201 protein-coding genes, 7 tRNA genes, 1 rRNA gene, 1 other RNA gene, 2 pseudogenes and 1 riboswitch (1 of these 213 running past the window's edge) are annotated in these 225,728 nt (G+C 73.2%); of the genes and pseudogenes, 128 read left to right on the forward strand and 84 right to left on the reverse strand.

Annotation, left to right across the window (positions count from 1 at the left end; translation table 11 throughout):
• The 3 genes from rrf to ABTY61_RS11300 form a co-directional block, all read left to right on the forward strand.
• Positions 1-83 (forward strand): 5S ribosomal RNA (gene rrf, locus ABTY61_RS11290); the annotation flags it as partial.
• Positions 84-256: 173 nt separating this feature from the next.
• Positions 257-664, forward strand: coding sequence for a YciI family protein (locus tag ABTY61_RS11295; RefSeq protein ID WP_350504717.1), 408 nt, complete (start codon positions 257-259; stop codon positions 662-664).
• Positions 665-672: 8 nt separating this feature from the next.
• Complete coding sequence (locus tag ABTY61_RS11300) at positions 673-1,830, forward strand: RNA polymerase sigma factor (RefSeq protein ID WP_350504905.1); 1,158 nt, start codon at positions 673-675, stop codon at positions 1,828-1,830.
• 85 nt (positions 1,831-1,915) lie between these two features.
• On the opposite strand, the gene ABTY61_RS11305 is transcribed toward ABTY61_RS11300, so the two are convergent.
• The 5 genes from ABTY61_RS11305 to ABTY61_RS11325 all read right to left on the reverse strand — a co-directional run bounded on the left by ABTY61_RS11305 (position 1,916) and on the right by ABTY61_RS11325 (position 7,377).
• Positions 1,916-3,226, reverse strand: coding sequence for a DUF58 domain-containing protein (locus ABTY61_RS11305; RefSeq protein ID WP_350504718.1), 1,311 nt, complete (start codon positions 3,224-3,226; stop codon positions 1,916-1,918).
• A gap of 62 nt (positions 3,227-3,288) precedes the next feature.
• Positions 3,289-4,269, reverse strand: a complete 981-nt coding sequence (locus ABTY61_RS11310) for an AAA family ATPase (RefSeq protein ID WP_350504906.1) — start codon at positions 4,267-4,269, stop codon at positions 3,289-3,291.
• 26 nt (positions 4,270-4,295) lie between these two features.
• Positions 4,296-5,513, reverse strand: a complete 1,218-nt coding sequence (locus tag ABTY61_RS11315; RefSeq protein ID WP_350504719.1) for a DUF4350 domain-containing protein — start codon at positions 5,511-5,513, stop codon at positions 4,296-4,298.
• A complete protein-coding gene (locus tag ABTY61_RS11320; protein ID WP_350504720.1) occupies positions 5,510-6,211 on the reverse strand; it encodes a DUF4129 domain-containing protein in 702 nt (233 codons plus the stop codon). The genes ABTY61_RS11315 and ABTY61_RS11320 overlap by 4 nt, the downstream gene beginning before the upstream one ends.
• Before the next feature lie 5 nt (positions 6,212-6,216).
• A complete protein-coding gene (locus ABTY61_RS11325; protein ID WP_350504721.1) occupies positions 6,217-7,377 on the reverse strand; it encodes a DUF7847 domain-containing protein in 1,161 nt (386 codons plus the stop codon).
• 286 nt (positions 7,378-7,663) lie between these two features.
• On the opposite strand from ABTY61_RS11325, the gene mtrA reads away from it, so the two are divergent.
• The 3 genes from mtrA (at position 7,664) to ABTY61_RS11340 (ending at position 12,300) form a co-directional block, all read left to right on the forward strand.
• Entirely contained in the window at positions 7,664-8,341 is a 678-nt protein-coding gene (gene mtrA / locus ABTY61_RS11330) for an MtrAB system response regulator MtrA (RefSeq protein ID WP_030283937.1), read from the forward strand.
• 124 nt (positions 8,342-8,465) lie between these two features.
• A complete protein-coding gene (gene mtrB / locus ABTY61_RS11335) occupies positions 8,466-10,448 on the forward strand; it encodes an MtrAB system histidine kinase MtrB (RefSeq protein ID WP_350504907.1) in 1,983 nt (660 codons plus the stop codon).
• A gap of 16 nt (positions 10,449-10,464) precedes the next feature.
• On the forward strand, positions 10,465-12,300 hold the full coding sequence (locus ABTY61_RS11340) for an LpqB family beta-propeller domain-containing protein (RefSeq protein WP_350504722.1): 1,836 nt from the start codon (positions 10,465-10,467) through the stop codon (positions 12,298-12,300).
• A gap of 46 nt (positions 12,301-12,346) precedes the next feature.
• On the opposite strand, the gene ABTY61_RS11345 is transcribed toward ABTY61_RS11340, so the two are convergent.
• Positions 12,347-13,069: a ComF family protein gene (locus tag ABTY61_RS11345; protein ID WP_350504723.1), complete on the reverse strand. Its 723-nt coding sequence runs from the start codon at positions 13,067-13,069 to the stop codon at positions 12,347-12,349.
• Positions 13,070-13,448: 379 nt separating this feature from the next.
• Here ABTY61_RS11345 and hpf point away from each other — a divergent pair, with 379 nt between their 5' ends.
• Positions 13,449-14,144 (forward strand): ribosome hibernation-promoting factor, HPF/YfiA family, encoded by a 696-nt coding sequence (gene hpf / locus ABTY61_RS11350; RefSeq protein ID WP_350504724.1) that lies wholly within the window; start codon positions 13,449-13,451, stop codon positions 14,142-14,144.
• 348 nt (positions 14,145-14,492) lie between these two features.
• Positions 14,493-15,251: a response regulator gene (locus ABTY61_RS11355; RefSeq protein WP_375882957.1), complete on the forward strand. Its 759-nt coding sequence runs from the start codon at positions 14,493-14,495 to the stop codon at positions 15,249-15,251.
• An 18-nt stretch (positions 15,252-15,269) separates the two neighbouring features.
• On the opposite strand, the gene ABTY61_RS11360 is transcribed toward ABTY61_RS11355, so the two are convergent.
• Together ABTY61_RS11360 and ABTY61_RS11365 are read right to left on the reverse strand one after the other, a co-directional pair.
• The gene (locus ABTY61_RS11360) at positions 15,270-16,475 is read right to left on the reverse strand and encodes a winged helix-turn-helix domain-containing protein (protein WP_350504725.1); all 1,206 of its coding nucleotides are present in this window, start codon (positions 16,473-16,475) and stop codon (positions 15,270-15,272) included.
• A 112-nt stretch (positions 16,476-16,587) separates the two neighbouring features.
• Positions 16,588-17,145 carry a GNAT family N-acetyltransferase gene (locus tag ABTY61_RS11365; RefSeq protein ID WP_350504726.1) on the reverse strand — a complete coding sequence of 186 codons (558 nt, stop codon included), beginning with the start codon at positions 17,143-17,145 and terminating at the stop codon, positions 16,588-16,590.
• Between the two features lie 242 nt (positions 17,146-17,387).
• Between ABTY61_RS11365 and secA the strand changes: the two genes are divergently transcribed.
• Positions 17,388-20,150 (forward strand): preprotein translocase subunit SecA, encoded by a 2,763-nt coding sequence (gene secA, locus ABTY61_RS11370; protein WP_350504727.1) that lies wholly within the window; start codon positions 17,388-17,390, stop codon positions 20,148-20,150.
• Between the two features lie 74 nt (positions 20,151-20,224).
• Here secA and ABTY61_RS11375 read toward each other — a convergent pair whose 3' ends face one another.
• Entirely contained in the window at positions 20,225-20,743 is a 519-nt protein-coding gene (locus tag ABTY61_RS11375; protein WP_350504728.1) for an Rv3235 family protein, read from the reverse strand.
• 349 nt (positions 20,744-21,092) lie between these two features.
• Here ABTY61_RS11375 and ABTY61_RS11380 point away from each other — a divergent pair, with 349 nt between their 5' ends.
• From ABTY61_RS11380 to ABTY61_RS11405, 6 genes are all read left to right on the forward strand, one after another.
• The gene (locus ABTY61_RS11380; protein WP_350504729.1) at positions 21,093-22,220 is read left to right on the forward strand and encodes a patatin-like phospholipase family protein; all 1,128 of its coding nucleotides are present in this window, start codon (positions 21,093-21,095) and stop codon (positions 22,218-22,220) included.
• An 88-nt stretch (positions 22,221-22,308) separates the two neighbouring features.
• A complete protein-coding gene (locus ABTY61_RS11385) occupies positions 22,309-22,818 on the forward strand; it encodes a DUF6912 family protein (protein WP_350504730.1) in 510 nt (169 codons plus the stop codon).
• Between the two features lie 84 nt (positions 22,819-22,902).
• Complete coding sequence (locus tag ABTY61_RS11390; protein WP_350504731.1) at positions 22,903-23,559, forward strand: HAD family hydrolase; 657 nt, start codon at positions 22,903-22,905, stop codon at positions 23,557-23,559.
• A 129-nt stretch (positions 23,560-23,688) separates the two neighbouring features.
• A complete protein-coding gene (gene pruA, locus ABTY61_RS11395) occupies positions 23,689-25,314 on the forward strand; it encodes an L-glutamate gamma-semialdehyde dehydrogenase (RefSeq protein ID WP_350504909.1) in 1,626 nt (541 codons plus the stop codon).
• 286 nt (positions 25,315-25,600) lie between these two features.
• Entirely contained in the window at positions 25,601-30,547 is a 4,947-nt protein-coding gene (locus tag ABTY61_RS11400; RefSeq protein WP_350504732.1) for an NAD-glutamate dehydrogenase, read from the forward strand.
• A gap of 136 nt (positions 30,548-30,683) precedes the next feature.
• On the forward strand, positions 30,684-31,514 hold the full coding sequence (locus ABTY61_RS11405; protein WP_350504733.1) for a hypothetical protein: 831 nt from the start codon (positions 30,684-30,686) through the stop codon (positions 31,512-31,514).
• Between the two features lie 507 nt (positions 31,515-32,021).
• Here the strand turns inward: ABTY61_RS11405 and ABTY61_RS11410 are convergent.
• Positions 32,022-34,829 carry an FtsK/SpoIIIE domain-containing protein gene (locus ABTY61_RS11410; RefSeq protein WP_350504734.1) on the reverse strand — a complete coding sequence of 936 codons (2,808 nt, stop codon included), beginning with the start codon at positions 34,827-34,829 and terminating at the stop codon, positions 32,022-32,024.
• Between the two features lie 435 nt (positions 34,830-35,264).
• Here ABTY61_RS11410 and ABTY61_RS11415 point away from each other — a divergent pair, with 435 nt between their 5' ends.
• The 3 genes from ABTY61_RS11415 (at position 35,265) to prfB (ending at position 39,875) form a co-directional block, all read left to right on the forward strand.
• A complete protein-coding gene (locus ABTY61_RS11415) occupies positions 35,265-37,151 on the forward strand; it encodes a serine/threonine-protein kinase (protein WP_350504735.1) in 1,887 nt (628 codons plus the stop codon).
• A 291-nt stretch (positions 37,152-37,442) separates the two neighbouring features.
• Positions 37,443-38,696, forward strand: coding sequence for a serine/threonine-protein kinase (locus ABTY61_RS11420; RefSeq protein WP_350504736.1), 1,254 nt, complete (start codon positions 37,443-37,445; stop codon positions 38,694-38,696).
• Between the two features lie 66 nt (positions 38,697-38,762).
• Positions 38,763-39,875, forward strand: coding sequence for a peptide chain release factor 2 (prfB, locus tag ABTY61_RS11425; RefSeq protein ID WP_350504737.1), 1,113 nt, complete (start codon positions 38,763-38,765; stop codon positions 39,873-39,875).
• Positions 39,876-39,951: 76 nt separating this feature from the next.
• On the opposite strand, the gene ABTY61_RS11430 is transcribed toward prfB, so the two are convergent.
• On the reverse strand, positions 39,952-40,146 hold the full coding sequence (locus ABTY61_RS11430; protein ID WP_097237691.1) for a hypothetical protein: 195 nt from the start codon (positions 40,144-40,146) through the stop codon (positions 39,952-39,954).
• A gap of 368 nt (positions 40,147-40,514) precedes the next feature.
• Between ABTY61_RS11430 and ftsE the strand changes: the two genes are divergently transcribed.
• The 8 genes from ftsE (at position 40,515) to ABTY61_RS11470 (ending at position 49,543) form a co-directional block, all read left to right on the forward strand.
• Complete coding sequence (ftsE, locus tag ABTY61_RS11435) at positions 40,515-41,204, forward strand: cell division ATP-binding protein FtsE (RefSeq protein WP_030059730.1); 690 nt, start codon at positions 40,515-40,517, stop codon at positions 41,202-41,204.
• 77 nt (positions 41,205-41,281) lie between these two features.
• Complete coding sequence (gene ftsX, locus ABTY61_RS11440; protein ID WP_350504738.1) at positions 41,282-42,193, forward strand: permease-like cell division protein FtsX; 912 nt, start codon at positions 41,282-41,284, stop codon at positions 42,191-42,193.
• A 113-nt stretch (positions 42,194-42,306) separates the two neighbouring features.
• The gene (locus ABTY61_RS11445; RefSeq protein WP_350504739.1) at positions 42,307-43,443 is read left to right on the forward strand and encodes a S41 family peptidase; all 1,137 of its coding nucleotides are present in this window, start codon (positions 42,307-42,309) and stop codon (positions 43,441-43,443) included.
• Between the two features lie 63 nt (positions 43,444-43,506).
• Positions 43,507-43,983 carry an SsrA-binding protein SmpB gene (smpB, locus tag ABTY61_RS11450; RefSeq protein ID WP_350504740.1) on the forward strand — a complete coding sequence of 159 codons (477 nt, stop codon included), beginning with the start codon at positions 43,507-43,509 and terminating at the stop codon, positions 43,981-43,983.
• 86 nt (positions 43,984-44,069) lie between these two features.
• Positions 44,070-44,451, forward strand: a transfer-messenger RNA (tmRNA) gene (gene ssrA, locus ABTY61_RS11455).
• Between the two features lie 152 nt (positions 44,452-44,603).
• Positions 44,604-46,907 carry a HelD family protein gene (locus ABTY61_RS11460; protein ID WP_350504741.1) on the forward strand — a complete coding sequence of 768 codons (2,304 nt, stop codon included), beginning with the start codon at positions 44,604-44,606 and terminating at the stop codon, positions 46,905-46,907.
• 348 nt (positions 46,908-47,255) lie between these two features.
• Positions 47,256-48,728, forward strand: a complete 1,473-nt coding sequence (locus ABTY61_RS11465) for an NAD-dependent malic enzyme (protein WP_350504742.1) — start codon at positions 47,256-47,258, stop codon at positions 48,726-48,728.
• 533 nt (positions 48,729-49,261) lie between these two features.
• Positions 49,262-49,543: an HU family DNA-binding protein gene (locus tag ABTY61_RS11470; protein ID WP_030059737.1), complete on the forward strand. Its 282-nt coding sequence runs from the start codon at positions 49,262-49,264 to the stop codon at positions 49,541-49,543.
• Positions 49,544-49,612: 69 nt separating this feature from the next.
• Here the strand turns inward: ABTY61_RS11470 and murA are convergent, their stop codons facing one another.
• On the reverse strand, positions 49,613-50,953 hold the full coding sequence (murA, locus tag ABTY61_RS11475) for a UDP-N-acetylglucosamine 1-carboxyvinyltransferase (RefSeq protein ID WP_350504743.1): 1,341 nt from the start codon (positions 50,951-50,953) through the stop codon (positions 49,613-49,615).
• 300 nt (positions 50,954-51,253) lie between these two features.
• Between murA and ABTY61_RS11480 the strand changes: the two genes are divergently transcribed.
• From ABTY61_RS11480 to ABTY61_RS11505, 6 genes are all read left to right on the forward strand, one after another.
• Positions 51,254-51,847: a YqgE/AlgH family protein gene (locus tag ABTY61_RS11480; RefSeq protein WP_502895272.1), complete on the forward strand. Its 594-nt coding sequence runs from the start codon at positions 51,254-51,256 to the stop codon at positions 51,845-51,847.
• Positions 51,848-51,945: 98 nt separating this feature from the next.
• On the forward strand, positions 51,946-52,227 hold the full coding sequence (locus ABTY61_RS11485) for a DUF3039 domain-containing protein (protein WP_350504745.1): 282 nt from the start codon (positions 51,946-51,948) through the stop codon (positions 52,225-52,227).
• 88 nt (positions 52,228-52,315) lie between these two features.
• Positions 52,316-53,926 carry a beta-N-acetylhexosaminidase gene (locus ABTY61_RS11490; RefSeq protein ID WP_350504746.1) on the forward strand — a complete coding sequence of 537 codons (1,611 nt, stop codon included), beginning with the start codon at positions 52,316-52,318 and terminating at the stop codon, positions 53,924-53,926.
• 328 nt (positions 53,927-54,254) lie between these two features.
• On the forward strand, positions 54,255-55,121 hold the full coding sequence (locus ABTY61_RS11495; RefSeq protein WP_223242080.1) for an FAD binding domain-containing protein: 867 nt from the start codon (positions 54,255-54,257) through the stop codon (positions 55,119-55,121).
• Positions 55,118-56,323 (forward strand): (2Fe-2S)-binding protein, encoded by a 1,206-nt coding sequence (locus tag ABTY61_RS41970; RefSeq protein WP_502895273.1) that lies wholly within the window; start codon positions 55,118-55,120, stop codon positions 56,321-56,323. Before ABTY61_RS11495 ends, ABTY61_RS41970 begins: the two co-directional genes overlap by 4 nt.
• Positions 56,320-58,662, forward strand: coding sequence for a xanthine dehydrogenase family protein molybdopterin-binding subunit (locus ABTY61_RS11505; protein WP_350504747.1), 2,343 nt, complete (start codon positions 56,320-56,322; stop codon positions 58,660-58,662). Before ABTY61_RS41970 ends, ABTY61_RS11505 begins: the two co-directional genes overlap by 4 nt.
• A 112-nt stretch (positions 58,663-58,774) precedes the next feature.
• On the opposite strand, the gene ABTY61_RS11510 is transcribed toward ABTY61_RS11505, so the two are convergent.
• A tRNA-Cys gene (locus ABTY61_RS11510) sits at positions 58,775-58,846 on the reverse strand.
• 83 nt (positions 58,847-58,929) lie between these two features.
• Positions 58,930-58,996, forward strand: a riboswitch (guanidine-III (ykkC-III) riboswitch).
• A 44-nt stretch (positions 58,997-59,040) separates the two neighbouring features.
• Here ABTY61_RS11510 and ABTY61_RS11515 point away from each other — a divergent pair.
• Complete coding sequence (locus tag ABTY61_RS11515) at positions 59,041-59,355, forward strand: DMT family transporter (protein WP_350504748.1); 315 nt, start codon at positions 59,041-59,043, stop codon at positions 59,353-59,355.
• Between the two features lie 107 nt (positions 59,356-59,462).
• Entirely contained in the window at positions 59,463-60,917 is a 1,455-nt protein-coding gene (locus ABTY61_RS11520) for an MFS transporter (RefSeq protein WP_350504749.1), read from the forward strand.
• Between the two features lie 7 nt (positions 60,918-60,924).
• Here the strand turns inward: ABTY61_RS11520 and ABTY61_RS11525 are convergent, their stop codons facing one another.
• Positions 60,925-62,226, reverse strand: a complete 1,302-nt coding sequence (locus ABTY61_RS11525) for a polysaccharide deacetylase family protein (protein WP_350504910.1) — start codon at positions 62,224-62,226, stop codon at positions 60,925-60,927.
• 447 nt (positions 62,227-62,673) lie between these two features.
• Here ABTY61_RS11525 and ABTY61_RS11530 point away from each other — a divergent pair, with 447 nt between their 5' ends.
• The 3 genes from ABTY61_RS11530 to ABTY61_RS11540 are packed head-to-tail and all read left to right on the forward strand — an operon-like array spanning position 62,674 to position 67,204.
• On the forward strand, positions 62,674-63,315 hold the full coding sequence (locus ABTY61_RS11530) for a class F sortase (RefSeq protein ID WP_350504750.1): 642 nt from the start codon (positions 62,674-62,676) through the stop codon (positions 63,313-63,315).
• Positions 63,312-64,637, forward strand: coding sequence for an alpha/beta hydrolase (locus tag ABTY61_RS11535; protein WP_350504751.1), 1,326 nt, complete (start codon positions 63,312-63,314; stop codon positions 64,635-64,637). The genes ABTY61_RS11530 and ABTY61_RS11535 overlap by 4 nt, the downstream gene beginning before the upstream one ends.
• A complete protein-coding gene (locus ABTY61_RS11540) occupies positions 64,604-67,204 on the forward strand; it encodes a rhomboid family intramembrane serine protease (RefSeq protein ID WP_350504752.1) in 2,601 nt (866 codons plus the stop codon). Before ABTY61_RS11535 ends, ABTY61_RS11540 begins: the two co-directional genes overlap by 34 nt.
• Positions 67,205-67,248: 44 nt before the next feature.
• On the opposite strand, the gene ABTY61_RS11545 is transcribed toward ABTY61_RS11540, so the two are convergent.
• Entirely contained in the window at positions 67,249-67,677 is a 429-nt protein-coding gene (locus tag ABTY61_RS11545; protein ID WP_350504753.1) for an SsgA family sporulation/cell division regulator, read from the reverse strand.
• Positions 67,678-67,985: 308 nt separating this feature from the next.
• Here ABTY61_RS11545 and ABTY61_RS11550 point away from each other — a divergent pair, with 308 nt between their 5' ends.
• From ABTY61_RS11550 to ABTY61_RS11560, 3 genes are all read left to right on the forward strand, one after another.
• A complete protein-coding gene (locus tag ABTY61_RS11550; RefSeq protein WP_350504911.1) occupies positions 67,986-69,818 on the forward strand; it encodes a DEAD/DEAH box helicase in 1,833 nt (610 codons plus the stop codon).
• Positions 69,819-70,214: 396 nt separating this feature from the next.
• Positions 70,215-70,865, forward strand: coding sequence for an IclR family transcriptional regulator (locus ABTY61_RS11555; RefSeq protein WP_350504754.1), 651 nt, complete (start codon positions 70,215-70,217; stop codon positions 70,863-70,865).
• Positions 70,866-70,943: 78 nt separating this feature from the next.
• Positions 70,944-71,750, forward strand: coding sequence for a S16 family serine protease (locus ABTY61_RS11560; RefSeq protein WP_350504755.1), 807 nt, complete (start codon positions 70,944-70,946; stop codon positions 71,748-71,750).
• 56 nt (positions 71,751-71,806) lie between these two features.
• Here ABTY61_RS11560 and ABTY61_RS11565 read toward each other — a convergent pair whose 3' ends face one another.
• Complete coding sequence (locus ABTY61_RS11565) at positions 71,807-72,268, reverse strand: Lrp/AsnC family transcriptional regulator (protein ID WP_030284025.1); 462 nt, start codon at positions 72,266-72,268, stop codon at positions 71,807-71,809.
• Between the two features lie 377 nt (positions 72,269-72,645).
• Positions 72,646-73,200 (reverse strand): hypothetical protein, encoded by a 555-nt coding sequence (locus ABTY61_RS11570; RefSeq protein ID WP_350504756.1) that lies wholly within the window; start codon positions 73,198-73,200, stop codon positions 72,646-72,648.
• Between the two features lie 171 nt (positions 73,201-73,371).
• Between ABTY61_RS11570 and ABTY61_RS11575 the strand changes: the two genes are divergently transcribed.
• The 4 genes from ABTY61_RS11575 (at position 73,372) to ABTY61_RS11590 (ending at position 79,019) form a co-directional block, all read left to right on the forward strand.
• On the forward strand, positions 73,372-74,085 hold the full coding sequence (locus ABTY61_RS11575; RefSeq protein ID WP_350504757.1) for a response regulator transcription factor: 714 nt from the start codon (positions 73,372-73,374) through the stop codon (positions 74,083-74,085).
• Positions 74,082-75,521 carry a sensor histidine kinase gene (locus ABTY61_RS11580; protein ID WP_350504758.1) on the forward strand — a complete coding sequence of 480 codons (1,440 nt, stop codon included), beginning with the start codon at positions 74,082-74,084 and terminating at the stop codon, positions 75,519-75,521. Before ABTY61_RS11575 ends, ABTY61_RS11580 begins: the two co-directional genes overlap by 4 nt.
• 272 nt (positions 75,522-75,793) lie before the next feature.
• Positions 75,794-77,362 carry a glycoside hydrolase family 18 protein gene (locus ABTY61_RS11585; RefSeq protein ID WP_350504759.1) on the forward strand — a complete coding sequence of 523 codons (1,569 nt, stop codon included), beginning with the start codon at positions 75,794-75,796 and terminating at the stop codon, positions 77,360-77,362.
• A gap of 256 nt (positions 77,363-77,618) precedes the next feature.
• On the forward strand, positions 77,619-79,019 hold the full coding sequence (locus tag ABTY61_RS11590; protein ID WP_350504760.1) for a glycosyltransferase 87 family protein: 1,401 nt from the start codon (positions 77,619-77,621) through the stop codon (positions 79,017-79,019).
• A gap of 131 nt (positions 79,020-79,150) precedes the next feature.
• Here ABTY61_RS11590 and ABTY61_RS11595 read toward each other — a convergent pair whose 3' ends face one another.
• On the reverse strand, positions 79,151-79,567 hold the full coding sequence (locus tag ABTY61_RS11595; protein ID WP_188307044.1) for an SsgA family sporulation/cell division regulator: 417 nt from the start codon (positions 79,565-79,567) through the stop codon (positions 79,151-79,153).
• Positions 79,568-80,036: 469 nt separating this feature from the next.
• On the opposite strand from ABTY61_RS11595, the gene ABTY61_RS11600 reads away from it, so the two are divergent.
• Together ABTY61_RS11600 and ABTY61_RS11605 are read left to right on the forward strand one after the other, a co-directional pair.
• A complete protein-coding gene (locus ABTY61_RS11600) occupies positions 80,037-81,476 on the forward strand; it encodes an RDD family protein (protein WP_350504761.1) in 1,440 nt (479 codons plus the stop codon).
• A 60-nt stretch (positions 81,477-81,536) separates the two neighbouring features.
• Entirely contained in the window at positions 81,537-82,292 is a 756-nt protein-coding gene (locus ABTY61_RS11605; RefSeq protein ID WP_350504762.1) for an RDD family protein, read from the forward strand.
• Between the two features lie 34 nt (positions 82,293-82,326).
• Here ABTY61_RS11605 and ABTY61_RS11610 read toward each other — a convergent pair whose 3' ends face one another.
• Positions 82,327-82,575, reverse strand: coding sequence for a hypothetical protein (locus tag ABTY61_RS11610; RefSeq protein WP_350504763.1), 249 nt, complete (start codon positions 82,573-82,575; stop codon positions 82,327-82,329).
• 201 nt (positions 82,576-82,776) lie between these two features.
• Between ABTY61_RS11610 and ABTY61_RS11615 the strand changes: the two genes are divergently transcribed.
• The 4 genes from ABTY61_RS11615 (at position 82,777) to ABTY61_RS11630 (ending at position 86,817) form a co-directional block, all read left to right on the forward strand.
• Positions 82,777-83,475: an endonuclease V gene (locus ABTY61_RS11615; RefSeq protein WP_350504764.1), complete on the forward strand. Its 699-nt coding sequence runs from the start codon at positions 82,777-82,779 to the stop codon at positions 83,473-83,475.
• A gap of 96 nt (positions 83,476-83,571) precedes the next feature.
• Positions 83,572-84,012 (forward strand): DUF2563 family protein, encoded by a 441-nt coding sequence (locus ABTY61_RS11620; RefSeq protein ID WP_350504765.1) that lies wholly within the window; start codon positions 83,572-83,574, stop codon positions 84,010-84,012.
• 29 nt (positions 84,013-84,041) lie between these two features.
• On the forward strand, positions 84,042-85,475 hold the full coding sequence (locus tag ABTY61_RS11625; RefSeq protein WP_350504766.1) for a WXG100-like domain-containing protein: 1,434 nt from the start codon (positions 84,042-84,044) through the stop codon (positions 85,473-85,475).
• Between the two features lie 76 nt (positions 85,476-85,551).
• Positions 85,552-86,817, forward strand: coding sequence for a S8 family serine peptidase (locus tag ABTY61_RS11630; protein ID WP_350504912.1), 1,266 nt, complete (start codon positions 85,552-85,554; stop codon positions 86,815-86,817).
• On the opposite strand, the gene ABTY61_RS11635 is transcribed toward ABTY61_RS11630, so the two are convergent.
• Together ABTY61_RS11635 and ABTY61_RS11640 are read right to left on the reverse strand one after the other, a co-directional pair.
• Positions 86,811-87,374, reverse strand: a complete 564-nt coding sequence (locus ABTY61_RS11635; protein ID WP_350504767.1) for a GNAT family N-acetyltransferase — start codon at positions 87,372-87,374, stop codon at positions 86,811-86,813. The genes ABTY61_RS11630 and ABTY61_RS11635 overlap by 7 nt on opposite strands.
• A gap of 56 nt (positions 87,375-87,430) precedes the next feature.
• The gene (locus ABTY61_RS11640; RefSeq protein ID WP_350504768.1) at positions 87,431-88,099 is read right to left on the reverse strand and encodes an NAD(P)-dependent oxidoreductase; all 669 of its coding nucleotides are present in this window, start codon (positions 88,097-88,099) and stop codon (positions 87,431-87,433) included.
• A 172-nt stretch (positions 88,100-88,271) separates the two neighbouring features.
• Between ABTY61_RS11640 and ABTY61_RS11645 the strand changes: the two genes are divergently transcribed.
• Together ABTY61_RS11645 and ABTY61_RS11650 are read left to right on the forward strand one after the other, a co-directional pair.
• Entirely contained in the window at positions 88,272-88,655 is a 384-nt protein-coding gene (locus tag ABTY61_RS11645) for a winged helix-turn-helix transcriptional regulator (protein ID WP_350504769.1), read from the forward strand.
• 102 nt (positions 88,656-88,757) lie between these two features.
• Positions 88,758-89,324 (forward strand): DinB family protein, encoded by a 567-nt coding sequence (locus ABTY61_RS11650; RefSeq protein ID WP_350504770.1) that lies wholly within the window; start codon positions 88,758-88,760, stop codon positions 89,322-89,324.
• A gap of 78 nt (positions 89,325-89,402) precedes the next feature.
• Here the strand turns inward: ABTY61_RS11650 and ABTY61_RS11655 are convergent, their stop codons facing one another.
• Both ABTY61_RS11655 and ABTY61_RS11660 read right to left on the reverse strand, forming a co-directional pair.
• Positions 89,403-89,843: an RNA polymerase sigma factor gene (locus tag ABTY61_RS11655; protein WP_350504771.1), complete on the reverse strand. Its 441-nt coding sequence runs from the start codon at positions 89,841-89,843 to the stop codon at positions 89,403-89,405.
• Between the two features lie 484 nt (positions 89,844-90,327).
• Entirely contained in the window at positions 90,328-90,924 is a 597-nt protein-coding gene (locus ABTY61_RS11660; protein ID WP_350504772.1) for a hypothetical protein, read from the reverse strand.
• Between the two features lie 256 nt (positions 90,925-91,180).
• Here ABTY61_RS11660 and ABTY61_RS11665 point away from each other — a divergent pair, with 256 nt between their 5' ends.
• Positions 91,181-92,194 carry a hypothetical protein gene (locus ABTY61_RS11665; RefSeq protein WP_350504773.1) on the forward strand — a complete coding sequence of 338 codons (1,014 nt, stop codon included), beginning with the start codon at positions 91,181-91,183 and terminating at the stop codon, positions 92,192-92,194.
• Positions 92,195-92,205: 11 nt separating this feature from the next.
• Here ABTY61_RS11665 and ABTY61_RS11670 read toward each other — a convergent pair whose 3' ends face one another.
• Positions 92,206-92,799: an isochorismatase family protein gene (locus ABTY61_RS11670; RefSeq protein WP_350504774.1), complete on the reverse strand. Its 594-nt coding sequence runs from the start codon at positions 92,797-92,799 to the stop codon at positions 92,206-92,208.
• Between the two features lie 266 nt (positions 92,800-93,065).
• Positions 93,066-94,382: a nicotinate phosphoribosyltransferase gene (locus ABTY61_RS11675; protein ID WP_350504775.1), complete on the reverse strand. Its 1,317-nt coding sequence runs from the start codon at positions 94,380-94,382 to the stop codon at positions 93,066-93,068.
• Positions 94,383-94,522: 140 nt separating this feature from the next.
• Here ABTY61_RS11675 and clpS point away from each other — a divergent pair, with 140 nt between their 5' ends.
• The 7 genes from clpS to ABTY61_RS11710 all read left to right on the forward strand — a co-directional run bounded on the left by clpS (position 94,523) and on the right by ABTY61_RS11710 (position 99,478).
• The gene (clpS, locus tag ABTY61_RS11680) at positions 94,523-94,816 is read left to right on the forward strand and encodes an ATP-dependent Clp protease adapter ClpS (RefSeq protein WP_030284071.1); all 294 of its coding nucleotides are present in this window, start codon (positions 94,523-94,525) and stop codon (positions 94,814-94,816) included.
• An 85-nt stretch (positions 94,817-94,901) separates the two neighbouring features.
• Positions 94,902-95,474 (forward strand): DUF2017 domain-containing protein, encoded by a 573-nt coding sequence (locus ABTY61_RS11685; protein WP_350504776.1) that lies wholly within the window; start codon positions 94,902-94,904, stop codon positions 95,472-95,474.
• Positions 95,475-95,715: 241 nt separating this feature from the next.
• Positions 95,716-97,158, forward strand: a complete 1,443-nt coding sequence (locus ABTY61_RS11690) for an amino acid permease (protein WP_350504777.1) — start codon at positions 95,716-95,718, stop codon at positions 97,156-97,158.
• 178 nt (positions 97,159-97,336) lie between these two features.
• Complete coding sequence (locus tag ABTY61_RS11695; protein WP_350504778.1) at positions 97,337-97,768, forward strand: M67 family metallopeptidase; 432 nt, start codon at positions 97,337-97,339, stop codon at positions 97,766-97,768.
• A 149-nt stretch (positions 97,769-97,917) separates the two neighbouring features.
• The gene (locus ABTY61_RS11700; RefSeq protein WP_317621128.1) at positions 97,918-98,037 is read left to right on the forward strand and encodes a putative leader peptide; all 120 of its coding nucleotides are present in this window, start codon (positions 97,918-97,920) and stop codon (positions 98,035-98,037) included.
• A gap of 116 nt (positions 98,038-98,153) precedes the next feature.
• Positions 98,154-98,432: a MoaD/ThiS family protein gene (locus ABTY61_RS11705; RefSeq protein ID WP_097237732.1), complete on the forward strand. Its 279-nt coding sequence runs from the start codon at positions 98,154-98,156 to the stop codon at positions 98,430-98,432.
• 77 nt (positions 98,433-98,509) lie between these two features.
• Entirely contained in the window at positions 98,510-99,478 is a 969-nt protein-coding gene (locus tag ABTY61_RS11710) for a PLP-dependent cysteine synthase family protein (protein WP_350504779.1), read from the forward strand.
• Positions 99,479-99,531: 53 nt separating this feature from the next.
• Here the strand turns inward: ABTY61_RS11710 and ABTY61_RS11715 are convergent, their stop codons facing one another.
• Entirely contained in the window at positions 99,532-99,987 is a 456-nt protein-coding gene (locus ABTY61_RS11715) for a type II toxin-antitoxin system PemK/MazF family toxin (protein WP_350504780.1), read from the reverse strand.
• A gap of 189 nt (positions 99,988-100,176) precedes the next feature.
• On the opposite strand from ABTY61_RS11715, the gene ABTY61_RS11720 reads away from it, so the two are divergent.
• Together ABTY61_RS11720 and ABTY61_RS11725 are read left to right on the forward strand one after the other, a co-directional pair.
• Complete coding sequence (locus tag ABTY61_RS11720; RefSeq protein WP_350504781.1) at positions 100,177-100,365, forward strand: MerR family transcriptional regulator; 189 nt, start codon at positions 100,177-100,179, stop codon at positions 100,363-100,365.
• A 208-nt stretch (positions 100,366-100,573) separates the two neighbouring features.
• Entirely contained in the window at positions 100,574-101,320 is a 747-nt protein-coding gene (locus ABTY61_RS11725) for an MBL fold metallo-hydrolase (protein WP_350504782.1), read from the forward strand.
• Between the two features lie 23 nt (positions 101,321-101,343).
• Here ABTY61_RS11725 and ABTY61_RS11730 read toward each other — a convergent pair whose 3' ends face one another.
• The 4 genes from ABTY61_RS11730 to ABTY61_RS11745 form a co-directional block, all read right to left on the reverse strand.
• Complete coding sequence (locus ABTY61_RS11730; RefSeq protein ID WP_350504783.1) at positions 101,344-102,657, reverse strand: NtaA/DmoA family FMN-dependent monooxygenase; 1,314 nt, start codon at positions 102,655-102,657, stop codon at positions 101,344-101,346.
• Entirely contained in the window at positions 102,654-103,706 is a 1,053-nt protein-coding gene (locus ABTY61_RS11735) for an LLM class flavin-dependent oxidoreductase (protein WP_350504784.1), read from the reverse strand. The genes ABTY61_RS11730 and ABTY61_RS11735 overlap by 4 nt, the downstream gene beginning before the upstream one ends.
• Positions 103,707-104,143: 437 nt before the next feature.
• On the reverse strand, positions 104,144-105,403 hold the full coding sequence (locus tag ABTY61_RS11740) for a PTS transporter subunit EIIC (protein WP_350504785.1): 1,260 nt from the start codon (positions 105,401-105,403) through the stop codon (positions 104,144-104,146).
• Positions 105,404-105,986: 583 nt separating this feature from the next.
• On the reverse strand, positions 105,987-107,288 hold the full coding sequence (locus ABTY61_RS11745) for a PTS transporter subunit EIIC (protein WP_350504786.1): 1,302 nt from the start codon (positions 107,286-107,288) through the stop codon (positions 105,987-105,989).
• Positions 107,289-107,692: 404 nt separating this feature from the next.
• Here ABTY61_RS11745 and ABTY61_RS11750 point away from each other — a divergent pair, with 404 nt between their 5' ends.
• The 4 genes from ABTY61_RS11750 (at position 107,693) to rdgB (ending at position 109,985) form a co-directional block, all read left to right on the forward strand.
• Positions 107,693-107,926, forward strand: coding sequence for a PTS sugar transporter subunit IIB (locus ABTY61_RS11750; protein ID WP_030060521.1), 234 nt, complete (start codon positions 107,693-107,695; stop codon positions 107,924-107,926).
• A gap of 120 nt (positions 107,927-108,046) precedes the next feature.
• Complete coding sequence (gene rph / locus ABTY61_RS11755; protein WP_350504787.1) at positions 108,047-108,772, forward strand: ribonuclease PH; 726 nt, start codon at positions 108,047-108,049, stop codon at positions 108,770-108,772.
• 183 nt (positions 108,773-108,955) lie between these two features.
• On the forward strand, positions 108,956-109,348 hold the full coding sequence (locus ABTY61_RS11760) for a hypothetical protein (RefSeq protein ID WP_350504788.1): 393 nt from the start codon (positions 108,956-108,958) through the stop codon (positions 109,346-109,348).
• A 31-nt stretch (positions 109,349-109,379) separates the two neighbouring features.
• Positions 109,380-109,985, forward strand: a complete 606-nt coding sequence (gene rdgB / locus ABTY61_RS11765; protein WP_350504789.1) for an RdgB/HAM1 family non-canonical purine NTP pyrophosphatase — start codon at positions 109,380-109,382, stop codon at positions 109,983-109,985.
• 65 nt (positions 109,986-110,050) lie between these two features.
• Here the strand turns inward: rdgB and ABTY61_RS11770 are convergent.
• Together ABTY61_RS11770 and ABTY61_RS11775 are read right to left on the reverse strand one after the other, a co-directional pair.
• Positions 110,051-110,125 (reverse strand) — tRNA-Leu (locus ABTY61_RS11770).
• A 46-nt stretch (positions 110,126-110,171) separates the two neighbouring features.
• Positions 110,172-111,038: an HNH endonuclease signature motif containing protein gene (locus ABTY61_RS11775; RefSeq protein WP_350504790.1), complete on the reverse strand. Its 867-nt coding sequence runs from the start codon at positions 111,036-111,038 to the stop codon at positions 110,172-110,174.
• 328 nt (positions 111,039-111,366) lie between these two features.
• Between ABTY61_RS11775 and ABTY61_RS11780 the strand changes: the two genes are divergently transcribed.
• Positions 111,367-113,742, forward strand: coding sequence for a chitinase C-terminal domain-containing protein (locus ABTY61_RS11780; RefSeq protein ID WP_350504913.1), 2,376 nt, complete (start codon positions 111,367-111,369; stop codon positions 113,740-113,742).
• A gap of 83 nt (positions 113,743-113,825) precedes the next feature.
• Here ABTY61_RS11780 and bcp read toward each other — a convergent pair whose 3' ends face one another.
• Positions 113,826-114,299, reverse strand: coding sequence for a thioredoxin-dependent thiol peroxidase (gene bcp, locus ABTY61_RS11785; protein WP_350504791.1), 474 nt, complete (start codon positions 114,297-114,299; stop codon positions 113,826-113,828).
• A gap of 156 nt (positions 114,300-114,455) precedes the next feature.
• Here bcp and ABTY61_RS11790 point away from each other — a divergent pair, with 156 nt between their 5' ends.
• The 3 genes from ABTY61_RS11790 to ABTY61_RS11800 all read left to right on the forward strand — a co-directional run bounded on the left by ABTY61_RS11790 (position 114,456) and on the right by ABTY61_RS11800 (position 116,683).
• Positions 114,456-114,797 (forward strand): DUF3618 domain-containing protein, encoded by a 342-nt coding sequence (locus tag ABTY61_RS11790; RefSeq protein ID WP_350504792.1) that lies wholly within the window; start codon positions 114,456-114,458, stop codon positions 114,795-114,797.
• Between the two features lie 206 nt (positions 114,798-115,003).
• Positions 115,004-115,306 (forward strand): GroES family chaperonin, encoded by a 303-nt coding sequence (locus ABTY61_RS11795; protein ID WP_079136310.1) that lies wholly within the window; start codon positions 115,004-115,006, stop codon positions 115,304-115,306.
• Between the two features lie 207 nt (positions 115,307-115,513).
• Positions 115,514-116,683: a winged helix DNA-binding domain-containing protein gene (locus tag ABTY61_RS11800; RefSeq protein ID WP_350504793.1), complete on the forward strand. Its 1,170-nt coding sequence runs from the start codon at positions 115,514-115,516 to the stop codon at positions 116,681-116,683.
• Positions 116,684-116,711: 28 nt separating this feature from the next.
• Here the strand turns inward: ABTY61_RS11800 and ABTY61_RS11805 are convergent, their stop codons facing one another.
• Positions 116,712-119,021, reverse strand: a complete 2,310-nt coding sequence (locus ABTY61_RS11805; protein ID WP_350504794.1) for a transglycosylase domain-containing protein — start codon at positions 119,019-119,021, stop codon at positions 116,712-116,714.
• A 315-nt stretch (positions 119,022-119,336) separates the two neighbouring features.
• Here ABTY61_RS11805 and ABTY61_RS11810 point away from each other — a divergent pair, with 315 nt between their 5' ends.
• The 13 genes from ABTY61_RS11810 to ABTY61_RS11870 all read left to right on the forward strand — a co-directional run bounded on the left by ABTY61_RS11810 (position 119,337) and on the right by ABTY61_RS11870 (position 132,527).
• Positions 119,337-120,194 carry an ABC transporter permease gene (locus ABTY61_RS11810; protein ID WP_350504795.1) on the forward strand — a complete coding sequence of 286 codons (858 nt, stop codon included), beginning with the start codon at positions 119,337-119,339 and terminating at the stop codon, positions 120,192-120,194.
• Positions 120,187-121,014: an ABC transporter permease gene (locus ABTY61_RS11815; protein ID WP_350504796.1), complete on the forward strand. Its 828-nt coding sequence runs from the start codon at positions 120,187-120,189 to the stop codon at positions 121,012-121,014. Before ABTY61_RS11810 ends, ABTY61_RS11815 begins: the two co-directional genes overlap by 8 nt.
• A 70-nt stretch (positions 121,015-121,084) precedes the next feature.
• Positions 121,085-122,044, forward strand: coding sequence for an ABC transporter ATP-binding protein (locus ABTY61_RS11820; RefSeq protein ID WP_350504797.1), 960 nt, complete (start codon positions 121,085-121,087; stop codon positions 122,042-122,044).
• A 236-nt stretch (positions 122,045-122,280) separates the two neighbouring features.
• Entirely contained in the window at positions 122,281-123,507 is a 1,227-nt protein-coding gene (locus tag ABTY61_RS11825; RefSeq protein WP_350504798.1) for a glycosyltransferase family 2 protein, read from the forward strand.
• Complete coding sequence (locus ABTY61_RS11830; protein WP_350504799.1) at positions 123,504-124,910, forward strand: nucleotide sugar dehydrogenase; 1,407 nt, start codon at positions 123,504-123,506, stop codon at positions 124,908-124,910. Before ABTY61_RS11825 ends, ABTY61_RS11830 begins: the two co-directional genes overlap by 4 nt.
• A 149-nt stretch (positions 124,911-125,059) precedes the next feature.
• Positions 125,060-126,355 (forward strand): DUF445 domain-containing protein, encoded by a 1,296-nt coding sequence (locus ABTY61_RS11835; RefSeq protein ID WP_350504800.1) that lies wholly within the window; start codon positions 125,060-125,062, stop codon positions 126,353-126,355.
• 90 nt (positions 126,356-126,445) lie between these two features.
• The gene (locus ABTY61_RS11840) at positions 126,446-127,510 is read left to right on the forward strand and encodes an adenosine deaminase (protein ID WP_502895279.1); all 1,065 of its coding nucleotides are present in this window, start codon (positions 126,446-126,448) and stop codon (positions 127,508-127,510) included.
• A 196-nt stretch (positions 127,511-127,706) separates the two neighbouring features.
• A complete protein-coding gene (locus ABTY61_RS11845; protein ID WP_350504801.1) occupies positions 127,707-128,303 on the forward strand; it encodes a toxin-antitoxin system HicB family antitoxin in 597 nt (198 codons plus the stop codon).
• A gap of 95 nt (positions 128,304-128,398) precedes the next feature.
• Positions 128,399-129,238 carry a DUF4097 family beta strand repeat-containing protein gene (locus tag ABTY61_RS11850; RefSeq protein ID WP_350504802.1) on the forward strand — a complete coding sequence of 280 codons (840 nt, stop codon included), beginning with the start codon at positions 128,399-128,401 and terminating at the stop codon, positions 129,236-129,238.
• A complete protein-coding gene (locus ABTY61_RS11855) occupies positions 129,238-130,206 on the forward strand; it encodes an ATP-binding cassette domain-containing protein (RefSeq protein ID WP_350504803.1) in 969 nt (322 codons plus the stop codon). Before ABTY61_RS11850 ends, ABTY61_RS11855 begins: the two co-directional genes overlap by 1 nt.
• A complete protein-coding gene (locus tag ABTY61_RS11860) occupies positions 130,203-130,970 on the forward strand; it encodes an ABC transporter permease (RefSeq protein WP_350504804.1) in 768 nt (255 codons plus the stop codon). Before ABTY61_RS11855 ends, ABTY61_RS11860 begins: the two co-directional genes overlap by 4 nt.
• A 424-nt stretch (positions 130,971-131,394) precedes the next feature.
• Positions 131,395-132,000 carry a hypothetical protein gene (locus ABTY61_RS11865; RefSeq protein WP_350504805.1) on the forward strand — a complete coding sequence of 202 codons (606 nt, stop codon included), beginning with the start codon at positions 131,395-131,397 and terminating at the stop codon, positions 131,998-132,000.
• A gap of 71 nt (positions 132,001-132,071) precedes the next feature.
• On the forward strand, positions 132,072-132,527 hold the full coding sequence (locus ABTY61_RS11870; RefSeq protein WP_350504806.1) for a hypothetical protein: 456 nt from the start codon (positions 132,072-132,074) through the stop codon (positions 132,525-132,527).
• A 60-nt stretch (positions 132,528-132,587) separates the two neighbouring features.
• Here the strand turns inward: ABTY61_RS11870 and ABTY61_RS11875 are convergent, their stop codons facing one another.
• Entirely contained in the window at positions 132,588-132,986 is a 399-nt protein-coding gene (locus tag ABTY61_RS11875; RefSeq protein WP_350504807.1) for a hypothetical protein, read from the reverse strand.
• A 190-nt stretch (positions 132,987-133,176) separates the two neighbouring features.
• Here ABTY61_RS11875 and ABTY61_RS11880 point away from each other — a divergent pair, with 190 nt between their 5' ends.
• Entirely contained in the window at positions 133,177-133,911 is a 735-nt protein-coding gene (locus ABTY61_RS11880) for a DUF6193 family natural product biosynthesis protein (protein WP_350504808.1), read from the forward strand.
• A 183-nt stretch (positions 133,912-134,094) separates the two neighbouring features.
• Here ABTY61_RS11880 and ABTY61_RS11885 read toward each other — a convergent pair whose 3' ends face one another.
• The 5 genes from ABTY61_RS11885 to ABTY61_RS11905 all read right to left on the reverse strand — a co-directional run bounded on the left by ABTY61_RS11885 (position 134,095) and on the right by ABTY61_RS11905 (position 137,145).
• A complete protein-coding gene (locus ABTY61_RS11885) occupies positions 134,095-134,526 on the reverse strand; it encodes a VOC family protein (RefSeq protein WP_350504809.1) in 432 nt (143 codons plus the stop codon).
• 117 nt (positions 134,527-134,643) lie between these two features.
• Positions 134,644-135,285: a hypothetical protein gene (locus ABTY61_RS11890; RefSeq protein WP_350504810.1), complete on the reverse strand. Its 642-nt coding sequence runs from the start codon at positions 135,283-135,285 to the stop codon at positions 134,644-134,646.
• Between the two features lie 88 nt (positions 135,286-135,373).
• Complete coding sequence (locus tag ABTY61_RS11895) at positions 135,374-135,784, reverse strand: VOC family protein (protein WP_350504811.1); 411 nt, start codon at positions 135,782-135,784, stop codon at positions 135,374-135,376.
• A 322-nt stretch (positions 135,785-136,106) separates the two neighbouring features.
• Entirely contained in the window at positions 136,107-136,292 is a 186-nt protein-coding gene (locus tag ABTY61_RS11900) for a DUF397 domain-containing protein (RefSeq protein ID WP_350504812.1), read from the reverse strand.
• Between the two features lie 7 nt (positions 136,293-136,299).
• Positions 136,300-137,145 carry a helix-turn-helix domain-containing protein gene (locus ABTY61_RS11905; RefSeq protein ID WP_350504813.1) on the reverse strand — a complete coding sequence of 282 codons (846 nt, stop codon included), beginning with the start codon at positions 137,143-137,145 and terminating at the stop codon, positions 136,300-136,302.
• A 227-nt stretch (positions 137,146-137,372) separates the two neighbouring features.
• Between ABTY61_RS11905 and ABTY61_RS11910 the strand changes: the two genes are divergently transcribed.
• Genes ABTY61_RS11910 through ABTY61_RS11920 form a run of 3 tightly spaced genes read left to right on the forward strand, consistent with a single transcriptional unit; the run spans position 137,373 to position 138,111 of the window.
• Positions 137,373-137,729 (forward strand): ATP-binding protein, encoded by a 357-nt coding sequence (locus ABTY61_RS11910; protein ID WP_350504814.1) that lies wholly within the window; start codon positions 137,373-137,375, stop codon positions 137,727-137,729.
• Positions 137,726-137,998, forward strand: coding sequence for a hypothetical protein (locus ABTY61_RS11915; protein ID WP_350504815.1), 273 nt, complete (start codon positions 137,726-137,728; stop codon positions 137,996-137,998). Before ABTY61_RS11910 ends, ABTY61_RS11915 begins: the two co-directional genes overlap by 4 nt.
• A complete protein-coding gene (locus ABTY61_RS11920; RefSeq protein ID WP_350504816.1) occupies positions 137,983-138,111 on the forward strand; it encodes a hypothetical protein in 129 nt (42 codons plus the stop codon). Before ABTY61_RS11915 ends, ABTY61_RS11920 begins: the two co-directional genes overlap by 16 nt.
• A gap of 196 nt (positions 138,112-138,307) precedes the next feature.
• On the opposite strand, the gene ABTY61_RS11925 is transcribed toward ABTY61_RS11920, so the two are convergent.
• The gene (locus tag ABTY61_RS11925; protein WP_350504817.1) at positions 138,308-138,931 is read right to left on the reverse strand and encodes a TetR/AcrR family transcriptional regulator; all 624 of its coding nucleotides are present in this window, start codon (positions 138,929-138,931) and stop codon (positions 138,308-138,310) included.
• Positions 138,932-139,081: 150 nt separating this feature from the next.
• Between ABTY61_RS11925 and ABTY61_RS11930 the strand changes: the two genes are divergently transcribed.
• From ABTY61_RS11930 to ABTY61_RS11945, 4 genes are all read left to right on the forward strand, one after another.
• Positions 139,082-139,738: a DUF998 domain-containing protein gene (locus tag ABTY61_RS11930; RefSeq protein ID WP_350504818.1), complete on the forward strand. Its 657-nt coding sequence runs from the start codon at positions 139,082-139,084 to the stop codon at positions 139,736-139,738.
• 58 nt (positions 139,739-139,796) lie between these two features.
• Positions 139,797-140,009, forward strand: a complete 213-nt coding sequence (locus ABTY61_RS11935; RefSeq protein WP_350504819.1) for a DUF4287 domain-containing protein — start codon at positions 139,797-139,799, stop codon at positions 140,007-140,009.
• A 32-nt stretch (positions 140,010-140,041) separates the two neighbouring features.
• Positions 140,042-140,377 (forward strand): NIPSNAP family protein, encoded by a 336-nt coding sequence (locus ABTY61_RS11940; RefSeq protein ID WP_350504820.1) that lies wholly within the window; start codon positions 140,042-140,044, stop codon positions 140,375-140,377.
• Positions 140,378-140,478: 101 nt separating this feature from the next.
• Complete coding sequence (locus ABTY61_RS11945) at positions 140,479-141,033, forward strand: GNAT family N-acetyltransferase (RefSeq protein WP_350504821.1); 555 nt, start codon at positions 140,479-140,481, stop codon at positions 141,031-141,033.
• Between the two features lie 25 nt (positions 141,034-141,058).
• Here ABTY61_RS11945 and ABTY61_RS11950 read toward each other — a convergent pair whose 3' ends face one another.
• Positions 141,059-141,895, reverse strand: a complete 837-nt coding sequence (locus ABTY61_RS11950) for an NmrA family NAD(P)-binding protein (protein WP_350504822.1) — start codon at positions 141,893-141,895, stop codon at positions 141,059-141,061.
• A 208-nt stretch (positions 141,896-142,103) separates the two neighbouring features.
• A complete protein-coding gene (locus ABTY61_RS11955; RefSeq protein ID WP_350504823.1) occupies positions 142,104-142,706 on the reverse strand; it encodes a hypothetical protein in 603 nt (200 codons plus the stop codon).
• A 192-nt stretch (positions 142,707-142,898) separates the two neighbouring features.
• Between ABTY61_RS11955 and ABTY61_RS11960 the strand changes: the two genes are divergently transcribed.
• On the forward strand, positions 142,899-143,672 hold the full coding sequence (locus ABTY61_RS11960; protein WP_350504824.1) for an MBL fold metallo-hydrolase: 774 nt from the start codon (positions 142,899-142,901) through the stop codon (positions 143,670-143,672).
• Positions 143,673-143,696: 24 nt separating this feature from the next.
• On the opposite strand, the gene ABTY61_RS11965 is transcribed toward ABTY61_RS11960, so the two are convergent.
• Positions 143,697-144,686, reverse strand: a complete 990-nt coding sequence (locus ABTY61_RS11965; RefSeq protein ID WP_350504825.1) for a quinone oxidoreductase family protein — start codon at positions 144,684-144,686, stop codon at positions 143,697-143,699.
• A 110-nt stretch (positions 144,687-144,796) separates the two neighbouring features.
• Here ABTY61_RS11965 and ABTY61_RS11970 point away from each other — a divergent pair, with 110 nt between their 5' ends.
• Complete coding sequence (locus ABTY61_RS11970; protein WP_350504826.1) at positions 144,797-145,156, forward strand: ArsR/SmtB family transcription factor; 360 nt, start codon at positions 144,797-144,799, stop codon at positions 145,154-145,156.
• A 15-nt stretch (positions 145,157-145,171) separates the two neighbouring features.
• Here ABTY61_RS11970 and ABTY61_RS11975 read toward each other — a convergent pair whose 3' ends face one another.
• A complete protein-coding gene (locus ABTY61_RS11975) occupies positions 145,172-145,723 on the reverse strand; it encodes a hypothetical protein (RefSeq protein ID WP_350504827.1) in 552 nt (183 codons plus the stop codon).
• 177 nt (positions 145,724-145,900) lie between these two features.
• Positions 145,901-146,668 (reverse strand): CDP-alcohol phosphatidyltransferase family protein, encoded by a 768-nt coding sequence (locus ABTY61_RS11980; protein ID WP_350504828.1) that lies wholly within the window; start codon positions 146,666-146,668, stop codon positions 145,901-145,903.
• Between the two features lie 297 nt (positions 146,669-146,965).
• Here ABTY61_RS11980 and ABTY61_RS11985 point away from each other — a divergent pair, with 297 nt between their 5' ends.
• Together ABTY61_RS11985 and ABTY61_RS11990 are read left to right on the forward strand one after the other, a co-directional pair.
• On the forward strand, positions 146,966-147,532 hold the full coding sequence (locus ABTY61_RS11985) for an NUDIX hydrolase (RefSeq protein WP_350504829.1): 567 nt from the start codon (positions 146,966-146,968) through the stop codon (positions 147,530-147,532).
• 76 nt (positions 147,533-147,608) lie between these two features.
• The gene (locus ABTY61_RS11990) at positions 147,609-148,298 is read left to right on the forward strand and encodes an HAD family hydrolase (protein WP_350504830.1); all 690 of its coding nucleotides are present in this window, start codon (positions 147,609-147,611) and stop codon (positions 148,296-148,298) included.
• 63 nt (positions 148,299-148,361) lie between these two features.
• Here the strand turns inward: ABTY61_RS11990 and ABTY61_RS11995 are convergent, their stop codons facing one another.
• Both ABTY61_RS11995 and ABTY61_RS12000 read right to left on the reverse strand, forming a co-directional pair.
• Positions 148,362-149,057 (reverse strand): YidC/Oxa1 family membrane protein insertase, encoded by a 696-nt coding sequence (locus ABTY61_RS11995; RefSeq protein WP_350504831.1) that lies wholly within the window; start codon positions 149,055-149,057, stop codon positions 148,362-148,364.
• Between the two features lie 116 nt (positions 149,058-149,173).
• Positions 149,174-149,467, reverse strand: coding sequence for a DUF6412 domain-containing protein (locus tag ABTY61_RS12000; RefSeq protein ID WP_350504832.1), 294 nt, complete (start codon positions 149,465-149,467; stop codon positions 149,174-149,176).
• Between the two features lie 170 nt (positions 149,468-149,637).
• Here ABTY61_RS12000 and ABTY61_RS12005 point away from each other — a divergent pair, with 170 nt between their 5' ends.
• Positions 149,638-149,922, forward strand: a complete 285-nt coding sequence (locus ABTY61_RS12005; protein ID WP_063349249.1) for a type II toxin-antitoxin system Phd/YefM family antitoxin — start codon at positions 149,638-149,640, stop codon at positions 149,920-149,922.
• The gene (locus tag ABTY61_RS12010) at positions 149,915-150,337 is read left to right on the forward strand and encodes a type II toxin-antitoxin system VapC family toxin (RefSeq protein WP_350504833.1); all 423 of its coding nucleotides are present in this window, start codon (positions 149,915-149,917) and stop codon (positions 150,335-150,337) included. Before ABTY61_RS12005 ends, ABTY61_RS12010 begins: the two co-directional genes overlap by 8 nt.
• Here ABTY61_RS12010 and ABTY61_RS12015 read toward each other — a convergent pair.
• The gene (locus ABTY61_RS12015; protein ID WP_350504834.1) at positions 150,324-150,923 is read right to left on the reverse strand and encodes a hypothetical protein; all 600 of its coding nucleotides are present in this window, start codon (positions 150,921-150,923) and stop codon (positions 150,324-150,326) included. The two genes, ABTY61_RS12010 and ABTY61_RS12015, sit on opposite strands and share 14 nt — an antisense overlap.
• A 56-nt stretch (positions 150,924-150,979) precedes the next feature.
• Positions 150,980-152,056 carry a Gfo/Idh/MocA family oxidoreductase gene (locus ABTY61_RS12020; RefSeq protein ID WP_350504835.1) on the reverse strand — a complete coding sequence of 359 codons (1,077 nt, stop codon included), beginning with the start codon at positions 152,054-152,056 and terminating at the stop codon, positions 150,980-150,982.
• A 180-nt stretch (positions 152,057-152,236) separates the two neighbouring features.
• Here ABTY61_RS12020 and ABTY61_RS12025 point away from each other — a divergent pair, with 180 nt between their 5' ends.
• The 4 genes from ABTY61_RS12025 (at position 152,237) to ABTY61_RS12040 (ending at position 156,507) form a co-directional block, all read left to right on the forward strand.
• Positions 152,237-153,016 (forward strand): HAD-IIA family hydrolase, encoded by a 780-nt coding sequence (locus ABTY61_RS12025; RefSeq protein WP_350504836.1) that lies wholly within the window; start codon positions 152,237-152,239, stop codon positions 153,014-153,016.
• 82 nt (positions 153,017-153,098) lie between these two features.
• Complete coding sequence (locus ABTY61_RS12030) at positions 153,099-154,394, forward strand: low temperature requirement protein A (protein WP_350504837.1); 1,296 nt, start codon at positions 153,099-153,101, stop codon at positions 154,392-154,394.
• Positions 154,395-154,538: 144 nt separating this feature from the next.
• On the forward strand, positions 154,539-155,216 hold the full coding sequence (locus ABTY61_RS12035) for a uracil-DNA glycosylase (protein WP_350504915.1): 678 nt from the start codon (positions 154,539-154,541) through the stop codon (positions 155,214-155,216).
• A 376-nt stretch (positions 155,217-155,592) separates the two neighbouring features.
• A complete protein-coding gene (locus ABTY61_RS12040) occupies positions 155,593-156,507 on the forward strand; it encodes a glycoside hydrolase family 6 protein (RefSeq protein WP_350504838.1) in 915 nt (304 codons plus the stop codon).
• Positions 156,508-156,606: 99 nt separating this feature from the next.
• Here ABTY61_RS12040 and glxA read toward each other — a convergent pair whose 3' ends face one another.
• The 3 genes and pseudogenes from glxA to ABTY61_RS12055 all read right to left on the reverse strand — a co-directional run.
• Positions 156,607-158,538, reverse strand: coding sequence for a radical copper oxidase GlxA (gene glxA / locus ABTY61_RS12045; protein WP_502895275.1), 1,932 nt, complete (start codon positions 158,536-158,538; stop codon positions 156,607-156,609).
• Positions 158,539-158,619: 81 nt separating this feature from the next.
• Positions 158,620-160,845, reverse strand: a complete 2,226-nt coding sequence (locus ABTY61_RS12050) for a glycosyltransferase family 2 protein (RefSeq protein ID WP_502895276.1) — start codon at positions 160,843-160,845, stop codon at positions 158,620-158,622.
• A gap of 463 nt (positions 160,846-161,308) precedes the next feature.
• A pseudogene (locus tag ABTY61_RS12055) lies at positions 161,309-161,913 on the reverse strand (CoA transferase subunit A); the annotation flags it as partial.
• Positions 161,914-162,285: 372 nt separating this feature from the next.
• On the opposite strand from ABTY61_RS12055, the gene ABTY61_RS12060 reads away from it, so the two are divergent.
• The 6 genes from ABTY61_RS12060 (at position 162,286) to ABTY61_RS12085 (ending at position 168,442) form a co-directional block, all read left to right on the forward strand.
• Positions 162,286-163,560, forward strand: a complete 1,275-nt coding sequence (locus ABTY61_RS12060) for a substrate-binding domain-containing protein (RefSeq protein WP_502895280.1) — start codon at positions 162,286-162,288, stop codon at positions 163,558-163,560.
• A gap of 92 nt (positions 163,561-163,652) precedes the next feature.
• Positions 163,653-164,393 carry an ABC transporter ATP-binding protein gene (locus tag ABTY61_RS12065; RefSeq protein WP_502895277.1) on the forward strand — a complete coding sequence of 247 codons (741 nt, stop codon included), beginning with the start codon at positions 163,653-163,655 and terminating at the stop codon, positions 164,391-164,393.
• Positions 164,394-164,536: 143 nt separating this feature from the next.
• The gene (locus tag ABTY61_RS12070; protein WP_350504917.1) at positions 164,537-165,337 is read left to right on the forward strand and encodes an ABC transporter ATP-binding protein; all 801 of its coding nucleotides are present in this window, start codon (positions 164,537-164,539) and stop codon (positions 165,335-165,337) included.
• Positions 165,337-166,203: a branched-chain amino acid ABC transporter permease gene (locus ABTY61_RS12075; protein WP_350504842.1), complete on the forward strand. Its 867-nt coding sequence runs from the start codon at positions 165,337-165,339 to the stop codon at positions 166,201-166,203. The genes ABTY61_RS12070 and ABTY61_RS12075 overlap by 1 nt, the downstream gene beginning before the upstream one ends.
• Positions 166,204-166,454: 251 nt before the next feature.
• Entirely contained in the window at positions 166,455-167,540 is a 1,086-nt protein-coding gene (locus tag ABTY61_RS12080) for a branched-chain amino acid ABC transporter permease (protein WP_502895278.1), read from the forward strand.
• Complete coding sequence (locus ABTY61_RS12085; protein ID WP_350504843.1) at positions 167,537-168,442, forward strand: alpha/beta fold hydrolase; 906 nt, start codon at positions 167,537-167,539, stop codon at positions 168,440-168,442. Before ABTY61_RS12080 ends, ABTY61_RS12085 begins: the two co-directional genes overlap by 4 nt.
• 86 nt (positions 168,443-168,528) lie before the next feature.
• Here the strand turns inward: ABTY61_RS12085 and ABTY61_RS12090 are convergent, their stop codons facing one another.
• Together ABTY61_RS12090 and ABTY61_RS12095 are read right to left on the reverse strand one after the other, a co-directional pair.
• Positions 168,529-169,809, reverse strand: coding sequence for a polysaccharide deacetylase family protein (locus ABTY61_RS12090; protein WP_350504844.1), 1,281 nt, complete (start codon positions 169,807-169,809; stop codon positions 168,529-168,531).
• A 420-nt stretch (positions 169,810-170,229) separates the two neighbouring features.
• Positions 170,230-170,817: a DedA family protein gene (locus tag ABTY61_RS12095; RefSeq protein ID WP_350504918.1), complete on the reverse strand. Its 588-nt coding sequence runs from the start codon at positions 170,815-170,817 to the stop codon at positions 170,230-170,232.
• Between the two features lie 286 nt (positions 170,818-171,103).
• Here ABTY61_RS12095 and ABTY61_RS12100 point away from each other — a divergent pair, with 286 nt between their 5' ends.
• On the forward strand, positions 171,104-171,259 hold the full coding sequence (locus ABTY61_RS12100; protein WP_350504845.1) for a hypothetical protein: 156 nt from the start codon (positions 171,104-171,106) through the stop codon (positions 171,257-171,259).
• Positions 171,260-171,571: 312 nt separating this feature from the next.
• Complete coding sequence (locus tag ABTY61_RS12105) at positions 171,572-172,663, forward strand: LLM class flavin-dependent oxidoreductase (protein ID WP_350504846.1); 1,092 nt, start codon at positions 171,572-171,574, stop codon at positions 172,661-172,663.
• A 119-nt stretch (positions 172,664-172,782) separates the two neighbouring features.
• On the opposite strand, the gene ABTY61_RS12110 is transcribed toward ABTY61_RS12105, so the two are convergent.
• Both ABTY61_RS12110 and ABTY61_RS12115 read right to left on the reverse strand, forming a co-directional pair.
• Positions 172,783-175,053 carry a putative bifunctional diguanylate cyclase/phosphodiesterase gene (locus ABTY61_RS12110; protein WP_350504847.1) on the reverse strand — a complete coding sequence of 757 codons (2,271 nt, stop codon included), beginning with the start codon at positions 175,051-175,053 and terminating at the stop codon, positions 172,783-172,785.
• Between the two features lie 414 nt (positions 175,054-175,467).
• Entirely contained in the window at positions 175,468-175,893 is a 426-nt protein-coding gene (locus ABTY61_RS12115; RefSeq protein WP_350504848.1) for an OsmC family protein, read from the reverse strand.
• 247 nt (positions 175,894-176,140) lie between these two features.
• On the opposite strand from ABTY61_RS12115, the gene ABTY61_RS12120 reads away from it, so the two are divergent.
• Together ABTY61_RS12120 and lepB are read left to right on the forward strand one after the other, a co-directional pair.
• Positions 176,141-176,476, forward strand: coding sequence for a chorismate mutase (locus tag ABTY61_RS12120; protein ID WP_350504849.1), 336 nt, complete (start codon positions 176,141-176,143; stop codon positions 176,474-176,476).
• 421 nt (positions 176,477-176,897) lie between these two features.
• A complete protein-coding gene (gene lepB / locus ABTY61_RS12125) occupies positions 176,898-177,506 on the forward strand; it encodes a signal peptidase I (RefSeq protein ID WP_387930493.1) in 609 nt (202 codons plus the stop codon).
• Here lepB and ABTY61_RS12130 read toward each other — a convergent pair.
• The 3 genes from ABTY61_RS12130 to ABTY61_RS12140 all read right to left on the reverse strand — a co-directional run bounded on the left by ABTY61_RS12130 (position 177,469) and on the right by ABTY61_RS12140 (position 181,576).
• Positions 177,469-178,629, reverse strand: a complete 1,161-nt coding sequence (locus ABTY61_RS12130; RefSeq protein WP_350504851.1) for an EamA family transporter — start codon at positions 178,627-178,629, stop codon at positions 177,469-177,471. The genes lepB and ABTY61_RS12130 overlap by 38 nt on opposite strands.
• A 256-nt stretch (positions 178,630-178,885) precedes the next feature.
• On the reverse strand, positions 178,886-181,279 hold the full coding sequence (locus ABTY61_RS12135) for a transglycosylase domain-containing protein (protein ID WP_350504852.1): 2,394 nt from the start codon (positions 181,277-181,279) through the stop codon (positions 178,886-178,888).
• 223 nt (positions 181,280-181,502) lie between these two features.
• Positions 181,503-181,576 (reverse strand) — tRNA-Lys (locus tag ABTY61_RS12140).
• A gap of 224 nt (positions 181,577-181,800) precedes the next feature.
• Here ABTY61_RS12140 and ABTY61_RS12145 point away from each other — a divergent pair.
• On the forward strand, positions 181,801-182,628 hold the full coding sequence (locus ABTY61_RS12145) for a DUF998 domain-containing protein (protein ID WP_350504919.1): 828 nt from the start codon (positions 181,801-181,803) through the stop codon (positions 182,626-182,628).
• Positions 182,625-183,500, forward strand: coding sequence for an alpha/beta fold hydrolase (locus tag ABTY61_RS12150; RefSeq protein ID WP_350504853.1), 876 nt, complete (start codon positions 182,625-182,627; stop codon positions 183,498-183,500). The genes ABTY61_RS12145 and ABTY61_RS12150 overlap by 4 nt, the downstream gene beginning before the upstream one ends.
• 46 nt (positions 183,501-183,546) lie before the next feature.
• Here ABTY61_RS12150 and ABTY61_RS12155 read toward each other — a convergent pair whose 3' ends face one another.
• The 5 genes from ABTY61_RS12155 to ABTY61_RS12175 form a co-directional block, all read right to left on the reverse strand.
• On the reverse strand, positions 183,547-184,212 hold the full coding sequence (locus ABTY61_RS12155) for a GOLPH3/VPS74 family protein (RefSeq protein WP_350504854.1): 666 nt from the start codon (positions 184,210-184,212) through the stop codon (positions 183,547-183,549).
• Positions 184,213-184,285: 73 nt separating this feature from the next.
• A tRNA-Lys gene (locus ABTY61_RS12160) sits at positions 184,286-184,359 on the reverse strand.
• 84 nt (positions 184,360-184,443) lie between these two features.
• Entirely contained in the window at positions 184,444-186,561 is a 2,118-nt protein-coding gene (locus ABTY61_RS12165; protein ID WP_350504855.1) for an ABC transporter ATP-binding protein, read from the reverse strand.
• Positions 186,558-187,529 (reverse strand): ABC transporter permease, encoded by a 972-nt coding sequence (locus ABTY61_RS12170; protein ID WP_350504856.1) that lies wholly within the window; start codon positions 187,527-187,529, stop codon positions 186,558-186,560. Before ABTY61_RS12170 ends, ABTY61_RS12165 begins: the two co-directional genes overlap by 4 nt.
• A 16-nt stretch (positions 187,530-187,545) precedes the next feature.
• Positions 187,546-188,526: an ABC transporter permease gene (locus tag ABTY61_RS12175; RefSeq protein WP_350504857.1), complete on the reverse strand. Its 981-nt coding sequence runs from the start codon at positions 188,524-188,526 to the stop codon at positions 187,546-187,548.
• 367 nt (positions 188,527-188,893) lie between these two features.
• Between ABTY61_RS12175 and ABTY61_RS12180 the strand changes: the two genes are divergently transcribed.
• Entirely contained in the window at positions 188,894-190,600 is a 1,707-nt protein-coding gene (locus tag ABTY61_RS12180) for an ABC transporter family substrate-binding protein (protein WP_350504858.1), read from the forward strand.
• Positions 190,601-191,096: 496 nt separating this feature from the next.
• Positions 191,097-192,332, forward strand: a complete 1,236-nt coding sequence (locus tag ABTY61_RS12185; protein ID WP_350504859.1) for a low temperature requirement protein A — start codon at positions 191,097-191,099, stop codon at positions 192,330-192,332.
• A gap of 12 nt (positions 192,333-192,344) precedes the next feature.
• On the opposite strand, the gene ABTY61_RS12190 is transcribed toward ABTY61_RS12185, so the two are convergent.
• The gene (locus ABTY61_RS12190) at positions 192,345-193,349 is read right to left on the reverse strand and encodes a LysR family transcriptional regulator (protein ID WP_502895281.1); all 1,005 of its coding nucleotides are present in this window, start codon (positions 193,347-193,349) and stop codon (positions 192,345-192,347) included.
• A gap of 241 nt (positions 193,350-193,590) precedes the next feature.
• Between ABTY61_RS12190 and snpA (ABTY61_RS12195) the strand changes: the two genes are divergently transcribed.
• The 4 genes from snpA (ABTY61_RS12195) to ABTY61_RS12210 all read left to right on the forward strand — a co-directional run bounded on the left by snpA (ABTY61_RS12195) (position 193,591) and on the right by ABTY61_RS12210 (position 198,367).
• On the forward strand, positions 193,591-194,241 hold the full coding sequence (gene snpA, locus ABTY61_RS12195; protein ID WP_350504861.1) for a snapalysin: 651 nt from the start codon (positions 193,591-193,593) through the stop codon (positions 194,239-194,241).
• Positions 194,242-194,576: 335 nt separating this feature from the next.
• The gene (gene snpA / locus ABTY61_RS12200; RefSeq protein WP_350504862.1) at positions 194,577-195,200 is read left to right on the forward strand and encodes a snapalysin; all 624 of its coding nucleotides are present in this window, start codon (positions 194,577-194,579) and stop codon (positions 195,198-195,200) included.
• A 236-nt stretch (positions 195,201-195,436) separates the two neighbouring features.
• Positions 195,437-196,096, forward strand: a complete 660-nt coding sequence (locus ABTY61_RS12205; protein ID WP_350504863.1) for a pentapeptide repeat-containing protein — start codon at positions 195,437-195,439, stop codon at positions 196,094-196,096.
• 210 nt (positions 196,097-196,306) lie between these two features.
• On the forward strand, positions 196,307-198,367 hold the full coding sequence (locus ABTY61_RS12210) for a phosphocholine-specific phospholipase C (RefSeq protein WP_350504864.1): 2,061 nt from the start codon (positions 196,307-196,309) through the stop codon (positions 198,365-198,367).
• Between the two features lie 12 nt (positions 198,368-198,379).
• Here the strand turns inward: ABTY61_RS12210 and ABTY61_RS12215 are convergent, their stop codons facing one another.
• Complete coding sequence (locus ABTY61_RS12215; RefSeq protein ID WP_350504865.1) at positions 198,380-199,159, reverse strand: phosphoribosyl-dephospho-CoA transferase MdcG domain-containing protein; 780 nt, start codon at positions 199,157-199,159, stop codon at positions 198,380-198,382.
• 139 nt (positions 199,160-199,298) lie between these two features.
• On the opposite strand from ABTY61_RS12215, the gene ABTY61_RS12220 reads away from it, so the two are divergent.
• Positions 199,299-199,511 (forward strand): hypothetical protein, encoded by a 213-nt coding sequence (locus tag ABTY61_RS12220; RefSeq protein ID WP_350504866.1) that lies wholly within the window; start codon positions 199,299-199,301, stop codon positions 199,509-199,511.
• A gap of 25 nt (positions 199,512-199,536) precedes the next feature.
• On the opposite strand, the gene ABTY61_RS12225 is transcribed toward ABTY61_RS12220, so the two are convergent.
• Complete coding sequence (locus ABTY61_RS12225) at positions 199,537-202,758, reverse strand: S41 family peptidase (protein WP_350504867.1); 3,222 nt, start codon at positions 202,756-202,758, stop codon at positions 199,537-199,539.
• 204 nt (positions 202,759-202,962) lie between these two features.
• Between ABTY61_RS12225 and ABTY61_RS12230 the strand changes: the two genes are divergently transcribed.
• Positions 202,963-204,606 carry a chitinase gene (locus ABTY61_RS12230; RefSeq protein WP_350504868.1) on the forward strand — a complete coding sequence of 548 codons (1,644 nt, stop codon included), beginning with the start codon at positions 202,963-202,965 and terminating at the stop codon, positions 204,604-204,606.
• A 58-nt stretch (positions 204,607-204,664) separates the two neighbouring features.
• On the opposite strand, the gene ABTY61_RS12235 is transcribed toward ABTY61_RS12230, so the two are convergent.
• From ABTY61_RS12235 to ABTY61_RS12250, 4 genes are all read right to left on the reverse strand, one after another.
• Positions 204,665-205,294: a DJ-1/PfpI family protein gene (locus tag ABTY61_RS12235; RefSeq protein ID WP_350504869.1), complete on the reverse strand. Its 630-nt coding sequence runs from the start codon at positions 205,292-205,294 to the stop codon at positions 204,665-204,667.
• A complete protein-coding gene (locus ABTY61_RS12240; RefSeq protein ID WP_350504870.1) occupies positions 205,294-206,355 on the reverse strand; it encodes a GlxA family transcriptional regulator in 1,062 nt (353 codons plus the stop codon). Before ABTY61_RS12240 ends, ABTY61_RS12235 begins: the two co-directional genes overlap by 1 nt.
• A 136-nt stretch (positions 206,356-206,491) precedes the next feature.
• Positions 206,492-206,565: transfer RNA gene (locus ABTY61_RS12245), tRNA-Lys, on the reverse strand.
• Positions 206,566-206,658: 93 nt separating this feature from the next.
• Positions 206,659-207,567: an NADP-dependent oxidoreductase gene (locus ABTY61_RS12250; RefSeq protein ID WP_350504871.1), complete on the reverse strand. Its 909-nt coding sequence runs from the start codon at positions 207,565-207,567 to the stop codon at positions 206,659-206,661.
• Positions 207,568-207,810: 243 nt separating this feature from the next.
• Here ABTY61_RS12250 and ABTY61_RS12255 point away from each other — a divergent pair, with 243 nt between their 5' ends.
• Both ABTY61_RS12255 and pgi read left to right on the forward strand, forming a co-directional pair.
• A complete protein-coding gene (locus tag ABTY61_RS12255) occupies positions 207,811-209,394 on the forward strand; it encodes a Na+/H+ antiporter (protein WP_350504872.1) in 1,584 nt (527 codons plus the stop codon).
• Positions 209,395-209,584: 190 nt separating this feature from the next.
• Positions 209,585-211,246, forward strand: coding sequence for a glucose-6-phosphate isomerase (gene pgi / locus ABTY61_RS12260; protein ID WP_350504873.1), 1,662 nt, complete (start codon positions 209,585-209,587; stop codon positions 211,244-211,246).
• Positions 211,247-211,382: 136 nt separating this feature from the next.
• On the opposite strand, the gene ABTY61_RS12265 is transcribed toward pgi, so the two are convergent.
• The 3 genes from ABTY61_RS12265 to ABTY61_RS12275 all read right to left on the reverse strand — a co-directional run bounded on the left by ABTY61_RS12265 (position 211,383) and on the right by ABTY61_RS12275 (position 212,553).
• A tRNA-Lys gene (locus ABTY61_RS12265) sits at positions 211,383-211,456 on the reverse strand.
• Positions 211,457-211,524: 68 nt separating this feature from the next.
• On the reverse strand, positions 211,525-212,142 hold the full coding sequence (locus tag ABTY61_RS12270) for a bifunctional DNA primase/polymerase (RefSeq protein WP_502895282.1): 618 nt from the start codon (positions 212,140-212,142) through the stop codon (positions 211,525-211,527).
• A gap of 54 nt (positions 212,143-212,196) precedes the next feature.
• Positions 212,197-212,553 carry a DUF8844 domain-containing protein gene (locus ABTY61_RS12275; protein WP_350504875.1) on the reverse strand — a complete coding sequence of 119 codons (357 nt, stop codon included), beginning with the start codon at positions 212,551-212,553 and terminating at the stop codon, positions 212,197-212,199.
• Between the two features lie 268 nt (positions 212,554-212,821).
• On the opposite strand from ABTY61_RS12275, the gene ABTY61_RS12280 reads away from it, so the two are divergent.
• Complete coding sequence (locus tag ABTY61_RS12280; protein ID WP_350504876.1) at positions 212,822-213,115, forward strand: hypothetical protein; 294 nt, start codon at positions 212,822-212,824, stop codon at positions 213,113-213,115.
• Between the two features lie 47 nt (positions 213,116-213,162).
• Here the strand turns inward: ABTY61_RS12280 and ABTY61_RS12285 are convergent, their stop codons facing one another.
• The 3 genes from ABTY61_RS12285 to ABTY61_RS12295 are packed head-to-tail and all read right to left on the reverse strand — an operon-like array spanning position 213,163 to position 217,348.
• Positions 213,163-214,524 (reverse strand): AAA family ATPase, encoded by a 1,362-nt coding sequence (locus ABTY61_RS12285; protein ID WP_350504877.1) that lies wholly within the window; start codon positions 214,522-214,524, stop codon positions 213,163-213,165.
• Positions 214,524-216,143 (reverse strand): hypothetical protein, encoded by a 1,620-nt coding sequence (locus tag ABTY61_RS12290; RefSeq protein ID WP_350504878.1) that lies wholly within the window; start codon positions 216,141-216,143, stop codon positions 214,524-214,526. The genes ABTY61_RS12285 and ABTY61_RS12290 overlap by 1 nt, the downstream gene beginning before the upstream one ends.
• A complete protein-coding gene (locus tag ABTY61_RS12295) occupies positions 216,140-217,348 on the reverse strand; it encodes a hypothetical protein (protein WP_350504879.1) in 1,209 nt (402 codons plus the stop codon). The genes ABTY61_RS12290 and ABTY61_RS12295 overlap by 4 nt, the downstream gene beginning before the upstream one ends.
• A gap of 188 nt (positions 217,349-217,536) precedes the next feature.
• Between ABTY61_RS12295 and ABTY61_RS12300 the strand changes: the two genes are divergently transcribed.
• Positions 217,537-218,193, forward strand: a complete 657-nt coding sequence (locus ABTY61_RS12300) for a histidine phosphatase family protein (protein WP_350504880.1) — start codon at positions 217,537-217,539, stop codon at positions 218,191-218,193.
• 49 nt (positions 218,194-218,242) lie between these two features.
• Here ABTY61_RS12300 and ABTY61_RS12305 read toward each other — a convergent pair whose 3' ends face one another.
• Entirely contained in the window at positions 218,243-219,898 is a 1,656-nt protein-coding gene (locus ABTY61_RS12305; RefSeq protein ID WP_350504881.1) for an NsdA family TPR-like regulatory protein, read from the reverse strand.
• 262 nt (positions 219,899-220,160) lie between these two features.
• On the opposite strand from ABTY61_RS12305, the gene ABTY61_RS12310 reads away from it, so the two are divergent.
• The 3 genes from ABTY61_RS12310 (at position 220,161) to ABTY61_RS12320 (ending at position 222,259) form a co-directional block, all read left to right on the forward strand.
• Entirely contained in the window at positions 220,161-220,676 is a 516-nt protein-coding gene (locus ABTY61_RS12310) for a hypothetical protein (protein WP_350504882.1), read from the forward strand.
• Between the two features lie 245 nt (positions 220,677-220,921).
• Entirely contained in the window at positions 220,922-221,827 is a 906-nt protein-coding gene (locus tag ABTY61_RS12315; RefSeq protein WP_350504883.1) for a spermidine synthase, read from the forward strand.
• Positions 221,828-222,025: 198 nt separating this feature from the next.
• Complete coding sequence (locus ABTY61_RS12320) at positions 222,026-222,259, forward strand: hypothetical protein (RefSeq protein WP_350504884.1); 234 nt, start codon at positions 222,026-222,028, stop codon at positions 222,257-222,259.
• Here ABTY61_RS12320 and ABTY61_RS12325 read toward each other — a convergent pair.
• From ABTY61_RS12325 to ABTY61_RS12345, 5 genes and pseudogenes are all read right to left on the reverse strand, one after another.
• Positions 222,228-223,109: a hypothetical protein gene (locus ABTY61_RS12325; RefSeq protein ID WP_350504885.1), complete on the reverse strand. Its 882-nt coding sequence runs from the start codon at positions 223,107-223,109 to the stop codon at positions 222,228-222,230. The genes ABTY61_RS12320 and ABTY61_RS12325 overlap by 32 nt on opposite strands.
• A gap of 105 nt (positions 223,110-223,214) precedes the next feature.
• Positions 223,215-223,661, reverse strand: coding sequence for a DUF4442 domain-containing protein (locus tag ABTY61_RS12330; RefSeq protein ID WP_350504886.1), 447 nt, complete (start codon positions 223,659-223,661; stop codon positions 223,215-223,217).
• Between the two features lie 147 nt (positions 223,662-223,808).
• Positions 223,809-223,884, reverse strand: a tRNA-His gene (locus tag ABTY61_RS12335).
• Positions 223,885-224,024: 140 nt separating this feature from the next.
• Positions 224,025-224,627, reverse strand: a complete 603-nt coding sequence (gene orn, locus ABTY61_RS12340) for an oligoribonuclease (RefSeq protein WP_350504887.1) — start codon at positions 224,625-224,627, stop codon at positions 224,025-224,027.
• An 847-nt stretch (positions 224,628-225,474) separates the two neighbouring features.
• Positions 225,475-225,728 (reverse strand): annotated as a pseudogene (locus ABTY61_RS12345) (helix-turn-helix domain-containing protein) (its annotated part continues 755 nt past the right edge of the window); the annotation flags it as partial.

Below are 225,728 nucleotides of genomic sequence, written 5' to 3' on the forward strand. Positions count from 1 at the left end.
ACATTCCGAACCCGGAAGCTAAGCCTCACAGCGCCGATGGTACTGCAGGGGGGACCCTGTGGGAGAGTAGGACGCCGCCGAACAATCATTCAGAAGAACCCCCATCCGGATTCCGGATGGGGGTTCTTCGCGTTTCCGGGGCGTCCGAAGAATCTCCGAAAAATCTTGGCCGGTCGTGTCGAGAACCCGTGGCCGACTCCGTCCCAGGGGTGAGCGCGGCCACAATGGGCTGCACGAGCTCCGAAGGAGAAGCACGATGGCCAAGTACCTGCTGCTCAAGCACTACCGAGGCGCCCCGACCCCGGTCAACTGCGCGCCGATGGACCAGTGGACGCCGGAGGAGGTCACGGCGCACATCAAGTTCATGCAGGACTTCGCGGCCCGGTTGGAGCAGACCGGTGAGTTCGTCGACGCCCAGGCGGTCGCGCCCGAGGGGACGTGGGTCCGCTACGACGGCGAGGGGCGCCCGCCGGTGACGGACGGTCCGTTCGCGGAGACCAAGGACCTCATCGCCGGCTGGATGGTGATCGACGTGGACAGCCACGAGCGCGCCGTCGAGCTGGCCGGCGAGCTGTCGGCGGCCCCTGGTGCCGGCGGCAAGCCGATCCACGAGTGGCTGGAGCTGCGTCCGTTCCTGGCCATGCCACCGACCATCACGGAGTGACCTCCCCGATGAACGAGGCCCTGATCCGAAGCCTCACCCCGGGTGTGCTGGGTGTCCTCGTCCGCCGCGGAGCCGACTTCGCGGCGGCCGAGGACGCCGTGCAGGAGGCACTGGTGGAGGCGCTCCGCGGCTGGCGGAGCGATCCGCCGCGGGACCCCAAGGGCTGGCTGGTCACCGTCGCCTGGCGGAAGTTCCTCGACGCGACCCGGGCGGACACCGCCCGGCGACGCCGGGAGGACCTGGTCGACCAGGAGCCGGAGCCCGGCCCTGCGGCCTCGGTGGACGACACCCTGCAGCTCTACTTCCTGTGCGCCCACCCGTCGTTGACGCCGTCGTCGGCGGTGGCGCTCACCCTGCGCGCGCTCGGCGGGCTGACCACCCGGCAGATCGCCCAGGCCTACCTGGTGCCCGAGGCGACCATGGCGCAGCGGATCAGCCGGGCCAAGCGGACCGTCTCGGCGGTCCGGCTCGATCAGCCGGGGGACGTCGCCACCGTGCTGCGGGTCCTCTACCTGGTGTTCAACGAGGGCTACTCCGGGGACGTCGACCTCGCTGCCGAGGCGATCCGGCTGACCCGGCAACTGGCGACGGCGATCGACCACCCCGAGGTGTCGGGGCTGCTGGCGCTGATGCTGCTGCACCACGCCCGGCGGGCGGGCCGGACCGGCCCCGACGGCCGTCTGGTGCCGCTCGCGCAGCAGGACCGGGGCCGCTGGGACACCGGGTTGATCGCGGAGGGCGTCGGCATCCTTCAGAAGGCCCTGGCCCGGGACCGGTTGGGCGAATTCCAGGCCCAGGCGGCCATCGCGGCGTTGCACGCGGACGCGCCCAGCGCGCGGGAGACCGACTGGGTGCAGATCGTCGAGTGGTACGACGAGTTGGTGCGGCTGACGGACAGTCCGGTGGTGCGGCTGAACCGTGCGGTGGCGGTCGGTGAGGCGGACGGGCCGCGGGCCGGGCTGGCGGCGCTCGGGGAGCTGGACGAGGCGCTGCCCCGGTACGCGGCCGCAGCCGCGTACCTCCACGAGCGCGACGGGGACGTGGTGGCGGCGGCGCGACTCTACGTAGAGGCGGCCCGCCGGGCGTCCAACCTGGCCGAGCGCGACCACCTGACGCGTCAGGCCGCCCGGCTCAACGCCCGGCTGAACACCCGCCGCGACGGCTGACCCGAACCGTTCGATCCGCAACCGTTCGATCCGCGACCGTTGAGCCGGGTCCGTGGGCCCGAGCCGTCGACCCGCCGGGCCCGGTTCAGAGCCGTCCGGCCGCCTTCAGCGCCAGGTAGGCGTCCGCCAGTGCGGGGGCGATCCGGGCGGGCGGGGCGTCGAGGACAGTGACACCGCTGCGGGTGAGCCGGTCGGCGGTGTGGCGGCGGTCCGCGCGGGTCTGTTCGGCGGCGGCGGCGCCGTAGACGGCCTCCACGGTGCCGCGGCCGGCGGCCAGCACGTCCAGGTGCGGGTCGGCGACGGAGGCGAGGACGACCTCGTGGCGCTTGGTGAGCAGCGGCAGCAGCGGGCGCAGGCCGTCCTCGACGGGGGCCGCGTCGAGGCCGGTGAACAGGACGATGAGCGAGCGGTGCGGTGCCATCTTGAGCGCCGTGGAGACCAGGGAGCGCATGTCGGTCTCGTGCAGCGCGGGCTCCAGCAGGGCCATCGCGTTGGTGAAGGACGGCAGGATCTCGTTGGCGGAGCTGCCGATGACCGCGGCGCGCTTGTGGGCGTCGTGGGCGAGCAGGTCGACCCGGTCGCCCGCGCGGGTGGCGAGTGCGGTGAGCAGCAGGGCGGCGTCGAGGGCGGCGTCCAGGCGGGGGGCGTCACCGACCCGGCCGGCCGAGGTGCGGCCGGTGTCGAGGACGACGAGGATGTGCCGGTCGCGTTCGGGGCGCCAGGTGCGGACGGCGACGGTGTTGCGGCGGGCGCTGGCGCGCCAGTCGATGGAGCGGACGTCGTCGCCGGGCAGGTACTCCCGCAGCGAGTCGAACTCGGTGCCCTGGCCGCGGGTCAGCACCGAGGTGCGGCCGTCGAGTTCGCGCAGACGGGCGAGCCGGGAGGGCAGGTGCTTGCGGCTGTTGAACGGGGGGAGGGCGCGGACCGTCCAGGGGACGTGGTGGGAGCCCTGACGGCCGGCCAGGCCGAGCGGGCCGAGCGAGCGGACCGTCACCCGGTGGGCGTGGTGGTCGCCGCGGCGGCCCGGGGTGAGCACGGTGACGACTCGGCGCCGTTCGCCGCCGGGGACGTCGAGGGTGTGCCGGGAGGCGGTCTCGGCGGTGCCGTCCCGCCAGGCGGAGGGGGCCCAGGCGTCGCGGACCAGGGCCCGGAGCGGTCGTCCGGAGGTGTTGGTGACGGTCAGTTCGACCGAGGCCGTGTCGCCGAGCCGGACGGTGGTGTCGCCGTCCCGGGCGAGCCGCAGGCTGCGGACGGGGGCGGCGAGCACCAGGTCGACCAGGGCGCCGAGCAGGACCGCGCCGGTGACGGCCCCGATCCCGGTCCAGGAGGGCAGCAGGAGGCCCACGAAGAGCGCGCCGAGCGCGGCGATCAGGGCGGTTCGCCCGGTGAGGGCCATGCGGGTGCGCTCCTTCGGAAGCCCGGTGTGTTCGAGGACCCGGTACGCCTACCGGTGGTGGATCAGCGGGGGGCGGGCGTCTGGGCGAGGACGGCCTGGATGACGGAGTCGGCGGTGACGCCCTCCATCTCGGCCTCGGCGCGCAGCGCGACGCGGTGCCGCAGGGTGGGCAGGGCGAGGGCCTTGACGTCGTCCGGGGTGACGTAGTCCCGTCCGGCCAGCCAGGCCCAGGCGCGGGAGGCGGCGAGCAGCGCGGTGGCACCGCGCGGGGAGACGCCGATGGACAGGGACGGGGACTGCCGGGTGGCCCGGCAGAGGTCGACGATGTAGGCGAGGATCTCGGGCGCGACGGTGAGCCTGGCGATCTGCTCGCGGGCGGCGGCGACGTGCTCGGGCCCGGCGACCGGGCGGACGCCGGCGGCGGCGAGGTCCTTGGGGTCGAAGCCGGAGGCGTGCCGGGACAGGACCTGGAACTCCTGGTCGCGGTCGGGCAGCGGCAGGATCAGCTTGAGCAGGAAGCGGTCCAGCTGGGCCTCGGGCAGCGGGTAGGTGCCTTCGTACTCGACCGGGTTCTGGGTCGCGGCGACCAGGAACGGGACGGGCAGCGCGCGCGGTTCGCCGTCGACGGTGACCTGCCGCTCCTCCATGGCCTCCAGCAGGGCGGCCTGGGTCTTGGGCGGGGTGCGGTTGATCTCGTCGGCGAGCAGCAGGTTGGTGAAGACCGGGCCGGGCTGGAAGGAGAACTCGGCGGTGCGGGCGTCGTAGACGAGCGAGCCGGTGACGTCGCCGGGCATCAGGTCGGGGGTGAACTGGATGCGCTTGGTCTCCAGGCTGAGCGCCGTGGACAGGGTGCGGACCAGCAGGGTCTTGGCGACGCCGGGGACGCCCTCCAGCAGCACGTGGCCGCCGCAGAGCAGTGCCACCACCAGGCCGGTGACGGCGGCGTCCTGGCCGACCACGGCCTTGCCGATCTCGGCGCGCAGGGCGGTCAGCGCCGCCCGGGGGTCGGTGACGGGGGTAGCGGGTTCCGTGCCGGGGGTGATGCGGAGCTGGGCGGTTGCCTGTTCGGTCACGGGTTCCGTACCTGCCTTTCGAGGGCGTCGAGGTCGTCGGCGAGCCGCAGCAGCGCGGCGTCGTCGGTCGGGGGCGGGCCGTAGAGCAGGGCCCGGACGTCCCCGGCGGGTCGTTCGGGAAGGCGGCCGGCGACGGCCGCGCAGAGCGCCTCCGGGTCGGGGCCGCCGGCCTGGACCGGGAGGCCCAGCGCGGGGGCCAGGCGGTGGGCGGCGGCGCGGCGCAGGGCCTCGGCGGCACGGCCGTGGGCCTTGGCCCGCCGGTAGAGGCGGGCGCGGCCCTCGGTGGTCTCGGCGGCGCGGACCACCACGGGCAGGTTCTCGCTGACCACCGGGCCGAGCCGGCGGGCGCGCCAGAGGGCGGCGAGCCCGGTGGCGACGGCGAGCTGGTAGAAGGCCCAGTGCCAGCCCGCCGGGATGTAGTCGTCGAAGGTCTTGCGCTGGGTGCCCTCGGCGACCGGCGCGGAGTAGTCGGGCAGGTGCCAGGTGAGCCGGGGCTGCGAGCCGAGCAGGCCGAGTGCGAGCGACGCGTTCCCGTCGTCGGCGAGGTGGCCGTTCTGCAGGAACTGCCCGCTGCCGACCACGATGACGTCGCCGCTCCCGCTGGGGGTGCTGACCAGCGGGTAGCCGTGGCTGTGCGAGTAGCAGCCGTCGCCGCGGCTGCCGCTGGTGTAGAGCGTGCCGCCCATCGAGGCGGTGCCGGCCCGGACGGCCTCGGGCAGCGCGCAGCTCGGGTGGGTGCTGCGGATGCTCGCGTACGGGACGCCGCCGACCTCGTCGGAGGTGCGGATGCCGGGGGCGAGCGCGCCGAGCGCGGCCGGGCCCGGGTTGATCAGGACCAGCCGCTGGTGCCGGGCGGCGGCGACGGCGCGCAGCTCGGCCGGGCTGAGCAGGTCGGGTTCGGGCAGCACCAGGGTGTCGGCGCCGTTCGCGGCGGTCGTGGGGTCGGTGCTGAGCGCGGTCCTGACGCCTTGGCCCTCAAGCAGCGCGACCACGGCGTGGGCGCCGTCGGCGTCGTACGAGCGCGGGTCCATCGGCGGGTAGCGGTGGTCGGTGTTGAGGACGGCGATGCCGACGGCGGCGACCAGGAGGACGGCGAGGACGACCAGGTACCAGCGGGCCCGGCGGACGAGTCCGCGCCCGGTGGGGGCGAGACTGGTCGGTGCGGCGTCGGCGGCGGGTCGGTCGGCGGGGGGAGCCGGGGCGGTGCCGGTCATGCCGCTCCTCCCGGGGTCGGGGTCGGTGCCGGGGCGGCGGCCGCGGCGGAGGCGAGCACCGGGCGGCTGCGTTCCAGGGTCCGGTCGAGGTCCAGCAGCAGCCGGTACGCGGCCTGGTCGGCGGTGCGCTCGCCGTAGGCGATGTCGTCGAAGGTGCGGGCGGCCGCGGTCAGCGCGGCGGCGTGCTCGGGCAGGGCCCGGCCGGCTTCGGCGGCGGCCTCGTCGGCGGTGCGGCCGGGGCGGGTGTCGAGCAGGGTGCGCTCCTCCAGGGCCCGGACCAGCGCGCGCATCTGCTCGCGGACGGCCTCGGTCCAGCGTCCGGCGGCGGCGTGCCCGGCGGCGTCGGCGCGGTACTGCGCGGCGCTGCGGGGGCCGTCGGTGCCGTACACGCCGTAGTCGGTGCGGGCGGCGCGCTTGGGCGCGCCGAGGCGCCACCAGACGGCGGCGGCGATCACCACGGCGACGAGCAGGAAGAGCACCAGCCCGGTGGTGCCGTCGGTGCCCCCGGCGGAGACGCTGCCCAGGGCGCGGTCGATGTGGTCCCAGATCCAGTCGACGACGCGTTCCAGGACGGTCGGGTCGTTCTTGTGGTAGTCGGCCTTCAGCAGCTCGTCGCGGGCGGCGTCACGGGCCGGGTCACGGGGAACCGTGACCGGGGCGCCGCCGGCGGCGAGGAGCCTGTCCCCCCAGGTGGGCATCCGGTTCAGTGCCTCGCCGTGGTCCGGTCGGCGGCTTGGCCGCTCCAGCCGGTGCCGCCCTGTTCGGGCAGTCCGGCGGCGCGGGCGAGCTCGATGTCCAGGGCCTCGCGGCGGATCCGCTGGTCGATGTAGACCAGCACGCCGACGGCGGCCAGGAACGGGGTGGTCAGGGCGGAGGCGATGATCCCGGCGACCGCGGTGAGCACCATCATGCCGATGGACTCGTGGCCGGAGTCGCCGAGGCGGTCCATGGTGCCGAAGCCGAGCACCAGGCCGAGGAAGCGGAACGGGATGAGCAGGGTCGCCCCGACGATCACGGCGAGGATCCGGCTCAGCACCAGGACGACGGCGCAGACCCGCCACCAGGAGCCGCGGACCAGCCGCCGCGAGCGGGACAGCGCCGCCATCACGCCCTGCTTCTCCAGCATCAGCGCGGGGGCGGCCAGGCTGTAGCGGACCAGCAGCCAGAGGCCGACCGGGACGGTCAGCACGCCGACCAGGAACAGCAGGCCCGCGGTGCCGGGCGTGCCGGCGCCGCCGGCGGTGTAGCCGATCAGCGGGGTGAAGCCGAGCAGCACCACGCCGACGCTCATCAGGGTGGTGAGCACGGTGAGCCCGAGCAGCTGCAGCAGCCGGGGACGGGCGTCGCGCCAGGCGTCGCCGGCCGTCACCGGACGGCCGAGGACGGCGCGGCTGACCACGATGGTGAGCAGTGCCACGGCGAGCGCGTCGAGCAGCAGCGTCAGCGGCATGGTGGCGAGCAGGGTGAGCAGCTGGGTGGAGGCGCCGGTGCGGCCCTTGACCAGGAGCTTGGCGACGAAGGCGCCGGCCTGGTCGAGGACGGCGATGCCGAGCGAGAGGGTGAGCGCGGTGCGCCAGTGCCGGCGGACGGTGGTGACGGCTCCGTCGAGCAGTTCGCCGACGCTGAGCGGGCGCAGCGGGATGACGCCGGGCCGGGGGCTGCGTGCGGCCTCCCAGCCGTACGGGCCCTGACCGGAGGGCTGGGTGCCGCGGTCGGGCTGTCCGTACTGGGCGCCCGGTGCGGGGGTGGCCTGAGGGGGTGCCGACGGCCCGGGCACGGCGGCGGGCGCGTCGGCCGGGGGCCGGGCGCCGTCGCGGGGCGGCTCGGACGAGCTGGGCGAGGCCCAGCCCGGAGTGTCGGTCATCACTGCTCCTCGGAGGGGCGTCCTGGGCGCGGCTCCGGGCGATCTTTCGCCCGCGCGCAGCGCCCATCGTGCCATGGGGCCCGGAGACGCCCCAGGGGTATCCGGTTGCTGATCGGCAACGGGGCCCGCCGGGGGGTCGGACGGCGGGTTCCGGACTGTTCGGAGGTGCTCTGACGAGGGCTATTCGCCCGGTATGGCCGGAATTCGACGGCGGGGGACTTGGCCGTTGTGGCGCATTGGCACTGCTGTGCGGCAGGTCACAATCCGGTAATGAGAAGATGGACCCATGAAGGGACGCGTCCTCGTCGTTGATGACGACTCCGCACTGGCCGAGATGCTCGGCATCGTGTTGCGTGGTGAGGGTTTTGAGCCGTTTTTCGTCGCGGATGGGGACAAGGCGCTAGCCGCGTTCCGGGAGAGCAAGCCCGACCTGGTCCTGCTGGACCTGATGCTGCCCGGCCGGGACGGCATCGACGTGTGCCGGCAGATCCGGGCCGAGTCCGGTGTGCCGATCGTCATGCTGACCGCCAAGACCGACACGGTCGACGTGGTGGTGGGCCTGGAGTCCGGCGCCGACGACTACGTCACCAAGCCGTTCAAGCCCAAGGAGCTGGTGGCCCGGGTGCGGGCGCGGCTGCGCCGTGCCGAGGAGCCGACGCCCGAGCAGCTGACCATCGGCGACCTGGTGATCGACGTGGCCGGCCACTCGGTGAAGCGGGACGGGCGGAGCATCCCGCTGACCCCGCTGGAGTTCGACCTGCTGGTCGCGCTGGCCCGCAAGCCCTGGCAGGTGTTCACCCGCGAGGTGCTGCTGGAGCAGGTCTGGGGCTACCGCCACGCTGCGGACACCCGCCTGGTCAACGTCCACGTGCAGCGCCTCCGCTCCAAGATCGAGAAGGACCCGGAGCGCCCCGAGATCGTGGTGACCGTCCGCGGCGTCGGCTACAAGGCCGGACCCAGCTGACGTGACGGACCGGGCTGAGGACACCCCGTCGGGTTCCGCGACCGACGGGGCGGGGGCCGTGCGCGGGGACGTGCTGAGTTCGACCACCCGCCGCCGCCGCGGCCCGTCCGGAGTCTTCGGCCTGATGAAACGCCAGCTCAAGCGCCCGGCGCGCCGGGTGACCGCGCTCTACCGCCGGTCGATCCAGCTGCGCGTGGTCGCAGTGTCCCTGTTGGCGTCCATCGCGGTGGTCCTGGTGCTGGGCGTGGTCGTGGTGGCGCAGGTGCGCACCGGCCTGCTCGACACCAAGATCGACGCGGCCCGGGCGCAGGCCCGGATCGGCTTCCAGGTCGAGCAGAAGAAGATCGACGAGGCCCGGGACCAGGCCCTGCGCGGCGCCGTCGACCCGACCACCGGGGAGACCGGCACCTGGCTGCTGCGCCAGGTCAACGACCTCGCCGCGAGTGGGCAGACGGTCTACTCGGTGATCGCGATGGCCCCGGGCACCGGGACGGTCGTCCCGGACAGCGCCGGCTTCGCCCCGCGCTACTCGGGCGACATCCAGCCCAGCAGCGTCCCGGACAGCCTGCGCGCCAAGCTCGTCGACGAGCCCGGCCAGATGTTCGACCAGCCGACCCGGATCCACCGCTCGCCCGAGGGCGGCGGCAAGAGCGAGCCCGGACTGGCCCTCGGCATGCAGTTCGTCGGCCCCGCCAACACCGGCTACCAGCTGTTCTACGTGTTCTCCTTCGGCCAGGAGACCGACACCCTCAACCTGATCACCGGCACCCTGGCGACCGCCGGCGTGTTCGTGGTGATCCTGATGGGCGGCATCGCCTGGGTCGTGGTGCGCCAGGTGGTCACCCCGGTCCGGATGGCCGCCGGAATCTCCGAGCGGCTCGCCGACGGGCACCTGGAAGAGCGGATGAAGGTGACCGGGACGGACGACATCGCCCGCCTCGGGGAGTCGTTCAACCGGATGGCCAACGCCCTCCAGGCGCAGATCCGCCAGCTGGAGGAACTGTCCCGGGTGCAGCGCCGCTTCGTCTCGGACGTCTCGCACGAGCTGCGCACCCCGCTGACCACGGTCCGGATGGCCGCCGACCTGATCTACGACAGCCGCGAGGACCTGGACCCGATGGCGGCCCGCTCGGCCGAGCTGCTGCAGGGCCAGCTGGACCGCTTCGAGTCGCTGCTGGCCGACCTGCTGGAGATCAGCCGCTTCGACGCCGGCGCCGCCGTCCTGGACGCCGAGCCGGTCGACCTGCGCGAGATCGTGGCCCGGGTGGTGGAGGCCGCCGACCCGCTGGCCGACGCCAAGGGCAGCACCGTGGTGATCCGCGGCGACGGCGAGCCGGTGCTCGCCGAGGTGGACTCCCGCCGGATCGAGCGGATCCTGCGCAACCTGGTGGTCAACGCGCTGGAGCACGGCGAGGGCCGCGACGTGGTGGTCCGGCTGGGCTCGGCGGACGGCGCCGTCGCGGTCGGCGTGCGCGACTACGGCATCGGCCTCAAGCCGGGCGAGGCCTCCCGGGTGTTCCACCGCTTCTGGCGGGCGGACCCGTCCCGGGTGCGCACCACCGGCGGCACCGGCCTGGGCCTGTCCATCGCGGTCGAGGACGCCCACCTGCACGGCGGCTGGCTGCAGGCCTGGGGCGAGCCCGGCGGCGGCTCGCACTTCCGGCTCACCCTGCCGCGCACCCGCGGCGGGGAGATCAACCGGGCACCGTTCCGGCTGGAGCCGGAGGACTCGCGCAACAACCGGGGCCTGGGCGCGTACGGCACGCCGTACCGTCGGGCGATCGCCCCGGCCGGTTCGACGGCGATGACCGCCGCCGAGGAGCAGTCCGAGGCGCCTGAGGGCACCGGCAACGGGCTGGGCAGCGGGCTCGGCGGAGTGCTGAACATCGGCCCCGGACTGGGCCGGAGCCGGCTGCCGGAGGGGCCGCGCTCCGACCCCTCGGACGTGCGGACGGCGGGGGCCGGTTACGGCGTCATCGGCGCCCAGGTCATGGTGGACCCGACGCCCGGACGGCGGTCGGTGGCGCAGTGGACGGCGGAGCCGGACGTGACGGGTGGGACGGACCTGGAGGGGTCGCAGCGTGCGAAGGACGAGCAACAGGACTGACCGGCGGCTCGTGGCGGTGGCCGGCGCAGTGCTCGGCGCCCTGGCGGCGAGCGGCTGCGCGGCCATGCCGGACTCCGGCGGCATCACCAAGGTGGAGCTGTCCCAGGGCTCGGCCGACAAGAACCTGCAGGCCAGGGTCTTCCCGGTGGCGCCCGGCAAGGGCGCCAAGCCGCGTGAGCTGCTGACCGGGTTCCTGGACGCGGTGACCGCCGACGAGGGCTACGAGACCGCGCGCAAGTACCTCACCGAGCGCGCCTCGGCGAGCTGGAACCCGGACGCGAGCATCCAGGTGCTCTCGACCACGAAGATCCCGCTCGACCAGGTCGGCGATGCCGACACCACGTACTCCTCGACGGTGTCCGGGCAGCTGCTGGCCAAGGTCGACGAGCGCCACTCGTACTCGCTGGCGGTCGGGGCGCAGCCCACCAACGCGTTCGACTTCACCTTCGTCCGGGAGAAGGACGGCGAGTGGCGGATCGACTCCCTGCCGCCCGGCGTGATCATGAACGAGGCCAACTTCCGGAACAGCTTCCGGCAGGTCGAGCGGTTCTTCTACACCGCCCCGGACCCGTCCGCGCCGGCCCCCGGCAACGGCGGCCAGGAGGTGCTGATAGCCGACCCGATCTACCTGCGCCGCCGGGTCGACCCGCTGGCCTCGGCCGCCAAGGCGCTGGTCGGCGGGCCGTCGACCTGGCTCGCGCCGGTCGCGCGGACGGCCTTCCCGACCGGCACCACGGTCGACAAGGTGACCGTCGACGACAGCCGGATTGCCCATGTCCAGGTCGGCGGGGCCGACCTGGGCGATCCGGCGGCCTGCCGCCGGATGGCGACCCAGCTCTTCTACACCTTCGCCGACCAGGGCAAGGGCCAGGTCGAGCGGCTGGAACTGCGCGGTCAGCGGGGCTCCTGCACGGCCAGCCGCACCGACGACCCGGCCGTGGGCCCCGGCGCGCTGGCCGGTCGCTTCACCCCGCAGCAGTACTACCAGCGGGCCGACAACGGGGCGCTGATGGTGGCCGACGACGGTCACCCCGGCGACCCGGTCCCCGGGGTGCTCGGCAAGCCGCACGCGAACGGCGCGCCCGTGCTGGGCACCGTCGCCGTCAGCCGGGACGGCGCCCAGGCCGCCGCGCTCTCGGACGACGGCCACCAGCTCTACTCGGTGCCGCTGCAGGCCGGCGCGGTGACGATGCCCGAACCGGTGCTCAGCTCCCCGGTGAAGCCGGGCGTCAAGGACGACGGTTTCACCTCGCCCAGCTGGGACGGCCGCGGCGACCTCTGGGTGGTGGACCGCAACCCGCAGGGCCCGCGGGTGGTCATGGTGCGCGGAGGCAAGTCGTACACCGTGCCGGTGGACGGGCTGACCGGGCAGACGGTTCAGGCGTTGAAGCTCTCCTCGGACGGCACCCGGGTCGCCCTGGTGGTCAAGTCCCCAGGGGTGAGCGGCAGTTCACTGATGTTCGGCCGGGTCGAGCGCGGCGGAACGCCGCAGGCGCCGGCCATGCGGATCGCCGGCGCGCGCTCGGCTGCCCCCGCGCTCGTCGATGTCGCCTCGGTGTCCTGGTCGGATGCCGACCAGCTGCTGGTGCTCGGCAAGGAGCAGGACCGCCCCCAACAGCTGTACTACATCAGCACCGACGGCTCGCAGAGCACGGACGGTCAGCTGCAGACCGGCAACGGCCTGCCGCCCTCCCCGCAGTCGATCTCGACGGCGGAGACCCGCGGGTACCTCCTGGAGAAGCCCTACCCGGTGCTCGCGGTGGCCGCGGGCACCGTCTACCGGCTGGCCAACAGCCAGTGGCGGGAAGCCCAGTTGGTGGACAAGGCCCGCTCGTACTTCTACCCGGGCTGACCGCCGGACCGGCTGACGCGCCGCCGGGTGAGCTCCGGGGAGTGTTTCAGCCCGCCGGGTGCACGGCGGTGGCCGCGACGGTTGCGGCGGCCCGGGCCGGCAGCCCGGCGTCGGCCAGCGCCCGGGCCGCCTCGGCCAGGCTCGCCCCGGTGGTCACCAGGTCGTCCACCAGCACCGGTTGACGGCCGGCCAGGCCCCGGCGGGCGCGCGGCAGGACGGTGAGCGCGCCGTGCAGGTTGCGCCGCCGCTCGGCGGCGTTCAGCCCGGCCTGGTCGGCGACCGGACGGGCGTGCCGCAGCAGCGACGCGGCCCGGGCGTCCAGGCCGGCCCGGCGCAGCGAGCGGGCGGCTGCCCCGGCCAGCCGCAGCGTCGGGTCGTGGCCGCGGGCGCGCACCGCGGCCCGGGCCGAGGGCATCGGCACCAGCAGCAGCGGCGCGTCCCCGGCGCGGGCCCCCAGGGCGGAGCGCACCGCCCGTCCGAGCGCCTCCCCGAGCGGCGCGGCCAACCGCAGCGCGCCGCGTTCCTTGTGGGCGAGCAGCAGTTGCCGCACCGGGTCGGCGTACGGCGCGGCCGCGTGCGCCCAGGGCAGCAGGGTGGGGCCGGGCCGGGCGGCGGCCAGGGCGTGCCGGCAGGCCGGGCAGAGCTGGGTGCGTTCGGCGCCGCAGCCCGCGCAGTCCGCGGGGAGCAGGACGTCCAGCAGCCCGGCCAGTGCGTGGCCGAACGGTGTCCGTACGGACGGCGGACGGGCGGGGGAGGGGGACGGCGGCACGGCTGCTCCTGGCGGCGTCGGCACGGAGAGTCAGCAAAGGATGCGCCGTATGGGGGTCGTTGTCCAGGTATTTACCCATACTTCACTCGCTGGAGGGTAGACAGGGTGCAACAGCTTGACCGCCCACTCCCGGCGCCGCCCGCAGTATCGGGTCATACCCGCCCTCCCGCCCGGGGAGGCGAAAACCCCGTGTGAGGTGTTCGATAAGGCTCCAGGGGGTTTCAACCGTCCCTGTTGGGGAGGAAGTGAGATGAGGGCCAGTCGTTTCCGCCGCTGGCGGCGGAGCGGGGGGTCAGCAGTGGATGGGCTGGTCCAGCTGGAGCTCAGTCCGGTCCGGTAGCACCCGGATCGGCGTCAGCACGAGGGATCGGAGTTCTGCGTGGACATCGTCGTCAAGGGCCGCAAGACCGAGGTGCCCAAGAGGTTCCGCGAGCACGTGGCCGAGAAGCTGGAGAAGGTCCAGAAGTTCGACGGCAAGGTGATCAGCCTCGACGTCGAGGTGTCCAAGGAGCACAACCCGCGGCAGGCCGACCGGTCCGACCGCGTGGAGATCACTCTCCGTACCCGTGGCCCGGTGATCCGGGCCGAAGCCGCCGCCGGCGACCCGTACGCGGCGCTCGACCTGGCCTCGGCGAAGCTCGACGCGCAGCTGCGCAAGTCCGCGGACCGGCGTCGGGTGCACAAGGGCGGCGCGAACGGCCGCACCCCCATCAGCGTCGCCGAGGCGACCGCGGCCCTGGCCGCGCTGCCCGAGACCACGGCGCACGAGGGCGAGACCAACGGGGCCGTCCGCAAGACCATGATGGGATCCCTGGAAGTGGAGGGCGAAGGCCCGCTGGTGGTCCGGGAGAAGACGCACTCGGCCGCCCCCATGGCGCTGGACCAGGCGCTCTACGAGATGGAGCTGGTCGGCCACGACTTCTACCTGTTCGTGGAGAAGGACAGCGGCCTGCCGAGCGTCGTCTACCGTCGGCACGGCTACCACTACGGCGTCATCCACGTGCAGCCGGACATGGCGGCCGGCGTGGCCAGCGGCGCGGGCGGGGCGATCGGTCGGTCCGACGACGAGGACTGACCGTCCCGGGTGCCGACCTCCGGGCGGTGCGCGTCCCGGCGGTGAACGCCTCGAGTGCACGTCCCGGCGGTGAATGTCCCGAGTGAACGTCTCGAGTGAACGTTCAGGCAGTGAAGACGAGTGAAGACGGAGGGGTGACCCCGGCGGCAGCGGCCGCCGGGGTCACCGGCGTTTCGGGGCGTTCCTCGCGTTCCGGGCGGCAGCCGGTGGGACGGGTTCGAGCGGTGCGCGAGCCCGCCCGGCGCAGGGGTCACCCGATGCGGGGGAATCGGCGTCGGAGGGTGACCGCGGCGGTGGCGGGGCGTGGAATGATTGGGCGCACGTAGACCCGCGAAGGGGGAGGAGCGGATGGGGGATCACTTCGGGCTGGGGCCCGCTGGGGGACCGGTCACCGGATTGCCGCCGGGGCCGGAGGAGGAACCCGCGTATGCGCCGCGCCGGGGTGAGCCGATCCGCGTCCTGGTGGTGGACGACCACGCGTTGTTCCGCCGCGGGCTGGAGATCGTGCTGGCGGAGGAGCCGGACATCAAGGTCGTCGGTGAGGCCGGGGACGGCGCCGAGGCGGTGCTCAAGGCCGCCGACCTGCTGCCCGACATCATCCTGATGGACGTCCGGATGCCGCGCCGCAGCGGGATCGAGGCCTGCACGGCGATCAAGGACGTGGCGCCCAGCACCAAGATCATCATGCTGACGATAAGCGACGAGGAGGCCGACCTCTACGAGGCGATCAAGGCGGGGGCCACCGGCTACCTGCTCAAGGAGATCTCCACCGACGAGGTCGCCACCGCGATCCGGGCGGTCGCCGACGGACAGTCGCAGATCAGCCCGTCGATGGCCTCCAAGCTGCTCACCGAGTTCAAGTCGATGATCCAGCGGCGCTCCGACGACCGGGACCTCGTCCCGGCCCCCCGGCTCACCGACCGGGAGCTGGAGGTGCTGAAGCTGGTGGCGACCGGGATGAACAACCGGGAGATCGCCAAGGAGCTGTTCATCAGCGAGAACACCGTGAAGAACCACGTCCGCAACATCCTGGAGAAGCTCCAACTGCATTCCAGGATGGAGGCCGTGGTGTATGCGATGCGGGAGAAGATCCTCGAAATAGGGTGACCGGCGCCGGCCGCCGTCCTACAGCGCGAGGAGCTTCTCCAGGGCCGGGCGCAGCCGTTCGTCGTGCACTGCCTCGACCCGCACCCCGTCGCAGCCGACCCAGGCGGCCGCCTCGCGTAGGGCGGCGGCCAGGGCCTCGACCTGCCGGGCGGCGCCCCGGTCGTCGGTCAGCGAGACCTGCCGGGCGACCAGCGTGCGGCCCTCCCGGGCCGGGTCGACCCGGCCGATCAGTCGGCCGCCGGCCAGCAGCGGCATCGCGAAGTAGCCGTGCACCCGCTTGTGCTTGGGGGTGTAGGCCTCCAGTCGGTGCGTCATGCCGAAGATCCGCTCGGTGCGGGCGCGGTCCCAGACCAGCGAGTCGAACGGCGAGAGCAGCGTGGTGCGGTGGCGTCCGCGCGGGGCGGTGGCCAGGGCGGCCGGGTCGGCCCAGGCGGCGGCCCGGGTGCCGTCCGGGCCCCAGCCCGCCACCTCGACCGGGACCAGCCCGCTGTCGGCGAGCACCCGGTCCAAGTCCTCGGCGCGCAGCCGGTGGTAGTCCTGGAGGTCGGCCCGGGTGGCCACGCCGAGCGCGGACCCGGCCTGGGCCACCAGAGTGCGCAGGCATTCCTCGTCGGACCGGTCCGCGCCGAACAGGGCGTCGGGAACGGCCTGTTCGGCCAGTGCGTAGACCCGCTTCCAGCTCCGGCGGTCGGTGCAGACCACGTCGCCGAAGGCCAGCGCGCGTTCCACCGCGATCTTGGTGTCGGACCAGTCCCACCACTCGGCGGTGCGCTTGGCCCCGCCCAGCTCGGTGGCGGTCAACGGCCCCTCGGCGCGCAGCTTGTCGAGCACGGCCCGGTACGTCTCCGGCGAGACCTGGTGGCTCCAGAGGTTGCCGCGGTCGCGGTAGCGGCGGCGTCGGAAGGCGAACAGCGGCCACTCTTCGACCGGCAGGACGCAGGCCGCGTGCGACCAGTACTCGAAGGTGGTGCCCGCGCCCCAGTAGGCCGCCTCGACCGCCGGGCGGCCGACCGCGCCCAGCCGGGCGTAGGGCACCAGTTCGTGCGACCGGGCCAGCACCGAGATGGTGTCCAGCTGGACGGCGCCCAGGTGCCGCAGCACCCCGCGGACCCCGGCCCGGCGGTCGGGCGCGCCCAGCAGCCCCTGGGCGCGCAGGGCGATCCGGCGGGCGTCGTCGGCGCCCAGGACGGTGACGGGGGCGGGCCCGGCAGCGGCAGCGGTCATGCCGGCGAGCGTAGTCCGGGGGACTGACAGCGGGCCCGGGCCGGGGCGGGCCGGTACGCGCCGGTCCGGGTCGTCGGTGCGGGCCGTCCGCACAGGCCGTCGGCGTGAGCCGTCAGTCCAGGTCGGCGGGGAGCAGCGAGGCGACCCAGGCGTCGTGGAAGGTGCCGCGCTGCTCGGCGTACGACCGCAGCGTGCCCTCGTGGCGGTAGCCGACCCGCTCGGCGACCGCGCGCGAGCCTTCGTTGCCGACGTAGGCGAGCCACTGGAGGCGCCGCAGCCCGAGGTCGGTGAGTGCCCAGCGGGCGACCGCGCGGGCCGCCTCGACGGTGTAGCCGCGGCCGCGCTGCTCCTTCACCGTCCACCAGCCCACCGAGGCGGCGGCCGGGTCGCCCGCCTTGCGGGTGACCGCCTGGGCGCCGACCAGGCGGCCCGTCCCGCGTTCGACCACGCACCAGATGAACTCGGAGCCCTTGGCCACGCCCTGGGGTGCCAGGGTGCGGACGAAGAACTCCGCGTCCTCGCGGCGGTAGGGGACCGGGACGACCGTCCAGCGCTGGATCTCGGCGTCCTGGCAGGCCTCGAAGACCGCGTCGATGTCCGACTCCTGCGGGGCCCGCAGGACGAGGCGGTCGGTGGTGAGGGTGGCGAGTTCGCTCCGGGGCTCTTCCATGGGCGGATTATTTCCTCGCAGCGGGAATGAGGGCATCCGGATTCCGGGCCAACTCCCCGGCCCGTCGTCCTATTTGTCCGGGTGGACGGTGCTATCGGTCCATGTGCCCGCGCGGGTGACACGGGAATACCGTGCTGACGCACCTCCCGGGGCATTGGACTCCTCGCATACGATGGCCCGTGCGGTGGGGTGGACCCCCCGTGCAGTCGTCCAGTGCCAATACAGGCAAGGAGCCCGCTCAAGTGTCCGTCTTCGACAAGATCCTGCGCGCCGGCGAAGGCAAGATCCTTCGCAAGCTGCAGCGGATTGCTGCCCAGGTCAACTCCATCGAAGAGGACTTCGTCAACCTCACCGACGCCGAGCTGCGCGCGCTGACCGACGAGTACAAGCAGCGGCTCGTCGACGGCGAGACGCTGGACGACATCCTCCCCGAGGCGTTCGCCACCGTCCGCGAGGCTGCCAAGCGCGTGCTCGGCCAGCGCCACTACGACGTCCAGATCATGGGCGGCGCGGCCCTGCACCTCGGCTACGTCGCCGAGATGCGCACCGGTGAGGGCAAGACCCTCGTCGGCACCCTGCCCACGTACCTGAACGCGCTGACCGGCAAGGGCGTTCACCTGATCACCGTCAACGACTACCTCGCCGAGCGCGACTCGGAGTGGATGGGCCGGGTGCACCGCTTCCTCGGCCTCGAGGTCGGCGTGATCCTGGCGAACATGACGCCCGCCGAGCGCAAGCGCCAGTACGCGATGGACATCACGTACGGCACGAACAACGAGTTCGGCTTCGACTACCTGCGCGACAACATGGCCTGGTCGAAGGACGAACTCGTCCAGCGCGGCCACAACTTCGCGGTCGTCGACGAGGTCGACTCGATCCTCATCGACGAGGCCCGCACCCCGCTGATCATCTCCGGCCCGGCGGACCAGGCGACCAAGTGGTACGCCGACTTCGCCAAGCTGGTGCTGCGCCTGAAGATCGACCGCGACTACGAGGTCGACGAGAAGAAGCGCACCGTCGGCGTCCTCGAGGAGGGTGTCACCCGGGTCGAGGACTACCTGGGCATCGACAACCTCTACGAGTCGGTGAACACCCCTCTGGTCGGCTTCCTGAACAACGCCATCAAGGCGAAGGAGCTGTACAAGAAGGACAAGGACTACGTCGTCATGAACGGCGAAGTCATGATCGTCGACGAGCACACCGGCCGTATCCTGGCCGGCCGCCGCTACAACGAGGGCATGCACCAGGCGATCGAGGCCAAGGAGGGGGTGGAGGTCCAGAACGAGAACCAGACGCTGGCCACCATCACCCTGCAGAACTTCTTCCGCCTGTACGACAAGCTTTCCGGCATGACCGGTACCGGCACCACCGAGGCCGCCGAGTTCCACCAGATCTACAAGCTCGGCGTGGTGCCGATCCCGACCAACAAGACGCCGCTGCGCATCGACCAGCCCGACCTGATCTACAAGTCGGAGCCGGCCAAGTTCGCCGCCGTGGTCGAGGACATCGCCGAGAAGCACGAGAAGGGCCAGCCGGTGCTGGTCGGCACCGTGTCGGTCGAGAAGTCCGAGTACCTGTCGCAGGAGCTGCGCAAGCGCGGCATCCCGCACGAGGTGCTGAACGCCAAGCACCACGAGCGCGAGGCGCAGATCGTCGCCCAGGCCGGCCGCAAGGGTGCCGTCACCGTCGCCACCAACATGGCCGGCCGCGGTACCGACATCATGCTCGGCGGCAACCCGGACCACCTGGCGGCGGCCGAGCTGGCCCAGCGCGGGCTCTCCGCGAGTGACAACCCGGAGGAGTACGAGGCCGCGTTCCCGGCCGCGCTGGAGAAGGCCAAGGCCTCGGTCAAGGCCGAGCAGGACGAGGTCAAGGAGGCCGGCGGCCTCTACGTCCTCGGCACCGAGCGGCACGAGTCCCGCCGGATCGACAACCAGCTGCGCGGCCGCTCCGGCCGTCAGGGCGACCCGGGCGAGTCCCGCTTCTACCTGTCGCTGGGCGACGACCTGATGCGGCTGTTCAAGGCCGGCATGGTCGAGCGCGTGCTCTCGATGGCCAACGTGCCCGAGGACGTGCCGATCGAGTCCAAGATGGTCACCCGCGCGATCGCCTCCGCGCAGACCCAGGTCGAGCAGCAGAACTTCGAGATCCGCAAGAACGTCCTGAAGTACGACGAGGTGCTCAACCGCCAGCGCGAGGTCATCTACGGCGAGCGCCGCCGCGTGCTGGAGGGCGAGGACCTGCAGGAGCAGGTCGGCCACTTCATGGACGACACCGTCGAGGCCTACGTCAAGGCGGCCACCGGTGAGGGCTTCGAGGACGACTGGGACCTCGACAAGCTCTGGACCGCGTTCAAGCAGCTCTACCCGATCACCCTGGACCTCGCGGAGCTGGAGGAGGAGGTCGGCGGCCCGGCCGGCCTGACCCCCGACTTCCTGATCAAGGTCGTCCAGGAGGACATCCAGGCGCAGTACGGCGCCCGCGAGGACCAGCTCGGCGAGGAGATCCTTCGCGAGCTGGAGCGCCGCGTCGTGCTGTCGGTGCTGGACCGCCGCTGGCGCGAGCACCTCTACGAGATGGACTACCTCCAGGAGGGCATCGGCCTGCGGGCCATGGCGCAGCGCGACCCGCTGGTCGAGTACCAGCGCGAGGGCTTCGACATGTTCACCGCGATGATGGAGGGCATCAAGGAGGAGTCCGTCGCCTACCTGTTCAACCTGGAGGTCCAGGTCGAGCAGCAGGTCGAGGAGGTGCCGGTGGAGGACGCCGAGGTGCTGCTCGACAAGCTGGAGAAGGACGCCGCCCGCCCGGAGATCAAGGCCAAGGGCCTGGAGGCCCCGAAGTCGCAGCGGCTGCACTACACGGCCCCCTCGGACGAGGTCGGCGGCGGTGTCATCGAGGGCGACTTCGAGGACGGCGTGCCGGACGACGAGGGCGACGGGCTGACCCGCGCCGAGCGCCGCAAGGCCGCCAAGTCCGCCAAGGGCCGCCGCCGCAAGGGCTGAGCGAGCCGCAGGACGCCGTGCAGGGCGCCGCTCCCGTACCGGGGCGGCGCCCTGCGCCGTCCCCGCCGCGGTCGTCACCGCGCCTCCACGGCGGTGCACTGCCACTGACCGGCCGGGCCGCGCTGTTCCAGCCGGAAGGCCACCATGTGGTGCCGTCGGCCGAGGTCGACCCGGACGCAGGCCTCGACGGCGTCGGGCGAGGGTGACCGGTCGTGCACCGGACCGAGCCGGGGCCGGTCGGCGGGGCCGCCGCGGCGCAGCGCACCGGCCCGGACCAGCGAGGCGAGCTGCCCGTAGCCGTCCAGGCTGGTGTGCCGCATCAGCTGCCCGGAGGGCCGGGCGCCGGTGAGCACCTCGACCAGCTGGTGGGCGAACCGGGCGGCGAGCACCCCGGCGTCGTGCCGGGCGGGGCCGGACCCGGGTGCGGGCCCGGGACGGCCGGCGGACCCGGGGGCGGAGCAGGCGGCGCGCGGGTGGCGGGGGTGCCGCCCGGCCGGGTCGCAGCCGCCGGTGGCGCGGGCCCGGCGGTGCGGGCGGGCGGTCAGGTGAGTGGTCGGGTGAGTGGTCGGCTGGGTGTTGAGGCTGGCGGTCACGGTGGCTCCCGGCAAGGGTGGTACGGGTACTGACGGCTCCAGGCTGGCGGCGGTGATCACCAGGCGGCAACGCCTTTGCGCGCGGCCCGGGGGCCGGTGCGAAGTTCACCTATCCGGGTGAGGCGACCAGTGCGGCGACGGGCCCGGCGGGCATCCCGACACCACCCCGTTGACGTGCGGGGACGGGCCGTACGGCTCGAAAGGGGACGCCCCGGTACGGCGGACCGGGTGGCTCCGGGCCGGGCTCCCGTTGCGCCGCCCGGCCGCCCGCGCGCACCATCGGAGCCTGAACCGAACCCGATGACGACGGGCGGCCGGGATGGCGACAGCCGGGACGACCACACGGGCGGTGGCGGGGGCGAGCACGACCGCCGGAGCCGGGGGCGCGCCCCGGCGCGGCCTGGTGCTGGGCGGCGGCGGGATGCTCGGCGCGGCCTGGACGGTCGGCGCGCTGTGCGCCGTCGAGGAGGCCGCCGGGCACGGGCCGGGCGAGGCGGACGTGCTGCTCGGCACCTCGGCGGGCGCGATCCTGGCCGCGATGCTGGCCGGGGGCGTGCGCCCCGAGCAGCTGCGCGACCACCAGCGCGGCCTGCCGATCACCGAGGGCCCGCTGGCCGGGGTGGCCTTCGACTACGACACCGCGGTGGGCGGGGCCCTGCCGCCCCGGCCGCGGGCCGGGATCGGCTCGCCGGACCTGCTGCGGGACGCCGTCCGGCACCCGCGCGAGTACCCGCTGCTGACCATGGTCTCGGCGATGGCGCCGCACGGCCGGGGCTCGCTGGCTCCGGTCGGCGAGCTGGTGCGCGGACTGCTCGGCGCGGGCGGCTGGCCGGTTCCGGGGAACGCCGCTGGCGAGGGCGAGGGCGGGGGCGGGGGCGAGGCGGCGGGCGAGGCGGCGGGCGCCGTCCCGCCGAGCGCGGCCGCCGCCCCGCTGCGGGTGGCCGCGGTCGACTACCGCAGCGGCCACCGGGTGGTCTTCGGCGACCCGGACGCCCCCGACGTCCCGGTGGCCGACGCCGTGATGGCCTCCTGCGCGATCCCCGGCTGGTTCACGCCGGTGCGTCTGGACGGTTCGGCCTACGTGGACGGCGGCTGCTGGTCGGCCACCAACGCCGACCTGCTGCTCGGCCGCGGCCTGGACGAGGTGTACGTGCTCGCCCCGATGGCCCTGCGGCTGGGCCCGCGGGCCCAGCGCAGCGGCCGCGGCACGGCGGCCGCGCTGCGCGAGTGGCGGGCCCGGGACCGCCCGCGCGGTGTGCTGGCCCAGCTGGTCAGCCGCTACCGCCGCGCGGTGACCCGGCAGCTGCTGCGCGAGGCCGCGCTGCTGCGGGCCGAGGGGGTCCGGGTGCGGCTGCTCGCGCCGACGCTGGCCGACCTGGCGGTGATGGGCCCGAACCTGATGGACCCGGCCCGCCGCGGCGAGGTGCTGGAGAGCGGCCTGCGCAGCGTCAGGGAGGCGCTGCGGGCGGCGCGGTAGTTTCCCGGCTCAGGTGATCACACCCGGTGCGGCTGAGCTTATTCTTGGGGCGCTGGAGTAGCTTCGCGGAAACCGGAGAGTGCCACCGATGCGCGTGTACGTGCCCACCACCCTGACCGGCCTGGCGGCGGCGCACGAGGGCGGTGCCCTGGACGAGTCCGCGGCGTACGCCGTCACGCCCGCGCTGCGCGAGTGGTACGTCAGCGACGACCTGGAGGAGCTGGAGTACGCGGCGCTGAACCGGGCCGCGCAGTCCTCGCTGCGGCTGCTGGCGGCCGACCCGGACTCCCCGCGCCGGCGCGTCGTGGTGGCGCTGGACGTGGCCGACTCGGCGGTGCGGCCCTTCCCCGGTGACGAGTACCAGGACCAGGCCTCGCTCGGCCGGGTGGTGCTGGCCGGCCCGGTGAAGCTGGCGAAGGCCGCCGCGGTGCACGCGGACGTGGCCGACGACGAGGTGGTCGAGGACGTCGCCGCCGCGGTGGCGGCGGTGGCCGCGGCCGACGCGGGCGACCAGGACGCCCAGTTCACCGTGGACGGCGCCGAGGACCACGACCTGCTCTGGTACGCGACCCAGGAGATCCCGTCCCTGCTGGCCTAGCCGTGCCGGACACGCCTCCGGACCGCTGCGGGGGTGACCCCGCTCCTATCGGCGTGTCGGCCGTCCGGGTTACCGTTTGACCCCGTGCGCACTCACATCGTTTGGGACTGGAACGGGACGCTCTTCCACGACATGGACGCCGTCCTCGGCGCCAGCAACGCCGCGTTCGCGACCATCGGCATCGAGCCGATGAGCTTGCAGGAGTACCGGGAGCAGTACGAGATCCCGATCCCCCGCTTCTACCAGCGGCTGCTCGGCCGGATGCCCTCCGCGGAGGAGTGGCTGAGGCTGGACGACGCCTTCCACGACCGCTACGTCGAGCTCAGCCCGGCCTGCGGCCTGACCGCGGGCGTGCCCGAGCTGCTGGCGGGCTGGCAGGCGGCCGGGCACAGCCAGTCCCTGCTGTCGATGTACGAGCACGAGAAGCTCGTCCCGCTGGTCGACGGCTTCGGCCTGACCGGCAGCTTCCTGCGGGTGGACGGCCGCAGCGGCCCGTCCGGCGGCCAGAAGGCCGAGCAGCTGACCAGGCACCTGGCCGAGCTCGGCGAGCGGGTCGACCCGGCCCGTACGGTGCTGATCGGTGACGCCGCGGACGACGCCCTGGCGGCGCTGCACGCGGGGGCCCGCGCGGTGCTGTACACCGGGGGCTCGCACACCCGGGAGAAGCTGGAGCCGGTCGGCGTCCCGGTGGTGGACAGCCTGGCCGAGGCGGTCGAGCTGGCGGGCCGGCTGACGGGCTGAGCGGAGCCGTCGGGGCGGCGGACGTGGCGGGCGCCACGTCCGCTGTTGGCGTGTCTGGAGGGGCGGAACCGCCCCGCCCTGGTCAGGCTGGAGTCGAACCCCAGCCGCCAGGACGGAGCCGCCATGCCCATCGACGCAGTCACCGAGGTGCCGACCCCGGTCAACGAGCCGGTGCGGTCGTACGCGCCCGGCAGCCCGGAGCGGGACCGGCTGGTCCGGCGGCTGGACGAGCTGGCGGCCGAGCAGGTCCCGCTGCCGATGACCATCGGCGGCGAGCAGCGCTTCGGCGGCGGTGAGCGGATCGACGTCGTGCAGCCGCACCACCACGCCGCCAAGCTGGGCGTGCTCGGCAACGCCACCCGGGAGGACGCCCGGGCGGCGGTGGACGCGGCGCTGGCGGCCGGGCGGCAGTGGCGCTCGCTGTCCTTCGACGACCGGGCGGCGGTGTTCCTGCGGGCGGCCGAGCTGCTGGCCGGGCCGTGGCGGGAGACGCTCAACGCGGCGACCATGCTCGGCCAGTCCAAGACCGCGCAGCAGGCCGAGATCGACTCCGCCTGCGAGCTGATCGACTTCTGGCGGTTCAACGTCGGGTTCGCCCGGCAGGTCCTGGCGGAGCAGCCGATCTCCTGCCCGGGGGTGTGGAACCGGGTCGACCACCGCCCGCTGGAAGGTTTCGTCTACGCGGTCACCCCGTTCAACTTCACCGCGATCGCCGGGAACCTGCCCACCGCACCCGCGCTGATGGGCAACACCGTGGTCTGGAAGCCCGCGCCGACCCAGACCCTGGCCGCGTGCCACCTGATGCGGCTGCTGGAGGCGGCCGGTCTGCCGCCCGGGGTGATCAACCTGGTCACCGGTGACGGCCTGCAGGTCTCCCCGGTGGTGCTCGCCGACCCGGCCCTCGCCGGGCTGCACTTCACCGGCTCGACCGCCACCTTCCAGTCGCTCTGGCAGACCATCGGCGCGAACATCGGCGGCTACCGCACGTATCCGAGGATCGTCGGCGAGACCGGTGGCAAGGACTTCCTGCTGGCCCACCGCTCGGCCGACCCGGAGATCCTCAGGACCGCGATGATCCGCGGCGCCTTCGAGTACCAGGGCCAGAAGTGCTCGGCGCTCTCCCGCGCCTACCTGCCGCGCAGCCTCTGGCTGAGGATCAAGGACGACTTCCTGGCCGAGGTGGACGCCCTGACGGTGGGCGACGTCACCGACCTGTCGAACTTCATGGGCGCGCTGATCGACAAGCGCGCCTTCGAGAAGAACCGCACCGCGATCGAGCGGGCGAAGGCCGACCCGACCGTCGAGCTGGTGGCCGGCGGCCAGTACGACGACGCGATCGGCTGGTTCGTCCGGCCGACCGTGCTGGTCTCCTCGGACCACCGGGGCGAGATCTTCCGCACCGAGTACTTCGGCCCGATCCTGGCGGTCCACGTCTACGAGGACTCCCGCTGGGACGACGTGCTCGGCCGGATCGACTCGGGCGCCCCGTACGGCCTCACCGGCGCGGTGATCGCCCAGGACCGCTACGCCATCGCCCAGGCGGTGGAGGAGCTGCGCTTCACCGCGGGGAACTTCTACATCAACGACAAGCCCACCGGCGCCGTGGTCGGACAGCAGCCCTTCGGCGGCTCCCGGGCCTCCGGGACCAACGACAAGGCGGGCGCCGCCCAGAACCTGCTGCGCTGGACCTCGGCCCGGGCGATCAAGGAGACCTTCGTCCCGCCGACCCAGCACGGTTACCCGCATATGGGCTGAAAGCGAACACGACGCTCCGGTTTGGACATGGTGTCCAGGACGGACCCGACATCCTGCGAGTTTGCGCCTCCCTGTCCCTGTGCACCTTCGATTGATCCGGTTAGGCTGGCTGGCGTCGTCGGGTGGCTTGCAGGACGAACGAGTCGTCCTACCCGCTGGGAGGGCGTTTCATGCGTGCCATGAGCCCCTTTCAGTCGGACGGTGCGGCAGGATTGCGAGCGACCCGTCGGTGTACACCCACACACCACCGAGTCACGCAACGGCGCGCGACAGGAGCCAAGAAGTCATGCAGACCAAGCTGGACGCAGCCAAGGCCGAACTGCTCAAGAAGGCAGCCGCAGCCGCTGAGAACAGCCAGGTGGGGGGAGCGGCGCCGGGGGAGGGTCTGAGCAACGGTGCTCTGACCGCGTACCTGCACCACTACTACCTGCACACGGCGCCCGAGGACCTGGTCGACCTCGACCCGGTCGACGTGTACGGCGCGGCCGCCTCCCACTACCGCCTGGGGCTCAACCGGCCCCAGGGCACCGCCGAGGTGCGGGTCCACACCCCCTCGGTCGAGGAGAACGGCTGGTCCTGCGGCCACACCGTGGTCGAGGTCGTCACCGACGACATGCCCTTCCTGGTCGACTCCGTCACCAACGAGCTCTCCCGCCAGGACCGCGCGATCCACCTCGTCGTCCACCCCCAGCTGGTCGTCCGCCGTGACATCACCGGCAAGCTGCTGGAGATCCTGGACGTCGACGCCTGCGCCCGCAGCCAGGCCGCCGGCGCCGAGTGGCCCGCCGACGCGACCGTCGAGTCGTGGATGCACGTCGAGATCGACCGCGAGACCGACCGCGACGACCTGCGCACCATCGAGACCAACCTGCGCCGCGTGCTCGGCGACGTCCGCGAGGTCGTCGAGGACTGGGGCAAGATGCGCGACAGCGCGCTGCGCCTGGCCGACGAGCTGGCCGAGGAGCCCCCGGCCGAGCTGCCCGAGCAGGAGGTCGGCGAGGCCTGGGAGCTGATGCGCTGGCTCGCCGACGACCACTTCACCTTCCTCGGCTACCGCGAGTACGACCTGGTCGAGCACGAGGGCGAGGAGGTGCTCAAGGCCGTCGCCGGGACCGGCCTCGGCATCCTGCGCTCCGACCCGCACAGCCATGACGACCGCCACCACTCGGTCTCCGAGGCCTTCGGCCGGCTGTCCGCCCCGGTCCGCGCCAAGGCCCACGAGAAGAAGCTGCTCGTCCTGACCAAGGCCAACAGCCGCTCCACCGTGCACCGCCCGGCCTACCTCGACTACGTCGGCGTCAAGAAGTTCAACGCCGCCGGCGAGCCGACCGGCGAGCGCCGCTTCCTCGGCCTGTTCTCCTCCGCCGCCTACACCGAGTCGGTCACCCGCATCCCGGTCGTGCGCCGCAAGGTCCAGGAGGTGCTGGACGGCTCCGGCTTCTCCAGCGAGAGCCACGACGGCCGCGACCTGCTGCAGATCATGGAGACCTTCCCGCGCGACGAGATCTTCCAGACCTCGGCCGCCGAGCTGCTCTCCATCGCCACCAGCGTGCTCTACCTGCAGGAGCGCCGTAAGCTGCGCCTCTTCCTGCGCCAGGACGAGTACGGGCGCTACTTCTCCGCCTTCATCTACCTGCCGCGCGACCGCTACACCACGCGCATCCGGCTGCTGCTCACCGACATCCTCAAGGAGGAGCTGAACGGCGCCACCATCGACTACACGGTGTACGCCACCGAGTCGGTGCTGACCCGCCTGCACTTCGTGGTCCGGGTCGCCCCGGGCACCGAGCTGCCCCGGCTCACCGACTCCGACATCGAGCGGATCGAGAACCGCCTGGCCGAGGCCGCCCGGTTCTGGATGGACGGCTTCCACGACCAGCTGCACACCGAGCTGGGCGAGGAGAAGGCCGCCGAGCTCGGCCACAAGTACGCCAACGCCTTCCCCGACGGCTACCGCGCCGACTTCTCGCCGCGCACCGCCGTCTCGGACATCAAGCAGATCGAGTCGCTGCACGGCGCGGGCGACTTCCGCCTGAACCTGTACCAGCCGGTCGGCGCGGGCGACGACGAGCGCCGCTTCAAGATCTACCGGGTCGGCGGCCCGATCTCGCTCACCGAGGTCCTGCCGGTGCTCCAGCGCCTGGGCGTCGAGGTCCTGGACGAGCACCCGTACGCGCTGCGCCGCTCCGACGGCACCACCGCGTGGGTGTACGACTTCGGCCTCAAGCTGCGCGAGGCCACCGAGCTCACCGACGAGGCCCGGGAGCGCTTCCAGGAGACCTTCGCCGCGACCTGGACCGGCAAGGCCGAGAACGACGGCTTCAACGAGCTGGTCCTCACCGCCGGGCTGAACTGGCGCCAGGCGATGGTGCTGCGCGCCTACGCCAAGTACCTGCGCCAGGCGAACTCCACGTTCTCCCAGGACTACATGGAGGACGCGCTCCGCAACAACACCCACACCACCCGCCTGCTGGTCAACCTCTTCGAGGCCCGGCTGAGCCCCAGCCACCGTTCCGGTGCACTGGAGCTGACCGAGGGCATCCTGGAGGAGCTGGCCGGCGCGCTCGACGAGGTCGCCTCGCTGGACGAGGACCGCATCCTGCGTTCCTTCCTGCACCTCATCAAGGCCACCCTGCGGACCAACTTCTTCCAGCACGACGGCTCCGGCGAGTGGCACTCCTACGTGTCGATGAAGTTCGACCCGCAGGCCATCCCGGACCTCCCGGCCCCGCGCCCGGCGTTCGAGATCTGGGTCTACTCGCCGCAGGTCGAGGGCGTGCACCTGCGCTTCGGCAAGGTCGCCCGCGGCGGTCTGCGCTGGTCCGACCGGCGCGAGGACTTCCGCACCGAGATCCTCGGCCTGGTCAAGGCCCAGATGGTCAAGAACACCGTCATCGTCCCGGTCGGCGCCAAGGGCGGCTTCGTCGCCAAGCAGCTGCCGGACCCGTCGGTGGACCGCGACGCCTGGCTGGCCGAGGGCGTCTCCTCGTACAAGACCTTCATCTCGGCGCTGCTCGACATCACCGACAACCTGGTGGCCGGCGAGGTCGTCCACCCGGCCGACGTGGTCCGCCACGACGAGGACGACACCTACCTGGTCGTCGCCGCCGACAAGGGCACCGCGACCTTCTCCGACATCGCCAACGGCGTCGCGGAGTCGTACGGCTTCTGGCTGGGCGACGCCTTCGCCTCCGGCGGCTCGGCCGGCTACGACCACAAGGGCATGGGCATCACCGCCCGCGGCGCCTGGGAGTCGGTCAAGCGCAACTTCCGCGAGCTGGGCCACGACACCCAGACCGAGGACTTCACGGTCGTCGGCATCGGCGACATGTCCGGCGACGTCTTCGGCAACGGCATGCTGCTCAGCGAGCACATCCGGCTGGTCGCGGCCTTCGACCACCGCCACATCTTCCTGGACCCGAACCCGGACGCGGCCGTCTCGTACGCCGAGCGCCGCCGGCTGTTCGACCTGCCGCGCAGCTCCTGGGACGACTACGACAAGTCGCTGATCTCCACCGGCGGCGGGGTCTTCCCGCGCAGCGCCAAGTCGATCCAGGTCAGCGCCCAGGTCCGGGCCGCCCTGGGCATCCAGGAGACCCGCCTGACCCCGGCCGAGCTGATGAAGGCCATCCTCCAGGCGCCGGTCGACCTGTTCTGGAACGGCGGCATCGGTACCTACGTCAAGGCCTCCACCGAGACCAACGCCGAGGTCGGCGACAAGGCCAACGACCCCATCCGGGTCAACGGCGAGCAGGTCCGGGCCCGGGTCATCGGCGAGGGCGGCAACCTCGGCTGCACCCAGCTCGGCCGCATCGAGTACGCGGCCACCGGCGGCCCCGAGGGCAACGGCGGCTGGATCAACACCGACGCCATCGACAACTCGGCCGGCGTGGACACCTCGGACCACGAGGTCAACATCAAGATCCTGCTCAACCAGGTCGTCGCCGAGGGCGACATGACGGTCAAGCAGCGCAACGCCCTGCTCGCCGAGATGACCGACGAGGTCGGCCACCTGGTGCTGCGCAACAACTACGCGCAGAACGTGGTGCTGGCCAACGCCGTCGCCCAGGCGCACAGCATGGTCAACGTCCACGCCCGGATGATCAACCGGTTCGAGGCGGCCGGCCGGCTCGACCGCGGGCTGGAGTTCCTGCCCGCCGAGCGGCAGATCCGTGAGCGCCAGCAGAGCGGCCGCGGCCTCTCGCAGCCGGAGATGTCCGTCCTGCTCGCCTACACCAAGATCATCCTGGCCGACGAGCTGCTGGCCACCGACCTGCCCGACGACCCGTACTTCCGCACCGCGCTGCACGACTACTTCCCGAGCGCGCTGCGGGCCAGGTTCGCCGACGCGATCGACAACCACGCGCTGCGCCGCGAGATCATCACCACGCTGATCGTCAACGACACGATCAACCGCGGTGGCTGCACCTTCGCCTTCCGCCTGAAGGAGGAGACCGGCGCGACCTACGAGGAGATCGCCCGGACGCACACCGCCGCGCGGGCCGTCTTCGGCCTGGAGGAGATCTGGGCCGAGATCGAGGGCCTGGACAACAAGGTCCCAGCCCGGATCCAGACCAAGATGCGGCTGCACTCGCGGCGCCTGGTCGAGCGCGCCACCCGGTGGATGCTCAACAACCGCCGCCAGCCGCTCGACATCGCCGGCACCATCGAGTTCTTCCACGACCGGATCCACCAGGTCTGGGGCTCGCTGCCCAAGCCGCTCCGCGGCGAGGACCTGACCTGGTTCGAGGGCATCCAGGGCGAGCTCGCCGCAGCCGGTGTGCCGGACGCCCTGGCCACCCGGATCGCCGGACTGTCCTCGGTCTTCCCGACCCTGGACATCACCGAGGTCGCGGACCGCTCCGGCAAGGACGTCGCCGAGGTCGCCGAGCTGTACTACGACCTGGGCGACCGCCTGCAGATCTCGCACCTGCTCGACCGCATCATCGACCTGCCCCGCACCGACCGCTGGTCGTCGATGGCCCGGGCCGCGATCCGCGAGGACCTCTTCGCGGCGCACGCGGCGCTGACCGCCGACATCCTGGCCTGCGGCCCCGACGGCGCCAGCCCCGAGGAGCGCTACACCGCCTGGGCGGACCTCAACTCCACCCTGCTGAACCGGGCCAAGGCCACCCTCGACGACATAAGGGGTTCGGACAACTACGAGCTGTCCAGCCTCTCGGTCGCGATGCGCGTCATCCGCACGCTGCTGCGCACCGGTTCGATGCGCTGACGGACGGCTGTACCGGAAGGGCCCGCGTCCTCGGACGCGGGCCCTTCCGCGTTCCTTCCCCCGCCCGGAAACCGATTGTGGGTCGTGGGCGCACCTTCGGTACGGTGCTCCCGAACGAACTTTTGGGGGGCACCACATGGGGAAGTACCGGGGACCGATCCGCGCAGTGGGCGCGGCCGTCTCGGTGGCGCTGCTGGTCGTCGGAGCGGCGGCCTGCGGCACCGATGACAAGAAGGACACGGCGAAGGCCGACTCCACCGCCACGGCTCCGGCGGCGCCGACGTCCAAGGCACCGGAGGCCTTCTCGGCGGCCGGCTACCGCGGCCTCGAGCCGGGGATGGCGAAGGACGCCGGGCTGGCCACCGGCGCCCTGGAGGCGGCACCGGTCTCGCTGCTCGACGGCTGCACCGACTTCGTCTACAAGGGCGGCCCGGCACCGGACAAGACCCGGATGGACGCCGAGGCGGCCACCGAGGCCCGCTACAAGGACCTCAACGCCCAGGCGGACGCGGCCAAGGGCAAGGCCCCCGCCCCGGCCTCCACACTGCGCCCCGGCGCCTCCGCGCAGGAGGCTGCCACAGCCGCCGCCGGTTCGGCCGCCGCGGCCAAGGACTCGGCCGCCACCGCCAAGCTGATGGCCGACGCCACCCGGTCCATCGCGGACATGTGGGTGGCCCGGGAGGCCAAGGACAAGGCCTTCCTGGCCACCGGCCGGGTCTCCTTCGCCGCCACCGGCCTGCGCGAACTGGTCGCCCCGGCCGAGGCGAAGACCGCAGAGGGGATCGGGGCCGGCTCCACCCTGGACGCCCTCCAGGCGGCGTACGGCGCCAAGGGCCTCCAACTGGCCAAGAGCGGCAAGTACGAGCTGCCGGTCGACGGGCAGCAGGGCTGGACGTACGAGTTCACCGTGGACGGCGGCACAGTCGTCGGGATGGCCGTGGCCAACCGCGACGTCAAGTGCGTCTGACCGGCTGACAACCGGGCGCTCTGGCAGGGAGTCCGTGCCCGCGCAGGGCTGCGCGGGCACGGACGACACCGCCCGCCGCGGCGGTGGCGCCGGTGCCGACGGTCCTGCTGCCGAGGCCCGCGCACGGGCGGCAGACCCCGGGCCGGGGCACCGGATCGTGGCACTCGGCGCAGTCCACGTAGGACGGGGCCGCCGCCCGCGCGGGCGGCAGCTTGCGTGGGAGGCGGTCGCGCAGGACCGCCACCGGGGCGTGCATCGGGGAGGGCAGGCCGGGGAGCAGGGCATGGGCCAACTCGGTTGCCGTGCTGCCGCGTTCCAGCCGTTGGGCAGCGAGGGGCGCCAGCTGCTGTGCCAGGCCGTCGGGAAGCACGGTGAACGACCGCGTGCGCGCAATGGCCCGTGCGCTGTTGATGTTTGGGCGGGGTGGGTGGGTGGGGTAGCCGGGTGTTCGGGTGGGTCCGGGCGCTTGCACGCGGGCCCACCCGATGTCTGAGCTGCCGGCGGGGCTCAGCGGGAGGCGGCGCGTTGGAGGGCGCTGGCGAGGAGGGCGAGGTCGGTGGGGCCGTTGCCGAGTTCGCGGACCGGGCGGCGGGCGGGTGGGGCGCCGAGTTGGAGCGGGTCCATCGCGACCACGGTGGGGCGCAGGGTGGCGGTGCGGGGGATGCGGCCGCTGACCCGGGCGGTCTGGAAGGCGGTGACACCGCCGTCCGGGCGGCGCAGGTAGCCGCGGCCGGGGGTGTCCTCGGGAAGGGCTGCCGCGTCGCCGAGGTGGATCAGCAGGTCGGAGTCGGCCGGGTCCTCGGTGCGCAGGGCGATCCGCAGCAGGGCGGCCTCGTCGACCTCGGTGCCGGCGCTCTCCTCCGGGCGGCCGGTGGCGACGGCGAGGTGGATGCCGAGCGGGCCGCCGCGCCGGGCGATGGCGGCGAGTGCGCGGGCCAGCGGGCGGCCGACCGGGGCGGTGGGGGAGAGCAGCGCGTCGTAGTCGTCGACGACGACGATCAGCCGGGCCGGGACGGGCGCGGCGGGCGGGGCGGCGGCCCGGGGGCCGTCGGCGCTGCGCGGCGGGATGATCCGGGGTACGGCGGCGGCCGAGCCGGCGCCGACGGTGGCGGGGACCGGTACCGGGTCGAGGCTGTGCTCGTCCAAGATCCGCGTGGCGTGCCAGGAAGCGAAGTCCAGCCCGTCGAACAGCCGCTCCCGCAGGGCGAGTTCGTCCTCCAGTGCCTCGGCGGCGAGGAGTGCGGCGCGCGGGTCGGCGGCGGCGTTCACCCGGCCGGTGACGTGCGGCAGTTCGGTGCAGCCGTCCAGGCCGTCCTGGCCGTCGCCGGTGGCCCGGCCCTCGATGATGGTGACGGCGAGGCGTTCGGGCCGCTCGGAGACGGCGAGCGAGGCGACCAGGGTGCGCAGCAGCTCGGTCTTGCCGGAGCCGCGGGCGCCGCCGATCAGCAGGTGCGGGCCGCCCGGGTCGGGGGAGGGGAGGGCGAGTTCCGGGTCGGCCAGGTCGAGGGTGCACAGCTCGTCCCGGGTGGTGCCGAGCAGTGCGGTGGCGGCGCCGATGCCGCCGGCGTGGGCGGCCCAGCGGGCGGACAGTTTGGCCGGGGTGACGGTGTCGAGCTGGAGCAGGTCGAGCAGCCGCAGCGCGTCCGGGAGCGGGCCGCGGGAGGCGGGGGCGGCCTCGCGCAGCGGGGCGAGGACGCGGGCCAGCCGCTCGGCCCAGGCGTCGGAGACGGCGTCCAGCGAGACCTCGTGCAGGGTCTCCCGGCCGCGGGCGACCGGGCGGTCCAGCGAGAGCTGGGTGCCGACCTCGCCGGTGATCAGAGCGGTGGCGCCGAGGCCCCGGGGGAGCAGCTCGGGCTGTTCGGCCAGGCAGATCGGGAAGATGCCGACCGCCGGGCCCTGGCGCAGCAGCAGGTCGAGCGCGTGCCGGGCGGCCTCGGTGGCCGGGCGGCCGTCCACCACGACGACGGTGGCGGGGTGGCCGCCGAGGCCGGTCGGGCCGCTGAGCCGGGCGGTCAGCTCGGTGAGCCGGGCGGTGGCCTGGTCGTCGTCGAGGCCGATCAGCAGTCGGCAGTCCTGGCCGTCGGTGGGGCGCAGGTGGGGGAGCCACAGCGCCCAGGCCCAGGTGTCGACGCGGTCCTCGGGGCTGCGGGCCGGGTCGGCGTCGACCACGACCAGGCTGAGCCCGGTCGGCGGGTGCAGCGCGGCGAGCTGGGCGACGACGGCGCGGGTGAGCGCGTCGAGGCGTTCGCGCGGGCCGCTGAGGCCGAGGCTGCCGGCGGTCTGCAGGTCGAGGGTGACCGGGACGGCGGGCAGCAGGGTGCCGGGGGTGGTGCCGGGGCCGCCGGGGCGGTCGGCGGTGCCCAGCCGCAGGGTGAGCGCGTCGGGGTGGCCGGGGCCGCGCTCCCAGAGCCGGGGGCCGGGGCCGACGGCGTTGAGCAGCACGGTGGCGAGGTCGGGCCAGCGCTCGCGCTGGGCGGCGGCCTGGCGCAGCCGGACCGCCGCGTGGTGGCGTTCGGCGCTCTCCTGGCCGGGCGGCTCGGCGGCGCGGCCGGGCAGCAGCGAGAACAGGCCGCGGCCGCGGCCCGGGGCGGGCTCGGGGGCGGCGGGCGGTTCGTGGACGGGCGGCGCGGGCCGGACCGGGCCGGCGGCGGCGAGCTGGAGGTGGCCGTTGCCGTCGGGCAGTGCGGCGCGGTTGGTCCGGCCGAGCGGTTCGAGGAGTTGGAGGGTGGATTCGCCGATCCGCAGCAGGGCGCCGTGCTCGAGCGGGACGGCGGCCTCGGGCGGCAGGGGCGGGACGATCCGGCCGTCCAGGGTGGTGCCGTTGGTGGAGCCGAGGTCGCGGACGGTGGTCCGGCCGTCCTCGCCGAGGTGGAGGGAGAGGTGGAGCCGGGAGACGTCGGGGTCGTCGAGCGGGACGTCGGCCTCGCCGGAGCGGCCGATCCGGATCTCCCGGCCGTGCAGCCGGTGCACGCCGCCGGCGTCCGGGCCGCCGACCACGCGCAGTTCGGCTGCGGCGGGGGTGTCGTCGGGGTCGTCGGCGGTCGGGTCCGGCTCGTTGAGGCTGAGGACGGCGCCGTCGAGCAGCGGGGGGTGGCCGAGCAGGGTGTGCTCGTCCACCCGGTGCGCCCCGGTGTACAGGTGCACATGGGTGGCGGCCCGCGGTCCGCGCACGCCGACGGCGCCCGCGAGCGCGCCCGCGATGGCGCCGAGCGCGGTGCCGACGGGCGCGGTGACCAGCACGTCCACGTAGGGGATGGCGGAGCCGGCGGCGGTCGGGCCGCTGCGCGGTCGGAGGACGGTCAGCCGGATCTGCATCTCGCCCGCGGGTCCCTTCTGCTGGTGTGATGCCTGGTACCGCTGCCCGGGTGTCGTACCGCGCCCGGGGTGTCGTCGCGGACACGCGGGGGCGCGTCGCGGCGACCCTTTGGGCCACACGAGTGGCGAGTGTCCATCCTGCCATCCGGCGTGGACAGTCCGCGCGCGGTACCGGATTTGACGATCTTGCGATCATCGCCATGGTGGAGGCGACGGAGGGTCAGGTCAACCGTCGCCCGGCCCGCCCTGCGGAGGGGCCCGGCCACCGCCTCCGGGCAGTCCCCTAGGGGATGTCCCCCAACCCTGCTCCGACGGCCAGCCGGTCACCTCAAAAACCCGTACGGACACCGTTAGAGTGGCCGCACACGGGCCCGGCAGGCTCACCGCGACCGGCGGGGGAGCGCCCCGCGGGCGGCACGGCGAGGAGTGCGACAGGTGCGGCCAGTCGGCAGCAAGTATCTGCTTGATGAAACCCTGGGGCGGGGTGCCACCGGGACGGTCTGGCGCGGTCTGGTGCGCCAGGACGTGCAGGCGCCGGGCAGCGAGCCCGGGCAGCAGGTGGCGATCAAGGTGCTGCGCGAGGAACTGGCGGCCGACCCGGACGTCGTGATGCGCTTCCTGCGCGAGCGCTCGCTGCTGCTGCGGCTGAGCCACCCGAACATCGTCCGGGTCCGCGACCTGGTCGTCGAGGGCGAACTGCTGGCGCTGGTGATGGACCTGGTGGAGGGCCCCGACCTGGCCCGCTACCTGCGCGCCAACGGCCCGTTCAGCCCGATCGCCGGCTCGCTGCTGATGGCCCAGGTCGCGGACGCGCTGGCGGCCAGCCACGCGGACGGGATCGTCCACCGCGACCTCAAGCCGGCCAACGTGCTGCTCGCCTCCACCGTGGTGCAGGGCACCGAGCAGATGCACCCGCTGCTCACCGACTTCGGCATCGCCCGGCTGGCCGACTCCCCGGGCGTCACCCGCACCCATGAGTTCGTCGGCACCCCCGCGTACGTCGCGCCGGAGTCGGCCGAGGGCCGCCCGCAGACCTCCGCGGTGGACGTCTACGGCGCCGGGATCATGCTGTACGAGCTGGTCACCGGCCGCCAGCCGTTCCAGGGCGACAGCGCCCTGGCGGTGCTCCAGGCCCACCTGGCGCAGGAGCCGCAGCGGCCCAGCACCATGCCCGAGCCGCTCTGGACGGTGATCGAGCGCTGCCTGCGCAAGGACCCGGCGCAGCGGCCGAGCGCCACCGCGCTGGCCCGCGCGCTGCGGGTGGTCGCGGCCGGGGTCGGGGTGCACGCCTCCCCGGCGGCGGTGGACGAGGCGCTGGCGGTCGGCGCCCTGCTGCTGCCGGACCCGCAGCCGACCGCGGTGCCCGGCACTGTGCCGGTCGTCCCCGGCGGGCCCGGCTTCCCCGGGGCCGAGGACCGCACCCAGGTGCTGCCCGCGCCCCCGGGCGGCCCGCAGTACGACCCGGCCGCGGCGACCCGGGTGATGGGCACCCAGCCGCCGCCCGCGCCCCCGTACGGCACCCAGGACCGCACCCAGGTGATGCCGCCCACCGCCGTGCCGCCGCCCCCGCCGGTCGGGCCGCCCGGGCCGCAGGAGGAGGCGCCGCACCCGTGGCAGACCCAGCTGCGGGCGGCGCGCGACCGCAACCAGCAGACCCAGGTCGGCTACTTCGGGCCGGAGGACTTCGAGGACCCGCAGGTCGCCCCGCAGCCCTACCAGGCGAACCAACGGGGCCAGGCCGATCAGCGGGGCCAGGCGAACCAGGCGGGCCCCGGCTACCAGCCGCAGCCGCCGGCCGGCTACCGCCCGGACCAGCGCCGGCAGCCGCCGCAGCCCGGCTACGCCCAGCGCCCGCCGGTCGCCCCGCCGCCCTACCAGGTCAACCAGGGCGGCCAGGCGGGTCAGGGCGCCCAGGGCGGCGGCCGTCCGCAGCCGCCCGGCGGCTACCGGCAGGCCCCGCCCGGCCACGGCCGGCCGCAGGGCGACTACCCGCCGCCGCCCCCGCCCACCCCGGTGCCGCGCCGGGCCGAGCCGCCCGCGCCGCAGTACCGGGAGCCCCGGCCGCCCCGGGAGGAGCCGCGCGAGCCGTCCCGCCGGGAGAGCGCCCCGCCGCGCGAGCGGCGGCCGCGCGGCCGCAACCGGATGTACATCCCGGGGCTGGGCTGCCTCAAGGGCTGTCTGATGGTGCTGCTGGTGCTGGCGGTGGCCGCGCTGGCGCTGTGGAACTTCACGCCGCTGCCGCACTACTGGGACAACGTCGTGGGCTGGTTCGACACCGCCCGGGACTGGGTGAACAACATCTTCGGCAGCTCCGGCAACTGACGCGGGCCCGGCGGCGGGCCCGGGTACGGGCCCGCACGGCGAGGGGACGGCGAGGGGACGGCGAAGGGACGGCGGGCCGCCCCGGCGGCTGACCGGGTGTCCGGACCCGGCCCGGAAGCCAGGATTGACGCTTTGTCGACAATCCGCGAGATTTCTCGCCCCGGACTGCCGCTCCACGGCCCCCAGGCGGCCCGCTCCGGGGGTCCGGGCGCGTAGGTTGGTCGCTGTTGTCCCGCCCCACCGAGCGCGCCCGGACCCCCGGAGCGCTCCCGCGCCGCCCACGGAGCAGCATTGGCACGCAAGATCGGCAGCCGGTACACCGTCCACCAGGTGATCGGCCGGGGTTCGGCCGGGACGGTCTGGCTCGGTGAGGGGCCCGACGGCCCGGTGGCGGTCAAACTGCTGCGCGAGGACCTCGCCGCCGACCAGGTGCTGGTCGGCCGCTTCGTCCAGGAGCGCACCGCGCTGACCAGCCTGGACCACCCCCGGGTGGTCGGCGTGCGCGACATGGTCGTGGACGGCAGCGACCTCGCCCTGGTGATGGAGCTCGTCCAGGGCACCGACCTGCGCTCCCGGCTGGAGCGGGACGGCGCCCTCCCGCCGCAGGCCGCCGCCTCGATCATCGCCGACGTCGCCGACGGCCTGGCGGCCGCGCACGCGGCCGGGATCGTCCACCGCGACGTCAAGCCGGAGAACGTCCTGCTCGACCTCGCCGCCGCCCCCGGCCCGGGCGGCGCCCCGCGCGCCAAGCTCACCGACTTCGGGGTGGCCCGCCTGGTCGACGCCCCGCGCCGCACCCGGGCCACCCGGATCATCGGCACCCCCGACTACCTCGCCCCCGAGATCATCGAGGGCCTGGAGCCGCGCGCCGCCGTCGACATCTACGCCCTCGCCACCGTGCTGTACGAACTACTGGCCGGCTCCACCCCGTTCGGCGGCGGCCACACCGGCGCGGTGCTGCGCCGGCACGTCACCGAGCAGGTGCCGCCGATCCCCGGGCTGCCGGACGGGCTGTGGCGGATCATCTCCGAGTGCCTGGCCAAGGCCCCGGCCTCCCGGCTGCGCGCCGCCGAGCTGGCCGCCCGGCTGCGCGAGCAGCTGCCCTCGCTGGCCGGTCTGCCGGTGCTGGCCGTGCCCTCCCAGGGCCGCGCCCCGGCCGAGGAGCAGCTGACCCCGGGCGAGGCCGTCTACGCCGAGGTCGACGCCGGCCCGGGCACCCACAAGCGCCGCCGCGGCCCGGCCGTCCCGCTGGTGCCGGGCGTCGCCCCGGACTCCACCCGGGACACCCACACCAGCCTGCGGCGCCCCTCGGCCGACGAGCTGGCCGCGTACGCCGCCGAGTCCCGGGCCCAGCGCACCGCCCCGGGCCACCGCCGGGACCGGGCGGCCCTGCTGCGCCGCCGCCGGCTGCTGGCCGTCCTGCTGGCCACCGTCCTGCTGCTGGCGGGCGCCGCCGCGGCCTGGACGGCCTTCGCGGCCACCGAGCCGGGCGCCGGCCACCCGGTCCGCCCGGCCGTGCACAGCACCGCTCCGCGGGCTCCGTAGCCCGGGGAACGGCAGTGGAACCGGGGGTGTCGTCATGACCACCCCCGGAACCATTACGCTGGGGGCGTGGCAGCCGTCGATCCTTCCGAAGAGCTCAAGAACCTCGATACGACCATGGGGTCGATCGAGGCCGTCCTCGACCTGGACAAGATCCGGGCCGACATCGCGGTCCTGGAGGAGGAGGCAGCCGCCCCCACCCTGTGGGACGACGTCGCGAACGCGCAGAAGGTGACCAGCCGGCTCTCCTTCCTCCAGGGCGAGCTGCGCCGGGTCGAGGGGCTCCGCAGCCGCATCGAGGACCTGGGCGTGCTGTTCGAGCTCGCCGAGGCCGAGAACGACGCGGACACCCGCACCGAGGCCGAGGCCGAGCTGGTCTCGCTCCAGAAGGCCGTCGAGGAGCTGGAGGTCCGCACCCTCCTCTCCGGCGAGTACGACGCCCGCGAGGCACTGATCAACATCCGTGCCGAGGCCGGTGGCGTGGACGCCGCCGACTTCGCCGAGCAGCTGATGCGCATGTACCTGCGCTGGGCCGAGCGGCACGGGTACCCGACCGAGGTGTACGACACCTCGTACGCCGAAGAGGCCGGTATCAAGTCCGCGACCTTCACCGTGAAGGTGCCCTACGCCTACGGCACCCTCTCGGTCGAGCAGGGCACCCACCGCCTGGTCCGCATCTCGCCCTTCGACAACCAGGGCCGCCGGCAGACCTCCTTCGCAGGCGTCGAGGTGCTCCCGGTCGTCGAGCAGTCCGACCACGTCGACATCGACGAGTCCGAGCTGCGCATCGACGTCTACCGCGCCTCCGGCCCCGGCGGCCAGGGCGTCAACACCACCGACTCGGCGGTGCGCATCACGCACATCCCGACCGGCGTCGTGGTCTCCTGCCAGAACGAGCGCTCGCAGATCCAGAACAAGGCGTCCGCGATGAACGTCCTCCAGGCCAAGCTGCTGGAGCGGCGCCGCCAGGAGGAGCGCGCGGCGATGGACGCGCTCAAGGACAGCGGCAGCTCCTGGGGCAACCAGATGCGTTCCTACGTGCTGCACCCGTACCAGATGGTCAAGGACGTCCGCACCGCGTACGAGGCGGGCAACCCGCAGGCGGTCCTGGACGGCGACATCGACGGCTTCATCGAGGCGGGCATCCGCTGGCGCAAGCAGCGCGAGGCAAGCGCCGAGTAGCAGCAGGGCGCACAGCAGGCACACGCGAAGGGCCCCGACCGCAGCGGTCGGGGCCCTTCGTCGTACCGCGGAATCCTCAGGCCAGCGCCTGCCGCGCGATCAGCGCCACCGCGAGCAGCCCGGCCAGCAGGGCCAGCAGCAACGCGGGGGAGAGCGCGGCGAACGGCCCCTGCTGCTCCTGCAGCCGGGCCCGGTTGGCGCGGCACACCGGGCAACGCCCGTCGCTGACGCGGCCGTTGCAGTTGGCGCACACCAGATGGTCGCAGGTCATGCGATCTCCTCCTCGCTGCTACAGCCAACGCACCGGACGGGGCTTTGGTTCCCTCTTCTTACCTGTACGGGGGAGTCTGCCCTGTACGGGGGAGCGGCCGGACACGGCCGCCACCTCCACTCTGCCAGGTTCTGGCCGTTCCGGCTCCCGGGCTGTGAGATGGCTCGCAATTATCGGGGCACAACCGGACATTCTCCCCCAGATTCCGAAGTCCGTCCTGGGCTGTCCCTGCGGGCCGACCGCCGGTTCGCGTATGGTCCCAGACCGGGAGCGGCCCTCCGCGCTCCCATCGCCCGCCCCCGGACCCGGCCTCCGGGGCGGACCGACCGAGGACTGGCGCCGCCTAGGATGGCCTCCGTGATGCAGCCGTGATCAGATTCGACAACGTCTCCAAGACCTATCCCAAGCAGAACCGTCCCGCCCTGGACAACGTCTCGCTGGAGATCGAGAAGGGTGAGTTCGTCTTCCTGGTCGGCTCGTCCGGCTCGGGCAAGTCCACCTTCCTGCGCCTGTGCCTGCGCGAGGAGCGTCCCTCCACGGGCGCGGTGCACGTGCTGGGCAAGGACCTCGGCAAGCTGTCCAACTGGAAGGTGCCGCACATGCGCCGCCAGCTGGGCACCGTCTTCCAGGACTTCCGCCTGCTGCCGAACAAGACGGTCGCGCAGAACGTCGCCTTCGCGCTGGAGGTGATCGGCAAGCCCAAGAGCGCCATCAACAAGGTGGTGCCCGAGGTGCTGGAGCTGGTCGGTCTCGGCGGCAAGGAGGACCGGATGCCGGGCGAGCTGTCCGGTGGTGAGCAGCAGCGTGTCGCGATCGCCCGGGCCTTCGTGAACCGCCCGATGCTGCTCATCGCGGACGAGCCCACCGGAAACCTGGACCCGCAGAACTCGGTCGGCATCATGAAGCTGCTCGACCGGATCAACCGCACCGGCACCACGGTGCTGATGGCCACCCACGACCAGGCCATCGTCGACCAGATGCGCAAGCGGGTCATCGAACTCGACAAGGGGCTGCTCGTCCGCGACCAGGCCCGCGGCGTCTACGGGTACCAGCACTGACCGACCGGCGCTGACCCGTAGGGCCGCAGGCCCGGCCCGTCCGACCACGCAGTACCGACCCTGGAGTTGTTTCCCGCATGCGTGCCCAGTTCGTCCTGTCGGAGATCGGTGTGGGTCTCCGACGCAACCTGACCATGACCATCGCGGTCGTGGTCAGCGTCGCGCTCTCCCTCGCCCTCGCCGGTTCCTCGCTCCTGGTCCGCGACCAGGTGAACTCCATGAAGGGGTACTGGTACGACAAGGTCGAGGTGAGCATCTACTTCTGTACCAAGGCGGATGCCCGCAACTCGCCGCAGTGCGACAAGGGCGCGGCCACCGACCAGCAGGTCCAGGACATCAAGGACCAGCTGGACAAGATGAGTTCGGTCGTCCAGTCGTCCACGTACGAGAGCTCCGCAGAGGCGTACAAGCACTGGAAGGACATGAACCCGGACAACCCGCTCATCTCCGTCCTGGGCCCGGACGCCATGCCGCAGTCCTGGCGGGTGAAGCTCAACGACCCGACCAAGTACGACGTCATCCAGAGCGCCTTCGCGGGCAAGCCCGGCGTCAAATCGGTCGAGGACCAGCGGAAGATCCTGGAGAACCTGTTCGGCCTGCTCAACGGCCTGCAGACGGCGGCGTTCGTGATCATGGTGTTGATGCTGTTCGTCGCGTTGCTGCTGATCGTCAACACCGTCCGGGTGTCGGCGTACAGCAGGCGGCGCGAGACCGGCATCATGCGCCTGGTCGGCGCCTCGAACTTCTACGTCCAGATGCCGTTCATCGCCGAGGCCGCGTTCTCCGCGCTGCTCGGTGCGGCGCTGGCCTCCGGCCTGCTGGTCGGCGGGCACTTCTTCGTCCAGGGCTGGCTGGCCGACCGGGTGCAGTTCATCCACTTCATCGGCCTCGGCTCGGTGCTGGCGGTGATCCCGCTGCTGGTCGTGGTCGGTATGGGCATGGCCGGCATCGCGGCGTTCTTCACGCTGCGCAAGTACCTCAAGGTCTGATCCCCGGAAGTCGCTTCGGCCCCGTACGGCACTGCGCCGTACGGGGCCGTCGTCGTTCCGCGCTCCCCCGTTCCGGCCCGCCGCCCGCGGAGCGGTGTCTACACTCCGGTGCCATGCTGCAAACTCCGCGCGGGGCGCGTCAGGTGGCCGCCCTCAGCCTGGTGTTCGGTGCCGTGCTGCTGGCCGGGGCCGCGACCGGCGCCTGGGGTGACCCGGGCGACCCGCCGCGCCGCGCCTCCGCCGACGTCGCGCCGGCCGCCGCCGGGCCCCCGGCGGACCCGGCGGGCGCCGCGCTGTCCGAGCAGCAGGCCGAGCACCTGCTGGCGGCCGGCGGCGACCGCTGGGGCGCGTACTACAGCGCCCAGGAGTACGCCGAGTTCAGCCAGGGCCTGGACGGCCGCTACCCCGGGGTCGGCCTGTCGGTCGGCCGCGGCGAGGACGGCGTCACCGCCGTCTCCCAGGTCACCCCGGCCGGACCGGCCGCCGAGGCCGGGATCGCCCCCGGCGACCGGCTGCTGCGGATCGACCGCGACCAGGCCGACCGGCTGCCGGTCACCGAGGTGGTCGCCCGGCTGCGCGGGCAGGGCGACGAGCGCCGGGCCGGCTCCGAGGTCACCCTGGCCGTCCAGCGCGACGGCGGCGAGGTGCGCGAACTGCGGCTGCGGCGGGTGCTGCTGGACAGCCGGCAGGTCACCGCGGAGCACCTGGACGGCGGCGTGCTGCGGATCACCGTCCGGGCCTTCACCAGCGGCGTGGCCGACCAGGTGCGCGCCGCGCTGCGCGCCCCGCACACCGGTGTGGTGCTGGATCTGCGCGGCAACTCCGGCGGGTTGCTGGACGAGGCGGTCGGCACCGCCGGGAGCTTCCTGGACGGCGGCGCCGTCGGCTCGTACCAGGAGCGCGGCGAGAAGCGGGAGTTGACCGCCCCGCCGGGCGGTGACCGGCGCACCCCGCTGGTGGTGCTGGTGGACGGCGGCACGATGAGCGCCGCCGAGCTGCTCGCCGGAGCCCTCCAGGACCGCAGCCGCGCCGTGGTGGTGGGCGCCCGGACTTTCGGCAAGGGCACCGTCCAGCAGCCCAGCAGGCTCGCCGACGGAGCGGTGCTGGAGCTGACGGTCGGCCGCTACTACACCCCGGCCGGACGCTCCCTGGACGGCACCGGCCTGACCCCGGACGTCCCGGCCGCCGCGGGCGAGGACGCCGACGCCCTCGCCCTGCGCGTCCTGGCCGGGCTCGGCACCCGGACCTGACCCGGCCGCCGGGCGTTAAAGCGGCTGCCCGACCCGGCGTCGAAGTGCGAGAATGGCCGCGCTATGGCAAAGGAAACCGGACACAAGCTGATCGCGCAGAACAAGAAGGCGCGACACGAGTACACGATCCTCGACACCTACGAGTGCGGCCTCGTACTCACCGGCACCGAGGTCAAGTCGCTGCGCGAGGGGCGGGCCAACCTGGTCGACGGCTACGCCTACATCCAGAACCGCGAGGCCTGGATCGACAACGTCTTCATCCCCGAGTACACCCAGGGGACGTGGACCAATCACGCGGCCCGGCGCAAGCGCAAGCTGCTGCTGCACAGGATGGAGATCCAGAAGATCGAGACCAAGGTCCGCGACGCGGGCCACACCCTGGTCCCGCTGTCCCTGTACTTCAAGGACGGCCGGGTCAAGCTCGAACTCGCGCTGGCGGTCGGCAAGAAGCTGTACGACAAGCGCCAGACGCTGCGGGAGAAGCAGGACACCCGCGAGACGGCGCGTGCCGTGGCGGCGGCCCGACGGCGCCAGGGTTAATCCGCTGGACCCTCGCCCGTCGCCTCGCGTACTATGGCGTCAGCAACACGGACGGTCACCGTCCGAGCTGTTTCTCAAAAAAACATGGGGATGATCGGTTTCGACAGGGGATGTTGAAACAGGGGAAGCGAGCCGAGGAACGCGGCAATGATCTCGTTAACCACGTGTCGCAAAAAAATAATCGCCAACTCTAAGCGCGATTCCCAGCAGTTCGCTCTCGCTGCCTAATAAGCACCGATAGCGCTTGGGTGTCAGACCGGGGAGTTCCCGACCCGGACCCTGGCATAATCTAGGGAACTCAACCGTCCGCCCGGGCTGCGAGGGCGGATGGGAAATCAAACAGCAGCTGGGCCTGTTGGCGGCTTGTCCGCGTGACTGCCAGGGCCGAGAAAATCACAGCGGACTGCGCTCGGAGAAGCCCTGAATTAACTCCACTGGACCCGGGTTCGATTCCCGGCATCTCCACCACCCCATGTTCACACCGAAGGCCGTCCACCGCTGATGCGGAGGGCGGCCTTCGGATTTTGTACGTTCCGGAGCAGCGCGTGCGGGGGGTCGCGGCGTAGGATCATCCGTCCGCTCGTTTTCCGGAGCCGGATTCCGTCGCAACCACCGAGGCCATGCAGAGCAACACGGACACCACCCCCACCGCCGATCACGAGACCGTCCGGGCACGTGAGATCGCCGGTGAGCAGCAGCACCTCGACACCGTCTACCACCGGTTGGAGGAGAAGCTCGCCGAGGCGGAGTACATCCTGGAGGACGCCGCCAAGCGGGTCCAGGTCGGCACTCCCGGCGCCCTCGCCGAGCGCGACGCCCAGGTCTACCGGGCCGGCGCGCACCTCCAGCGGCTCAACAACGAGTTCGAGGACTTCCTCTTCGGCCGGATCGACCTCCAGCAGGCCGATGCCCCGGAGGAACACGGCATCCCCTCGAACACCCCGCTCGACCCGGCCGACCCGGCCGTCGCCGAGACCCTCCACATCGGCCGCCTCGGCGTGCTGGACGCCGAGTACGGCCCGCTGGTGATCGACTGGCGGGCCCCGGCCGCCGCGCCGTTCTACCGCGCCACCCCGGTGGAGCCCGGCCGGGTGATCCGCCGCCGGGTGATCCGCTCCAAGGGCCGCAAGGTGATCGGCGTCGAGGACGACCTGCTGCGCCCCGATCTCACCCCGACCCTGGGCGGCCGGGAGCTGGCCGTGGTCGGTGACGGCGCGCTGATGGCCTCGCTCGGCCGCGCCCGCAGCCACTCCATGCGGGACATCGTCTCCTCCATCCAGAAGGAGCAGGACGAGGTGATCCGGGCCGCCGCGGCCGGGGCCACGCTCGTCACCGGCGGCCCCGGCACCGGCAAGACCGCCGTCGCTCTGCACCGCGCCGCGTACCTGCTCTACCAGGACCGCCGCCGCTACGCCGGGGGCATCCTGGTGGTCTCGCCCACCGCGCTGCTGGTCTCCTACACCGAGGGCGTGCTGCCCTCGCTGGGGGAGGAGGGCCAGGTCGCGATCCGCGCGGTCGGCTCGCTGGTGGACGGCATCGAGGCGGGCACCTACGACGCCCCGGAGGCGGCCCGGGTCAAGGGCTCGGCCCGGATGGTCCACCTGCTTCGCCGGGCCGCCCGGGCGGCGCTGGAGCTGGGCGCCCCGCAGGAGCTCAAGGTGGTCGCCCGCGGCGAGGTGCTGAAGCTGGACGCGGGCCGGCTCAAGGCCGTCCGCGGCAACGTGGTGGGCTCCGGCGGCACCCCGCTGAACCTGCTGCGCCCGCGCGCCCGCCGGCTGCTGCTGGACGCCCTGTGGCAGGAGGCCACCAGGCACCTGCCCAGGCCCACCGACCACTACGCCCGGGAGCAGCGCCAGGAGGAGAAGGAGTCCTTCGACGACTACGTCTCGGACGAGTCGTCGTTCCTGGACTTCCTGGACGCCTGGTGGCCGGCGCTGACCCCGCGCCAGGTGCTCGGCACGCTCAAGCAGACCCGGCACACCAACCGGATCGCCCGCCGCGCCGTGACCCCGGACGAGGCCAGGCTGCTGGCCGCCTCCTGGCGCCACCTGTCGCCGCGGGGCGAGGGCGAGCTGTCCGCGCACGACGTGGCGCTGGTGGACGAGTTGCAGGTGCTGCTGGGCGAGCCCGCCCGTCCGAAGGTCCGCGAGGTGGACGCGGTGGACCTGCTGAGCGGCCTGGAGGAGGTCACCACCTTCGCCGACCGCAACTCCCGCCAGCGCGAGCGCCAGCCGGTGGAGCGCAAGGAGTACGCGCACGTCATCGTGGACGAGGCCCAGGACCTCACCCCGATGCAGTGGCGGATGATCGGCCGGCGGTCCCGGATGGCCACCTGGACCATCGTGGGCGACCCGGCGCAGTCCTCCTGGCCGTTCCCCCAGGAGGCCCAGGCGGCGCTGGACGAGGTGCTGGCCGGCAAGCCGCGCCGCCGCTTCACGCTGACCGTCAACTACCGCAACCCGGCCGAGATCGCCGAGGTCGCGGCCAAGGTGCTGGCGCTGGCCGCGCCGGGCACGCCCTCGCCGAGCGCGGTGCGCCACGTGGGCGTGGAGCCGCGCTTCGCGGCCGTCACCGACCCCTCGCCGGAGGCCTTCGGCAAGGCCGCCCGGGGCGAGCTGGAGCGGCTGCTGGGCGAGGTGGACGGCACCGTGGCGATCGTGGTGCCGATGGACCGGCGGGCCGAGGCGGCCGGCTGGGCCGAGGGCCTGGGCGAGCGCGCGGTGGTGCTGGGCAGCCTGGAGGCGAAGGGCCTGGAGTACGACGCGACGGTGGTCGCCGACCCGACCGGCATCGCCGGCGAGTCGGAGGCGGGCCTGCGGGTGCTCTACGTGGCGCTCACCCGGGCGACCCAGCGGCTGACCGTGCTGTCCGGCCCTGACGACCTGCCGGACGCGGCCGGCGTGCCCGCGCTGCTGCACGGCTGACGCACCCACGAAGAAGGCCCCTCACCGGTGGTGAGGGGCCTTCGGACGTTTACGACACCGACCCGCCATGCTCGCCTCGCGGCAAGTGGTCCCTCTGAGGGACGAAGGTTGGGCCCGGGGGCTTGGATCGAGCCGGTGTCCCGTCCAATGTAACGCATCGGCCGGGAGAGGCAAGGAGTGTGCGCCCCGAGACTGTGGGCGACGCGGTCGGCTTGTCGGATCCGCACACTCAATGAACGTTATTTCTGGCAATCCCTTGGAAGGTGCGACGATCGAGGTCTAGCATGCGCAGGCGATGCCTTCAACAAAATGTTGAGCCTGCGGGACAGACGGAAGAAGGAAGCGTCGATGGCGACGGTGCCCAGTGTCTCCAACTCGATCACGGTGCGACTGGAGGTCCCGGCCCGCGGCAACGCGGTCAGTGCGATCACCACGGCAGTGGAGTCCTCCGGCGGATCGGTGACCGGTCTCGACGTCACCGCCTCCGGCCTGGAGGCGCTGCGGATCGACGTGACCGTCGCGGCCTCCTCGGTGGCGCACGGCGAGGAGATCGTCGAGAAGCTCCGGGCGATCGACGGCGTGTCGATCGGCAAGGTCTCGGACCGCACCTTCCTGATGCACCTCGGCGGCAAGATCGAGATGTCCTCGAAGCTGCCGATCCGCAACCGTGACGACCTGAGCATGATCTACACCCCGGGCGTGGCCCGGGTCTGCATGGCGATCGCCGAGAACCCCGAGGACGCCCGCCGCCTGACCATCAAGCGCAACAGCGTCGCCGTGGTCACCGACGGCTCGGCGGTGCTGGGCCTGGGCAACATCGGCCCGGCGGCCGCGCTGCCCGTCATGGAGGGCAAGGCGGCCCTGTTCAAGCGCTTCGCCGGGATCGACGCCTGGCCGATCTGCCTGGACACCCAGGACAGCGACGAGATCGTCGCCATCGTCAAGGCGATCGCCCCCGGCTTCGCGGGCATCAACCTGGAGGACATCTCCGCGCCGCGCTGCTTCGAGATCGAGGCCCGGCTGCGCGAGGCCCTGGACATCCCGGTCTTCCACGACGACCAGCACGGCACCGCGATCGTGGTGCTGGCCGCCCTCACCAACGCGCTGAAGGTGGTCGGCAAGGAGATCGGCGACATCCGGGTGGTGATGTCGGGCGCCGGCGCCGCCGGTACCGCGATCCTCAAGCTGCTGCTCGCCGCCGGTGTCGAGCACGCCACCGTCGCCGACGTGCACGGCGTGGTCCACCTGGGCCGTGAGGACCTCAACGACAGCCTGCGCTGGATCGCCGAGCACACCAACCGCTCGGGCCGCACCGGCAGCCTCAAGGAGGCCGTGGCGGGCGCGGACGTCTTCATCGGCGTCTCGGCCCCGAACGTCCTGGACGGCGACGACCTGGCCACCATGGCGGAGCAGTCGATCGTCTTCGCGCTGGCCAACCCGGACCCGGAGGTCGACCCGGCCGTGGCCCGGCACACCGCCGCCGTGGTCGCCACCGGCCGCAGCGACTTCCCGAACCAGATCAACAACGTGCTGGTCTTCCCGGGTGTCTTCCGCGGCCTGCTGGACGCCCAGAGCCGCACGGTCAACACCGAGATGATGATCGCCGCGGCCCGCGCGCTGGCCACCACCGTCGCCGACGACGAGCTGAACGCCAACTACATCATCCCGAGCGTCTTCCACAAGGACGTCGCCAAGACCGTCGCCGCCGCGGTGCGCGAGGCGGCCCTGGCCGACGCCCAGGAGCCCGCGACGCCGTCCCGTCCGACCCCCGGCATCGTCGGCACCCTGGACACCTCGGCCTTCCCCACCGTCAAGCTCTGAGGGCCCCGGCCGGGCCCCCTCGGGTCCGGCCCGGCGCCGCGTCGCCGTTCGGTCAAATGTCCGATTAGCGGCCATACCCGCCCAAGCCCGCCCCGAACCCTTGCGACACAAGGGCGAGGGGCGTGTTTGGGCTTGTCGTGCCTAGGGCGTACGGTAGCCCTGCACGGGGCAGGCGTGTCCGACAAGTACGGAACGTCCCCCTGGTCTTCCGGCGCGTCGTCCCGACCGCCGCCCTCGTCCGGTCCGCCGGAGCCGACGGAGCGTCACACCTCCGACGGACGGGCGATGTTCGGGTGGCTCGGCCGGGGCCCGATTGGCTTTCTCGGGGCCGGTCGGGGCAGGATTCGTTCCCAGGCAGGCGGGCGGGCCTTTTCGACGGCTCCAGCGCGCGGCATCGGGTGCGGACCCGGCCTGCGACCACGCATTGCCTTGCATGAGCACAGTGTGCGGACCTGCGGCCCATCCGGGTGCCCCCCGGTGGGAGCACCGATGGGCCCCCGCACACCGCAAGCGAACAGACCACAGGAGTACACATGAACCGCAGTGAGCTGGTGGCCGCGCTGTCCGAGCGCGCCGAGGTGACCCGCAAGGACGCCGACGCCGTTCTGGCCGCCTTCGCCGAGATCGTCGGCGAGGTCGTCGCCAAGGGCGACGAGAAGGTCACCATTCCCGGTTTCCTGACCTTCGAGCGCACCCACCGCGCTGCCCGCACCGCCCGCAACCCGCAGACCGGTGAGCCGATCCAGATCGCGGCCGGCTACAGCGCCAAGGTGAGCGCCGGCTCCAAGCTGAAGGAAGCCGCCAAGGGCGCCTGATCCACCCTTGAACGCCCGAGAGGCCGGGCTCCCCGCGGGGAGCCCGGCCTCTCGCCGTGTGCGCGGTCGTTACGCGTCGACCAGCTGCTCGCTGGGCAGCTCGACGTGGGCGCCGAGGTCCCGCAGCTTCTCCATGAAGTTCTCGTAGCCGCGGTTGATCAGGTCGATGCCGTGCACGGTCGAGGTGCCCTCGGCCGCCAGCGCCGCGATCAGGTACGAGAAGCCGCCGCGCAGGTCAGGGATGACCAGCTCGGCGCCCATCAGCTTGGACGGGCCGGAGACCACCGCGGAGTGCAGGAAGTTGCGCGCCCCGAAGCGGCACGGGGTGCCGCCCAGGCACTCGCGGTAGAGCTGGATGTGGGCGCCCATCTGGTTGAGCGCGCCGGTGAAGCCCAGGCGCGACTCGTACACCGTCTCGTGGACGATGGACAGGCCGGTGGCCTGGGTCAGCGCGACCACCAGCGGCTGCTGCCAGTCGGTCTGGAAGCCCGGGTGCACGTCCGTCTCCAGGGCGATCGCCTTGAGCTCGCCGCCCGGGTGCCAGAAGCGGATGCCCTCGTCGTCCACCTCGAAGGCGCCGCCGACCTTCCGGAAGGTGTTGAGGAAGGTCATCATCTCCAGCTGGCGGGCGCCGCGGACGTAGATGTCCCCCTTGGTGGCGAGCGCCGCGCAGGCCCAGGAGGCGGCCTCCAGGCGGTCCGGGAGGGCCCGGTGGTTGTAGCCGTTCAGCTCGTCCACACCGGTGATCAGGATGGTGCGGTCGGTGCCCAGGGTGATGATCGCGCCCATCTTCTGCAGCACGCAGATCAGGTCGACGATCTCCGGCTCGATGGCCGCGTTGCGCAGCTCGGTGACGCCCTCGGCGAGGACGGCGGTGAGCAGCACCTGCTCGGTCGCGCCGACCGAGGGGTAGGGCAGCTCGATCTTGGTGCCGCGCAGCCGCTGCGGGGCGACCAGGTAGGTGCCCTGCGGGTGCTTCTCGATGCTGGCGCCGAACTGGCGCAGCACCTCGAAGTGGAAGTCGACCGGGCGGCCGCCGATGTCGCAGCCGCCCAGGCCCGGGATGAAGGCGTGGCCGAGGCGGTGCAGCAGCGGGCCGCAGAACAGGATCGGGATCCGCGAGGAGCCGGCGTGGGCGTCGATGTCGGCGACGTTGGCGCTCTCGACGTGCGAGGGGTCGAGGATCAGCTCGCCGTCCTCGTCGCCGGCGCGCACGGTCACGCCGTGGAGCTGCAGCAGGCCGCGGACCACCTTGACGTCGCGGATGTCCGGGACGTTGCGCAGTCTGCTGGGGCCCTGGCCGAGGAGGGCGGCGACCATGGCCTTGGGGACCAGGTTCTTCGCTCCGCGGACGCGGATCTCGCCTTCGAGCGGGTTTCCGCCGTGGACCAGCAGGACGTCGTCGGTCATCGTTCTCGCAATCCGGGGTGCCAGAGGAGTGGGAACGGCTCCGGTGACGGAGCCGCAGGTGGACCGGTGGTACGGGCGTACGGGCGCGTTCGGGCCCCCGGAGAATCCGAGTCGGCACCGTAGAGGGGCGTCCACCATCCGTAGATGGTAGTGGGCGTCCCGGTGGTTCCCGTCTGCCTCTCCCGTGATGGTGCTCTCTCCGGCCCCGCTCCCGCCCGCCGGTACGGCCGTACGGGTGTTCGTCCGGCGTGGCGGGGTTTCGGGTGTTGCGGTGTCCGACCGGTGCCGTTCTGCGGGATCATGTGTGGCATGACGGCGGCCCATTCGTACGGAGGCCGGTCGCACACCGGCCGTCTGCTCGTCGCGACGCCCGTGCTCGCCGACCCGAACTTCGCCCGGGCGGTGGTACTGCTCCTCGACCACGACACCGAGGGGGCGCTCGGCGTGGTGCTCAACCGGCCGACCCCGGTCGAGGTGGGCAGTGTGCTGGACGGCTGGGGCAGACTCGTCGGGCAGCCCGCGGTGGTCTTCCAGGGCGGGCCGGTGGCGCTGGACTCGGCGCTCGGCCTGGCGGTCGCGCCGGGGGAGCCGGGCAGCGGCGAGCCGCTCGGCTGGCGCCGGGTGCACGGCGCGATCGGCCTGGTCGACCTGGAGGCACCGCCCGAGGTGCTGGCCGGGGAGCTGGGGAGCCTGCGGATCTTCGCCGGGTACGCCGGCTGGTCGCCGGGCCAGCTGGAGGCGGAGCTGGAGAGCGGCGCCTGGTACCTGGTGGACTGCGAGCCCGGAGACGTCTCCAGCCCCGAGCCGGAGCGGCTGTGGCGCTCGGTGCTGCGCCGCCAGCGCGGCCCGCTGGCCCTGCTGGCGACCTACCCGGACGACCCCACGATGAACTAGGGCCCGCCCCTACCGGGCCCCGTGCCGACGCCCCCGGAAACCCGGGCCGCGGCGCGACACTGGCCCGGTTTCCGGGGGCGCCCATAGACTTGGCACCCATGAGCACTCTTGAGCCCGAGCGCGGCCTCGGCACCGGCACCCTGGTCGAGCCCGTCCCGCAGGTGTCCAACGGGGACGGCGACCACGAGCGCTTCGCGCACTACGTCCAGAAGGACAAGATCATGGAGAGCGCGCTCTCCGGGTCCCCCGTCGTGGCGCTGTGCGGCAAGGTGTGGGTGCCCGGGCGCGACCCGAAGAAGTACCCGGTCTGCCCGATGTGCAAGGAGATCTACGACGGCATCGGCAAGCCGCAGGGCGGCGACGGGGACAAGGACAAGTAGTCCGCCGTTCGCGGAACGCCGTTTTGCATAGCACCGCGTTTCCGAAGTGGTCTATGCCAATCGTTCCGGGCCTGGGCAGGATGTCGGAATGGACCTCATTCCCGCACCTTCGAGTGCCGTCCGGCGCCTGGGCGAGGACTTCCCGCTCGACGCCGCCACCACGCTGACCGCGCCGCCCGGGCTGGCCGACGCCGAGCGGTGGCTGCGCGGCACGCTGACCGCCGCCACCGGCCTGCCGCTCGCCCCGGGCCGGCCGGGCACCGGCGTCGAACTGGTCCTGGACGACACCCTGGCCGCCGAGGCGTACCGGATCACGGTGCGCCCCGGCCACGCCCTGCTCGCCGCGGGCGGCCCGGCCGGCGCCCTGTGGGCGGCCCAGACCCTGCGGCAACTGCTCGGGCCCGACGCCTACCGCCGCGCCCCGCTGCGCGGCGAGGGCTGGGTGCTGCCGGGCGCGGACATCGCGGACGCGCCCCGGTTCGGCTGGCGCGGCGCGCTGCTCGACGTCGCCCGGCACTTCCTGCCCAAGGCGGACGTGCTGCGCTTCGTCGACCTGCTGGCCGCGCACAAGCTCAACGTGCTGCACCTGCACCTGACCGACGACCAGGGCTGGCGGGTGGAGATCAAGCGCTACCCGAGGCTCACCGGGCGCGGCGCCTGGCGGGAGCGCTCGATGGTCGGCTACCGGTCCGGGCAGCGCCGGGACGACCGCCCGCACGGCGGCTACTACACCCAGGACGACCTGCGCGAGATCGTCGCCTACGCGGCCGCGCGCGGGATCACCGTCGTCCCGGAGATCGACCTGCCCGGCCACACCCAGGCCGCCGTCGCCGCCTACCCCGAGCTGGGCAACACCGACGTGGTGGACACCGCCGCGCTCGGCGTCTGGACGGACTGGGGGGTGAGCCACCACGTGCTCAACGCCTCCGAGGAGACCCTGCGCTTCTTCGAGGGGGTGCTGGAGGAGGTCCTGGAGCTGTTCCCCTCCGAGTTCATCCACCTCGGCGGTGACGAGTGCCCCAAGGAGCAGTGGAAGGACAGCGCCGCCGCCCAGGCCCGGATCCGCGAGCTCGGCCTGGCCAACGAGGACGAGCTGCAGAGCCACCTGATCCGGCACTTCGACCGCTGGCTGGCCGGGCGAGGCCGCCGGCTGATCGGCTGGGACGAGATCCTGGAGGGCGGGCTCGCCCCGGGGGCGGCGGTCTCCTCCTGGCGGGGCTTCGGGGGCGGGATCGCGGCGGCGAGGGCCGGGCACGACGTGGTGATGTGCCCCGAGCAGCACGTCTACTTCGACCACCGGCAGGCGGACGGTCCGGACGAGCCGATCCCGGTCGGCTTCGTGCGCACGCTGGAGGACGTCTACCGCTTCGAGCCCGTGCCGGAGCAGCTGGACGGGGACGCGGCCCGGCACGTCATCGGCACCCAGGCCAACCTGTGGAGCGAGTTCACGGACAGTGCCCGGGACATCGACTACCGGGTCTTCCCCCGGCTGGTCGCCTTCGCCGAGGTCGCCTGGTCCGCGCTGCCGACCGTGCCGGCCGAGCGCGACTACGCGGACTTCGAGCGGCGGCTGCGCGGCCACCTGGCGGTGCTGGACGCGCTGGGGGTCGAGTACCGCCCGGCCGACGGGCCGCACCCCTGGCAGCGCCGGCCGGGGGTGGCGGGGCGGCCGATCGAGGGGCCGCCGCCGGTGCGCTGAGGCGGTGCGGGCGGTGCGGGCGGTGCGCTGATGTGTCCGTCGGGAACTTATGGACGGTCATCTGACGTCAAGAAGAGATGAACATCTGTCCCGGCCCTGTTCGGGTCGGGGCAGATACCGTCCGGTATCCGTCCCAATCGGGCAGTCCCGTTCACCGGTCCCGAAATGATCATCGAGCATTGTGTGCCAGAGTTGCCCAACCCGGCCCGATCGCCCGTACCCTACGGCCAGGCCGGGCTGCTGACGCGGACAGTGCGGCCACGGCCGCGGGCGGCAGGCGATCGATGAGCAAGTGGAGCACGGTGGGACCCAGGTGAACCGGACGATCATGCTGCCGGCCTCGCTCGACGAGGCCGTGGACGCGCTGGCCGCCGCCCCGGCCGCGGTACCGGTGGCCGGAGCCACCGACCTCATGGAAGCCGTCAACGCCGGACGGCTGCGCCCCGCCGCCCTGGTCGGCCTCGGCCGGATCACCGAACTGCGCGGCTGGCGCTACGAGGACGGCGGCACCGCCGTGCTCGGCGCCGGACTCACCCACGCCCGGATGGACCGCCCCGACTTCGCCGCGCTCATCCCCGCCCTCGCCGACGCCGCCCGCACCGCCGGCCCGCCGCAGGTCCGCAACGTCGGCACCCTCGGCGGCAACATCGTCACCGCCGCCCCGGCCGGCGACACCCTCCCGGTGCTCGCCGCCCTGGAGGCCAGCGTCACCCTGGCCCGGGCCGGCGCCAGCCGCGAGGTGCCGGTCAGTCACCTGCTCACCGGCCTCGACCCGGTGCGCCCCGGCGAACTGCTCACCTGGGTGCGGGTCCCGCTGCTGCACGCCCCCCAGGTCTTCCTCAAGGCCACCGGCCGCAGCGGCCCGGCCCGCGCCACCGCCTCCGTCGCGCTCGTCCTCGACCCGGCCCGGCGCGCCGTGCGCTGCGCCGTCGGGGCCGTCGCCCCGGTGCCGCTGCGCCCGCTGGAGGCCGAGGCCTGGGTGGCCGGCTGCATCGACTGGGACGGCAGCCGGGAGATCGACCCGGCCGCGGGCGCCGCCTTCGGCGAGTACGTCGCCGCCGCCTGCGTCCCCGACAACTACGGCGCCGAGGGCGCCTGGGAGGCCGTGACCGAGGGGCCGACCGCGGCGGCCGTTCGGCTCCGGCGTACCGTATCGGTGCTGGCCCGACGGGCACTGGGAAGGGCGCTGAAGTGACCACAGACCCCATCGAGACCCTCGACGCCGACCCGCTCGGCCTCGCCCCGCAGGTCAGCCGGGAGCTGCGCCCGTGCGCCTCCTACACGCTGCGGGTCAACGGTTTCGAACGGCCCGTCACCGACGCCTGGATCGGCGAGAGCCTGCTCTACGTACTGCGCGAGCGGCTCGGCCTGGCCGGCGCCAAGGACGGCTGCGAGCAGGGCGAGTGCGGGGCCTGCTCGGTGCAGGTCGACGGCCAGCTGGTGGCCGGCTGCCTGGTGCCCGCCGCGCTGGCCGCCGACAGCGAGATCAACACCGTCGAGGGCCTGTCGGCCGGCGGCGGCGCGAGCGACGTCCAGCAGGCGCTGGCCGCCTCCGGCGCCGTGCAGTGCGGCTACTGCACCCCCGGCATGGCGATGGCCGTGCACGACCTGCTCCAGCGCAACCACCGGCCCACCGAGGTCGAGGCCCGGCAGGCGCTGTGCGGCAACCTGTGCCGCTGCACCGGCTACCGCGGCGTGCTGGCCGCCGTCCAGACCGTCGCGGACGCCCGGGCGATGGAGGTCGAGGAGGCCGAGGAGGCCGCCGCCGCGGCCGCCGTGGCGAGCACCGCCGAACCGGCCGCCGAGGCCGTGTCCGCCGGCCGGCCCGCCGCGGCGGAGCCGGAGCCCGTCGTCGAACCGCCGGTCTACACCGACGCCGACGCCTGGATCGAGCACGTCCCGCAGCCGCCCGTCGAGCCCGCCCGGGCCCCGGTGCCGGCCCCGGCCGAGCAGCCGTACGGCGACGCGGGCTACGACACCGGCGTGTACGACACCTCCGCGCCGACCGGGATGCAGCCCGGCATCCCCGCCCAGGCCGCCGACGACCAGGTCTACTACCCGCCGCAGGGCTACCCCGAGCAGTCCTACCAGGCCACCCCGGCGCACGGCACCTACGTGCCGGCCGGCCACCCGGACGGCCACCAGCAGCAGCACCCCGGCTACGGCACCGGCTACGGCACCGGCTACGACACCGGCTACGACGCCCCGGTCTACGAGCCGACCCCCGCGCACGGCACCCCGCTGCCCGGCGCCGCCCACGACGGCACGCCCCCGCACGGCACCCCGTACACGGACCCGCACGGCGCCCCGGCCGAGGCCGGCGTCCCGACCGGCGTCCCCTACGGCGCCACCCCCGCCCACGGCATCCGGCTCCCCGAGGACGACCACGCATCATGACGTCGCCTACCGACATCGGCGCAGCACTCCAGCAGGACGCCGGCGAGGGCGCCGGCGAGGGCGGCGCCGCACCGGAGCCGTTCGGCCTCGGCAGCTCCCCGCTGCGCAGCGACGCGCTGCCCAAGGCGCTCGGCATCTACCCGTACGCGGCCGACCTGTGGGCCGAGGGGCTGCTGTGGGGCGCGGTGCTGCGCTCGCCGCACCCGCACGCCCGGATCCGCGGCATCGACACCTCGGCCGCGCTCGCCCTGCCCGGGGTGCACGCCGTGGTCACCGCCGCCGACCTGCCGCCCGGCCCGGACGGCCTGCCGGACGGCGCCCCGGCCGGCCCGATCGTCGCCGACCGCCCGGTGCTGGCCGCCGGGGTGGTGCGCCACCACGGCGAGCCGATCGCCGCGGTCGCCGCCGACCACCCCGACACCGCCCGGCTGGCCGTCGGCCTGATCGCGGTCGACTACGAGCCGCTGGAGGCGGTCACCGACCCCGAGCAGTCCTTCACCGCGCCGGCGCTGCACCCGGACGGCAACCTGTTCCGCCACCTGCCGCTGCGCACCGGGGACCCGGACGCGGCCGGCGAGATCATCGTCGAGGGCCTCTACCAGGTCGGCCGGCAGGACCCGGCGCCGCTCGGCGCCGAAGCCGGGCTGGCCGTGCCGCGCCCGGACGGCGGCGTCGAGCTGCACCTGTCCTCCACCGACCCGCACGGCGACCGCGACCGCACCGCCGCCTGCCTGGGCCTGGAGCCGGACCGGGTCCGCCTGGTGGTCACCGGCGTGCCCGGCGCCACCACCGACCGCGAGGACCTCTCCTTCCAGGTCACCCTGGCACTGCTGGCGCTGCGCACCGGCCGCCCGGTGAAGATGACCCTCACCCGCGAGGAGTCCTTCCACACCCACACCTCGCGCCACCCCGCGCTGCTGCGCTACCGCCACCACGCCGACGCCGACGGCACCCTGGTGAAGGTGGAGGCGCAGATCCTGCTGGACGGCGGTGCCTACGCGGACGTCTCCGCCGAGGCGCTGGCCGCCGCGACGGCCTTCTCGGTCGGTCCCTACGTCTGCCCGAACGTGTTCGTGGACGCCTGGGCGGTGCGCACCAACAACCCGCCCGCCGGGCGGATGCGGGGCGAGGGCGCGCTCCAGGCCTGCTTCGCGTACGAGTCGCAGCTGGACCAGCTGGCCGCCCGGGTGGGCGTGGACCCGGTGGAGATCCGCCGCCGCAACGCGATGTCCACCGGCGACCCGCTGCCCACCGGACAGGCCGTCACCTGCCCGGCCCCGGTGAAGGCCCTGCTGGACGCGGTGGCCGCCGAGCCGCTGCCGGCCCTGCCGGTGGACGACCCGGACGCCGAGTGGCTGCTGCCGGGCGGTCCGGGCGGGGCCGGGGACCCGGCCGCGGTGCGGCGCGGGATCGGCTACGCCGTCGGCATGGTGCACATGCTGGGCGCCGAGGGCGAGGACGAGGTCTCCACCGCCACGGTGCGGGTCAGCGGCGACCACGCCACGGTGATCTGCGCGGCCGTCGACGCCGGGCAGGGCTTCGCCACGCTGGCCCGGCAGATCGTGCAGACCGTGCTGGGCGTCAGCGAGGTCTACATCGCGCCGGCCGACAGCGACCAGTCGATCGCCGGGCCCGCCGCCCGGGGCCGGCACACCTGGGTCTCCGGCGGCGCCGTCGAGCGGGCCGCGCTGATGGTGCGCCACCAGCTCCTGCAGCCGATCGCGGCCAACTTCGGGATGTCGGTGGAGCTGCTGCAGATCGCCGACGGCAAGATCACCTCCTACGACGGGGTGCTCGGCATGCCGGTCGCGGAGGCGCTGGAGGGCAAGGAGCTCTGGGCCACCGCGCAGTGCCGCCCGCACCCGACCGAGCCGCTGGACGAGTCCGGGCACGGCGACGCCTTCGTCTCCATCTCCTTCTGCGCGATGCGCGCGGTGGTGGACGTGGACATCGAGCTGGGGGCCGTCCGGGTGGTCGAGATGACCGTCGCCCAGGACGTCGGCCGGGCGCTGAACCCGCGCCAGATCGAGGACCGGATCGAGGCGGGCGTGGCCCAGGGCGTGGGCCTGGCGCTGATGGAGGACCTGCAGACCACGGGCGGGGTGCTGGGCAACCCCTCGCTCACCGGCTACCGGCTGCCGACCTCGCTGGACACCCCGGAGGTGCGGATCGCCGCGCTGCTGGAGGAGCGGGACGTGGTCGCCACCTTCGGGGCCAAGGCGGTCAGTGCCGTGCCCGCGGTGGTCGCCCCCTCGGCCGTCGCCGCCGCCGTCCGGGCCGCCACCGGCCTGCCGGTCGGCCGGCTGCCGATCCGCGCGGAGGACGCCGTCACGGCCTGAGCCGGCACCTGCCGGCCGCCGCCGTGCGCGGCGGCCGGCGCCGCGGCCGGAAACGGGGCGGGAAATGCGGAATTGCCGGTCGACCGAAAGTCGACCGGCAATTCCCTTTTCGAGGCCGTGGCGGGAATTGAACCCGCGTACATCGCTTTGCAGACGATTCCCTGAGCCACTCGGGCACACGGCCAGTGAATTCAGGATGGCGGATGGCCCGTGCGGGGTCAATGACGTTGTGTAAATTCTGTATGGCAAGGTGTGCTACCGTCGAAGTCGGTGGCTGATTTCCCCGCCACTCCGGACGAGCGCGTCGTACCCGGTGACGACAAGACGACGCAGTTCAGCGGCAATCCGGCCGCTGTGGACTGCGGAGGTACGGCCGTCATGGCTTGGCTCGTTCTGCTCGTCTCGGGTCTCCTGGAGACCGTCTGGGCGGTGGCCCTGGAATCGTCCAAGGGCTTCTCCCGCCTCGTTCCCAGCCTCGTCTTCGGCGTCGCGCTGCTGTTCAGCATGGGCGGGCTGGCCTATGCGATGCGCACCATCCCGATCGGCACCGGCTACGCGGTCTGGGTCGGCATCGGCGCGGTCGGCACCGCGCTCTACGGGATGGCCGTCCTGGGGGACGCGGTGACCGCGGCCCGGATCGGCTGTCTGCTGCTGATCGTCTGCGGCGTGGTGGGGCTCAAGGTGCTGCACTGACGCCCGCTCCGGGGCCGGTCCGGGGCCTGGTCCTAGGGCCTGCGACGGATCCGGTCAGGGACTCCGGTCAGGAGTCAACGGGGCAGTCGGCTCTTACGATGTCACGTATGACCACTGCCTCCCCCACCCCGGTCGACTCCCCCTCGATACCCTCCGGCCCCACACCCTCCGAGCCCGATTCCGGCGGCGGGGTCATGAGCGGCCGCTACCGGGCCCTGACGCTCGGGATCGTGTCGGTGGTCCTGGTGATCGCCTTCGAGGCGACCGCCGTCAACACCGCGATGCCGACCGCGGCCCGGCAGCTGGACGGTCTGGGGCTGTACGCCTTCGCCTTCTCCGGCTACTTCACCACCACGCTGTTCGCCCTGGTCGTCTCCGGCCAGTGGTGCGACCGGCGCGGCCCGCTGCAGCCGCTGTTCACCGGCATCGCGGTGTTCGGTGCGGGCCTGGTGGTGGCCGGGACGGCGCCGGGCATGTGGGTGTTCGTCGCCGGGCGGGCGATCCAGGGGCTGGGCGGCGGGCTGGTGATCGTCGCGCTCTACGTGGTGGTCGGCCGGGCCTACCCGGAGCGGCTGCGGCCGGCCGTGTTCGCCGCCTTCTCCTCGGCCTGGGTGCTGCCCTCGATCGTCGGGCCGCTGGTCTCCGGGGCCGTCACCCAGCACCTCGGCTGGCGCTGGGTGTTCCTGGCCGTGCCGGTGCTGATCCTGCTGCCGCTGGCCGTCATGGGCCCGGCCCTGGCCCGCTCCGAGCGGGAGCACCCGGTGCTCAAGGGCGCCGGGTTCGACCGCCGCCGCACCCTGCTGGCCGCGATGGCGGCGGTCGGCGCCGGCCTGTTGCAGTACGCCGGCCAGCGCCGGGACCTGGTCGGGCTGGTCCCCGGGATCGCCGGGGCGGCGCTGCTGGCGCCGGCCGTCCTGGGGCTGCTGCCGAAGCGGACCCTGCGGGCCGGGCGCGGGCTGCCGACGGTGATCCTGCTGCGCGGGCTGGCGGCCGGGGCCTTCCTCGGGGCCGAGGCCTTCGTCCCGCTGATGATGACCACCCAGCGCGACCTCTCGCCGACCCTGTCCGGGCTCACCCTGACCAGCGGCGGGCTCACCTGGGCGCTGGGCTCCTGGCTGCAGGGGCGCCCGGGGGCGGAACGCTACCGGGAGGCGATGATCCGGGGTGGCTTCGTGCTGACCGCGGTGGCGATCGCGGCCGCCGCGCTGGTGCTGGTCCCGGCGGTGCCGGCCTGGATGGCCTCGGTGGCCTGGGGCGTCGGCGGCATCGGGATGGGGCTGACGGTCGCGAGCGTCAGCGTGCTGATGATGAAGCTCTCCGCGCCGGAGGACGCCGGGGCCAACTCGGCCGCGCTGCAGATGAGCGACGCGCTGGGCAACGTGCTGCTGACCGGCCTGGCCGGGGTGCTGTTCGCGGCGCTGGGCGGCGGGTCGCTCGCCGCCGCCCACGAGGGCGCCGGGGCGGACGGCTCGCCCGGCGCCTTCGCGGTGATCCTGCTGGTGATGGCCGCGGTGGCGGCGCTGGGAGCGCTGCTCGCCGGCCGGGTCCGGGCCCGGGCCTGACCGGGGGTCAGGACGCGGTGGCGGTGGGGGAGGGGGTCGGCGGCGCCGCCGGGGTGCCGAGGAAGGCCTCCCAGCCGCCGGCCGGGGACTGGCCCGGTCCGAGGCCCTGCAGCTTGCGCAGCACCGCCGGGTCCTGGGCGTCCAGCCAGTCCACCAGTTGGCGGAAGGAGACCAGTCGGACCTCCGGCTTGCCCGCGATCGCCTTGAGCACGTCCTCGACGGCGTTCATGTAGATGCCGCCGTTCCACTCCTCGAAGTGGTTGCCGATGATGTACGGCGCCCGGTTGCTGTTGTAGGTGCGGTCGAAGCCCATCAGGTAGGAGTCCCGGGCCTGGGCCTGGAAGCCCGGGTAGAGCGCCGGGTCGGCCTTGGTGTTGGGGCCGCACTGGTTGAACATGATGTTGTAGTCCATCGACAGCACCTGGAAGGTGTGCCCGGGGAAGGGGATGGCCTGCAGCGGGAGGTCCCACAGTGCGCCGCCCTGGATCTTCTGCGGCCACACCTGGGTGCCGTTGCCGCTGCTGTCGTAACGCCAGCCGCGCTTGACGGCGGTGGGCAGCAGGTTGCGCTGGCCCTCCAGGCAGGGGGTGCGGCTGCCGATCAGCTCCTTGCGGTAGTCGAAGGGCAGGGCCGGCAGGTCGGTGAAGCCGGTGTTGGTGCGCCAGCTCGTCACGAACTCCATCGCCTGCTGGATCTCGCTCTCCCACTCCTCCGGGGACCACTGGCCGACGCCGGTGGCACCGCAGAAGTGGCCGTTGAAGTGGGTGCCGATCTCGTGGCCCTCCAGCCAGGCGGCGTGCACGTTCTCCAGGGTGTCGTGGATGTGCTGGTCGCTCAGGTAGCCGATCTCGGAGGCGCCGACCTTGTGCTGCGGCGGGCGGTAGAGGTCCTTCTTGGACTCCGGCAGCAGGTAGAGGCCGCTGAGGAAGAAGGTCATCGAGGCGTTGTGCTCCTGGGCCAGCCGGCGGAAGCGGGCGAACAGCCCGTTGTCGAGCTCGCCGGCGCCGTCCCAGGAGAAGACCACGAACTGCGGGGGCCGCTGGCCGGGCTGGAGCCGGTCCGGGACGGGCTGGTGGGGCTGGGGGCCGGTGTCGGAGGTGGAGCCGTCGCCGAGCAGGACGGCCTGCGGCTTCTGCGGGACCGCGGCCGGGGTGGCGCTCTGCCCGTCGCCCGCCGGGGTGGTCGCCGCCGCGCCGCCGTCCGTGTGCTCCCCGCCCCCGCCGGCCCGGTCGCTGCCGCAGCCCGCCGCCAGGGTGGCGGCGGTGGCCGCTCCGGCGGCCAGCAGGGTTCGGCGGGAGAGCGCGTCCATGGTGACTCCGTTCATCAGGCGTACGGCAGGAGTGCGGTGCTCGGCAGGCGTGCGGCCGGTGGCGTGCGTGCGGCGCGCTGCGCGCGGAAGGGCGGTCGGCCCGGAGGGGGGTGGAGCCCGTGACCGGGTCAGCATGGCATGTGGACCAGAACGGTCGAAGAGGCGCAGCGGACGGTCGTGATCGATCGCCCGATTGACGCAACCGAAAGGGCGGGCCAGAACGTCGAAGGTGTTCGGACGGGTGGGGGCGCCGCCCCCGAATACGGAACCGGAATGTCACGATCCGTGGCTGTCCGCCCACTCCACGCAGGATCGGGGCCGTCATCCCTGCCGATCGGCGGGTGCGGATACGACCGTCGTGAGGACGTGCCGCATGGTCCGATCCGATTGAATGAGTTCCCAGGAAACTCTCAGGAATGGGAGCCGGGCCGGCAGAAGGGAGCATCCGTGGGCGTCCAGCAGAGCAGCAGCCCCTGGCCGGGCACCCTGGCGGCCGGCGCCGCCCTCGTGCTCGGAGCCTGGCTGCTGCACGACGGCGGCTCGCCCGTGCTGCCGCCCGCGCCGAGCGGACAGTCGCAGTCGGGCTTCGCCCCGGTCTCCGTCGTCCCCCCGCTCGGCCCGTCCGCCCCGACCCGGATCCGCATCCCGGCCGTCCGCCTGGACGCCCCCGTCACCGAGCTGGGCCTGGACCCCGACGGTCACCTGCAGGCCCCGCCCGCGGCCGACCGCAACCTCGCGGGCTGGTACCGCGGCGGCGCCGCCCCCGGCCAGCGCGGCACCGCCATCCTGGCGGGGCACGTCGACAACAAGGCCGGTCCGGCCGTCTTCTACCATCTGGGAGCGCTCCGCCGGGGCGACCGGATCGAGATCGCCCGCGCCGACGGCGCCACCGCCGTCTACCAGCTCTACGCCATCGAAGTGCACGACCGAAAGGACTTCCCGGACGACCGGGTCTACCGCCAGGCCTCCGACGCACAGCTGCGGGTGATCACCTGCGGCGGCGCGTACAGCGAGGAACACGGCTACGACGGGAACGTCGTCGCCTACGGATTCCTGGCCGACACCACACCGCCGGGCAAAGCCGCATGACCACGCTCACCCTCGCCACCCGCTGGAACCCGATCGACTGGCCGCTCACCCACGGCCCGATCCCGAACGCCGTCTTCGTCGCCGGCTGGGCCGCGCTGTTCGCGCTCGCCGTCGGCCGCGGCCGCAGCTGGTGGCGGGTCCGCCTGCCCGCCGCGCTGATCACCGCGGCGGCCCTCAGCCTGCTGCTGGGCGTCGTCGTCGACGGCTGGTGGCACCCCTTCCCGGAGGGCACCCCCGAGTACGTCACCTGGTGGATAGCCGTCGCCCTGCTGGGCTTCTGCCTGGCGGGGTACCGGATGCGCCGGCTGTCCTGGCCGCGCCGGGGCCTGGCGCTCGGCCTCAGCGGGCTGGTCCTGCTGCTGGCCGCCTCCGAGGTGAACATCGGCTTCGGACAGTTCTCCAACGGCCGGATGATGCTGGCGCCGTGGCTGACCAAAACCAACGGGCTGGTCGCCTCGAAGGTGTCGCAGACCCTCTCCGCCCGGCCGGAGCAGGTGCTGGAGGACGTCTGGCAGCCCCCGGCGGGCCTGCCCGCGAAGGGCACCGTCTCGGTGGTGACGATCCCCGGCCTCACATCGGGTTTCAGGGCCCGCGACGCGTACGTCTACCTCCCGCCCGCCTACCAGGCCACCCCGCGGCCGCTGCTGCCGGTGCTCGTGATGCTCCCCGGCCAGCCCGGGTCGCCGGGGGACTGGGTGCTCTCCGGCCAGATCAACGAGGCGATGGACGCGTTCGCGGCCGAGCACCACGGGCTGGCGCCGATCGTGGTGATGCCCGACCACCTCGGCTCGACCTGGGCCAACACCCTCTGCTTCGACTCGAAGATCGCCAAGGCGCAGACCTACCTCGCGGTGGACGTCCCCCGGTGGGTCCACCACAATCTGCAGACCGCCACCGACCGCAAGGCCTGGGCGATCGGCGGAGCCTCGATGGGCGGCACCTGTGCCCTCCAGCTCGGGGTCAACGCGCCCGACGTGTACGGCAGCGTGCTCGACATGTCCGGGCAGGAGGAGCCCACCCTGGGCACCCGCGAGCAGACCGTCAAGGCCGCTTTCGGCGGCGACGAAAGCAAGTTCGAGGCAGTCGACCCCGCCCACGTGATGGCTCGTCGGAAGTTCCCGGACACCAGCGTGGCGATGGTCGTCGGCGAGCACGACGACGAGTTCCGGCCGCAGATGGAGAAGGTCTACCAGCGTGTACAGGAGGCCGGTATGAAGGCGAAGTTCGAGTTGATGCCGGGACGTCACGGCTGGGTCGTCTTCCGTCCGGGCATCGCTCGGCAGATCCCGTGGCTGGCCCAGCAGACCGGGCTGACCCGGTGATCGGCACCGCGTCGCGCGTCGCCAGGGGGCGGGAGCGCACGGAGGGGCGGGACGCGGAGGGCGCGCCGGCGCAGGACACCGACCTCGCCCCGGTCACCCCCACGCCGGAGGCCGGGCCGCAGCGGATCCGGCGGGCCGCCCGGGTGCTGCGCGACCGGCTGCGCTCCGCACCGCTGACCATGGCACTGCTCACCGGGCTCTGGGCGCTCGGCGCGGCCACCGGCAGCCTGTCCGGCGGGCCGTCCCGGCGGCTGCTCGCCAGTGTCGGCGTCGGCCTGCCCACCCTCGGCGAGGGCCACTGGTGGACGCCGGTCAGCTCGATGCTCTGGTCCTCGGGGATCGGCTCGTACGTCTTCACCAGCCTGCTGCTGCTCCTGGTCGGCCCGGCCGCCGAGCACCGGTTCGGCCGGCTGCGCACCCTCGCGCTGCTGGTCGGCGGGCAGGTGGCCGGCACCCTGCTGGGCACCGGGCTGGTCGCGTTCGGCTCCTCGGCCGGGGAGCAGTGGACCGCCTCGGTGGCCGACCAGACCTCGGTCGGGCCCGCCGTCGGCCTGTTCGCCCTGGCCGGGGTGCTCGGCTACCGGCTCACCGTGCTCTGGCGCCGCCGGCTGCACCTGCTGGTGCTGCTCGTCCCGCTGGTCATGACCCTGTACGTCGGCCACCTGCAGAGCGTCCAGCGCTGCGCGGGCGCGCTGTTCGGCCTCGGCCTGGGCGCGCTGCTCAGCCGCGGCCGGCCGTACCTGCGCACCCACCGCTCCTCGCACGGCGAGACCCGGGTGCTGGTCGCGCTCTGCCTGGTCGCCGCCGCCTGCGGACCGCTGATCGCCTCGCTGTACGACAACGCCAGCGGGCCGTTCAACACCTTCTCGGAGCTGTACTTCTCGCACCGGCTCAGCCCCGACGAGGTGGCCGACTTCTGCTCCGTCTCGGTGCACGACTGCGCCCGGGCGCACGCCGTCGAGCGGATCTTCGACACCCCCGCCCGGCTGATGGCCGCGCTGTTCCCGGCCCTGCTGCTGGTGCTCGCCGAGGGGCTGCGCCGGGGCCTGCGGTTCGCCTGGCGGATCAGCGTCGCCACCGAGGTGCTCTGGGCCGCGCTGCTGGCCTGGCTGTACTTCGAGGCCGGGCCGGTCAGCGGGGACGCGGTGCAGTACTTCGTCGAGGCGATGCTGCTGCCGCTGCTGACCACCGTCCTGCTGCTGGCCACCCGGCAGCGGTTCCGGCTGCGGCTCACCGGCCGGGCGGTGGGCCGGCTGGCCGTCGTCGTCGGCGGGGCCGCGCTGGCCGCCGCGGCGGCGTACGTGGGCATCGGGCGGCTGGTGGCAGGACAGTTCGAACCGGGCGCCGGTCTGCGCGGGCTGGTGAGCGGGCTGCCCGCCCAGTTCCTCCCGCCCGCGTACAACGACCTGCTGCCGGACTACCCGATAGCGGTCGGCCCGGTGGCGCTCTTCCTGGAGACCTACTGCGGACTGGCGTTCTGGATCGTCGCGCTGCTCGCCCTGCTGTCGGCGTTCCGCCGGCCGGTGCTGCACACCGACACGGCGGCGGCCGCCCGGGCCAGGGCGCTGCTCGCCGAGCACGGCGGCGGGACGCTGTCCTTCATCACCACCTGGGACGGCAACCACTACTGGTTCGACGAGCGGGGCCGCGCGGCCGTCGCCTACCGGGTGGTCGGCACCGTGGCGCTGACCACCGGTGACCCCTTCGGCGCCCCGGAGGAGCGGGCCCGGGCGGTGGCCGGATTCGCCCGCTACTGCGACGCCCGCGGCTGGACGCCGTGCTTCTACAGCGTCTGCGCCGACACCAGGGCGGCGGCCGCGCAGCTGGGCTGGCGCTCGGTGCAGGTCGCCGAGGACACCGTGGTGCCGCTGCCCGAGCTGGCCTTCACCGGCCGCAAGTGGCAGGACATCCGCACCGCCCTGAACAAGGCCGGCAAGCAGGGCATCACCGCGGAGTGGTGGACCTACCAGGAGGCGCCGCTCGCGCTGCGCGACCAGATCCGGGCGATCTCCGAGGAGTGGGTCTCCGAGAAGGGCCTGCCCGAGATGGGCTTCACGCTCGGCGGGCTGGAGGAGCTCGACGACCCGGACGTACGGGTGCTGATCGCGGTCGACCAGGACCGGGTGGTGCACGGGCTCACCAGCTGGATGCCGGTGTACGAGGACGGCGTGCCGGTCGGCTGGACGCTGGACTTCATGCGGCGGCGCTCGGACGGCTTCCGCGGCGTGAACGAGTTCCTGATCGCCTCGGCCGCGCTCGGCTTCAAGGGCGAGGGCGCCCGCTTCCTGTCGCTGTCCGGGGCACCGCTGGCCCGCGCCCGGCAGGACGAGGAGCCGGCCGGCCTGCAGCGGATGCTGGACTGGATGGGCCGGGTGCTGGAGCCGGTGTACGGCTTCCGCTCGCTGCTGGCGTTCAAGGCGAAGTTCCAGCCGGAGTACCGGCCGATGTACATGGCCTACCCCGACCCGGCGGCACTGCCCGGCATCACCAGGGCGATCGGCAAGGCCTACCTGCCGCACCTCACGGCGGCGCAGGGGGTCCGGCTGATGCGCAAGCTGTCCGGCTGAACCACCAGCTCCCTCTCCCGCTCCCGGACGCCGGGCGCGCCCCCTCACCCGAGCAGCTGGGCGAGCGCGCGGTCGGCGTCCAGGTGCAGGTGCTCCTCGCCCTCGGGCACGACCAGCCGGCTGCGCCACAGGAACCGGCGCAGGTCGGTGCTGTCGAACTGGAGCAGCGCGGTGCCCTCCGGGGCCCGCAGCTCGACCATGGTGCGCCGGCCGAGCGCGGGCCGGACGTGGACGTCGCCGACACCGGCCGGCAGCTCCAGGCCGGACGAGAGCAGCTGGCGGGCGAACACCCAGACGATGTCCTCACCGGACCGGTCGTCCACGACCTCGTCCAGCGAGAACTCGGCCGGGAAGGCCATCCGGACCGCGAACGGGTCCTCCGGCAGGTACGAGAGGACCACGCGCAGCCGGGCGGAGCGGTGCGGGGAGAGGATCAGGCGGGCCTGGACGGTCTCTTCGACGGAGGCGTACAAGGGGGGTCCCTTCGTTCGGTGCGGGCCGCCCGACGGCAGGTGGGGTTGGGGCGGCCTCACCCTGGTGAGAGTCCCGGGGACAGCGGGGATTACCCGGTTCCACGGGTCATCCTACGTGACCTGCGTCACATCGATTTCCGGCCGCCCGGGCCCGGCGCGGGGCCGGGATGGGAGGCCCCGACGGCCCCGGGCCGGTAGGCTGGGCGGGTTGTCCGATCGCCGCCCGACCGCGGGACGGGGCCGCAATACCGCCTCTGACCTGCGATGATCCCTCCTCGGAGACCGTGAGTACTGCCGCCGCCTCCTCGATGCCGCTGTTCTCCGACGTACCGGAGCAGCAGGACCCCGTCCGGGCCGTCGGCCACGCCGCGCCCGCCTCCTCCCACCACCTCTCCCCGGCCTTCCCCGGCCGCGCCCCCTGGGGCACCGCGGGCAAGCTGCGGGCCTGGCAGCAGGGTGCGCTGGACAAGTACATCGAGACCCAGCCGCGCGACTTCCTCGCGGTCGCCACCCCGGGCGCAGGCAAGACCACCTTCGCCCTCACCCTGGCCTCGTACCTGCTGCACAACCACCTGGTGCAGCAGGTGACGGTCGTCGCACCGACCGAGCACCTGAAGAAGCAGTGGGCCGAGGCCGCGGCGCGGATAGGCATCCGGCTGGACCCGGCGTACTCCTCCGGCCCGCTCTCCCGGGACTACCACGGCATCGTGGTCACCTACGCGGGCGTCGGGGTCAACCCGATGCTGCACCGGAACCGGACCGAGGCCCGCAAGACCCTCGTGATCATGGACGAGATCCACCACGCCGGTGACTCCAAGTCCTGGGGCGAGGCCTGCTTCGAGGCCTTCGAACCGGCCACCCGCCGACTGGCGCTGACCGGGACGCCGTTCCGCTCCGACACCAACCCGATCCCCTTCGTGGCCTACGACGCGGGCAGCGACGGGATCCGCAAGTCCATCGCCGACTACACCTACGGCTACGGGCACGCGCTCGCCGACCACGTCGTCCGCCCGGTGATCTTCCTCAGCTACAGCGGCAACATGCGCTGGCGCACCAAGTCCGGCGACGAGCTGGAGGCCCGGCTCGGCGAGCCGATGACCAAGGACCTGATCGCCCAGGCCTGGCGCACCGCGCTGTCCCCGCAGGGCGAGTGGATCCCCTCCGTCCTCCAGGCCGCCGACCGGCGCCTCACCGAGGTCCGCAAGGCGATCCCGGACGCCGGCGGCCTGGTGATCGCCACCGACCAGAACGTGGCCCGCGCCTACGCCAAGATGCTGCGCGAGATCAGCGGCGAGAAGGTCACCCTGGTCCTCTCCGACGAGGCCGAGGCCTCGAAGCGGATCTCCGACTACGCCGAGGGCACCTCGCGCTGGATGGTCGCCGTCCGCATGGTGTCCGAGGGCGTCGACGTGCCCCGGCTGTGCGTCGGGGTCTACGCCACCTCGATCTCCACCCCGCTGTTCTTCGCCCAGGCCGTCGGCCGCTTCGTGCGCGCCCGCAAGCGCGGCGAGACCGCCTCGGTGTTCCTGCCCACCATCCCGATGCTGCTGGGCTTCGCCAACGAGATGGAGCTCCAGCGCGACCACGTGCTGGACCGGCCGAAGAAGGAGGGCGACGGCCTCTTCGACGAGGAGGACCGGCTGCTCGCCGAGGCCGAGCGCGCCAACGACGGGCCGGACGGCGCGGGCGGCGAGGAGTTCTCCTACGAGGCGCTGGGCTCCGAGGCGGTCTTCGACCGGGTGCTCTACAACGCCATGGAATTCGGCATGCAGGCCCACCCGGGGAGCGAGGAGGAGGAGGACTACCTCGGCATCCCGGGCCTGCTGGAGCCGGACCAGGTGCAGATGCTGCTGCAGAAGCGCCAGCACCGGCAGATCCAGCGCAGCAAGACCAAGCCCGCCGAGGAGGCCGACCTGCTGGAGCTGCCGGCCGAGCAGCGGCCGGTGGTCACCCACCAGGAGCTGCGGGAGCTGCGCAAGGAGCTGAACGCGCTGGTCGCCGCCTGGCACCACCGCACCAACCAGCCGCACGGCACGGTCCACAACGAGCTGCGCCGCCAGTGCGGCGGGCCGCTGACCGCCCAGGCCACCGCCAACCAGCTGAAGGCGCGGATCGCCAAGATCCGGGAGTGGGCGAAGTAGCGAACCGCAGTAACGGTCCGGCAGGCGGGTCCGGTTCGGCCGCGGCCGAACCGGACCCGCCCCCGTTCCGCCGGGAGTGTCCGGACATCGGACCGGAGGCGGGCCGAGGCCCCGGCCGGGGCGGTGGATCGACGGGGTTTGTCCGGAATTCCCGGCGGCGGCGATGACGATCACGACCGAATTTTGGACAACCACTTCCGTCGCGGGAATTCCTTCACTACCTTTCCCCCACGCTCTTCCGCCGGGCAACCCCCGCGGGACGGGCTCCGCAGGACCGTGCGGTCGTCAAGGACGACACCGCGCGGCCCGAGCGCGGCCACCCCCACCTGCGCGCGACACCGACCTCCTGGCTCGGCGCCGCACGCCCCGCGAGCGCCGCGGAAAGGACTGCCCGTCGTGACAGCCGAGACCTCCCAGACGTTGGACCGCGGCGTCCGCGTCCTCAAACTCCTCGCCGACTCCGAGCGCGGGCTCACCGTCACCGAGCTGGCCGCCCGGCTGGCCGTCAACCGCACCGTGGTCTACCGGCTGCTCGCCACCCTGGAGCAGCACGGCCTGGTCCGCCGCGACATCGGCGGCCGCGCCCGGGTTGGCCTCGGCGTGCTGCGACTGGCCCACCGGGTGCACCCGCTGCTGCGCGAGGCCGCCCTGCCCGCCCTGCGCAGCCTCGCCGAGGACCTCGGCGCCACCGCCCACCTGACCCTGGTGGACGGCAGCGAGGCGCTGGCCGTCGCGGTGGTCGAGCCCAGCTGGACCGACTTCCACGTCGCCTACCGCACCGGCCTGCGGCACCCGCTCGGCGAGAGCGCGGCCGGCCGGGCGATCCTGGAGGCCCGCACCTTCCCCAGTCAGCGCCGGCCCGAACAGGGCTTCGTCATCACCCGTGCGGAGGAGCAGTCCGGGGCCAGCGGGGCCGCCGCCGCGCTGCTCGGGCTGAGCGGCATCGAGGGCAGCGTCGGCGTGGTGATGCTCAACGGGCTGGTGCCCGAGCGGGTCGGCCCCCGGGTGGTGGAGGCGGCCACCGAGGTGGCCGACGCCCTGCGGTAGCGCCCGCCCGGGGGTCGGAGCGCGCGGAGGCGAGCGGGCGAATCACAGAGGGGGGCCGGGTGTGTTTGGATTCCCCTTGTGTCCGACACCAAGCTGCCCAAGGCCCTCCCCTCCCCGCGGACCCGCTCGCTCGCGCTCTGCGGCGTCCTGGTCTCCGCGCTGTTCGGCGTGGCGGCCTTCGTCCCGCTGCCGTACACGATCACCTGGCCGGGCCTGACCGCGGACACCCTCGGCAGCTACCAGGACCGGCCGGTGCTCACCATCACCGGGGCGCCGCTGCGCACCACCTCGGGCGAGCTGCGGATGGTCACCATCTCGGCCACCAACCCGGGGCAGCGGACCACGTTCTGGCGGGCGATGCAGGCCTGGTTCGACCCGAAGGAGGCCGTCCGGCCGACCGAGACGGTCTACCCGCAGAGCAACCCGGCCAAGGCCGAGGAGGTGACGGCCCAGCAGATGGCCGAGTCCCAGGACAGCGCCACCACGGCCGCGCTCGGCTACCTCCACCTCTCGCCGGCCCAGGTGAAGGTCAAGGTCGACCTCGGTGACGTGGGCGGCCCGAGCGCCGGACAGATGCTGGCGCTGGGCATCGTCGACAAGCTCGCCGGCGACGGCAAGGGCGGCGACCTCACCGGCGGGCTCAGGATCGCCGGCACCGGCACCATCGACAACGACGGCACGGTCGGTCCGGTGGGCGGCGTCCCGCTGAAGACCCAGGCCGCGGCCCGGGACGGCGCGACGGTGTTCCTGCTCCCCAAGGAGGAGTGCACGGACGCCAAGGTGAACACCCCCAAGACGCTGCGGCTGGTGCCGGTGGGCACGCTCGCCGAGTCGGTCGCGGCGCTGGACGCGCTGAAGAGCGGCGGCAGCGTCCCCAGCTGCTGACCGGGCGGGCGTTCCGGACCGGGCGTTCCGGACCGGGCGTTCCGGACCGGGGCGCCCTACTCGGCGGCCGCCTGGTCCACCAGCGGCAGGATCCGGTACGGCACCGGGTTCTCCAGCACGATCGCGGTGGAGGAGCGGACGATCCCGTCGAAGCCCACCACCCGGTCGATCACCCGCTGGAGGTCCGCGTTGGAGCGGGCCACGATCCGCACCAGCATGTCGCCGATCCCCGTGATGGTGTGCAGCTCCAGCACCTCCGGCACCCGCGCCAGGTGCGCGCGCACGTCCGCGCCCTGGCCCTGGGAGATCTCCAGGGTGGCGAAGGCCGTCACCGGGTAGCCGATCGCCGCCGGGTCCACCTCCGGGCCGAACCCGCTGATCACCCCCTTGGCCTGCAGCCGGTCCAGCCGGGCCTGCACGGTGCCGCGGGCGACCTGGAGCCGGCGCGAGCACTCCAGCACACCGATCCGGGGCTCCTCCGCGAGCAGTCGGATCAGCCGGCCGTCCAGGGCGTCGATGGTGTCGTTCTGGGTGGCCTGGGTGGCCTGGGTGGCCTGGGTGGCCTGGGTGGCCTGGCCGGTCGGGGCGTTCTGCGGGCCGGACGGGCCGGACGGTTCCTGGGAGTTGGGGGAGCCGGGGGAGCTGGGGGCGTGGGCGGGGGGCATCGCGGCTCGGTCCTCCGGTGGGCATTCTGTACAGCGGCGCCGTCGATTCTCCCGCTCCGGGGCGCAGCTTGACCAGGATGAAACGGAACAGTTGCACGGCGGCCGGCCCGGCGCCACCCTCCAGCCACGATCCCGTGCCCCGGGCCCCACCCCGGTACGGGGGCGGTACCTGCCGGGGGGCCCTTCGCCGGGTGGTGACCGCGGCGCGGTGGGGCGCGGGCCGTGGTGGGTCAGCGGATCGCCGTCTCAACGATCGGCGGGTGGCCGTTCCAGGAGACGAAGACCGAGTTGGCCTGGTTGTCCTTGGTGAAGTCCACCCGCATCCACTGGTCGCCGTTCCAGACCTGCATCTGCCAGCCCGGGTCCGGGGTGGCGGAGACCAGTGAGGCGTTGTCGGCGCGGATGTCCAGGGCGACCCGGCCGCCGGGGATCGGGTAGCTCTTCACCGTGGACGTGGTGGCGGTGGTGGGCTTCCTGGTCGGCGGGGCGGTCGGGGTGCCGGCCGGGGCGTGCGCGGCGGTGGCGCCCGCGGTCGGGGTCGGGGCCGTGGTCGGGGTCGTGCTCGGGGAGCCCGGCGGGGCCGGGGTGTCGGTGGTCGGCGGGCGGCCGGGGGCGGCGGTCACGCCGAACGGGGTGCCGTCGGCCTTCGGGGAGGGCAGCGGCAGCGCGGTGGGCCGCTCGGACGCGGCTCCGGCGAGCACGGCGTGCACACCGAGCCAGGACAGCGCCACCGCCGCCCCGGTGGCGGCCGCCCAGGCACAGAGCTGCACCAGTCCGTTCCGCATCGTCCGCACATCCTGCCGTATTTCCCGGTGGCCGGGGACGGGCACCCTGAGCCCCTCCCCGGCCGGGGAGTTGCCCACCGTCCGGAGCGCGTGCGGAGCCCGTCCGGAGCCTGTCCGGACCCACCCCCGAGGTACAGACCACTGCCCGCCGATGGCGTACCGTGCAGGGCCATGGCAACAGTGCTCGTGGTCGAGGACGACCCCTTCGTACGTTCCGCACTCATCCGCCACCTGACCGACACCGGTCACGCGGTCCGCAGTGTGGGCACGGCCCTGGAGGCGCTGCGGGAGGTCGCCCAGGTCGGCTGCGACCTGGTGATCCTCGACCTGGGCCTGCCCGACCTGGACGGCAGCGAGGTGCTCAAGATGATCCGGGGGCTGACCAACGTCCCGGTGATCATCTCGACCGCGCGGGACGACGAGGCCGAGATCGTCCGGCTGCTCAACGACGGCGCCGACGACTACCTGGTGAAACCTTTCTCCGGGGAGCACCTGAGCGCCCGGATGGCCGCCGTGCTGCGCCGCCTCGGCAGCGGCGCCGCGCCCGTCGCCCAGGTGCTGCGGGTCGGCGGACTGGCCATCGACGTCCAGCGGCGCGAGGCCGTCCTGGACGGGCGGCTGCTCGACCTGACCCGCCGTGAGTTCGACCTGCTGGCCTTCCTGGCCGCCCGGCCCGGCGTGGTCGTGCCGCGCAAGGAGATCCTCGCCGAGGTCTGGCAGCAGACCTACGGGGGCGACCAGACCATCGACGTGCACCTCTCCTGGCTGCGCCGCAAGCTCGGCGAGACCGCCTCCAGCCCCCGCTACCTGCACACCGTCCGGGGCGTCGGAGTCCGGCTGGAGGCGGCCGCGGACCCCGCGGGCCCGGCGGAGCACCGGACATGAAGCGGTTCGCGCACTCGCTCCGCTGGGCCCTGATCAAAGCCGCGGTGGCCGGGACCACCATGGTCGCGCTGGCCTTCCTCATCCCGCTCGGCCTGATGGTCCAACAGACCGCCCGGGAGCGGGCGTTCACCGCCGCCGAGCGGCAGGCCGCAGCGCTCGGCCCGGCCCTGGCGATCACCACCGACCAGGACGCCATCAACCGGGCGCTGGCCAGCACCGACGCGGGGGCCCAGGGGCGGATGGCGGTGCACCTGCCGGTGCCCGCCGGGGCGCCGGCCGCCGGGGACTCCGCGGCGCCGGGCGGCCCGACCATCGGGGACGGGCGCGCCGCGGCAGCGGACGTGGCCACGGCCGGCGGCCAGGGCCGGGCCTTCACCGTCGCGGTGCCCGGCGGCTACGCGCTGCTCCAGCCGGTCGCGGTGGACACCGGGCGGACCGCCGTGGTCGAGGTGTTCGTCGCCGAGAGCGACCTCACCCGGGGCGTCTCCACCGCCTGGCTGGTGCTCTCCGCGGTCGCGCTCGGCCTGGTCGCCCTCTCGGTGCTGGTCGCCGACCGGATGGGCGGCCGGATCGTCGCCTCCGCCCGTCGGCTCGCCACCGCCGCCCGCTCGCTCGGCGCCGGGAACCTCGCGGTGCGCGTCCCGGTGGCGGGCAAGCAGGTCGACGGCAGCCCCGAGGAACTGCGCGAAGCCGCCCACGCGTTCAATGCGATGGCCGACCGGGTCGTCCAACTCCTGGCAGCCGAGAGGGAGTTGGCCGCCGACCTGTCGCACCGGTTGCGCACCCCGCTGACCGTGCTGCGACTCAACGCCGCCTCGCTCGGCGACGGCGACGCGGCCGACGCAACCCGGCACGCGGTGGCCCAACTGGAGCGCGAGGTCGACCAGATCATCCGCTCCGCCCGCCGCGCCCCCGAGGACGCGCCCGCCGTCGCGGTCGGCTGCGACGCCGCCGAGGTGATCCGCGAACGGGTCGGCTTCTGGTCCGCGCTGGCCGAGGACGAGGGCCGCCGCTGGCAACTGGCCGGCGCCGAACGCGCCGCACCCGTCCCCGTCCAGCGCGGCGACCTGGCCGCCGCCGTCGACGCCCTGCTCGGCAACGTCTTCCGGCACACCGCCGTCGGCACCGCCTTCTCGGTGGACGTGCTGGCCACCGACGCCTCGGTGATCGTGCTGGTCGGCGACGCAGGCCCCGGCTACAGCGACCCGGCCGCTGCCCTCAAGCGCGGCGAGGGCCACGGCGGGGAGGGCTCCACCGGCCTCGGACTGGACATCGTCCGCAAGCTCGCCGAGTCCACCGGCGGGGACCTGGCGCTCGGCCGCTCCGCCGTGCTCGGCGGCGCGGAGACCCGGCTTCGGCTGCGCACCCGCCCGGCGGAGGGCCTGCCCGCCCGGGCCGGCCGGCGGCGGGCGCGGGGCGCGCTGTTCCCGAGGTGACGGCGGTGGTGGTGACGGCGGGTCGGGAGCTGACGCCGGCTCTCCCGTTCGGAGCTCTTCCTTAACTGCGGCCTAAGGGACCTTCACCCCTCGCTCAGCCCGCGACCCGCGGCCCCCGGGCACGGCTAGCGTCGGTCGCGCCGGTCACCCGACCGAGCCGGGCCGGCCGCCCGGGACGTCCCCGCGCACCCCTGCGCGGCCCGTCCGGACGAAGGTCGACCGTAGGCACCGGCAACGGTGCCGACCGCAGGCACCCGCGGAGGTAACGCGCCATGACCACCCGACCCACCCGCCGTTCCGGCCACCGCAGGCGCAGCCGCAAGGGGACGATCATCGGGGCCTCGGCGGTCGTCGCCGCACTGGTCGCGGGCGGGGCCGTGGCACTCGCCTCCTCGGCCAGCGCCGCCTCGCTCGGCGCCGTCTACAGCCGGACCAGCAGCTGGGACTCCGGTTACACCGGCCAGTACCTGGTCACCAATCCGGCCGCCGACCCGATCGACGGCTGGACGCTCAGCTTCGACCTGCCGGCCGGCGCGAAGATCGACTCGCTCTGGAACGCCACCTTCACCGTCGACGGGCAGCACGTCACCGTCAAGCCGGAGGCCTGGAGCAAGCGACTGGACCCCGGGAAGAGCGTGGTGGTCGGCTTCGTCGCCCAGGGCGCCGGAGCGGCCCAGGCCGAGCCCGGGAACTGCCTCATCGACAACGCCTCCTGCAAGGCCGGCGAAGGCCCCGCGCCCACCCCGTCCGGGCGGCCGACCACCACCCCCACGGCCACGCCCACCGGCCCGGCCTCGCCCACCGCGACCGCCACGGCCACGGCCACCCCGACCGCCACCGCCACCGCGACCACGAGGCCGCCCACCCCCACCCCGACCGCCACCCCCACGGCGACCGGTGTGCCCGTACCCCCGGCCGGCGCGGGGGGCGGCTTCGCCCCGTACGTCGACACCTCGCTCTACCCGCCCTACGACCTGGCCGCCACCGCCAAGGCCACCGGGGTGAAGAACTTCAACCTCGCCTTCGTGGTCTCCGGCGGCGGCTGCGAGCCCAAGTGGGGCGGGGTGAGCGACCTGTCCGCCGACGCGGTGGCCGCCCAGATCGGCGCACTGCGTGCGATCGGCGGCGACGTCCGGGTCTCCTTCGGCGGTGCCAACGGCAGCGAGCTGGCGCTCGCCTGCGGTTCGGCCGCCGACCTGGCCGCCGCGTACGGCAAGGTGATCGACGCGTACGGCGTGACCAGGCTCGACTTCGACGTCGAGGGCGGCGCGATCGCCGACGCCGCCGCCAACACCCGACGGGCCCAGGCCGTCGCGCAGCTCCAGCGCGACGCCGCCGCCAAGGGCAAGCCCCTCGACGTCTCCTTCACTCTGCCCGCGCTGCCCTCCGGCCTGACCCAGGACGGCGTCGACCTGGTCGCCGGGGCCAAGGCCGCCGGCGTCGCGATCGGCGCCGTCAACATCATGGCGATGGACTTCGGCGACGGCGTCGCCCCCGACCCGCAGGGGCGGATGGGCACCTACGCGATCGCCGCGGCCACTGCCACCCAGGCCCAGGTCAAGAGTGTGCTGGGGCTGGACGATGCGGCCGCCTGGCGCAAGGTCGCGGTCACCCCGATGATCGGCGTCAACGACGTCGCCAGCGAGGTCTTCACGGTGGCCGACGCCAAGCAGCTCGCCGACTTCGCGGCCGGCAAGCACCTCGCCTGGCTGGCCATGTGGTCCGGCACCCGGGACAAGGCCTGCGACGGCGGCGCCAAGGCCTACGCGGACGCCGGCTGCAGCAGCATCGTCCAGCAGCCGCTGGACTTCACCCGGGTTCTCGGCGGCTACACCGGCTGAGGCGCCGCCTCCCGGTGTGACCGGGCTTCCGACCGGGCCTCCTGGCGGCTCTGTTCGGGACCCCTGACCGCCCCGACCGGGCCTCCCGGCCGCCCCGACCGGGCCTCCTGACCGCCCCGACCGCCCGTGCTCAGCCCGCAGCCGAGCACGGTCGGTCGGGGCATCCTCATCACTTTGCGTAGTCGATCGTGCCCAGGACGGGATCGGTCGCATCCGGTATCGTCGCTGGTTGGCCGAGCGGTGGACGGAGTGGACAGTGACAGCGGTGCAAGACGAGCGCAGCCCGGTGCGGGCCGTAACCGACCCGTCGCCCGCCCCCCTGTCGGACCGGCTGCGCGTCGCGCTGGGTGCCCCCGTGCGTGCACTGCGTGAGGCCCCCCGCCGTCCGATGCTGGTCGCCTCGTCCTTGGCGTTGCTGTCGCTGGTCGTGTACGCAGTGGTCCGCCACTTCGTCCACACCTCGATGGTCGACATGATCGTCTACCGGGCCGAGGGCGCGGCCGTCGCCAACGGCACCGACCTGTACGGGCTTCGCGTCACCGAGTGGAACCTCCCCGCGACCTACCCGCCGTTCGCGGCCATGCTGTTCGTCCCGACCACGTGGTTCCCGATCCCCGTCCTCCGGGTGGTGATCACTCTCGGCAACCTCGGACTGCTCGCCCTGCTGGCCCACCTGTCCTTCAAGCTGGTCGGCTGGCCGCGCCGCGAGCTCCGGCCGATCGGTGTGGTGCTGATCACCGGCTTCGGCGTCTGGCTCGAACCGGTCTTCACCACGCTCCGCTACGGCCAGATCAACCTTGCGCTCGCCTGCCTGATCCTCTGGGACCTCACCCGGTCCGACGGCCGCCGCAGCAAGGGCGTCGCGATCGGCATCGCCGCCGGCATCAAGCTCACCCCCGGCCTGTTCGCCGTCTACCTGCTGATCACCGGCCGGGTCCGGGCCGCCTTCATGGCCGGCCTCACCTTCCTCGGCACCTTCCTGCTCGGCGCGCTCTTCCTGCCCGACGCCACCTGGGGCTTCTGGACCAAGTACCTCTACGACTCCTCCCGGGTCGGCAAGACCGAGATCGTCGACAACCAGTCGCTGCGCGGCGCCTTCGCCCGCCTGCTGCACAGCGCCGACCCCGGCTTCCTCGCCACCCTCGGGGCCGGCCTGGTCGCGCTGGCCGGACTCGCCGTCGCCGCCTGGGCCGTCCGCAGCGGCCGCTGGCTGCCCCGGGCCGAGGCCTGGGGCGTCTGCGTCACCGCCGTCACGGCCGTGCTGATCTCGCCGATCAGCTGGACCCACCACTGGGTCTGGTGCGTCCCGGTGCTGGTGCTGCTCGCCGCCGAGGCCTCCGTCGAGCACGCCCGCCCGGCCGGCGTCCGCCGACTGCGCTGGCGGGCCGCGTTCTGGGCCACCCTGCTGGCCTTCCTGTCCTTCGCGATGTGGGCCGCCAAGCCGCTCGGCGCGGCCGTGCTCCACATGTCACCGCTGCGCCAGCTGCCCACCTCGATCTATCCGTGGGTCGGACTCTGCTTCCTGCTCGTCGCCGCCGTCCGGATAAGGGCACGGCGACGCTCCGCCGGCGCCCCGCTGGTCCGGCTGCCCGGACAGCGCGACGGCGGCGGCCCGGACGCCACCCGCGGTCGTCAGCAGGCCCCCGCGGCCCGCTGAGCCGGCGGGGGCGCCGTCGCTGCTTCTGCTCGTCTGCTTGCCCTGCTCCTGCTCCTGCTCCTGCTCCTGCGCGTGCTGGTGCTGGTGCTGTTGGACGGTCCAGTGCACGCTGCGGCGCACGACCCGCACGCCTACGCGAGCAGCTCGGCGAGCGAGCCGTCCATGTCGAGGGCGGCCAGCTCGCTGCCCGGCGGCACCAGTCGGTGCGCCCGCTCCAGCCAGGCCGCGACGACCGGCAGCGGCGCCTCCAACAGCGCGTCCCCGGCGGGCGAGCTCAGCGCCATGCACAGCACGCTGCGCCGGCCCGAGCGGGTCGGCCAGATCCGCACGTCGCCCTGGCCGCACGGGCGGAAGGTGCCCTCGACCAGCAACTCGCGGGCGAACACCCAGGTCACCGGGGAGCCGGTGTCCAGGTGGAAGGTGATGTACACGGCGTACGGGTCGTGGCTGCCGTAGGTCAGCCGGGCCGGGACGGGGACGCTGTGCTCCGGGGAGAGCACCAGGTTCAGCTCCAGCTCGTGCTCCACGACGCTGACGGGGCGGTCCATGATCGTCTTCCTCTCTGCCTTCGGTTCGTGCCCGCTTCCGGGCCCTGTGACCTTTGAGAGGGCGGTCCGCGCAGGTTCTTACACACGTTTCCGGGATTTCTCCGGAAAGTTCTGTGCGAGGTGGTGAAACGCCGGTGCTGCGGCGCGCGGGTGCCCGTCGCGCGCCCGGCGCCTTACCCCGGGAGGCCCTCCGGTGTCCGGGGAATCGCCAACTTCCCCATGGGCACTCCGGCGAGGTACTACCCTTTGTGACTGCCTGGCGACTGTCCGCCCTCGGTGTCGCCCCCACGCGTCCCGAGCGTCCCCGAGTGCCCCGAGTGCCCCGGGGTGTGCGCGGGCGGGCCGTGGCCGGGTGCGTTCGGCCCGACCTGTTCCGACGACGTTCCGATCGTTCGATCTGCCGAGGCCCGACCCGCCCCCCATCGGCTCTCGCCAGGACCCGACAGGACCCGACAGGAAAGAAGACCCCATGACGGACCGCCCCTTCGCCGCCGACGGCGGCCCGGCCGTCGCACCCGAGCCCGGCTACTACCCCGACCCCTCCATTCCCGGCTTCGTCCGGTACTGGGGCGGCTCCGCCTGGGTGCCGGGCACCAGCCGGCCCGCCCCCGTCCAGGGCGAGGTGCTGCAGCCGCCCCGGTACGCCACCAGGCGGCCCGTCCCCGACATCGCGGCGGCGCGGGCGGTGCCCCCGCCGGTGGTGCCGGTGCCGCAGGCGCGGTCGGAGTCGCCGGTGCCCGTGTCGGCCTCGTCGCCGTCGCCCGCGCTGGAGCTGCGGGAGGCGCGGGAGGCGCGGGACGGGCGGGAGGTTCCGGCGGCGGGGGACACCGGGCCGGTGTACCTGGACCAGACGACGGGCGGAGCGTCCTTCGTGGTCGGGCCGCGGGTCGCCGAGGTGATCGCCGGGCCGGTGTTCCGGCCCGGCGGGCCGGTGGCGGAGGAGACCCCCGGTGCGGGCGGGGCGCCAGGGCTGCCCGGGGACTCCGGCTGGCAGGCCGATCCGCGGGCGCAGCGGGGTCTGATGGAGACGGGCGGGGCGCCGCGCTGGGTGTCCTGGGGGGTGCTTCCGGGGGCGCTCGAAGAGGAAGAGGGGCGCGCGGAGGCGGAGCGCGCTGCGGTTGCCGTGGAGGTGGCGGTCGCCGTCGCACCCGCCATGGCGGGCACGGTCCGCGAGGTGGCGGCGCCGGTGGCCGGGGAGGCGACCGGGGGAGCGGTCGACGAGGTGGCCGCGCCCGGGGCGGTGCGCGGGCCCGCGCCGGCCCGTACGGCGGCTCCGACCGCCCCGACCCCGGTACGGGCTCCGGTCCCGGTCCCGGTCCCGGCCCCGGAGACCGTACCGGTCGCGGCCCCCGCCGGTGCGCTGCCCGTGGTGCGGCCGGCCCGGGAGTCCGCCGTGCGCCGCCGACCGGCACCCCCGGTGCCCGCCGGGTTGGGGCGGCGGCTGGCGGCCCGGGTGGTGGACACCGCGGTACTGCTGGTGGTCGCCGTCGCGGCCGGGGTCCCGCTCGGCAGCTCGGTCTCCGACCACCTCCAGCAGAAGCTCGACCAGGCCAAGATGGCCAGCGCCCTCACCCGCCGCCAGGTGCAGGTCTGGCTGGTCGACGACGTGGTGGTGGCCAAGGCGGCCGCCCTGCTCGCCATCCTGGTGTTCGTCAGCCTGGTCTACGAGGTGCTGCCGGTCGCCCGGACCGGCCAGACCTTCGGCAAGCGGCTGGCCCGGATCCGGGTGGTGGACGCCCACACCACCGGCGGCCGGACCCGGCTGAGCCTCGGCCGCTCGCTGCTGCGGTGGTTCGTCCGGCAGCTGGGCACGGTGCTGCTGCTCGGCCTCGTCTGGCCGGTGGTCGACCGTCCGGCGCGGCGCGGTTGGCAGGACCGGGCGGCCCGGACCAGGGTGGTCCGCAGCTGAGCCCGGCAAAACGGACAGAATGTCCCAAGTGCTGAGAATTCGCAATGTTCTACTCGGGGGATGAGCACCCACGACCCCTCAGGCCCCCAGCCGGAGGGGGGCGGTCAGCCCTCCTCCGACAAGCAGCCCCCCGCGCCGGGCGGCGGCACGCCGGACGGCGAACCGCCGCGCCCCACCCCGGCCGAAGCCCCGGCCGATGCCCCGGCCGATGCCCCGGCCGATGCTCCCGCCGACGCCACGTTCGGCACTCCGGCCGGAGGCCCCGGCGCCTACCAGGGAAGCTACGGTGGTGGGCCGACCCCCGGTCAGAACCCGTACGACCAGCCACCGCCCGGCCACGGCCCCGGCGCCGAACCGTACGGCGCCCCGGGCGGCGGCCCCGTCCCCGGCATGCCGCCGATCGGCACCTGGCCCAAGCGGATCGTCGCCCGGCTCCTCGACTACGTCCTGATGCAGGCCATCGCCATCATCGTCATCAGCCCCTTCGTCGACCTCAGCACCCGCGAGGGCGCGACCGAAGCCTTCTGGCTCGGCTGCGCCATCTACCTCGTCTACGAGGCCCTGATGCTCAGCCGGGACGGCCAGACCCTCGGCAAGAAGGCCATGAAGATCCGCGTCGCCATGCTGCTCGACGGCAACCCGCCCACCCAGTCCGCCGCCTGGACCAGGGCCGCCGTCTACATCCTCCCGGCCGTGCTCTGCTGCGCCGGCCTGTGGTGGATCGTCGACGGCCTGTTCGGCGTCTTCGACCAGCCCTACCGGCAGTGCCTCCACGACAAGGCCGCCAAGACCGTCGTGGTCACCACCGAGATCTGACCGCGGCAGCGGGACGACGGCGCCCGGCGGCGGATCAGCGCTGCCGGGCGTACTCGCGCCCGGCAGCGGCCGGGGAGGCCCCCGGCCGGCCCGCGACCGCCGACGGGCGGGGCGAGACCGACGCCGAGAGCACCGTCACCACGGTGCCGAGCGCCAGCGCGAACCCCACCAGCACCGCGACCTCCAGGACGCCCGAGGCGCCCGATACGGCCAGCAGTGCCACCGTGGTGGCGACGACGGTGAACGAGCCGAGGCAGAACTGGGCGGCGGACGGACGTGGCATGGCGGGGGTCCTTCGCACGTCGGGGGAAACGGGCGGGAAAGATGCCGGTGCCAGAAGTCCTACCCGGCAAGGGAGTTCGGCACGACCAGGCTAGCCCGCGAGGTCGGGGGCACAGGGGGCGCACGGGCTCACCCCGGGGTCGTCCGAGCCCCTCGGTACGGTGGAACCCGTCCGACACCACGCAGACCGGGGGAACCGACCGTGCCCATCCCCGCCGACTGGCCCACCTCCGAGGCCCAGGCGTTCGCCGAACAGGAACGACTGCGCCCGCTCGTCCGGGCCCAGGACGACGACACCCCGAACCGGCTCATCGCCGGAGTCGACGTCGCCTACGACGACGACCACGACCTCGTCGTCGCCGCGGCCGTCCTCCTCGACCGCGACACCCTGGACGTCGTCGAGGAAACCACCGCCGTCGGCCGGATCGCCTTCCCCTACGTCCCCGGACTGCTCGCCTTCCGCGAACTCCCCGCCGTCCTCGACGCGCTCGCCGCCCTCACCCGCACCCCCGACACCGTCGTCTGCGACGGCTACGGGCTCGCCCACCCCCGCCGCCTCGGCCTCGCCAGCCACCTCGGCGTCCTCACCGGGCTGCGCACCCTCGGCGTCGCCAAGACCCCCTTCACCTTCGACCACCACGACCCCGACGCCGGCCGCGGCTCCTGGACCCCCCTCACCGACCCCGCCACCGGCGAAGAGGTCGGCCGCGCGGTCCGCACCCAGCCCGGCGTCAAACCCGTCTACGTCTCCGTCGGCCACCGCATCGGCCTCGACACCGCCGTCCGCACCACCCTCGACCTCGCCCGCCGCTACCGCCAACCCGAGACCACCCGGCACGCCGACTCCCTCTGCCGCCGCGCCCTCGCCGAGGCCCTGCGCACCAGGACGCCCGCGAACTGACCGTGCACCGGGCGGGCTTCCGGCCCGGTGTGTTAGACATGAGACACCGGGGCCCGGGCCCCGAACGCCAGGAACGGACGCACGGGGGGCGCCGCAATGGGAACAGGGACCGGCTCGACCGGCGGAGCCAACCAGGGCTACCGGGTCGAGATCGAGCAACTGCGCACCTTCGCCGGCCAAGTACGGCTGCTGCTCAAGGAATTCGAGAAGGACGCCAACGGCAACACCGCCCACGGGCGCACCGGCCTCGGCAAGACCGCCTTCGGCACCTTCGCCGAGGCCACCGAGATCCACGACCGGTACGGGACCATGCGGGACGCGTTGCGGGACGTGCTGAACCAGCTCCAGAGCGCCGTCGAAGACGCCCAGCACAACGCCGAGCTGACCGCGACCAACTACGAGGAGCACGACCAGCACGTGAGCAAGAAGCTCAAGCTGTCCGGCGACGGCTGGTCCGTGGCCGCTCCCTCGGTCACCAGCGAGATCGCCTACCAGGCCAACCAGGTCCCGTCCCAGCGCGGCAACGCCACCATCTGACCCACCGCCCGACCGGAGGTGAACCACCCGTGACCTACACCGATTTCACCAAGTACAGCCATGCCGATCTCCGCAAGATGGCACAGGCCCTCGACCCCGGCGCGGTGATGGCCGCCGGCGACCCCTGGCGCAAGGCGGCGACCACCCTCAAGGAGATCCGCAAGACCCTCACCAACGTGAGCACCGAGGCGGCCACGGCCTGGGACGGCACCACCAGCGACTCCTTCCACACCTCGATGCTCACCCTCGCCGCCAACATCAACGAGGCCGCCGCGTACGCCAACGACGCGGCCAACACGCTGCACAACATGTCCGAGGCGATGGCGACGGCGAAGCGCACCATGCCCGAGGAACCCGACACCTGGGACAAGGTCAAGGACCAGGTCGGGGACTTCTTCAGCACCGAGGACGACCACATCCAGGTCACCGACGCCAAGAAGGCCGAAGCGGCCGCTGTGATGCAGACCCTCGCGATGCACTACCGAGTTGCCACGCCGGCCCTGAAGGCGCCGCCGATGCCTTCGCAGAAGCACATTGACAAGAACACCACCGATCCGGGATCGCAGGGTGACCCGAGTAACGCGGCGGCGGCCATGACGGCTGCAGTGTTCTCGGGAGCGTCTTTCGGAGCAGGGGGAACGTCTGGGCGGTCGACTGCCGTCAATGCGCCGCAACGGCCCAGATCCTCCTCAGCCCAGATCGCGGCAGGCTCGACGCCCAAGAGCGAGGCTGCTCCGACTGACACGGGGATCAAGGGCGGTGCGGCGAAAGCAGCGCCGAAGCCGGTGCTTCCTTCAGGCGGCGGTTCTGATGAGGGAATCTCGGGTACTCCGGTGCCCCGACCGACTGGAAGCGTGCCGAGCCCCGCCACCTCTGGGACCCAGACATCGGGCGTAAGTACGACATCGCCCACAAGTCCTGCAAGCGGACCGATTGCTGGCGGTGGGGGGCAGACGTCAGCCAATCCCGTGGGGCCCACCATGCAGAGCGCCCCGATGGGGCCCGGCCTTGGCCAGGGCAAGACAGGGTTCGGTGGCAAGGGCTTCCCTGGGAGCGTACCGCCGGTGGAGGGAGCGGGGCCGCGTGGCGGCCGCGCCGCCAGCGCCGATGCTGGCGAAGTCTTTCCGGGTATCGGCGCTGGGAGCCGAGGAGCGTCCGGGGTCAAACAAGTGGGCGGGTCTCTGGCCAGGCCTGGTGGCGTTGTCCGGGAGACGCCGCCACCCGTTGGCGGAGTGCAGGGCAAGCAGACCTTCACCGAAGGAGGGTCCGGGCTGGGGGCGCGTAACCGGCTGACCGAGCCTGGGCCTCGTGGCAGCGGCGTCATGTCTCCTGGTGTTCCGATGGGTGAAGCGCAGCACCGCAAGAAGGAGCGTGGGAGGAAAGGCAAGCGCCCGGACTACCTCGTCGAAGACGAGGAGTCGTGGGCGTTGGACAAGCCGACCAATCCGAACGTGGTGGAATGAGGCCGTTCCGAGAACGGACGGGTGATCTGATCGCGTCCCGCAGGTCGATGATCTGCGGGACGCCTCGTTGAGTGGGGTGACCGGTTTGACGAGCCGCCGGTTGGCGCGTGGTGCGGTGTTCCTTGCGGCTGGGGCACTGGTGTGGGGCGTTGCAGCGCCGACGGCTTTGGCCGATCAGATTCGGGACCAGCAGTGGGCCTTGAAGACATTCGGCGCCGAGAGCAAGGTCTGGCCGGTCAGCCAGGGCGAGGGCGTCACTGTTGCGGTGATCGACAGCGGGGTGAGTTCGGATCACCAGGACTTGGTCGGGCAGGTTCTTCCGGGGGCTGACTTCTCTGGGATCAATTCGGACGGTCGTACCGATACCGTCGGTCATGGCACGGGAATGGCGAGCCTGATTGCAGGCCATGGACATGGCGCCCAGGCCGGAGTGGTGGGCCTGGCCCCCAAGGCGAAGATCCTTCCCGTGAAGGTGCGGACAAGCGACGGCGGCGCTATTCCGCAGCAGAACGACCTGGCGGCAGCGATCCGCTTCGCAGTGGACAACCAAGCGAAGGTCATCAATATGTCCATCGTGGGATCGTCGCGCTTCGACTCGCAGACGAGAAAGGCCGTCGCATATGCGGTGTCGAAAGATGTCGTTCTGGTTGCGGGCACAGGAAACGACGGTTCGACCCAAGGCGTCGGGTACCCGGCGGCCTTCCCGGGGGTAGTGGCCGTAGGGGCAGTGGACTCCAAGGGAGCCGTCTGGGAAGACTCCACATCAGGTTCCGAGACCACGCTGATCGCGCCAGGCGTGGGCATTTACCACGCCTCGGCGAAGTCGCCGACAAGCTATGTGGTTGCGGACGGCACGTCCGACTCCACCGCCTATGTCTCCGCCACCGCTGCACTTATCCGGTCCAAATATCCGAACTTGTCGGCAGGGCAGGTGATCAACCGGATGATCAAGTCGGCGACGCCTCCCGCAGACGGCACGGTGGTGCCCAACAACCACTACGGGTACGGGATTGTCGCCCCCGCGAAGGCACTGGAGCCCAATTCCGCTGTGGACAACGGGCCGACGGAGAACCCGTTGATTAAGCGGCCGGAGTCGAAGGGCACGCCTCAGATCGATGAGGACAGTGATGCGGCCGACGGGCCTTCTCCGGCGCCCGTGGCTCCCGGGGCCGCGGCCGGCAGTGGGGGTGGTGACGGCACCGGGCTGGTGATCGGCGCGGGTGCGGCCGGTGTGGTGGTGGTCGGGGTGTCGGTGGCTGCGGTGGTGGTGGCGAGGCGGAGGCGTCGGCGGGCGGCTGAGGGGCTGTTTCCGCAGCCGCCCTACGGTGGGGCCGGTCAGTGAGTGCTGAGCCAGTCGTCGCGTAGGGCGGCCATGTGGAGGACGTCCCAGTAGCGGTCGTCCCAGTGGTGGGCTTGGCGGGCGCGGCCTTCGAGGGTGAAGCCGGCCTTGGTGTAGGCGCGGGCGGCGCGTTCGTTGTACTCGAAGACTTCGAGGCGGACGCGGTGGAGGCCGACGGTGGCGAAGGCGTGGCGGAGGACCAGGACGGTGGTCTCGGTGCCGATGCCGCGGCCGACGCTGTCGGGGGTGAGGGCGATCCGGTAGGACGCGGAGTTGTTGTCCGGGTCGACGTCGGTGAGGGCGGTGTCGCCGAGGAAGCGGCCGGTGGCGGGGTCTTCGACGGCGAGGTCGAGCCGGTCGGGCTGGTCGGCGCGGGTGGCGCACCACTGGGCGATCCGGTCGCGGGTGAAGGCGGTGCGGGTGCCGGTGAGGCGGTTGGTCTCCCGGTCGGCGCAGAGGGCCCACATCGGGTCGGTGTGCCGGGCGTCCAGGGGGACGAGGCGGATGGTGGGGCCGTGCAGGGTGGGTTTCACCGCGAGGGCTGAGAGGTCCGTGGCCATGGTGCCCAGGATGCCGGGCGGGGCCGGTTCGTGCAGGGATTTGTGCCGTGCGGGGCCTACTCGGCGACGGCGATCTGCTGCCGGTGGTGGGTGGGGGTGGTGAGTTCGTCGACGATGGCGAGGGCGAGGTCGGCCTGGGCGATCCGGGGGCCGAGGACGTGGGGGCCGCCGACCCGGTAGTGGCCGGTGCCGGGGGCGGTGCGGTCGAGGTCGATGGGCGGGGTGACGACGACCCAGTCGAGGGTGTCGGGGGAGTCGTGGAGCAGGTCGAGGGCGGCGGAGTGGCCGAGCGAGAAGGTGCGGTAGGCGTCGGGGAACTCGGGGTCGTCGTGGACGGCGATGCCGGGGGCGGTCTGCAGGGTGGTGGCGATGCCGACGCTGAGCAGGCGGGGGACACCGGCCCGGGCGAGGCCGTCGACGAGGGCGGTGGTGGCGGCGCGGTAGAACTCGGTGGACGGGGTGTCGGGGGTGTAGACGGAGCTGACGGCGGCCGGGTGTCCGGGGGCGGTGGCGGCGACGGCGGCCGGGTCGGTGACGTCGCAGCGCACCAGGGTGACGCCGTCGCCGGCGAGGTCGGCGTGGCGCTCGGGGTCGCGGACGGCGGCGGTGACGGTGAGGCCGCGGCGGCGGGCCTCGGCGATGACGGCGCGGCCGACCTGTCCGCCCGCGCCGTAGACGATGACGTCCGCGCGGTGCTGCTGCCGGGGCGTGGTGGTGGCGGTCATGTGGGGTCTCCGGTGGGTCGGTGGCGGGCGCTGTCGCCCGTCGTCGCCGTGACGGTAGGTCAAGGGGTGCCGGTTACTTCAACGGAACCGGCTTCAACGGAACCGGCTTCAACGGAACCGGCTTCACCGGAACCGGCTTCACCGGAACCGGCCCTCCGGGTACGGTCGGGGCATGACGCAGAGCAGGCCGGCGCCGCTGCCGGCGGACTTCTTCCCGGCCGACTGCCCGGTGCAGTCGGTGCCGGTGCTCGGCAGCCGCAAGTGGGCCTGGCGGATCATCCGCTGCCTGGAGGACGGGCCGCGCCGGTTCTCGGAGCTGCGGGTGCCGTTGGCGGGCATCACCGCGAAGGTGCTGGCGGAGTCACTGCGTTCGATGGAGCAGGACGGCGCGGTGGTCCGCACCGAGTACGCGGAGAATCCGCCGCGGGTCGAGTACGCGCTGACGCCGATGGGGCGGACGCTGCTCGGGCCGATGGACGCGATGTGCGACTGGACCAGGGAGAACCTGGGCGGTCTGCTGGCGGCCAGGCTGGAGTACGAGCGCGCCGGGCGGTGACCGTGTGCTGGTCGGGGGCGGGCGCCGGCCTGGCAGCATTTCGGCGGTCGCTGGCGGCCTTGCCGCTGGTGGGGCGGGGTGCGGGGCGGCCATGCTGGGCCCATGAGCACTCCTGAGCACCTCGCCGCCCCCGCCGATGCGATCGTCCCCGACACCAAGGACTGGACCTGGGTGCTGGAACGTGCCTGCCCCGACTGCGGGTTGGACACCCCGGCGGTGGCCGCGACGGACGTCGCCGCCATGGTCCGGGCGAACGCGGAGGGCTGGCTGACGGTGCTGGCGGGGGACGAGGACGGGCTGCGCCGTCGGCCGAGCCCGGAGATCTGGTCGGACCTGGAGTACGCCTGCCACGTCCGGGACGTCTTCCGGCTGTTCCTGGTCCGGCTGAATCTGATGCTCGACCAGGACGGCCCGCTGTTCGCGAACTGGGACCAGGACGAGACGGCGGCCGCCGAGCGCTACTGGGAGCAGCGGCCGCGGGTGGTGGCCGGGGAGCTGGCGGAGGCCGCGGAGGCCCTGGCGACGGCGTTCGGGGCGGTGTCGGGGGAGCAGTGGGGGCGGACCGGGAACCGCAGCGACGGGGCGCGCTTCACCGTCGAGTCCTTCGCCCGTTACCTGATCCACGACCCGGTGCACCACCTGTTCGATGTGACGGGCGAGCGGGTCTGACCCCGGTCGCCGGTCGCCGGTCGCCGGTCGCCGCCTGCCGCCTGCCGGTCGCCCGCCGGTCACCGGGCGCCGGGCGGCTCACCAGCCGGAGGCCTCGCGGAGCATGGTGCGCCGGAGCCGTCCGGCGACGCTCGCGGTGTCGGTGCCGATGACGTCGGCGATCTCGGGGGCGGCGAGGCCGACGACGTAGTGCAGGATCGCCAGGTCGTCGTCGGCGGGGTGCCGGTCGGGGACGGGGGTCTCCTCCGGGGTGTGTTCGGCGACGGTGCCGCGCAGGATCTGCCAGGCGAGCGCGGTGGGGTTGGGGCTGGTGAGCAATTCCCGCCACTGGACGGCGATTTCGGCGAACGCCTGTTGGACGGCGGTGGCCGCGTCGGCGTGCTCGGTCAGCCACACCCGGGCGTAGCTGAGGTACCGGGGACGGTGGAGTTCGCAGAAGGCCGCGAACTCGAGCGGTACGTCCTCCGGTTCGCCGGGCCCCGGGGGAGGTTCGGCGGTGCTCGCGTGACGGTTGGTCATCTCGTCTTCCCGGAAGGGGAGATGGGTTTCTGACGGTCGATCATCTGTGCTCACTCTACGGTAGGCCCTCGGTGCGCTGGGTGACCAATCCGATGGAATGCCTGGAACCCGCTGCGGTGCGTCCGGTTCCGGTGGCGGGTGGTGCGGCGCGGGCGGCGGTACTGCCGGGGGGAGGGCCGGTCGGGGGGCGCTGGGGCCCGGTCGGGGGGAGTGCTGCACAGTGGTGCGGGGACGGGGGTGCGAGCGTGTCGCAGCTGGTCAGAGGAGGTAGGACGGCAGTCGTCGCACGGCAGTTGAGGTGCCACCGTAGGGCCTGTCGGGTCCGGCGTCCACGCCCAGGGCGCGAAGCCGCGCCCGCACAACCGCCTGCGCAACCGCACTCACGACGGGGGGTGCGTCGGGGCGGGTGGGGCGGGCAGGTCGAATGCGCCCCGGCGGCTTGCGGCGACCGGGGCGCGGGGCGGGACGGGAGGGTGTCGCCCGGTCAGGAGTTCGGGCGGGCCTCCGTGGGGGTGATCAGGTCGTCGGCGGTGCTGCCGCGCTCGACCTGGGCGGGGAAGGATCCGACGGCCCGGCGCCGGGCCAGTTGGGCGGCTGCCGCGGCAGCCGAAGCAGCCGCCGCCGCGGCTCCCGCGGCGGCCTCCTCGCGCTCGCACCGACGGGTGCCGGGTGCCCCGGTGGCGTGCCCGCCGCCCGGGTGCGCCCCTCCGGTGTGCGTCGCGCCCGTGCGCGCCCCCGCGGCCCGTCGTCGACGGCCGAGCTCGACCCGCTCGGCGTGTTCCTCGGCCGCCTGTCTAGCGGCCAGGTAGGCCTGCACGGCTGCCATGCCGTAGACCGGCTGGATGAGTTGGTGGCCCTTGAAGAAGGGTCTGGCCGGCGCGAACCCGGCGGCGACCACGAGGTCGCGGATCTCTGCTATCTCGGCCTCGCTCCGGGCGGTGAAGCGGACCTCCCAGCCCTTCTTGTACGTATGGCCCTTCTCACCGCTGCGGCGGGCCGGGTCCGGGCGGCGGACGTATCCGGGCAGACGGCCGAGGCGGAGCTGGGCCGCGCGGAGGCCGGCGGTCTCGTCACGTGACATGACGTAAGCCTAGGCAATCCCAGGGGCACGATTGACGCCCCGGGGGTCCCTCGCCGTATGCCCTTGATCACTCTGGGTCAGACGACCAGGTGGGCGATCGTTTTCGATCAAAGCTGATAGCCATATGAACGTCATTTACTCCAAATGAGTGAGGGTATGGGGACTTTAGTGCAGGCTGGTCCCGGTTTCGCGACGGTTGGGTAACAGTGCGTCAGGCAGTGTCACGCGGGTCGCGGTGGTTGGGGATGGTGTGCGCATGAGCTACCGGATCCCCTCGCCGCCGCCGTCCCTGGAGGAGCTGGCGAAGCGTCAGCAGAACGTCGTCACCGCGAGCCAGCTGCGCGCCCGGGGCGTGCCGGCCCGGGTCATCACCGAGCACTGCCGCCGCGGCGGGCCCTGGCAGCGGCTGCTGCCCAGGGTCTACCTGCTCCAGGGCGGCGAGCCCACCCCGGAGCAGCGGATGTGGGCCGCGCTGCTGTACGCGGCGCAGAACGGCCGGGAGGAGGGCCGCCGGGAGGGCGCGGTGATCACCGGCGCGGCCGCGCTGGCGCTGTACGGCTTCGCCGCAGTGCCCCGGCTGCCCGCGGTGACCGGGGTGGACGTCCTGGTGCCGCGCCAGCGCCGGCTCAAGGACGCCGGCGAGGTGCGGATCCGGCGCACCGAGCGGGAGTTGGAGGCCAGGTCGGTGCACGGCCTGGCCTGCGCCCCGGTGGCCCGGGCGGTCGCCGACGCGCTGGGCGAGTGGACGGCGGAGGGGCTCCCGGTGGACGCCCCGGTGCCGGTCCGGGAGGTGCTGCGGGAGGCCGTGGCCCGCCCGGAGAACCGCTGCACGGTACGGGAGTTGGCCGTCGAGCTGGTCGAGTCGGGGCTGACCGGGGAGCCCCGGGTGCGTGCCGCGCTGGATGAACTCCTCGCTGCGGAGCGGGAGTTCGTGCTGGAGCGGGTCGACCGGCTGGTGGACGAGTGGCTGCTGCCCGCCCCGCTGGTCGCCCCGGAGCTGCGGATGCGCGGCGGCACCTACATCGGTGTCCCGGACCTCTACTGGCCGGAGCAGGGCGTCGCGGTGGAGGTGGACTCGGACCTGCGCTGCGTCAGCGAGGGCGAGGCCGCCTGGGTGCGCGGCGGCCAGCACCGGATGGAGTACCTGGGGATCCGGGTGGTGTACGTCTCCGGCGCCCGGCTGGCCGCCGACCCGGAGGCGGTCGGCGGCGAGCTGCGCGAGGCCTACCGGGCGGGCGGGACGGACGTGGTGGAGCTGATGGTGGTCTGAGGGGTCGGCCCTCAGGCCGGCCGGACCACCGGCGTGCCGACCAGCTCGACCCCGGCCGCCCGCAGTTCCTCCAGCGCGGCGGCGGTGGTCTCCGGCGCCACCCCGGCGGTGAGGTCGAGCAGCACCCGGGTGGTGAAGCCGGCCCGGGCCGCGTCCAGGGCGGTCGCCCGGACGCAGTGGTCGGTGGCGATGCCGACCACGTCGATCTCGTCGACCTGCCGTTCGCGCAGCCACTCCACCGGGCCGCGGTTGTTCTCGTCCAGTCCCTCGAAGCCGCTGTAGGCCGCCGAGTAGGCGCCCTTGTCGAAGACCGCCTCGACCGCCCCGGAGATCACCGAGGGCGCGAAGTTGGGGTGGAAGCCCACGCCTTCGGTCCCGGCCACGCAGTGCACCGGCCAGCTGGAGACGTAGTCCGGTTCGGCGGAGAAGTGCGCGCCCGGGTCGATGTGGTGGTCGCGGGTGGCGAGGATGTGCTGGTAGCCGGGGGAGGACTCGGCGATCAGGTCGGTGATGGCGGCGGCCACCTCGGCGCCACCGGCGACGGCCAGGCTGCCGCCCTCGCAGAAGTCGTTCTGCACGTCGACGACGATCAGTGCCCGGTGCATGGCTCGCATCCTCGGATGTGGGGGCGGTGCGCCCCGGCGGTGGGGTCCTCGCGAACGCCTGACGGCTCGGGAGGAACTCCAGGGGAACTCTACGGCTGACTCTAGGGAGTGGCGCGCGGGGGCGGAAGGCCTGTGGCCGGCCGCCGGTCCGCGCGGACGCCTGTCGGGACGGACGCCTGTCGGGACGGACGCCTGTCGGGACGGACGCCTGTCGGGACGGACGCTTGTCGGGACGGACGCCTGTCGGGACGGACGCCCGGAGCGGATCAGTCGATCAGCTCGGTGGGGATGACCGGGTCCCCCTTGGAGAGCTGGGTGGCCGACAGCGGCAGCGCGGCCCGGGCCCGGATGTGCCGTTCGCGGGCGGCGGTCAGCGGCTCGCGGCCGACGGTCTCGCCGGCCAGCACCAGTGGCACCTGGACGAGGTGGGGTCGCAGCTCCTCGGGGACGGCCCCGGTGCCGACCACCTCGGCCTCGGCGACGCCCTCGGCGTCGGGCCGGCGGGCGGCCCACTTGCGGCCGCCGATGCTGGTCTTGCCGCCGGCCGCGCGCTTGGCCACCGGGACGAGCGGGCCGTCCGGGGTCTCGGCGCGGGCGACCAGCTTGTAGACCATGGCGCAGGTCGGGTGGCCGCTGCCGGTGACCAGGCTGGTGCCGACGCCGTAGCCGTCCACCGGGGCGGCGGCGAGGGCGGCGATGGCGTACTCGTCGAGGTCCGAGGTGACGATGATCCGGGTCTTCTCGGCGCCGAGCTCGTCGAGCTGGCGGCGGACCCGGTGGGCGGCCAGGATGAGGTCGCCGGAGTCGATCCGGACCGCGCCGAGTTCGGGCCCGGCCACCTCGACGGCGGTGCGGACGGCCTCGTGCAGGTCGAAGGTGTCGATCAGCAGGGTGGTGCCCCGGCCCATCGACTCGATCTGGGCCCGGAAGGCGTCCCGCTCGCTGTCGTGCACCAGGGTGAAGGCGTGCGCGGAGGTGCCGGTGGTGGGGATGCCGTGCAGGTAGCCGGCCTCCAGGTCGGAGGTGGCGGCGAAGCCGGCCACGTAGGCGGCCCGGGCGGCGGCGACGGCGGCCTGCTCGTGGGCCCGGCGGGCGCCGAGTTCGATCACCGGTCGGCCGCCGGCCGCGGCGGTCATCCGGGAGGCGGCGGCGGCGACGGCGGAGTCGAAGTTGAGGATCGACAGGATCACCGTCTCCAGGATCACCGTCTCGGCGAAGCTGCCCTCGACGGTGAGCACCGGCGAGCCGGGGAAGTAGACCTCGCCCTCCGGGTAGCCGTGGATGTCGCCGCGGAAGCGGTAGTCGGCGAGGAACCGCAGGGTCTCCTCGTCGACCACGCCCTGGCCGGACAGCCAGTCCAGTCGGGCGGTGTCGAAGCGGAAGTTCTCGACGGCGTCCAGCACCCGGCCGGTGCCGGCCATCACGCCGTAGCGGCGGCCGCTGGGCAGGCGTCGGGTGAACGCCTCGAAGACGGAGCGGCGGTGCGCGGCCCCGCTGCGCAGGGCGGCCTGCAGCATGGTGAGCTCGTAGCGGTCGGTGAGCAGCGCGGTCGACGCGGCCGCGCGCACTGATGTGGCGTCCATGAGGATGATGCTACTACCACTTAGCGTCAGAGTGACGATTTCTCGTCGCGCGAGCCGGGGCGGAATCGCCCGGGTGTCCCCCGGATGGCAGCATGGGGCTTGAGGAGTAACGGACGAGTGTGCAACGAGGAGGCCTGCCGGTGAGTGTCGCGCCCGTGGAGATCGAGCGCCCGGAGGTCGAAGGACAGCCGGTGACGGAGCCGGACACGCCGTGGGTGACCATCGTGCACAACGACCCGGTCAACCTCATGAGCTACGTCCAGTACGTCTTCCAGGCCTACTTCGGCTACCCGAAGGACAAGGCCCGGAAGCTGATGATGGACGTGCACACCAAGGGCCGGGCCGTGGTCTCCAGCGGCTCCCGCGAGGAGATGGAGCGGGACGTCCAGGCGATGCACGGCTACGGCCTGTGGGCGACGCTGCAGCACGACTGACCGCCCACGCGGCGCACAACTGACTAGACCGCCCGCCGGTCCGGCGGCGCGGCCGAAGACGACGAAGACGGGCTGACCGATACAGATGGCTGGGTTGTTCGAGAGCACCGGCGATGGTGGCGCGGCGATCGCGCTGGACGAGGTGGAGGCCTCCATCCTGCGCTCGCTGGAAGTGCAGATGCTGGAGCTGATCGGCCCCGGCCCGGGCGGGGAGAGCGACGACCCGCTGGCGGCGCTGTTCGCCGAGGGGCCGACCGAGGCGCCCGCCGACCCGGCGCTGGCCCGGCTGTTCCCGGACGCCTACGGCGACCCGGCCGAGCCGGCCGACGCCGAGGTGCGGGCCGCCTCCGGCGAGTTCCGCCGCTATACCGAGCTCGACCTGCGGGCCCGCAAGCGGGATGACGCGCTGCAGGTGGTCCGGTCGCTGGACGACCTCGGCGGCGGCGGGGTGCTCAAGCTGGCCGCCGCCGACTGCCTGCGCTGGCTGGGCGCGCTCAACGACCTGCGGCTGACCCTCGGGGCGCGGCTGGAGATCACCGAGGAGGACGAGCAGGGCCTCTACGAACTGCCGGACAGTGACGAGCGCAAGCCGCTGGTGATGGCCTACCTCTGGCTCGGGGCGCTCCAGGAGTCGCTGCTGGAGGCGATCACCGACTGATCCCGGAGCGCTTTCCTCCGGTCCGCCGCCCCTCGCTCCGGCGATCCTGCCCGCTTTCGGGCAAGTCCCGGCCGTTCCGTCCAGCATGTGGACGAGCGGCCGGGATATTTTCGCATAAATCGGGCAAATCGCCACAGGCCATGCTCAAATATCGCTCAGATGAACACCGGTATCCGGATCGTGCGTGGTACGACTTCTCCCCACTTCTCCCCACAAACGAGACCCACCAGGACGGGTGACCATGGCCGAGCAGACGTACGACCAGGTGGTCGACGAGAAACCGGACGAGGAGGGCTACGAGCGGGGGCTCGGCAGCCGCCAGATCCAGATGATCGCGATCGGCGGCGCCATCGGCACCGGCCTCTTCCTCGGCGCGGGCACCGCCATCTCCAAGTCAGGGCCGAGCCTGATCCTCTCCTACGCGGTGGCCGGCGTGGTGATCTTCGCGATCATGCGCGCCCTCGGCGAACTGCTCACCTACCGCCCGGTGTCCGGCAGCTTCGCCGAGTACGCCCGGGAGTTCCTCGGCCCCTTCGCCGGCTACGTCACCGGCTGGACGTACTGGCTGTTCTGGGTCGTCACCGGCATGGCCGAGACCACCGCCGCCGCCGTGTACGTCAAGTTCTGGGCGCCCGGCATCCCGCAGTGGGCCAGTGCGCTGACCTTCCTGGTCATCCTCTACGCGGCCAACCTGATCTCGGTGAAGCTGTTCGGCGAGATCGAGTTCTGGTTCTCCATGGTCAAGGTCACCGCCATCATCGGCATGATCCTGATCGGCATCGGCGTGCTCACCCTGGGCTTCAGCAAGGCCGGTGACACCGCGTCGATCACCAACCTGTGGCAGGACGGCGGATTCTTCCCCAAGGGCATCGGCGCCACCGTGATGACCCTGCAGATCGTCATGTTCGCCTACCTGGGCGTCGAACTCGTCGGTGTCACCGCGGGCGAGAGCGAGAACCCCGAGAAGACCCTGCCGCGTGCCATCAACACGCTGCCCTGGCGGATCGCGCTGTTCTACATCGGCGCCCTGGTGGTCATCCTCTCGCTGGTGCCCTGGCGCGAGTTCCAGCCCGGCGTCAGCCCGTTCGTCGCCGCCTTCGGCAAGATCGGCATCCCGGCCGCGGCCGGCATCATCAACTTCGTGGTGCTCACCGCCGCGCTCTCCTCCTGCAACTCCGGGATGTACTCCACCGGCCGGATGCTGCGCGACCTCGCCCTGCGCGGCCAGGCCCCCGGGCAGCTCACCAAGCTGAACACCCGCCGCACCCCGGCGTTCGCGATCACCGTCTCCTGTCTGCTGATGGGGGCCGGCGTGGTCCTCAACTACCTCGTCCCGGCACGGGCGTTCGAGTACATCACCTCGGTCGCCACGGTCTGCGGGCTGTGGACCTGGGCGATGATCCTGATCTCCCAGATCCGCTACCGCAAGGCCTGGAAGGCCGGCCACCTGCCGGCGCCCACCTTCAAGGCGCCCGGCGGCGCCTGGGTCAGCTGGGCCGCCCTCGCCTTCCTGGCCATGGTCGTGGTGCTGATCGCGCTGGACGCCGACAACCGGATCTCGCTGTACGTCTTCCCCGGCTGGGCGCTGGTGCTGGTGATCGGCTACCAGGTGCTCAAGCGCCGCAACCCGCAGTCCGTCCACGGCACCGCCCACGACCACCTGCACGCCCGCGACGGCGCCTGACGCCCCGCGCCTGACGCCCCGGGCCTGCGGCCCGGGTCCGCGACCGGGTGTCCGTACCGGGTGTCCGTGCCGGGGTGTCCGTACGGGTGTCCGCCGCCGCGACCGGCTGGCGGACACCCGGCGACCGGGCCTCGGACGCCCCGGCGGCCGACCGCCGGTGCGTGGCATCCTGACCGACATGCTGACCATCACCCGAGAAATCCGCGACCGGATCGTGGCCCACGCCCGCGCCGACCACCCGGACGAGGCCTGCGGCGTGGTCGCCGGACCGGCCGGCAGCGGCCGGCCCGAGCGGTTCATCCCGATGCTCAACGCGGCCCGCTCGCCCACCTTCTACGAGTTCGACTCGGGCGACCTGCTCAAGCTCTACCGCGAGATGGACGACCTGGACGAGGAGCCGGTGATCGTCTACCACTCGCACACCGCCACCGAGGCCTACCCCTCGCGCACCGACGTGAGCTACGCCTCCGAGCCGTTCGCCCACTACGTCCTGGTCTCCACCGCCGACGGCAACGACGAGGCCGACCCCTACGAGTTCCGTTCGTTCCGCATCGTGGACGGCGAGATCACAGAGGAAGACGTCCAGGTCGTCGAGGCCTACCCGGCCTGACCGGCACCCACCTGGACCCGGCCCGCCGACCCGCAACGAGGGCTCGGCGGGCCCGGTCGTCCCCGGGAAATCTCAGCATCGGAAACGACAACATCCGGATTCCGAGACGGGCATGTCGGAGCGGGCCCGGGAATCTATACGATGAGCCCATGCGTTCCGTCGATGTGAGCAACCAGGCCCCGGGCACCCGCCTCGTGGCGCGCCTGCACATCGACCTGTGCCGGCACGCCGGCGCGATCTGTCCCGGTACGCCCGCGCGCTCGCGCTGAGAGCCGCCCCGCCCGGGCCCCGCCGCTCCTCCGGCGGCGTCGAGCCCGGGCCACCCTCCGCCCCGCCGCGCCCGTTGCGGCCCACCCACCTCCACGACTCGCACAGGAGCGCATCCATGGCCATCGAGGTCCGCATCCCGACCATCCTCCGCACCTACACCGACGGCGCCAAGGCCGTCGAGGGCAACGGCAGCAACCTCGCGGAACTCTTCACCGACCTCGACGCCCGCCACCCCGGCATCGCCGCCCGCCTGGTCGACGGCGGCGAGCTGCGCCGCTTCGTCAACGTCTACCTGAACGACGAGGACGTCCGCTTCCTGGAGGGCATCTCCACCGCCCTCGCCGACGGCGACAGCGTCACCATCCTGCCCGCCGTGGCCGGCGGCGCCCGCTGACCTCCCGGCTCCCCCTCCCGTCACCGGGCGGGGGAGCCGTCGCTCTTCACCCTCACCGCCGTGGCCGGAGGCCTCCCTTGCGATACGACAGTCCGCTCGAAGCCGTCGGCAACACCCCGCTGGTCCGCCTCCCGCGGCTGTCCGCCGCCGTCCCCGGCAATGACGGCGGCCTGGTGACCCTCTGGGCCAAGCTGGAGGACCGCAACCCCACCGGCTCCATCAAGGACCGCCCGGCGCTGCACATGATCGAGCGCGCCGAGGCCGACGGCCGGCTCACCCCCGGCTGCACCGTCCTGGAGCCCACCAGCGGCAACACCGGCATCTCGCTCGCCATGGCCGCCAAGCTCAAGGGCTACCGGATGGTCTGCGTGATGCCCGAGAACACCAGTGAGGAACGGCGCGAACTGCTCCGGATGTGGGGCGCCGAGATCATCCCGTCCCCGGCCGCCGGCGGCTCCAACACCGCCGTCCGGATCGCCAAGGAGATCGCCGCGGAGCACCCCGACTGGGTCATGCTCTACCAGTACGGCAACCCCGACAACGCGGGCGCCCACTACGCCACCACCGGCCCCGAGATCCTCGCCGACCTGCCGACCGTCACCCACTTCGTGGCCGGCCTCGGCACCACCGGCACCCTGATGGGCGTCGGCCGCTACCTGCGCGAGAAGGCCCCCGGCGTGCGGATCGTCGCCGCCGAGCCGCGCTACGACGACCTGGTGTACGGGCTGCGCAACCTCGACGAGGGCTTCGTCCCCGAGCTGTACGACGCCGAGGTGCTCACCACCCGGTTCTCGGTCGGCTCCGCCGACGCCGTCCGCCGCACCCGCGAACTCCTCCAGCAGGAGGGCATCTTCGCGGGCGTGTCCACCGGCGCCATCCTGCACGCCGCGATCGGCGTCGGCCGCAAGGCGGCGGCCGCCGGCGAGCGCGCGGACATCGTCTTCGTGGTCGCGGACGGCGGCTGGAAGTACCTCTCCACCGGGATCTACACCGCCGAGTCCACCGAGGCGGCGGTCGAGGCGCTGCAGGGGCAGCTCTGGGCCTAGGCTCTGCCCGGCGGCCTGACGGCGCCCTGGTCAGCGCCCTGACCGGCGCCCCACTAGTGCCCTGAGGTCGCCCGCCGGGCCCGGGCCCAGACCTGGCGGTCCACCGTGCCGGCCCGGCGGCGGAAGGCCGACAGCGGCACCTCGCGGAGCTCGTCGGTCTCCAGCCAGCTGGTCCGGCCCTGCCGGTCGCCCACCGAACCGGGCGGCAGCGGCAGCACACCCGGGCGCTCGGTGTGGTGCTTGCTGGTGATCTTCGCGACGGTGGCGGTCCGGCCGTGCACCCGCAGCACCAGGCAGGGGCGGTCCTTGGAGCCCGGGCCGTCCTCGAACGGCACCTCCGCCCACCAGATCTCCTGCGGCTCCGGTCCGGCCTTGGTGCCCGGGTGCGGCCGCGGGCCGGTCGGGGCGGCCGGGCGGGACGCGGGGCGGGTGCGCCTGACCAGCGCCGCCGCGACGGCGGCCGACACGGCGACGCCCGCCAGCAGGAGAACGATCCAGATGCCAGTCATGCCGCGAACCGTACCGGGCCGGTGGTGAACGCCACCACCGTGGCGGCAGTGACGGTTGGCCATTTGTCCGTACGTTGCTCCCGGTTCGTCACGGAACGGCTACGACGCCCGTTCTGCGGCTTACGCCCCGGTGCCGTCCGGAGAGGCTGCCTCACGAACGTCTGCCCCCGTCCCCCCGGAGGTGCCTTCGTGAACAGGAACGAACTCTGGTCGTACGCCGAGATCGCCCGGCACATCAACGTCCAGCCCGAGACCGTCCGCAACTACCGGCGGCACGGGCTGCTGCCCGAACCGGACGTGATCGACGGCAGCGGACACCCCCGCTGGTATCCCCAGACCATCCGCGCCTGGGCCCGCAACCGCCCCCGGCACCGCTGATCCGACGGCGCGGCCCCCGCCCCGGCGGTCTGGGTGATTCCAGCCACAGCCCGGCACGGGGACGGGGGCAAAGTGCCGCTCCGCCCTTACCCTCGACACACCAACGCAGTGCTACCGGCCGGCCCACCGGCCCGGCCTGCCGTTTTCCATGCTGTTTTCCATGCCGTATTCCAGGGCAGCCAGGACGTGTCGGGGCGGAGGGGCTCGGATGAAACTGACCGTGGTGGGGTGCTCGGGGAGCTTCCCGTCCGCCGACTCGCCGTGCTCCAGCTACCTGGTCGAGGCCGACGGCTACCGCGTGGTGATGGACCTCGGCAACGGTGCGCTCGGCGCGCTGCAGAAGTACGCCGGCCTCTACGAGGTCGACGCCGTCCTGCTCAGCCACCTCCACGCGGACCACTGCGTCGACCTGTGCGCCTACTGGGTCGCCCGCAACTACCGCGCCGAGGGCTGCCCCGACCTGCTGCCGGTGTACGGCCCGGCCGGGACCGCCGAGCGGCTCGCCCGCGCGTACGACATGCCGGAGAACCCCGGAATGAAGGAGGTGTTCGAGTTCCGTACGCTCACTCCGGGCCGCTTCGAGCTCGGCCCGTTCCGGATCTCCGTCGCGCGGGTCAACCACCCGGTGGACGCCTTCGCGTTCCGGCTGGAGCACGGCGGCCGCTCGCTGGTCTACTCCGGCGACACCGGTGAGAGCCCCGAACTGGTGGAACTCGCCCGCGACACCGACCTGTTCCTCTGCGAGGCCGCGTACCTGGACGGCCGCGACACCTACCGGGCCGTCCACCTCAACGGCCGGGAGGCCGGTGAGCACGCGGCCGCCGCCGGGGCCCGCCGGCTGGTGCTCACCCACATCCCGCCGTGGACGGACGCCGAGCGCAACCGCCGTGACGCCGCCGCCGCGTACGCCGGCCCGGTGGAGCTGGCCCGGGCCGGCGCGGTGTACGAGCTCTGAGTTCCGAGCTGTCGCGCTAGGTCCTAGCGCCGTCCGGGCACCGGCAGGCCGAGGTGGTCGCGCAGGGTCGGGCCGGTGTAGTCGGTGCGGAACACCCCGCGTTCCTGGAGCAGCGGGACGACCCGGTCGACGAACTCGTCCAGGCCGCCCGGGGTGAGGTGGGGGACGAGGATGTAGCCGTCGGCGGCGTCGTTCTGCACGAAGTGGTCGATCTGCCCGGCGACGGTGGCGGGGGAGCCGATGAAGGACTGCCGGCCGGTCACCTCGATGACCAGCTCGCGGCTGGTCAGGTTCTTCTCGGCGGCCAGGGCACGCCACCGCGCGGCGGTGCCCACCGGGTCCGGGAGGCGGACCCGGCCCTGGACCAGCGCGCTGTCCGGGTCGGGGTCGACGGTCGGCAGCGGTCCGTCCGGGTCGTGGCCGGACAGGTCGACGCCCCAGACCTGCTCCAGGTGGTTGATCGTGGTCTGCGGCCCGACCTGGGCCCGGCGGACCTCGGCGGCGCGTTCGGCCGCGTCGGCGTCGGTGTCGCCGAGGACGAAGGTGGCGGCCGGGAGGATCTTCAGCTCGTCGGGTTTGCGGCCGTAGCCGGCCAGCCGCCGCTTGACGTCGCGGTGGAAGGCCTGGCCGTCGGCGAGGGTGGAGTGGCGGCTGAAGATGACGTCGGCGGTGGCCGCGGCGAACTCGCGGCCCTCGTCGGAGTCGCCGGCCTGGATGACCACCGGGTGGCCCTGCGGCGGGCGGGGCAGCGAGAGCCGCCCGCGGACCTCGAACTGCCGTCCGGCGTGCCGCACTTCGGCGTCCCCGGTGTCCGCGAAGCCCCTGGTGTCGCCGGAGTCCCACAACTTCCGTGCCAGTTCGACGAATTCGGCGGCCCGGGTGTAGCGGTCGGCACGGTCCAGGTAGCCGCCGCGGCGGAAGTTCTCCCCGGTGAAGGCGTCCGAGGAGGTGACCACGTTCCAGGCCGCCCGGCCGCCGGAGAGGTGGTCCAGGGAGGCGAAGCGGCGGGCCAGTTCGTACGGCTCGTTGAAGGTGGCGTTCACCGTGGCGGCCAGGCCGATCCGTTCGGTGACGGCGGCCAGGGCGTTCAGCACGGTGATCGACTCGGGCCGGCCGACCACGTCCAGGTCGTGGATGCGGCCGTTGGTCTCGCGCAGCCGCAGGCCCTCGGCGAGGAAGAAGAAGTCGAACTTCCCGCGCTCGGCGGTCTGCGCGAGGTGGCGGAAGGACTCGAACTCGATGTGGCTGCCGGAGGCCGGGTCGCTCCACACGGTGGTGTTGTTGACGCCGGGGAAGTGGGCGGCGAGGTGGATCTGCTTGAGCGGACGCTCCGTCATCGGGTCACCTCGGCGAGGGTGGGGGTGGGGGCGGGGGTGGCGTTTCCGGTGCCGGCAACGGCGTAGCGGCCGGCCGGGCGGGCCAGGCCGAGGTGGTCGCGCAGGGTGCGGCCGGAGTGACCGGCCCGCAGCAGCCCGGTGGCGCGCAGGGCGGGGGCGACCCGCTCGGCGAGGGCGGTCAGGTCGCGTCCGGGCTCGGCGGGGACGAGGTGGAAGCCGTCCACGCCGGTGCCGATGGCGGCGAGTTCGGCGATCAGCCGCAGTTCGGCGGCCCGGTCGGGCAGGGTGGCGTCGAGCCGGGCGAGGATGCGCAGCTGTTCGCCGGAGCGCAGCCGCAGTTCGGTGGCGGCGGTCAGCCGGGTGGCCCGGTCGGGGGCGTCGAGGAGGACGACGTCGGCGTACCGGACCGCGGTGTCGACCCGGGCCCGCCCGCCGGGGGAGGCGCCCCGGGCGAGGTCGGCGGCGGCCACCGGCACCACGACCACCGGGCGGCCCTGCGGCGGGCGCGGGGTGATGGACGGGCCGCGGACCGAGAAGTGCCGGCCCTCGAAGTCGATGTAGTGCAGCTTGTCGCGGTCGATGAACCGGCCGGTGGCGGCGTCGCGGATCTCCGCGTCGTCCTCCCAGCTGTCCCAGAGCCGGGCGGCGACCTCGGCGGCGTCGGCCGCCTCGGCCCACAGCTCGTCCTCGGGGGCGACCGGGCGGCGGCCGAAGGCGGCGGCCTCGGCCTCGGTGCCGGAGACGCCGACCAGCCAGCCGGCCCGGCCCGCGCTCACCCAGTCCAGGGTGTTGAGCGAGATGGAGGTGTGGAAGGGCTCGGTGTGGGTGGTGGTGACGGTGGGGACCAGGCCGATCCGCGAGGTCAACGGGGCGATCCGGGCGAGGGTGGCGAGCGCGTCGGGGCGGCGCGGCTCGGCGGTGAAGGAGTCGTCGAGGGTGACGAAGTCCAGTCCGGCCCGCTCGGCGAGGCGGGCGAGGTCGGCGTAGTGGCCGGCGTCGAAACGGCCGGGGCTGTCGATGGCGGCGGAGAGGTGCAACTGGCGGGGCATGGCGGGCCTGGCTTTCCTCGTGCGGAGGTGCGCGGACGTGCGCGGAGGCGCGCGGACCGCGGCCCCGTACGGGTGCGGGGGTGCGGCTGCGCGGTCGCGCGCGGGTGCGCGGTGACGGCCCGTGGACGGGCGGGAGCCCGCGACGGGCGGGGGAGGACGGCCGGCGCCGGGCGGGGACTCAGCCGGGCGGCGGCGGGGCGAAGGGTCGGCTCAGCCGCGACACGCCGCGGACCACACGCGACCGAAGTCGATGTGGCTGCGGGTCACCAGCGGGCACGAGGCGTTCACCGGTTCAGTTGACCAGGGCTTCCGGCGGTTCGTCAACCGCCGTTTCCGCACGGTGGAACCCCCTGCGCCCGTCCCGACACGCCGAAGGCCCCGCCCGGCCGCCGGGGGAGCGGCGGTGGGCGGGGCCTTCGGAGCGGGCGGGACGGGCGTCAGGCCTTGGTCACGTCCTCGATCTCGTCGTCGTCCTCGCGACCGGGGGTCTTGAGGTTGAACTTGGTGATCGCGAAGCGGAAGAGGAAGTAGTAGATCGCGGCGAAGGCCAGGCCGATCGGGATGATCAGCAGCGGGTTCTTGGCGAGGCTGAAGTTGATCGTGTAGTCGATCAGGCCGGCCGAGAAGCTGAATCCGTGGTGGATCCCGAGCGCCCAGGTGAGGGCCATCGAGACGGCGGTCAGCACGGCGTGGATGGCGTACAGGGCCGGGGCGATGAACAGGAAGGTGAACTCGATCGGCTCGGTGACACCGGTGACGAAGCTGGTCAGCGCGATCGAGATCATCATGCCTGTGACGGCCTTGCGGCGCTCGGGGCGGGCGCAATGGGCGATCGCCAGGGCGGCGGCCGGCAGCGCGAACATCATGATCGGGTAGAAGCCCGCCTGGAACTGGCCGGCGGTCGGGTCGCCCGCCAGGAAGCGGTTGATGTCGCCGTGCACGACGGTGCCCTGGGCGTTGGTGTAGTCACCGGTCTGGAACCAGGTGTAGGTGTTGACGAACTGGTGCATGCCGATCGGGATCAGCGCGCGGTTGATCAGACCGAACAGGCCGGCGCCGACCGCGCCCGCACCCACCAGGCTGTTGTTGACGTGCGAGATCGCGTCGCCGACGGGCTGCCAGCAGAGGCCGAACACGACGCCCAGGCCGGTGCCGACGAAGGCCATGAGGATCGGGACCAGGCGGCGGCCGTTGAAGAAGCCCAGCCAGTCGACCAGCTTGGTGCGGTGGAACCGCTGCCAGAGGATGGCTGCGAGGAGGCCGACCACGATGCCGCCGAGGACGCCCGGGTCCTGCGGCTTGCCCGCGGGGAGGGCGGCGGTGACGGTACCGTCCGCCGGGAACGCGGTCAGGACGTTCTTGAACACGAGGTAACCGACCAGCGCGGCCAGTGCCGTGGAACCGTCGGCCTTCTTGGCGTAGCCGATCGCGATGCCGACGCAGAACAGCAGTGGCAGCGCTCCGGTGACGGCCCCGCCCGCGGCGCCGAAGACCTCGACGAGCTTCGCGGGGAAGTGCCACTTCTCATGGACGTCGGGCTGGCCCAGACGCGCCAGCAGGCCGGCCGCCGGGAGCACGGCGATCGGCAGCTGGAGGCTGCGGCCGACCTTCTGAAGGCCGGGAAGGACGCTGTTGCCGAACTTCTTGATCGGCGTCGGAGCCTTGGCGGGCGCCGGTGCCTGCGCTGACTGACTCATGGGGGTGGGTTCCTAACGGCATGGCGGTCGGTCGGGGGGAAGGCACGGGTGCCGAACCGCGAACTGGTCTACACCACACGTGGTGTAGACCAGTTTTGTAGCACGGGTGGAGAAGTCGGGGAACCCCGGATAGCGCTGTTGCCGGGAAGCGCTATGAAATCGAAACCTGGATGCGGAGCGACGATCATGATTTCAGTTGCGATTGTGATTTTGGCTATTTGCGCAACAAAAAGCGCCGAGCCCGTGCGGCGCCCGGGTCGTGGCGTGTCCGGCGGCCGCCGTGCGGGTCGGGTCCGGACGATCCGGCCGCTCCGGGGCGTGGGTGGCGGCTGCTGAGAGTGACCGGAGGGTCGCGGAGGTGCCCGGTGGGACGGTCGCCACCGGTCGCCGGCGTCCGTTCCGGCCGACAGTCGTCCGGCCGGATCGCCACCGAATTACCATTTCGGGGAACGCCGGGTAGGGAATTCCGTCCTTTGTCGAAAATGCCGAAGGACCCCGGGCCGGTGGGTCCGAGGGCCTTCGGGGGCGGATTTCCAGGCGATGCCAGGCGATGCCGGGCGATGCCGGTCCGGTATTCGGGGAATCAGGCCCTGGTGACGTCCTCGACTTCGGCCTCGTCCTCCCGGCCGGGTGTTTTCAGGTCGAATCTGACGATGATGAACCGGAAGAGCGCGTAGTACACCGCGGCGAAGCAGAGCCCGATGACGATGATCAGCCACGGTTTGGTGGCGAGCCCCCAGTTGATCACGTAGTCGATCAGGCCGGCCGAGAAGCTGAAGCCGTCGTGCACCCCCAGTCCCCAGGTGACCGCCATCGAGGCGCCGGTCAGCAGCGCGTGCACGGCGTACAGGGCCGGGGCGATGTAGGCGAAGGAGTACTCGATCGGCTCGGTGACGCCGGTGACGAAGGAGGTCAGCCCGACCGAGAGCATCAGGCCGTAGATCTCCTTGCGGCGGTGCGGCTTGGCCGCGTGGGCGATCGCGAGCGCCGCGGCGGGCAACGCGAACATCATGATCGGGAAGAATCCGGACTGGAACTGCCCCGCCGTCGGGTCTCCCGCGAGGAAACGCGGGATGTCGCCGTGCGCGATGCTGCCGTCGGCCTTCGTGAACTCGCCGAACTGGAACCAGACGAAGGTGTTCAGCAGCTGGTGCATACCGATCAGCAGCAGCACGCGGTTGACGAGGCCGAAGATGCCCGCGCCGCCCGCGCCGAGATCGGCGAGGTTCTGCGAGAAGTCGTTCAGGCCGCGGCCGATGGGCGGCCAGACCCAGAGCGAGATGCAGGCGGTGGCCATGCCCACCACGGCGGTGATCATCGGGACGAGGCGGCGGCCGTTGAAGAAGCCCAGCCAGTCGACCAGTTTGACGCGGTGGAACCGGACCCACAGCCAGGCCGACATCAGGCCGATCAGGATGCCGCCCAGTACCCCCGGGTTCTGGTACGTGGCGGCCGCCGCCTTGGCCGAGCTGTAGTCCACGCACTGGGCGGTCCACGCGTCGGCGATCTGGATCGTCCCGGCCTTGCAGTGCTCGGGGAAGGCGTGCAGCACCTTGTAGAAGACGAGAAAGCCGACCACGGCCGCCAGCGCCGTCGAGCCGTCGGCCTTCTTGGCCATGCCGATGGCCACACCGATGCAGAACAGCAGCGGCAGGCCGAGCGAGGAGTCGAGCAGTGCGCCGCCGGCCGCCGCGAAGACCTTGGCGACGTTGTCCCAGCCCAGGCCGTCCTTGCCGAACACGTCCGGCTGGCCGAGCCGGTTGAGGATGCCGGCTGCGGGGAGCACCGCGACGGGGAGCTGCAGGGAGCGACCCATCTTCTGGAGGCCGCCGTAGAAGGTGTGCCACCACACCTTCTGCGGGGCCGTGGCGCCTGCCGAACTCATCCTTCGCCCTCCGAGCGCGGTTGCCGGCCGGTGGGCCCCTGCGGGACCCTCGGGCGGGGGTCAGGAACGCCCGGGGTCCTTCCTGCGTTCATCGGAGTACACATATATTGGTGTAGACCACCTTGGGACGCAGGCCGGACGCCGGGACGCGAGCCCCGCTGATCGTCATCCTCGGGTGGCGGTCCGGAGCCTGCGCGCCGAGGTGGGCCAAAAGTGGACTAACGTGGCATACCGGACCGGCTCGGGTCATGCTGGTCGCGCTGCCCGGCAGCGCGACCCCAGCTGAACCCGCGTCAGCCACCGGCACGGACCTCACCGCCCGACGGTCGAGGACCCAACCCCAGCACAGCGCAGGACGGCACCCGGCAGAGCCGCCGAAGAGCCGAGACAGAGGGAGAAACCACATGGCCAGCAAGGCTGAGAAGATCGTCGCCGGTCTGGGCGGCATCGACAACATCGAAGAGGTCGAAGGCTGCATCACCCGCCTGCGCACCGAGGTCAAGGACGCCTCCCTCGTCGACGAGGCCGCCCTCAAGGCCGCCGGCGCCCACGGCGTCGTCAAGATGGGCACCGCGATCCAGGTCGTCATCGGCACCGACGCCGACCCGATCGCCGCCGACATCGAGGACATGATGTGAGCTGAGCCACCAGGCTCGATCACCACAGCCCCACCACCCACGGCCCGCCGACCCGCCCAGGGGGACGGCGGGCCGAGGCACATCCGGAACCGCCGATCGGAACGGCTACGCTCAGTGGCTATGTCACGTATCGACGGCCGCACCCCCGACCAGCTCCGCCCCATCACCATCGAGCGGGGCTGGAGCAAGCACGCCGAAGGCTCCGTCCTCGTCTCCTACGGCGACACCAAGGTGCTCTGCACCGCCAGCGTCACCGAAGGCGTCCCGCGCTGGCGCAAGGGCAGCGGCGAAGGCTGGGTCACCGCCGAATACTCCATGCTCCCGCGCGCCACCAACACCCGAGGCGACCGCGAATCCGTCAAGGGCCGCATCGGCGGCCGCACCCACGAGATCAGCCGGCTCATCGGCCGCTCGCTGCGCGCCGTCATCGACCACCGCGCCCTCGCCGAGAACACCATCGTCCTCGACTGCGACGTCCTCCAGGCCGACGGCGGCACCCGCACCGCCGCCATCACCGGCGCCTACGTCGCCCTCGTCGACGCCGTCTCCTGGGCGCGCGACCGCAAGCTCCTGCGCGCCAAGGGCCAGCCCATCACCGGCGGCGTCAGCGCCGTCAGCGTCGGCATCATCGACGGCGTCCCCATGCTCGACCTCCAGTACGAGGAGGACGTCCGCGCCGAGACCGACATGAACATCGTCTGCACCTCCGACGGCCGCTTCGTCGAGGTCCAGGGCACCGCCGAAGGCGCCCCCTTCGACCGCGCCCTGCTCGACCGGCTGCTCGACCTCGGCACCCTCGGCTGCGCGGAGCTCGACGAGATCCAGCGCAAGGCACTGGAGGGCTGAACCCCTCCGGCAGAACTCCTCGGGCAGAGCTGCACGGGCAGAACTCCTCGGGCTGAACCGGGGACGGTTCGCTGTACACGCCCGGCCCGAAGCCCGTACGGTTCCCGCAGCACCCCCGCTGCGGGAACCGCGCCCCCGCCGGCGCGCGTCCTCCCCACGGAACCAGCGCCCCAGGAGGACCGGATGGCCTCGTCGAGCATCGCCCGCCCCGCCGCCCTCGCCGTGGCCGCACTGATCGCGATCCTCCCGCTCAGCATGGTGAGTTGCTCCGCCGCCCAGAAGGCCATCGACTGCGGCAACACCGCCGTCAAGGTCACCGGCGACCTCGCCGACCTCACCAAGGCCTACGACAACTCCAGCAACGACTCGGCCGCCGCCGGCAAGGCGCTGCAGAAGCTCAAGGGCGACCTCGACCAGATCGGCAAGAACTCCAAGAACACCGACGTCGCCAAGGCGGTCACCGACCTCCAGAAGCAGGCCGACAAGGTCCAGCAGGCCGTCGACAAGAAGCAGGCCCCCGACCTCAAGCCGCTCGGCGACGCGGCCGGCAACCTCACCTCGGTCTGCACCGGTTGAGCCCTTCCGCCCTCTGGATAGGGTGGGTGATATGTCCACCCGTCTGATCCTCGCCACCCGCAACCAGCACAAGGTCGCCGAGCTGCGCGCCATCCTCGCCGACGCCGGCCTGGACGTCGAACTCGTCGGCGCCGACGCCTACCCCGAGATCCCGGACGTCCCCGAGACCGGCGTCACCTTCGCCGAGAACGCCCTCCTCAAGGCCCACGCCCTGGCCCGCGCCACCGGCCTGCCCGCCGTCGCCGACGACTCCGGCCTCTGCGTGGACGTCCTCAACGGCGCGCCCGGCATCTTCTCCGCCCGCTGGGCCGGCAAGCACGGCGACGACCTCGCCAACCTGAACCTGCTGCTCGCCCAGCTCTCCGACATCGCCGAACCCCACCGCGGCGCCCACTTCTTCTGTGCTGCCGCCCTGGCCCTGCCCGACGGCACCGAACGCGTCGTCGAGGGCCGGTTGCTGGGCACCCTGCGCACCGCCCCGGCGGGCGACGGCGGCTTCGGCTACGACCCGATCCTCCAGCCCCTCGGCGAGACCCGCACCTGCGCGGAGCTGACGGCGGACGAGAAGAACGCCATCAGCCACCGGGGCCAGGCGTTCCGCGGCCTGGTGCCGGTGGTGAAGGAACTGCTGGGCTGACAGCCACAGCAACGAGTCTGGCCCGCTTCCCTTCGAATCGAAGGGAAGCGGGCCACTTCACTCGGTACGCCCGGTGGGACTCGAACCCACGACCCTACGGACCTAAACCGCAGCCCTCTCGCCAGCTGGGGTACGGGCGCCCGTCGGCACAAGCCTACCGGCTGGTGCCAACAGGTGGCGCCAGGTTTACGGGTGGGCGGCCACATCTCCGTCGCGCGCCGTGCGGTTCATGTTCCGGCCGCAATAGGTCGGGGTGATGGAGTGGCAGTTGGGGCAGAGCAGGCGGAGGTTCTCTCGCCGGTTGTCGAGCCAGTCGCCGTTGATGTGGTCGACCTCCAGGGTCATCGGTCGCCCGCGCCAGGTCGGGGGTGTGCCGCACAGCTCGCAGACATCGGGATGCCCGAGGTGTACGAGCATGGTTCGAAGTCGGTCGCCCGGGACTCGCTGGCTCCCCGCCGGGCGCCGGATCAGCAACTCCTCGGCCGTGCGCCGAGGGCCGGTTCGCTGCCCCTTGTTGTGCGCCCGCCCGGTGAAGTGGCTGGTGTCGAGTCGGTGGAAGTCGATGGCTTCGCGCATCAGGGTTCGCGAGTTGCCGCAGTCGGTCATGCCGAGCGCGAGGATCACGCCGCGGACACTGCGGTGCGCGGCCACGGCCTGCGCCAGAACTTCCTTCGGGATGGCCTCGGCCCGGCTGCGGCGGTCGCCCCGGAACCTGAAGTGCGAGGTGTCGATGTCGAGGTCGGCCAGACGCTTCTTCAGGTAGGAGTAGAGGCTGTCGTACGGCGTGACGCCCAGGTGGGCCATCATCGCGTTGATGCTGTCGCTGTTCGCCGCCGCCTCGGCCAGCACCTCTCGCGGGTAGCGGCGGCGCCCGTAGTCGGGGCGGCCGTGGTTGAAGTGCGAGGTGTCGATCCCGAAGTGCCTGAGCCGCTTGCTCAGGTAGCTGTGTGTGCCTCCAGCCATCGGCACGCCTAGCTTGCGCATCATCTCGTTGACGCTGGTGGACTCGGCCGCGAGGGCGGCGAGCAGTTCGCGGGTGTACTTGACCGGCATGACGGGCCCCCTTGGGCAGTTGTCGTGCCCCTTCCCCGGTATGCGAACGACCGTTGGCCGGTTTGGTTACGGCCGGTCGGAGGTTTGCCGAATGATGACCGATTGGTACAGACCTATTGACCTATGTGGTTCAGACCACATAGCTTCGGCGCCAATTGGAATCCCCCCACGTGCGTGCTCCCCCACAGGCACGCGCCGACACTCTCTCCTGGAGGACCGAGTGTTGATCCGTAGCACGGCGGAGCGGCGTCCCACCGCTGCGATCCGCCGCAAGAGCGCCCGGGCGGGCGTGGCGTCGTTGGCGGCGGCCTCGTTGGCCGGGCTGGTGATGGCGACGCTGGGTGCGGCGCCCTCGCAGGCGTCGGCGGCCGTCGACAACTCGGCCTGTCGCCCGGACGGGCTGTACCAGACGCCCGGAGTGGACGTCCCGTACTGTTCGGTCTACGACACCGGCGGGCGCGAGAAGATGGGCGCGGACCACCAGCGCCGCATCATCGGGTACTTCACCGGCTGGCGCACCGGCAAGAAGGGCGACCAGCCCTACCTGGTGAGCGACATCCCCTGGGACAAGGTCACCCACCTCAACTACGCCTTCGGGCACGTCGGCGGCGACAACAAGCTGTCGGTCGGCACGGACGGCCCGACCAACGAGGCCACCGGGATCGACTTCCCGGGCGTGCCTGCCGCCCAGTTGGACCCGACGCTGCCGTACAAGGGCCACTTCAATCTGCTGACGAAGTTCAAGAAGCAGTACCCGAACGTCAAGACCCTGATATCGGTGGGTGGTTGGACCGAGACGGGTGGCTACTTCGACGACAGTGGCAGCCGGGTGAACTCCGGCGGTTTCTACTCGATGACGGTCAACCCGGACGGCAGCGTCAACCAGGCCGGCATCGACACCTTCGCCGCGTCGTCCGTCGACTTCATCCGCAAGTACGGCTTCAACGGCGTCGACATCGACTACGAGTACCCGACCTCGATGAAGGACGCCGGCAACCCGCTGGACTGGCAGCTCGCCAACGCCAAGCGCGGTTCGCTGGCCAAGGGGTACGCGGCGCTGATGAAGACCCTGCGGGAGAACCTGGACCGGGCGGGTGCCGCCGACGGCCGGCACTACCTGCTGTCGGTGGCGGCGCCGTCCTCCGGGTACCTGCTGCGCGGCATGGAGACCTTCCAGGTGGCGCAGTACCTGGACTACGTCAACATCATGTCGTACGACCTGCACGGCGCCTGGAACAAGTACGTCGGTCCGAACGCCTCGCTCTACGACGACGGCAAGGACGGCGAGCTGGCGGCCGCCAACGTGTACGGCACCGGCCAGTACGGCGGCATCGGCTACCTGAACGCCGACTGGTCGTACCACTACTTCCGCGGCGCGATGCCGGGCGGCCGGATCAACGTCGGCCTGCCGTACTACACCCGCGGCTTCAAGAACGTCCAGGGCGGCACCAACGGCCTCTGGGGCACGGCCTCCGCGACCAGCTGCCCGGCCGGCTCCGGGCTGACCGCCTGCGGTGACGGCGCGGTGGGCATCGACAACATCTGGAACGACAAGGACGACGCCGGCAAGGAGTCCCCGGCCGGGTCGAACCCGATGTGGCACGCCAAGAACCTGGAGAAGGGCGTCCTGCCCGATTACCTCTCCAAGTACGGCGTGACCGACACCGCCCTCCAGGGCAGCTACACCCGCAACTACAGCGACTCGCTGGCGGCGCCGTGGCTGTGGAACGACAGCAAGAAGGTGTTCCTGTCCACCGAGGACGAGCAGTCGGTGGGCGCCAAGGCGGACTACATCGTCAACCAGGGCGCCGGCGGCGCGATGATCTGGGAGCTCGCGGGCGACTACCGCTGGGATGCCACCGCCAACGGCGGCAAGGGCGAGTACGTGCCCGGCTCGACGCTGACCTCGCTGATGTACGACAAGTTCAAGGCGGCGAGCCCGTACGGGGCGGTCCGCTCGACGGTGGCGCTGCCGCAGCAGACCCTGCCGGTCGACGTGTCGTTCACCAACTTCGCGCTGGGCGACTCCAACTACCCGATCAACCCGAAGCTGCACATCGTCAACAACTCGACGCTGACCCTGCCGGGCGGCACCGAGTTCCAGTTCGACTACAGCAACTCGGCGCCGGGCAACGCCAAGGACCAGTCCGGCTTCGGTCTGCAGGTGATCAGGCAGGACAACCCGGGGCCGGGCAACGTCGGCGGGCTGAAGGGCACCTACAACCGGGTGTCGGTCAAGCTGCCGGGCTGGCAGTCGCTGGCGCCGGGGGCCTCGGTGGACATCGACTTCGTCTACTACCTGCCGGTGTCCACGCCGTCGAACTGGACGGTCAACGTGGGCGGCACGCTGTACGGGCTCAAGGGCGACCTGTCCCGGGGCGCGGTGGACGGCGGCACGCCGACCCCGACGCCGACCGGTACGCCGACCCCGACGGCCACGCCGACTCCGACGCCGACCGGTACCCCGACCCCGACGCCGACCGGCACCCCGACGGGCACCCCGACCGGCACGCCCACCCCGACCGCGACCCCGACCTCCGGTGGCTGCACGGCCGCCCCGGGCTGGGACGCGGGCGCCACCTACGCGACGCCGACCAAGGTGTCCTGGAAGGGCCACTACTACCAGAACAAGTGGTGGACCAAGGGCGACGACCCCGCCGTGAGCGGCGCCTGGGGCGTCTGGAACGACCTCGGGGCCTGCTGAGTCCGGTCAGCCGAGGTGAGGGACGGCGGTGGCGGCACACCCGGTCGGGGGGTGGGCCGCCACCGCTGCTCCGTTCAGGAGGCTCAGGCCTCGACCTTGAGGTCCCGCAGCAGCTTGGCCACGTGGCCGGTGGCCTTGACGTTGTAGAGGGCGCGCTCGACCTTGCCCTGCTCGTCCACGATGATCGTGGAGCGGATCACGCCGAGGTAGGTGCGGCCGTAGTTCTGCTTCTCGCCGTAGGCGGCGTAGGCCTCCAGGACCTGGTGGTCCGGGTCGGAGAGCAGGGTGACCTTGAGGTCCTCCTTCTCGCGGAACTTGCCGAGCTTCTCGGGCTGGTCCGGCGAGATGCCGATGACGTCGTAGCCGGCGCCCGCGAAGACCGCCAGGTTGTCGGTGAAGTCGCAGGCCTGCTTGGTGCAGCCGGGGGTGAGGGCGGCCGGGTAGAAGTAGACGATGACCTTGCGGCCGAGGTGGTCGGCCAGCGAGACCTGGTTGCCGTCGGCGTCGGACAGGCTGAAGGCGGGTGCGGTGTCGCCGGGCTGGAGACGCTCAGTCACGGTCGTATTCTCCTGGAAGCTGGGACGGGCGGTCGTACCACGGCAAACTTACCTCCGTTGGTGGGTGGGGCCGCGCGCCCGTGCGTGGCAGCTGACAAACTGGTTTGGTCGCACAGGACGACAGGACTACATCGGCAAGTGAATGGGGTGGCCCGAGTGGGCGACGCGAGCACGCAGGACAAGCCGGCGCGGACGGCTGCGCAGATCGAGGCGGACATCGAGCGCACCCGTGACCGGCTGGCGTCGAACCTGGACGAGCTGGCCGTGCGGATCCACCCGAGCACCATCTCCGCGCAGGTCAAGGCGAAGGCCATGGCCACCGTCGAGGAGAAGACGGCCCGGGCGTACGTGGCCGCCAACGGTCTGGTGGAGAAGGTCAAGGCGCAGTTCCTGGACGAGAAGGGGCAGCCGCGCAAGGAGCGGATCGTCCCGGTCGCGCTGGTCGGCGTCGGCCTGGTCGTGCTGCTCGCCTCCTCCCGCAAGCGCCGCGAGGACTGAGCAGAGGTCTGAGCAGAGGTCTGAGCACGGCTTCGGAGGGCCGGCCCCGTGACGGGGCCGGCCCTCCGCATGCCGGGCCAGCGTCACGCGCCGCGCCCGGGGGCGGTACCTTCGGGACCGTGAGTACGAACGACGAACCGACCCGTCCCGGCCACGAGCACGACTCCGTGCGGCACGACCGGCTGGGTGAGAAGCTGCCGATCCGGATGCTGCACGACCGCGTGCTGGTGCGGATCGAGGGCAGTGAGGGTGAGCGCCGCTCGACCGGCGGCATCCTGATCCCGGCGACCGCGGAGCTAAGTAAAAGGTGCACGTGGGCGGAAGCCGTGGCTGTCGGCCAGAGCGTGCGTTCCGTGGAGCCCGGTGACCGGGTGCTGTACGACCCGGAGGACAAGCTGGAGGTGGAGGTCCGCGGCGCCACCTATGTGCTGCTGCGCGAGCGGGACCTGCACGCGGTGGCGGCGACCCGCTTCGGTGACACGGAGGGTTCGACCGGGCTGTACCTCTGACCGGCCGCTCCCTCCGATCGGCCGCCACCTCTGACCGGCCTGGGCTGCTGACCTATCCGGCCGAGGGGTAGGGCGGCGGCGGTCCGCGCGTACAGCTGCTCGCGGTCGGCCTCGGGCAGGCCGGACCAGAGCGGGGTGCGGATCGTCCCGGGGCTGGCGGTGCAGCACCTGCCCGGTTCTGTCGGTGGCAGCCGCTAGGGTCCGGGCATGAGTGTCCGGGTGATCGGTGATGCGGAGCGGCGGGCCCGGTTGGGGCGTCGGCAGCTGTTGGCGCCCTCGGTGCGGGCGGCGCGGGTGGAGGACGTGGCCGACGCGGTGGTCGGGCTGCACGCGACGGACGCGGCGACGGTGTACCTGTCGGCCTGTGCGCGGCTGGCGGAGCCCTCGGCGGCGGCGGTGGACCGGGCGCTGTACGAGTCCGTCTCGCTGGTGAAGCTGCTGTCGATGCGGCGGACGATCTTCGCGGTGACGGAGGGCCTGGCCCCGTACGTGAGTTCGGCGGCGGCGCGGGCGATCGCGGCGAAGGAGCGGGCGACGCTGCTGAAGCACCTGCGCGACCACGCGGAGGGCTGGGACGAGGCCCGGCTGGCGGAGACGGAGCGCGCGGTGCTGGCCGCGCTGGCCGTGCGCGGTGAGGCGACGACCAAGGAACTCGGCGACGACGTACCGCAGTTGCGCGAGACGATGCTGATGTCGGCGGGCAAGGCGTACGAGGCGAGGCAGAGCGTGGGCAGCCGGCTGCTGCGGCTGCTGGCCTCGGACGGGCACGTGCGCCGGTGCCGTCCGCGCGGGTCGTGGCTGAGCAGCAGCTATCCGTGGGCGCTGGTGCCGCAGTGGCCGGACGTGCCGGTGCGGGAGGCGAAGGCGGAGGTGGTGCGGCGCTGGCTGGCGGCGTACGGTCCGGCCACGGTCGAGGACGTGAAGTGGTGGACGGGCTGGACGCTGGGGGACGTCCGGAAGGCGCTGGCGGACGTGGACGCGCGGGCCGTGGCGCTGGCCGGCGGTGCGGCGGCCGTGGTGCTGCCGGGGGACGAGGGGCCGGTGGCGGCCCCGGAGCCGTGGGCGGCGCTGCTGCCCGCGCTGGACCCGGCGGTGATGGGCTGGCGCGGGCGGGACTGGTACCTGCGGCCGGAGGACGTGCCGGCGCTGTTCGACCGGGCGGGCAACGCGGGGCCGACGGTGTGGTGGTGCGGTGAGGTGGTCGGCGGCTGGGCGCAGCGGGCGGACGGCGAGGTGGTGTGGCGGCTGTTCCGGGGCGTGGGGGTGGCGGCGGAGCGGGCGGTGGCGGCGGAGGCCGGGCGGCTGGCGGGGTGGTTGGGGGAGGTGCGGGTGACGCCGCGCTTCCGTACGCCGCTGGAGCGGGAGTTGGTGGCGTAGGGCTGACCGGGCGGGCCCCGGCGCGGGCTCACTGCGCCGGGGCGGTGGCCGTCCCGGTGGGGCCGGTGGTGGCGGTGGGCGGGTTGCTGGGGCGGGCGGGCCTGGTCGGGGTGGGCCGGCTGCTGGGGGTGGGTTGTTCCTGGCTGGGGGTGGGCTGGGGGTTCTGCGGGCTGGGGGCGTCGGGGGCGGGGGCGCTGGGGGCGGGCGCGCTGGGGGCGTGGCTGGGGGTGGTGGGCGTGGGGGCGCCGGTGGTGGCGGTGCCGGGGGTGGTGCTCGGGGAGGTGGTGGTGCCGGGTGCGCCGGTGGTGGGCCAGGTGTCGGGGCCCGGGTCGCCGTGGCCGGTCTGCAGGTCGAACTGCTGGGTGGGGGTGCCGTTGAGGGCGGCGGTCATGTAGGCGGTCCAGATCTTGGTGGGGAAGGCGCCGCCGTTGACCCGGGTGAGGCCGGCGGTGCCGGACAGCGGTTCCTTGGCGTGGCTCTTCGGGTTCTCGCGGAACAGGCCGACGGCGGTGGTGAGTTCGGGGGTGTAGCCGGCGAACCAGGCGGAGAGGTTGGCGTCGGTGGTGCCGGTCTTGCCGGCGGCGGGGCGGCCGAGGTCGAGGGCGGCGGCGCCGGTGCCGCGGGGGCCGATGACGTCGCGCAGGACGTCGGTGACGGAGTCGGCGATGGTGCGGCCTACGGCGTCGGTGGCCTTGTGGTCGGGCATCTTGGGGACGTCGGTGGCGCCGCCGGGGTTGACCCGTTCGAGCTTCTGGACGGACCACGGGGTGTGGGCCTGGCCGTGGTTGGCGAGGGTGGCGTAGGCGCCGGCCAGGTCGAGGGCGCTGGGGGTGGCGGTGCCGAGGGTCATCGAGGTGTTGGCCGGGTCCATGCCCCGGACGCTGTCGGGGATGCCGAGTTTGACGGCGGTGTCCCGGACGCGGCCGAGTCCTGCGTCGACGCCTTCCTGGGCGTACACGGAGTTGACGGACTTGACCATGGCGTAGCGCAGGGTGATGTTGCCGTAGTCGACGTCGTCCTCGTTGGGTGGCGCGTACGGGGTGGGGCCGCCGGTGACGGGGCGTTCGCTGGTGCCGTCGTAGCGGGTCTCGGTGGTGATGGGGCGGCCGTCGACGGTGTGCTGGGCGATCAGTCCGGCGGCGAGGTCGACCGGTTTGAAGGTGGAGCCGATCTGGTTGTCCTGGCGCAGGGCGTCGTTGAAGGGCTGTTTGGCGTAGTCGGGGCCGCCGTAGACGGCGACGACCCGGCCGGTGGCGGGGTCGACGGAGGCGCCGGCGACCCGGACGTCGGTGTCGGTGGTGGGGCGGGCTTTGGGGTCGAGGTCGCCGGTGAGTTCGTCCTGGACGGCTTTGACGAAGGCGTCCTGTCGGGGCTTCTCGAAGGTGGTGGTGATCCGCCAGCCGCCGGCCTTGAGGGTGGCGGCGTCGATGGTGCCGGAGGAGATGAGGTAGTCGTCGGCGACGCCGACCAGGTAGCCGGCCTGGCCGGCGAGGCCGGTGGCGGGCTGGGGGTCGATGGGGTCGGGGAAGGTGGTCGCGGCGCGGTCGGCGCTGGTGAGGAAGCCGAGTTGGACCATGCCGTCGAGGGCGTAGTTCCAGCGGGCGACGGCCTTCTCGCGGTTGGCGGGGGTGGCGGTCTTGACGTCGTAGAGGCTGGGGGCCTGGAGCAGGGAGGCGAGGTAGGCGCCCTGGCCGAGGGTGAGTTGGGAGACGTCGACGCCGTAGTAGGCGTGGGCGGCGCTCTGGATGCCGTAGGCGCCGCGGCCGAAGTAGCTGCTGTTGAGGTAGCCGGCGAGGATCTCGTTCTTGCTGCGCTGCTGGTCGACCTTGAGGGCGATGAAGAGTTCGCGGCCCTTGCGTTCGAAGGTCTGGTCCTGGGTCAGGTAGTAGTTCTTGACGTACTGCTGGGTGATGGTGGAGCCGCCCTGCATGCCCTTGCCGAGCAGGGTGTTCCAGCCGGCCCGGAGCATGCCCTTCAGGTCGATGCCGCGGTTCTGGTAGAAGGTGCGGTCCTCGGCGGAGACGACGGCCTGCTGGGTCTGCAGCGGGATCTGGTCGACGGTGACGTCGGTGCGGTTGACGGCTCCGGTGCGGGCGATCTCGGTGGTGCCGTCGGCGTAGAGGTAGATGTTGTTCTGGGCGGTGGCGTGGGCGTTGGGGTCGGGCACCGGGACGATGACGTAGAGCACGGCGAAGGCGCCGACGGCGAGCAGCAGCAGTGCGGTGAGGGTGCCGAGGGTGATCCGCCAGGTGGGCAGGAGCCGGCGCCAGAGGGGGAGGGCGCGGCGGGCTTCGCGGCGGGCGGCCCGTTTGGCCTGGCGGCGGGTGCTCAACGTCATGGCGGGATTATCTGCTATTTGACGCTGGTTCAGCGGCGGCGGGGGTCTGAGCTGCGTGGTTGAGCCGTGTGGCGGCGCGGTCGGGGTGCGTGGTTGCGCGTGGCGGGCCGTGCGCCCCGGGGTGCGTCGGAAATCCGGGTGCGGGCCGTGGGGCCCGGCGCTACGGTGAAAGGTGCAAATCGCATAGCGCGTCCACTTCGGCAGCTCCGCCTGTCCGGCCCGGTACCCCCGGGTGCGGCCGGTCGGGGCCGCTGGGGTGTGCGCCGACGTCTCGCGGCGTCCGTCTGTGCCCGTAAATGTCGATAAGGAGACAATATGCAGAGTGCTTCCGCCGTGGAGGCGAGGCCTCCCGATACCGGTACCGGCACCGCCCTCGGGCTGTACGTCGCCGTCGCCCGCGGCGCCTTCCGCCGCTACTCCACCTACCGGGCCGCCACCCTGGCCGGGACCTTCACCAACACCGTCTTCGGCATCATCCTGGCCTCCTCCTTCCTCGCCCTCTGGCAGGCCCGGCCCAATCTCGGCGGCTACGACCAGAGCCAGGCCGTCACCTACATCTGGGTCAGCCAGGCCATGCTGGTCACCGTCTCGGTCTGGGGCGGGGGCTTCCAGGACGAGGTCCAGGACCGCTTCCGCAGCGGGGACATCGCCGTCGACCTCTACCGTCCGGTCGACTTCCAGGGCTGGTGGCTGGCCACCGACCTCGGCCGGGCCGGCTTCCAGGCGCTGGTCCGCGGCACCGTGCCGCTGCTGGTCGGCGCCCTGGTGTTCCGCACCCGGATGCCCGAACACCCGCTGACCTGGCTGTTCTTCCTGCTCTCGGTGCTGCTCGCGCTGCTGGTCAGCTTCGGGGTGCGGTTCCTGGTCTCGATCACCGGCTTCTGGCTGCACGACTCGGAGGGGGTGCGTGCCGTGATGCTGGTGGTCTCGATGTTCTTCTCCGGGATGCTGCTGCCGATCGTGCTCTTCCCCGGCTGGCTCGGCGACCTCGCCCGGGTGATGCCCTGGGCGGCCCTGGTCAAGGTGCCGACCGACGTCTTCCTGGAGCGGGCGAGCGGCGGCGGGCTGCTCCCGGCGCTCGGCTTCCAGCTCGGCTGGGCGGCCGCGCTGCTCGCGGCCGGCCGGGGCGCGCAGTGGCTGGCGACCCGCCGGGTGGTGGTGCAGGGTGGCTGAGCCGCTGCTCGCCCGGACGTCCTGGGCGGTCCGCTCCTGGTGGCTGTGCGCCCGGATGTGGATGCGCTCGATGATGGCCTACCGGGCCTCCTTCCTGCTGAACCTGCTGGCCAGCCTGGTCACCCACTCCCTCGACTTCATCGTGCTGGTGATCATGTTCCGGCACACCGACCAGCTCGGCGGCTGGCACCTGCCGGAGATCGCCTTCCTCTACGCCACCGCGACCTTCTCGCTCGGCATGGCCAACCTGCTGGTCGGCTCGGCCGACGGCCTCGGCGCGCGGATCATGAACGGCTCACTGGACACCATGCTGATCCGCCCCGCGCCCGCGCTCTCCCAGCTGTGCGCCGAGCGGTTCAGCCTGCGCCGACTCGGCCGCCCGCTCCAGGCCGTGCTGGTGCTCGCCTGGTCGCTGGCCGCCCTGGACGTGCACTGGACCTGGGACCGGGTCCTGCTGGTGCCCGTCCTGCTGGTCTGCGGCAGCGTCATCTTCGGCGCGATCTACATCGGCGGCGCCACCGTCCAGTTCTGGTGGGGCGAGTCCAAGGAGATCCAGAACTCCTTCACCTACGGCGGCGCGACCCTGCTGCACTACCCGCCGACCGTCTTCGCCAAGGAACTGGTGGCCGGGGTGGTCTTCGGCGTCCCGCTGGCCTTCGTCAACTGGCTGCCCGCCCTGCGCATCCTCGACCGGCCCGACCCGCTGGGGCTGCCGACCGTCTTCCAGTACGCCTCCCCGGTGGCCGCCGCGCTGTGCGTCCTCGCTGCCGGGCTCGCCTGGCGGGCCGGACTGCGCGCCTACCGCGGCACCGGCAGCTGACCCTCCCCGGGCCGCCTCCGCGCCCTCCCCGGGCCCTCCCCGGGCCCTCTCCGCAACGCAAGGAGCACCCATGGCACTGATCGAACTCCAGGACGTCCACCGCACCTTCACCGTGCGCGCCCGCACCGGCCGGTTCAGCCGGGTCAAGCGCGAGGTGCGCGCGGTGGACGGGCTCAGCTTCACCGTCGAGGCCGGCGAGTGCGTCGGCTACATCGGCCCCAACGGCGCCGGGAAGTCGACCACCATCAAGATGCTCACCGGCATCCTCGTCCCCAGCTCCGGCCGGCTGCGCGTCGCCGGGGTCGACCCGGCCCGCGAACGGGTCACGCTGGCCCGCCGGATCGGCGTCGTCTTCGGCCAGCGCACCACCCTGTGGTGGGACCTCCCGCTGCGCGACTCCTTCGAACTCGCCCGCCGGATCTACCGGATCCCCGACCGGCGGTACCGCGAGAACCTCGACCGCTGCGTCGAACTGCTCGACCTGGACGGCCTGTTGGACACCCCCGTTCGGCAGCTCTCGCTCGGCCAGCGGATGCGCGGGGACCTCGCGGCGGCCCTGCTGCACGACCCCCAGGTGCTCTACCTGGACGAGCCGACCATCGGGCTGGACGTGGTCAGCAAGGGCCGGGTGCGGGAGTTCCTGCGCGAGGTCAACCGGGACCGCGGCACCACCGTGCTGCTCACCACCCACGACCTCACCGACATCGAGCAGCTCTGCGACCGGGTGATGGTGATCGACCACGGCCGGGTCGTCCACGACGGCGGGCTGGACGGGCTGCACGCCGCAGGGCGCAGCGAGCGGACCCTGGTGGTCGACCTGGCCGAAGCCCGGCCGGCGATCGAGGTGGCCGGGGCGCGGGTGGTGAAGGTGGAGGGGCCGCGGCAGTGGCTGGCCTTCCCGGCACAGGAGAGCGCGGCGCCGATCGTGGCGGCGGTCGCGGCGCGCTACCCGCTGGTGGACCTCTCGGTGCGCGAGCCGGCGATCGAGGACGTGATCGCGCGGATGTACGCGAAGGTCGCGATCGGCTGACGCGGGGCGGCGGACGGCGGGTGGCGGGTGGCGGACGGCGGGCGCGGGGCGGTCGATCCGCCCGGGCCCGTCCGGTGGCGGCTGCCGCGACCGGGTGACGGTTCGGGCGGGCGTTCGGTTCCGGTCACCCGTCCGGGGAGGGCACGTGACTCCCCGGCGGGCGGCCGAGTTGGACGGTGCGTCGCCGCCGGTCAGCGCGCCGGCGAACCGCCACAGCCCCGGAGGCCCGCCGCCCGATGACCGTACCCGACGTGACCGTGGTGGTCGCGGTCCACAACACCATGCCGTACCTCACCGCCTGCCTGGACTCGCTGGTCGGGCAGTCCCTCGCGCCGGGGCGGCTGGAGGTGGTGGTCGTCGACGACGGCTCCACCGACGGCGGTGAGGTGCTGGTGGACGAGTACGCGGCCCGGCACCCCGGGCTGTTCCGGGTGGTCCACCAGCCCAACTCGGGCGGCCCGGCGGGCCCCACCAACCGAGGAGTGGCCCTGGCCCGCGGGCGGTACGTGCTGTTCCTCGGCGCCGACGACTGGCTCGGCGCCGAGGCGCTGGAGCGGCTGGTCGCGGCCGCCGACGCCTGGGGCTCGGACGTGGTGGTGCCCAAGCAGGTCGGGGTGAACGGGCGGCTGGTGCCGCAGGGCATCTTCCACGCCGACGCCGAGTCGGTCGGCTTCACCGACTCGGCGCTGGCCTGGGCGCTGTCCGACACCAAGCTGTTCCGGATGGACCTCATCCGGCGCCACGGGCTCCGCCGCAACGAGGAGTTGAAGGTCTTCTCGGACCAGCCGTTCACCCTGGAGGCCTGCCTCCGGGCCGTCCGGGTGTCCGTCCTCGCCGACTACGACTACTACTTCCTGGTCCTGCGCGAGGACCGGGGCAACGTCACCGAGCGGGCCTCGGTGCTGGACCGGCTGCGCGGGATCGCCGCCCTGCAGCAGGTGGCCGCCGAACTGGCCGATCCCGGCGAGGAGTTGGACGCCATCCGGGCCCGCAGCTTCGCCTGGGACGTGCCCCGGCTGCTCCAGGACGGCTTCCTGCTGCTGGACGACGGGCTGCAGCGGCGGGTGTGCGCCGAGGTCGGCCGGATGGTCGAGCGGTTCGGCGCCCGCGCGGTGTACGACCGGCTGCCGGTCGCCGCCCGGTTGCGGCTCGAACTCGCCGCTGCGGTACGGCCGGAGGCGCTGCGCGACCAGATCCGCTACGAGGCCGCGCACGGCGAACCGCCGGCGGTGGCGGTCGGGCGGCGGCGCTACGCGGGCTACCCGGCGTTCCGGGACGCCCGGCTCGGCCTGCCCGATGAGCTGTTCCTGCTGGGCGAGGAGGCGCTGCCGGTGGACGCCCCGCCGCTCAACCTCGCCCAGCAGCTGTGGCGCGGCGTCGTCCCGGAGCAGCTGCGGCGCGGGCTGCGGCGCCATCCGGTGTGGCGCCGGCTCGCCAACTCGGTGAACGGAGGGCGGGGATGAGCCTCGACGTCGGTCCGGACGCCTTCGGTCGGGACGCCTTCGGTCCGGACGCCCTCGGTCGGGACGGCGGTCGGGAGGCCGGCCCGGACGTCGGCCTCGATGTCTGCGTGGTCGGCCTCGGCAAGCTGGGCCTGCCGCTGGCCGTGCAGTTCGCGCTGAAGGGCCACCGGGTCATCGGGGCGGACATCGCGCCCCGGGTGGTGGAGAGCGTCAACCGGGGCGTGCCGCCGTTCCCCCGGGAGGAGGGGCTGGACGAGGCGCTCAAGCGGGTGGTCGCCGAGGGCCGGCTGCGCGCCACCACCGACACCACGGCCGCGGTGGCCGCCTCGGAGGCCGTCGTCCTGGTCGTTCCGCTGGTCACCGCCGCCGACGGCTCCCCGGACTTCGCGCTGCTGGACGCGGCCACCGACGCCGTCGCGGCCGGGCTGCGCCGCGGCGGGCTGGTCAGCTACGAGACCACCCTGCCGGTCGGCACCACCCGGGAGCGCTGGGCGCCCCGGCTGGCGGCCGGCTCCGGGCTGGCGCCCGGGACGGATTTCGCGCTGGTGTTCAGCCCGGAGCGGGTGCGCACCGGGCGGGTCTTCGTCGACCTGCGGCGCTACCCCAAGCTGGTGGGCGGTCTGGACCCCGCCTCGCTGCGGCGCGGCGCCGAGTTCTACCGGGCGGTGCTGGACTTCGACCCGCGCCCCGACCTGCCCCGGCCCAACGGGGTGTGGGAGCTGGCCTCGGCGGAGGCGGCCGAGTTCGCCAAGCTCGCCGAGACCACCTACCGGGACGTCAACATCGCGCTGGCCAATCAGTTCGCCCGGTACGCGGACCGGGTCGGGGTGGACTTCGCCGAGGTCGCCGACGCCTGCAACTCGCAGCCGTACAGCCACCTGCACCGGCCGGGCATCGCCGTCGGCGGGCACTGCATCCCGGTGTACCCGCGGCTGTACCTGTGGAACGACCCGGCGGCGACGGTGGTCCGGGCGGCCCGGGAGGCCAACCTGGAGGTGCCCGGGTACGCGGTCGGGGTGCTGGCGGGGGCGGTGCCGGGCGGGATCGCCGGGCAGGGGGTGCTGGTGCTGGGCGCATCGTACCGGGGCGGGGTCAAGGAGACGGCGTACTCGGGGGTGTTCCCGCTGGTGGCGGCGCTGGAGGCGGCCGGGGCCCGGCCGTACGTCGCCGATCCGCTGTACCGGGCGGAGGAGTTGGCGGCGCTCGGGCTGCCGCCGTACGGCGGGGAGCCGGTGGTGGCGGCGGTGCTGCAGGCGGACCACCCGGAGTACCGGGAGCTGGGGCCGGCGGACCTGCCGGGGGTGCGGGTGCTGCTGGACGGGCGGCGGTGCACGGACCCGGCGCGGTGGGCGGGGGCGGGGGCGGGGGAGGGGGTGCGGCGGATCGTGCTGGGCGGGGCGTGAGCCGGGGCGGGGCGAGCCCGAGGGCGTGCCGGGTCTGCTCCAGGGCGTGCCGGTCCGCTCGCGTGCCGGTCCGCTCGCGCGCCGGGCCTGGGGGCGTGTGATCGTGGGGCACGCCCCCGTCCGCGCCGGGCAGCGGGCAGACTGGCGGGGTGAGCGACGAAGCCTTCAGCGGGACCGGCCCCGGGGTCCGGTTCACCGCGGCCGACGAACAGAAGAGACTCGGCGTCCGCCGGATGAAGACCATCGCGACCGGCCTGCTGGCCTTCGCAACCCTGGTCTTCGCCCTCTCCACCTGGGCCAAGGCGGCCGGCGCAGGCCCCTGGGCCGGGTACGTGGCGGCAGCCGCCGAGGCGGGCATGGTCGGCGCGCTGGCCGACTGGTTCGCCGTGACGGCCCTGTTCCGCCGCCCGTTCGGACTGCCGATCCCGCACACCGCGATCATCCCGACCAAGAAGGACGCCTTCGGGCGCTCGCTCGGCGACTTCGTCGGCGACAACTTCCTGGCCGGCCACGTGGTGCGCGGCCGGCTCGCCGCGCTCGGCGTCGGCCGCCGGCTGGGGGAGTGGCTGGCCGCGCCGGGCAGCGCCGAGCGGGTCACCAAGGAGGCCTCGGCGGCGCTGCGCGGGCTGCTCGCGGTGCTGCGCGACGACGACGTGCGGGCGGTGGTCGCCGAGGCGGTGACCCGGCGGGCCGCCGCCACCTCGGTGGCCGAGCCGATGGGCCGGATGCTGGGCAAGGTGGTCGCGGACGGCGGGCACCATGGCGTGGTGGACCTGGTCGCCGTCCGGGCGCACGACTGGCTGACCGACAACCACGAGGACGTGGTCCGCAAGGTCACCCAGAAGACCCCGGGCTGGACCCCGAAGTTCCTCGACCAGCAGGTCGGTGAGCGGGTCTACAAGGAACTGCTGCGCTTCGTCACCGACATCCGGGACGACCCCGACCACCCGGCCCGCGGCGCGATCGACAACTTCCTCGCCGACTTCGCCACCGAGCTGCAGACCGACCCGGAGACCATCGCCCGGGTCGAACGGGCCAAGGGCGAGCTGCTGACCCGCCCCGAGGTGCAGGACCTGATCAACTCGACCTGGGCGGCCGTGCGCACCCTGGTGATGGGCGCGGCCGAGGACGAGGACAGCGAACTGCGCCGGCGCATCCGCGACGGCGTGCGCCGCTTCGGCGAGCGCCTGGCCACCGACGCCAAGCTGCAGGCCAAGGTCGACGGCTGGCTGCAGGACGCCGCCCAGTACCTGGTCGACACCTACCGCACCGAGATCACCTCGCTGATCTCGGAGACGGTGGCGGGCTGGGACGCCGACGAGGCCTCGCGCAAGATCGAGGCCAACGTCGGCCGGGACCTCCAGTTCATCCGGATCAACGGCACCGTGGTCGGCGCCCTCGCCGGGCTGCTGATCCACACCGTGGCGGTCGCGCTGGGCGGGTGATCCGGGCTTCGGCCTATCCTTGCCAGCACCACTCGGTACGCGCGTAGAAGAGAAGAGGGAACCACCGTGGTCCAGCCGGACGGAAGTCGGATCGGCCCCAACACCAGCCAGACCGGACTGAGCGACCGGAGTATCGAGGCGTTCATCGCCGGGATGCCCAAGGCGGAACTGCACGTCCACCACGTCGGCTCGGCCTCGCCGCGGATCGTCGCGGACCTGGCCTCCCGGCACGCCGGGCAGTCCAAGGTGCCGACGGACCCGGCGGCGCTCGCCGAGTACTTCACCTTCACCGACTTCGCCCACTTCATCGACGTCTACCTGAGCGTGGTGGACCTCGTCCGCGACGCCGAGGATGTCCGCGCGCTCACCTACGGCGTGGCCGAGGACATGGCGCGGCAGAACATCCGCTACGCCGAGCTGACCCTCACCCCGTACTCCTCGGTCAAGCGCGGGATCCCCGACGTGGCCTTCATGGAGGCGATCGAGGACGCCCGGCTGCGCGCCGAGAAGGACCTCGGCGTGGTGCTGCGCTGGTGCTTCGACATCCCGGGCGAGGCCGGCCTGGAGGCCGCCGAGATCACCGCCCGGCTGGCCACCGAGCTGGCCCCCGAGGGCCTGGTCAGCTTCGGCCTGGGCGGCCCGGAGATCGGCGTGCCGCGGCCGCAGTTCAAGCCCTACTTCGACCGGGCCCGGGCGACCGGCCTGCGCTCCGTCCCGCACGCCGGTGAGACCACCGGGCCGGAGACGGTCTGGGACGCGATCCGCGAGCTCGGCGCCGAGCGCATCGGGCACGGCACCCAGGCGGTGAAGGACCCGGCGCTGGTCGACCACCTGGGCGAGCACCGCATCCCGCTGGAGGTCTGCCCGACCTCCAACATCGCCACCCGGGCGGTGGAGCGGATCGAGGACCACCCGATCAAGCGGATGGTCGACGCCGGGCTGCTGGTGACGGTCAACAGCGACGACCCGCCGATGTTCGGCACCGACCTCAACACCGAGTACGCGGTGGCGGCGCGGCTGCTGGGGCTGGACGAGACCGGGGTGGCGGCGCTGGCCCGCAACGCGGTCGAGGCCTCGTTCCTGGAGCAGGCGGGCAAGACCCGGCTGGTCGGCGAGATCGACTCCTACCTGGCGGGCTGGCAGCAGCAGGGCTGACGTTCCCGCAGGTCAACCGCCCCGTCGACCCCGGTCGGCGGGGCGGTTCGCGTGGTGCCGCGGGGGCGGCGCCGGGCATGGCGCCGGATGTGGTGCCGGGGCATGGTGCCGAATGTGGTGCCGGGCGCCGGATGTGGCACCAAAGTGGCGCCACAAAGGCCTCGACATGGCACCACTGCCGTGCCATGCTCTAGCCATGGACCTCACGCCGTACGTCGAAAACCTCCGGAACGAGCTCGCGGTGGCCGCCGCCACCGGCGGGGACGAAGCGCGGGCGCTGGCCGACCGGCTGACGCTCCCGCTGGAGTCGGCCGTGCGGCTCACCCTGCTCAACGCGCTCTCCGCCGCCATGGGCGAAGTGACCCGCGACCTCGCCCCGGGCTCGGTGGACGTGCGACTGCGCGGCCTCGATCCCGAGTTCGTGGTGACGGCTCCGCCCGGTTCCGGCGGCTTCCACGGCGAGGAGCCGCCCGCGGTGCCGGGGGGGACGCCGGCGGTGGTGCCACCAGTGGTGCCGTCCCTGGCGCCACCGATAACGTCGCCCGCGCCCCCGTCCGCGATGCCGGAGGCGGACGACAGCGGCACCGCCCGGATCAACCTCCGCCTGCCCGCGCACCTCAAGGCGAGGGCGGAGGAGGCCGCCGGGCAGGAGGGGCTCTCGCTCAACGCCTGGCTGGTCCGGGCCGTCGCCGGCGCGGTCGACGGCGGCCGTCCGGCCGTCCGCCCGCCCGCCGACCTCGGCGCCCGCACCACCCGCGGCGGCGGCCAGGGCTTCACCGGCTGGGTCCACTAGCGCGTCCGCACCACCGCCAGACCGACTGCCCCTTCGACGTCACCTCCGCTCCGACCAGCGGGAACACCCACACGAGTCAAGAGGACGGCACAGCCATGCCCACGTACGAGACCAACGGACAGATCTCCGTCTCCCTCGAATTCGAGATCGGCTCGGTGTGGATCCGGGCGAGCAAGCGCACCGACACGGTCGTCGAGGTCCGGCCCACCAGCTCCGCCAGGGACGCGGACGTCAAGGCCGCCGAGCTGACCCAGGTCGACTTCTCCGGCGGCCGGCTCACCGTCAAGGGCCCCAAGCAGCGGACGGTGTTCTCCAGCAAGAAGGGCTCGATCGACATCACGGTCGAGCTGCCCGCCGGCTCGGAGGTGCACGCCGACTCCCCGATGGCCGACTTCGTCACCGAGGGCCCGCTCGGCGACTGCCGGATCAAGACCTCCATGGGGCGGATCCAGGTCGACCGGGCCGAGGGCGCCCGGCTCAAGACCGACATGGGTGACATCCGGCTCGGCACCGTCGCCGGGGATGCCGAGGTGACCGGTTCCGGCCGGATCGAGGTCGGCGCCGTCGGCGGCCGGCTGACGACCAAGAACAGCAACGGCGACACCGAGATCGACGAGGTGCGCGGCGAGCTGACGGCCAACGCCTCCAACGGCCGGATCCACATCGGCCTCGCCGAGGGGGGCGTCGAGGCCAAGACGGCGAACGGCCACATCCGGGTCGGCCAGGTCGTCCGCGGCAAGATCGGCCTTCAGGTCGGCGTCGGGGACATCGAGGTCGGCATCGCGGATGGCACGGCGGCCTGGCTGGACGTGCACAGCAAGTTCGGCGCCGTCCGCAACGCCCTCGACACGGCGGCCGGTCCGGGCGAGGCCCGGGAGACGGTCGAGGTCCGCGGCGCCACCCAGGTCGGCAGCATCCTCATCCGGAGGGCCTGATGGCGACGACGACGATCCCGGCAACGGCCCCGGTCGCGAGCACGGCGGCGATCTCGGTGGCCGGGCTGACCAAGAGCTACGGGGACAAGGCGGTGCTCAGGGGCGTCGACCTGTCCATCCCGGCGGGCAGCGTGTTCGCCCTGCTCGGCCCGAACGGCGCGGGCAAGACCACCACGGTGGAGATCCTCTCCACCCTCATCCCCGCCGACGGCGGCTCGGCCCGGGTGGCCGGGTACGACGTGGTCCGCCAGGCCGACGGGGTGCGGAAGGCGATCGGGGTCACCGGCCAGTTCTCGGCGGTGGACAACCTCCTCACCGCCGAGGAGAACCTGATGCTGATGGCCGACCTCCACCACCTCCCCCGTCGGGAGGGGCGGAGGCGGGCCGAGGAACTGCTGCGGCGCTTCGAGCTCGCCGAAGCCGCGGGCAAGCCCGCCGTCACCTTCTCAGGGGGCATGCGGCGCAAGCTCGACCTGGCGATGACCCTGGTCGGAGACCCCAAGGTGATCTTCCTGGACGAGCCCACCACCGGGCTGGACCCGCGCAGTCGGCGCACCATGTGGGAGATCATCCGTGGCCTGGTCGCCGACCACGGGGTGACGATCTTCCTCACCACCCAGTACCTGGACGAGGCCGACCGACTCGCCGACCGCATCGCCGTCCTGGACGCTGGCCGGATCGTCGCGGAGGGCACGGCCGAGGAGTTGAAGCGGATCGTCCCCGGCGGGCGGATCCGGCTCCAGTTCTCGGACACCGGCCGACTCACCGCCGCCGCCGGGCTGTTCGACTATGCCACCGCCGACGCGGAGGCCCTGCGGCTGGACATCCCGGGGGACAACTCCGTGCTCACCGTACGGGCAGTGCTGGACGTGCTCGACAACGCCGGGCTGCCGGCCGAGTCACTGGTCGTGGAGACGGCGGACCTGGACGACGTCTTCCTGCAACTCACCGGAGAGGGAGCACGATGAGCACGGCGACGTATGCGGTCAGCGACTCGCTGACCATGCTGCGGCGGAACCTCAAGCGCGCGCAGCGGTACCCGGCGATGACCTTCTCCGTCGTGCTGATGCCGGTGATGATGCTGCTGCTCTTCAACTACGCCTTCGGAGGCGCGTTGGGAGCCGGCATCGGGGGCGGGAGCTACATCGACTACGTGACGCCGGGGATCGTCCTGATGACGGCGACGTCGGGGGCGGTCGCCACGGCGGTCGGCGTCTGCGTCGACATGACCGAGGGGATCGTCAACCGGTTCCGCACGATGGCGATCTCGCGCTCGGCGTTCCTGACCGGGCACGTGGTCGGGAGCGTGGTCCAGACGGTGATCGCGCTGGTGATGGTGACCGGCGCGGCCTTCGCCATGGGGTTCCGGTCCAGCGCCGGGCCGCTGGCATGGCTGGCGGCAGCGGGCCTGCTGCTGTTCGTGACCCTGACGCTCACCTGGATATCGGCGGGGATCGGACTGGTCTCCAAGACGCCGGAGAGTGCGAGCAACACGCCGCTGCCGCTGACCTTCCTGCCCTTCATCGGCAGCGCGATCGTGCCGCCGGACTCGATGCCGACCGTGCTGCGCTGGTTCGCCGAGTACCAGCCCTTCACCCCGATCATCGAGACCCTGCGCGGCCTGCTGATGGGCACCGCCATCGGCAACAGCGGCTGGATCGCCCTCGCCTGGTGCACCGGGCTGACCCTGCTCGGCTACTTCTGGTCGCGGAGCGTCTTCTACCGGCGGTGACGGGGGTACGGCCGGTAGCCGTCGGACGGCCCGGGCAGCGGGGACACCCGCGCCCGGGCCGCCGTGGCGTTCGCGGCCCTGCTCCGCTGCCGGGCCCTGCCGCTGAGCCCTGAGGTAAAGCCCACGCCAAGGATCGGCAAAGCATCGCTGGGGGCGAGGGGGTGACGGTGCGTCACCGATTGACGACCCTTCCGGGGCGCCGAGTGGTCCGCCCCCGATCGGATCACGGTGACCAGAGTCCGCGAGGCCAGGGTCGTCACCCTCGCCCCCGACGGTGATCCCGGCAGCCCGGCGGTGACGCTCCGCTGACCGCCCGGAGGCGATTCCCGGCCCGTTCGGGCCGCGGGCAGCGCTCCCCGGGCAGCAGTCGGCCCCTGTAGTAAAGTCCGCGCAAAGGTCGGCAAAAGACCGCCCGGGGGGACGGATGACGGCGAGGCGTCGCAGACAGATCGCGTGGGCGCTCAGGGGTTCGGCGCTCGCGGCGTTGCTGGTGTACCTGCCGGGCTGGCACGCCTCCCGTTCGGGCGGACTGGTGCTGCTCGAGCACTGGCTCAACCGTCCGGTCCTGCTGATCGGGGCGGCGGTGGTGCTGCTCGTGGTCTCGCTGGTGATCCAGCTGGAGTTCCGCTCCCGGTTCTCGCAGATCGGCTGTGCCGCTGTGCTGGCGCCGCTCGTCCTGGCCGCGGTGCCGATCCTGTTCCTGTCCTTCGTGTTCAGCGGCCACGGCGGCCGGGAGGATCGGTTCGTCAGCCCCGACCGCCCGGACCGGGTGCTCACCGTCACCAACGTCGCCTTCTCCATCGACCCGGTCTACCGGGTGGAGTTGGAGACCGGTACCGGCTGGTCCGCCCGCCACTGGAGCATGGGCACCTGGAACACCCGCGGCGGCGACTTCGTCCGCGTCGACTGGTCCGGCCCGAACCAGATCACCGTCACCGGCCGCACCTCGCTCACCGTCTTCGACGTCCTCCCCGACGGCAGCCCGGGCGAGCCCCGGGTCCTCCCGAGGCAGGAGCCGGACGGGCCGTAGGGCGCCCCGAGGATGGTCAACCGCCCCTCTAGGCTGGCGCGGTGACACAGGGGGGACCAGGGGCACAGGGGATGCGGGAGATCCGTGGGGGCTGGGGTGCGCGGCCGCGCCGGGTGCGGTGGGTGGCGGCGGTGTGGGTGGTCGGATTCGTCGAGGGGGCGGCGGTGCACGCGTTCGACGTCCTGAGCGGCGGGCTGCACGCGTACGCGTGGTGGCCGTTGCCGAGCCAGGTGTTGTTCCACGCGCTGCTCGTGCTCGACCCGCTGGCCGCCGTGCTGGTGGCCCGGGCGCGCCCGGCGGGGGCGTGGCTCGGGGCGGGGGTCATGGTGGCCGATCTGACGGCGAACTGGTGGGCGAACTGGGACGACGTCGTGCGTCACCCGCTCGACTACCTCCAGGGAGTCGTCGGGCTGCCGGCGATGACGCTCTTCGGGCTGTTCGTCTTCGTCACCGCCGCCCCGCTGCGCCGGGCGTTCCTCCGCACGGGCCCGTACGCGGGAGCGGCCCCGCGCGCCCAGGGGGCCTGAGCGCGCGGGACGGCGGTCAACCCGGGGCGGCCGCGCTGCCCGGGGCGGCCGGGCCGCCGGTCACCAGACGGTGATGCCCATGGTGTCGGCCGCACTGTGGATGGCGTTGTAGTGCGGGATCGACATGTCGGACTTCTTCTGGCCGGCCGGAAGGTTCTTGTCGGCGGCGCGGAACTCGTCGCGGGCGGCGGCGAGCAGGCTGGTGCCGTAGGAGACCGGGACGTCCTTGGTGCCGTGCGCCGGGTGGGACTTGGCGGCCGTCTGGCTGCCGGCCTGGGCGAGGGTGCTGCGGGCCTGGTTGTAGGCGGCGGCCTTGACGGTCTTCGGGTTGGCGAGCCGGGCCTGGGCAACGGTGCTCGTCCGGGTCTGTTCGGCGGCCATCGCGACGGGTGCGACGGCGGCGGTGAGCGCGCCGGCGGCGACGACGGTGACGAGGGCGTTGCGAACGGTCCTGTTCATGCGGGTTCCTTCCGTGGAAATTCTCAAGGATTCGCCTCCGCTCCGGTCTCGGCCGATCGTCGGAGTGCGAACGTCTCCGCCCTACCCGGGCCTTGGAGAGCGGAAAACCCGCTTCCGTACGGTTCGTTCGGAAGTGGTCGGATCAGGCCGTTTTCTGGATTCAGGTAATTCGTATGGTCAGACTGGGCGGATGAATCCTGATCTCTACCCGGACGTGGCCGCCGCCGGGAGCCTCGCCGCCGCACTGGAGTCGGCGGCCGCCGAACTGGCCGTGGACGTCGCCCTGGTGCCGGGCACCCGGGGCGACGCGGCCTCGGCGGGCATCGCCGTCTCAGCGGGCACGATGCCCGTGCGCCGTCCGCTCCGGGTGCATCTCGGCGCGGAGAAGCGCTGGTTCTGGCTCAGCGGCCGGAGTCTGGGCGTCGAGATGATCACGGGCGGGACGGCGGACATCCAAGAGGTCATCCGGGCCGCCACGGCCTGGGGGAGCGGGCGGAGTCCGCGGGAGCTGCGTGAGCGGTTCCCGTTCCTCGCCTCCTCGGAACTCGCCGAGGCCCATGAGCACGGGGCTGAAGCCGTGGTCGGGTTGCAGTGGCGTTGGCTCCGGGAACGGGCCGCGGGGGAAGCGGAGTTCACCGGGTTCGGCCTGCTGGTCGAGGCGGCCGGTGCGGAGCCGAGGCTCCGGCAGTTGTCCCCGGTCGTCAGCCACCGGGTGCTCGTCTTCCGGCCCCGCACCGGCTTCCCCTGCGGGGTGGTGCTCGCGATCGCTCCCGCGTACGACGGCCGCCCGTACAGGGTGCAGCGGTTCCCGCACGGTGGTCTGATCGCCGAGGCCGGGACGGCGGAGGAGGCCGTCGCACTGGCCGTCGCCCACCTTCCCGCCGACCTCGGACCCGCTGTGCTCGGCAGCGACGAGGACGCCTGACGGCCGGCGCCTGCTCAGGCTTCGTCCTCGTGCGGCGGGATGGTGGAGTGCAGCACCGTGCCGCCGGTCGGGTCGGGCATCGGGACAGCCGATGTCGGCTGTCCTGATGCTCCCCGATGCCCCGATGCCCCGATGCTCCCGAAGGCCGGAGACGGCTTCCCACCTCGCCGTCCCGGAGGAGAGTCAGGCGAGGCAGAACTCGTTGCCCTCGATGTCCTGCATCGTGATGCACGACTCGTTGACGCCGTCGGCGCGCTGCGTCAGCACGTGTTTCCCGCCGAGCGCCGTCAGCCGTGCGCATTCGGCCTCCAGGGTGGCCAGGCGCTCCTCACCCACGAGCCCGGCGCCGGCCCGCACATCGAGGTGCACCCGGTTCTTGACGACCTTGCCCTCGGGAACCCGCTGGAAGAGCAAGCGCGGGGCCACGCCCGAGGGATCAGCGCACGCGAAGTAGATCTCATCCTCGGGCGGCAGCGAGCGGTGGTACTCCTCCCACGTGGCAAAGCCCTCCGGGACCGCCGGCACGACGTACCCCAGCACCTCGCACCAGAAGGCGGCGAGGCGCGCAGGCTCCGCACAGTCGAAGGTCACTTGGAACTGTCTGATCGTTGACATCGGCGCACGATAACAGGGGCCCTGCTCATCTCCCCAGGTCGGGAGGTCCGCACGGGATCGGGAGGAGGCGTCTGCTACCCGCTGCCGTGTCGTGGGGTCGCAGGGCTGAACAACCCGTCAGAGCCCGCCGCCGAGGAGGACGCGGTAGACGATGGTGGCGCCGTCGGTGCTCACTTCGGTGCAGAGGTCGCGACGGTCGATCAGCCAGCCGTTCGCCTCGCAGCGCTGGGAGGGCCGGAGCCTGTCGGCGGCCTCCTCCGTGGAGAGGCCGGCCGGGCCGGTGAGGTAGCGGGTGCGCCAGCAGGTGGAGTGGTGGCCGTTGCCGCAGCCCTGGCCGGTGCGGATGGTGGTGTAGCCGGGCCGCGCCTCCGGCAGGGTCTGGGCGGCGGGCACGCTCGCCTCGTGGAAGAAGAGGAGCGCGAGCAGCGGGGTGGCGGGGAGGACCAGAGCCAGCTGGGCGTGGAAGGCGATGCCGACGGCCCGGGACCAGCCGCGCGGGCGTTCCGTGCGCGGTCCGGCGAAGCGCCGCTCCGCCCGGAGCCCGACGAGTACGGCCAGTTCGGCGAGCGGCGTGTACAGCAGGTACAGCTCGGCCTTGCTCTGCGGGTGCAGCAGGCCGAGGGGTACGGAGAGGACGAGGGCCAGCCAGAGCAGCAGCGCGGCGGCGATGGGCACCCGCAGGGGGGTCGGCCGGGCGCGCAGCAGCCAGTGGACGAGCGGTAGCAGCGCGAACAGCACCCCGACGACGGCCCACACCATGACCCGAACCCCTCCCGGCTGCGAACGACGGCACCTCGGGAAGCCGGACGCTCCGGCGGGGCCGTTCGGTTCCGGTACGAAGGGGGGCTCAGGTGTTGGACCAGGAGCGGGTGGAGAGCACCAGCAGGTAGCCGTCGGGGTCCTGGACGGTCACGCCCCAGGCCTCCCAGTACGGGTTGTGCGCGGGGACGCGCTTGCCGCCGTGCTGTTCGAGCCGCTCCAGCAGGGCGTCACTGACGGGTTCGCCGAGGTAGACGACGAGGAGGTCGTCGGCGGTGGGGCGTGGTTCGACGGGTGCGGCGGGGTCGTGGACGAGCTCCAGGTGCCAGGCGGCGTCGGGCCAGCCGACCATGAGGAGGGAGTGCTCGCCGGGGGTGCCGTCCGTGGTGTGCCGGTAGAGGACGTCGAGGCCGAGCCCGGCGGCCCAGAAGCGCTCGGCCGCTTCGAGGTTGCGGGACGGGCGGGCGATGCGGATGTGCGCGGTGGCGTCGGCCGGCATGGTTCTGGCTCCTGGGGCGGGGAGGGGGACGGTAGAGAGCCTAGGGAGCCGGGGGCCGGGTGCCATCGGGCGCTGGTCCTAGTCCGCCGGGCTTGGGTCCGGCCAGGGTCGGAAACGCGGACGGCCCGGCACCTGTGAAAGGTGCCGGGCCGTCCGACTGTGGAGCGCCAGGCCCGGGTTGCACGGACTCTTCCTACTGAAAGTAGGACGTACTCTGGTAGTACCACTGACGCCTGGCGAGGATTTGTGTTCCTCGCGACAAGAAGAACGTTAGCAGCTCAGAGCCCCGTGATCCAAAACGGGCGGCCGGTGCGGTCGGGGGTCAGGCGTTGAACTCGCCGTTGCGGATGGCGGCGACGAGGTCGCGCCACTCGTCGGGGGTGAGTTGGGCGATGGCGTCGGGGAGCAGAGTGCTGCGAACGTAGACGGCGTCGGGAGCTATAGCCACTTCGGGGCAGTTATTGCCATCGCCGCAAGCGATGGGCTTTTGCCAAGCGAGTTCTTCCACCAGGGCCTCACAGCCTGTTCATGATGCTGAAGATCGCATCACGGGAGGCTGACGGATCGAGCGAGCGATCGCGCATGTCTCCAATGATGTTCCGGTAGTTCTCCAGCTGGTTCGTTTCGGTCAGGAACGCTGGTGATCCTACGGAGTCCAGCTGAACCGTATCGAGGCGAGGCACAGGCCCGCCCGCGTAGAGCACGGCCTGACCTGCACCCTTGAATCCACCAGCCTTGAACTCCAACACGCGGAGAGTCACGTTGGGTGCCTCTGAGAGCGCGAGCAGCTGCTTCAACTGGTCGCGCGCAACGGTCGCGCCGCCGAACTCCATGCGCAGTGCGGCCTCGTGGACGATCGCTTCGTATTCAAGCGGATCCTTGCGTGTCAGAAGCTCCGCTCGCCGCATCCGGTTCTCGACTCGGGCTTCGATGTTCAGGGGTCGGAGCGGCGGATAGACCTCGCGGAAGATGGCCCGAGCTGTCTCTTCGGTCTGCATGAGGCCCGGCACGTGGCAGATCTGATACGTCAACAATGTGTTGGCGTAGTGCTCCACCTCTGAGATCTCAAGAATTCCGGCCGGGACGAGACCTCTGTGCTCCTCCCACCACCCTTTGGTGCGGTCGGCAGCCATCTCGGCGACGGCGTCGACGTAGGCGGAGTCGGCCTCCTCGAAGTCGGCGGCGAGCGCGAGGACCCGCTCGGCGCTGATCGGGTAGGCGCCCTGTTCGATCAGCGTGACCTTGCTGCGGTCCAGGCCGAGCACTGCGGCAGCATCTCCGGCCGAGCGCCCGGCGGCCTCGCGCATCTTCCGCAGTTCGGTGCCGACGCGCTTCCGACGTGCGGTTGGGGTAGGTGGCATCCTCCCAGCATCCACCGCGCGTGCGTGACGAGTCCAGCGAGCCTATAGGCACATCTTCCCGAGCTGGCTAGCAAATTTGCCATCACGTGCTCTACAGTCTGTGATGCACCGATCACCGAACGGATCGTCAGTAACGCCGCTCGGGCACCGAAGAACACCCATGTCCAGTGGGCTTGTTCACGGCGACGCATCCGCCGATCTCACCCGTTCCCCTCTGGGAGATCCCTGTGCGCAACCTCAACTCCCCCTCCCTCGGCCTCTCCCGCGACACCCTCCGGGATGCGCTCGACGGCTGGCCCCCGTCCCTCGTCGCCGACGCCCAGCTCGCGTTGGTCGAACTGATCGTCAATGCCTGGCGCCACGGCGACACCCCTGCCCCGGTCGTCGCCATCGTCCTCCGTGACAACACCCTCCGCGTCGGCGTCTCCGACCGCTCCACCATCCTCCCCGAGCAGCGTTCGCACGACCTCCTCTCCGAGTCCGGCCGGGGCCTCCAGCTCGTCGCCGGCCTCTCCCACCGCTGGGGCGTCAGTCCCCAAGAGCTCGGCAAGACCGTCTGGTTCGAGCTGGACGGTGCCGCGTGAGCGCCCACCACCCGATCCACCCCGCCGACCCGGCCCTGCTCCACGTCACCGGTCCCCAGCTCACCGAGCTGATCATCGAACTCCGCACCGAGGGCCGTGAGTTCGGTCTCCTCTGGCCCTCCGCCCACTCGGGTGAGACCAGCCTCAGCGGTCGCCGACTCGTCAACTTCGGCAACGTCCCGGCGAGCACCCTCATCAACCTCCTCGCGCTCCTGCGCGAGTACAAGCGCAACCGCGACGGCGGCCACCATCGATGCTCGGACTCCTGATCCTCAACCTCATCGCCGCCCTCTTCGGCGGCCTCTGCGAAACCCGCTCATCCCGCTTCCGGCGGAAGCCGATCGAGGTGCAGCACCCCTCCGGTGACGTCCAGCACCGGTAGCCAATTCCCGTCCGTACGCGGGGAGTCGGTCCGGTCGACTTCCTGTGCACGCCCCCGCCTGCCCTGGCCGGCCTCGCGCGATCCATGATCACTCGTGCGACCGGAGCGGCCACGGGAGGGGCCGGACTTCCGGGCCCGCGCCCCGCCGCCCGGCGGGCGGGGCGCGTTCTGCTCGGACGCGGTCAGCGGTCAGCGGTCAGCGGTAGGCGGCGAGGAACGCCCGTACGCCCGCGTCGGCGTAGCGCTCCAGCTCGACCTCCGTGTGCTGCGGGCTCCCGTGGAACATCGCCTTGTTCACCGGGATCCAGAGCAGCAGCCCTGAGAAGTGGTTGGCCGCGAGCAGTGCGTCGTCCACCTTCAACACGCCCTGGTCGGCAAGTCGTTGGAAGGTCTCGGCGAGGGTGGCGAGCACCCGCTCGAAGCCCTGCTCGTACCAGGTGGCGCCCAGCTCGGGGAAGCTGTCGGCGTTGGCGATGATCAGCCGGCGCAGCTGGAGCACTTGCGGCCGGGTGAGCGTGGTGAGGAACTGCCGGGCGAGCGTGCCCAGGTTCTCCTCCAGTGCGGCCGCGTCCGCCGGGATGTCGGACACGAGGTCGATCATCGCCTCGATCCGGTCGGTCGTGGCGAGCACGATCTCGGCGAACAGCTTCTCCTTGTCGGCGAAGTGCTTGTACACCGTCTGCTTGGACACGGCTGCGAGCTTGGCGATGTCGTCCATGCTCGTGCCCGCGTAGCCCTTGGCCATGAAGACCGTGGTCGCGGCTTCCATGATCGCCTGGTGCTTGCGGGCCGACCGGTTGCCGGGCTCGTTGGCTTCCACCCCTGTCTCCCTCCTCCTTCTCGATCTCGACTTCTCGTCCTGGACCGAACAGTACTGGACAGTCCAGTTCCTCTCCCAGTACCGTACCGTCCAGTTCCCCAGTACTGGACAGTCCAGTTCTGGCGGCCTCACATCCTTGGGGGGATTTCCATGGCCCAGCAGGCCTTCAGCACCCGTTCCGCCACTGCCGCCACCACGTTCACCACCCGCCGCGCCCTGCTGGTCGGCGGTGCACTCGCCGGCCCGCTGTTCCTCGGCCTGGGAGTGGCCCAGGGCCTCACCCGCAAGGGCTTCGACTTCTCCCGCAACGCCATCAGCCAGCTCGGCCTCGGGGACCTCGGCTGGATCCAGGTCGCGAGCTTCCTGCTCACCGGCCTGCTGCTGACCGCAGGCGCGGTCGGCCTGCGCCGCACCATCGGCGGTGCTCCCGGCGGCACTTGGGCCCCGGGGCTGGTCGCCGCCTTCGGTGCCTCCTTCCTCCTGGCCGGCGTGTTCAAGGCCGACCCCGGCGCGGGCTTCCCGACCGGAACGCCGGACGGCCCGGGCGAACTGAGCGGCCACGGCACCGTCCACCTGCTCGCCGGCACCCTCGGCTACCTGGCGCTCTGCCTCGCCTTCCTCGCCCTGGCCCGGCACTTCGCCTCGCGCGGGGAGCGCGGCTGGGCCCTCGCCTACCGGATCGCCCCGGTCGTCGTCCTGGCCGGCTTCGCGGGCTCCGGGGCCACCGTCATCGCTTTCACCGTCGGCGCGGGCTTCGGCCTCCTCGCCCTCACGGCGGCCATCGTCCGTGTCAGTGCCAGCCGCTAACGTCGTATCAGCCAGCCAGCCAGACCGTCGCCCGACCAGAGAACAGGACACCCGCGCCATGACCACCCCCGTCAAGGGCCCCGCCAGCTACTTCCCGGCCATCGAGAAGAAGTACGGCCGTCCGATCGAGGAGTGGAAGGGCCTGATCCGCACCTCGCCGCTCACCAAGCACATGGAGCTCGTCGGCTGGCTCAAGAGCGAGCACGGCCTCGGTCACGGCCACGCCAACGCGCTGGTCGCCCACACCCTCGCCGAGCCCAAGGCCGACTGACCGACCACTACCACGAGAGGGGGGGAACCGTCGTGATCCTCGAAATCCGCACCTACCGCCTGCTGCCCGGCACCGGCGCCGAGTTCGTCCGCGTGATGGCCGAGGAGTCCGTTCCCCTCCTGGAAGCCGCCGGCATCCGGGTCGTCGACCACGGCGCCTCGCTCGTCGCCGAGGACGGCCATGAAGAGGCCTACCTGATCCGGGCGTTCGACTCCGTCGAGCAGCACCGCGCGCAGGAGGACGCGTTCTACGCCAGTGACGTCTGGCGCCGGGGCCCGCGCGAGGCGATCGTCTCCCGGATCGACGGCATGCACTCCATCGTGATCGAAGCCCCCGACCATGCCGTGGATGCCTTCAAGCGCCCATGAGAGCGTCATCAACCTGCGGGGGCGCGGTCAACCGGCCGGCGGCTCCGAGGCCTCCGGAAAAGGGGGTTGTGCGGAGGCAGCCAACCGCTGACGATCATGTGATGAGCACAGTGATCAGACGTGTAAGGACCGAGGAGTGGGAGCGGGTCAAGGAGATCCGCCTTGCCGCGCTGCAGGACCCGGCCGCGAGCATCGCCTTCCTGGACACCTACGAGAGCGCCGCCGCCAGGCCCGACGGCTTCTGGCAGGAGCGCACCGCCGGAGCCGCCGAGGGCGACGCCGTGCACCAGCTCGTCGCGGAGGCCGCGGACGGCCGCTGGCTCGGCACCATGACCGTGCGGGTCGAGCGGCCCGGCGGGGACGGCGCCCTCGGCGGCGACGTCATCACCGTCCCGCAGACCCACATCGTCGGCGTCTACGTCCGCCCCGAGGCGCGCGGCACCGGCCTGGCGCACGAGCTGATCCGGGCCGCCCAGGAGTGCTCCTGGTCGCTGGCCGAGCCCCGGATCCAGCGGGTCCGCCTGTTCGTCCACGAGTCCAACACCCGCGCCGAGGCGATGTACCTGCGGGCCGGTTTCCGGCGCTCCGGCGTGTCCGTGCCGGTGCCGGGCGACGAGACCCACCGGGAGATCGAGCTGGCGGTCGAGCGGGGCTGAGTCCCGTGCCGCCCGGCCCGAGTGGTCACCTGAAGTCCGCCGTGTGCTCCCGCGCCCAGGAGCGGAAGCTGCGGGGCGGGCGGCCGAGCACCCGCTCGACCGTGTCCGTCACCCGCTCCGGCTCGCGGGTGAACGACTCCCAGGCGCGCAGCCGGGACTCCACGAAGGCCGCGTTGCCCCAGGCCGCCGTCAGCTCCTTGCGGGCCGTCTCCGGCGCCAGTTCCTCCCAGCGGACCTCGGTGCCGAGCTCCTCGCCGATGATCCGCACCAGCTCGGCGTGGGCGAGCGACTCGGGCCCGGTGACCAGGTACTTCCCGCCGTCGTGCCCGTCCTCGGTGAGGGCCCGGACGGCCACCTCCGCGATGTCGCGCTCATGGACCAGCGAGCGGCGGGCCCGCCCGTACGGCCAGCGGACGACGCCCGCGCGGACCTGGTCGGCCCAGCCGAGCGCGTTGCCGGCGAAGTCGATCGCCCGGACGAATGTCCAGGCCAGGCCGGAGCGGCGGATCAGCCGCTCGATCTCCTGGTGGAAGATCGCCGCCGGTTCGTCGTCCGCGAGGTCCGGCACGTCCGTCGAGAGGTAGACGACCCGTTCGGCGTGCTCGGCGATCAGCTCCACCACCCGCGGCTGGACGGGGATCCCGGGCCACATCAGGTAGACGCCGGCCACCCCGCCGTGCAGCGCGGCGGCGAGGCTCTCCGGTGCCGACAGGTCGCCCTCGACGGCCTCCACCCCGGCGGGCAGCGCGGAGGTGGCCGCGTTCCGCACCAACGCCCTTACCTCGTGCCCGCCTTCGACCAGCGACGCCACCACGTGCCTGCCCACACTGCCGTTCGCGCCGATCACCAGAATCTTGGTCATGCCGGGCCCAACACGGCCCCGCCCCGGCCTATGCCCGCTGCGGTTCACGGGGCCGTGGGCCCCGAACTCCGGCCGGGGCAGGCCCAGTCGGCGGCGTCGATCGCGCGGTCCGCCGTGTCGGTGAAGTGGAAGCGGTGCGAGGAGTTGCCGGTCGTGCCGGAAGTCGGCTCGGCCGACTTCCGGTGTGAGGCCTTCGGAGCGGAGGCGATCAGAGCGGGACGATGGTCAGCACCGTCGCGTAGTTCAGGCTGGTGACCCCGGTGGGGGTGAGGCAGCCGGTGAGGTCGAGGTTGGCGGCGGTGAAGGTCTCCACCACGTGGCCGCCGGCGAACTCGCCGGAGGTGACGGTGCCGGTCTCGGTGAGGACGGTGGTGGAGAGCCCCCGGACCACCGTCGCGGTGAACGGGAAGCTGGTGCTGGTGCCGTTGTTCCAGCGGATGGTCTCGACGCCGCTCTCGCCGATCAGCTGGTTGCAGCTGAGGTCGATCACGGCCGTCACGTCCCGCTCCCCGGCCGTGGCGGTGGAGTTGACCGGCAGACAGCTACCGGTCGGGCTGTGCTCGTCGATGACGTCGAGGTCGCCGTCGACGACGACGGTGGTCGGTCGCACGGTGTGGGTGAGCCCCGGGCTGTAGGTCGTGTAGCTCCAGCCGGTGCAGTTGATGCCGGCGAGGGAGGTGGCGGCCAGGGCGGTGGCGGCGTGGGTGGTGGCGGCGTGGGCGGGCGCGGTGGTGGTCACCGCGCTGCCGAGGGACAGGGCCAACAGGCCGGCCACTACGGGGATCCGGTGGATCCGTCCTCGTCTGATCACGGCTTCCCCTCCCCGGGGGTGGTGGCACGGATGTCGCGGTGGCGCGGCGCAATGGACCCGCAACGGACTCCCAGCGGCCAACAGTCTCGGGGCCGGTCCGCACTGATCACAAGCGGGTTCGGTTCATTGGCCGATCGTGACCGGAACTGTCCGTACCGGTGCGCGGGGCGACCGAGGCGTTAGGCTCATCCGATGTCCGACCTCGGCTCCGATGCGCCCCTGCGACTCACCGTCCTGGGGAGTGCCACCCCCTACCCGACCGTGGACAACCCGTGCTCCGGCTACCTGGTGACGGGCGGCGGCGCCCGGGTGTGGGTGGACGCGGGCACCGGGACCCTCGGGCCGTTGCAGCGGTACGTCCGGCTGGACGGGCTGGACGCCATCTGGATCTCGCACCTGCACGCCGACCACTGCGCCGACCTGCTCACCGCCTACTACGGCGCCCTGTACGCGGACGTCCGGCTCGACGCGCCGATCCCGCTCTACGGCCCGCCCGGCATCGCCGACCGGCTGGCGGACTTCCTGACCAACTCGGCGCGCCGCAGCCCGGTCGAATCGGCCTTCGCCGTCACCGAGTTGTCCGACGGACACCGGGCCGTGCTGGGCCGGGGCCCCGGCGCGCTCACGCTGACCAGTCGGGCGGTGGTACACGGCATGCCGGCCTTCGCGCTCCGGGCGGAGGCCGGCGGCCGGTCGCTGGTCTACTCCGGCGACACCGCGCCCTGTGCCGCGCTCACCGAACTGGCCGCCGAATGCGACCTGTTGCTGTGCGAGGCGGAGGGCGACGACCCCGCGCACCACACCGCCGAGCAGGCCGGGGAGACCGCGGCGGCGGCGCGGGCGGGCCGGCTGGTGGTCACCCACGTCGGCCGGGCGCTGACGCCCGGGGCGGCGGTGGCCCGTGCCGCGTCCCGCTTCGCCGGGCCGGTGGGGCACGCCGACCCGGGAGCGGTCTTCACGGTCTGACCGCCCCGAGTCGGTGCGGTGTTGTCAACCACCCACCCGCACCACGTACTTGCCGGTGGCCCGCCCCTCCTGCATCGCGTCGTGCGCGGCCGGTACAGCCTCCAGGCCCGGCAGTTCGGTGAGCGGCACGGTGAGGCCGCGGTGCGCCTGGAGGTCGAGGGTGGTGCGGATGGCCCGGGCGAGGCGTTCGGGGGCGGTGGCGGCGTAGGCGCGGTGGCTGAACCCGGTGACGGAGAGGTTGCCGCCCATCAGCCGGCCGAGCGGGGGCAGGTCGCCGACCTCGCCGCCGCCCGCGTTGCCGAACAGGACGATCCGGCCGCCGGGCGCGGCGACGGCGAGGTCGAGGTCCAGGGCGGCGGTGCCGAGCGGATCGAGGACGAGGTCGACGCCCCGGCCGTCGGTGGCGGCGCGGACGGCGTCCGCCAGCTTCTCGTCACGGGCGAAGGCGTGGTGGTAGCCGAGGTCGACGGCGGCCGCGGCCTTCTCCGGGCGGCCGACCGTGCCGATCAGGGCGCCCCCGCCGCCGAGCAGCGGGACGAGCTGGGCGACGGCGCTGCCGATCCCGCCGCCGGCCGAGTGGACCAGGACGTTGTCCCCGGCGGTCAGCCGGCCCGCGTCGGTGAGCAGCAGGACGGCGGTGGCCAGGCCGAGCGGGGCGGCGGCCGCCGCACTGAGCGCCAGCCCGTCCGGGACGGGCACGGTCAGCACGGCGTCGGCGAGCGCCACCTCGGCGAGGCCGCCGCCGACGGGCGCGGCCGCCACCCGGTCGCCGACGGCGAGTCCGGTGACGCCCTCGCCGAGCGCGCGGACCGTACCGGCGACCTCCTTGCCCGGCAGGTACGGCCACTCGGCGGTGTAGCCGCCGTCGCCGCGGCGGGCCATCACGTCCACGAAGTTGAGCCCGGCCCAGGCGACGTCGATCGCGACCTGGCCTGGGCCGGGCCGCGGCGCCTCGGTCTGCCGGATCTCGGACTGCTCGGCTCCACCGGGTGCGGTCATCACCAGTGCGCGCATGTCGGGCCCCCTCGACTACGATGTTCGACGAACGACGAAATTGCCGTGGCAAAGTGGTACCACTCCGTTTCGGCGTTTGTCGAACATCGCAGATCAGAGGAGGTCTGAACGTGCCCCGCAGCACCCGCCGCCGACCGGCGCTCTCCCACCCCGCGGCCGAGGAGATCGACCTGTACGACGTCCTGCACGCGCTCTCCGACCCCACCCGGATGACCATCGTCCGCGTTCTGCGCGCCGAGCCCGAACGGGCCTGCGGCACCTTCCCGGTGGACGTCGCCCCCTCCACCCTCAGCCACCACTTCAAGGTGCTGCGCGAATCCGGCGTGATCAGCCAGCGCGAGGAGGCCAACCGACGGTTCTCCGCGCTGCGCACGGTCGATCTGGAGCGGCGCTTCCCCGGCTTGCTCGACACCGTCCTGGCCGCGCTCGCGCGCAATGAGACCGGAGCGGAGGCGACTTGGCACGGGTAGCGGTCGTGGCCGGGGTCAGGCGCCGGCCGCGCGGTGCCGGCGGTGGTACGAGACGGTGACCGCCGCCAGCAGCGGGCCCCAGGCGACCGCGGGCAGGTAGAGGAAGCCGACCAGCAGGTGCCCCTTCGGGGTCATGTTCGGGTGCGGCACCGCCCACCAGGCGAGGAACGGCGTCCAGAGCGCCGTCAGCCCGGCGGCGCCGAGCGAGGCCGCCAGGACGACCCGGCGCGGGTTCACCGGCCGCCCGCCGAGGAGGGGGATCCAGCCTGGCGGCACCGTGCCCCACGGTCGGACCAGGCCCAGGGTGAGCAGGGCCAGCGCCTCGGTGAGCACGCTCAGGGCGACCGGCCAGACCGCGTCCCAGCCGGTGAAGCCCACCGCGTGGTACCCCGCGTCGGTGTACCCGCCGTGCCGGCCCAGGACCAGGCCGAGCCGCCACAGCCCGGCCGGCAGTGCGGTCACCGCGGCCACGTGGGCGGCCCGGACGGCCCAGCGCGGCGGGGCGGGGACGGCGGGGGTCTCGGTGTCGGTGGTGCGGGTGGCGGTGGTCGGCCGGGGCGTCGTCATGGCTCCACCCTCCCGCCCGGGCCGGTGGCGCCGCGTCCGCCCGGCGACGGGCTTGCGCCGGACCCCTCCCCCTGCCGGGGGAGGGGCGCCTCGGCCTGGCCTGGCCTGGCCTGGCCGCAGCCGCAGCCGCAGCTGCCTGCCTCGGCTCCGCCCGCCGCGGCTCCGTCGGCCTCAGCCTCAGCGCAGCCGCGAGGAGGACAGGATCGACGCCAGGTGCGCCACCACCATCCCCCAGGTGATCACCGCGATCCCGGCGAGCGTCCACCGGGTCGCGGCCAGGTTGTGCAGCCCGGCGTCCACCGCGGCGGCCGCCAGCAGCACCAGCGAAGCCTCGATGCCGTTCGTCACCCGGTGGATCTTGAAGATCGAGGCGAACCGGCGGGCCGTCGCGATGCCCTGGGACCGAGGCTGGGTCGACTCCTCGTCCGCCGGCGGCTGCCCGCTGCGGGCCCGGGCCACGTCCACCAGGTCCGTCGAGGCCTTGAGCAGCACCACGCCCAGCGCGGCCGCCAGGCCCGCCGACACCCACAGCTCCGAGCCGCCGCGCGCCGCCCGTACGCCCGCGCCGATCATCAGCGCGGCGTCCGCCAGGTAGGCGCCGAGCCGGTCCACGTACACCCCGGCCATGCTGAACCGGCGCTTCCAGCGCGCCACTTCGCCGTCCACGCAGTCGAACAGCAGGAACAGCTGGAACAGCACCGCCGCGAGCACCGCGCCGGTCAGCCCCGGGATCAGCAGGGCCGCGCCGCCGCCGACCCCGCACACCACCATCACCCAGGTCAGGGTGTTCGGCGAGACCGAGGTGCGCACCAGCTGACGGGTGGTCCGCAGCGAGATCGCCCGCATGTAGAGCCGGCCCGCCCAGTGTTCACCGTTGCGGCTCTGCAGCTTGGCCTGCGGCTGGCACACCTCGCGCAGCTCGGCGAGCGCCGGAGCAGCCACCATGACGACATCCCTCCACCTGTCCCGAAACGATCACCACAGGCTACGGCCTCCGGACGGGCCGCCCGACCAGCCGGTACGCCCCCCGCGACCGGGAAAACCGGTGGGCCGCCCGAGCACCCCCGGGCTAGGCTTCGCGGGTTCACCGGAACCGGAGCCCCCGGGCCCGATCGCCCGTCCCCGCAAGCCCGTTGACGCCGTTCCGTGCGACGCCGCCCGGCGTGCCCGGTCCCGTGCGAGGCGGTCCGACGGGCGGCGGAGCGGACGCGCCCCGGGGCGGAACGAGGAGAGTCCAGCACCATGGCGACCACGGACACCGCCCCGCAGAGCCCCGACCTGGCCCGACTCCTGGCCGGCCACCGGCCGCAGGGCCCGGTCGAGACCGCCGACCACGCCCGGGCCACCGCCCTGGCCGGTGCCCCCGACGCCTGGGACCGTGGCACCCCGCTGCACTTCACCGCCTCCGCGCTGATCGTCCACCCGCCCACCCGCCGGGTGCTGCTGCGCTGGCACGTCCGCCAGCAGGCCTGGCTGCAGGTCGGCGGCCACGGCGACCCGGGGGAGACCCTCCCGCTGGACATCGCCCGGCGCGAAGGCCTGGAGGAGACCGGCCTCGCCGACCTCACCCCCTGGCCCGACGCCGCCCTCGTCCACCTCGCCGTGGTGCCCGTCCCGGCCTCGCCCGTCGAACCCGCCCACGAGCACGCCGACCTGCGCTTCCTGCTCGCCACCGGCACCCCCGACGACGCCCGGCCGGAGAACCCCGCCTCCCCGCTGGAGTGGCTGAGCATCGACGAGGCCCGGCAGCGGACCACCGAGGAGAACTTCCGCGAGACCCTCGACCGCGCCGCCCGCCTGCTCGGCTGAGCCGCCTGCTCGGCTGAGCCGCCTGCCCGGTGGAGCGCCTGCCCGGCTGAACCACGCCCTCGACCAAGGACCCCTGATGCACACCGACCAGATCCTCATCTTCGACGCCGACGACACCCTCTGGGAGAACAACGTCCTCTTCGAGCGGGTCATCGACGGCTTCCTGGACTGGGCCGCCGCCCCGGGCGAGCGCGACGGCGCCCGGGCCCTGCTCGACCGGATCGAGGCCGCCAACGCCGCCGCCCTCGGCTACGGCGCCACCGTCTTCCGGCAGAGCCTCGCCGACTGCCTGCGGCAGCTGAACGATGACCGCACCCCCACCGCGGCCGAGCTCGCCCGGATCGACGAACTGCTCACCCCGCTCACCCGGCGCGGCGAGGTCGAACTGATCGCCGGCGTCGCCGACACCCTCACCGCCCTGGCCGGCCGCCACCGGCTCCTCCTGCTCACCAAGGGCGACCAGGAGGAGCAGCGGGCCAAGGTGACGGCCTCCACGATCGACCACCACTTCCGCAGCGTCCACATCGTGGCCGAGAAGTCCGTCGACACCTACCGGCAGCTCACCGCCGAGCTCGGCCTCGACCCGGACCGCACCTGGATGATCGGCAACTCGCCGAAGTCCGACATCGCCCCCGCCCACCGGGCCGGTCTGCGCACCGTGTTCATCCCGCACGAGCACACCTGGGTGCTGGAGCACGAGGAGCTCGGACCGGAGCAGGCGACGCTGCAGCTCGCGGCCTTCCCGGAGCTGCTGCGCCACTTCTGAGCTCCCGGTGGGCTCCCGGCGGGCGCCGGGCGGGCGCCGGGCGGTCCTGCTGCGTCCTCCGGGTCAGACCGCGAGCGCCGTCGCCGGGACCTGGCCGGTGCCCCGGTACAGCCAGGCGCGCTCCGAGGCCGACCACACGCTGGTGGTCAGCAGGTAGAGCGCGGCGGCCACCGGCACCAGCGCCGCGAACAGCACCGAGGCGAAGGACAGGTACGGCAGCAGCGCCGCCCCCGGCTGCGGGGCGGTCTGCGCCGCAGCCGTCGCCCGCCGGGCCCGGCGGTAGTTGACGTACCCGACCGCCGCCAGCCCGGCGTACAGCAGGCCGAACACCGCGAACTGCCCGGCGCCGTGCGCGTTCCCGACGTGCAGGCCCAGCGGCACCCCGAACAGGGTGTGGTCCAGCAGGTCGTTCGGGGTGGTGAACAGCCGGTACATCACCGAGAAGAACGGGATCTGGACCAGCATCGGCAGGCAGCCCGCGAACGGCGAGACCTGCTCCTTCCGGTACAGCTCCGCGAGCGCCTCGCGCGCCTTCTCCGGGTTGTTCCGGTGCTTCTTGTTCAGCTCGGCGACCTTCGGCGCCAGCTTCGAACGGGCCTTCTCCCCGCGCGCCGCCGCCCGCGCCAGCGGGTGCAGGCAGAGCCGTACGGCGAGTACGAACAGGACGATCGCCAGCGCGGTCGGCAGGACGTGGGCGATCGTGGCGACCACGGCGTGGGCGACGGTGACGGCCGGGTCGAGAACAGACAGAACGGACATGGTGGAGCGAGCCCTCCGGGGTCTCAGGACATGAGTGATCGGCGGAGGACGGCCGCGAAGGACGTGGCGTACCGGCGGCCGCGGAAGCGCGGGCACCGTACGGGGGAACTGCGGGACTACGCGGCCGCCGGGGCCGCTCCCGGAGCCCTGGGGCGTCGCCTGCCCCGGGCGTCCGGATCGCGCTGCGGAAGGAACGCCGTGCGGAACGCCCGGCGCCGCAGCACCCCGCTGCGCACCGCGGCCGGGGCCCGTGCCCCCAGCAGCCGCGTCCCGGCGAAGGCCCCCGCGACCGCCCCGGCCACCAGGACCATGGCCGCCACGGCGGCGACGGAGGCGAGCGCGCCGCCGTCGGTCACCAGCTGTCCGGTCAACACCCGGAGCAGGCCCAGCAGCATCGCGACGACACTCACGGCAGGCCCCCTCTCGACGGTGTTCCCGGCCTCTGCCTCCCGGCTTCGGACGCTCGGGACGTTCAACAGGACGATCGTACGGCCTGCCGGGTTCCCGTCCCGCCGCCCGTCCCACCCTGCCGTTGCGCGAGGCGTAGCCACCGGTGCTACACGGGGCTACCGTGGAAGGCATGAAGACGATTACCCAGCGGGAGTTCCGGAACAACTCCGCCGCGGTGATGGACGCGGTGGAGGCCGGCGAGACCTTCCACATCACCAGGAACGGGGTCGAGGTCGCCGAACTGCGGCCGGTGTCCGGGCGGCGGCGGCTCACGGCGGAGGAGCTGGTGGCGCGGCACGTGAAGCTGCCGCGGGTGGACTACCAGCAGATGCGCAAGGAGGCCGAGGAGTACTTCGGCCCCGAGGAGCTCGTCGGCGACGAGGGCGACGACCCGTTCGAGCGGCGACGTGGCTGAGCGCCGGAGGGCACCCCGGCGGCGGCCCGCCGGAGTGCTGGACACCTGCGTCTACATCGACCTCGCGCTGCTCAACCCCGGCGACCTGCCCGCCGTGCCGGAGCTGACCGCGATCACCTTCGCCGAACTCCAGCAGGGCGTCTCGATGGCCCGCGACCCGATCAGCCGGGCGGCCCGGCTGGAGGTGCTCGGCGCGGCGATGGCCGACTTCGACCCGCTGCCCTTCGACGCGGCCGCCGCCGCCCGCTACGGGACCCTCGTCACCCTGACCATCGCCGCCGGCCGGCAGCCGCGCCCGCGCCGGATCGACCTGATGATCGCCGCCGTCGCCTCCGCCCACGGACTGCCGCTGTACACCCGCAACGTGTCGGACTTCCGGGGGCTGGGCTCGGCGGTGGAGGTCATCGGGGTGTGAGGGCGGCCGCTCCGTCGCGCTCGACGTCGTCCGCGACGGCGGCCGCGTACCGCAGGGCCTCCCGCCGGCTCCGGCAGCGCCGCAGCACCAGGTTGTTGCCGGCGGTGCCGATGTGCGGCCCGACCGCGGCCGCGACGGCCCAGCGGGGGCGGCCGAGCAGCGTGAGGACGGTCCAGCGGAGCCAGAAGTCCAGCCCGAGGACGGTGAGGACCAGGACCGTCAGCAGGAGCCCCACGGCGTCGGACGGGGTGCCGAGGTTCCGCAGCGGGAGCTGGTCGCTGAGGGGCTTCCGGGTCGCCCGGAAGCCGCCGAGCCAGACCAGCGCGAGCCGGACGCGCCGGTCGTCCGGCCCGGTGACGTCGACGCAGCCGATGCCGCCGTCCCGGCCGCCCCCGGCCCAGGCCCGGCGTTCCCGGGCGGTGGCCTCGACCCGGTGGCGTTCGCGGTACTCGACTTCGAGGTCCCGCTGCCGCTGCTCGAACTCCGCGCTCCAGGCCCGTTCGCGTTCCTGCTGCCCCGCGGACCACGCCCGTTCGCGCTCGCGACGCTCGTCGGCGTCGGCCTGCCGTCCCCGGTGGTTGCTCATCCGAGCATCCTAGGAGTGCGCTCCGGGGCGGCGGCAGGCCGTGGGGACGGCCGGTCTCAGCCCACCCGGACCGTCGAGCCGGTGGCCGCTGAGGTGCGGGCGGCCTCCAGGACGGTGAGGGTGGCCACCGCGTCGCGCGGGTCGACCGGGGGCGGGGTGCCGGGGACGGCCAGGGCGGCGGCGATGCCGGCGTAGAACGCGGGGTAGTCGCCCGGGTCGGTGGGCAGCGTGATCGCGGACCCGTCGCTGCCCAGGGTGCCGTAGTGCTCCGGCAGGTCGGCGCCCCACCGCTGGGCGCCGCCCGGGCGCCGGCCCGCGCGCAGCTCGGCCTCCTGCGGGTCCATGCCGTGCTTGACGTACCCGGCGGTGTCGCCGAGCACCCGCAGCCGGGGGCCGATCAGCGGGGTGATCGCGCTGGTCCACAGGTGCGAGCGGGTGCCGGAGGCGTGGGTCAGGGCGACGAAGGCGTCGTCGTCCACCACCGCGCCGTCCCGCCGCACGTCGATCTCCGCGTACACCGTCTCGACCGGCCCGAACAGCGTGAGCGCCTGGTCGACCAGGTGACTGCCCAGGTCGTACAGGGTGCCGCCGACCTCGGCCGGGTCGGCCAGCTCCCGCCAGCCCGCCTTGGGCTTCGGGCGGAACCGCTCGAACCGGGACTCGAAACGGTGCACCCGGCCGAGCGCGCCGCCGCGCACCAGCCGGCTCGCGGTGAGGAAGTCGCCGTCCCAGCGCCGGTTCTGGAACACGGACAGCAGGACGCCCCGCTCCTCCGCCAGCCGGCACAGCTCCAGCGCCTCCGCCGCGGTACCGGCCAGCGGCTTGTCCACCACGGTGGCCAGGCCCGCCCGCAGGGCGGCACGGGCCAGCGGCGCGTGGGTGCGGTTGGGCGAGGCGATGACGACCAGGTCCAGCGCGTCCGGGTCGGCGAACAGCTGCTCAGGAGTGTCGACGGCACGCGCACCCGGGTGCTCCTGCCCCAGCTGCGCGCGGCGCTCCGGATTGGCGGTGACCACGGCGTCCAGCCGCAGCCCCGCAGTGGTGGCGATCAGCGGGGCGTGGAAGGCGGAGCCGGCCAGGCCGTAGCCGATCAGGCCGACACGAAGGGGACGGGAGGCGGTCAGCGGGTTCATGCGCCCTACTCAATCACGATGCCCCCGCCCGCCCCCGCTTTCCCATTGCTCCCGGTTTCCACCCCACAGCCGTCGCATCCCGGTGGACGGGACGTCCTGTCCCCGGCCACCCGTGCGGATTAGGCTGTGCCGCGTCAGGGCCCCACCGCAAGACCTTGCATCACTTCGGGAGACACGCACGTGGCAGAGCGCAAGCCCATCGAGTCCTGGCTGACCGACATGGACGGGGTCCTCATCCACGAGGGCACGCCGATCCCCGGCGCGGAGGAGTTCCTGCGCAGGCTGCGGGAGTCCGGCAAGCCCTTCCTCGTCCTCACCAACAACTCGATCTACACCCCGCGCGACCTCAGCGCCCGACTGGCCGGAATGGGGCTGGAGGTGCCGGAGGAGTGCATCTGGACCTCCGCGCTGGCCACCGCCAAATTCCTCAAGAGCCAGCGCCCGAACGGCACCGCGTACGTGATCGGCGAGGCCGGCCTCACCACCGCGCTGTACCAGGCCGGGTACGTGCTGACCGACAACAACCCGGACTACGTCGTCCTCGGCGAGACCAGGACCTACTCCTTCGAGGCGCTCACCAAGGCGATCCGCCTGATCAACGCGGGCGCCCGGTTCATCTGCACCAACCCGGACGAGACCGGCCCCTCCACCGAGGGCGTGCTGCCGGCCACCGGCTCGGTCGCGGCCCTGATCACCAAGGCCACCGGCGTCGACCCGTACTTCGTCGGCAAGCCCAACCCGCTGATGATGCGCGAGGCGCTGAACACCGCCGGTGCCCACTCCGAGACCGCCGTGATGATCGGCGACCGGATGGACACCGACATCGTCGCGGGCATGGAGGCCGGCATGGAGACCATCCTGGTGCTCACCGGCCTGACCTCCGCCACCGACGTGGAGCGCTTCCCGTACCGGCCGACCCGGGTGGTCAAGTCCATCGCGGACCTGGTCGAGCTGGTCTAGCCTCTGCGGTGCACTCGCGAGCCCCGTCCCGGCCGAGCGCCGGGGCGGGGCTCGTTCCGTACGCGTGGGGAGGACCGGGCGGATGAGCACGACGGGGGAGGCGGCCGGGGAGGTCGCGGAGGAGGTCGTGGGGGAGGTCGTGGGGGAGGTCGTGGGGGAGGTCGTGGGGGAGGCGGCCGGGGAGGGAGCCCAGGAGGCCGAGAAGCGGGTCACCTGGGCGGAGCTGTACTTCGACCTGGTCTTCGTCTTCGCGATCACCCAGGTCTCCGGGCTGCTGCACCACCAGCACGACCTCACCGGCCTGGTCCGGGCCCTGGTGGTGTTCGTGCCGGTGTACTGGTGCTGGGTCGGCACCACCGTGCAGGCCAACATCCGCGACGTGGACAACCCGCGCGACCGTCTGGGCATCCTGCTGGTCGGACTGGCCGGCCTGTTCATGGCGCTCGCCGTCCCGGGCGCGTACGGCGGCCGGGGCGTGCTGCTCGGCGCGGCGTACTGGCTGGCCCGAGTGGTGCTGCTGCTCCTGCTGGTGCGCCTCCCCGGCGTGTGGCGCGGCCCGTACGGGGCGGGCGTGCTGGTCAGCGGGCCGCTGCTGCTGGTCGGCGGACTGCTGCCGGACGGGCCGCGGCTGGCGCTGTGGGCGGCGGCCGCGCTCTGCGACCTGTCCGCGCCGCTGGTGTTCCGGCGGCGGCTCGCGAACGTGGTGTACCACCCGTCGCACATGCCGGAGCGGTTCGCGCTGTTCCTGCTGGTGGCGCTCGGCGAATCGGTCGTCGGGATCGGCGGCTCGGCCGCCACGGCCCGGCTGGACCCGCCCGAACTGGTCGCCGTCGCGGCCGCGTTCACCATCTCGGCCGGGCTGTGGTGGCAGTACTTCGTGTTCGCGGCGGACGCCATGCGGCACGCGGTGGAGGTCGCCGACTCCCGGCGGGACGTGATCCGGCGGGTCTTCCAGTACGGGCACCTGGTGCTGGCGGCCGGGGTGATCGGGGTGGCGGTCGGCTTCGGGGAGACGGTCGCGGACCCGTGGCGGGCGCTCGGCGCCGGGTCGGTGGCGCTGCTGTACGGCGGCTGCGGGCTGTACCTGCTGACCTTCGGGTACACCCGGTGGATGATGTTCCGCCGGGTCTCGACCACCCGGATCGCCGCAGCGGCGGTGGTATTGGCACTGCTGCCCGCGATGGTGCGGCTGCCGGCGCTGGTGGTGCTGGTGGTGCTGGCCGTGCTGCTGGTGGGGCTCAACTGGGTGGAGCACGTGAAGGTGGGGCGCGCGGCTCGGGCCGGTGGGGCGGCCCCGGTGTCCGCGCCCGCGCCCGCGTCCGCTCCGGTGTCCGCGTCGGCTCCGGTGTCCGCACCCGCGTCGGCGACCGTGGAGTGAGTTGTCGGTGGGGCTGTGTAGCGTTCGGGGTGTAAGAGGGCGGGCGGCGCAGCAGCCGCGGTGTGGGAGGTAGATGTCGTGACGGACACGGTCGAGGCGGACACGGTCGAGGCGGGCGTGGTCGAGGCCGGCGAGGGCGGCGGGCTGGAGCTGCCCGAGTCCTGGCGCGCGGTGCTCGGTGCCGAGACGGAGAAGCCGTACTTCGCGGAGCTGGCGGCCTTCGTGGCGGCCCAGCGCGCGGAGCACGAGGTGTTCCCGCCGAGCGGCCAGGAGTTCGCCGCGCTCCAGGCCACCCCGTACGAGAAGGTCCGGGTGCTCGTCCTCGGCCAGGACCCGTACCACGACAACGGCCAGGCCCATGGCATGAGCTTCTCGGTGCTGCCCGGGACGAAGACGCCGCCCTCGCTGCGCAACATCTTCAAGGAGCTGGACGCCGACCTCGGCATCCCCGCCCCCGACAACGGCTACCTGATGCACTGGGCCGAGCAGGGCGTGCTGCTGCTCAACGCGGTGCTCACGGTCCGTGCCCACGAGGCCAACTCGCACAAGGCGAAGGGCTGGGAGAAGTTCACCGACGCGGTGATCAAGGCGGTGAGCGAGCGCGAGGAGCCGGTGGTCTTCGTGCTGTGGGGCAACTACGCCAAGAAGAAGCTGCCGCTGATCGACACCGAGAAGCACGTGGTGGTCCAAGGCGCGCACCCGTCGCCGCTGTCCGCCAAGCTGTTCTTCGGCAGCCGTCCGTTCTCGCAGATCAACGCTGCGCTGGACGGCTTCGGCGGCGAGCCGATCGACTGGCGGGTGCCGGACCTCAAGCAGGGCTGACGCACAGCCGGGCTGTCGGTGGCCGTGGGTGGACGGGGTTCGGATTCCCGTGCGCCCACGGCCACTTGTCGTTCACCGATGCCGGCCGTCGGCCCGGGACGGGTGTGCTTAGCTGGTGCCGATCGGTCGCCGGACCGGTTTGACGGGGGCGGGAGTCGGCTCGGAGGGGCGGTACGTGCGCGGGGTGGGGCGGGCAGGAACGATTCGGTGGGTCGGGCTGATCGCGGGTCCGGCGCTGCTGGCGCTGCTGGCGGTCGCCGGGTGCAGCGCCGAGGGCGGCGGGGGGAGCGGGGGGAGCGGCGCACTGAGCGGATCTCCCGGTGGCCCCGAGGCCCCCGGAGCTTCCGGAGCGCCCGGAGCTTCCGGAGGTGCCGCCGTGAGTCCGACGGTCGGCCCCGCGGGCCTCGACCAGCTTCCCGGGCAGGACTTCTACGTCTCCGACCGGACCAACGCGGCCCAGCAACTCGCCGTGCTGCGCGGCCAGGGCCGTACCGCCGAGGCCGACGCCCTGCTGCGGATCGCCGCCCAGCCGTCCTCCCAGTGGCTGGGCGAACAGGGCGCCCGGGAGATCGCCGACCAGGTGAGCCGACGGGCCACCGAGGCCGGCCGGACGGCCGTCTTCGTCGCGTACGACATCCCGCACCGGGACTGCGGCCAGTACTCGGCCGGTGGCGCCGCCGACGCCGCCGCCTACCGCTCCTGGATCACCGGCGTCGCCGAGGTCCTCGGCGACCGCAAGGCCTGGGTGGTGCTGGAGCCGGACGCCGTCGCCCACACCCTGGACACCTGCGGGATCAAGGGCGACCTGGCCGCCGAGCGCTACGGCCTGCTGGCCTTCGCCGTCCAGGAGTTGAAGAGGCGTCCCAACGTCCGGGTCTACCTGGACGCGGGCAACCCGGGCTGGGCGCAGGACCCGGACGAGATGGCCGGGGCGCTGCGCAAGTCCGGCATCGCGGCGGCGGACGGCTTCGCCGTGAACGTCGCCAACTTCTACCCGACCGACCGGAACGTGGCCTACGGCAACCGGCTCTCCGCCGCCCTGGGCGGGAAGCACTTCGTCATCGACACCAGCCGCAGCGGCAACGGCTCGGCGGGCGCCGACTCCTGGTGCAACCCGCCCGGCCGGGCGCTCGGCGAGGCGCCGACCACCGAGACCGGGCGGTCCGGGGTCGACGCCTACCTGTGGATCAAGAACCCGGGGGAGTCGGACGGCGAGTGCGGCCGCGGCGAACCCCGGGCGGGCCAGTTCTGGCTGCCGTACGCGCTCGGGCTGGCGCAGGCGGCGCGCTGAGGCGCGGTTCCCTGAGCCGCTTCGGTCCGCGTTGGGCTTCGGCGTGTTGGGCTGCGGTGCTTTGGGCCGTGGCGAGTTGAGCCGTGCTGCGCTGGGCGGTCAGCCGGTGACCTGGACCCAGCGGGCGACCGAAGGGGTGCCGGCGGCGTCCGTCAGGAACAGCATGTACCAGCCGGGCGGCAGCAGGTTCGGGTTGCCGGGGAGGGTGAGCGACACCCCGTCGGCGGTGCGCCCGGTGATGTCCAGGGCGACCGAGCGCTGTTCGACGTCGGTCACGTGGGTCACCGAACTCGGCCTGATCAGTTTGGCGGTGGTCACCGCGTCCGGCCGGGCGGTGCCGACCCGGACGGTGCCGCCGAGCTTGGCCGCCGTCGGCGCGGCCGTCACCTCGGGGCGGTCGCCGTGGTACAGGTACGGCGGGGTGTAGATCTCGATGCGCTGCTCGAAGCCGCCGGGCTGGGTCTCGGCCTTGTCGGCGAACAGCGGGTTGGAGCCCAGCACGGCGACCCGGCCGTCCGGCAGCAGCAGTGCCTCGGAGTGGTAGTCGCGGCCGACGGCGGGCTCGGCGGCGGTGCTGAAGGTGTTGGAATCCGGGTGGTACACCTGGGCCTTGAGCAGGTCGCTGTCGCCCCGGCCGCGGTAGCCGCTGGAGCCGCCGGTGGTGAACACGGTGTCGTCCGGGAGGACCACGCTGTTGAGGTAGCGGGTCCCGCCGGCCGGCAGGTCCGGGCCCGGGACGAAGGCGGGCTTGGGCGCGGACAGGTCGATGATGTCCGTGCGGGCCGTGGACAGCGGGGACTCGCCCACCCCGCCGCCGCCCAGCACCATGACCTTCTGCGCCTGCGCGGGCGGCAGCAGCACCGACGCGGAGGTCTCGGTCAGGTTCGGGTCGCGCAGGCCGGGCACGGGCTGGAAGCCGTTGTTCGAGAGGTCCCAGACGCCCGGCTGGCGGCCCTTGTCGGCCGGGCCGTAACCCGCGTTGGAACCGGAGTAGAAGAGCTTGCCGGAGGCCGTAAGGAAGATCGACGGGTAGGTCGGGAAGTAGCGGTCGGGGCCCTTCGCCCAGGTCTTGGACTTCGGGTCGTAGACCTCGTTGTCGTTGCCGTTGAGGATCTGCCCGGTGTCGTCCAGGCCGGAGACGGTGACCACCCGGCCGTCGCCCAGCCCGGTCAGCGTCGGGTACCACCGGGCGTGCGCCATGTCGGTGACCTGCTCGTAGAGCTCGGTGTCCGGGTTGAACTCGAAGGCGGAGCGGATGCCCTGGTACTCCTGCTTGTCCAGGGTCAGCTTCTCGCTCTGCCCGTACAGGTTGTGGGCGTCGGCGCCGGTCAGGCCCTTGATCCGGTACTGGGCGGGGGAGTCGCTCACGTAGTCCCGGCCCTCGCCGAGCGCCTCGACGAACACGTGCTGCTCGCCGGCGGTGACCACGGTCTGCTTCCCGGCGCCGCTCTTGGTCGCGGCGGGAACGGTCACCGGGACGGTGCTCGCGTACTCCCGGCCGTTGGGGGCGACGAACACGGTGCCCTTGGGGAAGGTGCGGTCGCGGTCCGGGCTTTCGTTGCGCACCCGCATCACGCCGGCCGCCTTCTTCACCGCGCCGTCCAGCTTCTCGTACCGCTGGGTGCCGCCGGCCACCAGCACCCGGCCGTCCGGGAGGGAGGCGTGGCCGCCGCAGAACATGTCGGCGGGGGTCGGTATCAGCTTGTAGGTGTTCTTCGCCGGGTCCCAGAGCAGGCTCTTGAAGGTGCCCGCGTTGAACTGCTTCTCGTCGTTGCCGGAACCGGCCACGATGAGCACCTTGCCGGTGCGCAGCAGGGTGGCGTGGACGGCGTTGACCCGGAACTCGGCGGGCAGCGACAGGGTCTGCCAGTGGCCGTACCGCGCCTTGTACTCGGGGCGGTTGATCACGTACTGGTGGTACTGGTCGCCGGCGAAGCCGAGGACGGCCGGGGCGTTCATCCCGGCGACGGTCAGCGCGACGGTGCTGCCGAGGGCGAAGCGCTTGGTGCGGCCGGTCTTGTGGATCTTCACGGTGGTGGTCCCCTCGGGAGGCGGGCGGGACTGGTTCGGTGGGCCTGGGCCTGGGCTGGCGCCTGAGTCGGGGCCTGCTGCTCAGTGGGTGGGCGTGCTGCGCTCGGCGTGGTCGGGCGCCAGGTCGTCCGGTGGGACCAGGCGGAGCGTGACCGTCGGGCTGTCGGGCACGGCCAGGCGGAGCGCGAGGGTCGGGCTGTCGAGCGCGTCGGGCCGGGGCGGGGTGACTGCCGGTGCCGCTGATGTCGCCGGTCCCGTTCCCGTTCCCGGGTGGCCGCGGGCGTGGCGCGGAGGGCGCTTCTCCAGCAGGACCTTGGGGGTCCCGGCCGGGTCCCCGGTCACGGTCAGGGCGGCGGTGGGCCGGGTGCGGAGGCGGCGGACGGCGTCGCCGGCCGAGATCAGCAGCGGCAGCACGGTCAGCCCCAGGGCGATGCAGGCCCAGGTGCGCATTGCGACGTGGTCGTAGCCGGTGTGGAAGGACGCGGCGACGGCGCCGCCGAACACCACGGTCCAGAACAGGTGGTAGCGGAAGGTGCCGATCCGGTCGGCGCTGGCCTCACGGCCCTTGGGTGTCACCACGAAGCCGCTGCGGCGGCGCACCAGGGCCTGGAGCAGCGAGGCCGCGTACACCGGGCCGCAGAGCGCCGACATCACCATGCCCGCGACCCCGGAGGAGCCGGCCGGCTCGTGCGGGCTCACGTTGTGCTTGCGGTTCCAGGTGTAGAGCAGTAGCTGGAGCGCGGCGGCGTCGCTGTAGAGCATCATCCAGAGCTCCGAGGAGACGTGCACGCCGGAGGCGCCGAAGCCCAGGTAGAGCACGCTGGACACGCCGCCGAGCAGCCAGGTGAGCGCCGCCATCGGGTAGAAGCCCACCATCAGCGTGTAGTTGAGCAGCCGGCCGGGTGACAGTCGCCAGAGCACCCGCCAGTACTGGGTGAGCAGGGTCTCGTAGGTGCCGCGGCTCCAGCGCAGCTGCTGGGAGAAGAAGTCGGTCCAGGAGGACGGGCCTTCGCCGACGGCGAGCACGTCCGGGGTGTACACGGACTTCCAGTTCGCCCCGGTCTCCGGGTTCCGGTTCCGGTGGAACTCCAGACCGGTCGCCATGTCCTCCGTGATGGAGTCGTACAACCCGCCGATCGCCTGGAGCGCGCGGATTCGGACGGCGTTGTTGGTGCCGACGAACATCGGTGCGCCGTAATGGTTTCCGGCGCGTTGGATGAGTGCGTGGAAGAGGTACTGCTGGCTCTCGGAGAATTTGGTGACGGCCGAACCCGAGCTGCGGTAGTTCCCGTACACCTGGGGTCCGACCACGAATGCCACGTCCGGATCGCGGAAGTAGCCGAGCATGCGCTCGCAGAAGTCGGGCAGCGGTACGTGGTCGGTGTCGACGGACACCCAGAAGTCGTAGTCGTCGCCGTGGGCCTGGAGCCAGGCGTTGTAGTTGCCGTGCTTGGTCCGGGCGCGGAACCGCCCCTTCGGCTGGTTCCAGTGCAGACGGCCGGCGCGGCTGAAGTGCCGGACGCCCAGCTCGGTGCAGAGGGCCCGCATTGCAGGATCGTTTCCCTCGTCCAACAGCCAGACGTCGTACGGTCCTTCGTGCCGGACGCTGCGGGCCGCCACCAGCGTGGCCCGCACCATCTCCGGCGGCTCCTTGCCCGGCACGCAGGTGGTGAGGAACGCGACCCGGGTGCCGGACTCCGGCGTCACCGGTATCGGGTCCCGGGCCACCAGGGTCGCGTGGGTGTTGGAGACCACGTTGACCAGTCGGAACACCTCGACCACCGCGATGATGCCGATCATCACCTTGTCCCCGAGCAGCACCAGGACGTCGGTCTCGTCGGGGCGCTCCGGCCAGTGCTCCGGCAGCAGCAGCCAGACCAGCAGGATCGCCTCCACCAGCGGGGCCGCCATCAGGAGCAGGGCGGCCCGGAACCGGTGCGGATCGTGCCGCAGCAGGCTCCGGTACTGGACCCGGTAGGGGGCGCCCGGCTCGGTGCCCACGGCCCCCGGGGTGTCGGCGGGCGTCCGCCGGTAGACACCACCACCGCGCTCCCGGTCCTCGTCCGGATCGACGGCCGGGCCGGCCAGGCGGCTGAAATAGCCGTAGTCGTACGGGGCCTCGGGCACCGGCTCGGCGCGCAGTGCGACCTCGTCGACCTGCCCGGCGCCTCGGCCGCGGCCGCGGCTGTGGCCTCGGCTACGACTGTGGTTGCTGCTGCGGCTACTGCTGTGGCCTCGACGGCGGTCAAGGTCCGTGCCTTGACGGGCCGTTCCGCCGTCCTTTCGTCGCGAGGACGGATCGGTCATGACGTGCTCCCCCCGGAGTTTTGCGACGTGCTGTGCTTGGCGGTGCTCGCCTCGCCCCGGAGCCGCCCGGGCAGAACACGACACCGGGAATCCCGTATCGGGAACCCGATACGTGGAGTGTGTGCGACCGGTTCGGTCGTGAGCCGGCACGGCGGCTTCCAATGCGGGACCCCGGCGCACTATCCAGCTTCCCCACCGGGCGCGAAGGGATCCGTGGCTTGCTCAACTCTCCTGGAGCGTCACGCTGATCGCAACCGTTCCACGCGACGATCACTGCTCAGGCGTGAAGATACTACGGTTCCCGGCCACGGTGGCTTGCGATGGTGCTAATGCAGCGGAATTCGGCACGGCGGCGAGTGGACGATGCCACAGCGGGTAAGCGAACGGCCGGGCCACCGAGGGGAGTTGTTTACCGGCGGTCCGGCCGGGTGCGGCTGGCTGCGTCGAACCGGATTGGTGCAGGTCAGAGTTCGATACAGGCCACAGTTCTGTGCGGGGCAGAGTGCACGGGGCAGAGTGCGGCGCGGGTCGGAGCGGCAGCAGGGCGGCGCCGGTGGCCGCCCGGACCTCGTCCGAGCTCACCCCCGGGGCCGTCTCCACCAGGCGCAGCCCCTCCGGGGCCAAGGGTCAGGACTCCTGGAAGACGGGGCGGACGGTCCGGCGCTCGATGCGGCGGTCGACGGGATCGGCGGCCACCACCCGGTCCACGCGCACCTCGGGCAGGTGCACCGCGTCCGGGGCCGGCTCGTCCGGTCCGACGATCCGGTCCGCCTCGACCAGCGTGATCCGGCCCGCCGCCGCGCAGAGCGGGTTGAAGTGCCGGGCGGCGGTGTGGAACGCGCAGTTGCCGTGCCGGTCCGCGACCTCCGCCCGGACCAGCGCGAAGTCCGCCGTGATCGCCTCCTCCAGCAGGTGCCGGCGGCCGCCGAACTCCCTTACCTCCTTGGGTGGTGAGGCCAGCGCCACCGAACCGTCCGACGCGTGGCGCCAGGGCAGTCCGCCCTCCCCGACCTGGGTGCCGACCCCTGCCGGGGTGAAGAACGCCGGGATGCCGGCACCGCGCCGTCGGGGATGTCCCCGACCGCGGTGGCGGGGGAGGCCAGGATCCTTCCGAGGGATCACCTCATGGGGGTGCCGGAGGGGATGTGTTGTGCCTGGGGGGCGAGTCTGGCCGGACCTGCCCGGCGGCCGAGCCGCTCCCACCGTTCCCACCGTCCCCGGCCGTGGGGCGTCGCGGCCATGGCGGTGATCGCCATGGCCGATCGCGGACCTCTGTCGACGAGCCACATCCGGATGCCCGGGCGGCGACACCGGGCCGGCGGTATGTCGACCGGAGCCACAGCAGGGCACGTCGCTACGTCGATCGGTCACATGTCGCCGGTCGCACCGCACACCTACGGTTCCGGCATCCACCCCGCCGCACCCCTGGAGTCGGTCACCATGCGCAGCACCACAGTCCCCACCAGGACCGCCTCCGGCACCCGCCCGGGCAGGGCCCGCACCGGTGGCCCGACCCGGAGGCTCGCCGCCCTCGCGGCGTGCGTCCTGCTCGCCGCCGGCTGCGCCAAGGCGGGCACCGCCGGAACGGACGGGGCGGGCGGTGGTGGCGCGAAGGCACCGGTCAAGGTCGGCCTGGTGTACTCCAAGACCGGGCCGCTGGCGGCCTACGGCAAGCAGTACCTGGACGGTTTCAAGGCCGGCCTGGGCTACGCGACCAAGGGCACCGGCGAGGTCGCCGGGCACCGGATCGAGTTCGAGGAGCAGGACGACGCGGGCGATCCGGCGAAGGCGGTGTCCGCGGCCAAGGACCTGATCGGCAAGGGCTACAAGGTCCTGGCCGGCTCCACCGCTTCCGGCGTCGCCCTCCAGCTCGGCCCGATCGCCGCTCAGAACAAGGTGCTCTTCATCAGCGGCCCGGCCGCCGCGGACAAGGTCACCGGGCTCAACAAGTACACCTTCCGTTCCGGCCGCCAGTCCTACCAGGACATCAGGACGGCGGCCTCGTTCATCGGCGACGCCAAGGGCAAGAAGGTCACCGTGCTCGCTCAGGACAACGCCTTCGGCCAGGCCAACGTGGCCGCGGTGAAGGCCGTGCTCGGCGCTCAGGGGGCGACGGTGGAGCAGGTGCTCGCCCCGCCGAGCGCCACCGACCTCACCCCCTTCGCGGCCCAGGCCAAGACCGCCAAGCCCGACCTGCTGTTCGTCGCCTGGGCGGGCGGCACCGCGGCGGCCCTGTGGACGGCGCTCAACCAGCAGGACGTGTTCACCGACACCAAGGTCGTCACCGGCCTGGACCTGGCCGCCTCCTACCCGCTGTTCGGCCAGGCCGGCGAGAAGATCTCCTTCCTGAACCACTACTTCGACGGCGCCGCCGGGACCCCGGTGGAGAAGGCCATGACCGAGGCCGTCACCGCCGCCGGCGGCAGGACCGACATCTTCACCCCGGACGGCTTCACTGCCGCCCAGATGATCGTGCACGCGATCGAGGCCGGCCACGGTTCCGCCGACGACACTTCGACCCTGGTCAAGGCGCTCGAGGGCTGGAGCTTCGACGGGGTGAAGGGCCGCACCACGGTCCGGGCCGAGGATCACGCCCTGCTCCAGCCGATGTTCCAGGTCCGGCTGACCGGCACCGGCGCCGCCGCCAAGCCCTCGGTGGAGAAGGCCCTGACCGCCGACGAGGTGGCGCCCCCGGTCACCCCGATGGCGGGCTGATCCCGATGCCCGTTCCTGCCGCTTCCTTTTCCGATTCCTCCACTCCGGCTTCCTCCGCTCCTTCGAACCGGGTTCCTGACGTCTCCTCGCCGGTGCTGCGCCTGGACGGCCTCGGCTGGTCCGTGCGCGGCGTGCCGATCGTCGAGGACGTCTCCTTCTCGGTCGGCGAAGGCGAGTTCATCGCCTTCATCGGGCCCAACGGCGCCGGCAAGACCTCCCTCTTCAACCTGATCTCCGGCATCCACCCGGCGACCCGCGGCAGCCTCCACCTCGACGGCGCGGACATCACCGCCGAGGCCGTGCACACCCGGGCGCGCCGCGGTCTCGGCCGCACCTTCCAGACCTCCTCGCTCTGGCCGGGGATGACGGTCGCCGACCACGTCCGGCTGGCGGCTCAGGCCGCCGCCGGGCCGCAGGCTTCGTACCGCCTCTGGCGCCGCGCCGACCGTTACCCCGAGCAGGTGGCCGACATCCTGCACCGCACCGAACTCACCCACCGTGCCGACACCTTGGCCGGAACGCTGTCGCACGGCGAGAAACGCAAACTCGAACTCGCCGTCCTGCTCGTCTCGGACCCGAGGCTGATCCTGCTGGACGAGCCGATGGCCGGTGTCAGCGCGGAGGAGGTACCGGCCCTCACCGAGCTGATCCGTTCCGTGCACCGCGAGCTCGGCCGTACCGTCCTCATGGTCGAGCACCACATGGACGTCCTGCTCGGCCTGGCCGACCGCCTGGCGGTGATGCACCACGGCACCCTGTTAGCCCTGGACACCCCCGAGGCCGTGATGGCCGACCCGGCCGTTCAACAGGCCTACCTGGGTGAGGCGTTGTGACCTCCTCTCCGCGCCCCTCGGCGCCTCTGCGCTCCGCTTCCGTCCCGTCCTCCGGCCGGGCTTCTGTTCAGTCCTCCGTCCCGCCGTCCTCCGTCCCGCCGTCCTCCGTCCCGCCGTCCTCCGTCCCGCCGTCCGCTGCCGGGCTGTCCACTGTCGAACCCCTCCTCTCCGTCCGCGACCTGCGGGTGGTCATCGACGGGTTGCACATCCTGCACGGCGTCGACCTCGATGTGGCCCCCGCCGGTGTCACTGCGCTGCTGGGGCGCAACGGCGCCGGCAAGACCACCACGGTCAAGGCCGTCATGGGCCTGGTGCCGCGCACCGGGAGCATTCGACTCTCCGGTACTGAACTCAGCTCCCTCCCTACTCATGCGGTGGTTCGCCATGGCATCGGGTACGCCCCCGAGGACCGGGGGATCTTCGCTGGCCTCACGGTCGCCGAGAACCTCCGCCTCGCCGAGCGCGGAGCCCGGGGCGGGGCCGAGGCGGGTGAGCCGAACTACTCACTCGTCCACGAGCTCTTCCCCGAACTCAAGCAGCGGGCTGGACAGTTGGCCGGAACGCTCTCCGGGGGCCAGCAGCAGATGGTGGCGATCGGCCGGACGTTGCTCAACCGGAACCGGCTGATCATCGCCGACGAGCCCACCAAGGGCCTGGCGCCGAAGATCGTCGCCGAGGTGGCGGGGGTGCTGGCGCGGGCGGCCGAGGCCGTGCCCGTTCTCCTGGTCGAGCAGAACCTCGCTCTCGTCGGCCGCCTGGCCGGCACCTGCGCCGTCCTGGCCGACGGCCGGACCGCCCACCGGGGTGACACTGCCGAGCTGTTGGCCGACGAGGAGGCCGCCCGCCGCCTGCTCGGCGTCGGCTCCCGTCACCCGCTCGCCGGCGGGCCCCAGCCCGCGGCCTCCCCGGCCACCCCTGTCGTCACCGCGGAGGTGAAGCCCTGATGGACACCGTCGTTCTCCTTTCCTGTACTGGTCTCGGGCTCGGTGCGCTGTACTTCCTGGTTGCCTCCGGTCTCTCGTTGATCTTCGGTCTGATGGATGTGCTCAACTTCGCGCACGGCGCCCTGCTCTCCATCGGCGCCTATGCGACCTGGTGGGCCGGTGCCGAGGCCGGCCTCTCCTTCTGGCTCGCGGTGCCGTTCGGCACCCTGGTCGGGACGGTCGCCGCCGTCCTGCTCGAACTGTTCCTGATCCGGCCGCTCTACAGCCGCCCGCGTGACCAGATCCTCGCCACCGTCGGGGTCGGACTCGCCGTACCCGCCCTGCTCATGGGGATCTGGGGCGCGGACGCCCGCCCCTTCCCGCAGCCGGCCCTCCTGGCCGGCACCTGGCACGTGCTCGGTGCGACCGTCCCGGTCAACCGCTTCGTGCTCGTGGCCGCCGCTGTGCTGTTGTTGCTCGCTCTTCGGCTGTTCCTCGCCCGCACCCGCTACGGGCTGATCGTCCGGGCCGGCGTCGAGGACCGCGCGATGGTCACGGCGCTCGGCATCGACGTCCGGCGGGCCTTCACCCTCGTCTTCGCCATCGGCGGGGCGGCCGCCGCGCTGGGCGGCGCCCTCGGCGGCCTCTACTTCGGTTCGGTCAACCCCGGCCAGGGGACCGGCCTGCTCATCTTCGCCTTCGTCGTCGTCGTGATGGGCGGCATGGGCTCCGTGACCGGGGCCGCCGCCGCCTCGGTGGGCGTCGGCCTCGTCCAGCAGTTCGCCAACTACTACACGGGTGCCGGGCTCGGCGACCTCTCGGTCGTCGTCCTGCTCGCCGTACTGCTTCTGGTCCGACCCCGTGGACTCACCGGGAGGCTCGCGTGAGCGCCGAAACTCCGATCACGAGCACCGGTGGCCCCGCGGTCGCCCGCAGCTCCGCCACCTCGACAGGGGGGACTGACACCAGCCCTGTCGCAACCACCATGTCAGCAGAGGGGACTGACACCAGCTCTGCCGACACCGCCACTGTGGCAAGGGGGACTGACACCAGCCTTGCCGAGACCCATTGTGAACACAAGGACGAGCCCGGCGCCATCCCTCGAACGAGTGATCCAATCACTAATCGCTGGACAGTGATGCACGGAGCGCTACGCTGGTGGCCGATCGCCCTGCTGATCACGCTCCTTGTCGCCCCATACAGTGTGCTTCCCGTCCCGGGACTGGTCGACGGCCCGCTCGGCAGCCCCGGAAGTCTCCAACTCATCGCCCTGTGCCTGCTCTACGGGGCCCTCGCCACCGGCTACGACCTCCTGCTCGGTCGCACCGGACTGCTCTCCTTCGGCCACGCGCTCTACTTCGCGACCGGCCTCTACGGCACCGACCTCGGCATGCTCGAACTGCAACTCCCCTTCGTCGCCGCCGCGCTGTTCGGCATCGCCTGCGCCGCGGCGCTGGCCCTGCTGCTCGGCTCGGTGAGCCTGCGGGTCACCGGCATCGGCTTCTCCATGGTCACCCTCGCCTTCGCCCAGGCCGGTGCGATCCTCGTCCAGCGCAACCCCGGCGGTGTCACCGGCGGGGAGGAGGGCCGTTCCGCCCCGGCCGACCTGCTGCCGTCCGGCCTGCTCGGGATCGAGAACACCGCCAACCTCTACTGGATCGCGGTCGGTTACCTGGTGCTGACGGTCGCCGCGGTCCACTGGGCCGTCAACTCCCCGGCCGGGAGGGTCTGGGAGGGGATCAAGGAGAACGAGCGCCGGGTGGAGGTGCTCGGACTGCGGCCCTACGGCTACAAGTTGGTCGCCTTCGTGCTGTCCGGAGTGCTCGCCGGGCTGGGCGGGGTGGTCTACCTGCTGCTCACCGGCGGGGCGACTCCGCAGGCCGCCGGCTCGGACGCCACGCTCGCGCTGCTGGTCATGGTGGTCCTCGGCGGATCCGGCACCCGCTGGGGGCCGCTGCTCGGCGGCGTGCTCTACACCTGGGCCGGCCACCGGCTCGGCGACCTCGCCAACTCGCACACCGTCGCGGACCTGCCCGCGGCGCTGCGGGTGCCGCTCTCCCAACCCCTTTTCCTGCTGGGCGCTTTGTTCGTCGCGGTGGTCTACCTGCTGCCCGGCGGCCTCGCTAGACTGCCCGCCCGCATCCGCGCCGCCCGATCCGCCCGCCCGGCCCGCACACCGGCCGGCGCGCGCCCGGCCCGCCCCACCGGAGGTACTCCCGCGTGAGCCACTCGCCGCTGAAGCCCGAGGAATCGACCGTCCCTGTACCCGGCGGGGACCTGGCCGTCCTGTCCTGGCCCGCAGACCGGCCGGGGGCCCCGACGGTCGTGGCGGTGCACGGCATCACGGCCAACGGCCTCGCCTGGTACGAGGTCGCCCGCCGGCTCGCCGGCCGGGCCACCCTGCTGGCCCCCGATCTGCGGGGCCGCGGCGCCAGCCGCTCGGTCGCCGGACCGTACGGGCTGGCCCGGCACGCCGACGACGTGGCCGCGCTGATCGACGGGCTCGGCGCGGGGCCCGTCGTGGTCGTCGGCCACTCGATGGGGGCCTGGGTCACCGCCCTGACCGCCGTCCGGCACCCCGAACTCGTCCGCCGGGTCCTGCTGGTGGACGGTGCCCTGAGCTTCCCGCTCCCGGGCGCTGTCCGTGAGGAGGATGCCCTGGCCGCGGTGCTCGGCCCCGCGCTGGCCCGGCTGTCGATGACCTTCCCGGACCGTGCCGCCTATCGGGAGTTCTGGCAGCGCCACCCGGCTCTCGGCAGCGACTGGTCCGCCGGGATCGACGCCTACACCCAGCGCGACCTCGTCGGTTCGGAGCCCGAACTGCGGTCCTCCTGCCTGCTGGAGGCCGTGCAGACCGACGGCGCCCAGGTCCTGCTGGACCGGGAGGCGGCCGAGGCCGTGCACCGGCTGCCCTGCCCGGCCGAGCTGCTCTGGGCGGAGCGCGGCCTGCTCGACGAGCCGCAGGGCCTCTACGACGAGCAGCGGATCGGGCTGTCCGGGCTGGACCGGGCGCGGGTGCCGGCCTCACTCGTGCCGGACAGCAACCACTACTCGATCCTCTGGGGCGAAGCCGGGGCCGAGCTCATCGTCCGCAAGTTGCTCGCGGACGCCCCCGCCGCCGAATAGGTCCGCGAGGGAACGGGCCCGGCGGCCCCGCGCCGGGACGACGGCCGGCGGGGTGCGGACGTCCCGCCGGCCGGAGTCCGGGCGGGTCAGCCCGCCGCGCCGAGGAAGCTCTCCCAGCCGCCGGCCGGCGCCTGGCCGACGTTGAGGGTGCGCAGCTTGCGCAGGGTCGACTGGTCCTGCACCTCCAGCCATTCGACCAGCTGCTTGAAGGAGACCAGCCGGACCTCGGGCTTGCCCGCGATGGCCTTGAGGGCCTCCTCGACGGCGTCCATGTAGATGCCGCCGTTCCACTGCTCGAAGTGGTTGCCGACGAAGAACGGCGCCCGGTTGCTGTTGTAGGCGCGGTCGAACCCGGCCAGGTAGGAGTTGGTGGCCTGGGTGCGCCAGTCGTTGTACTTGGAGGGGTCGCCCTTGGTGCTGCCGTTGGACTGGTTGGCCAGGATGTTGTAGTCCATCGACAGGACCTGGAAGGTGTGTCCGGGGAAGGGTATGGACTGCAGCGGGAAGTCCCACACCTTGCCGTCCTGTACCTTCTGCGGCCATATCTGGAGCCCACCGGCGGAGCTGGCGTCGTACTTCCAGCCCAGCTTGGCGATGGTCGGCAGCAGCGCCTTCTGGCCCTCCAGACACGGGGTGCGGCCGCCGATGAGCTCCTTCTTGTAGTCGAAGGGCAGCGGGTCGACGTCCGTGAAGCCGGTGTTGGTCCGCCACTGGGTGACGAAGGATATCGCCTGGTCGATCTCGCTCTGCCAGTCGTCCGGGGTCCACATGTTGACCCCGTTCTTGTCCGGACGGCTGGAGCAGAAGTGCCCGTTGAAGTGGGTGCCTATCTCGTGCCCGGCGAGCCAGGCCTGGCTGATGAGCTTGAGGGTGCTCTTGACCGCGCCGTCCGACAGGTACGGGATGTCGGAGGCGCCGACCGAGTGCTTCGGCGGGTGGTACAGCTGGGACTTGCCCTTGGGCAGGGCGTAGATGCCGGAGAGGAAGAAGGTCATCGTGGCCTTGTACTGCTCCGCCAGCTTGAGGAAGCGGGGGAACTGGCCGTCGTCGGTGCCGCCCGCGCCGTCCCAGGAGAAGACCACGAACTGCGGCGGGCGCTCGCCCGGCTTGAGCTTCTCGGGCTTGGGCTGGTTCGGCTGCGGACCGGTGTCCGCGTTGGATCCGTCGCCGATCGGGGCGCCCTTGGGAACCACCGCCTGGGTCGGGTCGGTGGTGCCGCTCTGGCCGGCGTTGGCATTGCCGCCGGAGGAAGGTGAAGTGGAGTTCTGCCCCGAACCGGATCCGCCGCTGGAACAGGCCGAGACCGCGCCGAGGGCTGCGGTCGCGGCGGTTGCACTGAGCACCGTCCTGCGCGAGATGCTGGTCATGGTCTCCCCTGGTACCGATCGACCGGTGGTGAGGGCGACCCGGGGCCGCACCGGTCAAATCGGGCAATTGATGAATATTCCGCCGTTAGCATGTCATGTCGCCGTAGCGGCTTCCAAGGTCGCCGGGCTCCGACGACAGACAACACGCCGGGGGTGCCCGGCTGGGCTGCAGGGATTCGTCGTCTGTTGCGGTCCTGTGACGCTTCGCATTGCGTGCCGTCAGGGAAGTACGGTACCGCCGCTCCACCCGTACCGGTCGGAGTTCGTCGGCGCTCGGTACGGAGCATCGCCTGCAAGGGGCAATTGTGCTCCTGGCGGCACCCCTCGGTCGGGCCTGGCCAGGAGCGAGTAGGAGCGAATGGGAGAGCCGGACACGGCCGGGTGTCGCCGCGCGGAGGCCACAGGGCGTTCCCGGACCGGTCAGGCCATGGCCAGTCGCCGATGACGGCGCACTACTCGCGCGATCGCGGTGCTGACGGCGGTGGCCGCCGCGCACGAGACGGCCAGGCTCAGCCAGGCGGTGTTGAACCAGTGGCTGTTCAGCCAGCCCAGCGTCACGATGTAGGCGGCCCAGACCAGCGCCGCCAGTGCCGACCAGTGCAGGAACCGGTGCGGATGCGCGGGGGAGTGGCCGATGGCCAGGTCCAGGACGGTCCGGCCGGCCGGGACGAACCGCGCGATCACCACCATCGCGGCCGCCCCGCCGTGCGGGCGCTCGAGCAGTGACTGCTGAACCCTGGCCACGCTGGCCGCCAGCTTCGGGCGTCTGGCGAGCCGGCGCTGCAGCAGCGGGGCGCCGCGCCGGGCCAGGTGGAGCAGCAGGACGTCACCCAGGAAGGAGGCCACCGCCACGCCCAGGCCGAGCAGTATCGGGGCACCGTTGATCTGCGCCGTCTTGAGCACGGCCAGGATGACCAGGGTGCCACTCGGGATGAAGGGAAGCAGCGCGTCGCCGAGTACGGCGAAGAGCGCAAGGGCGCAGATCCACGAGGATCCGATCGCCGCCACGAAGTTCAAGGCCCTACTCCCTCCACGCCGCCCTGGTGGAGCAGGTGGCTGTGAGGTCAACGCTAGCGCTTCGACTTTTCATGCCATGAAGCACCCCGGTGCGGCGGAGGTCACAGCAGGCGACCGCGGCGTGCGGATCCCGCCGACCGGAGAGCGGCCCGCCATGGTCGGGTGGGCTCCGGGGTGGGCGGTGGCGCGCCGGTGGCCCAGGGCGGGGCGGGGCCGCCGGAAATGGAACGAGCCCCCGGGGCGGGGTGCCGCACCGAGGGCTCGCAGGGATCGATCGGTGCTGGTCCAGCCCGACGACCTTGCTGACGGAACACGGATCCGCTCGATGATCCAGCTCCTGATCATCAGCCTGCCCGAAGCCGGCGGCCGATCGCGAGCGCTGCGGCTGGCGAGTTCCGACCCTGGCGTGAAGTCGCCATCCGTGTCGGACTGATGGCCCTGAGTCATCCGGACGGTCGGTCGGTCGACCCGTGCGAACCCGACGAACACCAGCCCGCCCGGACATGGACCGCGCACGGACCGTTCCCGAAACTCATCCGAATCTCATGCGGACCGCACGCGAACCGCACGCGAATCGCACAGGAACGGCACCGAGATCGAGCGGCAGGCGCGGGAACAGCACGCCCGTGACCGTGGTTGACCCCCGTCGGCAGCAGCGACCGCCGGGCCGTCCGAGGCCCGCGCGGCCGCCCACGACGGCCGGTTCGCAGCAGAGCCGGACCACCACAGCAGGAGGGCGGACGGCATGACCACCGAGGACCAGCAGGAGCACGGAACCGGGCCGGGGGCCAGCGAGGCGATCCGGGCCACCGCCCGCGGCACGGCCCCCGCTCCGCTCTCGATCCTCGACCTGGCCACCGTCGGCGTCGGTTACACGCCCAGCGAGGCCCTGGCCGCCACCACTGAGCTGGCCCGCCGGGCCGAGCAGTGGGGCTACCACCGCTTCTGGGTCGCCGAGCACCACGGCATGCCGGGAGTGGCCAGCTCCACCCCGGCCGTCCTGATCGCCCACCTCGGGGCCAACACCACGACGCTGCGGCTCGGCTCGGGCGGTGTCATGCTCCCCAACCACGCGCCGCTCGCCATCGCCGAGCAGTTCGGCCTGCTGGAAGCCCTGCACCCCGGCCGGATCGACCTCGGGCTCGGCCGCGCCCCCGGCACCGACCAGGCCACGGCCCGCGCGCTGCGCCGCGGCGTCTCCGAGGGCGCGGACGACTTCCCGCTGCAGCTCTCCGAGCTGACCCACTTCCTCGACGGGGACTTCCCCCGGGGTCACCCCTACGACCGGCTGACCGCCGTGCCCAAGGGCGAGGGCCGGCCGCCGGTCTGGCTGCTCGGCTCCTCCGGCTTCAGCGCCCAGCTGGCGGGCCGCCTCGGCCTCCCCTTCGCCTTCGCCCACCACTTCAGCAGCGCCAACACCATCCCGGCCCTGGACCTGTACCGGACGTCCTTCCGCCCCTCCGCCGTGCTCAGCGAGCCGTACGCGCTGATCGGGGTGAGCGCCGTGGCGGCCGATGACGAGACCGCCGCCCGTCGCCTGGCCCGTTCCGCGGCCCTCGGCATGCTCCGGCTCCGGCGCGGTAACCCCGGCCCGATCCCCACCCCGGAGGAGGCCGAGGAGTACCCGTACAGCCCGGTCGAGGCGGACTTCATCGACAACTGGCTGGACAACGTGGTGCTCGGCGCCCCGGGCCAGGTCGCGGACGGCCTGGAGGCCCTGCGCAAGCGGACCGGTGTGGACGAGCTGATGGTCACCTCGCACATCCACGGCCACGAGGCGCGGCTCCGCTCCTACGGCCTGATCGCCGAGGCCTACGGTCTGACGACGACGGTCTGACAGCGTCGGTCTGACGGCGAGGGCCTGACGGCGAGGGCCTGACGCCAACCAGCCGACCGCAACAGTCTGACCGCGACGGCCTGACCAGGCTCGCTCTGCTCCGCTCCCACCCCGTCCGGCTAGCGGCCGCTCGGGGTGGGGCGGCCCTCGCGGAGTATCGCCGCGACGAGTTCGGCCTCGCCAGGCCGGGCGAAGTACCAGCCCTGGGCGGTGTCGCAGCCGGTGAGGCGGAGCCGCTCGGCCTGGGCGGCGCTCTCGATGCCCTCGGCGGTGACGGTCAGTCCGAGGGTGTGGGCCAGCTGCACCATCGCGCCGACGATCTGCTCGTCCGCGTCGCTGCGCCGGGAGCGGAGCTCCGGGCGGGCCGACCGGTCCGTGGCCACCGTGCCCTCGGTCACGCCGTCGGTCGCGCCGTCGGTCGCGCTCACGGCCGCTGCCGGGGCGGGGGCCGGGTCGCGGAAGCCCTCGATGAACGTTCCGTCGAGCTTCAGGACGTGCACCGGCAGTCGGGAGAGGTAGGCCAGGTTGGAGTAGCCGGTGCCGAAGTCGTCGATCGCGATCCGCACGCCCATGTCGGCGAGCGCCTGGAGCGCCTGGAGCGGACGGCCGCCCGGTCCGAGCAGGGCGCTCTCGGTGATCTCCAGTTGCAGCAGCCGGGCGGGCAGGCCGGTGCGTTCGAGGGCGCGGGCGACGTCGGCGACCACGTCGGAGTCCCAGATCTGGCGGGCCGCCAGGTTGACGCTCACGAAGGTCTCGGTGTCCGGGAACTCGGTGAGCCACTGCCGGGCCTGGCGGCAGGATTCCTCCAGCACCCACTTGCCGAGCGGCACGATGGCGCCGGACTCCTCGGCGAGCGGGATGAAGCGGTCGGGGGAGAGCGTCCCGTAGCGGGGGTGGCGCCAGCGGACGAGCGCCTCGGCACCGTGCACGGTGCCGTCGGCCAGGCCGACCAGCGGCTGGTACTCGATGGTGAACTCGCCGCGCTCCAGGGCCGGCCGCAGTGCGGTGGCGAGCAGTTGGCGGGTGAGCTGGTGGGCGCCGCGGTCCGGGTCGTAGAGGGTCCAGCGGGCGCGGCCGTCCGCCTTGGACCAGTAGAGGGTGGCGTCGGCGTCCTTGAGCAGGTCGGTCGGGGTAGTCTCGTCCACCGACCGTTCGACGACGCCGACACTGGCAGTGATCACCAGCCGGTGCCCGGCGACGTCGAAGGGGCGTTCCAGCGTCTCCAGGATCCGTCCGGCCAGGGCGGTCAGCTGCTCGCTGCCGACGCTGTCGGTGACCAGGACGGCGAACTCGTCGCCGCCCATCCGGGCCACCAGGTGGGCGTCCCGCTCCGCAGCTTCGGCGAGTCCGCGCCGGAGCCGGGTGGCGACGGCGATCAGCAGCTGGTCGCCGATGTGGTGGCCGAGGGTCTCGTTGATCGCCGCGAAGCCGTCGAGGTCCAGATAACAGACGCCCACCCGCCGTCCGTTCGCCGCGGTCGCAGGCCGTCCCCGGTCCGCGCGGGGCTCCCTGCTCCCCCGGCTGCCTGGGGCCTCGGTGGTCGGCAGGCAGGCGGCGTCGAGCCGCTCGAAGAAGAGGGTCCGGTTGGGCAGCCGGGTCAGCGGGTCGTGCAGCGACTGGTACTCCAGGCGGTCGCCGAGCAGGCGCTGCTCGGTGAGGTCCTCGACCAGTGCGAGGGTGTAGAGCGGCTGCCCGGCGGGGTCCCGGATCAGCGAGACCGTCACCTTGCCCCAGACCGTGTGGCCCTCGCGGTGCCTGAGCTGCCTCTCCACGCGGAACCGTTCCCGCTCGCCGTGGACGAGGCCGTCGAAGAGCCGGTGCGGCAGGCCCTCCGGGTCGATGATCTCGTGCAGGTGGGTGCGGGCCAGCTCGTCGACGCCGCGGCCGACCAGGGCGGCGAAGGCGGGATTGACCTCGATGATCCGGTCCTCGGGGTCGATCAGGGCCATGCCGATGACGGCGTCGCAGAAGGCGGCCCGGAAGCGGGACTCGCTGGCCCGGAGGGCCGTCAGCAGCCGGTCGGTGTCGCCGCCGGGCCGGCCGGGGGCGTCGGCGCCGACCGTGTGCGCACCGTCGGCCAACGGGGCCGAGCAGGTGGGGCAGAGCCGCACCTCCGGAGCCTCCAGGGTGCCGCAGCCCGTGGCCGACGAAGCGGAGGGGACAGCGGGGACAGCGGGGACAGCGGAGACGGAGGAGGGGGTGGAGGAAGCCACCGCTGCCATGAGGCCCACCGGCTCCAGGCTCACCGGTTCCGGCTCCACCGCTTCCAGGCCCACTGCCAGGTCCACCGGTTCCAGACTCACCGGCTCCGGGTCCACCGGATCGAGGAGCGGCGCGGCGGGGTGGCGGTGGTGGGACCAGCGGTGGTGTGACGATTCCTCGTGTCGCACGCCTGGGTGGTGTGCGTCGGCCCCCTCGTTCTGGCCCGGCACGGCATGCTCCCGTCCGCTGCTGACGCTTGACGATGGTCCGCCTGGCCGATCGGGATTCCGGCGGCCGGCTCCGCACTCTGTCGAGGTCTCGGTGCCGGTCCGCTGAGGGGCGTCCGCCGTGGGGCGCTGTCGCGCGGGGACCCGGGTTGAGAACAGGGCGCTGCGGCCGATCATAGGCCGCGACGGCAACGCGCGGTGACCGCCGGCAGGGTGATTCGCCCTGTTTGTGATCATGCGTGGCGAACGTTCAGACGCCCCCGGTACACCTCACATGAGGTGCGCCGGGAGCGCGTGCGCCGAGACCGCGCCCCTGGGCGCTGGTTGCGCGCCGGGGCGGGGCCGGGGTGCGCCCCGGACGGGCCGGGGCGGCGGTCAGGCCAGCTTGGCCGTGAGGGTGATGGTGGTGCCGGTCAGGGCCTGGCTGACCGGGCAGTTGGCCTTGGCGTCCTCGGCGGCCTTCACGAAGCCGGCCTCGTCCAGTCCGGGCACTGCGCCGGTGACGGTCAGGTGGATCCCGGTGATGCCGGTGCCGGGCTGGAAGGTGACGTCGGCCTGGGTGTCCAGCGTGGTGGGCGGGTTGCCGGCCTTGGTCAGGCCGTTGGAGAGAGCCATCGAGAAGCAGGCGGAGTGGGCGGCCGCGATGAGTTCCTCGGGGCTGGTCTTGCCGTTGGGCTCCTCGGCGCGGGCCGGCCAGGAGACGGGGTACTCGCCGATCCCGGAGGAGGCGAAGGTCACCTGCCCCTTGCCGTGCAGGAGGTCGCCCTCCCAGGCCGTGCGGGCGGTACGAGTGGTTGCCACGATCGGTTCCTCCAGTGCTGACAGTGCTGAGGGACTGTTGAGTCGTCACTTCCGGTCATGCACGCACCAGACTACGGGCTGCGCCGCCGCGGAGCCGGGCGGCGGACGGTCCGACCGGCTGTCCGGATGTTGGACGGTTCCTCCGGACGGTGCCGGTCCGGCGCGGGGGCCCTGTTAGATTTGCCGGGGTCCGAGCCCGGCCGCCGTACGGTCGGGCGCCCACCCCCAGACACCGGGAGCCGCCCCGATGACGGACCAGCCCACGACCCCCGACGCCGGCGTGCCGGTGGGGATCGACGACGCGGTGCGGGCCGAGCTGACCAGCCTGCGCGAGAGCATCGACAACATCGATGCCGCGGTGGTCCACATGCTGGCCGAGCGCTTCAAGGCGACCCAGCGGGTCGGCCGGCTCAAGGCCGAGCACAAGCTGCCGCCGGCCGACCCGGCCCGGGAGCGGGACCAGATCAAGCGGCTGCGGGAACTGGCCGCCGGGGCCAAGCTCGACCCGGTCTTCGCCGAGAAGTTCCTGAACTTCATCATTGCCGAGGTCATCCGCCACCACGAGGCCATCGCCCGCGCCTGAACGCGCCCCCGCGGCGTCCCCCGGGCGACTCCGGACAATTCCAAGGGCGGTGCCGAGCCGGTGCCGAGCCGGTGCCGAGCCCGTGCCGAGCCGGTATCGGACCGGCTCTGCCCCGGGGCCGGGCGATGTCGGGAGAGGCTAAGTCCCGGATTTCGTACGGCCCTCCGGTTGGCGTAGCGTGCAGGTTTCCCCCAGCCGGAGAGGTGGAGCAGCGACGATGGCGGTGAACCTGCCCGAAACGCCGAGCGGAGCTCCCAGCGGATCCGCCGTACCAGCCGCCCGGGCCGCCCAGGACGGGCCGCACGGCCCGGGTGCGTCAGGTGGCCGTGCCGGGGCCCGTCGCCGGGCCGGCGGTTCGCGCGGTCGCAAGGCCCGTCGGGCGGGGCGCAGGCCCCGGCCGTGGTGGATCGAGATTCCGGCGATGGCGGCGGTCGGGCTGGTGGTTGCGCTGCTGATCAAGACCTGCCTGTTCCAGGTCTTCACCATCCCGTCCGGGTCGATGGAGAACACCCTGCGGATCGGCGACCGGGTCGGTGTGAACAAGCTCGCGCCGCTGACCGGCTGGACGCCGGAGCCGGGGCAGCCGGTGGTGTTCAAGGACCCGGGGAACTGGCTGCCGCCGCAGCCGGTCGACACCAACCCGCTCACCAATGCCGTGAGCTCGGTGCTGAGCTTCGTCGGGCTGGTGCCGCCGAAGGACGACAACTACCTGGTCAAGCGGGTCATCGCGACCGGTGGCCAGACCGTTCAGTGCACGGGCACCACGCTGTCCGTCGACGGCAGGAAGGTCGACGAGCCGTACCTCCACCCCGGCGACGACTCCTGCGCGGGCCTGGACTTCGGTCCGGTGAAGGTGCCTGCGGGCTACATCTGGGTCGAGGGCGACCACCGCAGCGACTCGGCGGACTCCCGCTGGCACCGGCAGGGGCCGGGCGGCGGCGCCGTGCCGGTGGGCAACGTGGTGGGCCCGGTGTCGGCCGTGGTGTGGCCGGTCAGTCACCTCGACTGGTTCGGCTGGACCGGCCGCTGACCCCGGAGGCGGTTGCGCCTGCGGCCCCCGCTCCCGCGGCCCCCGCCCCGGCAGTGCTCGCCCCCGAGGCGATCGCACCCGAGGCCGTCACGCCCATGGGGCTCGCACCCGCGCCGGCAGCGACCGTCCCGCCAGCAGTGACCGTGCCAGCATCGACCGTCCCGGCAGCGGCGCCCGCCTCGGCGGGCTTCGCCGCCGGCGGCCGGCTGGTCTGCGCCACGAAGGCGCCCGCCAGGACCAGCAGGCCGCCCGCCACCTGCGGCAGCCCCAGGTGCTCGCCGAGCAGGACCCAGGCCAGCACGGTGGCGACCACCGCCTCCAGGTTGGCCACCACTCCCGCGATCGGCGGCGAAAGGTACCCGACGGAGATCACGCCGGTCAAGTAGGCGAGCACGGTGGCGACCAGCACCATCCAGGCGGCCGGGATCAGGGCGGGCAGGCTGTGCCCGTTCATCACCACGGATCCGCCGAGCGGGTTCCAGTCGGCCTGCCAGGGCCGGGTGAGGACGGTGAGCAGGACGGCACCGATCAGCAGCCCGTACGCGCTGACGGCCAGTGGGTCGACCGGGCGCTCACCCCGGCGGCCGGCGTCGGCGAGGACGAAGTAGCCGACCTGGCAGCAGGCCGCGCCGAGGGCGAACAGCACGCCCAGCGCGTCGAAGCTCAGGCCGTTCCAGACCTCCACCACGCAGGCCAGTCCGGCCACCGCGACGCCGGCGCCGATCGCCGCGCCCCGGCTGATCGGCTTGCGCTGCACGAACTTGACGTAGCCGATCAGCAGCGGCGGCCCGAGGTACTCGATGAGCAGGGCGACGCCGACCGGGATGCGGGAGATCGCGGCGAAGTAGCAGGCCTGGACGCCGGCCACGGCGAGCAGGCCGAAGCCGATCAGCAGGCCGGGGCGGCGAAGGACGGCGTCCCGGTGCCGGTAGGCGATCGGGAGCAGGGCGACGGCCGCCCCGGTGACCCGGAGCCACACCACGTGCAGGGGGGAGAGTCCCGCCTCGATCAGTGGTTTGGCCGCGGTGCCGGAGCCGCCGAAGGCGAAGGCGGAGACCAGCGCGAGGCCGAGGCCGAGGGTTCTGCCCGAAGGGCGGGTGGGAGAGGCCGTTGATCTGTGCACTGGCGCATTGTGACAGTCATACCGATATCTCGGTAAGGCACCATTTCGTCATTTGGTCCTGGTCTCAACTGTCCGCAGAGGCGTGATCACCGCCACCGACCGCCACCGGGCGGATCGCCGAAACCTCAGCCACCGACCGCCACCGAGCGGATCACCGAAACCTCCGACAACGACGTCGGCCGTCGGCCGGACCACCGACCCGGGGTCAGTGGTCCGGCCGACGGCCGAGGCGGGTGGTCGAGGGCCCGGGAGGCGATCAGCCCCCGGCGCCCGCCCCGGTGAGCCCGCCCGTCCCGCCGGTGGGCTGGGTGGTCGGCTGGCTCGTGGGGTCGGTGGTGGGTTGGGTGGTCGGCGTCGGCCGGGGGGTCGGCCGCGTGGTGGGCCGCGTGGTGGGCTGGGTGGTCGGCTGGTCCGTCGGGGCCGTGGTCGGGCCGGTGCCCGACCCGCCGGAACCGGAACCGGAACCCGAGCTGCTGCCGGAGCCCGTGCCGGAGCTGTCGCCCTGCTGGTTGCCCGCGCCGGTGCTCGGCGTGGCGCTGCCGGTCGACGGGGTGCTGCTCGGCGTGCTCGTCGGGGCCGTCGGCAGGTCGCCGGCACCGGAGTCGCCGCCGTCCGCCGGGGTCGGGAAGTCGCTCACCGGCTGGCCCTTGAGCGCGGCCTTCATGTAGGCGGTCCAGATCTGTGCCGGGAACTGGCCGCCCGCCGCACCGTCGATCCCGCCGACGCCGCTCAGGCTGACCTGGGCGCCGGTGCCCGGGTCCTGGCCGAACAGTGCCACCGAGGTGACCAGCTCGGGGGTGTAGCCGACGAACCAGACGGACTTCTGGTCGTCGGTGGTACCGGTCTTGCCCGCGACCGGGCGACCGAGAGCCTTCGCTCGGAAGCCCGTGCCGCCCGGGTCGCTCACCACGCCCTGGAGCATCGAGGTGACCTGGTTGGCGGTGTCGGAGCTGATCGCCTGGGTGGTCTTGTGCGCGGGCAGCTGCACGGCCTCGCCGGCGCGGTCCACCGACTGCACCAGCCACGGGGTGGTCTGCTTGCCGCCGTTGTCCAGGGTGGCGTACACGCCGGCCATGTCGAGCACGCTCGGGGTGGCCGCACCCAGCGGGATGGACGGCACCGGGTCCAGACCCGGGGTGTTGGCGGGCAGGCCCAGCGCGACGCCGGTGTCCTTGACCTTCTGCAGCCCGGTGTCCTGCGCGAGCTGGGCGAACACCGAGTTCACCGACTTGTCGATGGCCTGCTGCAGGGTGATCTGGCCGTAGCTGACGTCGCCCTCGTTCGGCGGCGCGTACGGAGTGCCCTTGCCGCCGCGGACCTTGCGGCCGCTGGTGCCGTCGTAGACGGTGCGCGGGGTGACGGTCCGGCCGTCCTGGGTCTTGGCGTTGTTCTCGAAGGCGGCGGCCAGTGCGATCGCCTTGAAGGTCGAACCGGCCTGGTAGTCGCGCCGGGTCGCGTTGTCGACGTAGTGCTTCACGTAGTCGACGCCGCCGTACAGGGCGACGACCGCACCGGTCTTCGGGTCGACGGAGACGGCGCCGGCCTGGGCGGCCGCGTCCTTCTTCCGCTTGTCCGGGTTCAGGGTGTCGTGCAGCTGCGCCTGGACGGAGTCCTGCAGGGCCTGCTGGCGGGCCGGGTCGATGCTCAGCTTGATCGTGTAGCCGCCCTTGGCCAGCTCGGTCTCGCTGATGATGTTGTTCGAGGTCAGGTACTGGGTGGCCGCGTTGACCAGGTAGCCGGACTGGCCGGACAGGCCGGGGTTCGGCTGCGGGTCCTTGACGTCGGGGAAGGCGCTCTTGGCCCGCTCGTCTGCGCCGAGCCAGCCCTTCTTGACCATGCCGTCCATGACGTAGTTCCAGCGGTTCACGGCGTTCTGCTTGCCCGCCGGGGTCGCGGTGGCCACGTCGTAGGCGCTCGGGGCGTTCAGCAGGGTGGCCAGGTAGGCGCCCTGGGCCGGGTTGAGCGCGGAGGCGTCGATGCCGAAGTAGGCCTGGGCGGCGGCCTGGATGCCGTAGGCGCCGCGGCCGTAGTAGGAGGTGTTCAGGTAGCCGGAGAGGACGTCGTCCTTGCTCTCGGTGGCGTCCACCTTGATGGCGATGAACAGTTCCTTCACCTTGCGGGTGATGGACTGCTTCTGGTCCAGGTACGTGTTCTTCACGTACTGCTGGGTGATGGTGGAACCGCCCTGGGTGCCCTCGCCCTTGGCGGTGTTGAGGGCGGCCCGGACCAGGCCCTGGACGTTGACGGCGCCCTCGTTGTAGAAGTTGCGGTCCTCGGCGGCCAGCGCCGCGTGCTGGGCGGCGGGGGAGACCTTGTCCAGGCCGACGTTCTGCCGGTTGGTCTGGCCGGTGCGGGTGATCACCGAGCCGTCGGAGTAGAGCCAGGTGTTGCTCTGCGCGGTTGCGGCGGCGTGCGCGTCGGGGACCTTCACCAGCGCGACCCCCAGCGCGAACAGGCCGACGCCGAGCAGCAGCGCCGTGGCGAAGCCGAGCAGCGTCATCCGCCAGGTGGGTATCAGTCGGCGCCAGCCGGTGCGCTTGGGGCGGCGCGGCTTCTTGCCGCCCGGCGTGGTGGGGGTGGAGCGCTTGAGCCGCTTGACCGGTCGGAGACCGATCGGCGGCCGGCCGCCGCTCTGGGCGTTTCGGAACAAGGCGCGGCCTTTCCTGCGGGCGGACCGGGCCAGCCTGCACAGACGGGGACATCGGCGGTTAGGGACCTTTGTCCCGATTCCGGTTTACTGCCCTGGACGAGCCGGGCGGGCCTCATGGCTCCACCGGAACGGCAATCGAGACCGACATCACACATAAAACGGACATCGAGGGCCAAAAAATCGGGGAGCCCCTCGCTGCTGCGAGAGGCTCCCCAACTGTCTGTGCGCCGCCAGGGACTCGAACCCCGGACCCGCTGATTAAGAGTCAGCTGCTCTAACCAACTGAGCTAGCGGCGCCTGCTGACCTGGAGAACAATACACGGTCCCGAGGGGTGCCCCGCACCACCCGGGCTCCGCCCGGCGCTCAGGGTGCCCGTTTCCTCCCGGTTGGGGCGGAGTTCCCGCCCGGTTAGGGTGGAATCGTGCCCAGCTCCCCGCCCGGACACCCCCGCTCCCGACCCCACCCCCGCCGCCCCCGGCCCCAGCCCCGGTCCGGGCGCGCACGGAAGACGGTCGCCGCGCTGCTGCTGCTCAGCGCCGTGGCCTACACCGCGTGGGTGCTGGAGGTCGTGCTGAGCACCGGGCTCGACCCGGTGCAGGCGTACATCAGCGAGCTCGCCGCCGAGGACCAGCCGCTGGGCGGCCTGTTCCGCGCCACCGACCTCGCCGCCGGGCTCTGCGTGCTCGCCGCCGCCGTCACCGCCCTCGCCACCGGGCAGGCCCGGAACCCCGCGGCCGCCGGTCGACCTTCCGCCGCCCCCGGCCGGAACCCCGCCACCCCCGGCCGGAGCCGCTGGGCCCTGGTCGGCTGGTCCGCCCTGGCCCTGTTCGGCGCCGCCACCGCCGCCGACTCCCGGCTGCCGCTGAGCTGCGCCCCCACCAGCGACGAGATGTGCGCCGCCCGGGAGACCGCGGGGCTGGTCCCCGCCACCCACACCGCGCACGCCGTCACCAGCAGCCTCGCCGTGCTCGGCGCGCTCACCGGACTGGTCGCGCTCACCGTCGCCGCCCGTCGGCACCACCAGTGGCCGGCGGTGCGTCGGCTCGGGCCCTGGCTGCTCGGCGCCGAACTGCTCGCCACCGGCTGGAGCCTCGGCGCGATCGCCGCCTTCCAGGCCGGTCGCGGCACCTGGGCGCTCGGTGCCGGGCAACGGCTCCAGGTGCTCCTGGTCGCGATCTGGCTGGCCGTCCTCGCCGTGGCCGTCGCCCGCTCCACCGGCCCGACGGAGCGATCCGCCCCGCGTACGGCTGAGCGATCCGCCCCGCGTGCGACGGAGGGCGACGACCGGTGCGCGGCGGATACCGGGGGCACCCCGGGCGGCCCCGCCGCCGACCGGAGGCCGGCGTGAGCACCCCCGCCGTCCGGGTGCGCTTCCTGCGCATCGACGGCGTCCCGGTGCACGTCCGCACCGAGGGCAGCGGCCCGCTCTGCCTGCTCACCGGCGGCCTCGGCAGCAGCTGGTTCGACTGGGACCTGGTCGTTCCGTTCCTCACCCCGTACCGCACCGTCGTCCGCTTCGACCGCCCCGGTTACGGGCTCAGCGCCGCCGAGCCCGCGACCGGGCGGCGGCCCGCCCCGACGGTGGCGGGCGAGGCCGAGCGGATCCGTGCGGTGCTGGACGGCCTCGGGCTGGGCGGGCCCTGCACCGTGGTCGGCCACTCGCTCGCGGGCTTCCACGTGGAGGCCTTCGCCCGGCTGCACCCCGAGCGGACGGCCGGGCTGGTACTGGTCGACGGCAGCGTCGAGGCGGCGGCCCGCCCGTACCCGGCACCGGCCGCGCGGGACCTGGCGGCCCGGGCGGTGGCGGGCGCCGCGACCGCCCTGGCCGTGCCGTACCTGCTCGGCCCGACCGCCCGCCGGGTGACCGCCCGGCTGTCCACCGTCCGCCGCGAGGACCTGGCCCCGGCGCCGCTGGTCCGGCACTGCTACCGCACCGGACGGGCCCTGCGCGCGCTGCTCCGGGAGAACGGGCGCTACCTCGACATGGCCGCCGAACTGGACGGGCTGCGCCGCACCCGGCCGCTGCCCGAGGACCTGCCGATCACCGTGCTGGCCGCCGACGACGGCTGCCGGACCGGCCGCACCGAGTCCTGGCTGGCCGAGCAGCGGGCGCTCGCGACGCTGCTCGGGGCGGACTACCGGACCACGGCACCGGCTGGGCACCTGGTGATGTTCGACCGCCCGGACGCGGTGGCCTCCGCCGTCCTCGACACCCGCTGACGGTGCCGGACGGCCGGGCCGGTGCCGGCCGGCCCCCGGTCCGGGCTCAGTCGCCGGACTTCCGTTCGATCACGTGCCGGACCGCGCGACAGACGGGCAGGTCCCGGGCCAGCCGCCCGGCGGCGCGCCTGATCGGGGCGCCGTCCCGGCCGGGGTAGCGGCGGCGGTCCAGCCCGGCCACGTCGATCAGGCCGGCCAGCTGCCGGTCCCGTTCCGCGGTCGGCCGGGCGGTGCCGCCGTCGGGCGCCGACAGGGTGGCCGCCACCCGGTCGGAGATCTGCCGGGCGAGGTCGGGCCGCTGTGCGGGGTAGCGCTTCCTCGGCAGGCCGAGGAAGCGTTTCTCCTCGACGGCGTAGTAGCCCTGGGCCACCAGTCGGTCGAGGTAGAAGCGGTACCCGGGGCGCTCCGGGATCCACTGGACCGCCTCGGGCAGCCAGGGCCGGAATCGGCTCTTGCCCTTCGCCGCCAACCGGGCCAGCACCCCGGCCGAGACCTCGTCGAAGGCGCCGAACGGCTGGTAGCCCGCGATCCGGGCACCGCCGAAGCGGTGCACCTCGACGGAGATCGCGCCGTTCAGGACCAGTTCGGCGAGGACGGCGCCCGCGATCACCTCGTTCAGGTGGAGGGACGGGCTCAGGAACCGGCCGCGCGCCGGGTCGGCGCAGAGCAGCAGCAGTTCCTCGGGCAACGGCAAGGCGTCGTGCGGGGCCATGGACGGAAGGTATCCCGAGCGCCGGAAACGCCGGAAGGCCCCCTGCTTTCGCAAGGGGCCTTCCGGCTGTCTGTGCGCCGCCAGGGACTCGAACCCCGGACCCGCTGATTAAGAGTCAGCTGCTCTAACCAACTGAGCTAGCGGCGCTTGCTGACGTGGAAGACAGTACACGCCGACAGCCCCATCCGCCGAATCGTATTCGGCCGATCACCACAAGTGACCACGCCGCCGTCACCCCGGGTGGTGGCAGGCGGCCCGGTGGTCACCCGCCCGGTCGCCGTCGAGGGTCGGCCGCTGCTGCTCGCAGCGCGCCCGGGCCGTCGCGTCCGCGAGCCCGGCGTAGAGCGGGCAGCGGGTGCGGAACGGGCAGCCGGTGCGGCGTTCGGTGGGGGAGGGCGGGTCCCCGGCCAGCAGGATGCGGTCGCGGGCGCGCTCGGCGGCGGGGTCCGGCAGCGGCACGGCGGAGAGCAGGGCGCGGGTGTACGGGTGGCGGGGCCGGTCGAAGACGTCGGCGACCGCGCCCTGCTCGACCGTCCGCCCGAGGTACATCACGCTGACCCGCTCGGCGAGGTGCCGGATCACCGAGAGGTCGTGCGAGACGAACAGGTAGGACAGCCCGAGTTCGGCCTTGAGCGACTGCAGCAGGTTGAGCACCCCGGCCTGGATCGAGACGTCCAGGGCCGAGACCGGTTCGTCCAGCACCAGCAGCTTGGGCCGGACGGCGAGCGCCCGGGCGATGGAGACGCGCTGGCGCTGCCCGCCGGAGAACTGGTGCGGGTAGCGGACCGCGTGGTCCGGGTCGAGGCCGACCTGGCGGAGCAGTTCGGGCACCCGGCGGGCGATCTCCTCGCGCGGGGCGTGCTGGGCGCGCAGCGGCTCGGCGACGATGTCGCCGATCGGCATCCGGGGGTCGAGGCTGGCCATCGGGTCCTGGAAGACGATCTGCAGTTCGGCCCGGAGCCGCTGGGCCTCGGCCCGGGTCAGCCGGGCGGTGTCGTGGCCGAGCAGCTCGATCCGGCCGGTCTCCGGGGCGCCCAGTCTGAGCAGTTCGAACAGGGTGGTGGACTTGCCCGAGCCGGACTCCCCGACCAGGCCGAGGGTCTCGCCCTCCCGGAGATCGAGGTCGACGCCGTCCACCGCGTAGACCTCGCCGACCCTCCGCTTGAACACCGTGCCCTTGAGCAGCGGGAACGTCTTCCCGAGCCCGCTCACCGCGAGCACCTGCGGCCGGCCGGAGCGGTCCCCGGCGGCAGGCCCCGGCGGCAGTTCCGGCACCGGGTACACCTCGCTCGGCGCGGGCCGCCGCTCGGCCAGCTCCGCGGACCGCACGCACGCTGCCAGGTGGCCGTCCGTGTCCATCGGTCCGGCCTCCCCGCCCATCGGTCCGGCCTCCCGGCCCGCCGGTCCGGCCTCAGTGCCCGTCAGTTCGGGCTCCGCCGCCGAGCAGCGCTCCTCCGCGAGCGGGCAGCGCGCGGCGAACGGGCAGCCCGGCGGCAGTTCGGCCATCGGCGCCGGGCTGCCGGGGATCGGCACCAGCGGGCCGCCGCGTCCGTCCAGCCGGGGCAGCGCGCCGATCAGTCCGAGGGTGTACGGGTGGCGCGGGGCCGCGAACAGCTCGTCCACCCCGGCGGTCTCGACGACCCGGCCCGCGTACATCACGGCGACCCGGTCGGCCGCCCCGGCGATCACCCCGAGGTCGTGGCTGACCAGGACGAGGGCCGCGCCGGTCTCCTCCCGGGCGGTGCGCAGCACGTCGAGCACCTGGGCCTGGATGGTGACGTCCAGCGCGGTGGTGGGTTCGTCGGCGAGCAGGATGTCGGGCTCGTTGGCGATGGCCATGGCGATCATCGCCCGCTGGCGCATGCCGCCGGAGAACTCGTGGGGGAAGCTGTCCAGGGCCCGGTCGGGCGTCGGGATGCCGACCAGGTCGAGGAGTTCGGCGGCCCGGCGGCGGGCGGTGGCCCGGTCGACCGGCTGGTGGATCCGGACGGCTTCGGCGATCTGGTCGCCGATCCGGTAGACCGGGGTGAACGCGGACAGCGGGTCCTGGAACACCATGGCGACCCGGCGGCCGCGGATCGCCGCGAGTTCCTTCCCGGGCAGGCCGACCAGTTCCCGGCCGTCCAGCCGCACCGAGCCGTCGACCCGGGCGGTGCCCGGCAGCAGCCCGAGCACGGACAGCGCCGTGACGGACTTCCCGGAGCCGGACTCGCCGACGATGCCGAGGGTCTCGCCGCGGTGCAGGGTGAGGTCCACCCCGCGCACGGCGGGCACCGGTCCGTCCGGGCCGGCGAAGTCCACCCGCAGGTCCCGGACGGCGAGCAGCGGGGTCTCGACGGCAGTGGTCACTTCTGCTTCCTCCGAAGGCGGCGGGTGCGGCGTGGTGAGTTCCCGGCGGTGGGGTCGAGGGCGTCGCGCAGCCCGTCGCCGACCAGGTTGACGGCGAGCACGAAGAGCACCAGCAGTCCGGCCGCGAAGTAGAACATCCAGGGGAACACCGGGGCCTCGGAGGTGCCGGCGGCGAGCAGGGTGCCGAGCGAGACGTCCGGCGGCCGGACGCCGAAGCCGAAGTAGGAGAGCGCGGTCTCGCTCATCACCGCGCCGCCGACCGTAATGGTGGCGTCGACGATGAGGAAGGAGGCGACGTTCGGCAGGATGTGCCGGCTGATGATCCGCAGCGGCCGGACGCCCATGAACCGTGCGGCGCGGACGAATTCGCGCTCGCGCAGGGAGACGGTCATCGAGCGGACCACCCGGGCGGTGATCATCCAGTTGAACAGGGCGAGCAGCAGCACGAAGGCGATCCAGCCGCTGCTGCGCAGCCGGGGCGAGACCACGGTGATGATCAGGAAGCTGGGGAAGACCAGCATCAGGTCGACCAGGAACATCAGCGCCCGGTCGGTCCAGCCGCCGAAGTAGCCGGCGCAGGCGCCGACCAGGGAGGCCAGCGCGGTGGAGAAGAGCGCCACCAGCAGGCCGATGATCAGCGATTTCTGCAGCCCGCGGACGGTCTGGGCGAACACGTCCTGGCCGACCCCGTTGGTGCCGAACCAGTGGGCGCCGGAGGGGGGTTGGTGCAGCGCGGTGAAGTCGGGGGCGGCGTAGTCCCAGGGCGTCAGGTACGGGCCGCCGAAGGCGAGCACGAACAGCAGCAGGATCAGCACGGCTCCGGCCACGGCGCTGCGGGCGGCGAGCAGCCGGGCCAGGACGAGCCGGCCCCGGCCGGCGGCCCGCAGCCGGTCGGCGGGGGCCGGGGCGGAGGCGGGGTCGGGGGCGGGCTCGGGGGTCGGGGTGTCAGCGGCAGCGGCGACGGTCATCTCGGCTCACCTCCGGTCAGGACCGCACGCGCGGGTCGAGGGCGGCGTGCAGGGTGTCGGCCAGGAAGCCGGAGGCGAGGACGACGACGGCGGTGAACAGGTTGATCGCCACCACGGAGTTGACGTCCTGTTCGTTGATCGACTGGATCAGCCACTCGCCCATGCCGTGCCAGCCGAAGATCGTCTCGGTGAAGATCGCGCCGGTGAAGATGCCCAGGAAGCTGTAGGCGAACATCGTCGACATGGGGATCACGGCGGTGCGCAGTCCGTGCTTGAGCAGGGCCCGGCGTCGGGTGAGGCCCTTGGCCTCGGCGGTGCGCAGGTAGTCGGAGCCGAGCACGTCGAGCATGGTGCCGCGCTGGTAGCGGCTGTAGGTGGCGAGGCCGCCGAGGGCGAGCGAGACGGTGGGCAGCAGCAGGTGCAGGGCCCAGTCGGCGAGGTGGGCGCCCAGGCCGCCGGACAGTCCGGGGGTCTCGTAGCCGGTGAAGGGGACGACCTCGTGGCCGGCCGCGTCCTTGGCGGCGATCGCGCCGTTCTTGAGGAAGAGCGCGACCAGGAAGACCGGGGTGGAGAGCAGCACGAAGGAGACCACGGTGAGCAGCCGGTCGGAGATCCGGTACTGGCGCACGGCGCTCCAGGCCCCGGCGGCGACGCCGAGGACGGCGCCGAGCAGGCTGCCGATCAGCAGCAGTCGCAGCGAGACCCAGACCCGGCGGCCGAAGTCGTCGGTGACCGGGGTGTCGTGGATGGTCCGGCCGAGGTCGCCGTGGAGCAGCCCGCCGGCCCAGTGGCCGAAGCGTTCGACGACCGGGGTGCGGTCGTTCAGGTTGAGCGCGGTGAGCTGGCGTTCGACCGAGGCGGCGGACGGGCGCGGCACCTTGGCGTCGAAGTAGGTGCGCGGCTGCAGGGCGCTCGCGGATATCGCGTAGGCCAGGAACACGGCGGCGATCAGCAGCGCCGCGTAGTAGCTCAGCCGCTTCGACAGGTAGCGGAGCATCAGCGGCCGCCCGGGGTGGGGGCGGGGGCGACGCGTCTGGTGGGCATCGGCGGGTGGCCTTCGGTCGGGGCCCGGTCAGGGCGTCAGACAGCAGGGAGAGAGCGGGAGTTGGCGAACCGGCAGGTCGCAGTGTGGCACCGGGGTACGGCCGTGATGTTGCGGCCGGATTGCCCTGTGTGACTTTTTGATCAGGCGTCCGCTCCTCCCCCTGGTGGCGGATCTGATCCGCTGTTACCTTCCTCTGGCTCGGTGTCGGATTGAGTGCCCACGCTCAAGCCCGGTCATGCCTCGTACGGCCCAACTCGTGTCACGAAACCCGATCCGTGGCACGCGCCCGACGCCTGCCATCGACTCCAGGGGGACTCTCATGGACGCTTCCAGCACGGCCCGTCGCCTCGGCCGGACGGCCGCCCTCGCCGTCGCCGTCGCCCTGGCGGTCACCGCGTGCACCTCGGGCGGGAGCGGCTCGGCCGACAACGTGGCCAAGAGCGAGCCGCCGAGACAGGACTCCCAGGACATCAACGCCAAGCCGCTGGACCAGGTCAAGGACGGCGGCGAGGTGCGCTTCCAGCTGGACCAGTGGATCACCCAGTGGAACCCGCTCCAGGTGGACGGCGGTGCGTACACCGACACGGTGGACCTCATCCGCGCCCTGGAGCCGACGCTGTTCGGCACCGACGCCTCCGGCACCTTCCAGCCGAACCCGAACTACCTGGTGGACGCCAAGGTCACCTCGACCTCGCCGCAGGTGGTCACCTACAAGCTGAACCCCAAGGCCACGTGGTCGGACGGCAAGCCGCTCAGCTACCTGGACTTCAAGGCGGACTGGCAGACCAGCAACGGCAAGGACCCGGCGTACAACATCGCCGACCCGTCCGGGTACGAGCTGATCTCCGCGGTCGAGCAGGGTGCCGACCCGACCGAGGTGAAGGTCACCTTCGCCCAGCCGTACGCGGACTGGCAGAACCTGTTCCGCCCGCTGGTCCCGGCGGCCGCCATCTCGACTCCGGACGACTTCAACAAGGGCTGGGTGGAGAAGATCCCGGTCACCGCGGGCGCGTTCAAGATCGGGACGGCGGACAAGACCGCGCAGACCCTCAGCCTGGTCCCGGACCCGGCCTGGTGGGGGACCAAGCCCAAGCTGGACAAGATCACCTTCCGGGTGATGGACAAGTCGGCGAGCATCCAGGCCTACCTCAACAACGAGATCGACCTCGCCTCGGCCAGCACCGCCGCCGCGTACGGGCAGCTCAAGAGCGCCAAGGACACCGTGATCCGGGCCGCCAGCCCGTGGGACGAGGTGCACATCTCCTTCGGCGGCAACGGCGCCCTGGCGGACCAGAAGGTCCGGCAGGCGCTCGGCAGGGCGCTCGACCGCTCGGCGCTGATCAAGATCGCCAACAACGGGGTGCCGGTGGAGTTCAAGCCGCTCGGCAACCACATCATCATGCCCAACCAGGCCGGCTACCAGGACAACTCCGGCGACTGGGCCACGTTCGACCTGGCCGCCGCCAAGAAGGGGCTGGACGACGCCGGTTGGAAGGAGGCCGGCAGCGGTCAGCCGCGGACCAAGGACGGGAAGCCGCTGGAACTGCACTGGGTGCTCAGCGACGGCACCCCGCAGGCGCAGCTCGACCTCGCCACCGCGGCGGCGGCGATGTGGCAGGCGGCCGGGGTCAAGGTCGACCTGGACAAGGTGGCCGCCAACGACTTCTTCTCCAAGTACGTGACCCCGGGCAAGTTCGACCTCGCGAGCTGGCGCAACACCGACTCCTTCCCGAACTCCAAGAGCCTGGCCAACTTCCGTCTGCCGGTGGGCGACAACTCCTTCCAGAACCCGTCCCGCCTGGGCAGCCAGGAGATCGACGACCTGCTGAAGAAGGCGGCCGGGACGGTCGACCCGGTGGAGGCCGCGAAGCTCTACAACCAGGCGGACGCGAAGATCTGGGAGCTGGGCCACACCGTCGAGCTCTACCAGCGGCCGACCGTGGTGGCGACCCGCAAGGGGCTCGCCAACTACGGGGCCTTCGGCCTCGCCCAGGAGGACTACACCAAGGTCGGCTGGGAGAAGTGACCCCGGCCGCTGCGGCGGCGCGGGCGACCGCACGGGAGGCGCTGGCGAGCAGCGCGGTGATCACGAGGCCGGCGGCGCGGACACGGGTGGGTCGGCTTCGCCGCCCCCGCTGTCCTGCCACCGGCCTTGACCTTCCGCGTTGCCCGCAGGCCGCCCGTGTCGTGGGGCTCCGCAAGGAGCCCGTGCTCGCTTCCAACCGGGGACGAATCTAGCGGCGTTCCGGCTGCTCGCGGCGCAGCGCGCGGGGCGCGCCCGGAAACCCGCCGCGCTGTCACCCACTTCGCGCACCGGAGCGTCAACTCTCGCTGACGGCAAGGAGAAAAGGGGCATACGGGGGCATCGTGCCCGGGTTCGAACGGAGTTGCCGTACCGGCGCACGTACCGGCGCACGCGCCCGCGCCGGTACGTGCGTCGGGCCCCGGCCACTGCCAGGATGCGCGGGACGACGGGCCCTCCCGGGCCGCGTCCGCCCCTCCCGACCCCCGGAGCAGCACCGATGGCCAGTGAGCACGCCGCCGAGGCACCCCGAGCGCAGCACGTCGACCCGCCTCCGGTGCGCCGGATGGTCCCGCGCGACCGCGCCGAGCCGCACCGGGTCGCCACCCCGCTGGAACTCTTCTTCGACCTCTGCTTCGTGGTCGCGGTCGGCCAGGCCGGTCGCGAACTCGCCCACGCGCTCGCCGCCGGGCACTACGGCGAGGGCCTGCGCGGCTACGCGATCGCCTTCTTCGCCATCTGGTGGGCCTGGATGAATTTCACCTGGTTCGCCTCCGCGTACGACTGCGACGACGTGCCGTACCGGGTCACCACCCTGGTGCAGATCGCCGGGGTGCTGATCCTGGCCGCCGGGGTGCCGCGGCTGTTCGCGACCCAGGACCTGACCCTGGCGATCACCGGCTACGTGGTGATGCGCCTGGCGATGGTCACCCAGTGGCTGCGCGCGGCGGCCGCCGAACAGGGCGAGGCCCGCGGGGTCGCGCTGCGCTACGCGGCGGGGATCACGATCTGCCAGGCCCTCTGGATGGTGGTGCTGTTCCTGCCGGACGCCGCCCGGCCGGTGGTCATCCCGATCGGGGTGCTGTGCGAGCTGGCCGTGCCGGTGGTCGCCGAGCTGCGGATGCAGACCTCCTGGCACCCGCACCACATCGCCGAGCGGTACGGGCTGTTCACCCTGATCGTGCTCGGCGAGACGGTGGCCGCCGCGACGGTGGCGGTGCAGTCGGCGGTGGACGAGCACGAGGGCTTGGGCCGGCTGGTGCCGGTGGCGGTCGGCGGGCTGCTGATCTGCTTCGCGGCCTGGTGGATCTACTTCGCCCGGCCGGTCCACGACCACCTGCGCTCCAACCGGCAGGCCTTCGCGTGGGGTTACGGGCACTACCTGGTGTTCGGCTCGGCGGCGGCGATCGGCGCCGGGCTGGAAGTGGCGGTGGAGTCGGCCGTGCACAAGGCGGAGATCTCCGAGACGGCCGCCACCGCGACGGTCACCGTGCCGACGGCGCTCTACCTGGTGACCGTCTGGTACCTGCACTCCCGGCACACCAAGCGCGGGCTGGTCGCGCAGGCGATCGCGCCGCTGGGGGCGGTGCTGGTGCTGGGCTGCACCGCGCTGGGCGGCTCGGGGGTGCTGGCGGCGGGCCTGGTGTGCGCGCTGATGGTCGCTGTCGGGGTGCTGATCCACAGCCGGGAGAGCCGGGAGAGCCGGGAGGGCCGGGAGAGCCGGGCGCGGGCCTAGGGAGGGTGCGCGCTAGACCCGTTCCAGCAGGACGGGCTCGTGCCGGGCCAGCCAGGCCAGGTAGGCCGGGTTGACCCTGGCCAGATCCAGGTAGGCGGCGCGCAGTTCGCCGTAGAGCGCGTCCAGAGCGGGCTGGCTGAGCACCCGGGGGCGCCAGGTGAACAGCAGCCGGACGGCCAGTGGGTCCCCGTGCACCGGGCGCACCACCGTGCCCGGCCCGGGCAGCGAGGTCGGCTGGCAGGGGCGGACGGCCTCACCGGAGGCGACCAGCTCGGCGGCGGTGGCGTTGTCCCGCACCTGCACCACCCGGGGGTTGAGCCCGGCCTCGCTGAACACCCGGCGCATCGCGGCGTACTCGTGGTCGGCGGTCGGGTCGACCATCCAGGTGTCCTCGGCGAGGTCGGCGAGGTGGACGACCGGCCGGGCGGCGGCCGGGTGCCCGGCGGCGAGCGCGACGAACTGCGGCTCGCGGGCCATCAGCACCCGGTGCTCGGCGTCCGGCGGCACCCGCAGCGGGAAGCCCTCGCTCTCGTACACGAAGGCCACGTCCAGCTGGTCGGCGGCGACCATCCGCAGCAGCGCGCTGGCGGAGATGTCGACGTGGATGGTCGTGTCGGTGTCGGGCAGCCGCTCGTGCACCCGGCGCAGCCAGGCGGCGACGGCCCGGCTGCCGACGCTGCCGATCCGCAGCCGGCGCTGCCGGCCGGGCCCGGCGGTGTCCAGGGCCTCCTGGCGGGCGGCGGCGACCAGGGCGGCCATCTCGCTGATCACCGGCCGGGCCCGGGACAGCACCGAGTGGCCGAGCGCGGTGGGCCGGCTGCCGGTCTGCTCGCGGGTGAACAGGGTTCCGCCGATGGCCCGTTCGATGCGGTGCAGCTGGGTGGTGAGGGAGGGCTGGGTCATGCCGAGTTGGAGCGCGGCCTTGCGGAGGCTGCCGGTGTCGGCGATCGCGCACAGCACCCGGAGGTGTCTCACGTCGAGCTCCACGACGGGAGCATAGACGTCACCGAGCCACATCGCCAAGGACATGACAGGGAATCAAGGGCACTCCGAAGGACCGCTCGTCCCGGTCCGGCACCCGTATGCGGCCGGGCTATCGCCGGTTGACATCATCCGCGGCGGGCCCGGGCGGGTCGAAGCTCGGGGGCACCACACCGCCCCGGCCCCGGCCGGGACGGCCCCCACCGCGCGCCGCCGCCGCACGGCCGGCCCCCACCGGCCCCGGCGGGCCGGCGCGCCGCGAATTCGGAGCCCCCACATGAAGCGATCCGTGCTGTCCGCAGCCCTGGGCCTGGCCCTCGCCGGCGCCCTGGCCCTGCCCGCCACCGCCGTCGCCGCGCCCGCCGCGCCGTCCGTCCCGGCCGCGCAGACCCACACCGCCCGGGCGGCCTACGCCGGTTCGGCCGAGGAGACCGCGAACAACCAGGCGTTCTTCCAGGCCGTGATGGCCGCCGTGAAGGCCAAGCGGGCCGCCGCCCCCGGCCTGACCGCCGTCACCGTCACCTACGACACCACCAACGCACCCTCCTTCGCCGGCGACATCGCCAACGCCGCGCAGATCTGGAACAGCTCGGTGCACAACGTCCAGCTCCAGGAGGCGAGCGGCGGCACCGGGGACTTCTCGTACAACGAGGGCGACGACCCGAACGGCTCGTACGCCAGCACCGACGGGCACGGGCACGGCTACATCTTCATCGACCACCAGCAGGCCCAGCAGTACTACTCGCTCCGGATCGTCGCCCACGAAACGGGGCATGTGCTCGGCCTGCCCGACGACTACTCCGGCCCGTGCAGTGAGCTGATGTCGGGCCACGGCCCCGGCACGTCCTGCACCAATGCGCACCCCGACGCCAACGAGAGCGCCCAGGTCGACTCGCTCTGGGCGAACGGCGTGGCGGCGGCCAACTGACCTGCCCGGCAGGTGAACCGGGTGCGGCGGCCCGCCCGGCCGGAAACGGGCGGCCCGCCGCATGGGTACTTCCCCGCCCCGGAGCCTAGCCGCCCCCGGAACGGAATGCCAGGGGCATGGCTCGGTCAAGACAAGGAAAAGACGGCTCGAATCCGGAGAGGTCCGGGGATATTGGACCGGGCTATCGCTGGTTGACATCATCCGCCGGGCCGCCGGGCTGCCCGAAGCTCTGGGGACACCCGGTCGCCAGGTGTCCCCCCAAGCCGGCCCCAACCCGGCCGCGGCACCAGGCCCGGAGTCCCCCACACCTCCAGGACCCCTTCAGGAGCCCCCACATGAAGCGATCCGTGCTGTCCGCGACCCTCGGCCTCGCCCTCGCGGCGGGTCTCGCCGTCCTGCCCGCCACCGCGGCCGCCGCCGCCCCGGCCGCCCCGGCGGTCCAGGGCTACACCGCGTCGACGTACGCCGGTTCGGCCGAGGAGACGGCGAACAACCAGGCGTTCTTCCAGGCCGTGATGGCCTCCGCCAAGGCCAAGCAGGCCGCCGCCCCGGGCCTGGCCACCGTCGTGGTCACCTACGACGCCAGCTCCGCCCCGTCCTTCCGCAACCAGATAGCCGGCGCCGCGCAGATCTGGAACAGCTCGGTCGGCAACGTCCAGCTGCGGGCCGGTTCGGCCGCCGACTTCCGCTACTACGAGGGCAACGACAGCCGCGGCTCCTACGCCAGCACCGACGGGCACGGGCGCGGCTACGTCTTCCTCGACTACCAGCAGAACCGGCAGTACAACTCGCTCCGGGTGACGGCCCACGAGACCGGGCACGTGCTCGGCCTGCCGGACCACTACTCCGGCCCGTGCAGCGAGCTGATGTCGGGCGGCGGCCCCGGCACCTCCTGCACCAACCCGTACCCGAACGGCGCCGAGCGCAGCCGGGTCAACTCGCTCTGGGCGCGCGGCTGACGGCACTGCCGACAACCCCCGCCGACAACCCCCGCCGGCACCACCTGTGAGCGCCCCGGCCCGGCCGTGTCCGCAGCGGCCGGGCCGGGGCGTCGCCGGAGGGCGCGTACGGTGCGTCGCCGCAGGGCGCGTGCGGGCCTGGTGGGTACGGAGGGCGTGTGCGGGCCGGGCTGTCGGTGCCGCGTGCGAGCATGCGGGCGAGACCCGTCCGCCCCGCTCCGAAAGGCGCCGCCGCCATGCCCCGTCCCGTCCCCGAGCAGCTCGCCGACCTCCCGTACGCCGAGCTGCTGCGCCCGCACACCGGCCCGCTGCGCAGCGACGAGCGGTACGACACCGCGCACTTCGACGGCGGCGCGCACACCGACGAGTCGGGCGCCGGGGCGGCCTTCCTGGAGTGCGCCTTCACCGGGGTCGCGCTCAGCGGGGTCAAGCTGCGCCAGGCCCGGTTCAACGAGGTCTGGGTGCAAGCCGGCCGCTGGGTGGCCTGCGACCTGAGCGACACCGAATGGCAGGACAGCTCCTTCGTCGGCGGGGTGCTGGCCGGGGTCGCCGGGTACGGGGCGGCGCTGCGCCGGGTGGTGTTCCGCGGCTGCAAGCTGGAGGCGGTCAACCTGCGTTCGGCCGTGCTGCGGGACGTCGTGTTCGAGGACTGCCTGCTGCGCGACGTGGACTTCGGCGAGGCGAAGCTGACCGGGGTGTCCTTCCCCGGCTCGACGCTGGAGGAGGTCCGGCTGCGCGGGGCCGTGCTGAGCAAGACGGACCTGCGCGGGGCCGCCCGGCTCGGCCTGGCGGACGGCCACCAGGGGCTGCGCGGGGCGGTCATCAGCACCACCCAACTGCTTGAGCTGGCACCGCAGTTCGCCCAGGCGCTGGGCATCGAGGTGAAGGACCGCTGACCGCGCCGCGGTCCGCCCCGGTGGAGGCGGTCTCCCCGGGGCATCAGCCGGGCGTTCAGCCCGGCGTCGTTCGGTGACACCCGGACGAACAGTCCGACAACCCTGCTGCGCGCATCTGGTGGCCCGCTCCGGCCGAGGTGGAGACTGCTCCGCGATCGATGGCCCCGAGTTGTGCACACAACATCGCCAGTGAAGGGACGGACCGGGCTGATGGCCGAGTTGAGTCGTAGAAAGTTCGTCACGCTGTCCGGTGCCGCCGCGGCCGGCCTCGCGGTGGCCGGCACCGGCGCCGGCACCGCGGACGCCGCGGCCGCCTCCAGCACCACGCTCAGCACCACCGGCACCATCACCGACGTGCAGCACGTGGTGATCCTGATGCAGGAGAACCGCAGCTTCGACCACTACTTCGGCACCCTGAAGGGCGTCCGCGGCTTCGCCGACCGGGCCGCCATCCAGATCTCCGGCGGCAACAGCGTCTTCAACCAGCCGAACGGCCTGTTCGCCCGCCAGTACCCGTGGGCCTTCAACCCCTCCGGCGCGAGCGGCTCCCCGGAGACCCAGGCGCAGTGCAACGGCGACCTCTCGCACGCCTGGTCCGACCAGCACAAGGCCTGGAACGGCGGCAGGATGGACTCCTGGGTGTCCGCCAAGGGCACCGTCCGCACCCTCGGCTACCTGCAGCGCGGAGACATCCCGTTCCACTACGCGCTGGCCGACAACTGGACCGTCTGCGACGCGTACCACTGCTCGGTGCTGAGCGCGACCGGCCCCAACCGCACCTACCACTGGAGCGGGACGATCGACCCGGCCGGCACCGCCGGCGGCCCGGCCTACGACGGCGGCTCCGAGTCCAACCTGCGCTGGCAGACCTACGCCGAGGCGCTGGAGGCCGCCGGGGTCAGCTGGAAGGTCTACCAGAACGCCAACGACAACTTCGGCGACAACGCCCTCGCCTACTTCAGCCAGTTCACCGGCGCCGCGGCCGGCAGCCCGCTGGCCGTCAAGGGCATGGGCTCCGTCCCCGCCGTCACCGGCCGGACCCCGGACGACATTGCCGCAGCGATCAGGGCCGACGTGCAGAACGGCACCCTGCCGCAGGTCTCCTGGATCGTCGCCGACCAGCAGTCCTCCGAGCACCCCTACGCCACCCCGCAGGACGGCGCGCACTTCGTCCACATGGTGATGGACGCCCTGAACGCGGACCCCAACGTGTTCAACTCGACCGTCCTGCTGATCAACTACGACGAGAACGACGGCTTCTTCGACCACGTCCCGCCGCCGGCCGCGCCCGCCGGCACCGCGGGCGAGTTCTACAACTCCACCAACATCGGCCTCGGCTTCCGCGTCCCGCTGATCGCCGTCTCCCCGTGGACCCGCGGCGGCTGGGTCAACTCCGAGACCTTCGACCACACGTCGGTGCTGCGCTTCCTGGAGGTGTGGACCGCCGCCCTCGGCACGCCCGCCACCAGCCCCAACATCAGTGCCTGGCGCCGGAAGGTCTGCGGCGACCTCACCTCGGTCTTCGACTTCGCCAACCCGGTCTACGGCATGCCCGGCCTGCCCGACACCTCGCAGACCATCGGCCTGTCCACCTGCGGCCCGCTGCCCAACCCCTCGCCCGCCAACAACGCGCTGCCCGCCCAGGAGCCCGGCACCCGCCCGGCCCGGGCCCTGCCCTACCAGCCCAACGCCAACCTCGACCACCTGGAGTTCGGCTCCGCCGGGGTGATGAAGGTCTGGATCAAGATGGAGAACACGGGCACCGCAGCCGCCAAGTCCGCCCACTTCGCGGCCTACGCCAACGCCTACCGCAGCGGCGGCCCCTGGCAGTACACCGTCGACCCGGGCGGCAGCACCAGCGACTTCTTCAACTGCGGCACCGGCTTCGGCGGCGGCCCGTACGACCTCACCGTGGTCGGCCCCAACCGCTTCCTGCGCCGCTTCAAGGGCGACGCCACCAAGGCGGGCAAGAACGCGGCGGCCACCGCCTCCTACGCGGTGGAGCCGGGCACCGGCAAGCTCGCCGTCTACTTCAAGCTGGCCAACACCGGCAGCGCGCCGATGACCTTCACCATCACCTCCACCAACTACCGCACGGACGGCCCCTGGACGTACCAGGTCCCGGCCGGCGGCAGCGTCAGCGACTTCTTCAACGCGGTCGCCTACAACAACGGCTGGTACGACTTCACCGTCACCGTGGACGCCGACAGCAGCTGGTCGCAGCGCTTCACCGGCCACCTGGAGACGGGCGCCCCCAGCGTCAGCGGCTGACCGGGCCCCGGTTCACGCGAGCGGGCCCCCGGGGAACCACGGATCGTGGACCTCGCGGGGCCCGTACGGTGTCAGCAGGGTGAAGGTGTGTACCTGCGCCGCGTACTCGGCGAGCTGCACCGCGCCGTAGCGGGTCTCCAGCTCGGCCTGCACCGGGACCGGCAGCTTGCTCAGCGCCCGCCGCAGCTGCAGCGCGTCCCGCCGGCTGACCGGGTGCGGGGTGCGCAGCACCAGCCGCAGCGGGCTGAGCGGCCCGGCCACCGGGACGCCGGTGCCCAGTTCGTAGCCGACCGCGCCGACCGGCCCCCAGGCGAGCCGGTGGTCCGCGACCAGCCGGCCGACCTCCGGCAGCAGGGCCAGCGCCGGGATCCCGGCGACCCGCTCCGGGGCCAGCCGCTCCAGCCGGCCGGCCAGCTGCTCGGGCCGCAGGACCCGGGCCACCGCGGCCCAGGGGGCCAGCGCGTCCAGCCGCTGCCCGGGGCGCGGGCCGCGCACGGTCACCGGGGTCCAGTGCTCGGGCGCGGCCTCCCGGTCCCGGGTGCAGCGCTGCGGGTGCGGGACGTCCGCCGGGGCGCCGACCGGCGAGGGCGCCCGGCCGACGGTGACCCACGGGTGCGCCCGCAGCACTGTCCGCGCCCAGTCCGGCAGCTCGCCGCCCACCAGCGGGCGCAGCGAACTCGGGCACTGCATCAGCAGCAGGTCGTGGGTGCCGGGCAGCCGTCCGTCCAGCGCGGCCAGGGCGCCGACCCGGCGGCGCGGTCCGTCGTGCAGTTCCTCGGTCGAGTTCCTCACACCGCCACCCTCCGCCCGTTCGGAACCGCCCGGCTACGGCCCTTGGGCGCGTCGGGCCGGGACCAAAGGCTCAACGTGCGGGTGCCGGAGCCCGGTGTGAGAGTGGGGGCAGCCCGGTAATCCGTTCGGAGGAGGAGTGATGGGCATCCTCGACAGGATCTTCCACAGGGGGCACGAGGCCACCGGCCCGGAGGCCGCCGAGCGCGCCGCGCTCGCGCACGACGAGGCCGCCGACGCGTACAGCGACGACATCGAGCGGACCAGGGAGACGCAGGAGCGGACGGCCGCCCAGGAGGAGGCCGACCGGCGGGCCGCCGAGAACATGACGGCCGAGGGCGACCCCTGGGACTGAGGTCCGAGGCCGGGGCCCGAGGCCGTCACGGCGCCCGCGGCGGCAGCGGCGGGCGCCGCAGGTCCGGCCGGGGCGTTGACTCCGGCGGGGGCGCGGCGGCCGGGGCGTCCTCCAGCAGCTCCAGGGCCAGCTGGACGGCGGCGACCAGCTCCGGGTGGCGCCCCCGCGCCCAGTCCTGCGGGGCGCGCAGCACGTGCACGTCCGGCTCGACGCCCCGGTTCTCCACCGACCAGCCGAGCCCGCCGCTGAACCAGGAGGCGTTCTTCGGCACCGAGATCTGGGTGCCGTCGCCCAGGGTGTGCCGCCCGGTCATCCCGACCACGCCGCCCCAGGTGCGGCTGCCGATCACCGGGCCGAGGCCGAGCAGCTTGATCGCCGCGATGATCACGTCCCCGTCCGAGCTGGTCGCCTCGTCCGCGAGTGCCACCAGCGGGCCGCGCAGCGCGTGCCGGGGCCAGCGGACGGGCTGGCGGTCGCGGCTGAAGTCCCAGGCGAGGACGTGCCGGGTGAGCTTCTCCAGGACGAGTTCGGAGACGTTGCCGCCGGCGTTGCCGCGTACGTCGAGGACCAGCGCGGGCTTGTCCAGTTCGCGTCGCAGGTCGCGGTTGAACTGCGCCCAGCCGGATCCGCCGAGGTCCGGGATGTGCAGGTAGCCGCACCGGCCGTCGCTGAACTCCCGTACCAGGGAACGGCGTTTGGTCACCCAGTCCTGGTAGCGGACGGCCCGTTCGTCGGTCAGCGGGGTGACGGTGATCCGCCGCACCGGGCCGTCCGGGCCGCTGCGCAGGGCGAGTTCGACGGTGGTGCCGCCGGTGCCGGCCAGCAGCGGCAGCGGGCCGCGCACCGGGTCCACCGGGCGGCCGGCGACCTCCAGCAGCTCGTCGCCGTCCCGGACGCCCCGGGCGGCCAGCGGGGCGCGGGCGCGCGGGTCGGAGGACTCGCCGGGCAGCACCCGGTCGACCAGCCAGCGGCCGTCGGGGGAGCGGTGGGCGTTGGCGGCGAGCAGGCCGAGCGGCTGCTGGGCGAGGGTGGGGCCCTCGGCGCGCCGGGAGGGGGTGACGTAGGCGTGCGAGGTGCCGAGCTCGCCGAGGAGTTCGCGCAGCAGGTCGGCGAAGTCGTCGGGTGAGCAGACCCGTTCCAGCAGCGGCTCGTACTGGGCGACCAGCGCGGGCCAGTCCAGGCCGGACATCCGCTCGTCCCAGAACTGGTCCCGGACGATCCGGGCCGCCTCGTGGTACGCCTGGCGCCACTCGGCGGCCGGGTGCACGGTGTGGGTGATCCGGCGCAGGTCGACGCTGGTCCCGGCGGAGGGGGCGGCGACCGGGACCACCCGCAGGGTCCCGGCCGAGTAGACCGCGATCGAGCCGCCGTCCCCGGAGACCGCGTAGCCGTCCAGCTTGTCGACCAGCGTGCTGCGGGTGCCCCGGGCCAGGTCGAAGTGCTCCAGCGAGGGGCGGCCGGAGGTGTCGTCGGGGTTGGCGAAGGTCTGCCCGAGGGTGCCGGAGATCGGCCAGCGCAGCCAGACCAGGCCGCCGCGCACCGCGTCGGTCGCCGAGTACTTGGAGGCGATCACCGGGAACTGGAGCAGCCGCTCGCCGATGCCCACCGGGTCGACCCGGACGGTGCCGTCGCCGCCGCCGTCCCCGCGCGGGGCGCCGTCCTCGGCGGGGGCCGCGAACGGGGAGGGGGTGTCGGCGGTGAGCGGGACGAGGTACGGGCGGCAGCCGACCGGGAAGGAGAGGTCGCCGGTGTGCACGTCGTGGACGGGGTCGAAGCCGCGCCAGGACAGGAAGGCCAGGTAGCGGCCGTCCCGGGTGAACACCGGCTGCTCGTCCTCGAACCGGCCGTCGGTGACGTCGGTGGTCGCCGCGGGCGCGTCGGTGCGGGTGAGCCGGATCCGGCGCAGCGAGCGCCCGGCGGCCGGCTGGGACCAGGCGATCCAGTGCGAGTCGGGGGAGAACCGGGCGCCGGCGATCGGCCCGTGGTCGGAGGCGGCCAGTTCGCGCACCCCGCCGTCCTCGGCGGAGACCAGCAGCAGCCGCCCGTCCGAGGTGGTGGCGGCGAGCCGGGTGCCGTCGGGGGCGGCGGTGAGCTCCAGGACCCGGCCGAGCCGGCCGGCGGCGAGCACCCGGTGGCGGTGCCTGTCGGTCTCCTCGTGGCCCGGCAGCGGCATCACCTCGATCGCGTCGGCGCCCTCGGCGTCGGTGATCCAGGCCGCCTCCCCGGTGTGCCCGAGCACCACCGGCAGCCGGGTGCGCACCCCGGGGGTGTCGGCGAGCGCGCGGGCCGGGCCGTCCTTGTGGGTGAGCCAGTACTGGCTGCCGCGCACGGTGATCACCCCGGCCCGGCCGGTCTGGTCGCAGGCGAGGTCCTTGACCTGGGAGGCGGCGCCGACCTGGTACGGGCGGCGGCCGGCCCGGGCGCCGCCGAGCGGCACGTGCAGCCGGTGCGGGGCGGGGGCGTCCAGGCCGTCCAGCAGCCAGAGGTCGCCGGCGTGCTGGTAGACGATCCGGGTGCCGTCGGTGGCGGCCTCGCGGGCGTAGTAGGAGGCGTGGTCGGTGTGCCGCCGCAGGTCGCTGCCGTCGGGGCGGCAGGAGTAGAGGTTGCCGACGCCCTCGTGGTCGGAGAGGAAGGCGATCCGGTCGTCGGGGGGCTCGCCGACCGGCATGGGGGAGGCGAGGTGGCCGGTGTGCCCGGGGAGGATCAGCTCGCCGTCCACCCAGAGCCGGCCGATCGCGCCGCCGCGGTAGCGCTTCCAGGCGGCGGGCTCGTGCGGGGCGGCGCCGGTGAGCAGGACGGTCCGGGTCCGGCTGAGCTGGGCGTCGCCGACCGGGCCCCAGGGCATCCGGCGGCCGGGGGAGCCGTCGGGCGGCAGGGCGTGCGCCCAGGTGTAGTGGCCGAAGGGCTCGTGGAAGGAGGTGACGGCCAGCACCTCGCCGTCCGGCAGCCAGCCGCGCACCCGGGTGTCCTGGCTGCCCCAGTAGCTGAGCCGGCGGGTCTCGCCGCCCTCGACCGGGGCGGTCCACACCTCGGGGGTCAGGCCGAGCCAGCTGGTCCAGGCGAGGGTGGCGCCGTCGGGGGAGAAGCGGGGATGGCTGACCCGGGTGCGGTCGCAGCCGACCCGCCAGGCCCGGCCGGTGGCGGCGGCCCCGGCGTCCAGCGGGGCGATCCAGACGTCGTCCTCGGCGGTGAAGGTGAGCAGGCCGCCGTGCAGGTGGGGGTGGCGGAGGTAGCCGGGCGGGGTCACTCCTCCATCCTTCGACGGGGTGTCACCCCCGGCAACCGGAGACGACCCTCCCGTACCGGTCTGGACCATTGACAGCGCACTGGCGGATCCACTTCAGTGGTCTAGTCCAACTTGGGTGCCAGGCCGGGCCGTTCCCCCCACTGGCGCGTGCTCCGGCGTGCCCTCGGACGTCCCCCACGACCGCGCCACCGCAGGAGCACCCCCATGCGCAGAAACCTGAGAAACGGCCTCGCGGCCGGCACCGCCTCCGCCGTCGCCGCGGCCACCCTGGTCGGCGTCACCCTGGGCCTGGCGCCCGCCGCCTCGGCCGGCGAGTTCCTGGTCAACGGCGGCTTCGAATCCGGCGCGCTCGGCCCGTGGAACTGCTCCGGCGGCTCCGGCGGCGTGGTCACCTCCCCGGTGCACAGCGGGAGCTACGCGCTCGCCGCCGCGGCCACCGCGGGCGACACCGCCCAGTGCGCCCAGACCGTCGCCGTCGCGCCCAACACCACCTACACGCTCAGCGCCTGGGTCAACGGCTCCTACGTCTACCTGGGCGTCGACGGCGGCGGCCCCAGCACCTGGACGCCCGGCACCGGCGGGGCGTACCAGAAGCTCAGCGTCGGCTTCACCACGGGCGCCGCCCAGACCACCGCCACCGTGTACACCCACGGGTGGTACGGGCAGGGCACCTACTACGCGGACGACATCTCGCTGGACGGCCCGGGCGCCCCCAGCCCGACGCCCACGCCCACCCCGACGTCGACCCCGACGCCGACCGGGACCCCGACGGGCACCCCCAGCGGAACGCCCACCGGAACGCCTACGGGAACGCCCACCGGCACCCCCGCCGGCAGCCACACCCTGGTCGGCTACCTGCACGCCAGCTTCGCCAACGGCGCCGGCTACACCCGGATGGCCGACGTCCCCAGCTCCTGGGACATCATCGACCTCTCCTTCGGCGAACCCACCTCCCCGACCTCCGGCGACATCCGCTTCAACCGCTGCTCGGCCACCGACTGCCCGACCGTCGAGTCCGACGCCGACTTCAAGGCCGCCATCGCCGCCAAGCGCGCCCAGGGCAAGAAGGTGCTGATCTCGATCGGCGGCCAGAACGGCCAGGTCCAGCTGACCACCACCGCCGCCCGGGACACCTTCGTCAGCTCGGTCTCGGCGATCATCGACAAGTGGGGCCTGGACGGCCTGGACATCGACTTCGAGGGCCACTCGCTCTCCCTCGACACCGGCGACACCGACTTCAAGAACCCGAAGAGCGCGGTCATCGTCAACCTGATCTCGGCGCTGAAGACCCTCAAGGCCAAGTACGGCCCGGGCTTCGTGCTGACCATGGCGCCGGAGACCTTCTTCGTCCAACTCGGCTACCAGTACTACGGATCCGGCCCCTGGGGCGGTCAGGACCCGCGGGCCGGGGCGTACCTGCCGGTGATCCACGCACTGCGCGACGACCTCACCCTGCTGCACGTCCAGGACTACAACTCCGGCTCGATCATGGGCCTGGACAACCAGTACCACTCGATGGGCGGCGCCGACTTCCACGTCGCGATGACCGACCTGCTGCTCAACGGCTTCCCGGTCGCGGGCAACGCGAACAACGTGTTCCCGCCGCTGCCCGCCTCGAAGGTCGCCATCGGCATGCCGGCCACCACCAATGCGGGCAACGGCTACGTCGCCCCGGCCGAGGTGGACAAGGCTCTGGACTGCCTCACCAAGCAGGCCAACTGCGGTGCGTACGTGCCGCGTTCGGGCGCCCAGCCGAACCTGGCCGGGCTGATGACCTGGTCGGTCAACTGGGACCGGTTCGGCGGCCAGGAGTTCTCCAAGAACTTCGACGCCTACTTCGGCCGCTGACCCGGCCGCCGACTGCGGGGACCGCGGCACGCGGACCCCGCAGCACGGCCCGGCCCGGTCAGGGCACCAGCAGCCGCTTCGCCCCCTCCACCACCGCGGGGGAGGCCTTCGCCAGGGCGCCCGCGGTGTACGGCGGCTGCGGGTCGTACTCGATGAGCAGCTGGATCGCCTGCGCGGTCTCGTCCCCGGCGATCAGGCCGGTCAGGGTGAGCGCGAGGTCGATCCCGGCCGAGACCCCGGCCGCGGTCGCGTACTTCCCGTCGACCACGGTCCGCTCGGTGCCGGTGGGCTCCGCCCCGAACCGGGTCAGCCGGTCCAGCACGCCCCAGTGGGTGGTGGCCCGGCGGCCGCGGAGCAGCCCGGCGGCGCCCAGGATCAGCGAGCCCGAGCAGACCGAGGTGGTCCAGGTGGTGGTCGCGTCCACCCGCCGCACCCAGTCGAGCACCGCCTCGTCCGTCAGTTGCGCCTCCGTCCCGGGCCCGCCGGGCACCAGCAGCAGATCGGCCGAGTCCACCTCGTCGAGGAGGGCGTCCGCGGTCAGCGCCAGGCCGGCCAGGTCGTTGCGGACCGGGCCGCGCTCCGCGGCGGTGAACACCACCTCGGCGCCGGGGATCCGGGACAGCACCTCGTACGGGCCGACCACGTCCAGGCTGGTGAACTCGGGGTAGAGCAGGATCGCGATGCGCATCAGTGACCTCCAACGGGCAGTGGACCGACGGACTGTGGACCGACGGACTGTGGAGCAGCGGACGGCGGAGCAACGGGCGGTGGACCGACGGGCGGTGGGTCGTCCGGTCGGGTGCGGAAGCGGCGGCGGTACTCGGCGGGCGGGACGGCCAGGGTCCGGACGAAGGCGCGCCGCATCGCCTCCGGGGTGCCGTAGCCGCAGGAGCGCGCGATCCCCTCGATGCCGTCGTCCGTGTCCTCCAGCCGCCGGCGGGCGGCCTCCAGCCGGACCCCGTCCACGTACCGGCCCGGGGGCACCCCCACCTCGGCGGCGAAGGCCCGGGCGAAGTGCCGCGGGGACAGCGCCGACCGGGCGGCCAGCGCCTCGACCGACAGGTCCGCCTCGGGGTGCTCGGCGATCCACCGCTGGACCTCGCGCAGCGGCTGCCGGGCCGCCACCTGGGCGGCCAGCTGGGTGCTGAACTGGGCCTGGTTGCCCGGCCGGCGAAGGAAGACCACCAGGTGACGGGCGATCAGCAGTGCGGCGTCCCGGCCGAGGTCCTCCTCGACCAGGGCCAGCGCCAGGTCGATCCCGGCGGTGACCCCGGCCGAGGTGGCGAGGCGCCCGTCCCGGACGTGGATCGGATCAGGGTCGACCGCCACGTCCGGGAATCGGCGGGCCAGCTCCGCGCAGTAGGCCCAGTGGGTGGTCGCCCGGCGCCCGGACAGCAGCCCGGCCTCGGCGAGCAGGAAGGCCCCGGTGCACACCGACACCACCCGCTCGGCCAGGCCGGCCAGCTCCCGGATCCGCGCCACCAGGGCGGCGTCCGGGTCCTCGAAGCCCTCCCCGCCAGGGACCAGCAGGGTGTGCGCCGGCCCGACGTCGGCCAGGTCGGCGTCCGGCAGCAGCCGCAACCCGCTGGCGCTGCGCACCGGCCGACCGCCGGGGGAGGCCGTGATCACCCGGTACGCGCCCGGCCGCCCGGCGGCCGCGCCTCCCGCGGCGAACACCTCCAGGGGGCCGGTGACGTCCAGGCTCTGCACGCCGTCGTAGAGGACGACGACCACGCTGCGCGCTCTCATGCGGCCAGCCTGTCACCGGCCCGTGATGGCAGCAATGACCTGTTTCCCACCTTTCCTGCCACCGGTGGACGCGGGCGCGGGCGGGCGGAAACGCCGAGAGGCCCCTTGCTCTCGCAAGGGGCCTCTCGGCTGTCTGTGCGCCGCCAGGGACTCGAACCCCGGACCCGCTGATTAAGAGTCAGCTGCTCTAACCAACTGAGCTAGCGGCGCCTGCTGACGTGGAGAACATTACCTGGTCAGCGGCCGAAACACACAATCGGCCCGGAGGCGCCCAGGCGCTCAGACGGTCAGGTGCCCAGACGGTCAGGCGGTCAGCACCACCTTGCCGCGGACGTGCCCGGTCCCGACCAGCCGGTGCGCCTCGGCGGCCTTCTCCAGCGGCAGCGTCTCGGCGATCTCCATCCGCAGCCCGCCGGCCTCCCACAGCCGGACCAGCTCGGCCAGCCGCCCGGCGGTGCGCGGCGCCCGCAGCCCCCGGACGCCCAGCCGCTCGGCCTCCGGGTAGTCGACCACGGTGCCGATCCGGCCCCGGTCGGCGACCAGTTCGACGGAGGCCGCCAGCGCGCCCCGCCCGGCCGCGTCGAAGGCCGCGTCCACCCCCTGCGGCGCGACCGCGCGGACCCGCTCGACCAGCCCCTCCCCGTACGCGACCGGGACCGCGCCGAGCTCGCGCAGGTAGTCGTGGTTGCGCTCGCTCGCGGTGCCGATCACGGTGGCGCCCAGGGACTGGGCGAGCTGGACGGCGACGGTGCCGACCCCGCCGCTGGCGCCGTGCACCAGCACGGTGTCGCCGGGGCCGACCCCGAGCAGGTCGAGCGCCACGTGCGCGGTCTGGCCGGAGGCGGAGAGCGCGCCGGCCTGCTCCCAGGGCATCCCGGCGGGCTTGGCCACCAGCTGGTCGGCCTCCACCGCGACCAGCTCGGCCTGGCAGCCCAGCATCCGGAAGCCCAGCACCTCGTCACCGGCCCGCCAGCGGTCGACGCCCGGCCCGATCCGGTCCACCACCCCGGCGAACTCGTTGCCGAGGACGAACGGCTCCTCGGCCACCAGTCCCGGCGGGCGGAAGCCCTCCCGGATCGCGAGGTCCACCGGCTGGACCGCGGCGGCGTACACCCGCACCCGGACCTCGCCCGCCGCGGGCTCGGGGTCCGCCACCTCGGTGACCCGCAGGACCTCCGGACCGCCGGACCTCGGTACGGTGACCGCCTTCATGGGGGCTCCTCTCGCCGATTCGCTGCTCGAACTCCCCGATCATCGAACGTGAAGTGCGCTTGAGGTCAAGCGTTCGTCCGGCGTGTCCCCACCGATGGGCGCATTGTCAGATTTATCCTGGGCGGCGCTCAGCCGTCCGCCGCGGCCCCGGCATCCGTCGTGGCCCGTCCGGCCGCCGGTAGCCCGGCGATCCGCCGCGGCTCCGCCGCCCGTCGTTGCCCAGCCGTCGAGAGGAACCTCCCCGTGGGCCAGCTGCCCCTGTTCTTCCTGGTGCTGCTCGCCTCCGTGGTGACCATGCCACTCGCCCGAAAGACGGGCGTGCCGCAACCGGTCCTGATGACCCTGCTCGGCATCGTCATGGCGATCGTCCCGCAGATCCCGGACGTCAAGATCGAGCCCGAGCTGATCCTCCCGCTGGTCCTGCCGCCACTGATCTTCGCCGTCGCCCGGCGCTCCACCGTCCGCTACTTCAAGGCCAACGTCCGCTCGATCCTGCTGCTGGCCGTCGCCCTGGTGGTGGTCACCACGATCGCGGTGGCCGGCGCCGTGCACTGGCTGCTGCCCGCGCTGCCGCTGGCTGCCGCGATCGCGGTCGGCGCGCTGGTCTCCCCGCCCGACCCGGTGGCCGCCGTGGCGGTGGCCGGCAGCGTCGGCCTGCCCCGCCGGCTGGTGGCGATCCTGGAGAGCGAGGGCCTGTTCAACGACGTCACCGCGATCGTCATCTACTCGCTCGCCATCGAGGCCGTGGTCAGCGGCGACTTCTCGGTCGGCCACGCCGTGCTGCGCTTCGTGCTCTCCGCGGTGCTCGCGGTGGTCGTCGGCGTGGTGCTCGGCTGGGTGAACGCCAAACTCGCCGAGCGCCTGGACGACCCGACCCAGCAGGTCGCGCTCAACCTGCTGGTGCCCTTCGCCGCCTACACCGTCGCCGAGGAGATCCACGGCTCCGGCGTGCTCGCCGTGGTGGTCTGCGCGCTCTACCTCGCCGAGCGGGCCTCCGACGCCGACGCCGTCTCCTACCGGCTGGTCGGCAACGCCTTCTGGGAGGTGGTCGAGATCCTGATCACCGGTGTCGCCTTCGGCCTGATCGGCCTGGAGCTGGCCACCGTGCTCAAGGAGGCCGGCCGCGGCTGGACCGGCTTCCTGGGCGACGCCGTCGTGGTCATCGCGGTCGTGGTGGCGGTCCGGCTGCTCTGGCTGCTGCCGGCCGGCTGGCTGTCGAAGCGGCTGCGCAAGGGCGACGAGGAGGACACCCCGTTCAGCTGGAAGGAGAGCGTGGTCCTCTGGTGGTCCGGCATGCGCGGGGTGGCCACCGTCGCCCTGGCCCTGGCCATCCCGCTCACCCTGCACTCCGGCGCCGACTTCCCGGAGCGCGGACGACTGGTGTTCATCGCGTTCAGCGTGGTGCTGTTCACCCTGCTGGTCCAGGGCCTGACCCTGCCCTGGCTGGCCAAGCGGCTCCAACTGGACATCGACCAGGACGCGCACGAGCAGGCCGTGCGTCAGCTGTGGTGGCGCGCGGCCAAGGCCGGGCTCAAGCGGCTCGGCGAACTGGAGGAACAGGACAAGCTGCCCGCGGAGGTCGCCGACCGGCTGCGGGACCGTCAGCACGACCGGCTGGCCCGGCTCTGCCCGGAGAACTACGCCGAGGAGGAGGCCGCCGAGGCGAAGCTGCGGATCGACCAGTGGCGGGCCGCCCGGGACGTCGAGCAGGAGATGATCGCCGCCTCCCGGCGCGAGATGCTCGCCGCCCGCAGCGAGCTCGGCGCCGACCCGGAGCTGGTCGACCAGGTGCTCCGCGGGCTGGACCTGCGCACGGAACGGAAGTGACGAGGGGTCCGTTCGCCGGGGTCGGAATGTGCGCCACCCCCTCCCGGGTTGCATAGGCTGAACCCGGGCAGGCCGTCAACGGAGTCGGCGCACCACCAGTACCGCCACGACCTCGCGGAAGACCCTCATGGCCTGGCCCTCACGCACGGCCCTGCCGGTTTCTGCACCCAGATGAATCGAGGACCCACCGATGTCGGAGACCCGCGCCGACGCCCGCACCCCGCTCGACCGCACCCCGCAGTGGGCCGCCCTGGCCAAGCACCGGGCGGAGCTGGGCGAGACCCACCTGCGCGAGCTGTTCGCCGCCGACCCCGAGCGCGGCCGCACCCACACCTTGCAGGTCGGCGACCTGCACGTGGACTACGCCAAGCACCTGGTCACCGACGAGACGCTGGAGCTGCTGCGCGAGCTCGCCGCCGCCACCGGCGTCGCCGAGCTGCGGGACGCCATGTTCCGCGGCGAGAAGATCAACATCACCGAGCAGCGCGCCGTCCTGCACACCGCGCTGCGCGCCCCGCGCGACGCCGTCGTCAAGGTCGACGGCGTGAACGTCGTCCCCGGCGTGCACGCCGTTCTGGACAAGATGGCCGCCTTCGCCGACCGGGTCCGCAGCGGCGAGTGGAAGGGCCACACCGGCAAGCCGATCCGCACCGTGGTCAACATCGGCATCGGCGGCTCCGACCTCGGCCCGGCGATGGCCTACGAGGTGCTCCGCTCCTTCGGCCGGCGCGACCTCGCGGTCCGCTTCGTCTCCAACGTGGACGGCGCCGACCTGCACGAGGCGGTCCGGGACCTCGACCCGGCCGAGACGCTGTTCATCGTGGCCTCGAAGACCTTCACCACCATCGAGACCATCACCAACGCGATCTCCGCCCGCGGCTGGCTGCTCGACGGCCTGGACGCCGGCACCGAGGCGGTGGCCAAGCACTTCGTCGCGCTGTCCACCAACGCCCAGGGCGTGCAGGACTTCGGCATCGACACCGCCAACATGTTCGAGTTCTGGGACTGGGTCGGCGGCCGCTACTCCTACGACTCGGCGATCGGCCTCTCGCTGATGATCGCCATCGGCCCGGACGCCTTCCGCGAGATGCTGGACGGCTTCCACCTGGTCGACGAGCACTTCCGCACCGCCCCGCCGGAGCAGAACGTCCCGCTGCTGCTCGGTCTGCTGGGCGTCTGGTACGGCGCGTTCTTCGACGCCCAGGCGCACGCGGTGCTGCCGTACTCGCACTACCTGTCCAAGTTCACCGCCTACCTCCAGCAGCTGGACATGGAGTCCAACGGCAAGTCGGTGACCCGCGACGGCACCCCGGTCGGCTGGCAGACCGGCCCGGTGGTCTGGGGCACCCCCGGCACCAACGGCCAGCACGCCTACTACCAGCTGCTGCACCAGGGCACCAAGGTGATCCCGGCCGACTTCATCGGCTTCGCCCGCCCGGTCGCCGACCTGCCCGCCCGTCTGGTCGCCCAGCACGACCTGCTGCTGGCCAACTTCTTCGCCCAGACCCAGGCGCTGGCCTTCGGCAAGACCCCGGAGGAGGTCGCGGCCGAGGGCGTGCCGGCCGAACTCGTCCCGCACAAGACCTTCAAGGGCAACCACCCGACCACCACCATCCTGGCCGCCGAGCTGACCCCGTCGGTGCTCGGCCAGCTGGTCGCGCTGTACGAGCACAAGGTGTTCGTCCAGGGCGCGATCTGGAACATCGACTCCTTCGACCAGTGGGGCGTGGAGCTGGGCAAGGTGCTCGCCAAGCGGATCGAGCCGGTGCTGCTCACCGGTGAGGGCGGCGAGCAGCTGGACAGCTCCACCGCCGAGCTGGTCGCCCGCTACCGCGCGCTGCGCGGCCGCTGAGCCCCGGGTCGGGCCGTCCGCTCCGGCGGGCGGCCCGGCTGCTCCTGGTCGGCGGTCGGCCGTCGGCAGCTCGCGGCCGGCGGTGCGGAAACGCCGGAAGGCCCCCTGCTTTCGCAAGGGGCCTTCCGGCTGTCTGTGCGCCGCCAGGGACTCGAACCCCGGACCCGCTGATTAAGAGTCAGCTGCTCTAACCAACTGAGCTAGCGGCGCCTGCTGACAGAGAAGACTTTAGCAGCGGCCGGCGGTCGAGCCAAAATCGAATACCGGCCGCCCCCCGTTCACCCGCCGGTCACGAGGACCGGCTCGGCCGGCACGCCCTGGCCGGGCTCGCGAGCCGCCCGGACGCAGGCCCACAGCACCACCGAGGCCCCGGGCAGCCTGGGCTCCCGCTCCTCGGGGGCGATGATCCAGCGGCCGGTGCCCCGGCCGGAGGAGTCCGGGCCGTGCACCATCCGCTGCAGCGGCGGCACGGTCACCGCGTCGCCCTTGCCGTGGCACAGCAGCGGCGGCACGTCCCGGGCCCACTCCTCCCAGGCCAGCAGCCGGCGCAGCCGGGGCGCCGAGCCGGGCTGGACGAACAGCAGGGTGCGCCCCCGGTAGGCCGCGACCGGGCCGCAACCGGGGCCGGAGGCCCACAGCTCGTCCAGCACCCGGCGCCCGAACAGCGACGGCATGCTGATCACGTCGAAGGCCCGCCCGCAGGGCAGCACGGAGGGCGCCCACGGGCGGGCCTCCCAGAGGGCGCGCATGCTGCGCGGGTACTCGCTGGCGGAGGCCAGCCAGGCCTCCCCGGCCACGGTGATGTACTCCACCGATTGGTGCGTCCAGATGTCCACGCCCAGCAGCCTGCGCCGTGCGCGCCCCCGCCGTGGTGGAAAGCGCCGTTCGCCGGACAGGGCGGCGGGACGTCGCGTACCCTCCGCCGCTGGCATATGCCAGGGGGTCGGCGATCAGTCCTCGTGGCGGCGCGGCTGGAGCAGGCCGCGGCCGTACTCGATCATCTTGGCGGCGTAGTCCGGCGTCCAGTCCGCCCGCTCGGCGACCTGGGTGTTCGACAGCGCGTCGAACCGGCGCGGGTCGGCGAGCTGCGCGGCGGCGACGGCCTGGAAGTCGGTGGCCCGCTCGGCGGCGGCCCGGAAGGCCAGGGCGAGCTCGGTGGAGCGGCGCAGCAGCTCGGCGGGGTCGTCGATCGACTCCAGGTCGAAGAATCGTTCCGGCTCCGGTTCGGCGGACTGCGGCTCGAACAGGAGCTGCGCGGGGCGCAGACGCCTGGTGGGCTCGGGCGCCTCGGCGGGGGAGTCGGGCATGGACGGACACCTCCGGGGTCTCGGGTGGGGGAGGGCGGTGGGCTGCTCCGGGCCGCACCGCCCGCCTGTGGCCGTCGTCCATTGTCTCGCGGCGGCGGCCGGTAGCGGAACGGTGCGCGTGCAGGCGCTATTCCCCCGGCGTGCGCCGGGGCGGTGCCCCGGGCGCCGCGCTTCCTGATCGCATGCGAACCGGTTGAGTCGGGCGACAGCATCCGCACCGCCGGAGTCCGCACCGCCGGAGTCCGCACCACCGAATCGGGAGCACCCCATGCGCGCACTGTCCACCGGCCTCCTACTGGCCGCCGCCGTCCTGGCCCCGGCCGCACCCGCCGCCGCCGCGGAGACGGCGCACGTCGTCACCGGGCCGCCCAGCAGCCCGGGCGGCGTCTCGACGGCCACCTGCCCGAGCGGCACCCACCTGACCGGCGGCGGCTACCGGCTCCAGCCCGACGCCGACGGGCCGGTGCGCGCCAGCGGGCCGACCGCCGACGCCACCGGTTGGAGCGCCCAGGCCGCCCACGGGTCCGTGGTGGCCTTCGCGGTCTGCGAGACCGAGGACTGACCGGCCCCGAGGGCCGGCCGGTTCGAGGCCGGCCGGTCCGCGAGCGGCTACCGCAGATGGACCCGGTGGCCGCCGAGGTGCTGGAGGACCTGGTGGTTGGCCTCCCAGCCGTCCGGGAAGGCCACCGGGACGCCCAACTGGACCGGCTCGGTCGAGGGGTGCTCGTCCAGCAGCTCGGCGATGCCGGCCCGGGCGACCACGATGCAGGCGTGCCGGTGCCGGGAGGCGAGCACGCAGAGCCGGCCGGTCTCCAGGTGGAAGGCGGTCGCGTCCGGGCGCCCGGAGAGCGGGTGCAGCACCACCGTGACGTCGTACTCCCGGCCCTGCAGCCGGTTCGCGGTGTCCACCGTGACGGCCGGCCCGACCGTGCCGTCCACCGGGACGCCCGCCTTGAGCAGGGCGGCCCGCACCGCCGCCGCCTGGTCCCGGTGCGCCGTGCCGACGGCGATCCGGTCCGCTCCGAGCGGGGCCTCGCCCTGCTCGGAGCGGGCGGTCAGCCCGCGCTCCAGCAGCCGCCGGACGGTCGCCGCGACGGCCGCCACCGCCTGCGGGTCGGTCCGTACGGTGTGCCGGGCGGGCAGTTCCAGCAGCGCCCAGCCGTGTTCGGCGGCCCGGTCGATCACCGCGTCCAGCGCCGAGCCGTCCGGGCGGACGGCCGGGGTCAGCCCGCGGTCGTCCGGGCCGGTGCCGGAGCGGAACGGCGTGTACGGGTAGAACGCCCGGGAGATCAGCGGTGCCGCGCTGGCCGGCAGCCGCCAGGAGACCGGCAGCCGGTGCGGCTCGATCTGCGGGTTGTGCGCCAGCATCGTCACCACCGCGCTGCTGGACGGGTCGTAGGACAGGCCCGCCCACTGCTCGGTGCCGACCACGGTGAACGGGTCCAGCTGGCCCGGGTCGCCGACGAACAGCGCCCGCTCGAACAGCCGGGCCACCGCGAGCAGGGCGTCCGAGCGCATCTGGTACGCCTCGTCGACGATCGCGTGCCGCCACGGCGCCTCGGCCCGCACCCACTGCCACTTGGCGGCGGTGGAGACCACCACATCGTGCTCGACCAGGTCGGCGACCTTGTCGGAGGGCGTGACGTTGGCGTGCCGGAGCACCTCCGGGCCGGGGCGGGAGTCCGCCGCGTGCAGTCGGCCGATCGTCAACTCCGGCGCCTTCTCGGCCAGTCGGCCGACCAGGTCGTCCACCTGCCCGTTCGTCTGGGCGACGACCATCAGCCGCTCGCCGGCCGCCACCAGCTCGCGGGCGGCCCGCACCACCAGGGTCGACTTCCCGGCGCCGGGCGGGGAGTCCACCACCACCCCGCGCGGCGCGCCGGGCGCCGGGTGGACGGTGGCCGCCAGGATCCGGGCCACGGCGGCGTCGGCGGCCGCCCCCGGGGGTTGCGTGCTGATCGGTTCGCTCATCACTCCCACTCCTCGACGACGGCAGCGGCGGCGGACGGGGCCGCGGACGGGCCGGGCGCGGCGGCGCCGGGCGGGCCGCCGTGGGTCCACGGGGTGTCGTCCGGCTCGGGCAGCGGTGCGGACTGGCGGACCGTCAACTCGAACAGGGTGAAGGTGACCGGCTCGCCGGGCTCCGGCAGGCTGCCCGGTTCGGGCTCCTTCTTGCGGCCCATGCCGGACAGCACCCGCAGCGTGATGGTGCCCTCGGCCGGGTCCACCGCCACGATCCGGGCCTTCTGCGCCGTCGGACCGTGCACCCGGTGCGCCTCCCGGCCGAGGTCGGCGTGCGGACGGTCGGCGGTGCGCAGGGTGACGAGCGGGCGCGGCTTGGGGGAGCGGCCGGTGGTGTCGTAGTCCGGCACCACCTCCGTCACCACCCCGCTGAACGCCTCGCCGGACAGCCGGTGTTCGGCCATCGCCAGCGGGTCGTCCAGCGCCTCCTGGACGTCCAGCCGGGCCTGCTCGCGCTCGCGCTGGGCGAGCTTGCGGGCCGCCGTGACGGCGTCGTCCTGCCGGGGCTGCGGCGGTTCGCCGGCCGCCAGGCGGTCCCGGTGGCCGGTGTAGGACCAGCGGTCGCCCGTCCAGCGCTCCTCCAGGTGGCCGGCCGGCGGCAGGGCGCGCAGCAGGTCCAGGCCCTTCCAGACGTCCCGCCAGGTCGGCAGCAGGACGGCGGACAGCACCCGCTCCAGGTGGTCGAGCGCCGCGCGGACGGCTGCCCGGGCGCGCTCTGCGGCGGCCTCGTCGCGCTGTTCGGTGCTGGGCCGCAGGGCGCTGACGGCCGCGTCGTAGCGGGCGATCGCGGGGGCGAGCACGCCCTCGTCGAAGCCCGGGTCGGTGGCCGGACCGGCCGGCGGGTGCAGCAGTTGCCCCTGCTCGTCGCGGGCGGACTCGGCCAGCTCGGCCGCGGCGGCGCCGGTCAGCCCCGGCGGCGGGTCATGCCAGGCCAGCCGGGCGGCCAGGTGCTGGTCCTCCAGGTGGCTCTGGCCGGTGGCCCAGTGCCGGGCGAGCAGGCCGGTCATCGGCAGCAGCAGGCTGGAACCGGGCACCTGGGCGCGGTCGGTGAGGTGGGTCAGCCAGCGGCCGAGCAGCGGCACCCGCAGCGGCGCCGGGTAGGGGCCCGGATCCGCGTCCTCGGCGGTGCGGCGGAACCGGGTCGAGCGGCCGATCAGGGCGAGGTGCTGCACGCCCGCGCCGTTGGGCACGATCAGCTGCGGGGCGTCCGCGCACAGCTCGCGGAATACCTGGGTCTTCTCGCCGGTCTCCGGGTCCTTCTCGGAGCCCTCGATCTGCTCGACGTCCGTGCCGAAGGACTCCAGGTAGGGCAGCAGCTCGGCGGCCAGCGCGGCCAGGTAGTCGAACCGGAGGGTGCGGTTGAGCGGCTGCGGTACCAGGTGCAGGCGGGGCGCGTCCCGGTCGGTGCCGAGCATGACGGCCAGCGGGGCCCCGGCCTCACCGGCGGCGGTCAGCGGCACGAGCACCATCGGGCGCTCCGACAGGTGCCGGTGCCGGACGGTGGCCAGCGGCTCGGCCCGCCCGCTGCGGACGGCCTCCAGCCGGGCGAGGGTGGTCAGCAGGCTCATGCCGTCCCGCCCAGGGCTTCGGCGCGCAGGGCGGCGGCGTAGGCCAGGCGCGCGGCCGCCTCGTGCGCGCCGTCGCCGTCCTCTTCGTGGCTGCCGCCGTTGACGGCGGCGGCCAGGGCCTCCGCGACCGTGCGGATGCTGCCCAGCTCGCCGCGCACGCCCCGGCCGAGCTGCTCGACCCGGTCGTCGCAGCGGGCCCGGGCCCGGCAGTGGAAGCCGAGTTCGCAGGTGGAGAGGCAGTCCGGGCTGTAGGCGGCGGGGACCGCCTCGACCGCGGCGGTCAGCTGTTCGGAGCTGCGGGCCGGGGCACCGTCCTCGTCGGTGGCCAGGTCGAAGTCGGTGCCGGGCGGCAGCTCCTCCAGCAGCCGGCCGATTCCGGTCATCCGGCTCAGCTGGCGGCGGGTGGTGGCCAGTTCGCGGCGGACGTCGACGGCGACCGCGGTCGGCCGGTTGCCGAAGTCCTTCGGGCAGACCAGCAGGACGCTGGTGCGCGGGCTGCCCGGCAGCAGTTGCTCGGTGTACGGGTCGTCGGCGAGCGGCAGACCGGCGGCCGCGGCGGCGGCGTGCTGGAGCGCCAGCACGTACACCGCGGCCTGGCGGGCGGCGGCGCCGACCTTGGCCGGGTCGGCGCTGCCGTCCAGCACCGGGAAGGACTTGATCTCGACCACCGTGCACCGCCCGCCGTGCACCACCAGGGCGTCCGGTTCCAGGTAGGCGGTGCTGCCGGCCACGGCGAGCCGCAGCATCGGATGGTCCAGCAGCGTCCAGGCCTCCGGGTCGGCGGCGGCCCGGGCGAGCACCTCGGCCGTCCGGTCGGCGCGGACGGCCGGGCCGGAGCGGTGCATGAGGTCCGGGACCAGCAGCGGGGCGCGGTCGTCCGCGGGGACGCCGAGGTGGGCGCGGAGCGGTTCCAGCAGGGCGGCGTAGTCGTCCGCCTTCAGCCGGGACTCGAAGACCAGGCCGCGGGCGATCGCGAACGGGGACTGCCCGAAGGGGGCGGGGCGGCCGAGCCGGGCGGCCAGCGCCGACTTGTCCACTCCCGCCGCGTCCAGGACGGCGCGGCGCCGGCAGCCCGGATTGGCGGCCAGCGCGGCGAGGGAGCGGGCGTTCAGACTGCGCTGCGGGGCCGGTCCGCGCAGCTCGGCGAGCCGCAGGGCGAGCGGCTCAGCGGGCCCGCCGAGCGGGGCGTTCGTCGAGACGTTCATGGTGCGGCTTAGTGTCGCATCCGGGTCCGACAACGCGGTGCGGACCGGGCGGTTCCAGCCCGTTCCGGCCGTAACCGGCCCATCGGGCCCAGGCCCGGGATCGTGGCCGCTGTGCCGGTGGGGGATCATGGAGCCCGGTGCTCAAGGGTGAGACCGACCGTTGACCGCCCCGTTGCGAGGAGCCTCCCATGCCCGCCCGAATCGTGCTGGTCCGCCACGGTGAGACCGAGTGGTCGGCCACCGGCCGCCACACCGGCCGCACCGACATCCCGCTGACCGAGGAGGGCCGGGCGATGGCCCGGGCGCTCGGCGCCCGGCTCGCCGAGGCCCCCTGGAACGGGATGCCGGACGCGCTCGTCTACACCAGCCCGCTCGGCCGCGCCAAGGAGACCTGCGCGCTGGCCGGCTTCGGCGACCGCGCGGTGGACCGCCCCGAGCTGCTGGAGTGGGACTACGGCCAGTACGAGGGCCGCACCGGCGCCGACATCCGGGCCACCGACCACCCCGGCTGGCTGATCTGGCGCGACGGGGTCCCCGGCGGCGAGAAGCTCTCCGACGTGGCCGCCCGGGTGGACGCCTTCCTCGCCGGACTCAACGAGGAGCACGGCGTCCCGGAGCCGGACACCACCGAGATGCACTGCGCCGACCGGGACGTCGTTCTCTTCGCGCACGGCCACCTGCTGCGCATCCTGGCCGCCCGCTGGCTGGGCCTGCCGCCCGAGTACGCCCAGCGGTTCAAGCTCGGCACGGCGGCGCTGTGCGTGCTGTCCTGGGAGTACGGCGCCCCGGCGGTGGAGGTCTGGAACGACCTGTCCCACCTGGAGGGGCTGAACACCGGCCACTGAGGCCGCCGTTGACGGCCGGTCGGAATCGTCAGGACGGTCGTCGAGCCGCTCAGGCCGCCGCAGCCCGGTCGTAGCCGACCAGGAAGCGGCGGACCTCGGCGACCGAGGCGTGCGGGCGCAGCCGTCCCGCGGTGTCCGCCAGCATGCTGCGGATCCGGGCCGAGCGGACCTCGCCGAACAGGGCGACGGCGGCCGAGCCGTGGTGTGCCGCCCCCGCCAAGTCCCCCCGGCCGAGCCGGTCGTGGGCGAGTTCGGCGGTGTACAGCACCCGGTTGCGGACGAAGTGCGGCTCCTGTAGCGCTATGGCCAGTGCGGCCTGCTCGCTGGCGCGCTCCCAGTCCTCCAGCGCGGACCAGCACTGCGACTGCAGCCCGGCGATCTCCGCCTCGCCGAAGAAGGACATCCATTCCGGGTCGGTCTCCGACGGCCCCCGGTCGAACAGTGCGTAGGCCCGGCCGATCGCGCGTTCGCAGGCGGAACGGTCCCGCAGTACGGCCCAGGCGCCGGCCTCGCGCATGGCGAGCAGGGCGAGCAGCCGGGCGGAGTCCAGCTCCCGGGCGGCCGACTGTCCGGCCTGTGCGGCGCGCAGCGCCTCGCGCGGACGCCCGGCGTCCCGGGCGAGGAAGGCGCTGTTGCAGAAGACGTGCGCCTCCAGTGCGGAGTCCCCGGCCATCCGGGCGGTGGCGAGCGCCTCGGCGTAGAACGAGCGGGCGTCCGCGAGCCGGTTCGAGTCGTGCGCCAACCACCCCACCGAGATGGCCAGTTCGCCGGCGCCGGCCTGCAGCCTGCGCTCGGTCTCCTCGCTGTACTCGCCCTCGTTGAGCAGCAGGTAGGCGGTGCGCAGCGACTGCCCGGCGAGTTCGTACAGGGCGTCCGCGCCGTGCGCGTCGTCGGCCAGTCTGATGTCCCGGACGGCCTGTTCGACGCCGAGCACCTCGGCGGCGCCGACCTTGCGCGGCGGCGGTACCGGCCCCGGCCGCCCGGGTACCGCGGGGTCGGCGCCGTGCAGTACGGGCGCGGTGAACTCCATGCCGGGGAAGGCGCCTTGGGCGGGGACCGGGCCGATGCCGGGGCCGGTGGCGGGGAAAGCAGGGGTGACGGCAGGGCTGACCGGGCCGGCGGCGGCCGGGCGGTCGATGCCGATCACGGTGGCCAGCGCGGTCGAGCCGCCGGCCAGGAACGTACGGCGACGCACGTCGTCGTTCTCCTCGTCGGGATAGGGCGATCCATCGGGCCCCCGGGGCACCGCGCCGGCCCTCGGCCACCGGGGCCCGTCCGGAGCGGTTGGACCCGCGTACGGCGAGGCAGCGTACGGGAGTTGGGTGGAGAGTGGTGAGCGCGGGGCTGGCAGGGGCGGGAACGGCGGATGGATCGGTAGGTGGAGCGCAGCCGACTCGGCGGCCGCCCGCGCGCCGTCCGCCGAGCGGCGGCGGACGGCGGTGCGGGGGGAGAAACCGAGGTCGGTGAGCGTGCGTTCCGGCCACATGTGCCGGAAGACCCGCTCGTAGGCGTAGTTGGGGCAGCGGATCTCACCGGACTCGACCCGGCCGACGTAGCGGGCGTCGCAGGACACGTGCTCGCCGATCTCGCGGGCGGCCCGGCGGACGGCCGCGGCGAACTCGCCGGGTGAGCGGTCGCCGCGCAGCTCGCGCATCACGGTGTTGGGGGACGGTCGGTTCGGCTCGGCCGGTGGGGTGGCTGCCATGGCGCCGAGAGTACTCGGAGTCACCGAGCGGCCACATTGGGTTTGCGGGACGTCTGCTGTCAATACGGGGCAAAACGGGCTTTGTTGCCGGATATCCGCCATGAAATGCCATGCCTTGCTGTAAGGCGCCCCGTGGCCTCCGGCGACCCCGCGGCGTTGTCCTGATACGTGGAAGCCCAGGCCGTCCCCCCGGCCCGTCCCCGCCCCGCGGCCCCACCCCCGGCGGCAGCGCTTCCGAACCGACGAGGTAACAGGAGGGCCCATGATGGCCGCCGGACTGCCGCAGTACCGACCCCTCGCCGGGGGCGTGCTCGCCGCCGCCGCCCCCGCCCTGCTCCCGGACCCGGCCGACGACCGGTTCCCCGGCCGCGGCCCGGTCGAGGGCGGCCGGGGCTCCTGCGGCGGGCTGCGCCGGGACGCCGTCGTCCCGGCCGAGGACACCCTCCTCACCGGCTGCGACACCGTGACCGTCGCCCTGCGGCACGGCCTGGAGGCAGTCGACATCCTGCGGCTGCGCCGCGCCTGCGGGGCCGTCCTGCAGAGCCGCAACGGCAGCACCGTCTCCTTCCTCGTCCCGGCCGGCACCTGGGAGACCTGGCACCTGCCCGGCAGCTCCTGTACGGCCGGCGCCCTGGTGCCCGGCGCCACCGACCCGCGCTGGGTGATCCCGCCCGCCGGAACCGGCCGCGCCACCCGCCCCACCGACGCCTGGGTGCTCCGCTCCGCCCTCTGCGAGGCCGCCTGCACGCTCACCGCGGGCGGCCTCGGGCCGTTCTAGCGGGCGTGCCGCGCGGATCCGGCCGGGCCCCGTACGCCTCTCCGGCCGGATCCCCGCGGCACGCCCCTGGCCAGGGGGTGTGCCCCGCCTGCCCACGTCGCCTCCGGCGACAGCACCCACGTCGCCTCCGGCGACACCGGCCCACGTCGCCTCCGGCGGCACCGGCCCACGTCGCCTCCGGCGACACCGGCCCACGTCGCCTCCGGCGACACCGGCCCACGTCGCCTCCGGCGATAATGGCCCCCATGGGACGAAGCAACAGGGCCGCGCGCAGCCCCGAACCGGTGCTCACCACCGGGGCGGACGGCCGTACCCACGCCCAGGGGCCGCTGACCCGCCCGGTCGGGTCCGGCCTGGCCGAGCTGCGGCCCGACCGCGACCGCCCGCACGCGTGGTCGCTGCTGATCGACGGCGCCCCGCAGTCCCTGGTGGACCTCGCCGACCCCACCCACCTGGGCTTCGAGTACCAGCGCCGGCTCGGCCACCTGATCGACCTGGTCGCGCCGGCCGGTCGGCCGCTGACCGTCCTGCACCTGGGCGGCGGCGCGCTCACCCTGGCCCGCTACGTGGCCGCCACCCGGCCCCGCTCCCGCCAGCAGGTCGCCGAGATCGACACCGCGCTCACCGAACTCGTCCGCGCCGAACTGCCCCTGGAGCGCGGCTGGCAGATCAAGGTGCGCGGAGGGGACGCCCGCAGCGTGCTGGAACGCACCCCCGAGGGCACCGTCGACCTGGTCATCACCGACGTCTTCTCCGGCGCCCGCACCCCGGCCCACTGCACCACGGTCGAGTTCACCACCCTCGCGGCCCGCGCCCTCGCCCCCGGCGGCTGGTACGCCGCCAACATCGCCGACGGCGGCGCGCTGCCCTTCGCCCGCTCCCAGGTCGCCACCCTCGGTGCGGTCTTCCCCGAGCTGTGCCTGACCGCCGACCCGGCCGTGCTGCGCGGCAAGCGCTTCGGCAACCTCGTCCTGGCGGCCGCCCACACCCCGCTGCCGATCGCCGACCTGACCCGCCGGGTCGCCTCCGACTCCGCCCTCGGCCGGGTCGAACACGGCCGCGCCCTCGCCGACTTCACGGCCGGCGCCGCCCCGGCCACCGACGCCACCGCGGCACCCTCCCCGGAGCCTCCGCCGGGCGTCTTCCGCTGACGCGGCGCCTGCCGTCCCGGGGTCGTAAAAACGGTTGGCAGGCGACCGAGCCTCGGCGCACAGTGGCCACGGGTGTCCGGCTGTCGACGCGAGGGGGCCGCATGCGCATCCGATCCGCCCGGACGAGGCCGGGCCGCTCACCGGCATCGCCCTTCGGGCCAAGGCGTAAGGGCGTACTGGGGCTACGACGAGGCGTTCATGGCCGCCTGCCGGGAGGAGCTGACCCTGGACGCCGCCGCCGTCGAGCGGGCCTCGGTGGCCGAGGACGGCACCCGGGTGCTCGGGTTCGCCGTTCCGGCTCCCTACCGGGGCGTGAACTCCCGCTGCTGGAAGTGGAACTGGCGCCCTGAGGCCAGGCCGACTGTCCAGCCCCTTGCCGTCGGACGGACCCAGGGCGGGCTCAGTGCCCGCGCGGCAGCCCGCGGTGCTTGAACATCGCCGCGCCGGTGAGCAGCAGCCCGGCGGCGATCGGGGCGAGCACCGCGGTCGCGGTGGCGGTGCCGTCCTCCGCGGCGGTGACGGACGCGGTGTCGGCGAGGGCGAGCGCCTCGGGCGTGCCCGCGTCCGCCGGTGCGACGGGGGTCGCGGACGGGCTCGCCGCCCCTGCCGCACCGGCGGGTTGCGCGGTGCCCGGCTCCTCGTGCGCCGCGGCCTCCCGGACGGGGGGTGTCCCGGCCGTCTCCGGCGGGGGCGGGGCGCCCTGGTCGCCGGTGCCCGTGCCGGAGCGGCGCCGGGGGACGGCGGGCAGGGCGGCGGGTTCGCCCTCGCGGGAGGCGCGGGTCCCGCTGGAGCGGCCCTGGGCGGGGACGCCGCCGAGCAGGCCGGAGGCGAGGGCGAACGCGTCGGGGACGGCGGTGCCCTGACCGGGCAGGGGGAGCCCGCCGGCCCGGATGCGCTCCTGGAGGACGCCGCCGACCGCGCCGGTGGCTCCGCCGGCCGGGCTGTCGACCGGTCCGCCGTCGGTCGACTCCCCGAGGAGTCCGGGGGAGCGGCCGGGGTCCGCGGCGCCCGGCTGCCCCGGTGCGACCGGGCGGGCGGCTGACGGCCCGTCGAGCGCCGTCCCGCCGTGCACGGCCCGGCGGACGGCCGGTCGGAGCTGGCCCGGCGACGGTTCGGCGTCGGCCGCGTACGCGCCGGGGGCGCCGACGCCCCAGAGCTGGGCGAGCAGGGCCCCGCCGGCGGCGACGGTGCGGGGGCGGGGCAGCCACCGGGCGGCGGCCCGACGCGCTCCGGTGACGCCGCGGGCGGGTTCCTGGGGCTCGGTCGCGTGATTGGCTCGCACGTGAGTTGAGAACGAGCGGGCGGGTGGTGAGGTCACGCCCGCCGTCACGGACAGTCATCGCGCTGGTGGCCCCGGGGTGCCGCACCCGGGACCACCGCGCGGCGGTCAGGAGTTGGGGCGCAGGGTCCAGGTGACCGTCATCACACCGGTGACGGCGCCGTCGGCGCGGGTGATCTCGACGGTGACCGGGAACTCGGGGCGGCCGCCGGCGTCCAGCTCGGCGACGACCTCGGCGGCCGGGCGGCCGAGCACGGCGGTGGCGGTGACCTCGCCCATGGCCAGCTTCTTGTAGGCGATCTCGGCGTTCACGGCGAGCGGCACGGCCCGGGACAGCTGGTCCCCGAAGGCGGCGAGCACGATGCAGCCGCTGGCGGACTCGGCGAGGGTGAACATCGCGCCGGCGTGCGGGCCGCCGACGTGGTTGTGGTACGCGGGCTGGTCGGGCAGCCGGAGCACGGCGCGGTCCGGGGTGGTCTCCAGGTACTCGAGCTTGAGGGTGTGCGCCATCGGCACGGTGGCGTCGAGCATCTGGCCGATCGAAGGAGTGGTCATGGCGACGATGTTACTAGCCGGTAGCTTGTTGTGGCAGAGGCCGACCGGAAAACCCGGGCCGCCGGGCACAACTGATCCCGCGCCCGATCAGGGAACGCGAAAACGCCTGAGGGGCCGATCTCTTGAAGAGATCGGCCCCTCAGGCTCTGGGGTGAGTGACGGGACTCGAACCCGCGGCCACCTGGACCACAACCAGGTGCTCTACCAACTGAGCTACACCCACCATCTGTCCGGTCCGTTCCCGCTCTCGCGTTCCCGTTCCGACAGGAAGAACTCTACAGGATCCGAGAGGGTGCTCGCGCCAGGGTTTCGTCCCGGCGAACGACGGCACCCCCTCCGACCCCGCGACGGGCCCGGCCCCGGTCAGTCGGTCGAGGCCCGGTACTTCTCGGCGATCGCGCGCGCGGTCTCGGCGTCCGGGCCGGGCTGCGGCACGAACACCGCCTCGCGGTAGTAGCGCAGTTCGTCGATGCTCTCGCGGATGTCCGCGAGCGCCCGGTGGTTCCCGCCCTTCGGCGGGCTGTTGTAGTACGCCTTCGGGTACCAGCGACGGGCCAGCTCCTTGATCGAGGAGACGTCCACGATCCGGTAGTGCAGGTGCTTCTCCAGGGCCGGCATGTCCCGGGCCAGGAAGCCGCGGTCGGTGGCCACCGAGTTGCCGCACAGCGGCGTCTTTCCGGCCTCCGGCACGTGCTCGCGCACGTACGCCAGGACCCGCTCCTCGGCCTCGGCCAGGGTCACGCCCTGCTCCAGCTCCTCCAGCAGGCCGGAGGAGGTGTGCATGGTGCGCACCACCTCCGGCATGTGCGCCAGAGCCTCCGCGGGCGGGCGGATGATGACGTCCACGCCCTCGCCGAGGATGTTCAGCTCGGAGTCCGTCACCAGCACCGCGACCTCGACCAGGGCGTCCCGGTCGAGGTCGAGGCCGGTCATTTCACAGTCGATCCATACCAAACGGTCATTCACGCAACTCACCCTACGGCGCGATCACGCGCCGCGGGGACCGGAGGAGCCGACCGGGGTGCCGGAGCGCAGGCGTCGGCCTGGTGCTCCTCCGCCCCGTCGTGGGTTTCGGCGCCGTCCGGACGCTCGCCCTCCCGGCCGGTGCGGACCGCGTGGCCGTCCCGTCCGGCCCGGGCCTCGCGCGCCGCCCGTGCGCCGTCCGCGGCGGTCGCCCGGGCACCCGGAGCGCGGACCTGCGGAGCCCGCGCCTGCCGACCCCGGGGGTCACCCGACCCGGCCGCCGGCTGCCCGGCGCCACCGGCCGGCACCCGGCCGCCCGGCGCCCCGTGCGTCCGCCCGGCCGCGCCCGGCTCGTCACCGGGCCGCTCGACCGCGCTGCGGTGCCCCTGGCCCTGGCCGCGCGCCCCCGGCTGGGAGTGGCCGTCCTCGGCCGCCGCGTGCTCGGCGGTGCGCGGCGGACGCCCCGCACCCGGACCGGCCTGCGGCGGAACCAGCGGCGACCGCACCGGACCGCGCGCCGCACCCTGCTGCCCGGGGTGCGGCTGCTGCGCGGCCTGCTGGTGCGGGTACGGCTGACCCGCGCGGGCGTGGAAGCCCTGGGCGGCCGGCGTCCCGGCCTGCCCCGGACCGTACGGACCGGCCTGTCCGTGCGGCACCGGCTGTCCGTGGCCGACCGGCTGCCCGTGCTGGCCCGGCTGGCCGGCCGGCACCTGCGCGCCCGGACCGCCCGGGAACGGCTGGCCGGCGGGCCCGCCGTGCACCGGACCACCGAACAGTCCACCGCCCGCCGCCGCCGCGTGCGCCAGCGCACCCGGCAGCCGGAGGTCGGTGCCGTGCGCCCCGGCCGGGGTCGGCTGCTGCTGCCCGGGGCGACGCGCCCGGTAGGTGGTCCGGTACGCGGCCGGGGAGACCCCGAGCTGGCGGCGGAAGTGCCCGCGCAGCGCGACCGGCGACCGGAACCCACACCGACGCGCCACGTCGTCCACCGACAGCTCCGACGTCTCCAGCAGTCGCTGCGCCTGGAGCACCCGCTGGGTGATCAGCCACTGCAGCGGCGCACTGCCGGTGAGCGTGCGGAAGCGGCGGTCGAAGGTGCGCCGGCTC

It is taken from the genome of Kitasatospora sp. NPDC096128 (genome assembly GCF_040303105.1).
Classification (GTDB): Bacteria; Actinomycetota; Actinomycetes; order Streptomycetales; family Streptomycetaceae; genus Kitasatospora.

Coding starts and splice junctions, on each gene's coding strand:
- ABTY61_RS11295 (WP_350504717.1), top strand. CDS start 257: ATGGCCAAGTACCTGCTGCTCAAGCACTACCGAGGCGCCCCGACCCCG.
- ABTY61_RS11300 (WP_350504905.1), top strand. CDS start 673: ATGAACGAGGCCCTGATCCGAAGCCTCACCCCGGGTGTGCTGGGTGTC.
- ABTY61_RS11305 (WP_350504718.1), bottom strand. CDS start 3,226: ATGGCCCTCACCGGGCGAACCGCCCTGATCGCCGCGCTCGGCGCGCTC.
- ABTY61_RS11315 (WP_350504719.1), bottom strand. CDS start 5,513: ATGACCGGCACCGCCCCGGCTCCCCCCGCCGACCGACCCGCCGCCGAC.
- ABTY61_RS11320 (WP_350504720.1), bottom strand. CDS start 6,211: ATGCCCACCTGGGGGGACAGGCTCCTCGCCGCCGGCGGCGCCCCGGTC.
- ABTY61_RS11325 (WP_350504721.1), bottom strand. CDS start 7,377: ATGACCGACACTCCGGGCTGGGCCTCGCCCAGCTCGTCCGAGCCGCCC.
- mtrA (WP_030283937.1), top strand. CDS start 7,664: ATGAAGGGACGCGTCCTCGTCGTTGATGACGACTCCGCACTGGCCGAG.
- mtrB (WP_350504907.1), top strand. CDS start 8,466: ATGAAACGCCAGCTCAAGCGCCCGGCGCGCCGGGTGACCGCGCTCTAC.
- ABTY61_RS11355 (WP_375882957.1), top strand. CDS start 14,493: ATGGGGGATCACTTCGGGCTGGGGCCCGCTGGGGGACCGGTCACCGGA.
- ABTY61_RS11360 (WP_350504725.1), bottom strand. CDS start 16,475: ATGACCGCTGCCGCTGCCGGGCCCGCCCCCGTCACCGTCCTGGGCGCC.
- ABTY61_RS11365 (WP_350504726.1), bottom strand. CDS start 17,145: ATGGAAGAGCCCCGGAGCGAACTCGCCACCCTCACCACCGACCGCCTC.
- ABTY61_RS11385 (WP_350504730.1), top strand. CDS start 22,309: ATGCGCGTGTACGTGCCCACCACCCTGACCGGCCTGGCGGCGGCGCAC.
- ABTY61_RS11400 (WP_350504732.1), top strand. CDS start 25,601: ATGCAGACCAAGCTGGACGCAGCCAAGGCCGAACTGCTCAAGAAGGCA.
- ABTY61_RS11405 (WP_350504733.1), top strand. CDS start 30,684: ATGGGGAAGTACCGGGGACCGATCCGCGCAGTGGGCGCGGCCGTCTCG.
- ABTY61_RS11410 (WP_350504734.1), bottom strand. CDS start 34,829: ATGCAGATCCGGCTGACCGTCCTCCGACCGCGCAGCGGCCCGACCGCC.
- ABTY61_RS11430 (WP_097237691.1), bottom strand. CDS start 40,146: ATGACCTGCGACCATCTGGTGTGCGCCAACTGCAACGGCCGCGTCAGC.
- ftsX (WP_350504738.1), top strand. CDS start 41,282: ATGCGTGCCCAGTTCGTCCTGTCGGAGATCGGTGTGGGTCTCCGACGC.
- ABTY61_RS11445 (WP_350504739.1), top strand. CDS start 42,307: ATGCTGCAAACTCCGCGCGGGGCGCGTCAGGTGGCCGCCCTCAGCCTG.
- smpB (WP_350504740.1), top strand. CDS start 43,507: ATGGCAAAGGAAACCGGACACAAGCTGATCGCGCAGAACAAGAAGGCG.
- ABTY61_RS11460 (WP_350504741.1), top strand. CDS start 44,604: ATGCAGAGCAACACGGACACCACCCCCACCGCCGATCACGAGACCGTC.
- ABTY61_RS11465 (WP_350504742.1), top strand. CDS start 47,256: ATGGCGACGGTGCCCAGTGTCTCCAACTCGATCACGGTGCGACTGGAG.
- ABTY61_RS11470 (WP_030059737.1), top strand. CDS start 49,262: ATGAACCGCAGTGAGCTGGTGGCCGCGCTGTCCGAGCGCGCCGAGGTG.
- murA (WP_350504743.1), bottom strand. CDS start 50,953: ATGACCGACGACGTCCTGCTGGTCCACGGCGGAAACCCGCTCGAAGGC.
- ABTY61_RS11480 (WP_502895272.1), top strand. CDS start 51,254: ATGTGTGGCATGACGGCGGCCCATTCGTACGGAGGCCGGTCGCACACC.
- ABTY61_RS11485 (WP_350504745.1), top strand. CDS start 51,946: ATGAGCACTCTTGAGCCCGAGCGCGGCCTCGGCACCGGCACCCTGGTC.
- ABTY61_RS11490 (WP_350504746.1), top strand. CDS start 52,316: ATGGACCTCATTCCCGCACCTTCGAGTGCCGTCCGGCGCCTGGGCGAG.
- ABTY61_RS11495 (WP_223242080.1), top strand. CDS start 54,255: ATGCTGCCGGCCTCGCTCGACGAGGCCGTGGACGCGCTGGCCGCCGCC.
- ABTY61_RS11505 (WP_350504747.1), top strand. CDS start 56,320: ATGACGTCGCCTACCGACATCGGCGCAGCACTCCAGCAGGACGCCGGC.
- ABTY61_RS11515 (WP_350504748.1), top strand. CDS start 59,041: ATGGCTTGGCTCGTTCTGCTCGTCTCGGGTCTCCTGGAGACCGTCTGG.
- ABTY61_RS11520 (WP_350504749.1), top strand. CDS start 59,463: ATGACCACTGCCTCCCCCACCCCGGTCGACTCCCCCTCGATACCCTCC.
- ABTY61_RS11525 (WP_350504910.1), bottom strand. CDS start 62,226: ATGGACGCGCTCTCCCGCCGAACCCTGCTGGCCGCCGGAGCGGCCACC.
- ABTY61_RS11535 (WP_350504751.1), top strand. CDS start 63,312: ATGACCACGCTCACCCTCGCCACCCGCTGGAACCCGATCGACTGGCCG.
- ABTY61_RS11550 (WP_350504911.1), top strand. CDS start 67,986: ATGCCGCTGTTCTCCGACGTACCGGAGCAGCAGGACCCCGTCCGGGCC.
- ABTY61_RS11570 (WP_350504756.1), bottom strand. CDS start 73,200: ATGCGGAACGGACTGGTGCAGCTCTGTGCCTGGGCGGCCGCCACCGGG.
- ABTY61_RS11575 (WP_350504757.1), top strand. CDS start 73,372: ATGGCAACAGTGCTCGTGGTCGAGGACGACCCCTTCGTACGTTCCGCA.
- ABTY61_RS11580 (WP_350504758.1), top strand. CDS start 74,082: ATGAAGCGGTTCGCGCACTCGCTCCGCTGGGCCCTGATCAAAGCCGCG.
- ABTY61_RS11585 (WP_350504759.1), top strand. CDS start 75,794: ATGACCACCCGACCCACCCGCCGTTCCGGCCACCGCAGGCGCAGCCGC.
- ABTY61_RS11595 (WP_188307044.1), bottom strand. CDS start 79,567: ATGGACCGCCCCGTCAGCGTCGTGGAGCACGAGCTGGAGCTGAACCTG.
- ABTY61_RS11600 (WP_350504761.1), top strand. CDS start 80,037: ATGACGGACCGCCCCTTCGCCGCCGACGGCGGCCCGGCCGTCGCACCC.
- ABTY61_RS11605 (WP_350504762.1), top strand. CDS start 81,537: ATGAGCACCCACGACCCCTCAGGCCCCCAGCCGGAGGGGGGCGGTCAG.
- ABTY61_RS11610 (WP_350504763.1), bottom strand. CDS start 82,575: ATGCCACGTCCGTCCGCCGCCCAGTTCTGCCTCGGCTCGTTCACCGTC.
- ABTY61_RS11620 (WP_350504765.1), top strand. CDS start 83,572: ATGGGAACAGGGACCGGCTCGACCGGCGGAGCCAACCAGGGCTACCGG.
- ABTY61_RS11635 (WP_350504767.1), bottom strand. CDS start 87,374: ATGGCCACGGACCTCTCAGCCCTCGCGGTGAAACCCACCCTGCACGGC.
- ABTY61_RS11640 (WP_350504768.1), bottom strand. CDS start 88,099: ATGACCGCCACCACCACGCCCCGGCAGCAGCACCGCGCGGACGTCATC.
- ABTY61_RS11645 (WP_350504769.1), top strand. CDS start 88,272: ATGACGCAGAGCAGGCCGGCGCCGCTGCCGGCGGACTTCTTCCCGGCC.
- ABTY61_RS11650 (WP_350504770.1), top strand. CDS start 88,758: ATGAGCACTCCTGAGCACCTCGCCGCCCCCGCCGATGCGATCGTCCCC.
- ABTY61_RS11655 (WP_350504771.1), bottom strand. CDS start 89,843: ATGACCAACCGTCACGCGAGCACCGCCGAACCTCCCCCGGGGCCCGGC.
- ABTY61_RS11660 (WP_350504772.1), bottom strand. CDS start 90,924: ATGTCACGTGACGAGACCGCCGGCCTCCGCGCGGCCCAGCTCCGCCTC.
- ABTY61_RS11665 (WP_350504773.1), top strand. CDS start 91,181: ATGAGCTACCGGATCCCCTCGCCGCCGCCGTCCCTGGAGGAGCTGGCG.
- ABTY61_RS11670 (WP_350504774.1), bottom strand. CDS start 92,799: ATGCACCGGGCACTGATCGTCGTCGACGTGCAGAACGACTTCTGCGAG.
- ABTY61_RS11675 (WP_350504775.1), bottom strand. CDS start 94,382: ATGGACGCCACATCAGTGCGCGCGGCCGCGTCGACCGCGCTGCTCACC.
- ABTY61_RS11685 (WP_350504776.1), top strand. CDS start 94,902: ATGGCTGGGTTGTTCGAGAGCACCGGCGATGGTGGCGCGGCGATCGCG.
- ABTY61_RS11690 (WP_350504777.1), top strand. CDS start 95,716: ATGGCCGAGCAGACGTACGACCAGGTGGTCGACGAGAAACCGGACGAG.
- ABTY61_RS11695 (WP_350504778.1), top strand. CDS start 97,337: ATGCTGACCATCACCCGAGAAATCCGCGACCGGATCGTGGCCCACGCC.
- ABTY61_RS11700 (WP_317621128.1), top strand. CDS start 97,918: ATGCGTTCCGTCGATGTGAGCAACCAGGCCCCGGGCACCCGCCTCGTG.
- ABTY61_RS11705 (WP_097237732.1), top strand. CDS start 98,154: ATGGCCATCGAGGTCCGCATCCCGACCATCCTCCGCACCTACACCGAC.
- ABTY61_RS11715 (WP_350504780.1), bottom strand. CDS start 99,987: ATGACTGGCATCTGGATCGTTCTCCTGCTGGCGGGCGTCGCCGTGTCG.
- ABTY61_RS11725 (WP_350504782.1), top strand. CDS start 100,574: ATGAAACTGACCGTGGTGGGGTGCTCGGGGAGCTTCCCGTCCGCCGAC.
- ABTY61_RS11730 (WP_350504783.1), bottom strand. CDS start 102,657: ATGACGGAGCGTCCGCTCAAGCAGATCCACCTCGCCGCCCACTTCCCC.
- ABTY61_RS11735 (WP_350504784.1), bottom strand. CDS start 103,706: ATGCCCCGCCAGTTGCACCTCTCCGCCGCCATCGACAGCCCCGGCCGT.
- ABTY61_RS11740 (WP_350504785.1), bottom strand. CDS start 105,403: ATGAGTCAGTCAGCGCAGGCACCGGCGCCCGCCAAGGCTCCGACGCCG.
- ABTY61_RS11745 (WP_350504786.1), bottom strand. CDS start 107,288: ATGAGTTCGGCAGGCGCCACGGCCCCGCAGAAGGTGTGGTGGCACACC.
- ABTY61_RS11750 (WP_030060521.1), top strand. CDS start 107,693: ATGGCCAGCAAGGCTGAGAAGATCGTCGCCGGTCTGGGCGGCATCGAC.
- rph (WP_350504787.1), top strand. CDS start 108,047: ATGTCACGTATCGACGGCCGCACCCCCGACCAGCTCCGCCCCATCACC.
- ABTY61_RS11760 (WP_350504788.1), top strand. CDS start 108,956: ATGGCCTCGTCGAGCATCGCCCGCCCCGCCGCCCTCGCCGTGGCCGCA.
- rdgB (WP_350504789.1), top strand. CDS start 109,380: ATGTCCACCCGTCTGATCCTCGCCACCCGCAACCAGCACAAGGTCGCC.
- ABTY61_RS11775 (WP_350504790.1), bottom strand. CDS start 111,038: ATGCCGGTCAAGTACACCCGCGAACTGCTCGCCGCCCTCGCGGCCGAG.
- ABTY61_RS11780 (WP_350504913.1), top strand. CDS start 111,367: ATGGCGACGCTGGGTGCGGCGCCCTCGCAGGCGTCGGCGGCCGTCGAC.
- ABTY61_RS11795 (WP_079136310.1), top strand. CDS start 115,004: ATGCTGCACGACCGCGTGCTGGTGCGGATCGAGGGCAGTGAGGGTGAG.
- ABTY61_RS11800 (WP_350504793.1), top strand. CDS start 115,514: ATGAGTGTCCGGGTGATCGGTGATGCGGAGCGGCGGGCCCGGTTGGGG.
- ABTY61_RS11805 (WP_350504794.1), bottom strand. CDS start 119,021: ATGACGTTGAGCACCCGCCGCCAGGCCAAACGGGCCGCCCGCCGCGAA.
- ABTY61_RS11810 (WP_350504795.1), top strand. CDS start 119,337: ATGCAGAGTGCTTCCGCCGTGGAGGCGAGGCCTCCCGATACCGGTACC.
- ABTY61_RS11820 (WP_350504797.1), top strand. CDS start 121,085: ATGGCACTGATCGAACTCCAGGACGTCCACCGCACCTTCACCGTGCGC.
- ABTY61_RS11825 (WP_350504798.1), top strand. CDS start 122,281: ATGACCGTACCCGACGTGACCGTGGTGGTCGCGGTCCACAACACCATG.
- ABTY61_RS11830 (WP_350504799.1), top strand. CDS start 123,504: ATGAGCCTCGACGTCGGTCCGGACGCCTTCGGTCGGGACGCCTTCGGT.
- ABTY61_RS11845 (WP_350504801.1), top strand. CDS start 127,707: ATGGACCTCACGCCGTACGTCGAAAACCTCCGGAACGAGCTCGCGGTG.
- ABTY61_RS11850 (WP_350504802.1), top strand. CDS start 128,399: ATGCCCACGTACGAGACCAACGGACAGATCTCCGTCTCCCTCGAATTC.
- ABTY61_RS11855 (WP_350504803.1), top strand. CDS start 129,238: ATGGCGACGACGACGATCCCGGCAACGGCCCCGGTCGCGAGCACGGCG.
- ABTY61_RS11860 (WP_350504804.1), top strand. CDS start 130,203: ATGAGCACGGCGACGTATGCGGTCAGCGACTCGCTGACCATGCTGCGG.
- ABTY61_RS11865 (WP_350504805.1), top strand. CDS start 131,395: ATGACGGCGAGGCGTCGCAGACAGATCGCGTGGGCGCTCAGGGGTTCG.
- ABTY61_RS11870 (WP_350504806.1), top strand. CDS start 132,072: ATGCGGGAGATCCGTGGGGGCTGGGGTGCGCGGCCGCGCCGGGTGCGG.
- ABTY61_RS11875 (WP_350504807.1), bottom strand. CDS start 132,986: ATGAACAGGACCGTTCGCAACGCCCTCGTCACCGTCGTCGCCGCCGGC.
- ABTY61_RS11880 (WP_350504808.1), top strand. CDS start 133,177: ATGAATCCTGATCTCTACCCGGACGTGGCCGCCGCCGGGAGCCTCGCC.
- ABTY61_RS11885 (WP_350504809.1), bottom strand. CDS start 134,526: ATGTCAACGATCAGACAGTTCCAAGTGACCTTCGACTGTGCGGAGCCT.
- ABTY61_RS11890 (WP_350504810.1), bottom strand. CDS start 135,285: ATGGTGTGGGCCGTCGTCGGGGTGCTGTTCGCGCTGCTACCGCTCGTC.
- ABTY61_RS11895 (WP_350504811.1), bottom strand. CDS start 135,784: ATGCCGGCCGACGCCACCGCGCACATCCGCATCGCCCGCCCGTCCCGC.
- ABTY61_RS11905 (WP_350504813.1), bottom strand. CDS start 137,145: ATGCCACCTACCCCAACCGCACGTCGGAAGCGCGTCGGCACCGAACTG.
- ABTY61_RS11920 (WP_350504816.1), top strand. CDS start 137,983: ATGCTCGGACTCCTGATCCTCAACCTCATCGCCGCCCTCTTCGGCGGC.
- ABTY61_RS11930 (WP_350504818.1), top strand. CDS start 139,082: ATGGCCCAGCAGGCCTTCAGCACCCGTTCCGCCACTGCCGCCACCACG.
- ABTY61_RS11935 (WP_350504819.1), top strand. CDS start 139,797: ATGACCACCCCCGTCAAGGGCCCCGCCAGCTACTTCCCGGCCATCGAG.
- ABTY61_RS11945 (WP_350504821.1), top strand. CDS start 140,479: ATGAGCACAGTGATCAGACGTGTAAGGACCGAGGAGTGGGAGCGGGTC.
- ABTY61_RS11950 (WP_350504822.1), bottom strand. CDS start 141,895: ATGACCAAGATTCTGGTGATCGGCGCGAACGGCAGTGTGGGCAGGCAC.
- ABTY61_RS11960 (WP_350504824.1), top strand. CDS start 142,899: ATGTCCGACCTCGGCTCCGATGCGCCCCTGCGACTCACCGTCCTGGGG.
- ABTY61_RS11965 (WP_350504825.1), bottom strand. CDS start 144,686: ATGCGCGCACTGGTGATGACCGCACCCGGTGGAGCCGAGCAGTCCGAG.
- ABTY61_RS11975 (WP_350504827.1), bottom strand. CDS start 145,723: ATGACGACGCCCCGGCCGACCACCGCCACCCGCACCACCGACACCGAG.
- ABTY61_RS11980 (WP_350504828.1), bottom strand. CDS start 146,668: ATGGTGGCTGCTCCGGCGCTCGCCGAGCTGCGCGAGGTGTGCCAGCCG.
- ABTY61_RS11985 (WP_350504829.1), top strand. CDS start 146,966: ATGGCGACCACGGACACCGCCCCGCAGAGCCCCGACCTGGCCCGACTC.
- ABTY61_RS11990 (WP_350504830.1), top strand. CDS start 147,609: ATGCACACCGACCAGATCCTCATCTTCGACGCCGACGACACCCTCTGG.
- ABTY61_RS11995 (WP_350504831.1), bottom strand. CDS start 149,057: ATGTCCGTTCTGTCTGTTCTCGACCCGGCCGTCACCGTCGCCCACGCC.
- ABTY61_RS12005 (WP_063349249.1), top strand. CDS start 149,638: ATGAAGACGATTACCCAGCGGGAGTTCCGGAACAACTCCGCCGCGGTG.
- ABTY61_RS12015 (WP_350504834.1), bottom strand. CDS start 150,923: ATGAGCAACCACCGGGGACGGCAGGCCGACGCCGACGAGCGTCGCGAG.
- ABTY61_RS12020 (WP_350504835.1), bottom strand. CDS start 152,056: ATGAACCCGCTGACCGCCTCCCGTCCCCTTCGTGTCGGCCTGATCGGC.
- ABTY61_RS12030 (WP_350504837.1), top strand. CDS start 153,099: ATGAGCACGACGGGGGAGGCGGCCGGGGAGGTCGCGGAGGAGGTCGTG.
- ABTY61_RS12050 (WP_502895276.1), bottom strand. CDS start 160,845: ATGACCGATCCGTCCTCGCGACGAAAGGACGGCGGAACGGCCCGTCAA.
- ABTY61_RS12060 (WP_502895280.1), top strand. CDS start 162,286: ATGCGCAGCACCACAGTCCCCACCAGGACCGCCTCCGGCACCCGCCCG.
- ABTY61_RS12075 (WP_350504842.1), top strand. CDS start 165,337: ATGGACACCGTCGTTCTCCTTTCCTGTACTGGTCTCGGGCTCGGTGCG.
- ABTY61_RS12080 (WP_502895278.1), top strand. CDS start 166,455: ATGCACGGAGCGCTACGCTGGTGGCCGATCGCCCTGCTGATCACGCTC.
- ABTY61_RS12090 (WP_350504844.1), bottom strand. CDS start 169,809: ATGACCAGCATCTCGCGCAGGACGGTGCTCAGTGCAACCGCCGCGACC.
- ABTY61_RS12105 (WP_350504846.1), top strand. CDS start 171,572: ATGACCACCGAGGACCAGCAGGAGCACGGAACCGGGCCGGGGGCCAGC.
- ABTY61_RS12120 (WP_350504849.1), top strand. CDS start 176,141: ATGACGGACCAGCCCACGACCCCCGACGCCGGCGTGCCGGTGGGGATC.
- lepB (WP_387930493.1), top strand. CDS start 176,898: ATGGCGGCGGTCGGGCTGGTGGTTGCGCTGCTGATCAAGACCTGCCTG.
- ABTY61_RS12155 (WP_350504854.1), bottom strand. CDS start 184,212: ATGGCCCCGCACGACGCCTTGCCGTTGCCCGAGGAACTGCTGCTGCTC.
- ABTY61_RS12170 (WP_350504856.1), bottom strand. CDS start 187,529: ATGACCGTCGCCGCTGCCGCTGACACCCCGACCCCCGAGCCCGCCCCC.
- ABTY61_RS12175 (WP_350504857.1), bottom strand. CDS start 188,526: ATGCTCCGCTACCTGTCGAAGCGGCTGAGCTACTACGCGGCGCTGCTG.
- ABTY61_RS12180 (WP_350504858.1), top strand. CDS start 188,894: ATGGACGCTTCCAGCACGGCCCGTCGCCTCGGCCGGACGGCCGCCCTC.
- ABTY61_RS12185 (WP_350504859.1), top strand. CDS start 191,097: ATGGCCAGTGAGCACGCCGCCGAGGCACCCCGAGCGCAGCACGTCGAC.
- ABTY61_RS12190 (WP_502895281.1), bottom strand. CDS start 193,349: ATGTGGCTCGGTGACGTCTATGCTCCCGTCGTGGAGCTCGACGTGAGA.
- snpA (WP_350504861.1), top strand. CDS start 193,591: ATGAAGCGATCCGTGCTGTCCGCAGCCCTGGGCCTGGCCCTCGCCGGC.
- snpA (WP_350504862.1), top strand. CDS start 194,577: ATGAAGCGATCCGTGCTGTCCGCGACCCTCGGCCTCGCCCTCGCGGCG.
- ABTY61_RS12205 (WP_350504863.1), top strand. CDS start 195,437: ATGCCCCGTCCCGTCCCCGAGCAGCTCGCCGACCTCCCGTACGCCGAG.
- ABTY61_RS12210 (WP_350504864.1), top strand. CDS start 196,307: ATGGCCGAGTTGAGTCGTAGAAAGTTCGTCACGCTGTCCGGTGCCGCC.
- ABTY61_RS12220 (WP_350504866.1), top strand. CDS start 199,299: ATGGGCATCCTCGACAGGATCTTCCACAGGGGGCACGAGGCCACCGGC.
- ABTY61_RS12230 (WP_350504868.1), top strand. CDS start 202,963: ATGCGCAGAAACCTGAGAAACGGCCTCGCGGCCGGCACCGCCTCCGCC.
- ABTY61_RS12235 (WP_350504869.1), bottom strand. CDS start 205,294: ATGCGCATCGCGATCCTGCTCTACCCCGAGTTCACCAGCCTGGACGTG.
- ABTY61_RS12240 (WP_350504870.1), bottom strand. CDS start 206,355: ATGAGAGCGCGCAGCGTGGTCGTCGTCCTCTACGACGGCGTGCAGAGC.
- ABTY61_RS12250 (WP_350504871.1), bottom strand. CDS start 207,567: ATGAAGGCGGTCACCGTACCGAGGTCCGGCGGTCCGGAGGTCCTGCGG.
- pgi (WP_350504873.1), top strand. CDS start 209,585: ATGTCGGAGACCCGCGCCGACGCCCGCACCCCGCTCGACCGCACCCCG.
- ABTY61_RS12275 (WP_350504875.1), bottom strand. CDS start 212,553: ATGCCCGACTCCCCCGCCGAGGCGCCCGAGCCCACCAGGCGTCTGCGC.
- ABTY61_RS12280 (WP_350504876.1), top strand. CDS start 212,822: ATGCGCGCACTGTCCACCGGCCTCCTACTGGCCGCCGCCGTCCTGGCC.
- ABTY61_RS12285 (WP_350504877.1), bottom strand. CDS start 214,524: ATGAGCGAACCGATCAGCACGCAACCCCCGGGGGCGGCCGCCGACGCC.
- ABTY61_RS12290 (WP_350504878.1), bottom strand. CDS start 216,143: ATGAGCCTGCTGACCACCCTCGCCCGGCTGGAGGCCGTCCGCAGCGGG.
- ABTY61_RS12295 (WP_350504879.1), bottom strand. CDS start 217,348: ATGAACGTCTCGACGAACGCCCCGCTCGGCGGGCCCGCTGAGCCGCTC.
- ABTY61_RS12300 (WP_350504880.1), top strand. CDS start 217,537: ATGCCCGCCCGAATCGTGCTGGTCCGCCACGGTGAGACCGAGTGGTCG.
- ABTY61_RS12305 (WP_350504881.1), bottom strand. CDS start 219,898: ATGGCAGCCACCCCACCGGCCGAGCCGAACCGACCGTCCCCCAACACC.
- ABTY61_RS12310 (WP_350504882.1), top strand. CDS start 220,161: ATGATGGCCGCCGGACTGCCGCAGTACCGACCCCTCGCCGGGGGCGTG.
- ABTY61_RS12315 (WP_350504883.1), top strand. CDS start 220,922: ATGGGACGAAGCAACAGGGCCGCGCGCAGCCCCGAACCGGTGCTCACC.
- ABTY61_RS12320 (WP_350504884.1), top strand. CDS start 222,026: ATGGCCGCCTGCCGGGAGGAGCTGACCCTGGACGCCGCCGCCGTCGAG.
- ABTY61_RS12330 (WP_350504886.1), bottom strand. CDS start 223,661: ATGACCACTCCTTCGATCGGCCAGATGCTCGACGCCACCGTGCCGATG.